Consider the following 230,686-nt stretch of genomic DNA (forward strand, 5'->3'; position numbering starts at 1 on the left):
AGATTGCCCAGCCGGAAGTAGTTCGACAGGGCCGCGTCGACCCGCTCGGCCGGGTACACCACGCCCGCCGAGAGCCGGTCGCGCAGTGATTCAGGGGCGAGGTCGACGACCTCGATCTGGTCGGCGCCGCGGACCACGGCATCCGGGACCGTCTCTCGCTGCGGCACGCCGGTGATCTGCTCGACGACACCGCCGAGCGACTCGATGTGCTGCACGTTCACGGTCGTGATGACGTCGATGCCGGCGTCGAGCAGTTCGGCGACGTCCTGCCAGCGCTTGCCGTGGCGCGATCCCGGCGCGTTGGTGTGCGCGAGCTCGTCCACGAGAGCGATGGACGGATGCCGCTGCAGCACGCCGTCGAGATCCATCTCGGTCAGCTCCACTCCACGGTGGGTCACGGTGCCTCGCGGCACGACGGGGAGGCCCTCGACCAGCGCTGCGGTCGCGGCGCGCCCGTGGGTCTCGACGACGGCGATCACGACATCGCGGCCGTCCTCGCGCAGGCGGCGGCCCTCTTCGAGCATCTCGTAGGTCTTGCCCACTCCCGGTGCGGCCCCGAGCAGCACCCGCAGCTTGCCGCGCTTCATGTCGTCACCCTATGTCGTCGTCGCGAGCGAGAGGGGCCTCGCTCATCGGTCGCGCGCATCGAGCGCGAGGTTCAGCTCGAGCACGTTCACGCGCGGCTCGCCGAGGAAGCCGAGATCGCGCTGCTGCGTGTGCGCGTCGACCAGTGCGCGCACCTCGGCGACGTCGAGTCCGCGCTCCTCGGCGACGCGTGGTGCCTGCAGCATCGCGTACGCCGGGCTGATGTGGGGATCCAGACCAGAACCCGAGGCGGTGACCGCGTCGGCGGGGATCTCGGCCGGGTCGACGCCGTCGAGCTCGGCGATGGCAGCCTGCCGCTCCTCGATCGCGGTGATGAGGTCGGCATTCTCGGGGCCGAGGTTCGAGCCGCTCGACGCGCCGCCGTCGTACCCGTCACCCGCGGCCGCGGGTCGCGACTGGAAGTACCCGGCGATGGCGTCGCCGTCTCCGGTCGTGAACGGCTGGCCGATGAGCGCGGAGCCGACGGTCTCGCCGGACGCATCCGTCACGCGTGAGCCGTCCGCCTGCCATGGCAGGACGATCTGGCCGAACGCCGTGACGAGAAGCGTGTAGCCGACGCCGAGGACCAGCGTGAAGACGAGCATCGCTCGCACGGCGACACCGGTGGTGCGCACGGTGGCGCGGGCGGTGGTGGACATGTCGATGTCTCCTTCGAATCCTTCAGAAACCGGGGATGAGGCTCACGACGAGGTCGATGAGCTTGATGCCGATGAACGGCGCGATGACGCCGCCGAGGCCGTAGACGAGCAGATTGCGGCTGAGCACCTGCGACGCGCTCGCCGCCCGGTACTTCACGCCCCGCAGCGCGAGGGGGATGAGGAACACGATCACGATGGCGTTGAAGACGATCGCGCTCATGACGGCGGATGCGGGAGAGCCGAGCTGCATGACGTTCAGCGCCGCGAGGCCCGGGAACACGCCCATGAACATCGCGGGGACGATCGCGAAGTACTTCGCGATGTCGTTCGCGAGCGAGAACGTGGTGAGCGCGCCGCGCGTGATGAGCAGCTGCTTGCCGATCCGGACGATGTCGATGAGCTTGGTCGGGTCGCTGTCGAGATCGACCATGTTGCCGGCCTCCTTCGCCGCCGACGTGCCCGTGTTCATGGCGACGCCGACGTCGGCCTGCGCCAGCGCCGGGGCGTCGTTCGTGCCGTCGCCGGTCATCGCGACGAGGTTGCCGCCCGCCTGCTCGCGCTTGATGAGCGCGAGCTTGTCTTCGGGTGTCGCCTCGGCGAGATAGTCGTCGACGCCCGCCTCCGTCGCGATGGCGGCAGCGGTGAGCGGGTTGTCGCCGGTGATCATGACGGTGCGGATACCCATCGTGCGCAGTTCGTCGAACCGCTCGCGCAGGCCGTCCTTGACGATGTCCTTGAGGTGGATCACACCGAGCAGCCGGCCCCGCGCCGCGCCCTCGACAGGAGCGCTCGTCCGACCGCCGCCGTCCAGAACAGCGCTCTCCAGAACAGCGCTCTCCAGAACAGCGCTCTCCAGAACATCGCTCTCCAGAACAGCGACGACCAGCGGGGTGCCGCCGGATTGGGCGATGGCATCCGTCTCGGCCGTCAGCTGCGTGCGCGTCGCGGCGGTGAGGGGGACTCCGGATGCCTCGAGCCACGCGAGCACCGCGGACCCCGCGCCCTTTCGCACCTGCGTGCCGTCGGCGAGGTCGACGCCGCTCATGCGGGTCTGCGCCGTGAACGGCACGGTGACCGCGTCGGGCGGAGTCTCGGTCCGGATGCCGCGGAGCACGGCCAGTTCGACCACCGAGACGCCCTCGGGCGTGGGGTCGGCCAGTGACGACAGTGAGGCGGCACGTGCGAGCTCGACCTCGCCGACGCCGGGCATCGCGACGAAGTCGGACGCGCGCCGGTTGCCGTACGTGATCGTGCCGGTCTTGTCGAGCAGCAGCGTGGTCACGTCGCCGGCGGCCTCGACGGCACGGCCCGACATCGCCAGGACGTTGGCCTGCACGAGGCGGTCCATGCCCGCGATGCCGATCGCCGACAGCAGGGCGCCGATGGTCGTCGGGATGAGGCAGATCAGCAGGGCCACGAGCACCGGGATGCTCACCGGCGCGGCGGCGTACGAGGCGATCGGGTTCAGCGTCAACACGACGATGACGAACACGATCGACAGGCTCGCGAGCAGGATGCCGAGGGCGATCTCGTTGGGGGTCTTCTGGCGGCTCGCGCCCTCGACGAGGGCGATCATGCGGTCGACGAAGGTCTCGCCGGGCTTCGAGGTGATGCGCACCACGATGCGGTCCGAGAGCACCCGCGTGCCACCGGTGACGGCCGAGCGGTCGCCGCCGGACTCACGGACGACAGGGGCCGACTCGCCCGTGATGGCCGACTCGTCGACCGTCGCGATGCCATGGATGATGTCACCGTCGCCGGGAATGAGCTCGCCCGCCGACACGATCACGACATCGCCGAGCGTGAGGTCGGACGAGGCCACCTCGCCGGTGTCGGCGAGTATGGCCGCGGCATCCTGAATCTCGTCGTACTGCACGACGCGACGCGCCATGGTCGAGGTGCGAGTCTTGCGCAGCGTGGCCGCCTGCGCCTTGCCCCGGCCCTCGGCCACGGATTCGGCCACGTTCGCGAACAGCACCGTGAGCCACAGCCAGATCGCGATGCCCCACGTGAAGCCGAACGGCACCGGCGTGCCGCCGGAGTCGCCCGCCCCGCCGAGGAACGGCTCGGCGATCGCGATCACGGTGGTGAGTGCGGCTCCGACCCACACCAGGAACATGACGGGGTTGCGCCACAGGGCGGCCGGGTTGAGCTTGCCCACGGCACCCGGGAGCGCCTGCATCAGCTGCTGCCAGCCGAACGCGCGAGTCGTCGCGCGGCGGGAGCGCTCGTGCCCCGGCTCAGGAGCCGAGGGGAGCGATGGGCGGGTGGGAGTGGTGAGGGACATGAGTCAGACGAGCCCTTCCGCCAGGGGACCCAGCGTGAGAACGGGGAAATAGGTGAGTGCGGTGATGACGACCGCGACGACGGCGAGGAGGCCGACGAACTGCGGACGATGCGTGGGGAGCGTGCCCGTCGTCGCGAGGCGCGTCGTCTGGGCCGCGAGGGAGCCGGCGAGAGCGAGCACCAGCACGATCGGGATGAACCGGCCGAGGAGCATCGCGACGCCGAGCGCGGTGTTCAGCCACGGCGTGTTCGCCGTGAGGCCCGCGAAGGCCGATCCGTTGTTGTTCGACGCCGACGTGAACGCGTAGAGCACCTCGCCGAGGCCGTGCACGCCCGGGTTCCAGATCGACGTGGCCTCGACGTCGGCGCGGATCGCGGGGATGCCGAAGCTCAGCGCGGTGCCCGCCAGCACGAGCACGGGCGTGACCAGGATGTAGAGGCTTGCGAGCTTGATCTGCGTCGGGCCGACCTTCTTGCCGAGGTACTCCGGAGTGCGGCCGATCAGCAGTCCGCCCACGAAGACCGCGATGACGGCGAGCACGAGCATGCCGTACAGACCCGAGCCGACGCCGCCCGGCGCGATCTCGCCGAGCATCATGTTGACGATCGGGATCATGCCGCCCAGCGCGGTGTACGAGTCGTGCATCGAGTTGACCGCGCCGGTGCTGGTGAGCGTCGTCGCACCGGCGAACAGGGTGGAACCGAGGATGCCGTACCGCTGCTCCTTGCCCTCCATCGCGCCCCCGGCGAGTTGCGGCGCCGAGCCCAGCCCGAGCGACTCCAGCCAGGTGACGGCGGTGAGCGAGGCGACGGCGATGGTCGCCATGACCGCGAGGATCGCGTAGCCCTGGCGGTTGTCGCCGACCATGCGCCCGAAGGCGCGGGGCATCGCGACCGGGATCGCCAGCAGCAGCAGGATCTCGAGGACGTTCGTCCACGGCGTCGGGTTCTCGAAGGGATGCGCCGAGTTGGCGTTGAAGAAGCCGCCGCCGTTCGTGCCGAGCAGCTTGATGGCCTCCTGCGAGGCGACCGGGCCGCCCGGGATCGACTGCGTGCCTCCTGTGATGGTCGTGACGTCGGTGAAGCCCGCGAAGTTCTGCACGACGCCGCCGGCCACGAGGGCGACGGCGGACACGACGGCCAGCGGCAGCAGCAGGCGCGTGATGCCGCGCACCAGGTCGACCCAGAAGTTGCCGATCGTCGCCGAGCCGCGGCGGGCGAACCCGCGCACGAGCGCCACGGCGACGGCGATCCCGACGGCCGCCGACACGAAGTTCTGCACGGCGAGCCCCGCGAGCTGCACGGTGTACCCCAGCGTCAGCTCGGGCGAGTACGACTGCCAGTTCGTGTTCGTCACGAACGAGACGGCGGTGTTGAACGCCAGTCCCTCGGGAACGGCGGGGAGACCGAGTGAGACGGGGAGAATTCCCTGGAGCCGCTGCAGCGCGTAGACGAAGAGGACGCCGACGAGCGAGAAGGTCAGCACGCCGCGCGCATAGGACTGCCACGTCTGCTCCGACGCAGGGTCGACGCCGAGCATGCGGTACACGCCGCGCTCGACGCGCCAGTCGCGGTCCGTCGTGTAGGTGCGGGCGATCCAGTCGCCGAGCGGCCGGTAGAGCAGCGCGAGGGCGAGGAGCACCGTGGCGGCCTGCAGGATGCCGAGGCCGATGGTCGCGGCATCCATCAGAACTTCTCCGGCTTCACGAGGGTGACCACGAGGTAGACGACCGCCGCGAGTCCGAGCAGGCCGGCGATCACGGAGAGGACGATCATCGGCGCTCCTCCCCGCCCGTCGCTTCGCGTGGGGCCGAGCCGCGGACCGGCGGCCCGAGCTTCTCGACCCCCTTGGCGATCAGTCCGACGAGCGCGAACAGCGCCAGCGTCGTGACGAGGTAGATGACATCCAGCACGGGGGACTCCACGGGTGGCTTCGAGTGATCCCCGCCGCGGTGTGCAGCGGGGCGCCCACCGGAGCGGGCTCGACTCGATGCAACTCCGTCGTCGCGGACGGTCGCGGCACCCTCACGGAATCCATGCGACCCACGCGGCGGCCCTCACGATGTCGCTACGCGGCGGCACTGCCACGGCGCGCGGCACCGTGGGCGCGGCGCCTCTACGAGCGCACGTCGGTGCGCTCGGTGCTCCCGCGCGCGAGGTTCAGGTGCGGGCGAGGGCGTCTTCGAACGCGACCCACGCGAGCATCGCGCACTTCACGCGGGCGGTGAACTTCGACACCCCCGACAGTGCGGCGGCGTCGCCGAACACCTCTTCGTCGAGGGGGAGCTCGCCGCGCGAGCGCAAGGCCTCGCGGAAGCCGTCGATGAGGGCGGATGCCTCGGCCCGCGGCATCCCGTCCTCCTCCGCGACGAGCGCGGCGAGCATCGACGCCGACGCCTGCGAGATCGAGCAGCCGGCACCCTCCCACGTGACGTCGCGCACCGCGCCGTCGTCGCCGACGCGGACCCGCAGCGTGATCTCGTCGCCGCAGATCGGGTTGCGCTGATGCGAGGTGGCGTTGCGGCCCTCTTCATCAGCCAGGCCCCTGCCCTGCGGCCGCTTGGAGTGGTCGAGGATCAGCTCCTGGTAGAGCGATTCGAGGCCGCTCATGAGCCGGCTCCGAAGAACGCGCGCACGCCCGACAGGGCGTCGAGGAATGTGTCGACGTCTTCCGGGGTGTTGTAGAGGGCGGCGGATGCCCGCACCGAGGCGGTCAGGCCGAAACGGCGGTGCAGCGGCTGCGCGCAGTGATGCCCGACGCGCACGGCGACCCCGCGGGCATCCAGGAACTGCCCGACGTCGTGCGCGTGCACCCCGGCGACGTCGAACGCCCACAGGCCCACGCGCTCCACCTCGGTCGCATCGCCGAGCAGCCGGATGCCGGGGATCGCCCGCAGCCCCTCGCCCATGCGTGCTTCGAGCGCCTTCTCGTGCGCGTGCACGGCGGCCATCCCGGCGGCATCGAGGTAGCGCACCGCGGCCGCGAGTCCGATCGCCTGCGACACCGGCTGCGTGCCGGCCTCGAACCGCTGCGGCGGCGGCAGGTACTGCGCCTCGTCGAGGGTGACCGTGGTGATCATCGAGCCGCCGGTCAGGAACGGCGGCAGTGCCTCGAGCACCTCGGAGCGACCGTAAAGGCCGCCGATGGCGTACGGCCCGAGCATCTTGTGGCCCGAGAAGACGGCGAGGTCGACGCCCAGTGAGGGCAGGTCGAGCGGCAGGTGCGGAGCGGACTGGCATGCGTCCAGCACCGTGAGCGCGCCGACGCCCTGCGCGAGCGCGACGAGGTCGCCGACCGGGTTCACGATGCCCAGCACATTCGAGACATGGGGGAAGGCGACGATACGGGTGCGGTCGCCGATGAGGGTGGCCGCGGCATCCGTATCGAGGGTCCCGTCATCGCGGACCGGGATGTGACGAAGCACCGCGCCGGTGCGGGCGGCGAGCTCCTGCCACGGGATGAGGTTCGCGTGGTGCTCGGTCTCGGTCACGACGATCTCGTCGCCGGGTGCGAGGGCGAAGCGGGCGGATGCGGGTGCGCCGCGCCCTGCCGAGGCGTTGCCGATCGCGTACGCGACGAGGTTGAGACCCGCCGTCGCGCCGCTCGTCCAGACCAGCTGCTCGGGCTGTGCCCCGACGAAGCCGGCCACTGTGGCGCGCGCGTCCTCGAACAGCTCGGTCGCCTCGGCCGCGAGCGTGTGCGCGCCGCGATGCACCGCCGAGTTGGAGCGCGTGAGGAACGCGACCTCGGCGTCGATCACCGCCTGTGGCTTCTGGCTCGTCGCCCCCGAGTCGAGGTACACCAGCGGATGCCCGTTCACGCGCTCGCCGAGCAGCGGGAAGTCCGCGCGGATCGCGGCGAGATCGAGGACGGGGGCGGGGGATGTCACCCCTTAAGGCTACGCGGGATGCCGGCGCCCGGGGCGGCCGTGTCCGCGGTGGTCGCCCGGGTGGCGTCGGTGGCTCTCTGGAAGGATCGGAGGCGTGGACGAGCAGATCTTCCTCGGCGCGCTCGCCGTGACGCTCGGCGCGGTCGCGGGGGTCCTGCTGTTCGTGCCGTTCGTGGCGCTCAGCTATCGCCGGCGCGGCGGATTCGGCCTCGGGCGCTTCGTGCTGTGGGGTGCGGCTCTGATCTACCTCATGGCCGTCTGGACGTACACGCTCCTCCCGCTGCCCGACCCCGAAGCCATCCGGTGCGCGGGGGTCAACCTCGATCCGTTCGCCTTCGCCGACGACATCCGCGAGGCCGTCGGCAGGCGCGGCCGCGGTGCGCTGAGCGATCCCGCCGTGCTGCAGCTGCTGTTGAACGTGCTGCTGTTCGTGCCGCTGGGCTTCTTCCTGCGCGTGCTCGGTGGCCGCGGCATCCTGGTCGCTGTTCTCGTGGGTCTCGGCGTCTCAGCGCTGGTCGAGGCGACACAGCTCAGCGGCGTGTGGGGTCTGTACCCCTGCGCGTATCGCGTCTTCGACGTCGACGACCTGCTCACCAACACGCTGGGTGCGGTGCTCGGCTCGGTGCTGGCGCTCCTGGTGCCGCGGCGGCACTGGGGCACGCCCCGCTTCCCCGACGCGGAGGAGCCACGCCCGATCACGCGCTCCCGCCGCTACCTCGCGATGGCCTGCGATGCGCTGGGTGCGTGGCTGACCGGCATCGCGGCCTCGGTGGTGTTCCAGGTGGCCCTGTATCTGCTCGGAGCACATGCCGCGATGCGCGACGGGACCGCCGCCGGCGTCGTCGGCACCACCACCGCGATCGTGGTGTGGCTGATCGTCGTGCTCGCCACCGGCCGCACGGTCGGCGACCTCGCCGTGCAGCTGCGCTTCACCGGCGGCCCTCTCCCGCCCGCGCTGGCGCGGCCGCTGCGCTTCGCCGGCGGCATCGGCGGCTATCTCGTGCTGCTCGCGCTGCCTGGCGCGTGGGGCCTGGTCGCCGGGGTTTTCGCCGTCGCATCGCTCGTGCTGGTGCTCACGACGCCCGACCGCCGCGGCCTGCCGGGCGTGGTCTCGGGCCAGCGCCTGGTCGACGCCCGTGCGGAGCGCTGATCCGGCGCCGATCCGGCGGTGCGGTCCAGCTTTCGCACGTTCGGCAGGCCGGAATCCTGCCGAACCTGGACCGCCGCCGTCCTACCCGGTGCGCGCGTGGGAGGGGACGGATGCCGGGGGCTCCGGCATCCGTCACCGTCAGACCGTGGGCACCGCCAAGAATTCGCGCGCGGCGACCACGAGCGCGTCGACGCCCTGGTTGAGCGTGGGCTGCAGCACCGGGGCGAAATACGGCGAGTGGTTGGTGGGGATGTCGCGCTCGATCGTGCCGGCGGCGTGCGCGGCCGCGAACGCCTCGGGGTCGGCGCCGCCCCAGAACCAGAAGACCAGGGGCGCACCGGACTCGCGCGCGAACCACGAGACGTCCTCGCTGCCGGTGAACATGCCAGGGTCCATCACGGTGCCCGCGCCGAATGCGGTGTCGAACGCGAGGGTCAGGCGTGCGGTGGCCTCGACGTCGTTGATCGTCGGGGGCAGCGTGTGGTCGGTCACGATGACCGGCGGCTCCTCGGCCCCTGAGGCCTGCGCCTCGGCGCGCACGATGCGCTCGACCTTCTCGAGCACGGCCGCGCGGGCTTCGTCATCGGGGTAGCGCAGGCTCAGCTCGAGCTTCGCCTCGGCCGGGATGATGTTGTTCTTGAGGCCCGCGTGGATCGAGCCCACCGTGACCACGGCGACGTCGCGCGGGTCGATCTCGCGCGACACGATGGTCTGCAGCCGCATGACGGTCGCGGCCGCCATCACAACGGGGTCGATCGTCGCCTGCGGGCGCGAACCGTGACCGCCACGGCCCAGAAGGGTGACGGTGAGGCCGTCGGATGCCGCCATCTGCGTGCCGCTGCGCACGCCGATCGTGCCCGCGGGAAGGGGCGTGACGTGCTGGCCGAGCACGATGTCGGGCCGCGGGAACCTGTCGAGCACGCCGTCGGCGATCATCGCCTGCGACCCGGCGCCGTATTCCTCGGCGGGCTGGAAGACGGCGACGATCGTGCCCGACCAGTGATCCTTGGTGGCGACGAGCCGCTCCAGGGCGCCGAGCAGCGCGGCGACGTGCATGTCGTGCCCGCACGCGTGCATCACGGGAACGTCCGTGCCGTTCGGGTCGAGCCCGTGCGCGGTGCTGGCGTACTCGAGCCCGGTGCGCTCCTCGACCGGCAGCGCGTCCATGTCGGCGCGCAGCCACACGACCGGCCCGTCGCCATTGCGGACGACGCCGACGACGCCGGTGCGGCCGATGCCCTCCTCGAACTCGATGCCGAGCTCTTCCAGGTGCTTCGCGACGACTCCGGCCGTCCGCGTCTCCTGGAAGGACAGTTCCGGATGCCGGTGCAGGTCGATGTAGAGGGCCTCGAGGTCGATCGTCATGCGGTCGAGCCTAGCCGCGGCCGCGTCTCACCTCCGCCCCGATTCCTCGGCCCGCCCGGCTCCCCGGCTCGACCCGTTCCTTCGCTCGGCCCCGGCTCCCCCGGCCCCGCCTCGGCCGTTCCCGGCGGGCGGGTCCCGGCGGGCGGGTCCCGGCGGGCGGGTCCCGGCGGGCGGGGCGCGTGCGGCCGGTCCCGGCGGGCTCGGGTCCGAAGGCTGTGCGAAAACACCAGTCGGTGACGACGGCGCGCCGGTGCCGGATGCCGGGGCTCGGCGTGTCGGGCGATGGGCTGGTGTTTTCGCACGCAGAGGGGGGTCTGCGGCGGGCGGGCGGGCGTACGGCCGGTCCCGGCGGCTCGGGTCCGAAGGCTGTGCGAAAACACCAGTCGGTGACAACGGCGCGCCGGTGACGGATGCCGGGGCCCGGCGTGTCGGGCGACGGACTGGTGTTTTCGCACGCAGAGGTGGGGGCTGCGGCGGGCGGGGCGCGTGCGGCCGGTCCCGGCGGGCTCGGGTCCGAAGGCTGTGCGAAAACACCAGTCGGTGACGACGGCGCGCCGGTGCCGGATGCCGGGGCCCGGCGTGTCGGGCGATGGACTGGTGTTTTCGCACGCAGAGGCGGGGGTGCGCGGCGGGGCGCGGGGGCGAGGAGGGTCAGGAGGGGAGGCGGGCCGTGGAGCCGCGGACGATCAGCTCGTACGGCAGCTCCCCGGGCCGGTGGGCCGGGGGCGCGGCCGGAGCGGCCTCCAGCTCGGCGAGGATCGCATCGGCGGCGCGCTCGCCCTGCCCGAGCGGGAACTGGTCGACCGTCGTCAGCCGGAAGAACTCGCCCAGCTCGTGGCCGTCGATGCCGACGACCGACAGGTCCTCGGGCACGCGGTAGCCGAGTTCGCGCGCGGCCAGCAGCGCCCCGATCGCCATCTCGTCGGATGCCGCGAAGATGGCGGTCGGCCGCCCGCCGGGCTTGCCCAGCAGCTGCTTGGCGGCGCGGAAGCCGCCCTCGATGGTGAAGTCGGCCGGCTCGAAGAGCGACGGCTTGACCGGGATGCCCGCATCCGCCAGCGCCTGCTCGAAGCCCTGCCGCCGGTGGGTCGGGATGTGGAAGTCGATGTCGAACTCGGGACTCGCCCCGATATGCGCGATCTCGCGGTGCCCCAGAGCCAGGAGGTGCTCGGTCGCCAGGCGTGCGACCGCGACGTCGTCGACGGTCAGGGTGGTCAGGCGCGGGTTGGGCCCCCCGATCGCGATGACCGGCAGGTCCAGCTCGAGCAGACGCCCGGTCTCTTCCTCGCCGAGCTCGATCGAGATCGCGATCACGCCGTCTACCCGCTGGCGACGCAGGAACGTGTCGAACACATCGTGACGCTCGGCACGGTCGGCGGTGAGGCTGTACAGCGTGATGTCGTAGCCGCGACGCATGAGCGCCGAGGCGATGCCGCTCAGCACCGTCGAGAAGAACCACCGGTCGAGGAACGGCACGAGCACCCCGATGTTGCGGGTGCGCCCGGACGCGAGGCTCGACGCCGATGCCGACACGACGTAGCCGAGGCTCTTCGCGGCGGCCTCGACCTTGGCCTTGGCGGCGACCGAGACGTGGCCGCGCCCGCTCAGCGCGCGCGAGACGGTCGCGGTCGAGACGCCCGCAGCGCGGGCCACCTCATCGATGCTGACCACGTCGTCACCCTCTCATGCGCGCGGAGCCGGACCCCGCGCCGCTCAGTCGATCGCGAGCCAGACCGTCGTGTCGACGGGGAGCTCGCCGCCGTCGACGGGACCGCTCGACGCGATCACGATACCCTTCGGCAGCGGGATCGCCGTCGAGCCGGTGTTCGCGATCACCTGGACATTCCCGTTTCGGAATGCCACGGCATCCGTCCCGAACCCGTGGATCCACTCGAGCGTGCCCGCGCCGAGGTCGCGCGAGCGGCGCTCGGCCAGCAGCAGGCGGTACAGCTCGAGGGTCGAGCCGGCGACGCCGACCTGGGCATCGCGGGCGAGCTCGGCCCACTCGGCGGGCTGGGGCAGCCACGATGCACCGGACGGGCTGAAACCGTAGGCCGGGGCATCCGTCTTCCACGGAATCGGCACGCGGCAGCCGTCGCGTCCGTACCGCTCGCCGTTCGTGCGGAACCACGTCGGATCCTGCCGGGCGTCGCCGGGGATGTCGATGACCTCGGGCAGTCCGAGCTCCTCGCCCTGATAGAGGTAGGCCGAGCCCGGCAGCGCCAACATGAGCGCCGTCGCGGCGCGCGCGCGGCGCAGACCGACGTCGGCGATGGGCTTGCCGGGGGAGTCCGGGCCGATGCCGTGCCCCTGCGGGTTCTCGGCGGTCAGCGCCAGGCGCGATGCGTGCCGCACGACGTCGTGGTTCGACAGCACCCACGTCGCGGGGGCACCGACGCCGCCGAACGCGCGCAGCGACTCGGCGATGACCTCGCGCAGCTCGCCGGCGTTCCACTCGGTCTGCAGGTACGGGAAGTTGAAGGCCTGGTGCATCTCGTCCGACCGCACCCACTGCGCGGTGCGGTCGGCGGTCGGCAGCCACGCCTCGGCCGCGAGCGCGCGATCGCCCTCGTACTCGTGCATGATCGTGCGCCAGTCGCGGTACACCTCGTGCACGCCCTCCTGGCCCCAGTACGGCACGTTCTCCTCTTCGCCGCCCATGGACCCCGCCTCGGGGTCGGGGATGTAATCGGGCAGGCCCTCGGCCTTGACGAGGCCGTGGGCGACGTCCACACGGAAGCCGTCGACGCCGCGGTCGAGCCAGAAGCGAAGGATGCGGCGGAACTCCTCGCGCACCTCTTCGTTCGACCAGTCGAAGTCGGGCTGCGACGAGTCGAACAGGTGCAGGTACCACTGGCCGGGGGTGCCGTCCGCCTCGACGACACGCGTCCACGCGGGCCCGCCGAAGACCGAGTCCCAGTTGTTGGGGGGCAGTTCGCCGTGCTCGCCCTTGCCGTCGCGGAACATGTAGCGCGCGCGCTCGGGGCTGCTGGGAGCGGCCGCCAGCGCCTGCTGGAACCACTCGTGCTGAGCGGACGAGTGGTTGGGGACGAGGTCGACGATGACCCGGATGCCGCGGTCATGCGCGGCCGCGAGCATCGTGTCGAAGTCGGCCAGGGTGCCGAAGAGCGGGTCGACGTCGCAGTAGTCGCTGACGTCGTAGCCGGCGTCCTTCTGCGGCGAGCGCTGGAACGGGCTCAGCCAGATCGCGTCGATGCCCAGCGCAGCCAGGTCGTCGAGGTGCGACGTGATGCCGGGAAGATCGCCGATGCCGTCGCCCGACGCATCCGCGAACGAGCGGGGGTAGATCTGGTAGATGACGGCGGTGCGCCACCACTCGCCGCCGATCGGGGCGAGGAACGCATCCGTGCGCTCTGCGGTCTCTGCGGAAGTCATCGGGCCAGTGTACTGCAAGCGCTTACACTCCCTTCGCCGACCGGTCGGCGTAGGGTTGTGCGGTGCCCTCAGAAGCCGTCACCCGCGCCGAATCCCTCATCCGGACGATCCCCGACTATCCGGAACCGGGAGTGCTCTTCCGCGACATCACGCCGCTGCTGGCAGATGCCCGCGCGCTGCGCGCCGTCATCCACGCCATGATCGCGCCGTTCGACGGATCGTTCGACGTCGTCGCCGGAGTCGAGGCGCGCGGGTTCCTGCTCGCCGGCGCGGCCGCGATGGAGGCGGGTGCCGGCCTGGTGCCGATCCGCAAGGCGGGCAAGCTGCCCCGGCCCGCGGCATCCGTCTCGTACGCACTCGAGTACGGCACGGCCACCATCGAGGCCCACGACGACATCGCGAACGGGGCGCGGGTGCTGCTGGTCGACGACGTGCTCGCCACCGGAGGGACCCTCGTCGCCGCGCACGAGCTCGTCGAGACTCTGGGCGGCGAGGTCGTGGGCACCGCGGTGCTCATGGAGCTGACCGGACTCGGCGGGCGCGCGCTCGTCGGCGACGTGCACACCGTCTTCACCGCCTGACGCCGCCGCGGCGGGCCGCCCGGCTCAGCCCAGGAGCGTGGCGATCAGGATGCCGGCACCCACGAAGGCGGCCAACCCCCGCACGTGATTGCCCCGCGTCCACTGCCGCACGATGAGCCGCCACTCCTCCAGGTCGGCCGGTCGTGCCGGATCGAGGGCCTCGATGCGCGTGTTCCGCGGGATGTGGAACGCGGCCGTGATGACGAGGTGCGCCGCGATCAGAACATCGCCGGCGACCCGCCAGACCGAGATCGCGGCGTCCCACGCCACGAACTCGGCGACCGCCGACGCGACTGCCACCAGTGCCGACCCGACGAAGAGGAGGAAGAACGGCGGGCGGATCGAGCGGTTGATCGACTGCATCGCCGTGAGCGCCTCGGTGTCGGGCCGGCGGACGAGCCCCGGCATGACGAGCCACGAGAACCCCAGGTAGACGCCGGCCACCGCGCCACCGAGGAGAGCGGATGCCGCGGCGAGCAGCTCTTGCGGGCTCACTGCGCGTCGGGCATGTCGAAGACGTAGAACGCGTTGCCGCCGGCGCCCTCGAATCCGGCGACCGAGCCGCCGGGGATCCCGTATCGAGGCACGACGATCGGCACGGCCGGGTGTGCCTCGATCCACGCCGTGACGCTCTCGACGAGGTACATCGGCCCGGCCGGCTCATCCGTGCGGGCCACCATGACCTGCGCCGAGCGATCCGGAAGCCAGAACGCGACGGTGTCGTCGCTCTCGCGCCAGGCCTCCTCCCAACCGAGCTCGTCGCGGAAGAAAGTCACTCCGTCATCGAGCGCGGCGACGGGGTGGTACAGGTAGGTGAGTTTCACGACGGCTCCGTCCGGTCACGTCTGGTCGCTCGAAGTATAGGGACCGCGTCCGACGCGGGCGACGGCCTCGCCCGACCGGCGTCACTGCAGGCAGAACTCGTTGCCCTCCGGATCCCGCAGCTGGTAGTACACCTCGGGCCACGGCCCCCATGGCCGGTCGACCAGCCGCACCACCTCGGCGCCGAGTCCGACGAGCCGGTCCTTCTCGGCGTCCAGCTCCTCGCGGGTGGGGACGCGACCCGAGACGGCCTGGACGTCGAGGTGGATGCGGTTGCGTCCGCGCTTGGGCGTGTCGGCGTGATGGAAGTAGAGGCGGGGACCCTTGCCTTCCGGGTCTTCGGCGAGAGCCCGCTTGGCGAGGTCGCTCTCGGTCAGGCCCGAGGCGAGCAGGTCCGCCTTCATCGGATCCTCCCACTCGAGCCTCGGGTACCCGAAGACGTCGGACCAGAAGTGGGCGAGCCGCCGAGGGTCCTCCGCGTAGAACGTGATGTTGCCCAGCACCGGCATCCGTGAGCTCCTTTGCGACGCGGCCCCTGGCCGACACGGTACGCGCGGCCCGCACGCAGCGGAAGCGGGAGCTCAGGCGCCGAGGACGACGTTGATCGGGGGCTCGCCGGCCGCGAGGCGCTCGATCTGCGTGCGCACGAGGCGCGCGATGCGCGGACGCATGGCGGTCGACGCGCCGCCGACGTGCGGCGAGATGAGGACGCCCGGAAGACCCCAGAGCGGATGGCCCTCGGGCAGCGGCTCGGGGTCGGTCACGTCCAGCGCCGCGCGGATGCGTCCGCGGCGCGCGTGATCCACCAGCGCGTCGGTGTCGATGAGCGTGCCGCGCCCCACGTTCACGATGAGGGCGCCGTCCGGCAGCGCCGAGAGGAAGGCGTCGTCGACGATGCCGCGGGTGCTCTCGCCGCCCGGCAGCGACACGATGACGATCTCGGCCTGGGGGAGCAGCGCGGGCAGCTCGTCGACGCCGTGCACCGGCATCCCGTCTTCCTCCCGTGCCCGTGACGCGACGGCGGTGAGCTGCACCTCGAAACCGGACAGCCGCGCGGCGACGGCCTTGCCGACACCGCCGTATCCCAGCAGCAGCACGCGGCGATCGGCGAGGCTCTCGGCGAAGACGGGCGACCAGCGGCCGGCGGCCGTGTCGACCGCGAAGGCGTCGATGTGCCGCTGCGCCGCGAGTGCGAGCGCCACCGCGAGCTCGGCGGTCGACGTCTCGTGCACCGAGGCGGCGTTGGCGAACAGCAGTCCGTCGGGCAGCACGTCGGCGACGCCGTCGTACCCGATGGACTGGCCCTGGACCAGGCCGACCTCGACGCCCTCGAGGCGTGCGAGCACGCGGGTCATCGTCATGTAGGGCGGCACGACCATGTCGAAGCGCTCTCGCGGGGCGGCGGCATCCATCGGCCACACCACGACCTCCACGCCGTCGGGCGTCGCGCCGATGTCGGCGGCCAGCTGCTCGGTGGGGACACTGACGACGAGATTCCGGATGCCGCTGCTCACGGCATCCACGCTACCGGGGCTGCGGAGGGCTAGAGTTCGGGCAACCGGACGCAAGGAGGCGGAGATGGTTCCCGAGATCAACTACTGGGCGGTGCTGCTGGCCACGGCCTCGAGCATGGTCGTCGGCTCGATCTGGTACACGCCGAAGGTGTTCGGCACGCGCTGGGCGAGGCTCGCGAAGGTCGACATGGACCAGCCGGGCGCGAGCGCGGTGATCCCGATCGTGGTCACGCTGATCGTGAGCTTCATCACCGCGTGGGTGCTCGCCGGCGCGTCATCGATCGCGTGGCACTTCTACGGCGGCGGCTACCTGCTCGCCGCGCTCGGCACGGCGGTCATCCTGTGGGCGGGCTTCACGGCCGCGCGGTTCATCACCCACGACGCGTTCGAGGGCCGGCCGAGCTCGCTGACCGTGCTGAACATCGCGCACGAGCTCGTGACCCTCGTGATCATGGGCGTGATCATCGGCGTCTGGCCACCGGCGGGAACGGTCTGACCGACCGCCACGAGGTGCCCGGTTCGGGCTCAGGCCGCCTGGGCGACCACGGCGGCGATGGCCGACGTGAAGAACGACAGGCCGTCGACGCCGGAGCGCATCGCGGCGGACGTGTCGGGGCCGAACCCCGGCTCGACGGCGTGCTCGGGGTGCGGCATGAGACCGACGACGTTGCCGCGCTCGTTCGCAAGGCCGGCGATGTCGCGCAGTGATCCGTTCGGGTTCACGCCGAGGTAGCGGAAGGCGACGAGGCCTTCGCCCTCGAGACGATCCAGTTCGGACTCGGAGGCGATGTACCCGCCGTCGGCGTTCTTGAGCGGGATGACGATCTCCTGGCCGGCGGCGAAGTCCGACGTCCAGGCGGTGTCGTTGTTCTCGACGCGCAGCCGCTGGTCGCGGCGGATGAACTGCTGGTGGGCGTTGCGGATCAGACCGCCCGGCAGCAGCCGCGCCTCGACGAGCATCTGGAAGCCGTTGCAGATCCCGAGGATCGGCATGCCCTTGGCTGCGGCATCCGTCACCTCCGTCATGATCGGTGCCAGCGCGGCAATGGCGCCGGCACGGAGGTAGTCGCCGTAGCTGAAGCCGCCGGGCAGCACCAGCGCGTCCACGCCCTCGAGATCGTGGGACCCGTGCCACAGGGCGACCGGCTCGCCGCCGGCTACGCGGATCGCGCGCTGTGCGTCGCGGTCGTCGAGCGACCCGGGGAACGTGATGACCCCGATGCGCGCGGTCATTCGACCACCTCGACGGCGACGACGTCCTCGATCACCGCGTTCGAGAGGATCTCGTCGGCGATACGGCGGGCGGTCGCGAGCACATCGTCGTCGACCTCGCCCTCGACGGTCAGCTCGAACCGCTTGCCGATGCGCACCGCGCTGAAGGCGTCGACGCCCAGGCGCGAGAGGGCTCCGGTGACGGCCTTGCCCTGCGGGTCCAGCAGCTCGGCCTTGGGCATGACGTCGACGACGATGGTGGGCATCTCGATCCTCCTGGCGGCCGCAGGCCGCAGCTATCGGTCGTTGAGCGACGAGCGCAGCGAAGAGTCGGATCGCCGGATGTCGCGGGCAGGGGTCGTTTCCAGTCTACGGCTCCTGCATCCTCCCGCCGTCCGGACCGCCGGAGTACCGCCGGAGTGACGCCTTCCAGGGTCGTGATGCAACTGTGATCGTGTCATGGGAGCGCTCCCTTGACATTCTTGGGAGCGATCCCATAGCGTTGCGTCTCAATCGATGGGACCGCTCCCACGAGATCTGGCCCCGGCATGCGTCCGCGGTCCGAAAACCTGCAACACACCAACCCTGACAACACAAAGGAGTGACAGTGAACGCACGCGCCTTCCGCAGAAGCGCTGTGGCAATCGCCGCATTCTCGGCCTCGGCCATCGTCCTCGCCGGCTGCGCCGGCAATGCCGGCAACGACGACGCCGGCGAGGACGGCGAGATCACGCTGACGATCGCCACGTTCAACGACTTCGGCTACACCGACGAGCTCCTCGCGGAGTTCACGGAAGAGACCGGGATCAAGGTCGAGCACACCCGCGCCGCCGAGTCGGGCGATGCCCGCGCGAACTACTTCGCGAAGCTCGGCAAGGGCGGCCTGGCCGACATCGAGGCAGTCGAGATCGACTGGTTCGCCGAGGCCATGCAGTACTCCGACCTCCTCGCCGAGGCGCCCGACAGCGTCAAGGGCCGCTGGCTGGACTGGAAGGAAGCCGCCGCGACCGACGCGGACGGCCGCCTCGTCGGCTTCGGCACCGACATCGGCCCGCAGGGCCTCTGCTACCGGTCCGACCTGTTCGCGGCGGCGGGCCTCGCCTCCGACCCGGCCGGCGTCGCCGACCTGTTCAACGGCGACTGGGAGCACTTCCTCGACGTCGCCGACCAGTACAAGGCAGCCACGGGCAAGCCGATGATCGACTCGGCCAACTCCGTGCTCCAGGGCATCGTGAACCAGATCGAGTACACGTACACCGAAGAGGACGGGACGGTCATCGCGACCGAGAACCCCGAGATCGCCGACGCGTACAACCTCGTCGCCGAGCGCGCCGTCCCCAACTCGGCATACGCCGGTCAGTGGTCGGACGACTGGTTCGCCTCGATGGCCAACGGCGAGTTCGCCGCGATGCTCTGCCCCGGCTGGATGCTCGGTGTCATCGAGGGCAACGCGCCCGACACCGCCGACTGGAACATCGCGGACGTCTTCCCCAACGGCGGCGGCAACTGGGGTGGTTCGTACCTGACCATTCCCGCGGACGGCGACAACGTCGAAGCCGCGCTCGAGCTGGCCGACTGGCTGACCGCTCCCGAGCAGCAGATGAAGGCGTTCGCGAACGCGGGCACCTTCCCGAGCCAGCTCGAGGCTCTCGAGAGCCAGGAGCTCGCTGAGGCCACCAACGCGTACTTCCAGGACGCACCGGTGGGCGAGATCCTGTCCACGCGCGCCGAGGCCGTCACGGTCGCGCCGTACAAGGACGCGAACTACTTCAAGTACCACGACGCGCTCCAGAACGCGGTCACGCGTGTCTTCGACGGTGTCGAAGACCAGCAGACCTCGTGGAACACGTGGGTCGCCGAGGTCGAGGCCTTCTGATGAACCCGGTGCGTGCGGGCCGGCGACGGCCCGCACGCACCGCCCACGCCCTCCTGCCCCCATCGACCCGGAGCCACCCGTGACCGCAACCGAAACGCGCCCTCGAGCGCAGTCGACGACGCCCCCGCAGCTTCCCAAAGAGAAGCGCGTACGCGTGCTGTCCTTCAGCCAGAAGCTGAGCCGCTGGGACCTGAAGGTCTCGCCGTACCTCTACATCTCGCCGTTCTTCATCATGTTCGCGATCGTGGGACTGTTCCCGATCGCCTACACCGCGGTCATCTCGTTCATGGAGTGGGACCTCGTCCGCAACTCCGGAGAATTCATCGGGTTCGACCAGTACATCTGGATCCTGCAGAACCCCCAGTTCTGGACGGCCCTGCGCAACACCTTCAGCATCTTCCTGCTCTCGAGCGTGCCGCAGCTGATCCTCGCGATCTTCATCGCCGCGATGCTCGACAAGAACATCCGCGCCAAGACCTTCTGGCGCACGAGCGTCCTGCTCCCCTACGTGATGGCGCCCGTCGCCGTCGCCCTGATCTTCAGCAACATGTTCGGCGACAACCACGGCCTGGTGAACAACATCCTCACCGATCTCGGCCTGCCCGCCGTCCCCTGGCACAAGGACCCCTTCGCGAGCCATGTCGCGATCGCCACCATGGTGAACTTCCGCTGGGTCGGCTACAACGCGCTCATCATGCTGGCCGCGATGCAGGCCGTGCCGCGCGACTACTACGAGGCCGCGACCGTGGACGGAGCCGGCGGCTTCCGTCAGTTCTGGAGCATCACGCTCCCGTCCCTGCGCCCCACCCTCATCTTCGTGATCATCACGTCCACCATCGGCGGACTGCAGATCTTCGACGAGCCGAGCCAGTTCGACAACACCGGACAGGGCGGCGCGGCCGGGCAGTGGCTCACGATCACGCTGTTCCTCTACAACATCGGCTGGCGCGAGTGGAACTTCGGCCGCGCCGCAGCCCTGGCGTGGATCCTGTTCCTGCTCATCCTCGTCATCGGCCTCATCAATCTCCTCGTCACGCGGCGCCTCGTCCGGGACGAGGGCAGCCGCGGCGCCGCCGGAGTCCTGCGGCGCATGAACCGCAAGGGAGACGACCGATGAGCACCACACCTCCGATCGCCATGGTCGAAGAGCCGGTCGCCACGGCGGGACTGGGCGGCGGCCGCAACCGCAACAAGACCACGAAGATCCGCGGCTTCCGCGCCGGGTTCTGGGTCTACGCGGGCCTCGGCGTCGTCGTGCTGTCCGCCGTCTTCCCGTACTACTGGTCGTTCCTGATCGGGTCGGGCGATTCCACCACGATCAGCGACCCGAACATGTCGTGGATCCCGGGCGGCAACTTCTTCGCCAACGCCGCGTCCGTGGTCAACGACCCCGCGGTGAACTTCTGGCCGGCCCTGTGGAACTCGATCTACAGCTCGACGCTGATCGCGACATCCGTCGTCATCACGTCCACTCTCGCCGGCTGGGCGTTCGCGAAGCTGCGGTTCCGCGGCAGCAAGCCGCTGCTCGTCTTCGTCGTCGCGACGATGGCCGTGCCCACGCAGCTGGGCGTCGTGCCGCTGTACATCCTGTTCGCCGACCTCGGCTGGACGGGCAGCGTCGGCGCGATCATCATCCCGGCGCTCACCAGCGCGTTCGGCGTGTTCTGGATGACGCAGTACCTGCAGCAGACCGTGCCCGACGAGCTGATCGAAGCTGCGCGCGTCGACGGAGCCACCATGTTGCGCACGTTCTGGACCATCGCGGTTCCGGCGGCGCGACCCGCGGCGGCGATGCTCTTCCTCTTCACGTTCGTCGGCGCGTGGAACAACTTCTTCTGGCCGTTCATCGTGCTCGACCGTCGCGACCCCACGCTGCCCGTGGCCCTCTCGCTCCTGCAGTCGAACTACTTCGTCGACTACTCGATCGTGCTCGCGGGAGTACTTCTGGCGACGATCCCGTTGATCCTGCTGTTCGCCTTCGCGGGCCGGCAGCTCGTCAGCGGCATCATGGCCGGCGCGGTCAAGGGCTGATAGACACATGACCATCGCATCCCGAGAGGACTCTGCCCTCATGACGACTGCGCCTTCGCGCTCCTTCCCATCGAATTTCCTGTTCGGGGCCGCCACCGCCGCCTTCCAGATCGAGGGCGCCGCCCATGAGGACGGCCGCCGCGACTCGATCTGGGACGCGTTCTGCCGCGTGCCCGGTGCCGTCATCAACGCCGACAACGGCGATGTGGCGTGCGACCACTACCACCTGTACCGCGACGACGTCGCGCTCATGAAGGACATGGGCCTGCAGACGTATCGCTTCTCGACGTCCTGGTCGCGGGTGCGTCCCGACGGCGGCGCGCTGAACACGCAGGGCGTGGACTTCTACAAGCGCCTGGTCGACGAGCTGCTCGGCGCCGACATCCTGCCGTGGCTGACGCTCTACCACTGGGACCTGCCGCAGGCACTGCAGGAGCAGGGCGGGTGGACCAACCGCGACACGGCCGACAAGTTCACCGAGTACGCGCTCGACCTGCACGACGCCCTGGGCGATCGCGTGAACGTGTGGACCACGCTGAACGAGCCGTGGTGCTCGTCGTTCCTGAGCTACACCGCGGGCCTGCACGCCCCCGGCCACTACAGCGTCGAAGAGGGCGTGCTCGCCGCGCACCACCTCCTCCTCGCGCACGGCCAGACCGTCCGCGAGCTTCGCGCCCGCGATGAGTCGCTCACTCTCGGAATCACGCTCAACCTCACGGTGGCCGACCCCGCCGACCCGGACCAGCCGGCCGACGTCGACGCCGCACGGCGCATCGATGGTCAGTTCAACCGCTGGTTCCTCGATCCGGTGTTCCGCGGCGAGTACCCCGCGGACATCGTGGAGGACATCCGCACGGTGGATGCCGCGGCCGTGGCCGCGTGGGAGGCCGCGGTGCGGCCGGGAGACCTCGAGGCCATCTCGACGCCCATCGACTCGCTCGGCGTGAACTACTACCACGGCGAGCTCGTCGGCGGCACGGCACCGGCCAACCCGCCGAAGCCCGGCGACGCGCCCACCGACCGGCCCGGCGCATCGCCGTTCCCGTCGCACGAGGGCATCTTCTGGCACGAGCGCGGCCTTCCTCGCACGCCGATGAACTGGGAGGTGCAGCCCGAGGGGCTCACGCGCCTGCTCACACGCGTGTGGAGCGAGTACGCGCAGCCGGCCGGCACCGTGCTCTATGTCACCGAGAACGGTGCGGCGTACGACGACGAGCTCGTCGTCGACGGCGGCGAGCCGAGGGTGCACGACCACGAGCGGGTCGACTTCGTGCGGGATCATCTGAGCGCGATCCTGGACGCGGTGGATGCCGGTGCCGATGTCCGGGGATACTTCTACTGGTCGCTGCTCGACAACTTCGAGTGGGCGTGGGGGTACGAGAAGCGCTTCGGCATCGTGCGCGTCGACTACGACACGCAGGCTCGCACGGTGAAGGACAGCGGACGCGAATACAGTCGCATCATCGGCGCACGGGCGATCGAGCATTCGGCGGCGGCGATCTCGTAACGCGAGAAGGAGCTGGGCAATGGACACGGACGCACATCGCGGCTCCGTCACGATCGAGGAGGTCGCCGCAGCGGCGGGCGTCTCGCGGTCGACGGTGTCGCGGGTCGTCAACGGCTCGACCGCGGTCTCTCCGGAGGCGCTCGAGTCGGTCAAGCGTGCGATCGCGGAGCTCAACTACGTGCCCAATCGCGCGGCCCGCTCGCTCGCCAGCCGGCAGACCCACGCGATCGCCCTGATCGTGCCCGAAGACACCACGCGGTTCTTCGGCGACCCGTTCTTCGCGGCGATCGTGTCGGGCATCAACGCGCGGCTGAGCCGGTCGGATTACGTGCTCAACCTCTTCATCGCCAGCGACGACCCCGGCGACAAGACGACGAGCTACGTGCGCAGCGGTGCGGTGGACGGTGCGATCGTGGTGTCCCACCACACGAGCGACACGTTCATCGACCGGATCGCGAGCGTCGTGCCCGTGGTCTACGGCGGTCGTCCGGTGCGCGAGCGGGAGCGCGACTACTACGTCGACGTCGACAACGTGCGCGGCGCCTACGACGCGACGGTGTACCTGATCGAGAGCGGCCGACGCCGTATCGCCACGATCACCGGTCCCCTCGACATGCCCGCGGGCGTGGACCGGCTCCAGGGCTACCGCGACGCGGTCTCGGCCTGGGGGCTCTCGGAGGGCGTGATCGAGGACGGCAACTTCACCGCCGACGGCGGCGCCGACGCCATGCGCCGCATCCTGGAGTCGGGTGAGCGCCCCGACGCGATCTTCGTCGCGAGCGACCTGATGGCCCAGGGTGCGATGACGGTGCTCGCCGCCGCCGGTCTGCGGGTGCCCGACGACATCGCCCTCATCGGCTTCGACGACTCCCCGGTCGCGACCTCGGTGTCGCCGCAGTTGACCACCGTCCGCCAGCCGTCCTATTCGCAGGGCGAGCGGATGGCGTCGGTCCTGCTGGAACTGCTCGCGGGGCGGCATCCGCGTCACGTCACGATCCTCGAGACCGAGCTGGTGGTCCGCGAGTCGGTCTGATCCGCCCGGCGCTCAGGCGGTCGTGTCGACCGTCGCGTGCAGCAGATTCGCCCAGGGATCGTCGAACGACAGCGTGCGCCCGTCATCGCGCACCTGCAGGCCGTGGTGGCGAAGACGCTCGCCCAGCTCACCGAGCGCGTCGGCGTGCGGGAGCGCGAGGTCGATGCGCCCGAGGCCGAGCGCCGGCATGCGCGGTCCGGCGCCGCGCGAGTTCCACACGTTCATCGCCATGTGGTGGTGGTACCCGCCGGCGCTGACGAACAGCGCCTGGTTGCCGAGCGCCGCCGTCTGGTCGAAGCCGAGCGTGTCGACGTAGAACGCGCGTGCCGTGCCAACGTCGCCGACCGACAGATGGACGTGACCGACGGATGCCGCCTCCTGGGCGGTCGCGCCGAGTGCCGCTTCCTCGGTCAGATGCTCGTTCAGGAACGCGTGGGGATCGAGGCCCAGCGTCGCCATCTCGATCTGGCCGTGGACCCACGACCAGTCGGTGCGGTCGCGATCCCAGTACAGCTCGATCCCGTTGCCCTCCGGGTCGGTGAAGTAGAACGCCTGGCTCACCAGATGGTCGGCCGATCCGGTGAAGGTGCCCGGCGCCTGACGAGCGACGGAGTAGAGCGCCGCCGCGAGGGCCGCCTGCGTCTCGAACAGGATCGCGGTGTGGTAGAGCCCCGCCGAGCCGGGCGTCGCGTGCCTCAGCGCGGGCTCGCGCCGCAGGACGACGATCGCGCGACCCGCACGGCCGAGCGTCACAGTGTCGCCCTGGGCGGTCAGCACCTGCAGCGTCACGACGTCCCGGTAGAACGCCGTCATCGCGTCCAGGTCGCCGACGAGCAGCGTCACCGCGCCCATCGCCGTGTCGGCCGCGAGCTTGTCGCCGGGTGCCGCGATGATCTCATTCATGTGAATGAACAACGCCGCGGCATCCGGCGTCATTCCCTACTGCGGGTCGCCACCGAGGGGGCCGACGGCCGGGATCGGCCCGCCGTCGTCGGCGCCGGTCTTGCGCCAGCGGGCCACGGCGTTGCCGAGGTGGTAGATCAGCAGCGCGGCAGCGGCGCCGATGACGATCGCGCCGAGCTGGAAGTCACCCCACTGCATCGTGAAGCCGGCGATCGCGATGACGAGCGCGACCGCGCCGGTGTACTGGTTGACGGGCCGCGAGAAGTCCACGCGGTTGTCGACCCAGATCTTGATGCCGATGATGCCGATGAGCCCGTACAGCGCCGTGGTGACGCCGCCGAGCACGCCGGCGGGGATCGAGTTGAAGATGGCGCCGACCTTGGGCGACATCGCGAGGAGGATCGCGACGACGCCGGCGACCCAGTACGCCGCCGTGGAGTACACGCGGGTCGCGGCCATCACTCCGATGTTCTCTCCGTACGTGGTCGTGCCCGATCCGCCGAAGAAGCCGGCAAGGGTGGTCGCCGCGCCGTCGGCGATGAGGGCGCGGCCGGTGTGCTGGTTGACTGAGGCATCCGTCATCGTCGCCACACCCCGCACGTGGCCCACGTTCTCGGCGATCAGCACGAGCACGACGGGCAGGAACATCGCGATGACGCTCCATGTGCCCGGTGAGGCGAAGTCCGCGATGTGGAACTCGGGGAAGCCCACCCACGCGGCCTCGCCCACGGCGGTGAAGTCGACCTCGCCGAACAGCAGTGCGGCGATGTAGCCCACGATCACGCCGAGGAAGATCGAGATGCGCCCCAGGAACCCCCGGAACAGCACGCTGAAGAGGATCACGGCGACGAGCGTGATGGTGGCGGTGAGCGGCTGCTGCTGGAAGTTGCTCCAGGCGACCGGCGCCAGGTTGAAGCCGATGAGGGCGACGATGGCCCCGGCGACGACCGGCGGCATGAGCTTGTCGATCCAGCCCAGGCCCGCGAACTGAACGATGAAGCCGACGGCGGCGAGGAGGACGCCCACCGCGGCGATGCCGGCCAGTGCCGAGCCCATGCCCTGCGACGCGGTCGCCGCGGTTACGGGGGCGATGAACGCGAACGACGAGCCGAGGTAGCTGGGGAGCTTGTTGCGCGTGATGATCAGGAAGAGCAGCGTGCCGATGCCCGAGAACAGCAGGGTCGTGGGCACCGGGAAGCCCGTGATCACCGGGACGAGGAAGGTGGCTCCGAACATCGCGATGACGTGCTGCGCGCCGATCGCGATCGTGGCGGGCCAGTTCAGGCGCTCGCCCGGGGCCACCACCTCGCCGGGTTCGACGGTCCGGCCGTTGCCGTGAAGGGTCCACACAGGCATGCGCGCTCCTTGCGCTCAGGGGATGATGCGAGATCACGATAGCGGCCCGCCGGCGGGGTCTCGGGTTGCCCCGGGCAAGCGGCATCCGACAGGGTGAGATGGCGGCCCGAGTGCGCGGAGCCGGCAGACACCGACGCGACGGAGAGACGTGACCGAACCAGTGAACCCCGCGCCCCCCGCGCCGTCTGCGGCGGTGGGTCCGGAAACAGCCGGGGCCGGTCCGGCCACCGGCACGGCCGCGCTCGAACTGCGCGGCCTCCGCAAGAGCTTCGGGCAGAAGGTCGCGGTCGCCGATCTCACCCTGCGGGTGCCGACCGGGTCGTTCTACGGCCTCGTCGGGCCGAACGGCGCCGGGAAGACGACGACCCTGTCGATGGCGACCGGACTGCTCGCCCCGGATGCCGGCCAGGCCCTCGTGCACGGCGTCGACGTGTGGCGCGATCCCGTCACCGCCAAGGGCATGCTCGGCAACCTCGCCGACGGCGTGAAGCTGTTCGACCGGCTCACCGGCGAGCAGCTGGTGACGTACAACGGGCTGCTCTTCGGACTGAGCCACGACGAGATCGCGCAGCGCACCGCCGATCTGCTCGCGCTGATGGACATGACGGATGCCGCGGGCACGATGGTCGTGGACTACTCGGCCGGTATGACCAAGAAGATCGCGCTGGCGTGCGCGCTGGTGCATGCCCCGCGCCTGCTCGTGCTCGACGAGCCCTTCGAGTCGGTCGATCCGGTGTCGGCGGCGAACATCCAGGACATCCTCACCGGCTACGTCGCCAGCGGCGGCACGGTCATCGTCTCGAGCCACTCCATGGACCTCGTGCAGCGCATGTGCGATCACGTCGCGATCGTCGCGGCCGGGCGACTGCTGGTCGCCGGCACCGTCGACGAGGTGCGCGCCGGGCAGTCGCTTCAGGACCGCTTCGTCGAGCTCGTCGGCGGCCGCCGCCACACGGAAGGGCCGGAATGGTTGCGACGCTCCTGAGGCTGCGGTTCCGCGTCCTCGGCAACCAGCTGATGCGCAGCCCGTGGCAGCTGGTGGGCTTCTTGTTCGGCGCGCTCTACGGTCTGGGCCTTCTCGCCGGGATCGTCGTGGGACTCGTCCTCCTCGGATTCGGCGACCTTCAGCTCGCGTCGGACGTCATCGTGGGGGCGGGCTCGCTGGTGACGCTGGGCTGGGCGCTCGTCCCCCTCGTCGCGTTCGGCGTCGACACGACGCTGGATCCCGACCGTCTCGTGGTCTTCCCGATGTCGCGGGCGCGCATGATGGTCGCGCTGACGCTCGCCGGCGTGTGCGGCATCCCCGGCATCGTCACGTCGGCGGCGACCCTCGCGACCATCGCGACGTGGGTGCACTGGCCCGCGGCGACCGTCGCGTGGATCGTGAGCGCGCCCCTCGCCGTCGTGACGGCGGTCGTGGCGTCTCGGACGGTGGCGACGGCCGCCTCGGGGCTCGGCAGCGGCAGGCGTTTCCGCGAGGTGTCCGGCATCCTGATCTTCATCCCGCTCATCCTCGCGGGACCGATCATCGCCGCTGTCGCGACCGGCTTCGCCGTCAACGCCGAAGCCCTGCTGGCCCTGCTGCCGGTGCTCGGCTGGACGCCGCTCGGGGCCGCATGGGCGGTGCCGGCCGATGCCGCCGCCGGCGATCTGCTCGCCGCGGGCGCGAAGCTGCTGATCGCACTCGCGACGCTCGCCGTGCTGTGGGTGCTGTGGCGGCAGTCGCTTGCGCGCTCGCTGGTGAATCCGCGGCGGGCGTCGGCCGCCGTCGTGAGGGCGGGCTCGATCGGCTGGTTCGGCCGCGTGCCCACCGGGACAGCCGGCGCGATCTTCGCGCGCGCTCTGACGTACTGGACGCGCGATCCGCGATATCTGCGGCAGCTCGTGGGGGCGCCTCTGGTGCCGCTGCTGCTGTGGTTCTACGCGCGCGACGGCGATCCGTTCGCCGCGCTCGCGTTCTCGGCGCCGATCATCGCGTTCGTCATCGGGATCGTCGTCTACGCGGACATCTCGTACGACGGCACGGCGTTCGGCACCGAGCTGATCACCGGAGCCTCCGGCCGCGCCGACCGGGTCGGCCGCACGTTCGCCGCGGCGGCCGTGGCACTGCCCCTGGTGCTGGTTGCCGCGGTCCTGCCCTTCGCCTTCTCGGGCCGGTGGGAGCAGTTCCCCGGCATCCTCGGCATGTCGATCGCCATCCTGTTCGTCTGCTACGGCGTGTGCGCCCTGACCTCGGCGCAGCTCGTCGTGCCGGTCGCGGCGTCTGGGGATAATCCGTTCAAGCGGGTGCCCGGCTCGACGTTCCTGCAGGGGCTCGCGTTCCTCGGCATCTGGCTGGCGGCGCTGCTGCTGTCGGCGCCGGCTGTCATCGTCGGGGTGATCGGCTTCTTCACCGAGAACGCCGCGATGAGCTGGATCGCGTTCGCGGGCGGCATCGTGCTCGGCTCGGTGGTACTCGCGGTGGGCATCATGATCGGCGGCAGGATGCTCGACCGCACCGGTCCTGTGCTGCTCGCGCGCCTGAAGGCGATGAAGAACGCCTGACCGACTTCGTCACCGAAGCGTCATCGTTTCCGCTCCCGTTGCGTGGGGCATGGGCGCAGGATGGGGACATGAAGCGCGCCACGGTGGTCGGGATCGTCGTCGGCGGGGTGGTGGCCGCGGGAGTGGCCGCAGCGGTCGCCCTGTCGCTCGGCGGCGGTGAGGCGCCGGTGATCCCGGCCGCGACGCCGCAGTCCACACCGCCCGAAGCCCGGTCGACGCCGAGCGGTGAATCAACTCCGGAGCCCGGCGCGGCGGCGGACGACGAGCCGGAGAACAGCGGCGCAGCGACCTCTCCGGGGGCGTACGTCGAGTACGGCGACGCGGAGCTCGCCGCGGCCGAGGGCACGCGCGTGCTGTTCTTCCACGCCCCGTGGTGCCCGCAGTGCCGCGCGCTCGAGGCCGACATCCTCGCGTCGGGGGTGCCTGGCGGCGTCACGGTGCTCAAGGTGGATTACGACTCGCGCCAGGACCTTCGCCAGCGGTACGGGGTGACGATCCAGACCACCCTCGTCGCGCTCGACGACGCCGGAGACGCGGCGGCGGTCTTCGTCGCGTACGACGAGCCGACGCTGGAGTCGGGCCTGGACGGCCTCGGGCTCACCGGCTGATGCTCGCCCTGACACTCGTCTCGTTCGCCGCCGGAGTGCTCACCGTGCTGGCTCCGTGCGTCCTTCCCCTCCTTCCGGTGATCGTCGGCGGAACGGCCGTGCGCGCCGGCCCGACGGTTCGCCTGGCGGAGCGTCAGTGGTTCCGGCCGCTCGTGATCGCGGCATCCCTCGCCGTCTCGGTGGTGGTGTTCACGCTGCTGCTCAAGGCGACCACGGCGCTGCTGGGCGTACCCGCGTGGGTCTGGCAGGTCACTTCGGGCACGATCGTCGCCGTGCTCGGCGTCGCCATGCTGTTCCCGGGTCTATGGGAGCGGGTCACCGTCGCCGCCGGATGGCAGGCCGGCGGCGGACGCCTGCTCGATCGCGGATATCGCCGGGGCGGACTCGCCGGCGACATCGCGGTGGGGGCGGCCCTCGGCCCAGCTTTCAGCAGCTGCAGTCCCACCTACGCGTTGATCGTGGCGACGGTCCTTCCGGCCAGTTTTGGGGTGGGCGTGCTCTATGTCTCGGCCTACGCCATCGGCCTCGCACTGGCGCTCCTGGGGATCGCGCTGGCGGGCACGGCGCTCGTGCGTCGCCTGGGCTGGCTCTCCGACCCGCACGGCGTGTTCCGCCGGGTGATCGGCGGTCTGCTCATCCTCGTCGGCCTCGGCGTGGCCCTCGGCTGGGATCGGCTGCTGCAGGCATGGGTGCTCGAGCAGGGCTGGTACGGCCCGATCGAGCAGCTCGAGCGCATGCTCCTGCGGTGATAGGGACCACGGATGCTCCTGCCGGGCCTCACGCGGAGGTCAGCAGGTCCAGCAGCTCGCGGTAGCGGGCGGCGGTGCGCTCGACCACGTCCTGCGGCAGCGCCGGCGGCTCGCCCTGCTTGTCCCAGTTGGCGGCGAGCCAGTCCCGCACGATCTGCTTGTCGAAGCTCGCCATGCGCTCCTCGGGCGTCGTGCCCGACTCCCATGCCGCGGCATCCCAATACCGTGACGAATCGCTCGTGAGCACCTCGTCGGCCAGCGTCATGACGCCGTTCTCGTCGACGCCGAACTCGAACTTGGTGTCGGCGAGGATCACGCCGCGGCCCTCCGCGGTGCGTGCCGCGCGCGCGTAGATCTCGAGCGAGAGGTCACGGAGCTCTTCGGCGCGGTCTGCGCCGACCAGTTCCACCGTGCGCTCGAACGAGATGTTCTCGTCGTGCTCGCCCATCGGTGCCTTGAACGCGGGGGTGTAGATCGGCTCGGGAAGCCGGTCGCCGTTGGACAGGCCGGCGGGCAGCGGGATGCCGCAGACCGTGCCGTCGGCCTGGTACTCGGCCCATCCCGATCCCGTGAGATACCCGCGCACGACGCACTCGATCGGCTGCATGTCGAGGCTCTTCACCACCATCGCGCGCCCGGTGACGGCATCCGGAATCAGTCTCTGCACGTCGTCGGCGGTGTTCGCCTCGCCGTCCGCGCCGCGGGTCAGCGTGTGCGAGGCCGCGAGATGGTTCGGGATGCTGCGCCCGCCGTCCGCGCCCGCGAGTCGGTCGAACCACCACAGGCTGAGCGTGGTCAGCAGCACGCCCTTGCCCGGGATCCCGGGGTCGAGCACGTGGTCGAAGGCGCTCACGCGATCGCTCGCGACGACCAGCATGCGCGCGGGCTGGGCGCCCTCGGCGGTGTCGGCGGGGACGTACAGGTCCCGCACCTTGCCGGAGTACACGTGCCGCCAGCCGGGCAGGTCGAGGGCAGAGGGGGTCGCGTCCGTCACCCGCACCATTATCCCCGGAGTGTGCAACCGCTACCGGCGGGCGCGTGCCCGCTCGGTCGCCCAGATCGCGAGCTCGACGCGGTTCCGTGTGCCGAGCTTGGCCGTGATGCTCGACAGATGCGTCTTGACGGTGCTGAGCGAGATGTGCAGGGCGCGGCCGATCTCGTCGTTGCCCAGGCCCCGCGCGACCGCGGCGAGCACATCCTCCTCGCGATCGGTCAGCGGACTGGTCGGCTGCCTGAGAGCGTCCGGCCGGGAACCCGCGAACGCCTCGATCAGTCGCACCGTGATGTTCGGGTCGATGAGGGCCTCGCCGCGAGCGGCCGCGCGCACCGCCTCGGTCAAGAGCACCGGACCGGCGTTCTTGAGCAGAAACCCGCGGGCGCCGGCGCGCAGCGCGGCGTAGACGTACTCGTCGAGATCGAACGTCGTGACGACCACGACGGCGGGCGCGTCGTCGCCTCCGTCCGCGGTGAGCTCTCGCGTGGCCTGCACGCCGTCCATCACCGGCATCCGGATGTCGATCAGGCACACATCGGGGCGGATCCTGCGAGCGAGCGCGACGGCCGCGGCGCCGTCGGCCGCCTCACCGACCACGTCGATGCCCGGCTGCGCCCCGAGGATCATGCGAAGCCCGGTGCGCACGAGTTCTTGATCGTCGGCGATCAGCACGCGCACGCTCATGCGGCCCATCCTCGCCGGGGAAGCGTCGCGATGACGTCCCACCCGCCGCCGGGTGCGGGGCCGGCCGAGCAGGTGCCGCCGAGCAGGGCGGCGCGTTCCCGCATGCCGGCGAGGCCGTGGCCGGGAAGAGCGGATGCCGCAGCCGCACCGTCGTCGTGCACGTCCAGGCGCACGCCGGCGTCGTCGATCGTCACGCGCAGGTCGATGCGGGTGGCGTTGCGCGCGTGCTGCCGCGCGTTGCTCACCGCCTCCCGGGCGAGCCGGAACACGGCGGCGGCGATCGCGGGCGGGACGGCGTCCGCCGCGCCCGCGATCTCGACGGCGACTTCCGGCCCCCCGACGTCGGGGCGGGCCAGGTCGCGCAGCTCGGCCAGACCCGGCGTGGGCGCGAGGTCTGCGGCATCCGTCCCACGCAGCAGTCCCACGATCGAGCGCATCTCATGCAGCGTGCGCGACGCCTCGCGCTCGATGTCGCGCAGCACGCGGGCGGCGGCATCGGGATCGGTGGACGCGACCGCGGTGCCCGCCTGCGCCTGGATGGCGATCGCCGACACGTGATGCGCGACGGTGTCGTGAAGGTCGCGGGCGAGCTCTGCGCGTTCGCGCATCCGGACGCCGTCGAGCTCGCGGGCACGCGTACGGGCACGAGCCCGGGTCGCGAGGGCGACCGCACCCGTCGCGACGGCGACGGCGATCCCGCCGATGGTGTCGGCGAGCGTGGCGTCGCCGGTGAGGAACGACAGCGTCACGCCCGCGGCCACGAGGGCCCCGCCCAGCAGGATCGCTCGTCCCGTCGCCCAGCGGAAGACGGCGTAGAGCAGGATGAGGAAGTACGCGGTCGTGTAGAGCTGCGGCTCCCCGCCCGTGGCGAGACCGACGCCCGTGCCGACGACGAACGCGATCGCGAGCATCGTCAGGGGGCGGGTGCGTCGCCACAGGAGGGTGGGCGCGAGTGCCGCCAGCACCGCCGCCCACAGCCACCGCGACGGGACCTCGGGCCGCACGGATGCCTCGAACAAGGCCAGACACGCCAGCAGACCGACCAGCGCCCAGTCCCGCCAGACCCGTCGCGGCGGTGCGGGGGAGGCCGCCGGCGCGCCCCAGAGCGCGCGGACCGGGCTCGTCATGGCTTCATGATAGGCGCGCCGCACCGGCGATCCGGCGGGGGCGGCCGGCGGGTGAGCCCCCGCGTCGCGTACGACGGGCGATGACGATCTCGGCGATCAGGAGGTTGATCACCCAGCCCGCACCCATGAGGACGGAGTGCATGGTCTGGCCCGGCTCGCCGAGCGCGAGAGTCCAGGGCAGGAACGTGAAGACCTGGGTGCCGGCACCCAGCCCGATCGCGTACGCGCGGGTCATCCACGCGCTGTGCGTGCGCACATCGCCGCGCCGGATCGCGACGACCGCGACGACGATCCCGGCGGCCATCGCCGTGCCGAACACGAGCCGCATGACGTAGAGGCCGGGACCGTTCACGGCGGGCATCGTGTAGAAGAGCGTCATCCACAGCGCGGACAGCGCCGAGAGGAGCCCCGCGGGCGCCGCCACCCGCCCGGCGATCCGATGCCAGCGCCGCCGCCGCAGCGAGGGTGCGAACTGGAGCGCACCCAGCACGAGGAACACCGTCGAGCCGACGATATGCACGACCACCGGAGCGGGTGAGTCGAAGAAGCGGGCGTTCGCCGCGGTGACGTCCTCGCCCACCGCGAGCGATGTGACCCGGAAGGCTCCGGCCACGATCGGTACGAGGCTGAGCGCGATGAGCCCTGCAGGGGCGAGCCACTCGGGGCGTCGAGGAACCGGACGAGGGAGGACGGCAGCTGTCATGACGCCATGCTCGCGGGGACGGATGCCTCGCCGCATCGACCGCGGGGCCCGAACCGGATCGGCCATTCGGCCGATCCGGCGCCCCGTCGCCCTGCGACCGCATGACGCGGCGTACGCGCTTTGTCAACCCGATGGCGCGTCGGCGGGGCCACCGCCACCATGGGCGTATGACAGCACTCGCAGTGACCCTGCTCATCATCGGAATCGTGCTGCTGCTGTTCGGCGTGTTCGTCGAGGCGGTGCAGTTCCTGCTGTGGATCGGCATCATCATCCTGGTGATCGCCGTCATCGCGTGGCTGATGCGATTCATTCGTCGTCAGACGTGACGAACGCCGTCCGGTCTTCGGCTGTGAAGTCGCCGCATCGACGACTTCTCGGCCGAAGACGGGCGTAGCCTGACGACAACGATGCCCTGGACCCGGCATCCGCGGCCTGCACCATAGCGAGCCGCGGGACGGGACTGGAGCATGAACGAGCAACAGGCCCGCGAGGTAAGAGACCTCTCGCCGGGTCGCCACCGCGCCGGCAACGATTTCACCGAACTCTCGCGCATCGTGACGTCGAGCGGCCTCATGCGCCGACGTTACGGCTACTACTGGGCCAAGCTCATCGGCTCGGTGCTCGTGCTGGCAGCCGCGATCGCCGTCTTCATCCTGATCGGCGACACGTGGTGGCAGCTGTTCACCGCCGCGGCACTGGCCGTCGTGTTCACCCAGATCGCGATGCTGGGCCATGACGCCGCGCATCGCCAGATCTTCGTGTCGGGAAAGTGGAACGACTGGACGTCGCTCGTCCTCGGCAACCTCCTGGTGGGCATGAGCTACGGGTGGTGGCAGCACAAGCACACCCGTCACCACGCCAACCCCAACAAGATCGGCACCGATCCCGACATCGAGCTGCCGGTCATCGCGTTCACGCCCGAACAGGTGGAGCGGCGTTCGCGCCGTCACGGCGCCGCGGTGAACTGGCTCATGGCCCACCAGGGGCTGTTCTTCTTCCCGATCCTGCTGCTCGAGGGGCTCTCGCTGCACGCGTCAGGGGTTCGGCGGGTGTTCTCGCCCGAGCCCCTCCGCCGTCGGTGGGTCGAGGCCGGGTTCCTGCTACTGCGGATCGGCGCCTACCTGGCGCTCGTCTTCGTGGTGCTCTCGCCCGGCATCGCCGCGGTGTTCCTGGCCGTGCAGCTGGGCGTCTTCGGTGTGTACATGGGGCTGTCGTTCGCGCCCAACCACAAGGGCATGCCGCTCGTGCCCGCGAACCTGAAGCTCGACTTCCTCCGCCGGCAGGTGCTGATGAGCCGCAACATCCGCGGCAGCAGGGTGCTCGATGTCGCGATGGGCGGGCTGAACTACCAGATCGAGCATCACCTGTTCCCGTCGATGCCGCGGCCGCACCTGCGCGAGGCGTCGCGCACGATCCGGCAGTACTGCCTCGACCACGGCGTGCGCTACACCGAGACGGGACTGTGGGAGTCGTACGCGATCGTCACGCGGTACATCAACCGCGTCGGGCTCGGTGAGCGAGACCCGTTCGAGTGCCCACTGCTGCAGCAGCGCGCGGCGGTGTGACCGCTCGCGCCGGGGCTCGTCAGCCTTCGATGACGCGGTCCGCGATGTCGGTGCGGTGCTGTCCGCCCTCCAGGCCGATCTCGGCGACCGCGCGGTAGACCCGGTCCCGCGCCTCGGTGAAGGTCGTCCCGAGCCCGACGACGTTGAGCACGCGCCCTCCCGTCGCCACCAGACCGCCGTCGGTCTCGGCGGTCGCGGCGTGCGCGAGGTGCACGCCTTCGACAGCCTCGGCCGCGTGCAGGCCGGTGAGGGGGCGGCCGGTGACCGGCGCCGCCGGATATCCCTCGCTCGCCAGCACCACCGTCACCGCGACGGCTTCGGCGAACGCCGGCTGCGGCCGGTCTTCGAGGTGACCGGATGCCGCGGCCAGCAGCAGCTCCGACAGCGGGTCGATCAGCCGCGGCAGCACGACCTGCGTCTCGGGGTCGCCGAAGCGCGCGTTGAACTCGATCACCTTGACGCCGGCGTCGGTGAGGATGAGCCCGGCGTACAGGAGCCCGATGAACGGGGTGCCCTCGGCATCCAGCTGACGGATCACCGGCTCAGCGATCTCGCGGGTGACGAGATCGACGAACTCCGCCTCGCCGCCGAAGCGCTCCGACAGCCACGGCAGCGGCGAGTATGCGCCCATGCCGCCGGTGTTGGGCCCTTCGTCGCCGTCGAGCAGCCGCTTGTAGTCCTGCGCGGGGCTGAGCGGCACGACGTGGTCGCCGTCGCTCAGGAAGAACAGCGACACCTCGGGCCCGGCGAGGAACTCTTCCACGAGCACCGGCCCGAGCGGCAGATAGGCCTCGGCGTGGGCGAGCGCGGCGGCCCGGTCGTCGGTGACGATGACGCCCTTGCCTGCGGCGAGCCCGTCGGCCTTGACCACGTGCGGGGCGCCCAGCTCGTCGAACGCGGCCTCGACCTCGGCCCGGCTCGCGGCGCGGACCGCGCGGCCCGTGGGCACGCCCGCGGCATCCATGATCCGCTTCGCGAAGGCCTTCGAGCCCTCGAGCTGCGCCGCCGCCTTGCCCGGACCGAACACGGGGATGCCGCGCTCGCGCACGGCATCGGCGACGCCGGCCACCAGCGGGGCCTCGGGCCCGATGACGACGAGGTCGATGTGGTTCTCGTTCGCGAAGCTCGTGACCGCGGCCGGGTCGTTCGCGTCGAGCGCGACGAGCTGCGCGTGCTGGGCGATTCCGGCGTTGCCGGGGGCGGCGAAGATCTCGTGCTCCGCCTCCTCCGCACGCAGGGCGAGGATGATGGCGTGCTCGCGCGCGCCCGAGCCGAGGACCAGGATCTTCACCCGGCCAGCCTACCCAGCCCCCTTCCCCCCCTTCCCCCCTGTTCGTTCGTCACCTGTGTACGCGAATCGGCCGATTCGCGTACACAGGTGACGAACGAACGATGGGTGAGGAGCGGCGGACGGGGGCGCGTGGGGGCGGAGAGAGAGGGCGCGGGCGTAGCGTGGAGGGGTGCCCCGCAAGATCTCGACCGACGACGGCCGCTCGGCGCTGAGCGCGGTGCGGGCGGCGGTCGAGGCATCCGTCGCCCCACCTCGCGCCGACCACGCGACCGCGGTGCGGTACCTGCTGCAGCTGCTGGCCGAGAAGGCACCGGGCAACTCGGTCGAGGTGCGCGTGCCGCCGTTCGGTGCGGTGCAGGTCGTCGAGGGGCCGCGGCACACCCGCGGCACGCCGCCGAACGTCGTCGAGACCGACCCGGCGACGTGGATCGCGCTCGCGACGGGTCAGGAACAGTGGACGGATGCCGCGGCCGCGGGCCGCATCCACGCCTCCGGCACGCGGGCCGACATCTCGGACCTGCTCCCGCTGCGTCCCTGACCGCGCAGTTCCACTCGCCGCATGCGGCGCCGGAGTGGGACAATGGATGCATGCCGGAGCACAGCCAGGATCGCATCGAGACCGTCCGCGTGCGTCGCGCACCCAAGATCTCGGTCTTCCTGATCGCAGGCGGGGCCGTCGGCCTGCTGGTGGCGCTGATCCTGACGTTCGCGTTCAACGGCACCGCCGACCCGAGCCCCAACACCGGCGTCGAGTACTCCCAGGGCCAGGTGTTCGGCTTCCTCGCCCTCATCTGCGTGCCGATCGGCATCGCGCTCGCGGGCGTCATGGCGCTCATCCTCGACCGTCGTTCGCAGGGACGCACGCGTCAGGTCACCGTCGACCACGAGTCCGTGCACGTCGACCCCGAGCCCGGCACCAACGGGCACGGCCCCGGTCACTGAAGTCGGCCGACGGCGCTCGGGCCCGAGGCTCAGGCGAGCTCGGCGATGATCGGGTGGATCGCGGCGTCGAAGGCCGCGACATCCCCGCGCAGTCCGTCGGTGACGGCGACCGTGAGCGAACCGATCCACCACACGCCGCGCTGAGTGAGCGGCAGCACCTGCACGTTGAGCTCGAACGAATGCGCCCGCCGGCCGATCTGCCGCTCGTGCTCGGCGATGGCGCTCGCGTAGGCCCGGTACGCCGTGCCGGTGCCGTGCGACGCGTCGCGCCGGTACCTCGCATTCGCCGACTGTGCGAACGCCAGCGCCTCGGGCCCGAACGGCGTGACGGCGGCTCGGAGCTGCTCGGCGCCTCGCGACGGGAGCGCCAGGAGCGTGCCGAACCCGTCGACCAGCTCGAGGGGCACCTCGGCCGGGTGGGCCTGCGGCTCGACCGTCATCGCCCAGTATTCGCGCCACTGCCGCTCGAGGAGCGCCTGTGCCTCCTCGGCCCTGTCGTTCGCCCGCGCCGGGATCCCGCGCAGATGGGGGAGCTCCTCCGGCGAGCGGATGCCGAGGACCTGGCGCAGGTAGAGGGCGAGAAGCACCGGCTGACCGGCATCTTCGCGGATCAGCCACTCCGGAGCCCCAGCGCTGCCCATGCCGTTCATTCTAGTTGCGGGCCGAACGGCGACGGAGGGAAGGGCGCTTCTGGCCGCGGGACCAGCCATCGCTCGGCGCAGACTCACGGCATCCGTGCCCGCAGGCCGCCGGTAGGCTGGTAGCCGTGGCCTCCTCCCAACGCGACGCCCCCTCCCGCCGTGAGCCGGTGAACCCGTACACCGCTGCCGGCGTCGACACGGCTGCCGGCGACCTCGCCGTCGAGCTGATGAAGTCGGCGGTGCGGCGCACGCACGGACCCGAGGTGCTGGGCGGCGTCGGCGGCTTCGCCGGACTCTTCGACGCGACGGCGTTCAAGGCCTACGACAAGCCGCTGCTCGCGACCAGCACCGACGGCGTCGGCACGAAGGTCGCGATCGCGCAGGCCATCGACAAGCACGACACGATCGGCCTCGACCTCGTCGGCATGGTCGTCGACGACATCGTCGTGGTAGGGGCCAAGCCGCTCTTCATGACCGACTACATCGCGTGCGGCAAGGTCTTCCCCGAGCGGATCGCCGACATCGTCCGCGGCATCGCGGCGGGCTGCGCCGAGACCGGCACGGCCCTCGTGGGCGGCGAGACCGCGGAGCACCCCGGCCTGCTCGGACCGAACGACTACGACGTCGCGGGCGCCGCCACCGGCGTCGTCGAGGCCTCGCGAGTGCTCGGGGCCGAACGCGTCCAGGACGGCGACGTCGTTCTCGCGCTGGCGAGCTCGGGACTGCACTCCAACGGCTACTCGCTGGTGCGTCACATCGTCGCGGGCGCCGGCATCCAGTACGGCGATCGCGCCGCCGACCTCGGCACGCACGGCTCGACGTGGGGCGAGGTGCTGCTCGAGCCCACGCGCCTGTACGCGCAGCCGCTGCTGCGCCTCATCGCCGATCACGGCGACCGCATCCACGCCCTCAGTCACGTCACCGGCGGCGGCATCGCCGCAAACCTCGCACGCGTGCTCCCGCAGGACACGTGGGTCGAGGTCGATCGGTCGACGTGGTCGCCGCCGCCCGTCTTCCGCGTTCTCGCCGACCTCGGCGACCTCGACCTGGAGTCGACCGAGGGCACGTGGAATCTCGGCATCGGATTCCTCGCGGTCGTGGCGGCCGAGAAGGCGGATGCCGCGGCATCCGCTCTCTCTCACGAAGGCATCGCCGCGTGGCAGGTGGGCGTGGTGCACACCGGCCCGCGGCCGGACGGCGCGTTCGAGCAGGGCGCCAAGGGCGTCGACGGCGGCGCGGTGCGCCTGGTCGGCGCCTATGCGAGCAACGCGGCGCACTGACCGCGGTTTCACACCTCAAACGGAGCAGGCAACACACCCATGTGCGGAATCGTCGGGATGGTCGGGCGAGGCCCCGTCAATCAGGAGATCTACGACTCTCTCCTCCTGCTGCAGCACCGCGGCCAGGATTCCACGGGCATCTCGACCGCCGAGCGCAGCGGCACGGTGCACATGCACAAGACCCGCGGTCAGGTGCGCGAATCGTTCCGCACGCGCGACATGCGAGGACTGCTCGGCGAGATCGGACTCGGTCACGTGCGCTACGCGACCAAGGGCACCGCGTCGAACGAGGAGGAAGCGCAGCCGTTCTACGTGAACGCGCCGTACGGCATCGTCCTGGTGCACAACGGCAACCTCACCAACACCCGCGAGCTCAGCGCCGAGCTCTTCCACAAGGACCGCCGTCACCTCAACACCAGCTCCGACACCGAGCTGCTCGTCAACGTGCTCGCGCACGAGCTGCAGGAGTCCATCTCGGGCCTCGAGCTCGATCCGGAGCAGGTGTTCCAGGCCGTCACGCGCGTGCACGAGCGGGTCGAGGGCTCGTACGCCACGATCGCCCTGATCGCCGGCTACGGTCTGCTGGCCTTCCGCGATCCGTTCGGCATCCGCCCCCTGATCCTGGGCACGCGCAAGCACGACGACGGGCACTACGAGTGGGTCGTCACGAGCGAGTCGCTCGTGCTCGAGAACGGCGAGTTCGAGATCGTGCGCGACGTCGACCCCGGCGAGGCGGTCTTCATCGACCTCGAGGGCAACCTCCACACGCGTCAGTGCGCCAAGGACCCGAAGCTCGTGCCGTGCTCGTTCGAGTACGTGTACCTCGCCCGCCCCGACTCGGTCATGAACGGCATCGCCGTCTACGAGGCCCGCCTGCGTATGGGCGAGCGCCTGGCCGACACCATCGCCAAGCACACGCCGCGCGAGGCGATCGACGTCGTCATGCCGATCCCGGACTCCTCCCGTCCGGCGGCGATGCAGGTCGCGCGCAAGCTCGGGGTCGAGTACCGCGAGGGGTTCTACAAGAACCGCTACGTCGGCCGCACGTTCATCATGCCCGGGCAGGCGGTGCGCAAGAAGAGCGTGCGTCAGAAGCTCAACGCCATGTCGAGCGAGTTCAAGGGCAAGAACGTGCTGCTGATCGACGACTCGATCGTGCGCGGGACGACCTCGAAAGAGATCATCCAGATGGCTCGGGATGCCGGCGCCAAGACCGTCACGTTCGCCTCGGCCGCGCCGCCGGTGCGGTACCCGCACGTCTACGGCATCAATATGCCCTCGCGCCACGAGCTCGTCGCGCACGGCCGCACGATCCCCGAGATCGCCGAGGAGCTCGGCGCCGACTTCGTCGTGTACCAGGAGGTCGAAGACCTCAAGGCGGCGATCCTCGAGGGCTCGGACGTCGAGGATCTCGACATGAGCTGCTTCGACGGCCGCTACATCACCGGCACGGTCACCGAGGAGTACCTCGAGTGGGTCGAGGGCTCCCAGGAGAGCTGAGGCGGGGCCGAGGCATCGCCCCGGCCCCTCGCTCTGCTGCGCCGATGGCGCGGCTGTCGCGCGTCAACCCTCGGGTGCTTCCTGAACCGCGCGCACCTCGATGCGGCCCTGCAGCGCCGCCGCAGCCTTGGCGGTCCATTCGACGGCGGCCGCCTCGTCGGGGGCCTCGATGACCCAGAACCCGCCGACGTAGGACGGGGCCTCGACGAACGGCTCGTCGAGCACGCGGGTCTCGCCGGCGACGACCTCGACCGTCTTCGCCGTCGACGGCGGGTTGAGCCCGGCGGCGAACACGAACGCGCCGGCGTCCTTGAGGGCGGTGTTGAACTCGTCGACCGCGGCCATGACGGCAGCCAGCTCGGCGGGGTCGAACTCCTGCATCGACTCCATCGTCGGCTCGCTCGCGGAGTCGTGCGGCACGGTCAGGAAGTACTGGGTCATGATGGATCCTCTCCTCGTGGGGCGGCTGTGGTGTCGCCCTCACCCATGCGTCGAACGAGCGAGCGAGAAATCGACATGGCGCCCGGGAATCCGTCCGCGTCGAGTCCGCCGCGATCGGGGCATCCCGCCGGCCCGTAGGCTTGGGGAGTGAATCCGACTCCTGCCCGCCCGCTCTGGCAGGGACGGACCCTCGCCCTCGTCGGCATCGTGCTGTTCGCCTTCTCGCTGCGATCAGCGGTCGCCTCGCTGTCGCCGCTGTTCGACCACATCGCGGCGGACTTCGACCTGCCCGCCGCGGTCATCGGCCTCATCGGCACGGCACCGCCGGTCTGCTACGCGGTCTTCGGACTGCTGACGCCCGCGCTCGAGCGGCGGTTCGGGCTCGAGCGGCTCGCGGTCGCCGCGATGGTCGTGGTCGCCATCGGGCTCGTCGCCCGCAGCCTGGCCCCGAACTCGGGTCTGCTGCTGGCCGGCACCGCGCTCGTCTTCGCCGCCGTCGGCACGGGCAACATCCTGACGCCTCCGCTGGTCAAGCGGTACTTCCCGGACCGCGTCGGGCTCATGACGACGGTCTTCTCGACGACCATGGCGATCGCGACCTTCGTGCCGCCGCTCATCGCGGTTCCGGTGGCGGATGCCTCGACCTGGCAGGTGTCTCTGGGGCTGTGGGCCGTCTTCGCGCTGGCCGCAGCCGTCCCGTGGATCGGCCTGGCGGTGCGGCGCGCGTCGTTCGACCGGTCCGAGGCGCAGGCGAACGGAGACGACATCGAGGCGGCGAGCCCCCGCGTGCTCGGACGCATGTGGCGTCTGCCGCTCGCGTGGGCGCTGCTGGTGGGGTTCGCGGTCTCGGGCGTCATCGCCTACACCTCGTTCGCGTGGCTGCCGAAGCTGCTGGTCGACGTCGCCGGGGTCACTCCGGCCGTGGCCGGCGTGCTCCTGGCGCTGTTCGGGTTCATGGGGCTGCCGGCGTCGCTCGCGGTGCCGCTGCTGGTGACGCGCGGCAACGCGACGCGGGTGCTGTTCGGCGTCGCCGTGGTCGCCGGTCTGGCGGGCGTCGCCGGCCTGCTGTTCGCGCCGTCCTTCGCGACGTGGCTGTGGGTCGCGCTGTTCGCCTCGGCACCGCTGCTGTTCCCGCTCACCCTCGTTCTGCTCGGGCTCCGCACCCGCACCCACGAGGGCGCGGTCGCTCTGAGCAGCTTCGTGCAGAGCGGCGGCTACGCCATCGCGGCGCTGTTCCCGGTGGGCATCGGGCTGCTCCACGACGCGACCGGCTCGTGGACGGCACCGCTTCTCGTCCTGGCCGTGGTCATCGCCGCGGCGATCCCGGCCGGCGTGGTGGCGGCGCGGCCGCACACGGTCGAGGACGAATGGGAGTCTCGCCACGGCGCGTGGTGAGGCATCCGTCACCCGGCATCCGTCACCCGGCCTGCGTCGACACGGCTCTCACAGCCGTCTCGCGATATATCGTGTTAGCGTCGCGGCATGACGACCGAGCACCCCACCCTCGAGTCCGCCGTCCGCGCCGACATCGCCGCCGCCGAGCAGCCCAGCCGCCCGATTCGCCGGATGCTGCGCCGCGCCCGCGTCTGGATCGACAGGCACCCGCGACTGAACGCGGCCTACCGGACGAGCGTCGGCGTCGTGGGCGGTGTGCTCGCCGTCGGCGGACTGCTGCTCGTGCCGCTGCCCGGCCCAGGCTGGCTGATCGTGTTCCTCGGGCTCGCCGTACTCGGCACGGAGTTCCACTGGGCACGCCGCGCCGCGGCGTGGCTCAAGCGGGTGCTCGACCGCTTCTGGGCGTGGTGGCGCGCACGCCGCGCGCACAAGGCGGCCGCGCGGGCCGACTCGCCCGAGGGCGCGTAGAACTTACGCCTGCGACGAGACGGGCGAGGTTTCGTCCTCGTCTTCGTCCTTGTACTCGTCCGCCCACTTGTCGACGTACGCGTCGTCGCTGGGATGACCGAGTTCGCGCTCGAGCGCCGAGTAGTTCACGTTGTACGTGTCGTACTTCAGCTCACGGGCGATCTTGGTGTGCTTCGCCTTCTGACGGCCACGCCCCATGCGAGACCCCCTCATATCTGAGTCGCGGGCTGTGTGCGGGCAATCGGCCGCCGCAGTCCCGGGCATTCACGAATCCGGCTTCGAACCGGTAAGAGTAGCATTCAGAATAACACGGAGCCCCGCACCCCGGCGGCTCCGGCGGCCTTCGGCGCGGGACGCCGGAGGCGATCCCGAGAAGGAAGTGCGGACATATGACCGACGAGGCATCCGAGACCGCGAACGACGCCACGGCGAACGAGGGCCTGCACGGAGCGGTCATCGCGGGAGTCATTCCCGATCAGCCGCCGCGGGTCCTCAAGGAGGCGGCGCGCTACGCCAAGCTGTTCCACGCGCCGCTGGTGGTCGTGCATGTCGATGTGACGCGCTTCGTGACGTACGAAGACCCCGACGGCTACGTGCATTCGGCGCCGATCGATCTCAACATCGCGGCAGGCGAGGGCGAGCTGACGAAGGTGCAGGATGCCGCGGCATCCGTTCTCGGCGAGTCCGGTCTCGAATGGACCGTGCGCCAGCTCGTGGGCGACCCGGCGATGGCGCTCAAGCACTTCGCCGATCAGATCGACGCGCGGCTGCTCGTCGTGGGCACGCGCAAGCGCGGGATCGGCGAGTCGATCCGGGAGTTCTTCACCGGCTCGGTGGGTGCGCGCCTCGCGCACCGCCAGCACCGGCCGATCCTGATCGTGCCGCTCGGCGAGCCCGTCGCCGACGACGAGGAGATCTGGCCCGCCTGAGCAGCCCGCTCCCGCGCCCCGGGCGCGCGGGTTCCCGGCCGCCGCAGACTGCGGCGACCGGGAGACCGGTGCTCAGCCGCGCAGCGCGCGGGTGATGTCGCGGGCGATCCGGTCCAGGTCGGACGCCAGCTCATCGACCAGTGAGGCTGCGAGGTCGCCGCCCCGCGCGACGTGCGTCCGCAGGTCGCTGCGGACACGGGCACGGAACTCGTTCACGGCCGCGTCGGCACGCTGGAGCTGCTCGCGGGCGAACACTCTCGGATCGTCACCGCCGCGCGGCGCCTGCGAGGCGTGTGCGCGCTCGTCGGCGGTCGCCGCGGCGAGGTCGGCGCGCAGGCTCTTCATCGCCTCGCGCACACTGCCGCGCACCTCGTCGGCGATGAGACGGACCGAGTCGGCGAGACCCGCCTCGATCCCTTCGAGCTCACCGGCGCGCGCCTCGACTTCGGCATGGCCGGCTTCGGTGATCGCGTACACGGTCTTGCGGCCGTCCACGCTCTTGGTCACCAGGCCCTCCTCCTCGAGCTTGGCCAGCCGCGGATAGATGGTGCCGGCACTCGGGGTGTAGGTGCCGCCGGTGCGGTCCGACAGCGCCTGCATGATGTCGTAGCCGTGCCGGGGCCCCTCGTCGAGCAGGTTCAGCAGATACAGGCGGAGATCGCCGTGAGAGAAGACCGGGGTCATGCTCACCACTCCTCTTCGTCGACGCCGGCTGCCGCGTCGGCGGGGGTCTCGGTCGCCGGCGTCGCCGGACGCCGCAGCACCGTCACGTCTGCCGACACCGTGTTCACGCGGACGTCGGCGAAGCTGCCGCTGAGCTCGCCGGCCGCGCCGACGAAGTTCGTGGTGGGGCCGGCGCCGCGGCCGGACCGCACGTCGCCGTCGACCTGGACGCGACCGCTCACGCTGCGGATGACGTAGTTGGCGGGATAGCCGTCGTCCAGGCGCACGGTGGCGTTGCCGCTCACGGTGTTGAGGTTGACGCTGCTCGTGTCGCCGCTCGAGTCGACGAGCATCGCGCCCGAGACGGTGTCGATGGATGCACGGCTCAGGGTGCCGGTGGCGGCGATGTCGCCCGAGACGCTGTTGGCGCTCAGCGAGCCCTCCAGACCGCGCACCTGCACGTCGCCCGACACGGCGTTGACCCGCAGGTCGCCGGTGAGGCCGTCGACGATGATGTCGCCCGAGACGGTGTTGAGGGACGTGTCGCTGTGCAGTCCGGCGACCAGTGCGCTGGCGCTGACCACGCCGAGGTTCAGGGCGACGGCGCGGGGCACGGCGACGCTGATCTCTGCGCGGGGACCGCCGGCGCCGAAGTTGCGGAACACTTCGAGGAAGTTGTCCCATCGCAGCTGAGGGTGGTCGATCTCGAGGAGATCGCCGTTCACCTCGATGCGGAGGTCCTTGACGGTGACGCCGTGCACCTCGATGCGAGCACCGGGCTCGTCGTGGGCGATGACGTCGATCTGGCCGGCGACGAGGCCGACCTTGAGGGAGCGCACGTTCTCGATGTCGATGACGCGCGTCTCGCCCGGATGGATGATCCACTTCTCCAGGGTCATGCTGGTACTCCTGTCGTTTCCGAGTCGTTCGGTCGATTCGCGATATATCGCGTGAGTCGAGTGTAACACGATATATCGCGATCAGGTCAAGCGTCTCTGGGAAGAAGGATCGGCGAGGTTGACATTGACGCAACGTCAACCTCTAGCGTGAGAGACATGAACGAGAGGGAGTGGTCGATCCAGCAGATCGCGAAGCTCGCCGGGACGACGAGCCGCACGTTGCGGCACTACGACGACATCGGCCTGCTTCCGCCGTCGAGCATCGGCCACAACGGCTACCGCTATTACGACGAGGCCGCGCTCGTGCGCCTGCAGCGCATCCTGCTGCTGCGCGAGCTCGGTCTCGGACTGCCGCAGATCGCGGAGGTTCTCCAGCGGGAGGCATCCGAGGAGCACGCCCTGCAGAGCCACCTCGCGTGGCTGCGGCAGGAGCAGGACCGGCTGGCGCGACAGATCGCGTCGGTCGAAACCACGATCAGTGCATTGAGAGGAGGTGAACGACTGATGGCAGAGAACATGTTCGACGGCTTCGACCACACCCAGTACAAGGAGGAGGTCGAGGACCGCTGGGGCAAGAAGGCCTATGCCGACAGCGACCGCTGGTGGCGCTCGATGAGCGCCGACGAGAAGGCCGCGTGGCAGCAGCGAGTGTCCGACCTCGGTCGCGACTGGATCGCGGCAGCCGAGGCCGGCATCGCGCCCGAGAGCGACGAGGCGCAGGCCCTGGCCAAGCGTCACGTGGACTGGCTGACCGGTGTGCCCGGCACGCCCGCCGCCGTCCCGGGAGGTGACGTCAAGGGCTACGTCATCGGCCTCGGCGAGATGTACGTGGCCGATGAGCGCTTCGGCGCGAACTACGCCACGAGCGAGGGCGGCACGGCCGGTGCCGAGTTCGTGCGCGACGCGCTCCGCGTGTACGCGGAGGCGAACCTGTAGCCCGCCTGCCGGGTGAGAAACGAGCGGATGCCGCGGCCGATGTGGCCGCGGCATCCGTTCATTCCGGTCGGGGAGTCGGACGTCAGGTGTTCCGGCTCCCGCTGATGACCCTGAACAGGAACGCGATGAGCGCGATCACTCCGACGATGAGCGCCACCCACAGCAGCCAGCTCAGCGCCGAGTTGAGGCCGCCGACGATCGCGAGGATGATCGCGACGACGATGATGATGATCAAGGCGAGGTTCATGGAGGTTCTCCTTCTCCGTCGTCGATGCGCGGGGTAGCGCACCGGATGCCTCAGGGGCACCCTCTGAGACTGGCACCGTGGCCGACTCCCGGCGTAGGGGCTTGACGCGCTTCCCGCGCCGGTGATAGGCGCTCGAGCGGCCGCCCGACGGTGGCGGGTAGTGCGTGAACCAGGACGATGTCAACCCCTGTGAAGAGGGTGACGCGCGGACGTAACGTCGCGGCATGACCACCTCAGAGTCGACCGACCCCACCGAGAAGCATCACAGCGACGGATTCCCGCCGCAGCAGCAGGATCAGCCCGGTCTGACCGACGAGACCCGGCCCGAGCCCGACCACGGCGAGCGGTCGTACCGCGGCTCGCTCAAGCTCAGCGAACGACGCGCCCTCATCACGGGCGGCGACTCCGGCATCGGCCGCGCGGTGGCGATCGCGTTCGCCCGCGAGGGCGCCGACGTCGCGCTGACGTACATGCCGGAGGAGAAGGAGGACGCCGACGACACCGTGCGGTGGGTGACCGAGGCGGGGATGCGTGCACTCGCGCTCGAAGGCGACCTGCGCGAGGAGTCGTTCTGCGGCGAGATCGTCGACCGCACCGTCTCCGAGCTCGGCGGGCTCGACATCCTCGTGCTCAACGCGGCCTACCAGAAGGACCGCGAGGGCGTGGACAAGCTCGAGACCGCGGAGTTCGACCGCGTGTTCCGCACGAACCTCTACGCGCAGCTGTTCACCGCGCGTGCCGCCATCCCGCACTTGAAGCCGGGATCGTCGATCATCGTCACCACGTCGATCCAGGCCTTCAATCCGTCTCCGGGACTCATCGACTACGCCATGACCAAGGCTGCGCAGGTCGCGTTCGTCAAGGCGCTCGCGCAGGATCTCGGCGAGAAGGGCATCCGCGTGAACGGCGTGGCTCCGGGCCCGATCTGGACGCCCCTCATCCCCGCGACGGGATGGGACCAGGAGCGCCTCGACAGCTTCGGCACCGACACGCCCCTCGGCCGTGCGGGGCAGCCGGCCGAGCTCGCCGGCGCCTACGTCTATCTCGCGAGCGAGGACGCGTCGTACGTCTCCGGTGCGATCCTGCCCGTCACCGGCGGCAAAGGACTCTGACGACGTCGCCGGGACCTCCGCGCGATGTCGAGGAGAAGGAAGGAACGGGGAAATGCCCAAGGGACGCGGGTCGAATCTGAAGGACCGCGAGCTGTACGAGGAGCTTCGTGAGGACGGAGCATCCAAAGAGAAGGCCGCCCGCATCTCCAACGCTGCGGCCGGCCAGGGGCGCAAGAAGGTCGGCAGCCGGGGCGGCAACGCCCAGGACTACGACGACCGCACGGTGCCCGAGCTGCGCAAGCGCGCGAAGGAGCTGGGGCTCAAGGGATACTCGGGCAAGAAGAAGTCCGAATTGATCTCCATGCTGCGCAACCACTGACCGCGCAACCACTGATCAGCCAAGAGCTCGGCGTTCCCCGCTGGACGGGGCTGAAGGATGAGGGGGACGGATGCCGAGACTCGCGCGCGTGCGCCCATACGACGATCGCGGGTTCCGGCGGGTGCGCGCAGGCTCCGGGTTCCGCTATCTCGACGGCAAGGGCCGCACACCGGCGCAGCGTCATCTGGATCGCATCCAGTCGCTCGTCATCCCGCCGGCATGGGAGGACGTCTGGATCAGCGTGCGGCCTGACGGGCACATCCAGGCCGTGGGCATCGACGACGCCGGCCGCAGACAGTACGTGTATCACGAGGCATGGACGGCCAAGCGCGATCGAGGCAAGTTCGCGCGCGTTCTCGCCCTCGCCGAGACCCTTCCGCGGGCCCGGGCGCGTGTGACCACCCTGCTTCGCCACTCGTCGCTCGACCGCGAGCACGTCCTGGCCGTGTCGTTCCGCCTCTTGGATCAGGCCGCGCCGCGCATCGGCGCGGAACGCTATCTCGTGCGGCATGGGAGTCGCGGACTCACGACGCTGCAACGACGGCACGCCACGGTGGAGGAGTCCGTGGTGACTCTGTCGTTCCCCGGGAAGAGCGGCCAGCGTCAGCGCCTCGAGATCGATGATGAGGATCTCGCGAGGTCGATGGAGATCCTCGTCATCGGGCGTCCGCGCTCGCCGCTTCTCGCGTGGTCGCGAGGCCGCCGCCGGGTGCCGCTGACCGCGACCGACGTGAACGAGTACGTGCGCTCGCTGACCGGGCAGAAGTTCACCGCGAAGGATTTCCGCACGCTGCGGGGCACGATCCTCGCGGCCGAGGCGCTCGCCAGGATCGGCACGGTCGACACCGAACGCGACCGCAAACGCGCCGAGGCGCTCGCGGTGAGGGTGACGGCCGAAGCCCTGGGCAATACGCCGTCGGTCGCCCGAGGCTCCTACATCGACCCCCGCGTGTTCGGGAGGTATCGCGACGGGAACCTCCTCGACCTCTCGATCGCGCCTGAGTCCGCGATCCGCGCCCTGCTGCGTCCTGGTCGCTGACCGGTCGGGGCGTTTCGTCTCGCTTCGCTCGCTCAACGAGCGGATGTCCCGGTTGCGGTCGTTGAGCGAGCGAGGAACGAGCGAGACGAAACGCAGTGGACCCCGGCGGTAGCGTGAGGGGATGCCGCAGCCGGTCGACCAGCGCACACTCGCGTATGTGATCGTCGGCGGGGCGATCGGCGTGCTGGGCCGCGCGGCCATCGTCGGCCCCGTCGGCGATGACGTCGTCCCGTGGGTGACGCTCGCGATCAACGCGGCGGGCTCGCTGCTGCTGGGCATCGTCGTCGGGTGGCTCGACGACCGGCACCCCCGCACGCGGGCCTTCCTCGGCACCGGCGTGCTCGGCGGGTTCACCACCTACAGCGCCTTCGCGGTGCAGACGGCGCTGTGGGTCAGCACCCCGTGGCTCGCGATCGGCCTGGCCGGGGCATCCCTCACCGCCGGAATCGCCGGTGCGATCGCCGGGCTCTTCGTCGGGCGCCGGATCGGGCGGCGGATCGCCGGCCTTCCCGGAGAGATCGAACCTCCGGAGGACGCCCGATGAGGGCGTGGCTGATGCTCGTCATCGCCGTCAGCGGGGGCGTGGGCGCCGGGCTGCGTTACATCGTCGACCGGCGCCTCACCCCCAGGGCGGGCGGCTTCCCCACGGGCATCCTCGTGGTGAACGTGTCGGGCTCTCTCGCGCTGGGACTGATCACCGGGCTCGGCACCGCCGTCGCGCCCGAGCTGTCGCTCGCGCTCGGGCTGGGCCTGCTCGGCGGGTACACGACCTTCAGCACGGTGTCGGTCGAGGCCGTGCTGCTGGCCGAGCGACGGCGGTGGCGGGATGCCGCGCTCAATCTGTTCGGCACCCTCTTGCTCGCGCTGGCCGGCGCGGGGCTCGGCATCGCCGTCGGCGCCGGGATCGGCGCGGCTCTGGGCCGCTGAGCGTCATGAAATACTGAATCCGATACATCCTCGTATCGTCGCGGGCTCCCGCATCCCCACAGCACCACTTTCCCAGTGAAGGCAGCCGTGTCGAACCTCGCCATCCTGAGTCTCAAGAACCGCGCGCTGATCGCGCTGATCACGATCGTGGCCGCCATCTTCGGCGGCCTGGCGCTGACCAACCTCAAGCAGGAGCTGATCCCCTCGATCGAGTTCCCGGCGCTCATCGTGGTGTCGACGTACCCGGGCGCGTCGCCCGAGGTCGTCAACAACGACGTGTCGACGCCGATCGAGACCGCGATCCAGGGTGTGCCCGGCCTGGAGTCCACCACCGCCACCAGTACGACGAACGCCTCTGTGATCCAGGCGTCCTTCACGTACGGCACCGATCTCGCGACGGCCGAGCAGAAGATCCTGCAGGCGATCAACCGCATCGAGGGGCAGCTTCCCGAGAACGTCGAGCCGTCGGTGCTGTCGGCCAGCATCGACGATTTCCCGGTGATCCAGCTCGCCGTGACCGGCTACGACGACGAGGCCACGGTGCAGGCCCAGCTCGAGGCATCCGTCGTCCCCGAACTCGAGGACGTCGAAGGCGTCAACGCGGCGACCATCGTCGGCGGCGTCGGGCAGCGCATCACGATCACGCCCGACCAGGCCGCGCTCGCCGAAGCGGGCTTCAGCCAGCAGGCGATCACCGACGCGATGGAGCAGAACGGCGTGCTCTTCCCCGGTGGCGACATCACCGAGAACGATCAGACCCTCACAGTGCAGACCGGCTCGAAGCTGACGACAGTCGACGACATCGCGGCGCTCCCGCTGGTGCCGACATCGGCCGAGCAGCTGGCGGGCGGTCAGACCACGATCGGCGACGTCGCGACGGTCTCACAGGAGCCGGACCCCGTCACGTCGATCTCGCGCGTGAACGGTGAACCCGCCCTGACGATCGCCATCACCAAGCTGCCCGCCGCCAACACGGTCGAGGTCTCGCACGGCGTGCTCGACCTGCTGCCGTCGCTCGAGGACTCCCTCGACGGCGCCGAGTTCACCGTGGTGTTCGACCAGGCGCCCTTCATCGAGCAGTCCATCGAGACCCTCGCCGTCGAGGGGCTGCTCGGGCTCGTCTTCGCGGTGCTCGTGATCCTGGTGTTCCTGCTCTCGGTGCGATCGACACTGGTGACCGCGATCTCGATCCCGACGAGCGTGCTCATCACGTTCATCGGCATCCAGGCGTTCGGGTACTCCCTCAACATCCTGACCCTGGGCGCGCTCACGATCGCGATCGGGCGTGTGGTGGACGACTCGATCGTCGTGATCGAGAACATCAAGCGCCACTACGTCGGCGACGCCGACAAGCTCACGGCGATCAAGCTCGCGGTGCGCGAGGTCGCGACGGCCATCACGTCGTCCACGATCACCACCGTCGCGGTCTTCCTGCCGATCGCGTTCGTCGGCGACATCACCGGCGAGCTGTTCCGTCCCTTCGCCCTGACGGTCACCATCGCGATGCTCGCATCGCTGCTGGTCGCCCTGACGATCGTGCCGGTGCTCGCGTACTGGTTCCTGCGCCCGGGCAAGCCGCTGCTCGACGCGAACGGCAACCAGGTCGACCCGGAGGCGGCGGATGCCCCGCCGACGCGCCTGCAGAAGGGCTACCTGCCCATCCTGCGCTGGACGCTGAAGCACTCGTGGGTCACGCTCCTCCTGGCGGTGCTCGTCCTCGGCGGCACGGTCGCCGCGGCCCCGTTCATGAAGGTCAACTTCCTCGGCGACTCGGGGCAGAACACGCTCACCGTCACCCAGGACATCGGCCCGTCGCCGAGCCTCGAGGCCGAGGACGCGGCCGCGCAGAAGGTCGAAGACGCCCTGATCGGCATCGACGGCATCGAGACCGTGCAGGTCTCGATCGGCTCGAGCGGCTCGCCGCTCATGGACGCCTTCTCCGGCGGCGGCGCCGGCATCACGTACTCGATCACCACCGACCCCGACGCCGACCAGGTCGCGCTCCGCGAGGACGTGCAGCAGGCGGTCGCCGATCTCGACGACGTCGGCGAGGTCACGGTGGCCGCGGCGGGCGGCGGCTTCGGCTCGAGCGACATCGAGATCGACGTCACCGCACCCGACGCGACGACGCTGCAGGAGGCGACGGATGCCGTCGTCGAGGCCGTCGAGGGCACCGACGGCGTCTCGCAGGTCTCGAGCAACCTGTCGGCCTCGCTGCCGTACATCGCCGTCGTGGTCGACCGCGATGCAGCGGCCGCTCTCGGCCTCTCGGAGGTCGCCGTGGGGGCGCTGGTGTCGAACACCATGCAGCCCCAGTCCATCGGCACCGTCGAGATCGACGACACGTCGCTCACGGTCTACCTCGCCGCGTCCGAGACGCCGGCCTCGCTCGACGAGCTGCGCGAGCTGCAGGTGCCGACCGCGGCCGGGCCGGTGCCCCTGCAGGAGGTCGCCACCGTCGAAGAGAGCGAGGGTCCGGCATCCATCACCACCGAACGCGGTCAGCGCACCGCGACGGTGACGGTGACCCCGTCGACCGACGATCTGAACACGGCCACCGCGAACCTGACCCTCGCCCTCGAGGACGCCGACCTGCCGGCCTCGGCCGACGCGTCGCTGGGCGGCGTCGTCTCGCAGCAGCAGGACTCGTTCTCGCAGCTCGGGCTCGCGCTGCTCGCGGCGATCCTGATCGTCTACATCGTCATGGTCGCGACGTTCAAGTCGCTGCGCCAGCCGCTGCTGCTGCTGGTGTCGGTGCCGTTCGCGGCGACCGGCGCGATCCTGCTGCAGATCGTCACCGGCGTGCCGCTGGGCGTCGCGTCGCTCATCGGCGTGCTGATGCTGATCGGCATCGTGGTGACGAACGCGATCGTGCTCGTCGACCTGGTGAACCAGTACCGCGAGAAGGGACTGTCGGCGCACGATGCGACGATCGCCGGTGGGGCACGACGCCTGCGGCCGATCCTCATGACGGCGCTCGCCACGATCTTCGCCCTCACCCCGATGGCGATGGGCATCACCGGTCACGGCGGGTTCATCTCGCAGCCGCTGGCGATCGTCGTGATCGGCGGCCTGGTGTCGTCGACCGTGCTGACCCTGCTCGTGCTGCCGACGCTGTACAACCTGGTCGAGGGCGCCAAGGAGCGCCGCCGGGCACGCCGCGGCGGCGCCGGTGACGACGGCGGCGACGGTGGTCCGGCTCCTGAGGGCGACCGGCCGACGGGCGGGAAGAATGCCGCAGCCGAGTCGGCTCTCGTCGGCGCCGGTGTGGCGGCTGCTTCGGGTGCGGCCTCTTCGGACGGTGCCGCCTTCGAGACGCGCCGCCAGCGACGGGCGCGCGAGGCCGGGCTGGCCATCGGCGCCGCGGAGCTCGCGACGGTCGAGGTGCCGCCTCTTGAGGAGGGGCCCGACATCGAGGTGCCCGTCGAGGCCGAGCCGGGTGGCGCTGCTCCCACGGACAGCGCACCGGTGGTCATCGACGCGGTGCCGTCGTCGCCCGCCGCTGAGGCATCCGAGGATGCCGTGGTCGAGGACGTGACGGGATCGGCGGCCGAAGCGCCCGAGCAAGGCCCGCAGCAGGAGCAGGAGCCCGAGCCTGAGCTCGAGGTTCAGTCGGAGGAAGAGCCCGAGCCCGAAGCTGAGCCGGAGGCCGAGGTGGCGCCCGAGCCGGCCGAGGTGGACCCCGAGCCCGAGTCTGAGGCCGAGCCGGCCGAGGTGGAGCCCGAACTCGAGCCGGAGTCCGAGCAGGCCGACGTGGAGCCTGGGTCCGAGCCCGAGCGCGCGCCCGAAGTCGGTGCTGAGCCGGAGCCCGAGCCCGAGCCGGAGGCCGAACGGGCCGAGGTGGAGCCTGGGCCCGAGGTCGAGGCGGAGCCCCAGGACGGCGTAGAGCCCGAACCCGGTGGCGACCCCCGCGACTGATGGGCGAAAACACCAGTCGGTGACGCGACACGCCGGGCCGGGGCATCCGGTGTCGGCGTGTCCTGGCGACGGGCTGGTGTTTTCGCGCGCGGGCGGCCGGTCAGGACGCCGGGCGGGGACTCAGACTGATCGGTGCCGGCGACACTCGCGACTGATGGGCGAAAACACCAGTCGGTGAGGTGACACGCCGGGCCGGGGCATCCGGTGTCGGCGTGTCCTGGTGACGGGCTGGTGTTTTCGCGCGCGGGCGGCCGGTCAGGACGCCGGGCGGCGACTCAGACTGATCGGTGCAGCCAGGGGCGCAGCATCCGCGTCACCCACGGCAGCACCGCGTACGTCATGACGGGCGTGAGAAGCACCGTCGTGACGACCACGCGCGCGATCAGCGGCCACTCGCTGAAGCCGGGCACGAATCCGAGCAGCCACGATGCGAGCAGGTTCGTCGGGAAGAAGCCCAGCCAGATCGTGACGGCCTGCTTCCAACGGGGCGGCGCCGGCGGGATGGGCTGCTGGACGGGGCCGGTCGGCGTGCTCGCGCCGGCGCCGCGCGGACGGCCATCGGCGTCGCGCGGTTCGACGTCCGTGGCGAAGGGCGCGTCGAACCACCCTTCGATGCCGGTGCGACGTTCGACGCGGACCTCGCTGGCGAAAGCGCGCCCGGATTCCAGCCACCACGCGCGCTGACCGGACTGCTCCCAATCCTCGAGCGTCGGGATGTCACGGAAGCGGTAGAGCATGTACCAGAGGTCGCTGCTCTCACCCGCACGGACCCAGCCTGAGCCGAGGAAGCCGGGGAAGCCGGCGGCGAGGTCGGTGCCCGCCTGCATCCAGCTCGTGGCCTCGGCGGTGCGGGAAGGGTCGATGCGTCGTTCGATCGCGACGGTGATGGGGTGGGCCACGGGTTCTGCCATGACATCCATTCTCGGCGTGCGGCTCGGCGCGCCATCACCGGGCCGGCTGCGGGACGGCGCGACGTGGCACGGCGACCGGTCATATGAGGGGCGGCGGGATGCGGCATCCCGCCGTCCTCCTCTTGCCCGGCGGCGCGGTGGGCGAGCGCGCGCGGCAACGAGAGCAGCCAGATGCCCATCGAGACGAACGCCACGAACTCGTACAAGGCGAGGGTGATCACGCCCGCCGTGAGCAGGACCATCCCCGTCGCGAGCAGGCCGACGCAGAGCATGGTCGCACGGCGGAACCGGCGGCTGCGTCCCGGCAGTGCCAGGCCCGCGCAGACGATCCCGAGGAACGACAGGCCCAGGCCGCTCGCGATCAGGTCGTGCATCTGGGCGCTGACCGGAATGGGTACGAGGCCCACGGCGGTCAGATGCAGCCCGGCCGACACGATCGCCGCCCGGAACGCCCGTGCGGCGCGGCGGCCGGTGCCGGCCGGGAGCGCGAGCGAGACGAACACGCCGTAGGCGGCGAGGAAGAAGCCCGAGAACATCACGCTCGTGTTGAACACGCGCCCCGACACGTCGGCGAACGTGCCCAGCTGGGAGAAGTGAAACTGCCACCACGAAGCGTCTTGTGTCGTCAGGACCGAGATGAGCACGCCCACCGGCAGGGAGAGGACAGCGAGACGACCGATGCGGTGTGCGGTCGCGGCATGATGAACGGTCGGCAGGGCCGAGGATGGGACGCCGACTGCCGTCGACGAAAGGACGCGCGTGCCCGCCGGACCAGGTGGCGCGGTTGCTGCGGCGGAAAGGGTCGTGGGAGACATTCGACTCACGATCGGTTCTATGGCGAACCGTCCGGTGTCGGGTCGACCCCCCAGGCGGACCCGTCACCGAGGTCCGCCGCGTACGGCAACAATCCCCAGTTCAGCGGCAAGCCGCTGGGGAAACAGTAACGCCGTATGCCGGGAGAGCGCTGGCCGAATGTTGCAGAGTCTCGTACAGGATGTGCGCAGACGACCCCGGTAAGGTGGGGGAGTCGGCTCTGGACACCGCGTCACGCGGATGGGTTTGTGAGTCCAAGGGGCCGATGGTCAGGGCGATTCCGCCTCGACGACCATCAATATCGAATGGCCCCCGGCCGACGAGAGTCCGGGTTACTCCCCGTTGCGCGCGATCGTGCGCGGCGGCATGTGGAGCGCTGTTCTTGCGAGAACAACCCAGAAAGTCACCCATGCCCAAGAACAAGAAGCCCGCCGGCGGACGGCCCGCGAAGAACTTCGAGCCGCGTTACGGCGCCAAGACCAGCTACCAGGACCGCAAGCGCCGTCCCGGTGAATCCTCCGCCGGCAAACCCGGCAGCAAGAGCGCGGGACACCGCGGACACCGCGCCGAGTCGACGGACACCTCTCCCAAGCGCCGTTGGACCGCGCAGGAGAAGGTCGGCCGCGACGAGGCCCGCGGCATTCGCACCCACTCGCGTGATGACCGGCCGGTTCGTTCGTATGACGACCGTCCGCGTCGTGATGACCGTCCGGCTCGTCCGTTCGATGACCGTCCGCGTCGTGATGATCGTCCGGCTCGTTCGTTCGATGACCGTCCGCGTCGTGATGACCGTCCGGCTCGTTCGTTCGATGACCGTCCGCGTCGTGATGATCGTCCGGCTCGTTCGTTCGATGACCGTCCGCGTCGTGATGATCGTCCGGCTCGTTCGCACGACGACCGTCCCCGTCGGGATGCCGGAGACCGCGGTGCGCGCGACGCGCGGGCGCCGCGACTGGATCGTGTGAACCGCGACGACCGTCGGTCGTTCGGTGACGCGCGTCCGTCCTACCGCGGCGACGACCGCCGCTCCCCGTCTTCGGACCGCGGGGCGCGCTCGTATGACCGTCCGGCTCGCTCGTCTGATGACCGTCCGCCTCGCGACAGCACTGACCGTCCGGCTCGTTCGTTCGATGATCGTCCGCGGCGCGACAGCAACGATCGCCCGGCCCGTTCGTATGACGACCGCCCCCGTCGCGACGACCGGCCGCGTCAGGAAGGGCGCCCACGTCGTACCGACGCGCCGAACCGCTCCGACTGGAATGCGCCGACCCGTACCGCCGCGCGTGAGGCGCAGGTCGATGTCGTCCACGAACGCCTGCAGGCCGAGGCCGTTCAGGCCGGCGAGGTCGAGAACGTGACGTTCGGCGATCTGGGCTTGGGTGAGAACATCGTCCGGACGCTGGCCGACCTCGGTGCGCAGCATCCGTTCCCGATCCAGGCCGCGACGATCCCCTCGATCCTCGACGGCAAGGACGTGCTCGCCCGCGGCCGCACCGGCTCGGGGAAGACCATCGCCTTCGGTGCGCCGCTGGTGGAGAGCGTGCTGCGCTCGCAGTCGGGCGGACGCCGTGAGTTCGGTCGTGCCCCGCGAGCTCTCATCATGGCGCCCACGCGCGAGCTCGCACTGCAGATCGACCGCACGATCCAGCCGATCGCCCGCAGTGTCGGGCTGTTCACCACGCAGATCTACGGCGGTGTGCCGCAGGGACGCCAGGTGGGCGCTCTCAAGAAGGGCGTCGACATCATCATCGGCACGCCCGGCCGCATCGAGGATCTGCTCAACCAGGGCAAGCTCGACCTCTCGCAGATCCGCATCGCGGTGCTCGACGAGGCCGATCACATGTGCGAGCTGGGATTCCTCGAGCCCGTGCAGCGCATCCTGCGTCACACCGCGGACGGCAGCCAGAAGCTGCTGTTCTCGGCGACACTCGACCGCGAGGTCGCGTCGCTGGTCGACGAGTTCCTCGTCGCACCCGCGGTGTACGAGGTCGCGGGTGAGGACCAGGAATCGGGAACCATCGAGCACCGCGTGCTCGTGATCGACCACCGCGACAAGGCCGAGATCCTCACGTCGCTCGTCGACCGCGACGCCAAGACGCTCGTCTTCGCCCGGACGCGCGCATACGCCGAGATGCTCGCCGAGGAGTTCGACGACGCCGGCATCCGCGCTCTCGCCCTGCACGGAGACCTCAACCAGGCCAAGCGCACGCGCAACCTGGAGCGGCTCACGTCGGGCCGGGTCAACGTGCTCGTGGCGACGGACGTCGCGGCCCGCGGCATCCACGTCGACGACATCGACCTCGTCGTCCAGGCCGACCCGCCGGACGAGTACAAGACCTACCTGCACCGCTCGGGCCGCACCGGCCGCGCAGGCCGTGAGGGCACCGTCGTGACGCTCATCACGCGGCAGCGTCGTCGTCGCATGACCGAGATGCTGGAGCGCGCCGAGATCGATGCGCCGTTCGACGAGGTGCGTCCGGGCGATCGCGTGATCGAGGCCCTCCGGCAGGCACGCTGACGCCACCGCACCTCTGCATCACCGCAGCCTTCGGCGCCGGGTCTTCGGACTCGGCGCCGATTCGCGTCTCCGCACGGGTGTTGCAACAACCATTGCGGGATGCGCAATCGCCCGTTGACGCTCCGCAACGCCAGGGCCAGGCTGTGGCTCGCAGCGGCTTCGCTGCGGAACGGCCCTCCCGTGACATTCCGGTTCTGACGCAAGGAGATGTGCGCACAGATCCCATCGATCTGCATCCAGGTATGACCGGCTGACCGACATCACGGTCAGGCAGGTGAGTCGCGTACGGCGCGGCGCCCGGATGCCGACGTTCGGCGTGCGCGGAAGTGACGATCCATCCATCCATACGAAGGGGTATCAAGATGACGTATCTGACCGAAACGCAGCATCGGAGACGGTGGCTGCGCACGTCGTTGCTGGCGGTCCTCGCGGCCGGCGCGCTCGCTGTCGGCACCATCGCGGCCGCGCCCGCGGCGATGGGCGATGAGCAGCTCGACCTCGGCCCGACACTGGTCGAGACAGGGACCGGGCCCTCCGGCTATGCGATGACGTTCCGCTATCAGGCTCCCGCGGGAGTTGAGCAGGTGCACATCTACGGTGACTGGACCTATTCCGTTCCCGAGAACGTGACGTGCGACGGTTGCGGCGACGGCCGGCCGCCGTGGGAATGGCAGCCCGGTGATGTGGCCGCGACGCAATGGCGGACGATTCCGATGGAGCTGGGCGACGACGGTGTGTGGGAGGTCACGGTTCCGCTCCCGGCCGGGACGTTCCGGTACGCGTTCACCCACGACTGCACGAGCGCCGTCGCGACGGGCTGCACGCTCAACTACGATCCGGCGAACCCGTGGGAGATCTTCCCGCAGTACCCGGGCGCCCCGGGCGCGGTGCGCAGCACGACGTGGGTGCCCGAGAACCCGGACTTCCCGACCTACGACACCGACTACCAGCGACCGGTCGCCGCTGCGGATCTCGGGACTCTCGAATCCGTCCGGTACCCGTCGCCGTTGTCGACCAATCCGGTCGGCGTGCACGACATGGTCGTCTACACTCCCGCCGGCTACGACCCGGACCGGGAGCAGCCCTACCCCACGCTCTACCTGAGCCACGGGGGCGGCGACCACTCCACGGCGTGGACGATGCAGGGCGTCGCGCACTACATCGTGCAGAACGCCATCGACGAGCGCGCCGCGTCCGAGATGGTGATCGTGTCGACGGACTTCAACGGCCTGCCCGGGGGCAACACCGGGTACGTCAATGAACTGCGCAACAACGTGATCCCGTACATGGAGCAGCACTACAACGTCTCCGCGGCCGCGATCGACCGTGCGTTCGCCGGGTTCTCGGCCGGCGGCAGCCGCGCGTCGACCATCCTGTACGACCACACCGACCTGTTCGGCTACCACGCAGTGTGGAGCGCAGCGCCGCCCGCGCCGTCGGCCGAGCAGATCGAGCGCATGAAGAACGTGGAAGGCGAGATCATGATCGGCACGGGACTCCAGGATCGTCTGGGGAACATCGCCGTGAACCAGTTGGCACGGATCGAGCAGCTCAAGGCCGCCGGCGTCGCACTGACCGATCACCACGTCCCCGGCGGACACACGTGGCATGTCTGGCGTCCCCTCCTGGACTTCTACATCCGCGATGTCATCTTCGACGAGGATGACGACGGCGTCGCCGACTCGTTCGACGTCTGCGCCGCCACTGCGTTGCCGGATGTGCCGACTGGCGACCTGCGGCCGAATCACTACGCGGCAACGGCGGACGGATTCGTGGATGCCGCGGGTGACGTCGGATACAGCCTGCTGGAGGCCGGCGGGTGCTCCGGATCACAGATCATCGAGGCCGCGGGCCTCGGCCAGGGTCATGTCAAGCACGGCATCGCCCGGGGAGAGCTCGAGAACTGGATCGCGTCGGTGACCGACTGAGTCCTCGGCGGCCGGCCGTCGGGACCCTGCGTCCCGGCGGCCGGCGCTCGCGGCTTCTCCTCCGCCGAGACGATGGTCAGAGCAGGTTTCTTCCCGCAAGGTTCGCCATCAGGTCGCGCGCCCCGAAGGTCCACGGCGCGCAGTTCTCGGAATGGTCCACGACGTTGACGAGCGACCCGAGCATCGGCGTCGAGATCGTCACGACGTCCCCGACCCGGTGCGTGAATCCCTCGCCGACGATGTCGCGGTCGGCGACCGGTGCGAACATCGTGCCGAGCATCAGCACCGCGCCGTCGGGGTATTGATGATGGCTGCCGATGAGCTGGTCCACCAGCGAGTCGGGGTCGCGCGAGATCTCACGCATGGGGGAAGCGTCAGCCAGGTGGAAGCCATCGGCCCCGCGGATGTCGAGGTGGACGGTGAGACGGCGGACGTGTTCCATCGTGAACGCGTCGTCGAAGAGCCGGATGAACGGGCCGAGGGCGCATGATGCGTTGTTGTCCTTTGCTCGCCCGAGCAGCAGCGCCGAGCGGCCTTCGATGTCGCGATGGTTGACGTCGTTGGCGAGCGTCGCGCCGACCGTGCGTCCGCTGGACTGAACGATCAGCGCGATCTCCGGTTCCGGATTGTTCCACGATGACGATTCGAGGATGCCGACGGCCGACGCCGTTCCCACGGCGGAGAGGACTTGACCCTTGGTGAAGAGCTCGGCGTCGGGACCGATTCCGACCTCGAGGTATTGGCTCCACAGGCCGCGGGCCGACAGGGACTCCTTGATGAGCGCGGCCTCGGCGGAGCCCGGAGTGACGCGGGAGAGGTCGGTCCCCACAGAGGCTCCGAGCAACTCGGCGCGGATGCGCGCCGCCTCGAGTTGATCGCCGCGAGCTCGCTCCTCGATGACCCGTTCGACCATTGACGCCGCGAACGTGACGCCGGCAGCCTTCAACGCCTGCAGATCGACGGGGGCGAGCATCCACGGCTTGCCCGGGCCGCGCCGAGCGGACGCCGTGTTGCGGACGATGTCGTCGACAGTGCCGAGACTCGGTCCCGTGACGCCTCGCGCCACCGTCGCCGGATCGTCGTGCTCGCAGAGGTCGCGCACCGTGGCGAAGTGTGCCGTCAGGTCCAGAAGCTCGCCCTCGCGAACGACGACGACGGAAGGTCCGCCCGCCGCGGGATCCCAGACCCGGCCGATCAGCACGGCGTCGTCGACATCGTCGGGAACGGTCGCGCTGGGTGCGCCGATCCACAGCTCGGGGTCTGGTGTGCTCTCGTGCGCCACCGTGCTCATTCTCCGTCTCTGCTCGGGAGGTTGAAGAACGACAGTTCGTCGCCTGGGCGAATGTCGTACGTCGACTCCGAGAAGAGACGCAACGGATGGGCGGCGAACGGATGCCGTGCGATCGCGTCGCGGTCGAGGGTGATCCCGAGGCCGATGCCCCCGGGAATCATCACATCGCCCTCGTCGGTCAGGACGAGTCGCTCCGATGAGATGTCGGGTCGCCACGGGACGTCGGTCGCCATGATCTCGAGGTAGTGGAAGTTGGGAACGGACGCCCCGATCTGCAAAGTGGCAGCGGTGCTGATGGGACCGCTGGGGTTATGAGGAGCGAAGCCGACATAGGACACGGCGGCAAGCGTGGAGATGAACGCCAGCTCGCCGATGCCGCCGGCGTGGGTCACATCCGGCTGCACGAAGTCGACGGCGTGCCGGGCGAGAGCGGGCGCGATCCCTTGCCTGCCGAACCAGCGCTCGCCCGCCGCGATCGGCACGGGCGAGACACGCCGGATCTCGCACAGCGCATCCAGATTGTCGGGCGGGCACGGCTCTTCGAACCAGACGGGACGGAACGGCTCCAGCTCGCGGGCGATCATCGTCGCGGTGCGGACGTCGAACCGCCCGTGTCCTTCGACGAAGAGTTCGACATCCGGACCCACCTCGTCCCTGACTGCCTGGAGTTGTGCGAGGGATCGGTCGAGCTCGGCGTGGCTGATCGTGAGGTCGAAGTTCTCGAAGGGATCCCACTTGAGTCCGCGGAAACCCGTCTCGACGGTTCGCCGTGCCGCGGCGGCGTAGTCCTCAGGCGATTCCGCGCCCGAGAACCAGCCGTTCGCATACGCGCGCACGCGGTCACGGGTCTGGCCACCGAGCAGCCTCGACACGGGCACCCCCAGCTCCCTGGCCGAGATGTCCCACAGGGACATCTCGATCGCGCTCAGCGCGCTGCCGACGACGTGGCCCCCGCGCCAGTACCCGTCGCGTACCAGCTCGTACATCGTCGACGAGATCCTGGTCGGGTCACGGCCGATCAGGGCCTCCTCGAGGTCGGCGAGCGCCCCGAGGACTGCCCGCTCCCGGCCTTCGAGCGTCGCCTCCCCCACGCCGGTGATCCCTTCATCGGTGTTCACCTCGACGAGCACCAGATTGGTCCGGTAGAAGTCGACCGTATGAACGTCGACCGATGTGATCTTCACGCGACTATCCCTTCACTGCACCCGCGGTCATCCCGCCCACGACATACTTCTGGGCGAAGAGGTAGAACACCACCGCGGGAAGCGTGAACATCAACGCCACCGCCATCACCGTCTGGATCGGCGTGCCCAGCTCACCGATGAAGTTCGCGATGCCGACGGAGGCGGGCTGGATGCCGGGGGTGAAGATGAACGTCACGGCGAAGACGTACTCGTTCCACGCGTGGAAGAACGCGATGACTGCGGTGGCCGCGATCGACGGGGCGATGAGCGGCAGATTGATCCGCAGGAGGATCCCCAGGGGCAGCGCTCCGTCGACGCGTGCCGCCTCTTCGAGCTCGCGCGGTATCCCGTCGATCGCGCCCTTGAGGATGAGCGCGACGATCGGAAGCACGAATGCCGAGTTGGCCAGGATCAGTCCCGCGAGCGAGTCCAGGAGGCCGAATCGCCGAAAGAGGGAGAAGAGCGGCACCACCATGAGCGCTTCCGGCAGCATCTGCGTGAACAGCAGCACGATCGTGACGATGACCTTGCCCCGGAAGCTGAAGCGCGAGAGCGCGTATCCGAGGGGGATGCCCAGCCCGATCGACACGATCATCGTCCCCGTCGCGATGATGAGGCTGTTGACGAGCCAGCCGATGGCCTTCCCATCCGCGAGGGCGGTGCCGAAGACACCGATCTGACCAGGATCCGGAATCAAGCGGGGGGAGGAGGCGAACAGATCGGCATTGGATGACAGGGCTGTCACCAGCATCCAGTACAGCGGGAAGACGGCGATCCCGAGAGCGATGAGCACGCCGATGACGCGCAGGACCAGCCCGAGTGTCGTGGAGCGCGTCATCCCTGACCCCGTTCCTGGAACCGGGCGACCGCACTGCTCGCACCGATGACCACGAGAGAGATGAGCACACCCACCATTCCGATCGCTGCGGCCGTGCCGAGCTGCTGTGACTCGAAGGCCTGCGAGTACAGGTCGATCACGATCGTCTCCGTCGTCCCGACGGGTCCGCCCCTCGTCATCAGCCAGATCAGCTCGAAACGCCGGATCGACCAGATCGTCATCAGAAGCGCCAGCAGGCCGACGGTGGGCTTGATCACCTGCCATGTGACGGCGCGGAACGACCACCATCGGCCGGCGCCGTCCATGGTCGCAGCCTCGGCGAGGTCCTGGGGCACTGCCTGCAAGGCTGAAAGCAGCACCACCGCGGTGAACGGGAACAACTGCCAGACCGTCGTGACGAGAATCGCCGGCAGAGCGTATTGAGGACTGTCGAGGATCGCCCCGCCGGGAACGCCGAGCCCGATGGCGTTGAGGAACCGGTTGACGATGCCGTACTGGGCATTGAGCATCCACGTGGCGATGAGAGCGACTGCGATGCCGGGAGCAGCCCACGGCACCGTGATCAGCGCCCGCGCGAATCCCCGGCCTCGAAACGAGCGGTTGAGGAGAAGCGCGAGGCCGAGACCGACACCGACAGAGCCCACGACGCACACGACGGTGTAGACGAGGGTGGTGACCAGTGTGCGGTGGAACTCCGGGTCGCCGAAGATCTGCTCGTAGTTGGCCAGGCCGACCCACTCGCTGCGTGTCGGGTTCAACAGCGTGGTGCGGGTGAAGCTCATGTAGATCTGCTGAAGCAGGGGGACGGCCTGGAACAGCAGGATGAAGACCGCCGCAGGTCCGAGGAAGACGTACGGCGTCCAGCGGCTGCCGAGGGGACTCTTGCGACGGCTGACGGTGCGGTCGGCGGTCGGTGGAGCGTGTACTGCCATGGGTCTCCTTAGTGCAGCGTCGCCGGTGCCCACGGGGCACCGGCGACGCCGCAGAGCTCAGCCGACGAGTTCGACAGCCTCTTCTTGTGCCTTGTCCAGCGCCTCCTGCATCGTCTGCTCCCCCTGGAGAGCGGCGATCACGTTCTGCACGACCACCTTGCGGATGTCAGGGGTTCGCGACTCGAACCCGAGGACGACGTGAGGAAGGCTCGAATCGGTCAATTCGTCGAAGACCGGGAGGAACGGGGTCTCCTCCAACGACTCTGCGCTGCGCTCCGTCACGGTCGCGACGCTGCTCGCCCCGAGGATCTCCTGGAGCTTGACCTGGTTCTCTTCTTCGAGCACCCATTCGATGAACGTCGCCGCCGCTTCCTTCGCCGGGCTGGCCTCGTTGATCACGATGGGTGCGAGGATCGCGCCCTGCACGCGCTCCGGGAACGGGATCGGGGCGACGCTGAAGTTGAGGTCCGGTCCCTGCCCCTTCGTCGCCGAGACGTACCCGCCGTTGTTGAGCTCCATGCCGACCTTGCCCTCGGCGAACATGCGGCGGAAGGTGGCGGCGTCGGCTCCCTTGGGAATCACATTGGCGTCGTAGAGCTCCTGGTATGCCTCGAGTCCTTCGAGGTTCTCCGGGCTGTTGATCGTCAGCTCTTCGCCGTCGGACCAGGCGCCGCCGAATCCGTAGACGTAATTGAAGATGTCCTGCCAGACTCCGGCCTCTTCGGCCTCGGTCTGCCGGAACGCCAGACCGTAGGTATCGCCACCAGTGAGCTCGACGGCCGTCTGGAAGAACTCCTCGTACGTCGTGGGCGGCTCCGGAATCAGGTCCGTGTTGTAGAACATGCCGTAGTTCGAGGCCTCGAAGATGATGCCGTGGCGCACACCGTCGTGCACCATGAACTGGTCCGGCTGCTCGAGCAGGTCGTACCCGTCGACGTCGATGAGGTCGTCCAGCGGTGCGATGAGCCCCGCCTCCGATGCCGAGGCGAACTCCGGCATGTCGAAGCGGATGAGATCAGGACCGAGGCCGCTGCCCATCTGCGTCAGGATCGTCTGCCCGAAGGTCGGATAGGGGACTGCGGCCGCGGCCACCCGCACTTCGTCCTGGCTCGCGTTGAACTCGTCGACGAGTTCGAGCAGCAGCGGCCCCCGGCCCGGGTCGCCGAAGGTCGACGCTGCGAAAGTGACTGTCGTGACGCCTCCGGTCTCGGTCGGCGTCTCGGTGGCGCTGCACGCGGTGAGCGCGAGGACGAGTGCCGTACCCGAAGCGGCGGCGATCATCCCCGTCCTGCCGTGCCTGGCAACTCTCATCTTTACTCCTTCGTAGTGAAAGCGGATTCCGGCGCAAATCGCAACTGGCGTCGCAACGCGTGCAACGTTAGGCAGTCGTTTCACTGGGCGCTACACTGCATTGCAGATAACGCAATGGAGGCATCATGTCGCAGTCCGTGCAACGGGCCATCGAATTGATCCAGCGATCGGCGGAAGGCCCGATGTCCCTTTCGGACGCGGCTGAGCTGCTCGATGTCCACAAGTCGACCGCGTTGAGGATCCTCCAGACGCTGGAAGCCGCACGCTTCGTGCGGAAGACAGGCGCCGGAACCTATGTGTTCGGCAGTGGCCTGATCGAATTGTCCGAGCTCACTCTCGGTTCCATGGATCTGCGCCAGCACGCGGGTGGGCTGCTGCGCGACCTGCAGCGACGCACCGGGCATACCGTCCACCTCGCGCAGCTGATCGGCGACGAGATCATCTATGTCGACAAGGTCGACAGTCCGGCTTTTCAGGCCGTGCAGCTGCCGTCGCGCGTGGGCCACGCTGTGTCGATCTACGCCAGCGCGGTCGGCAAGGTCATCTTGGCCTACCTGCCCCGGCAGGAGCGCGACCGGCTGCTCTCGCACGTCGTGTTCGAGCGCTATACACCCACGACATTCGCCGATCGCGACTCGCTCGAGGTCGAACTGGCCGGCATCCGCCAGCGAGGCTGGGCCGTCGACAACGGCGAGCACGACTCCTATGTCATGTGCGTCGCCGTTCCGGTACGCGATTCACGCGGTCAGACCGTCGCCGCCATCTCCGTCACGGCGATCGAGGTCGTCGCCACGCTCGCCAAGCTCGAAGAGAACCTGCCTCTCCTGTTCGCGACGGCCCGCGACGTCTCTGCCGAGATGGGTCACAGCGCCTGAGAGCACGGACCAGCGGCCGGCGCTTCCGCCCACGGGTCTTCCGCCTGCCGGGCTCCGCCTGCCAGAATGGGCATGGCGGTATTTGTTAGGACGGTTTCCTAATCGTCCGAACGGATGCCGCATCCCATCGCAATCGAAGGAGCTTGTGTGTCCCCGCGCAGAATCCCCGCGCTCGCCGCGGTCGCCGTCGGCGCGCTCGTCGTCGGCCTGGCCGCCGCATCGCCCGCCACCGCGGCATCCGAAGTATCCGCTCCCACCACCACGCTCAACGGCTACCGCAACGTCGGCTACTACGGCCAGTGGCGAGCGACCGGCGAGGCGCAGGCGACCGTCAAACGGCTGTTCGTCGACACCGCCGCCGCACAGAACCTCACCCACCTCAACTACTCGTTCGGCAACATCGCCGGGGACCAGGCCGCTCTCGACGCCGCTCGAGCCGCCGGCGTGCAGGGGCTCGACGAGGTCGAGCCCTTCACGTGCTTCATCTCCGACACGCCCGCCGCAGGACCGGGTCAGACCGACACCGCGGGCGACGCCGCCAGCGACTTCGTGCACGCCTTCTCGGCGGAGCAGTCCGTGCTGGGGATCGCCGACACGAAGACGCAGCCGCTCGCCGGCAACTTCAACCAGCTGCAGCAGCTGAAGCGCCTCTACCCCGACCTCAAGGTCAACGTGTCGCTCGGCGGCTGGTCGTGGTCGAAGTCGTTCTCGAAAGCAGTCGCGACCCCCGAACTGCGTGCCGCGCTCGCCGAATCGTGCATCGACCTGTACATACGTGGCGACCTCCCCACGATCGACGGACGCGGCGGCGACGGTGCAGCCGCCGGCATCTTCGACGGCTTCGACCTCGACTGGGAGTGGCCGGGGGCGCCCGACTGGGCTCAGGAGGTCGGAAACTCGGTCGACCCCGTGAACGACCGCGCGAACTTCCTCGCGTTCGTGAAGGAACTGCGCGCTCAGCTCGACGCCGTCGAGGGCGAGACCGGGGCGGACTACGAGCTCTCCGCGTTCCTGCCCGCGGGCCCGACGCAGATCGCGGCCGGGGGATGGAACGACCCGGAGCTGTTCGAGTACCTCGACTACGCCAACCTCCAGGGCTATGACCTGTGGGGCTCGTGGGCTGCCGAGACCGGACATCAGGGCAACGTGTTCGGTGACCCCGCTCACAACTGGGGACTCGGGCTCGACACCGTCGTCGCCTCGTACATGAACGCGGGCATCGACCCCGCCCAGCTGAATCTCGGCCTCGCCGCCTACGGCCAGGGGTGGCGCGACGCCGAGCCGCAGCCGTGGACGACGTCGGGAGGCGGGCTCGGCCAGATCACGTGGGACCAGCTCAAGACCCGTGACCTCGACATCCATCACGAATACACGGCGGAGGGCCGCTTCAACGCGACGTGGGGATACGACCCCGCCGCGCGGGAGTTCTGGTCGTTCGACGACGAGCTCGCGGTCGCCGAGAAGACGCGCTGGGCGATCGAGCAGGGTCTGGGAGGCGTCGACTTCTGGGAGATCGGCAACGACGTGGCCGGTGACCTGTCCGCCGCCTCGGCTGACGTGCTGCGTGCCGCAGCACCCGGGCCGGTCTCGGGGCCGCCCGCCCTGCTGTGTGCGCAGACGCCGCTCGCCCCGGCCGCACCGTGGAACGCGCAGACCACGTACCGCGGCGGAGAGCTCGTGCATCTGGACGGCCGCGTCTTCGAGGCCCAGTGGTACGCACGAGGCGATGAGCCGGGCGCATCCGTTCGCGGGCCGTGGAGCACGCTCACCGCCTGCGGCGTCCACCCTGACACGGTGCAGGACTGGTACGCCGACCGCATCTATGGGAAGGGCGATCAGGTCGTGCACGACGGAGTGACCTACACGGCGCAGTGGTGGAGCCGCGCGGACGAGCCCGGCGGGAAGCGCGGTCCCTGGAAGCCCTGAACCCGGGCCACGACGGCGGGCGCACCCAGGTGTGCCCGCCGTCGTGCGTGCGTGCGCCGTTCGTCAGGCCGATGCGGGCGGCATCACGGTGGCGATGAGCTCAGGGTCGCCGCCGAGGCTCGTCAGCCGCGCCCGTAGGGCCGTCGCTGCCCGGGCGTAAGGCTCGGCGCTCGCGTACAGGAGGGATCGGGTGTTCGCCGCCTCCAGGAACGACACCATCTCGAAGGTGAGCTGACGCGCGTCGTCGAGGAGGGGCAGTTCGCCCGCCTTCATCGCATACTCGATGCTGACGGTGAGGTAGTCCTCCCAGTCCGAGCTGGCCGCGACGACGGCGTCGCGCACCGCGCCGGGCTTGGAGTCGTACTCCACCGACGTTGCGGCGAAGAAGCAGCCGCCGCGGAAGACGCGTGTCTCGGAGTACGCGAGCCACTGCGAGAGCAGTGCGCACACGCGCGACAGCCCGCGCTCGGAGCTCGCTCGAGCGGGCGTGACGACGCTGTCGACGAAAACCTCTCGCGCGGCCGCCACGACGGCCAGCTGCAGCTGCTCCTTCGAGCCGAACAACGTCGCGACGCCGCTCTTGCTATGGCCCGAAGCATCCGCCAATCGCCCGATCGTGATGCCGTCGAGGCCGTCGACCGAGGCCGTATCGACGGCGTGGGCGAGGATCCCCCGGCGGGATTCATCACCCCGGAGCCGGCGTCCGTCGATCTGTCCTTGTGCCACGGCATCAGAATACCGTACGATCGTTCGTATTACTAAGTACGACCGTTCGTATACCCGGATGGGAGCATGATGAACATCGCCCTTTCTCTTGCCGGCGCCGGCGTGCGCGCCGCAGAATCCGTCTCGCCTCGGTGGGGCGCGGCAGCGGCCATGCCGCTGTTCGCCCGTGTCGACCGGCCCCGTCCGGTGCGTACGATCGACCTCCCCACGATGTCGCGGGCCCGGCGCTCGGTGGTGCGCATCCCGGGCGTCGCCGGCACCGGCGTCGATGTCGTGGTCTACGAGTGGGGCGCCGGCAGTCGCACGGTTGTGCTCGCCCATGGCTGGAACGGGCGCGCGAGCCAGTTCGCGACGCTCGTGCGGGAACTCATCGCCGAGCGGTACCGGGTGGTGGCCTTCGATGCACCCGCGCACGGCGACTCGGCAGGTCGCCGGACCTACCTCGTCGACTGGCGCGATGTGCTCGCTGCGCTGCAGGTGCGGTACGGGCGCTTCGAGGCGATCGTCGGCCACTCATTCGGAGGTCTGGCCGCGCTCGTCTCGACGGCGGGCGGGATCGAGACGGAGCGAGTGGTCACGGTCGCCGCGCCCGCCGCCGCCGAGACCCTGCTGACGCAGTTCCAGTCGATGCTCGGCTACTCCGATCCCACTTCGGATGCTCTCGGGCGACTCTTCGCGCGCAGGTACTTCCCCGGCGACGCTGATCCGTTCGCGTGGCTGTCGGCGGTCCGGCGTCCGCTGCCGGGGACGCCGCTGCTGGTGATCCACGACGACGCCGATCTTCGCGTGCCGTTCGCCGAGGCATCGCGCATCGCAGACGCGAATCCCGGTTCGCGCCTGGTGTCGACGAGCGGCTTCGGGCACAACCGGATCCTCACGGCCGATCGGTTCCTCGATGCCGTGGTCGATTTCGTCACGCAGCCGATTCCACCGTCGTCCCGAGAGGCAGAGGTGTCCGCCGCAGCGATCCGCGAACCCGCCGAGGCCGTGGCGGTGTGAGTGTCAGAAGAGACGGGCGGATGCTTCGCGCCCGTCGCCCACGCCGGCGGGGCGCGGCAGCGCCGCTCGGCCCCGCGACGTGACGACGATCGACGCCGACCGGGCCGCCAGGCCCGAGACAGGTGCGCCCCGAGGGGCGTCGTCCTCGGCGCGGCCGTCGAGGCCGTGCACGCGAAGCAGCGGCCGCACGCGCTTGGCGAGCCACGACCGGTAGGCCTTGGGCGCGTTGGCCGTCATCCCGGGATACAAGCCTCGATACGACGAGACGAGCTCCGGATGCCGCTGCTCGAGCCACTGCATGAACCACTGCTTGGCGCCGGGCCGCAGATGCAGTGCGCCGTACACGACACGTGACGCACCGGCATCCTTGATGCGGGTCAGAGCGTGGTCGATCGCCGCGATGGAGTCGGTGAGGTGCGGGATGATCGGCATCAGGAAGACCGTCACGCGGAAGCCTGCCTCGGTCGCCGCGCGCACCGTCTCCAATCGCGCCGTCGCGGTGGGGGTGCCGGGCTCGATGATGCGTTGCAGCTCGTCGTCGAACACCGCGATAGAGGTGGAGATCGTCACATCGACGTGGCCTGCGGCGTCCTTCAGCAGCGGCAGATCGCGGCGGATCATGGTGCCTTTGGTGAGGATCGAGAACGGAGTACCCGATTCGGCGAGCGCCGACGCGATGCCGGGCATCAGCTTGTAGCGGCCTTCCGCTCGCTGGTACGGGTCGGTGTTGGTGCCGAGCGCGACCGGCTCGCGCATCCACGTCCCTCGCCGCAACTCCTTCTGCAGCACGTCGACGACGTTCACCTTCACGACGATCTGCGAGTCGAAGTCGGTGCCCGCGTCGAGTTCGAGGTACTCGTGCGTCCCGCGGGCGAAGCAGTAAACGCATGCGTGACTGCAGCCGCGGTACGGGTTCACCGTCCAGTCGAACGGCATGGCCGAAGAGCTCGGAACATGGTTGAGGGCGGACTTGCACAGCACCTCATGGAAGGTCATGCCGGCGAACTCGGGCGTCGTCACAGATTGGACGAGACCGTTCAGCTGCTCGAGACCGGGCAGGGCTGCGGCATCCGCCACGCCCAGTTCCTGTCCCTGCCAACGCATGATCCCATGAGAACAGATCTTCGAGCATCGGTCAAGCGTGCTCGGGATTGCATCGAACATCGGACGACCGGCCGCTGGGCCGGGTTCGCATCGATCGCGACCGAGGGCCACAATGGCTAACGTGACGGCGCCTGGCAAGCCCGAATCCTCCCGGCCGGCCCCCGGCACTCGTCGTGCCGCGCGAGCGATGCGCGACGAGGCGGAGCGGCGCGCCCGCGCCGAGAAGAGTGCCCGTGCCGAGAGCCGCACTCGTGCCGAGAGCCGCACTCCTGCCGAGAGCGGCCTAGGCTCCACGACCGCTGCGCCGACCCCGGGCAGCCGGCGCGCGGCGCGCGCGGCAGAACTGTTCGATCCCGATGGGGTGCACGCTCGCCATGCCCGCACCCGCCGCTGGAAGCGCGTGGGCGTCGTGGCCGGCCTCGCCGTCGGTGCCGCATTGCTGGTCGGCTCTTCGGCTGCGCTCACCGCGATCGTCGCACCACCCGCCGACACCGTGCAGGCGACCATGTCGCTGGCGGGCGAACCGCCCGAGATCGAGCAGCTGCCCGTGCCCGACGTGAGGCAGTCCCCCGTCGTCACGGACCTGTGCGCGGTCCCCGAGTTCGTCGCTGCGCTCCAGTCGGGCGATGACGAGGCCGCGGTGCTGGCCGCGGGTGGGGGCGAGGCGTTCCGCTCCGCGGTGGCGGGGGGATCGGCGAGCTGCGTCGACCTCGGCGACTCCGCGCGAGTGTGGGCGGTCGTCGACAAGCTGCGCCCGGCGTCGCCCATCGACTATCGCCCGTCGGCGCTGGTGATGCCCGAGGGTGTGCGCAACATCGAAGGCGGTGCACTGCGAGCGGATGCGGCATCCGGGCTCACCTCCCTCGTCGCGGCGGCGCGCGACGCCGGCGTCGGCGAGGTCGCTCTCGAGAGCGCCTTCCGGTCGTACCAGACGCAGCAGGAGACCTACGGGCGTCACTTCGCGCAGCGGGGTGAGCAGGCGGATCAGGTCAGCGCCCGGCCCGGCTACTCCGAGCACCAGCTGGGGCTCGGGGCGGACGTCGTCGCGTGCGCCGGCGCATGCGGCAGCCTCGACGACCTCGCCGGCACGGCGCAGGGGCATTGGATCGCCGAGCACGCGTGGGAGCACGGCTGGATCGTGCGATACGTGGAGGGCGCGACCCCGGTGACGGGCTACCTGCCCGAGCCGTGGCACCTGCGCTACGTCGGCCGCGAGCTGGCGCGTGCCTACCACGAGGGGGGTTGGACGTCGCTCGAGGAGTTCTTCGCGCTGCCGCCCGCGCCCGACTACGCGGAGTGAAGCCGGAACTCGATTCCATCTTTCGTGAGACTGAATGTCGCCGTTCGGCGTAGGATCGACGTGCCGCGGCAGAAAGCAGCGTCGCGGGCTCGACGAGGAGAGAGGTTTCGCCTGCCATGGAGCGGGATATCTACGACGAGGACCACGAGGCGTTCCGCGACGTCGTCAAAGAGTTCATCAAGCGCTACGCGTCCGACGAGAAGCGCAAGCAGTGGGACGAGGCCGGCGAGATCGACCGCGCCACCATGCTCGCCGCCGGTGAAGCCGGCATCATCGGCCTGTCCGTCCCGGAGGAGTTCGGCGGAGCGGGGATGCTGCAGGACTATCGCTTCCGATCGGTCGTGCTCGAAGAGACCATCAGCGCGGGCCTCGGCTCGCTCGCCGGTGCCCTCGGCATCCAGGACGACCTGGCCGTTCCGTACATCGTGCACATGGGCACCCAGGAGCAGAAGGAGAAGTGGCTGCCGGGAATGGCGACCGGTGAGATCCTCGGCGCCCTGGCGATGACCGAGCCGGGCGCAGGCTCCGACCTGCGCGGCATCAAGACGACGGCGAAGAAGGTCGACGGCGGCTACATCGTCAACGGCGCGAAGACGTTCATCTCTTCGGGCAAGACGGCCGACATGGTCGTGACCTTCGTCAAGACCGGTGAGGGGAACCGCCCGGATGCCTTCAGCCTGCTGATCCTCGAGAACGGCATGGAGGGCTTCGACCACGGCAAGAAGCTCGAGAAGATGGGCTTCCACGGGTGGGACACCGCGGAGCTCTCGTTCACCGATGTGTTCGTGCCCGACGAGAACCTGATCAGCGGCAGGGAGGGTCAGGGCTTCATCCAGCTCATGATGAACCTGCCGCTCGAGCGCCTCTCGATCGGTGTCGCCGCAGCCGCCGCCGGCGAGGCTGCGTTCGTCTGGACGCGCGACTACACCCTCAGCCGTGAGGCGTTCGGCGAGCGCATCGCCGATTTCCAGAACACGCGCTTCAAGCTCGCCGACATGGCCACCACCGTCGACGTGATGTGGACCTATGTCGACCGCGCGATGATGCTCTACAAGGACCAGAAGCTCACCGCCGAGGAGGCCGCGAAGGTCAAGTTCTGGACGACCGACCGCGAGGCCGAGCTGCTCGACATCGGCGTGCAGCTGCACGGCGGCTACGGCTACATCACCGAGTACCCGATCGCCCGCGCCTACCTCGACGCGCGCGTGCATCGCATCTACGGCGGCACGAACGAGATCATGCGCGACATCGTGAGCCGCCAGATCGTCGGCAAGCGCTGAGCATCCGTTCGCGGACGAACACGGCCATCCTCGAGATCGAGGATGGCCGTGTTGTCTGCATCAAGCGCCTTGGATGTCCGAGAACAGGCCGGTGAAGGCGGTCCCCGTACCGACGACGCGTTGGAAGAACTCTCCTCCGATCGGTGTCGTCACGGCGTGCGAGGCCTCGTCATAGTCGGCGAAGTAGAGTTCGAGGGTGCGGTGCGCAGGGGTCGCGGTTCCGTCCTCCTTCGGCCAGACCTTCGCGTCCTCCAGGCGCTGCAGACCCGGAAGCTGACGGGCCAGGTCGATGACGCGGGTGTACTCGGCTTCGAACGCGGTGACGTCGGCAGGGTTGTCGAAGATGAGGGTGATCTTCGTCGGCATTGGCTTGCTCCTTCGATGTTGTAGCGAGGTTGAATCGTGATGTCCCCCCGCGGGTCAGTCGTCTTCCCGCCGCGGGGGTGAGGGACTACTGGCTGCGGTCGGGGCGTCCGTAGGCTTCGAGAAGCCGAAGCCAGACCTCGCTGATCGTCGGGTACGACGGCACTGCATGCCAGAGGCGCTCGATCGGCACTTCTCCGACGACGGCGATCGTCGCGGAGTGGAGGAGCTCGGCAACGTCCTGACCGACGAAGGTCGCACCCACGACGACTTGGCGATCCTCGTCGACGACGAGCTTGGCACGTCCGGTGTATCCGTCGGCGTGCAGCTTCGCGCCACTCACCCAGCCGAGGTCGTACTCGACGGCTCGAACCGGGATGCCGGCGACCCGCGCACGCTTTTCGGTCAGACCGATGCTCGCGACCTCGGGGTCGGTGAACACCACATGTGGCACCGACTGACGGTCGGCGGTCGCGACATGTGCTCCCCAAGGCGCGTCGTCCACGGGTCTGCCCTGCAGGCGCGCGGCGATCGCTTCGCCGGCGGCGCGTGCCTGGTACTTGCCTTGGTGGGTCAGGAGGACGCGCCCGTTCACCTCGCCCACCGCGTAGAGCCAGTCGGTCCCTTCGACGAGCATGGTGTCGTCGACGGGGACCGCTGCGCCCGGTGTGAGTCCAACGGTCTCGAGGCCCAGATCGCCGGTGTTCGGGCGCCGACCGGTGGCGACCAGGATCTCCTCGGCGTGCAGATCCGTCCCGTCGGGAAGGAGCACGCCGACGGTGCCGTCGTGATGGCGGACCACACGCTCAGGGATCACGCCGAGACGAACGTCCACACCTTCGCCCGCGAGCGCTTCGGCGACGTATTCCCCGACGAACGGCTCCTCCTGGTCCAGCAGCTGCGTCCGTGAGATCACAGTCACCTTCGACCCGAGCGACGCGAAGGCAAAGGCGAGTTCCGTGCCGGCGACGCCTCCTCCGATGACGATCAGGCGCGCCGGGACATGGTCGGCCGCAGTGGCCTCTCGAGTTCCCCAACCCGCGGCGGTACCGAGACCCCGGATGGGCGGCACGAAGGGAACCGATCCGGTCGCCAGTGCCACGGCCTTGGCCCTGAACACGCGCTCACCGACCTGTACCTGTTGCGGTCCGACGAGGCGTCCGTGGCCGCGGATGAGCTCGATCCCGGCGGAATCAAGCCAGGCGACCTGCCCGTGGTCGTTCCAATGGTCGGTGAACTCTGAGCGTCTGGCGAGCAGGGCTGCCGTGTCGATCGTGCCGGTGACGGCCTCGCGAGCTCCCGCGAGGCGCTGCGCGGCCCGGATCGCGTGACCGCTGCGCAGCAGCGCCTTCGAAGGCATGCAGGCCCAGTACGAGCATTCACCTCCCACGAGCTCGGATTCGACGATGGCGACGCGAACACCTTGCTTGAGGGCGTAGTCTGCGACGTTCTCGCCGACCGGGCCGGCGCCTACGACGATCAGGTCGTAGTCGAACGCCGTCATGCTGAGACCTTCTTCAGGGAGATGCTCAAGCGGATGGCGGCGATGAGGAAGAAGATCCCACCGAGAACGGCGTAACCGCCGACGCCGGCGACGGTGCCGCCCCCTTGCAGGCCCTGGGCAGCAAACGCCCCGCCGGCGAGAATCGAGATGCCGCCGCTGATCATGAGCGGCACCTGACCGTGTGACTTGCGGCGGATAATCGCAGCCACCAGCTGTGTCAGACCGGACACGATCGCCCACGCGCCCCACGCGAGCAGAACCGCGGGGGTCGAAACCGTCGACGCCCATGCGAGAGCGATCGCGGCGAGCGTGCTCAGGATGACGTTGATCTGCTCGGCCGGACGAGGTCCGCGCGAATCGCCCTCGGAGCGAATCTGCATCAGGACGGCGCCCGCGTCGACGAGCGGGTAGAGCACCAGGAGCACCGTTTGGAGTGGACCTGCTGCGCTCCCGGCGGTGAACACCAGCGCCGCCCAAAGGAGAGCGAACGCGAACCGGATGAAGTAGAGGCGGCGCAGAGTGACGCCGAGGGCAACGGATGAAACGGCAGAGATCATGATCTTCCTTCGCATGGCGGATGTAGAGTTACTAGTACGTCTACATAGTTGACTCTAGGATAGAAATCTCGCCGGGGCAACCAGGAACAACCCAGATCGGAGCAGCAGGTGCATGCAGAGCTTGGCGAGCACACGCCACGCACGACCTCCGGGCCCAGCACTCGCGCACGAATCCTCGAAGCTGCTGTCGAGCTGTTCTACGCCCAGGGAATCCGCGCCACCAGCGCCGACCGCATCATCGAGCAGGTCGGCGTCACGAAGGTGACCTTCTACCGCCACTTCCGCAACAAGGGCGAGTTGGTGATCCAGTATCTCGAGCAGCAAGCCGAGGCCGAGCGGAACTGGATGCAGAGCGAGCATCGACCGGGTGATCCGGTGGGAACGCTGCGCGCTCTCGCTGTCGGTATCGGCGAGGCCAGCTGCCGGCCTGGGTTCCGCGGATGCGCCTTCATCAACGCGGCTGCCGAATTCTCCGACGCTCAGGATCCGGTCCGACGAACGGTCGACGCGCACCGCCGATGGATGTTCGACTACTTCAACGCGGTCGCGGGTGAGGCCGAGCCGCGCCGTGCTGATGCGGTGGCCCGGCAGCTCATGCTGTTGCGAGATGGCGGGATGGTGAGCGGGTATCTGGGCACGCCCGAGGAGGTCGCGGACTCGCTCGCCGCGGCGTTCGCATCAGTCATCGCGACCCCGAGTCCGGCATAGCCCGAACTGGGCGAACGCCCGTGGTGTCTGCTCCGTGCGCGGCATCCGTTCGCTACGGCCTGAAGTCTCAGCGCGGCAGGGGTTGTCCGTCGAACGGCTTCGGGACGACGGCGGGGTCGGGGTTGCGCGGCCGACGCCCGCTCGAAGACCAGGCCCGGATACGCGCCCGGATCTCGGGCCGCTGGACCGGCGCTGCCGAGAAGTAGTGGCTGACGTAACGCAGGGCGACGGCGACCTTCCAGTCCTCGGTCGCCAGCGCGCCGAGAACGCGGCTCTTCGGCGGGGGCGGCGCCTCGACGCCGTGGAGCGTGGTCGCTGAGAACCGGGCGTCGCTGCGGAGACCTGAGTCGAACACGAAGTCCAGCGTCGAGCGGAACGCCTCCTGGATACGCCGCGCAAGGCCCGCCGGGTCTGCGGCATCCGCGCTCGCCACGAGGTCGCGCATGGTCAGGGCCTCGACCGCCGCGACGGACATGCCCTGCCCGTAGATCGGGTTCAGGGCGAGCACCGCGTCGCCGACCGCGACGAAGCCGTCCGGTCGTGAGGCCATGTCCTCCCACCGGGTCCGGCGCGTTCCGCGGATCTTGAAGGGCTTCGGGTCGTCCACGAACTCGGCCCGGCGAGCCGCGTCGGCGATGACCGGCGTCGGGGCTTCGTCCAGCTCCGCGAGGAACTCGTCGCGGCCCGCGGGCGCCCGAGACGCATTCTGCGCGACCGCGACGATCTGGTGCAGCCCGTCGCCGCATGGGAGCAGTACGGCGCCGCGGGGGCTGATCGGTGTCGGCGGGGCGAGCACACCCCGGATGTCGGCTCGCAGCGCGTCGTCCCTGAGCCGCACGAGGGCCGTCGAGTAGACGATGTCGCTGACGATCTCATGCGCGACCGGTGGCTCGAACCCGAGCGCGGCGATCCACTCCCTCGCGTGCGACGTGCGGCCCGAAGCGTCCACGATGAGATCCGCCTCGATGGCCGAGTCACCCCGCAACTCGACCGCGGTCACCCGCATGCCGTCGCGTGATGCTCGCAGGCCCGTCACGGTTTCCTGTTCGATCGTCACGTTCGGGATGCCGCGGATCCGGTCGCGCACGGTCCGTTCGAGGACGAGACGACGGAGGCCGTAGGTCCAGGCCTCGCTCGGGCCGCGAGCCGTCCATCCCTGCGAGCTGAAGCTCGCGACGTCGCGCGTCGAGTCGAACCATGCCGCCCCGGCATCCGCCCACGCCGCACCGATCCCTGGCAGCAGCTCTTCGATGGCATCCTGGCCGATCGCGAGGAGCACGTGCATCTGCTCGCCCTGCGGAACCCCGCGACGGTGCGTGGCATCAGCGGGAAGCTCGTCGCGCTCGAGGATCGTCACGCGGTCGAAGCGCGGGGCGAGCGCCGCTGCCGAGAGCAGTCCGCCGATGCCCGCACCGACGACCACCGCGTGATCGAATGCCATCGCGCACCTCCGTCGCCCCACAGCGGCGCACGCCGACCCCGCTCGCCGCGAGCCTAGCGGCGTGGAGGCGACAGCCCCCAGCGCGGCGGGGTCAGGCGGCGGGTTCGGCTGCCGCCACGGGCGTCCGGCGCCGCGCGAGCTTCGCAACGCCCGCCTTGCGCAAGCGATCCGCGACGACGATGCCGAGCCACGTGCCCGCGAAGCAGCTGACCAGCGTCACGCCGAAGTAGGCGATCTGCATGCCGAGCGGGATCGTCCACAGGTCGAAGGACGCGGCCGCCATGATCGGGTAGACGATGCTGACGATGAGCGCGCTCGCGTAGTGCTGCCACGTGTGCCAGAACCGGTACAGCACCAGCAGGAAGCCGAGCTCGGCGAACAGCGCCCACCACAGCGTCGTGCCGATGGCGCCGACGGTGAAGAACGGCGCGAGCACGAGCCCCGAGATGAGCCCGACCAGCAGGCCGGCGAAGGGGCGCTGGATGAGGCGCAGCGCGATGACGGCGGGCATGAGCCACAATCCCGCGATCGCGACCGAGATGAGCGGCACGGTGATGAACAGCATCGACGAGATCCACCATCCCGCCGCGAGCACGATGCCGCCGGCGACGCCGATCGCGGCGCACGTCAGCAGGTAGGCGGTCGAGACCTGGGCGCGGTTGGAGCGGCTCATGCCGTCACCTCCGCGGGAGCGGCCTGCGACTTCGGCGTGGGCGACGACGCCCCGACCCGCCAGTATCCGCAGAAGCTCACGAGGTCCTTCGAGACCCCGCGCTCACCGACCAGGTGCCGTCGTGCTTCGGTCGGAAGTGCCTGCTCGCCCACGATGTAGGCGTGGAACGGGGCATCCGGGAGCGCCGCTCCGGTCAGCGCCTGCAACGCGAGCGATCCCGGCTTGATGCCGTGCTCGCGCACGATCCAGCGCACCGTGATCCCGGCCGGATGGGGGAAGTCGAGGGCGTCCTCGGCCGACGGCACCTCGATGATCGCCAAGCCCGAGGAGTCGGCGGGCAGCGTCGCGCAGATGCTCGCGATCGCGGGAAGCCCGGTCTCGTCGGCGACGAGCACCACTCGGTCGACCCCGCGCGCGGGATTGAACGCCAGGCCCTCGTCGATGATGACGACGCTCTCGCCGGGCTCGCAGGTCTCGGCCCACCGTGAGGCGGGGCCTGCCGTGCCGTCGGCGGCCGAACCGTGCAGAACGAAGTCCACGTCGATCTCGGCGCCTGTCGACTCGGTCGCCGGGCGGTACGCGCGCACCGAGTAGTTGCGCATCACCGGCCGCACGCCGTCGGGGATGCGCAGGTACCGCAGGTATCCGAACATCTTGTTCGCCTTCGCGGGGAGGCGGTCGAGACCCTCGTCGCCGCCGAGCGGCAGGAAGATGCGGAACCACTGGTCGTAGCCCATGTGGCGGAACTGCGAGATCTCGCCGCCGCCGAGCGTGACGCGCATCCAGTGCGGCGCCAGGCGCTCGGTGCGCAGCACGGTCAGATGCACGAGTCCCTGGGTCTCGGGCTTGACGAGTCGACTGGCCTGGGCCATGTGTCCTCCGATGGTCGATTTGGCGATGGTCGATTTGGCGATGGTCGATTGGCGATGGTCGATTTGGCGATGGTCGGTATGCGGTCGAGGGGGATCGCGAAGCGCTCCGGCTAGCCGAGGCCCCACGGGAAGAAGAGCCAGAGCACGGCGGCCGAGGCGGCCCAGAACAGCACGATGAAGACGGTGTCGCGCACGCGATACGGAACCAGATGCCGCTCGGTGCGGTCGGGATAGGCGCCGAACGCGCGGGAGTCCATCGCCAGCGCGACGCGCTCGGCGTGGCGGATCGCGCCGGCCATCAGCGGCACGACATAGCCGAACCAGCGCGCGACGGCGGTGAACGGACCGCGGCCGCCGTGGGATCCGCGCACCCGGTGCGCCTGCCGGATCACATCGAGCTCGTGGCCGAACCGGGGCACGAACCGGAAGGCGGCCAGGGCCGTGTAGCCGATGCGGTAGGGCACCCGCAGGTGCTGCACGCTGGCGCGCACAAGGTCGGGGCCGGTGGTCGACAGGCCGGCGATGAGGGTGAGGGCGACGATGGCCGCGAGGCGCAGCCCCGTCGCGAAGCCGATCGCGAGAGCGCCCTGGTACAGCGTCCATCCGCCGATCTGCCAGAACACCGGGGTGTCGTCGACCTGTGACGCATCCGTCCACAGTGAGAAGCCGAAGCCGATGGCCAGCGCGCCCAGCGGCAGCGCCAGCAGCAGCACGCCGGCGAGCACGCGCGTGAACCGCGCACCCACCAGCAGCACGGCGTAGGCCAGCAGGAGGAACGCGGCCGGGGTCGCGGCATCCCGTACGAAGATCAGCACGATCATCGCGGGCAAGGGCGCGGCGAGCTTCGCGAGCGGGTTGAGGGCATACAGGAAGCGGACGGGGGATGCCTCGATCCGCTGCGCATACGGATCGAACCGTGCGTCGGGCGCCTGTACGGCCAGCAGTGGGGCGGACTCGGTCATGCCGCACCTCCCGCGCGAGCAGGCGATGCGACGCCGGAGGGGGTCGGCGTCGGCGCATCGGGAAGATCCGTGAGCCGAGCGATGCGCGAGAGTTCCGGATGCCGCTGCAGGCCGTGCAGGGCACGCCGAAGGGGCGGCAGCCGAAGGCCGGCGCGCTCGATCAGCGCGGCGTCGGCGAAGACCTCCGGAGTAGGGCCGGATACGAGCACGCGGCCGTCCGCCATCACGACGGTGCGATCGGCGTACTCGGTGACCAGCTGCATGTCGTGCGTGACGACGATGATCGTCGTGCCGTCGTCGTTCAGCTCGGAGAGCAGGCCGAGCAGTTCGTCGGCGCGAGCGCGGTCCTGGCCGAAGGTCGGTTCGTCGAGCACCAGCACAGGGGCGCCGGCGACGAGCGCCGTGCCCACCGAGAGCCGGCGCTTCTGGCCGCCCGACAGCAGGAACGGGTGGCTCTCGGCGCGGCCGGCAAGGCCGAAACGGTCGAGCAGCGCCTCGGCGCGGGTGCGCACCTCGTCTTCGGGCAGGTGCTGCAGTCGCAGGCCGTGCGCGATCTCGTCGAAAACCGTGTGGGCGATGAACTGGTGCTCGGGGTTCTGGAACACGAAGCCGATGCGCGAGCTGAGGGTGCGCGCGTCGGCACGGCCGACATCGATGCCGTCCACCGTCACGGCGCCGCGAGGTGGCGGCACGACCCCGGCCATCGCCTGGATGAGGCTGGTCTTGCCGGCGCCGTTTGCTCCGACGATCGCCACGAACTCGCCACGGCCGATGTCGAGATCGATGCCGTGCAGCACCTCGCTGCGCCCCCGGCGCAGGCTCAGGTCGCGGACTGTGATGAGCGGGAAGGACGCCTCTTCCTGGTCGGTGAGCGAGCGAGGAACGAGCGAGACGAAATGCCTCGAGCCGACGATCGGCGCCGGTGCCACGCGGTTCGTCTCGCTCCGCTCGCCCGACGAGCGGGGAACGGGGGTAGGTGCCGTCTCGAGCGCGGCGTGCAGCTCAGCCGGCGTCAAGGGCAGCGGGTCGAGCACGTATCCTGCCCGCCGCAGGCGCAGCGCGGCGATCGACGACACCGGCAGCCACACGCCCATCTCGTGCAGTTCCTCGGCGCGGCCGCGCAGCACGTCGTCGACGGTGCCGTCGGCGGCGAGGCGGCCCTCGTGGTCGAGTACGACCACCCGGTCGACGAAGCCGACCGCGGCGTCGAGGTTGTGCTCCACCAGCAGGATGGCGCGATCGCCCGCCGCGACCAGTTCGGCCAGGGCGTCGTACACCTCCTCGATCCCGCGCGGATCGAGGTTCGCTGTCGGTTCGTCGAGCACGAGCAGCGGCGACCCCATCGCGAGGGCGCACGCGATCGCCAGCCGCTGGCGGCCGCCGCCCGACAGGCGGTCGGGGTTCTCGCTGCGTCGCTCCCACAGACCCACCCGGCGCAGAGCCGCCTCGGCGCGCGCGAGCACCTCGGCCACCGGCATCCGGAGGTTCTCAGGACCGAAGGCCACCTCATCCAGGAGCGTGCCGGTGACCAGCTGGGCGTCGGGATCCTGGAAGACCATGCCGACACGGGTGCTGAGTTCGGCCACCGTCGTGGCGTTCGTGTCGAGGCCGTCCACGACCACCGAGCCGGTGACGGTCGCGGGTACGGCGTGGGGGATCAGTCCGTTCAGCGCGAGGCTCAGGGTCGATTTGCCCGAGCCGCTCGGACCGAGAAGAAGCACGACCTCGCCGGGTGCGACGTCGAACGAGACGGAGGCAGGAGCCCGGGTGGTCTCGCCGTCGTGGGTGATGCCGAGGTCGCGCACACGCAGCAGCGGCACGGCAGAGGACACGGGCATCCGATCATCAGGGTAACTAAGGCTTCCCTAATTTAGCGTGCCCTAACCCACATGGCTATTCCGGTGTGCGACGCGTGACCGGATGCTGTCTCACGGCCGGCTGCGTCGCGCGACTCCGGCTCGACGCAGTGCGCTGCCGACGCCCAGGCCGACGGCCGTCCAGCCCACGGGGCCGAGCACGAACAAGGCGACGTAGACGATCTGACCCCACGCCGGGAAGCGAGAGACGTCTGCGGCGAACCAGATCGCGACCGCGATCACGGCGCCCACGATGACGGCGGAGAGGAAGAAGCGCCAGGGCTCCCAGCGGCGGTAGCGCGACATCGCTGCGATCAGCTCCTGCAGCCCGCCGATCAGCAGCGCGGTGCCGATGTACCGGCCGATCCACAGCGGCACGACGGCACTGGCGACGAGGGCAGCGATCAGGTGGGTGATGAGTGCGACCCACGGGCGTCGAAGCACGTCCTGTGCGATCACACCGGGGAGCACATGGACGCCGAGCACGAGCCCGTACAAGAGCGGAACACCGGCCGACACGAACCCGCTGATCGCGCCCGCGCCCGCTTGCAGTGCACCGGTCGCCACCCCGATCGCCGCGCAAGTGAGCAGAACGCTCGTCGACAGTCGGGAAACTCGGGCCACCTGCCCAGGGTACTTGTCGCCGGTGAAGCCATTCTCACGGAGCTCTCATTTACTGAGAGTGGGCTGGGAGTTACGTTTGAGCGAGCTGCGCCCCAACGATGTGGCGCAGCACTTTCTGCAGGACCACGATGGAGGCCAAAAATGGGTCGATCCTCCGTGCGGGCAGCAGCGGTCGTCACACTCGCCGCACTGTTCACCGGTACCGCCACCGCCAGTTTCGGTGCAGCTCCGGAGGAGGTGAACACACCCATTCCGATCGATTCGCCCTCGGGGCGATACATCGTGCTGCTGAAGGATGCCCCGCTTGCGACCTACGAGGGCGGCGAGAGCGGCATCCAGCGCACCAAGCCCGACAAGGGCAAGCAGCTCGATGCGCACTCCGCGAACTCGCAGAAGTACATCGCGCACCTCAAGAAGGAGCAGCAGGACGTCGCGGCCGCAGCCGGCGTCGAGCCGGCCACGACCTACCAGGTCACGCTCAACGGCTTCAGCGCCGACCTCGACGGCGCAGAGGTGGCCAAGCTGCGCAGTGACAAGAGCGTGCTCGGCGTCTTCGCCGACGAAGTGCGTCATCCGGTCGCCGTCCCGTCGACCGAATTCCTCGGCCTCGGTGCGGGAGATGCCGGCACCGGTGGAGTGTGGGATGCCGTGGGTGGTCTGGGGGAGGCGGGCAAGGGCGTCGTCGTGGGCGTGGTCGACACCGGCATCGCCGCCGACAACCCCTCGTTCGCGGGCGACGCGCTGAAGAAGAAGCCGGGCGCCACGCCGTACACCACCGGTGGTGACACCGTCGTGTTCGACAAGTCCGACGGAGGGCAGTTCCGCGGCACGATCATCACCGGTCAGGGCTGGAACAAGCACGACTACAACACCAAGCTCATCGGTGCCCGGTACTTCTCCGACGGCGCTGCCGCGGCCGGCTTCGACTTCAGCTACGACTACCTGTCGCCGCTCGACGGCGACGGCCACGGCTCGCACACCGCCAGCACCGCCGCCGGCAACTTCGGGGTCGAGGCATCCGTCGAAGGAATCGACTTCGGCAAGATCTCGGGCGTCGCGCCGGCCGCCAAGGTGGCCGCATACAAGGCGTGCTATGTCGGCCCGGATGTGCTCGACACGGCCGACGACATCTGCGCCCTGAGCGACCTGCTCTCGGCGATCGACCAGGCGGTCGCCGACGGCGTCGACGTCATCAACTACTCGATCGGCGGCGGCGCGGCCAAGACGGTGCTGCAGCCGGAGGACATCTCGTTCTTCAACGCGGCCGCGGCGGGCGTGTTCGTCGCGGTGAGCGCCGGCAACGACGGCCCCGACTCGGTGACCGCCGACCACGCCTCGCCGTGGTACACCACGGTGGCGGCCTCGACGATCCCCACGTACGAGGGAACCGTTCAGCTCCCCGGCGGCTTCGAGGCCGTGGGCGCATCGGTCACGGTTCCGTTCGGCGAATCCCTCACCGGACCGACCGTCTACTCCGGTGACGTCGCTGCGGCGGGGGCCGCGCCGGAAGAGGCGGCCCTCTGCTTCCTGGGCACGCTCGACCCGGCGCAGGTGGCCGGAAAGATCGTGGTCTGCGACCGCGGCACCAACGCCCGCGTCGAGAAGTCGCAGGCGGTCGCCGAGGCCGGCGGAACGGGCATGATCCTCGTGAACGTCACGCCGGGCTCGCTCGACAACGACTTCCACTCGGTGCCCACCGTGCACATCGACGCGCAGCACCGCACGGCGCTGCTCGACTACGTGCGCAGCACCACCGACGCCACGGCCACCCTGGTGGGCGACAACGTCACGGGCGTCGAGACCCCGACCCCGCAGGTCGCCGGGTTCTCGAGCCGCGGACCGATGCTCGCCGACGGCGCGGACGTGCTGAAGCCGGATGTCTCGGCTCCCGGCGTCGCGATCCTGGCAGCAACGCACAACGGGCCCAACGACGCGGCCACGTTCGGCTTCAAGTCGGGCACGTCGATGTCGTCGCCGCACGTCGCAGGTCTGGGCGCGCTGTACATCGGGGAGCGGCCGCTGGCGACGCCCGCCGAGATCAAGTCGGCGCTCATGACCACGGCCTACGACACGGTCAACGCCGACGACTCGGCCAACACCGATCCGTTCGCTCAGGGCGCCGGTCACGTCGACCCCACGAAGTACTTCGAGCCGGGTCTGCTGTACCTGAACGGTCCGGCGGACTGGGCGGGATACCTGCAGGGCCTCGGCCTCGCGGACTTCGGAGTGGACCCGATCGACGGCAGCGACCTGAACCTCGCGTCGATCGCGATCGGCACCTTCCCCGGCCCGCAGACGGTGACGCGTTCGGTCACCTCGACGCAGGCCGGCACCTTCACGGCGTCGGTCGACGTGCCCGGGATGGACGTCACGGTCGAGCCCAGCACGCTGACGTTCGGCGCCGCCGGTGAGACGCAGCAGTTCACGGTCAGCTTCACCAAGGCCGATGCGCCCGTCGAGCAGTGGGCGACCGGGTTCCTGAACTGGACCTCGGGTGAGACCGAGGTGCGTTCGCCGATCGCCGTGTTCCCGGTCACCGCGGCCGCTCCGGCCCGCGTCGAGGGCTCCGGTGCCGAGGGCAGCCTCGACATCGAGGTCACGCCGGGCATCTCGGGTGAGCTCCCGCTGAACCTGGCCGGTCTCACGCCCGAGACGGTCGAGATCGACGGCAACGAGACCACCGGTGCTGACAACGACGGTGTGACGAACGTGCTGATCGAGGTCGTCGAGGGCACCGAGTTCGCCCGGTTCGCTCTCGACTCGGCCGACGACACCGGCTCGGACCTCGACCTCTCTGTCTATCGAGTGGTCAGCCCGACCGACCTGCGGTACTACGAGGTCTGGCAGTCCGCGTCGGCATCCGCCGACGAGGCCGTCGAGCTCGTCGCTCCGACCGCGGGGTACTACCTGCTCTCGGCCGACGTGTACTCGTTCACGGCGCCGTTCACCTGGACGGCGACATCGGCATTGGTCACGCCGGGTGGAGTCGGATCGCTGACCGCGACCCCGAACCCGCTCCCGGTGACCGAGGCCGTTCCCACGCAGTACGCGCTGTCGTGGTCGGGCCTCGAGACCGGCAGCTACCTGGGCGTCGTGCGCTACGGCGACTCGCAGGTGCGCACGATCGTCTCGGTCGACGTGCCGTAGAGGTCAGGTGAGAAAGAGGCGCCCGGGCTTCGGCCCGGGCGCCTCTTCGTGTGCGCGACGAGCGCAGTCCTGGGCGGGCGAGACACCCGCCCGCGGCAGCAGACGCGGCTACACGCGCCGGCGGCGGCGAGTGAGCCGCACCGCGGGAAGCGGGGGCGCCGGGATGCGCTCGTCGCCGTGGTCGACGACCCGGCCGAATCGGGCGGGCGCCCCATCGGCAGCATCCGCCGACCCCTCGGCCTCCCATGCCTCGCGTGCGTCGGCGATCTCTTCGTGCGAGCGCGCGACGAAGTTCCACCACATCACGATGTCGTCCTCGAACGGCTCTCCGCCGAGCAGGAACAGGGTGGCGCCCGTGGTGCTCTCGACGACCACGTCGTCGCGCTGGAGCCCGAGGTAGAGCAGGTGGGCGGTGTCGAGTGGGGTGGATGCCACGGCAGCCTCGCCCTCGACCGCGATGAGCGCGTGCTCCCACGCCGGGTTCAAAGGCACGCGCACGCTCGAGCCCGCGGGGATGCGCAGCTCGGCTCCGACGATCGGCGTGTACGTGCTGGCGGGGGAGCTGACGCCGGCAAGCTCCCCCATGACGACGGTCGCGCCGCCGGGCTCACCGGTGATCGCCTCGAGCTCCACGTCGGGCAGCACGGCGTGCTGCTCGAAAGCGGGCGGACCATGTCGCCGCGACTCGGGCAGCGCGACCCACAGCTGCAGTGCGTCGAGGGGCGTGGCATCCTGTCCCACGGAGTATTCGGAGTGAGCGATGCCCGCGCCGCTCGTCATGAGGTTGAGCGCACCGCGGCGCACGACCACGTCGCTGCCGACGGTGTCACGGTGCCGCACCTCGCCGATGTACGGCCAGGTCACGGTCTGCAGGCCGATGTGGGGATGCGGCTCGACGCGCATGCGCGCCTCCTGCGGGCCGAACCGATCGAGGAAGCACCACGCGCCCACGAGCGGCAGCTCTCGCTGCGGCAGCGAGCGGCGCACCGACATCGCCCGCACGCCGCCGAGGGGCACGTCGCGGCTCTCGAGCACAAGCGTGCGCGGCCCCGAGCACTCGGCGGGACCGGCGATCTCGGCCGCATCGGGGTTCAGTCCGCCGGCCGTCGAGTCGACGTCGAGCCGCGTCATGTCAGGGTGCGCTGACCCGCGACGGCCAGTGGATGTCGAGTCCCGGCACCTCGTTGTCCTGCAGGTAGCGCACGACGACCGGGCACAGCGGCACGACGGTCTCGCCGCGACGTGCGGAGTCGGCCATCGCCTCGCCCACCACGATCTGCGCGAGTCCGCGGCCGCGGAACGCGGGATCGACCTCGGTGTGCGGGTAGCGGTAGCGGCCGCGGGCATCGACCGAGAACTCGGTGAACCCGGCGAGCGTCTCGCCCACCCGCACCTCGTAGCGGCTCTCGTCGTCGTCGCGGCGGACAGTGATCTCGTCTTCCGAGGCTGGCATCGGCATCCCTTCGTCGTCTGTCCCAACGTAGGCGGGGGCCCGGGTGTTCCGCCAGCGTCGCGGCTCCGCGCGGCAGTCGCATCGGCACCTGGCAGACTCGGACGATGCCGCTCTCGCTCCTGGACGCCGTGCCGCGCGATGCGGATGCCGACGCGGCGTACAGCGGGTTCGTCGAATGGGCCGCCGATCGCGGCCTGTCGCTGTACCCCGCGCAGGACGAGGCGATCATCGAGATCGTGTCGGGATCGCACGTGATCCTGTCGACGCCGACGGGCACCGGCAAGTCCCTCGTGGCGGTCGCGGCGCACGCGGCGGCGCTGGCGCAAGGCGGCCGCACGTACTACACGGCGCCCATCAAAGCGCTGGTGAGCGAGAAGTTCTTCGCCCTCGTCGAGATCTTCGGCGCGGCGAACGTGGGCATGGTGACGGGGGATTCCGCGGTGAATCCGGATGCCGCGATCGTGTGCTGCACGGCAGAGATCCTGGCCAACCTCGCCCTGCGCCAGGGCGCCGACGCGCACGTCGACCAGGTCGTGATGGACGAGTTCCACTACTACGGCGACCCCGAACGGGGCTGGGCGTGGCAGGTGCCGCTGCTGCTCCTGCCGCGCGCGCAGTTCGTGCTGATGTCGGCGACGCTCGGCGATGTGACCGCGATCGCCGAGGACCTGGAACGCCGCACCGGTCGCGCGGTCGCGCGTGTGACCGGTGTCGAACGCCCGGTGCCGCTGCACTTCTCGTACGCCCGCACGCCGATCCACGAGACCGTCGAGGAGCTGCTGCACACCGGGCAGTCGCCGATCTACGTCGTGCACTTCTCCCAGGCCGCGGCGATGGAGCGCGCGCAGGCGCTGTCGTCGATCCGCATCGTCTCGCGCGAGCAGCGCGACGAGATCGCCGACGCGATCGGCGGATTCCGGTTCACCACGGCTTTCGGCCGCACTCTCTCGCGCTACGTCCGCGCCGGGATCGGCGTGCACCACGCGGGCATGCTGCCGCGATACCGGCGCCTGGTCGAGACTCTCGCGCAGCGCGGGCTCCTCCGCGTGATCTGCGGCACCGACACGCTCGGCGTCGGCATCAACGTGCCGATCCGCACGGTCCTCATCACGGCGCTGTCGAAGTACGACGGCACCCGGATGCGGCAGCTGAGCGCCCGCGAGTTCCACCAGATCTCGGGGCGTGCAGGGCGAGCCGGGTTCGACACCGCCGGAACCGTCGTCGTGATGGCGCCGGAGTGGGAGATCGAGAACGAGTCCGCGCTGCGCAAGGCCGGCGACGACGCGGCCAAGCGCAAGAAGATCGTACGCAAGAAGGCCCCGGCCGGCGTCGTCAACTGGGGCCTCGGCTCGTTCGAGCGCCTCGTCGACGCCGAGCCCGAGCCGCTCGTGCCGCAGCTGCAGCTGACCGCGGCGATGCTCATCAACGTCATCGCGCGCGGCGGCGACGTGTTCGGGAACGTCCGCTCGCTCGTCTTCGACAACCACGAGCCTCGGGCGCGCAAGTACGAGCTCGCCCGGCGGGCGATCGCGATCTTCCGCACCCTGGTGACGGCCGGTGTGGTCGAGATCGGCTCGCTCGAGACTCCGGATGCCGGTGCCCCCGGCATCCGTCTCACCGTCGATCTGCAGCCGAACTTCGCCCTCAACCAGCCGCTGTCGCCCTTCGCGCTCGCCGCGATCGGGCTGCTCGACCCGGAGGGCTCCGAGGGAGGAGCCGGGACCGGGCACTACGCGCTCGACGTCGTGAGCATCATCGAGGCGACGCTCGACGATCCGCGGCCCGTGCTGTCGCAGCAGCAGTTCCGCGCGCGGGGCGAGGCGGTGGCCGCGATGAAGCAGGACGGCCTCGATTATGACGAGCGCATGGCGCTGCTCGAAGAGGTGACGTACCCGAAGCCGCTCGAGGAGCTGCTCGCCCAGTCGTTCGAGGTCTTCGCGTCGAGTCAGCCGTGGATCCGCGACTTCGAACTGTCGCCCAAGTCCGTCGTGCGCGACATGTTCGAGCGGGCGCTGTCGTTCTCGGAGCTCATCTCGCTCTACCAGCTCGCGCGAAGCGAGGGCCTGGTGCTGCGCTACCTGTCGGACGCCTACCGCGCGATCCGGCAGACGGTGCCCGCCGAGGCGCAGACCGAGGAGCTGCACGACCTCGTCGCGTGGCTCGGCGAAGTGGTGCGCCAGGTCGATTCGAGCCTCGTCGACGAGTGGGAGTCGCTCATCAATCCCGTCGACGACCCGTCGGCCCCGGTAGTGCCGCCCGCGCCTCCGTCGGTGCTCACGAACCGGCGCGCGTTCGGTGTGCTGGTGCGCAACGAGCTGTTCCGCCGCGTGCAGCTGGCCGCCCTGCAGCGCGACGACGAGCTCGTCGAGCTGGACCCCGACGCCGGCTGGCCGGAGGCCCTCGACGCGTACTTCGACGAGCACGACGAGATCCTCACCGGCGGGGCGGCGCGCTCGCCGCGACTCGTGACGGTCGATGAACAGGCGGCTGTGGCATCCGGTGTCTGGCGGGTCGAGCAGACGATCGACGACCCCGAGGGCCACCACGACTGGCGGATCCGCGGGGTCGTCGACCTCGCCGCATCGGAGGAGTCCGGCACGGCTGTCGTGCAGGTCACCGAGGTCGTGCGGCTGTAGGCCTTCGCGTGTGCACGTGCGCGCGGACCGGGGGTCAGCCGAGTCCGAGACCTCCGTCGGTGGAGAGCACCTGCCCCACCACCCATGCGCCGGCAGGGGTCGCGAGCCACGCGATCAGCCGGGCCGGGTCGTCCGGCTGCCCGTAGCGGCCGAACGGCGTCGCCCGCATCCACGCCTCGATCTCGTCGAGCGGCCGGTCCGTCGTCCCGGGGTCGAGGTACCCGGTGTTCACCGGGCCCGGGTCGATCGTGTTGAGGATGATGCCGAGGTCGAGCAGCTCCGCGGCCACGGTCTTGGTCAGACCCGCGAGCACCGACTTGCTCGCGGCATACGCGACCTCGCCGCGCATCGGGCCGTGGATCTGTCCCGACGTCATCCAGAAGACCCGGCCGGTCGGCTCGGCGAACGGCTCGCTGCGCCCGATCCGCTCGCCGGGTCGCGAGTCGCTGCGATCGCCTCCGTGCAGGGCCGCGAATTCGCGCGTGAGGAGCAGGGTCGAGCGGGCGTTGGCCTGCCAGAACGCGTCGAGCCGATCGGCGGTCATGTCGAGGATCGAGCCGTCGTCGCCCGACTTCGCGTGGTTGCACACGAGGATGTCGAGCCTGCCGGTGAGGGCGCGTGCGGCCTCGATGACGAGGGGAACGGATGCCGCGTCCCGCAGATCCGCGCCGATGTCGCCGAGCGACGCGCTCGGCGTGAGCTCGTCGCGGAGCCCGCCGCGGACGGCGTCGAGGTCGTCACCGCCCCACGGGAGGTCGGTGTCGTGCGGGCGGTAGTGGTGGATGAACACGTCGGCGCCGAGCCGCGCGAACTGCGTGGCGACGGCGAAGCCGATGCCGCGACGGCGCGAGACGCCTGTGACGAGAGCGGTCTTGCCGCGCAGCGGCAGGGAGGTCGAGGGGAACATGCGATGCCTTTCGAGGTGCCCCGGGTTGTGTGCCCACGCGCCCCGAGGCTCCGCGCATCGCGCCAGCGATGCGTGGAGAGGGCGTGGGGAGCATCCGGAATCTGTGCGCAGAACGCGCGATGGTGACGGAGGCGCGGTCACAGGCATTGCATGCAGACGACGATAACGGATGCTTGGGCCCCGTCGCATCCGGAATGATGGCGGGATGCCGACCTATGTGGCTTTCCTGCGCGCGATCAACCTCGGGGCGAAGCGGGTGTTCCCGAAGGGCGACATCCGACGGGTCGTCGAGGAGGCCGGGTTCACCGACGTCGAGACGCACATCAACACCGGCAACGTGCGACTGTCCACGCCGATGCGCTCCCGCGCCAAGATCGAGGCCGCGCTCGAGAAGGCGTTCGCCGCCGATCGGGGGTTCGAGGTGCCGACGATGGTGTTCACGACCACCGAGCTCGCCGCGATCGCGCGGGAGGCGAGGAAGCTCAGCGACGAGCGTCCCGGGCTCGCGCGGCACTACGTCTATCTGATGAAGGACGAGCTGCCTGACGAGACCGTGGCGCGGATCGCGTCGCTCGCGAGCGTCCCCACGGCCCCTCCACTCGCCGCTGGCGCGTCGAGCGGAGCCTCCGGCCGCGTGGGCCCAGCCGGAGAGGTCGTCGTGCGTGGACGCGCGGCTCACGCACTGCTCGGACCCGGTTATCAGACCGGGTCGGTCGATCCGCTGAACGCGGCCAAGCTGCTCGGCGTCGCGACCAACCGCAACCTCACCGTCATCACGGCGCTCGCGGCGAAGTGGTGCTGACGTCGTCTCCTCCCCAGACAGCGGGCCCGGCCACGTCTCCACGGACGAGTCGGCGGGGGACTGATCGTCGGACGCCGCGGTTACCCTGGATCGGGTGACCATCCCCTCCGGCGACCCGTACGCCGACCTCGCGTGGAGCGACGCGGACGCGCCCCCGCTCGACGAGGCGTGGGTGCCGCCCGAGGACGGGTGGTCCCCGCCTCCCGACCCGCAGGCGCCCTCGTCGGCGTTCCCGGATTCGCCGTTCGACACGACCGCGCCTCGCCGCGATTTCACTGGAGTCGACCCGCGCGCCGTGCTCCACGAGGTGTACGGCTACGACACGTTCCGCGGTGAGCAGGGCTCCATCGTCGAGCACGTGATCGGCGGCGGCGACGCGGTCGTGCTCATGCCGACCGGCGGCGGCAAGAGCGTCTGCTACCAGGTCCCCGCCCTCGTCCGGCCGGGGACCGGGCTCGTGGTCAGCCCGCTCATCGCACTGATGCACGACCAGGTGGACGCGCTCGTCGCCAACGGCGTGCGTGCCGCCTACCTCAACTCGACCCAGGCGCCGCCCGAGCGCGCGGCCGTCGAGCGGGCCTACCTCGCGGGTGAGCTCGACCTGCTCTACGTCGCACCCGAGCGGCTGAACACCGAGACCACGCTGCGGTTCCTGGCGCGCGGGCGCCTCAGCGTCATCGCGATCGACGAGGCACACTGCGTGTCGCAGTGGGGCCACGACTTCCGTCCCGACTACCTCGCCCTCGGCGCGCTCGCCGAGCGCTTCCCCGGCGTTCCGCGCCTTGCGCTGACCGCGACCGCGACGCCGGCCACGCACCGCGAGATGACGGAGCGGCTGCAGCTGCCCCAGGCGCGGCACTTCGTCTCGAGCTTCGACCGGCCCAACATCCAGTACCGCATCGAGACGAAGACCGATCCTCGACGCCAGCTCGTGGCGTTCATCCGCCGTTTCGACTCGCAAGCTCGCTCAACGACCGGTCCGGTATCGGGGATCGTGTACGCGCTCAGCCGTAAGTCGGTGGAGCAGACGGCGGAGTTCCTCGCCGGCCAGGGGATCGACGCGCTGCCGTACCACGCGGGCCTGCCCGCAGAGACCCGTGCCGCCAACCAGTCGAGGTTCCTGCGCGAAGACGGCGTGGTGATGGTCGCGACGATCGCGTTCGGCATGGGCATCGACAAGCCGGACGTGCGGTTCGTCGCCCACATCGACCTGCCGAAGTCGGTCGAGGGCTACTACCAGGAGACCGGCCGCGCGGGCCGCGACGGCGAGCCGTCGGTCGCGTGGATGGCGTACGGCCTCGGCGACGTGGTGCAGCAGCGCCGCATGATCGACCAGTCGCCGGGAGATCGCTCGTTCAAGACCCGTCTCGGACAGCACCTCGACGCGATGCTCGCGCTGTGCGAGACGATCGGATGCCGCCGCCAGAACCTCCTCGGGTACTTCGGCGAGGACTCCGGCCCGTGCGGCAATTGCGACACGTGCCTCGAGGCGCCCGAGACGTGGGACGGCCTGGTCCCCGCGCAGAAGCTGCTGTCGACGATCGTCCGGCTGCAGCGGGAGCGCGGGCAGGCGTTCGGCGCCGGTCACCTGATCGACATCCTGCGCGGCGCCTCGACGGAGCGCGTTCGCCAGCAGGGGCACGACTCGCTGTCGACCTACGGGCTGGGCGCCGATCTGAGCGAGCAGGACTGGCGCAGTGTGATCAGGCAGCTCCTGGCTCGCGGCATCCTGGTCGCCCGCGGCGAGTACGGCACCCTGGCACTCGGCGAGCCAGCCGCTGGAGTCTTGAAGGGCGAGACCGCCGTGCCGCTGCGGCGCGACGTCCTGGGCAGGTCGGGTGGCGTCGGGCGCGTGCGCAAGACGACGGCGCCCGAGTCGCTGGCGGCCGGAGATGTCGGCCTGTTCGAGGCGCTGCGGGCGTGGCGCGCGGGCGTCGCGAAAGAGCTCGGCGTCCCGGCCTACATCATCTTCGGCGACTCCACCCTGCGCGCGCTCGCCGAGCGGCGTCCGGCCAGTCTCGCCGACCTCGACGGCGTCACCGGCATCGGCGCCAAGAAGCGCGAGGCCTACGGCCAAGCCGTGCTGGAAGTCGTTGCGCCAGCGGCTTAGCGCCTGCGGGCGAGGTCAGTCGAGTTCTTGCGCGTAGTAGTACGCGCGCTCCCCGGTGTCGGGGTCCGCACCGTGGAAGCCGTGGCGCTCGTAGAAGCGCTGCGCGTCGACGTCGGCCTCGTCGACGTTGATCTCGATCGCCGAGACCCCGGCCACGCGGCAGTCATCGATCAGCCGCCGGATGATCGCGCTGCCGATGCCGGCACCGCGCGCGGAAGGGACGACGTACATCTCGTCGAGCAGCGCGACGGGTCCGGGGTACCACACGTTCGGGCGGACGGTCACGAGCGCAAGGCCGGCCGGCGGCTCGCCCCCGAGCAGTGCGAAGGTGTCGGCGCCCGCGAGCAGCGATCGCAGCCGGGAGGCCAGGACGATCGGACCGGGGGAGTCCGTGTCGAACTCGGTGTTGAAGTCGTGCAACATGCTCGCCACGATCCCGGCATCCCCGATGCCGGCACGCCGGACGCGCACCCCGTTCATGCGTCCACCGTAGGCGTCGGGCGGGGCCGTGAACAGAGCGGATGCCGCGAGGTCTGACGGCCCGTCGGAAGGGATCAGTGCGCGCGGAAGCTGCGGACGCGCTCGACGCGCAGCACGTGGGGCAGCGCCGCGGTGTCGCGGGTGCCGTCGGCGCGAGGGAATTCGTACACGTCGAGCATGAGCTGCACGGGGTAGTCGATGCGCTGCGCGACGGTCTTGACCCAGCGCCCGTCGACGAAGAAGCGCACGCGCTCGGGCGTCCACTCCACCGCGTAGTCGTGGAAGTCGGTGAGGTCGCCCTCGACCGGGATCTTCTCGAAGTCCGTGCGCAGGCGGGGGTCGTTCTGGGCCTTCACACCGACGCCGACGAGACCGGCGTGCTCGCCGACCTCCTGGCCGAAGATCTCGGCGACGCAGAGCTCGCCGCAGTCGTCGGGCCGCTCCTCGAACCCGATCGGCCAGAACGCCACCATCACATCGGGATGCCGCACCGCGGCCATCCGCACCTCGATGACGCCGTGGTGCACCAGCCAGCCCCGGTGTTCGGGCTGCTCCTCGCGCACGCGCAGACCTGTCCGGAATCGATGCTGGCCGAGCTCGCTGCCGACAGCGCCGGAGTGCTGTCCTGTCTGCAGGTGCGAGACGCGCACGTCCCCGTCGAAATCCGGCGCCCACGGCTGGGTGTCGGCGTCGATCCGCAGCTCCAGGCCACCCGGGCCGATCGACCAACGCGCGGCCGCGGCATCCCGTGCCGACCAATGCGGCGTGTAGAACGGCCACCAGCGCGCCTCGTCGAGCCGCTCACCCTCGAACCGCTCGTCGACGTCCGGCTGCCGATCGCCGAGATCGAGCGGCGACATGTCGAGCACCCAGATGTTGAAAGTGAGCTCGGCCCCGCGCCACGGCTCGGTGAGCGACCCCCGTTGCTCGAAGCCCGCCCCGCGGCACAGCGCGTTGGACGCCGGGTTGTCGACGCCGGGGTAGGCGACCAGGAGCGAGCGGTCGCCCCGGGCTGCCACCTTCCCGATGAGGAGACGCAGCGCCTCGCGCGCGATTCCCCGCCCCTGCCATGCCGGCAGCACGTTCCACCCGGTCTCCCACGCCGGTGCGCCATCGTGTTCGGACTTCCAGTAGCCGATCCCGCCCACCGGATCGCCGTCGGCCTCGATGCGGTACATGGCCGCGTCGCCGGTCTCCCGCCAGCGGAGGTACTTCTCCTGGCGCGCGCGCAGCTGCTCGGCCGTCTCGGGGCCGCCGAGGTGCGCGGTCATCTCGGGAGTGTTCGCGGCCTCGAGGAGGAACAGATCGTCGACGCCCCACGGCTCCAGCTTCACGCGGGGGATGGCGCTCATCGCTCCAGTGTGCCCGGCGGCGCCGACACGAGGCGGATGCCGGCACCGCAGTTGTGCGAATCGGGCGCGCGTGCCGCCTTCCGTGGAGCGAGCCGGGCGTTGCCTAGGCTGGGTCGCGGCGGGCGACGGTGCCCGCAAGCGAGGAGCGAGCGTGGCCACGAGCAACATCGAGATCGCACAGCGGGCCGAACTCTGGCCAATCACGCGGATCGCCGAAGGGCTCGGCATCCCCGAGGAAGCGCTCGAGCCGTACGGGCGCCACAAGGCCAAGGTCGCGCTCTCGCACCTGGCCGCGTTGCGCGATCGGCCGCGGGGCAGGCTCGTGCTCATGACGGCGATCTCGCCCACGCCCGCGGGCGAGGGCAAGACGACCACGACGGTCGGGCTCGGCGACGCGCTCAACCGCATCGGCGAGCGCGCCATGATCTGCCTGCGCGAGCCCGCGCTCGGCCCGGTGTTCGGCATGAAGGGCGGCGCCGCCGGCGGCGGCTACGCGCAGGTCGTGCCGATGGAAGACATCAACCTGCACTTCACCGGGGACTTCGCGGCGATCGCGGTGGCGACCAACCTGCTGGCCGCGCTCATCGACAACCACATCCACCACGGCAACGCGCTGGACATCGACGTGCGGCGGGTGACGTGGCGGCGTGTGCTCGACGTCAACGACCGGGCACTGCGCGACACCGTGATCGGCCTCGGCGGGCCGGGCAACGGCTACCCGCGCGAGAGCGGCTTCGACATCGTGGTCGCCAGCGAGGTCATGGCGATCTTCTGCCTCGCCTCGAGCCTCGAAGACCTCAAGAACCGTCTCGGCGAGATCGTCGTCGCCTACACGCGCGACCGAGCCCCGGTGCGGGCGCGCGATCTGCACGCGCACGGCGCGATGGCCGCGATCCTGCGCGACGCGCTCGCGCCCAACCTCGTCCAGACTCTCGAGCACACGCCGGCGTTCGTGCACGGCGGCCCCTTCGCCAACATCGCGCACGGCTGCAATTCGTTCATCGCGACCGACTCGGCGCTGCGGCTGGCCGACTACGTCGTGACGGAAGCGGGGTTCGGTGCGGACCTCGGCGCCGAGAAGTTCGTCGACATCCTGTGCCGCTCGACCGGCCTGCGTCCCGACGCCGCGGTCATCGTGGCGACCGTGCGCGCGGTGAAGTATCACGGCGGCGTCGAGGTCGCCGACCTCGCGAGCGAAGACGTCGCGGCCGTGACCCGCGGCATCGTCAACCTCGAGCGGCACCTCACGACCGTGCGCGAGACGTGGGGCATCCCCGCCGTGGTCGCGATCAATCATCGAGCGGAAGACACGGATGCCGAGATCGCGGCCCTCGTCGGAGCGGTCGAGGCCGCAGGGGCCCGCGCGGTGGTGGCCAAGCACTTCGCGGACGGCGGTGCCGGTGCCGAAGACCTCGCCCGTGAGGTCGTTCGGCTGTGCGCCGAGCCGGTCGAGCGCGGGCTGCGGTTCACGTACCCCGACGAAGCCGGCCTCTGGCAGAAGATGAGCGCGATCGCGACGCGTGTCTACGGGGCATCCGGAATCACCGCCTCGACGGCGGTGCGCGCGCAGATCCGCCGCCTGCAGGAGGACGGGTACGGCGGCTATCCGGTCTGCGTCGCGAAGACGCAGTATTCGTTCTCGACCGACGCGAAGCTGCGCGGGGCGCCCACCGGGCACTCCGTCGACATCCGCGAGGTGCGCCTGGCAGCGGGGGCACGCTTCATCGTGATGGTCTGCGGCGACATCATGACGATGCCGGGACTGCCCGCGATCCCCGCGGCGAACACGATCGACGTCACCGAGGACGGGCGGATCGTCGGGCTGTTCTGAGCCCACCGCGTTTCGAATCGCGCACTTTGCACGTCAGGGTCGGCGCGGACTGCAAAGTGCGCGATTCGAAAGTGCTCCGAGGATCCGACGGAGAGGCGCGGATCCGCGTCATTCAGGCGTTCGGGTTACGGTGGAACGTCGGATTCGTCTCAAGCGCCATCTGCTCGCGCCCCGTCGGCGCCCTCGCTGCGACGACATCCGCCCCCATCGACATTCAGCCAAGGAGCCCGTGTGAGCGAACACGTCCCCATCCCCGATCGACCGCGCATATCGGTCGTGACCAACGACGACGGCACCGGTTCGGTCACCGTCGACGGCAGCATGCGCACCGTGAAAGCGCGTGACGCGGCCGGCGCCCGGGAGGCGGTACTCGCGCTGGTGGTCGAGGTGGCTCAGCAGCACGGACGCCCCGTGCGGGTCGCGGCCAGTGGCAGCGACGGCGTCAGTGCGCTGCTCGTCGCGCCGGACGGATCGGTCGAGGAGGGCGTCGAGGCGGATGACCTCGGCGTCACCGCGCCCCCGCCGGCCGCACCGCCGGTGACCACGCCGCCGGTGACCACGCCGCCCGCGACGGCGGCACCCGCCACGACGACGTCGATCCCGGTGATGCCGACGACCGCTGTGCCCACCGCAGCGCCGACCGCAGCGCCGACGGCCGCGGTACCGAGCGAACCCGCGACCGCGCCACCGGCGCCCGCCGCGGCATCCGATGAGTCGTCTTTCACCCGGCGGGACGCGCGGCTGCTGACCGCGCGCGATTTCGCCGAGTCGGCCCAGACGCCGACGCGCATCCTTGCCACCGAGGGCGTGCGCGGCGGATTCAACAAGATCGGCTTCCGGCTGGCGCCGGGAAAGAAGGAGCAGGCCAAGCGTGATCGCCGCGAGACCATCCAGCGCGCGTTCACCGGTCGCAAGACCATCGCCGTGATCGGAGAGAAGGGCGGCGTCGGCAAGACGACGACCACGTACCTGCTCGGTGCGACGCTCGGTCGCGTGCGCGGCGGCAGCGTCCTCGCGTGGGACAACAACGAGTACAAGGGCACGCTCGGCATCCGTTCCATGCCCGCGCCCTCGCACGACCGCACCGCGATCGACCTGCTGCGTCACGTGCACGACGGCCCCGGCCAGCTCAGCTCGGCGGACCTCATCGACTTCGTGCGCGGCCAGCGCGACAACAAGTTCGACGTGCTCGCCTCGCAGAACCTCGACGGCGACAGCGATGTGATCGACGAAGAGGCCTTCGGGCTTCTGCACGACACGCTGAGTGCCTCGTACCGCGTGATCATCGTCGACACCGGCAACAACTCCAAGGCGGGCACGTGGCAGTCGGCGGTCGCCGCGGCCGACGTGCTCGTGCTCACGACGATCGTGAAGGAAGACAGCGCCCGCACGCTGGCATCGATGGCCGACACGCTGGTCGCCCACGGCCACGAAGCCAAGCTGCGCAACGCCGTCACCGTCATGAGCCACCCCTCGCCCACGAGCCACCCGGACCTCGAGCAGCGACTGACACGCCACATGGGCGAGCTGACGCGGCAGGTCGTCGCGGTGCCGTTCGACGTCTCGCTGGACCGCGGCGACGTGATCGACTACGACGCCCTGACCGACGCGAGCCGCGAGGCCTGGATGGAGGTCACCGCGGCCGTCGCCGCGGGCCTGCGCTAGTTCGACCGGGGGCGACGGCGCTGTCGGGTCCGTACAACGAGCCCGTCGGACGCCGTCGCCCGGCTTTGTGCACACTCGCCAATCGGCTTGCCCGTGCGTTGTAGGAAGTCCTACCGTCACAGTGACTCTTCCTCTCGCGACCCGAAGGTGATGCACATGGCTGACGCCGCCGTCCGCACCAAGAAGCCCGCTGTCCACAAGCGCACGCCCGCCGGCGGCGCCCCGACCGCCGCGCACACCGCGGAGGAGGCATCCGAGCCCCGCATCGATGTCGCCGCCGTCACGAACCTGCTGCTCGGCACGTGGGGCGAGACCCGCCGCACCGCGCGCGAGACGATCAAGGACCCCGCGTTCTGGCGGATCGACGGGCAGCCCATGCCCGATCATCGCGAGCGGGTGCTGACGCAGCTGCACCTGCTGGTGGAGCACGGCGGCTCGCGCCGCGCGTTCCCCGAGGAGTACGGCGGCCAGAACGACAACGGCGCGAACCTCGCCGGCTTCGAAGAGCTCGTGCTCGCCGACCCCAGCCTGCAGATCAAGTCGGGCGTGCAGTGGGGCCTCTTCGGCTCGGCGATCTTCCAGCTCGGCACCAAGACCCACCACGAGAAGTGGCTACCGGGTGTCATCGACATGAGCCTTCCCGGTGCGTTCGCGATGACCGAGACGGGGCACGGGTCGGATGTCGCGGCCATCGGCACGACGGCGACCTACGACCCCGACACCGAAGAGTTCGTGATCCACACGCCGTTCCGCGGTGCGTGGAAGGACTACCTCGGCAACGCGGCGCTGCACGGCAAGGCGGCGACGGTGTTCGCGCAGCTGATCACGGGCGGCGTCAACTACGGCGTGCACTGCTTCTTCGTGCCGCTGCGCGATGAGAACGGCGACTTCCTGCCCGGCATCGGCGGCGAGGACGACGGCGTCAAGGGCGGCCTCAACGGCATCGACAACGGGCGCCTGCACTTCGACCACGTCCGCGTGCCCCGTGAGAACCTGCTCAACCGCTACGGCGACGTCGCCCCCGACGGCAGCTACAGCTCCGAGATCCCCAGCCCCGGCCGCCGCTTCTTCACGATGCTCGGCGCCCTGGTGCAGGGGCGGGTGTCGCTCGACGGCGCCGCCACGACCGGCACCGCGCTCGCGCTGTACATCGCTCTGACCTACGCCAATCAGCGCCGTCAGTTCGACTCGGGTGCCGGAAGCGAAGAGGTCGTGCTGCTGGACTACGGCAAGCACCAGCGGCGTCTGCTGCCCCTGCTGGCCCAGAACTACGCGCAGTTCTTCAGCCACGACGAGCTGCTGCGCAAGTTCGACGGCGTCTTCTCGGGACGCACCGACACCGCCGAGGAGCGCGAAGACCTCGAGACGCTCGCCGCGGCCCTCAAGCCGCTGTCGACGTGGAACGCGCTGGCCACGATCCAGGAGGCTCGCGAGGCCTGCGGCGGCGCCGGCTTCCTCGCCGAGAACCGCATGGTCGGCCTGCACCAGGACCTCGACGTCTACGTCACGTTCGAAGGCGACAACAACGTGCTGCTGCAGCTGGTCGGCAAGCGGCTGCTGGCCGACTACGCCAAGCAGTTCAAGGGGAAGGATGCCGCGGCCCTGGCGCGCTTCGCCGTCACGCAGACCGCGGGCAAGCTGTTCCACGGTGCGGGCCTGCGCCAGCTCGGGCAGGCGGTGGCCGACTTCGGCTCGACGGCCCGTTCGGTAGAGCTCGGACTGCGCGAGGACCAGCAGCACGAGCTGCTCGCCGGCCGCGTGCAGCAGATGGTCGCCGACGTCGCGGGCGCCCTTCGCCCGGCATCCTCGCTCTCGCCGGCCGAGGCCGCCGCGCTGTTCAACAGCCACCAGGCGGAGCTCATCGAGGCCGCCCGTGCCCACGGCGAGCTGCTGCAGTGGGAGGCGTTCACCGACGGCGTGAACCGCGTCTCGGACGAGGGAACGAAGCGCGTGCTGACCTGGCTGCGCGATCTGTTCGGCATGCAGCTGATCGAGAAGCACCTCGCGTGGTACCTCGTCAACGGCCGGCTGTCGACCCAGCGTGCGGCATCCGTCTCGCGCTACATCGACCGCCTGGCGACGCGGCTGCGCCCGCACGCGCAGGATCTCGTGGACGCGTACGGCTTCGAGCCGGAGCACGTGCGTGCGCCGATCGCGTCGGGTGCCGAGCGCGAACGCCAGGACGAGGCCCGCGAGTACTACCGCGCGCTCGCGGCCTCGGGTGAGGCGCCGGTGTCGGAGAAGTCGCTCAAGAAGAAGGACCGCGCGAGCCGATAGTCACGGAACGGTAACGATGGCCGGAGGCCGTGTCAGGGTCCCGATCTCGCGAGCATTCCGCTGATGAAGGCACCTCGCTGGGCTCCGCGCCTCGGGCTTCGCGCGGATGGAGGGTTTTCAGGAGGGGATCGCGTCGGGAAACGCGCTCCCCTCCGACATCCTCCCGCTGGGGCGGCGGCTGGGGCGGCGCCGGTGGCGGCGCGTCGTCAGCTGTCCGACCAGCCGCACATGCCGCATTCGCCGGTCGCCGAGACTTCGACGAAGCAGTTCGGGCACGTCGCGCGCTGACGCTCGGGGATGGTCGGCTTGGCGGGCCGGCGCTCGGCGGCCGCACGCGAGGACCGCGCCGAACGGCCCGGGGCGACGTATGCCGCCACGACGGGTCGCTGAAGCACCGGACGATGCTCGGCGCAGTAGAAGCGCACATAGCCGTCGTGATTCTTGGGATGACGGTGCTTGTACGCCCACAGTTCGGTGCGCGGACGCGGCTCGGAGTCGGTCCCGCACGTGAAGCAGCGCGTCGGCTCGCCGGGGACGATGTCGGCCACCACCACGAGCGTGTCGAACGGGATGGCGTCCCGCCAGTCCGATGATGCGACGATCTTCATGGGGAGCCTCCTGCGTGCGAGCCCGAATGGGCTCAACACTCAACGGTAAGCGACGGGGGCGCCCTGCGGGTACCGAGTCCCGCGTCCGTTCGCCGCTCGTTGCCGGTTCGTTCGTCATCCAGGTACGCGAATCCCGCCCGCGGGCGTACCGAGACGACGAATGAACGGGGTCAGCGGCGTGCTCGGTGAGCGCCCGGCGCCCGGGCCTCAGAACGGCGGTTCCTCAGGCGTGGTGTATCCGGTCGGCGTGCTGACCTCGACGGTGCCGTTCTCACGCGTGCGGTAGGCGAACGTCGTCTGATGTCGGCGGCCGTGATCGGGGGGACAGAGCGGCCGGAGAAGTCGCAGGTTCGTCTTGCCTCCCTGCGACCACGGCACGTCGTGATCGATGTCGGCCTCCATCGCGAGTCTCGTGCAGCCATCGCGGGTGCAGAGGTGGTGCTGGAGGACGATCCAGTCCCGCTGAGCGCCGGTGGAACGGTAGACGCGGCGATCCATATCGACGACGACGCCACGCACGGGATCGGTGATCAGGCGGCGAAAGGCCTTGGCGTCGAGGAAGAGCTGCTTCGCTACCAGCGGCGGGATCGGGCCGTGCCCGACGATCTCGGCGGTCTCGACCGGGACGCTTGGGTTCGGCGCATCGCCGCCTCCGGCGAGGAGCGTCACGGGCACGGTGACGAACACCTTCGTCTTCACCGCCGTCGGCGTGCCCGCGCCCCGCAGCCACCCCGAGAACAGGTCTGCCCGGATCTGATCGCGCGACCGTGTCTCGGCGCGGTCCTTCGCGACGTGCTTCGCCGTGGCAGTCAGCCTGCGTTTGATCGCGACGGCGTCCAGCGTCGGCACGAGAGCCGAGACCCACGACATGCCGTCGCCGGCGTGCTCGACGATCACCCTGCGGTCGCGCAGCGCCATCGCGTGCCGTTCATCCGCCCGGCGCGCGTCGAGCTTCTCGACGAGCCGCGCGAGCCGGGAGCGGAACCCCGCCGGGGTGCAGGCGACGGCCCAGTCGTCGGCGCGACTGTCGAGCTCGCGGACGGCGGCGGCCGCGGCATCCTTCTCTTCCTTCGTCGCGTCAGGTGCCGGCAGCAGCCGGTACGCGCCGGCGAGTGTCGAGTCCACGAGCGGGAGAGCGACGTAACCCTCTTCGGCGCGCCGCCACAATTGCGGAAGCCACCTGCGGGCATCGCGCGTGAGCCGTATGAGGTCGCGGACCGCCTTCTCCCCGAGCTGCAGTCGCAGTGACACGTCGAACACGACCGCACGCTCGGCGATCTTGGTCGCCAGCTCGCCGTCGGCCGTGGTGTAGACGTACGGGCGCCGCTCCGCGAAGTCGACCGCCTCTACGATGTTCACCGCGCGACGTGCGAGGCGCCGGTTGGCGTCCATGTGGTCGCTGACGACGTCGTCGAGCAGGTAGCCGAGGTACTCATCGGCCGGCGGTGACACAGCGAACGTTTCATCGTCCGTCCGCTCGTCTCCCATGCATCTAGGATAGAACAGAACTTCGAGAAATGGAAGGCCTCATCGTGAGCGATTCGAACGCGCAGACCTTCGACGAGCTCATGTCGCTGCCCGGCCGTAGGCTGGCGCGGTGAGCGTGCGAACCGGAGCCGATGGAGTCGCGCGCTGCGCGTGGGTGGGCGAGGATCCGGAGTACGCGCGGTACCACGACGAGGAGTGGGGCCGGCCGCTCCACGGCGACCGGCCGCTCTTCGAGAAGATGAGCCTGGAGGGGTTCCAGGCCGGCCTGTCGTGGATCACGATCCTGCGCAAGCGGCCGCGGTTCCGCGAGGTGTTCGCGGGCTTCGACCCCGAGATCGTTGCTCGGTTCGGCGAGGCCGACGTCGAGCGGCTGATGACGGATGCCGGCATCATCCGCAATCGTGCGAAGATCCTCGCCACGATCTCCAACGCCCGCCTCGTGCTCGAACTCGAGCCGGGCGAGCTGGACGCGTTCATGTGGTCGTTCGCCCCCGACCCGGCTGGACGACCCCGGCCGAAGACCTTCGCCGAGGTCCCCGCCACCACGCCCGAGTCGGATGCGATGAGCAAGGCGCTTCGCAAGCGCGGCTTCCGGTTCGTGGGCTCGACCACGATGTACGCCCTGATGCAGTCGGCCGGCATGGTCGACGACCACGTCGAGGGATGCTGGCGCGCCGAGGGGTGACCGGCCCCGGCCCGCCGTTCCCTCCCGTGCCACCGTCGTCCTTGCGATCCCTCTCCGGCCGCATCCGGACGACCGCCGGAGTCCATGCCGAGGAATGAAAACCGGGTTCCGGCGGTTCCATGAGCCGGAGGAACCACATGGATTACGGACACGCCCTCGAGTTCGGTGCGTTCATCACGCCGGCGGCCGCCGACCCGCAGACCCCGGTCGAGCTGGCGCAGCTGGCCGAGGCATCCGGTCTCGATCTCGTCACCTTCCAGGACCACCCCTATCAGCCGGCGTTCCTCGACACGTGGACGCTCATGTCGTTCGTCGCGGCCCGGACCGAGCGCGTCCGCATCTCGCCGAACGTGCTCAACGTGCCGCTGCGTCCGCCGGCCGTCGTGGCACGAGCCGCGGCCAGCCTCGACCTGCTCTCGGGCGGCCGCTTCGATCTCGGCCTGGGCGCCGGTGGCTTCTGGGACGCGATCGAGGCGATGGGCGGCACGCGCCTGACCCCGGGCCAGGCGGTGAACGCCCTGGAGGAGGCCATCGACCTCATCCGCGAGCTGTGGCGCACCGACCAGCGCGGCGGCGTCTTCACAGACGGCCGCCACCACCGGGTGCACGGCGCCAAGCGCGGCCCCCGCCCGGCCCACGACATCCCGATCCTCATCGGCGCCTACAAGCCCCGTATGCTGGCCCTGACCGGGCGCAAGGGCGACGGGTGGCTGCCGTCGCTCGGTTACATGCAGCCCGGCGACCTGCAGAAGGGCAACGCGGCGATCGACGAGGCGGCCACGTCCGTCGGCCGCGACCCGCGCGAGATCCGCCGTCTGCTCAACATCGGTCAGCTCGCCGCCGACCCGGCCGAGTTCGCCGAGCGCCTCGCACGGCTGGCGAGCGAGGACGGCATCGGCACGTTCATCCTCGCCGCCGACGATCCGCGGCTGCTGCGGTTCTTCGGCGAAGAGGTGGCGCCCGCCACGCGCGAGCTCGTCGCGAAGGAACGTGGCGCCCGCGGCACGGCGGAGGCGCCGCGGCGCTCGTCCGCGGCACTGTCGGCACGGCGCGCCGGCATCGCGTACGACGACGTGCCGCCAGGCCTGCGCGCGATCGAGCCGGGCGACTTCGAATACGGCGACGTCCGGGCGACCTACATGCGCGGCGGAGCGCCGGGCATCGTGCTGCAGCCCGAGACGACGGCGCAGGTGGCCGAGGCGCTCGCGTTCGCGCGGCGGCATCCCGACCTTGCACTCGCGGTGCGCAGCGGCGGGCACGGGATCAGCGGCCGCAGCACCAACGACGGCGGCATCGTGATCGACCTGCGGCGCCTCAACGGCATCGAGGTGCTGGACGAGGAGCGGCGGCTGGTGCGCATCGGTCCGGGCGCGCGGTGGGCCGAGGTCGCCGCGGTGCTGGGCGAGCACGGCTGGGCGCTGACGTCGGGCGATTACGGCGGCGTGGGCGTCGGCGGGCTCGCGACCGCGGGCGGCATCGGGTTCCTCGCACGCGAGCACGGCCTGACGATCGACCACCTGCGCGCGGCCGAGGTCGTGCTGGCTGACGGATCGATCGTGAGGACGGATGCCACGAACCATGCCGACCTGTTCTGGGCGATCCGCGGGGCGGGCGCCAACGTCGGCATCGTGACGTCGTTCGAATTCGAGGTGGACGAGGTCGGTCAGGTCGGCTGGGCGCAGCTCGCGTTCCAGGTCGACGACATGGCGGCCTTCCTCGAGGGATACGGCACGATCGTCGAGTCGGCGCCCCGCGACCTCACGGTGTTCCTCCTCGCGGGCGGTCCGCGGCCGGGTCAGCCGCAGGTCGTCCAGCTCTACGGCCTCGTCGACTCCGACGACCCCGACACGATCATCGCGCGGCTGCAGCCGTTCGCCGAGCTCGCGCCGCTGGTCCAGCAGTCCGTGCAGCTCACGCCGTACGCGCAGGTCATGGCGAACGCCGACCTGGGTCCGCAGCACGGCTCGGGTGAGCCGCACTCCCGTTCGGGGCTCATCGAGCACGTCACGCCCGCCTTCGCCGAGACGGCGGCGGCGATGCTGGCGTCCGGCGCGATCCCGTTCTTCCAGCTGCGCGCCGTCGGCGGCGCCGTCTCGGACGTCGCCGAGGACGCCACCGCCTACGCGCACCGGTCGGCGAACTTCTCCGTCGTGGCGCTCGGTTCGGACCCGGCGCGTCTCGACGCGCAGTGGCGCGCCCTCGCCGAGCACACGGCGGGCATGTACCTGAGCTTCGACTCGTCGCTGCGGCCCGAGCGCATCGCCGAGGCGTTCCCGCCGGCGACGCTCGAGCGCCTGCGCGCGATCAAGGCGGCGTACGACCCGACGTGCGTCTTGCGCGACAACTTCGCGATCGAGCCCGCCGAGTCGGCCGACGCCGCCTGAGCCGGGACGGCATCGAGCAGGATTCAGGAAGCGGGATGTCCTCATTGGTGGGCAGAATGTAGGTCGCACCGTCGAGAGGACTCCATGGCCGAGGCATCCGTCCCCCACATCGCCGACACCCACTCCGTCATCCGGGTGGTCGGAGCGCGAGAGAACAACCTGAAGAACGTCTCGGTCGAGATCCCGAAGCGGCGCCTCAGCGTCTTCACCGGCGTCAGCGGCTCGGGCAAGTCGTCGCTGGTGTTCGCCACGATCGCCAACGAGTCGCAGCGGCTCATCAACGAGACGTATCCGACGTTCGTGCAGCAGTTCATGGGGCAGCTCAACCGGCCCGAGGTCGACGGCCTCGAGAACGTCAGCCCCGCGATCATCGTCGACCAGGAGCGCATGGGCTCCAACTCGCGCTCGACCGTCGGTACGGCGACCGACGCGCACGCGATGCTGCGGATCCTGTTCAGCCGCATCGGCGTGCCGCACGTCGGGTCGCCGCAGGCGTTCTCGTTCAACATCCCCTCGGTCAAGGGCAGCGGCGCGATCACGGTCGAGCGCGGCGGCGCGAAGGGCAAGCCCGAGCACCGGACGTTCGAGATCACCGGTGGCATGTGCCCGCACTGCGAGGGTCTCGGCGAGGTCAGCGACATCGACCTGGACGAGCTCTTCGACAAGACGAAGTCGCTCGCCGAGGGCGCGCTGACGATCCCCGGGTACAACGTCGACGGCTGGATGGTGAAGGGATTCACCGAGTCGGGCTTCGTCGACCCGCACAAGCCCATCCAGGACTACACCGAGCAGGAGCGCGCGGACTTCCTCTACAAGGAGCCGACGAAGGTCAAGATGGCGGGCATCAACATGACCTACGAGGGTCTCGTGCCCAAGATCACGAAGGGGATGCTGCAGAAGGACCGCGACTCGCTGCAGCCGCACATCCGGGCGTTCGTCGAGCGGGCCGTGAAGTTCATGCCATGCCCCGACTGCGGCGGCACGCGCCTGAACGAAGGCGCGCGGTCGTCGAAGATCGACGGCGTGAGCATCGCGGATGCGGCGGCCATGCAGATCACCGACCTCGCCGAGTGGCTCGCCACGATCGGCGACCCCGCCGTGGCGCCCCTGATGGCCGGTCTGCGCAAGACGATCGGCTCGTTCATCGACATCGGGCTCGGCTACCTCTCGCTGGACCGCGCCGCCGGCACGCTCTCGGGTGGCGAGGCGCAGCGCACCAAGATGATCCGGCACCTGGGGTCGGCGCTCACCGACGTCACGTACGTGTTCGACGAGCCCACGGCGGGCCTGCACCCCCACGACATCCAGCGCATGAACGACCTGCTGCAGCAGCTGCGCGACAAGGGCAACACCGTGCTGGTCGTCGAGCACAAGCCCGAGGTCATCGAGATCGCCGACTACATCGTCGACCTGGGGCCGGGCGCGGGGCGCGCCGGCGGTGAGATCCAGTACACCGGCGATGTGGCGGGCCTCCGCACCTCGGGCACGATCACGGGCCGGCATCTCGACGACCGCGCACGCATCAAGCCCTCGACACGTGCACCCAAGGGGGCGCTCGAGATCCGCGGTGCGACCCAGCACAACCTGCGCGAGGTCGACGTCGACATCCCCCTGGGCATCCTCACCGTCGTCACGGGCGTCGCCGGCTCGGGCAAGTCCTCGCTCATCCACGGCAATGTGCCGGCCTTCGACGACGTGGTCGTGGTCGACCAGTCGCCGATCAAGGGCTCGCGACGGTCGAGCCCTGCGACCTACACCGGCCTGCTCGACACCATCCGGTCGGCGTTCGCGAAGGCGAACGGAGTCAAGCCGGGCCTGTTCAGCGCGAACTCCGACGGCGCCTGCATCGCCTGCAAGGGGCTCGGCGTCATCATCACGAACCTCGGCTTCACGCAGAGCGTCGAGACGCTGTGCGAGGTGTGCGACGGCACCGGCTTCAGCGACGAGGTGCTCGAGTACCGCCTCGACGGGAAGAACATCGCCGAGGTCCTCGCGATGTCGGCGGACGAGGCATCCGTCTTCTTCACGAAAGGTCCCGCGCACACGACGCTCGCACGCATGATCGACGTCGGCATCGGCTACATCACGCTGGGTCAGGCGCTGAACACCCTCTCGGGCGGCGAGCGGCAGCGGCTCAAGCTCGCGATCTCGATGGCCAAGAAGGGTGCGATCTACGTGCTCGACGAGCCGACGACCGGTCTGCATCTGGCCGACGTGCAGAACATGCTCGGGATGCTGGACCGCCTGGTCGAAGCCGGCAACAGCGTCATCGTGATCGAGCATCATCAGGCGGTCATGGCGCACGCCGACTGGATCATCGATCTCGGCCCGGGCGCCGGACACGACGGTGGCGAGATCGTCTTCCAGGGGACCCCGGCCGACCTCGTCGCGAACGGCGCGACGCTGACGGCGCAGCACCTGCGCGAGTACGTGGCGGGCTGAACCTGCCGACGCCGCCGAGGCATGGGTGATTGTCCCCATGGAATGCCCCTGATCAGGCAGATTACGCTCGTGGGTGTGGGCGCATGCCGTCCGTTCGCACACCACGCGACGGGTTAGGCTGAGGCGTTCCCCTGGGCTCGTGGGGTAGTCCTGGGACGCCTCACGTCGGTCGGTGCGCGAAGGCGCACGATGCCCCAGAGGAGGCGGCGTTTCTTCATGAGGTTGTTCGCTGGGCTTCGTGCGCGCCCTCGTGCGCTCGCGTCCGCAGGTGCGGTCACGGCGGCGGCGGTCGTCGTCACGACGCTCGCGTTCATCTACGAAGGGCTTCCCACCACCGAAGTCGACCTGCACGACGGCGGGGTCTGGGTGACGAAGGAGTCCGCGCTGCTCGTGGGCCACTTCAACCACGAGTCCCAGGTGCTGGACGCCGGGCTCCGCACGGTGAGCGACGACTACGACATCCTTCAGTCCGGGTCGACGGTGCTCGTCATGGACGAGGCCGATTCGACGCTCGCGGTCGTCGATCCCGCGAACGTCGCGCTCGGCGAGCCGGTCGACCTCCCCGGTGCGGCGAAGGCCGTCCTCGGCGGGCAGACCCTCGCGGTGCTCGACACGGCCTCGGGCGATCTCTGGGTCGCGCCCGCGCAGAGCGCCGGCTCGTTGAAGGTGCAGGGGAACGACCCCCTCGTGAACCTCGGCAAGGGGGCGGATGCCGCGGTCGGCGTCGACGGCACGGTGTACGCCGTCGCCCCCGCGAGCGGTGAGGTCGTCATCGTGCGCACCGACGCCGAGGGTGAGCCGGCCGAGCCCGAGCGGCGCACCGTCGAGGGCCTGCCCGAGGCCGCGGCGGCCTCGATCACGGTGGTGGGCGACCAGCCGGTCGTGCTCGACGCCGACACCGGCACCGTCTACCTGAACGGAAGCCAGGTCCCCGTGAAGGGCGCGACGGTGCTCCAGCAGCCGTCCACGGCAGCCGATGTCGTCGCGGTGGCCACGTCCTCGCAGCTCGTGAACGTCCCCCTCGACGGCTCGAAGCCGCAAGAGGTCGATGCCGGGGGTGAGGGATCCCCGGCCCCGCCGGTGTTCCTCGACGGCTGCACCTACGCGGCGTGGAGCGGCTCGGGCAGGTTCCTCCGCGATTGCGCGGGCGACGCCGACGACCTCGAGACCGACGTCGCGGGCATCGAGCCCACATCGGTGCTGCGCTTCCGAGTGAACCGCGACGTCATCGTGCTCAACGACGTCATCGGCGGTGCGACGTGGATGGCCGCCGAGGATCTGCGCCGCGTCGACAACTGGGAGGAGATCACCCCGCCGGAGGGTGAATCCGAGGAGGACGAGCGCACATCGGAGGACACCACCGAGACGACGCTGCCCGAGCGCTCCGACGTCAACACGCCCCCGACGGCCGCCGACGACGACTTCGGGGTGCGCCCGGGACGGACCACGATGCTGGCCGTGCTCGACAACGACAGCGATCCGGACGGCGACATCCTGACCGCGCGTGTGACCGGCGACGGACCGTCCTTCGGCGAGATCCAGGCTGTCGAGAACGGGCGCGCGCTGCAGATCGCGGTGCCCGAGGATGCCACGGGCTCTACGAGCTTCACGTACGAGATCACCGACGGCCGTGGCGGCTCCGACACCGCGACAGTGGATCTGACGGTCCACGGGTGGGACGTCAACGAGGCCCCGAAGGCGAAGCGCGTGACGACCGTGGCCGTGGAGGCCGGCGGCGTCGTGACGTACAACCTGCTGCCGGACTGGTACGACCCGGACGGCGACGACGTCTTCCTCAAGTCGGCCGTCGCCGCGGACGGCGACGAGTCCGACTTCACCTCGGACGGACGTGTCACGTTCCGCGCGGTCGGAGGGACGCAGGGGCGCAAGGACGTGCCGGTCGTCGTGTCGGACGGCACGGACGACGCGACCGGCGATGTGCGGTTCGACGTCAAGCCGATCGGCACGACGGTGCCGGTGACCAACGCCGACTACGTCGTCGTGCGCGCGGGCCAGACCGCGACGGTGTCGCCGCTGCTCAACGACGTCAGCTCGACCCGGGAGCCGCTGCGGCTCGCGCGCGTGGACGAGGTGGACGGCGCGACCATCGCACCGGACTACCCGAACAAGACCTTCTCGTTCCGTGCCGACACGGCGGGGACGTACTACGTGCAGTACCTCGTCGCAGCGGGTGTCCAGCCGGTCCCTGGCCTCGTGCGCGTCGATGTGATCGAGCAGGGCGAGACCGACCTCCCGCCGGTCGCGGTGCGCGATGTCGCACTGCTGCCGAGCGGCGGCGAGGTGCTGGTCGATGTGCTGCAGAACGACAGCGACCCGAACGGCGGCATCCTCGTCGTCCAGTCGGTGACGGTTGAGCCGGGCGCGGGGATCGCGGTGGCCGTGCTCAACCACGAGACGCTGCGAATCACCGACCAGGCCGCGCTGGCGCAGCAGGTGCGCGTGTCGTACCGCATCTCGAACGGGTCGCAGCAGGCCGAGGCCGATGTGATCGTCATCCCGGTGCCGGCGCCCGCTCAGCTGCGCCCGCCGGTTGCCAACGACGACACGGCGGTGGTGCGCGCGGGCGATGTCGTGACGATCCCGGTGCTCGACAACGACTACCACCCCAACAACGACGCGATGCACGTCGCGCCGCAGCTCGTCGAACCGCTCCCTGAGCCGGAGTCGGGCGAGATCTTCGTCTCGCAGGACACCGTCCGCTTCCGCGCGTCGGACGAGCCGGGCACGGTGTACGCCACGTACGAGGTCGTCGACAGCACGGGCCAGAAGGACGCCGGCTACATCACGATCCAGGTGGTGCCGGTCAATGCCGAGACCAACGCGGTTCCACGCCCGCGCGACATCACGTCGCGCGTGCTGAGCGGCAGCCGCGTGCGCATCGGGGTGCCGCTGGACGGCATCGACGGCGACGGCGACTCCGTCGAACTGGTCGGCGTCGATACGCCGCCGGGGAAGGGCCGGATCGTCGAGACCGGCTCGGATTACCTGGTGTACGAGGCGTTCGGAGACACCGCGGGCGTCGACGGCTTCACCTACCGTGTGCGCGACCGCCTCGGCGCGGAGGCGACCGCGACGATCCGCGTCGGCATCGCGCCGCCCGAGTCGGCGAACCAGTCGCCCTACGCCGTGAAGGACTCCGTCGTCATGCGCCCGGGTCGCAGCGTCGCCGTTCCCGTGATGGCGAACGACTCCGACCCCGACGGCGACCGCATCGACCTGATCTCGAACGCCCTCGTGCTGTCCGATGAAGACGGCCTCGAAGCTGAGGTCAAGGGCGGCCGCGTCGTCGTGACCTCACCCGATCAGCCGGTCGAGACGTCGCTGCAGTACTCCATCAAGGACGAGCGCGGCGCGCGAGCCACCGCCGTGCTGCAGATCACCGTCGCCGAAGACGTGCCGCTGCTTCCGCCGATCGCGCGCGACGACTATGTCCGTGCCGCGGACGTCGAGGACGGCCTGGCCGACGTGGACGTGCTGGGCAATGACGAGGACCCGGACGGCACGATCGACGCGCTGACGGTGACGATCGCGGATGCCGCGACCCGCGTCCGCGCCGACGGCACGGTGCAGGTCACCCTGCGCGACGACTCGCAGCTCATCCAGTACACGCTCACCGACGAGGACGGGAACGAGGCATCCGCCTTCATCCACGTTCCCGGACTCCTGAAGCTGCCGCCGACGCTGACGACCACGGCGCCGATCGAGGTGCGCAGCGGCGAGACCATCGAGATCCCGCTGTCGGAGCACGTGCGAGCCGTTGACGGCGGCCGCGTGATCGTCACCGAGGCGGCGAAGGTCACTGCTGCGCACAGCAACGGGGCCTCGCTCATCAAGGACGAGGCGACGCTGGTCTATACATCCGCCTCGGACTACTTCGGAGACGACGCGATCACGTTCGAGGTCACGGACGGCACGGGCCCCGACGACCCCGCGGGGCGCACGGCGACACTGACCCTGCCGATCACGGTCCTGCCGCCCGAGAACCAGCAGCCCACCTTCGCGAACGGGCAGATGGACGTCGCACCGGGCGAAGAAGCGAGCAGTCTCGACCTGGCGGCACTGACGGACGACCCCGACCCCGACGACCTCGCCGGCATGCAGTACGAGATCGTGGGCGGCTCTCCGGACGGCATGACGGCGTCGATCGAGGGCGGCGAGCTGCGCGTGAGCGCCGCAGCCGACACACCGAAGGGCAGCGCGGCGACGATCGCGCTGCGCATCACCGACGGCGTCACGGACCCGGTCGACGGTTCGGTGAACGTGCGCGTCACGGCGTCGACGCGGCCCCTGCCCACCGCGAACGACGACGTGATCGACGAGGCGCACCAGGGCAAGACCCAGAATGTGGCCGTGCTCGCGAATGACTTCAACCCGTTCGAGGGTGACGGCAAGCCGCTCAAGATCACGACGGCATCCGTCGACACCGGTGACGGCACCGCCAAGGTGACGGGTGAGAGCATCGAGGTGACGCCGGACGAGTCGTTCTTCGGCACGATGGTGGTGCGCTATCGCGTGCAGGATGCCACGGCCGACGTCGACCGCGAGGTCGAGGGCCGGATCCGGCTCACGGTGCAGGGGCGGCCCGACGCGCCGGGAACGCCGACGGTGTCGAGCGTGCAGGATCGCACCGTCGTGATGTCGTGGACGCCGCCGGCCGACAACGGGGCGGAGATCACGGGGTACACCGTCTCGTCCACCTCCGGGGCGTACTCCAAGAAGTGCCCGGCGACGACATGCACGCTCGACGGTCTGACCAACAACGTCGAGTACAACTTCACGGTGATCGCGACGAACCGCGTCGGCGACTCCGACCCGTCGGCCCCGTCGGCGACGGCGCGTCCCGACGCACGGCCCGACACTCCGCAGGCGCCCACACTCGGGTTCGGCGACCGCAGCCTGAAGGTGGCGTGGGTGACCCCGCCGACCCCCGGGTCTCCGGTGGAGTCCTTCAACCTGCAGATCTCGCCGGCACCGCCGTCCGGCGTGTCGCTGAAGGCGCAGGTCACGGGCAACAGCCTCGTGTGGGAGGGGCTCGAGAACGGCGTCTCGTACCAGGTGCAGGTGCAGGCGGTGAACCGCGCGCCCGAGCCGTCGAGCTGGAGTGCCTGGTCGCTCGGCGAGATCCCGGCGAAGGCGCCTGATGCGCCGGCCGCCCCCACGATGAACCGTCTCGACCCCGTCGGCAGCCAGTCGCAGCTCGAAGTGGTGTGGACCCCGCCCGCCAGCAACGGAGACGCCATCTCGGCCTATCAGGTTCAGGTGCTGCACGGTGGAGCGGTCACGAACACGATCGACGTGAGCGGCAGCGCCACTCGTCAGGTCGTCAACGTGCCGAATTCGACGACGAGCTACGCGTTCAAGGTCCGAGCGCAGAACAAGGCGGGCTGGGGTGCGTGGAGCGCAGCGTCCGAGCCGATGCGGGCCGTCGGCGTGCCCGGGTCGCCGACGAACGTGACGCTGTCTACCCCGGATCCTGACAGCTCGGTGCTGGTGACGTACACGAACGCTCCGGGCAACGGTACGGACCAGTCCGAGATGAGCTACGAGTACTCGCTGAACAACGGCCCGTGGATGGCGCTGTTGAACGGCAACAAGATCAGCGGCCTCTCGACGTCGACCGACTACACCGTCCGCATGCGCGCGAGCGTGCGGTACGGAACCATCGATTTCGATGACGGCTACAGCTACTCCAGCGAGCCGTCGGCGGTGTCGAACAGCGTGCGGCCGTACGGCCCCGTCAACACGCCGGGAGCCAGCGCATCGGCGAACGGCACGACCATCACCTACTCGTGGTCGGCGCCCGCCGACAACGGCCGCACGATCCAAGTGATGCAGGTGAACATCAACGGCGAGGGCTGGAAGAACGTCGGCCGGACCGGCAGCGAGTCGCGGAGTCTCGGCTACAGCACGACGAGCAGCATCCAGGTCAAGGCGATGGACACCGAGGGCCAGTGGTCCGCGGTCGCCACCGCCTCGGCCACGACGATGGCGCGGCCGCAGCCGACGGCGACGACGGCGAAGGGCGCGTCCGGCTACTGGCCGGGTCAATGCGAGCACTCGTCATGCGCGCGGATCTCGGTGGATGTCACGAACTTCGCCGCGGGCAATTACCAGGTCCGGTGCAACGACAACGAACCCTCGGACGGCCCTGGCACCTGGCGGAACGCCTATATCCCCGCCGACGGACGGTTCGACCTGACGTGCTTCTTCGGAAACCCGGGGTACCAGGTCTGGGTGGACATACAAGGGGGGACACCCGGCAGTTCCGCGCCCATCGTGTGGTAGCAGCCCCGGTCGCGACGGACGGACGCGGCCATGGGTGTTTGTCCCCATCGATGCCGCTGACCAGCCAGAATATGCTCGCCTGAGCCGATCGGCCTGCGACGGGCGACTCTCAGACGTCCGGGTTAGGCTGAGTCGTTCCCCTTTGTCTTCAGTGAGCGCCCGACCCCTTCAGGCGCGACCCCACCAGTAGACGCACACGCCCCGGAGGAGGCCGAGGTCCATGAGGTCTTCCGCGTGGCTCCGTGCCCGGCCCCGCACCCTCGCGTCGGCCGGAGCGGTCACGGCTGCGGCGGTCACCCTCACGACCTTGGCCTTCGTCTACCAGGGCCTTCCCACCACCGAAGTAGATCTTCACGACGGCGGCGTGTGGGTCACGAAGCAGTCGGCCCTCCTCGTGGGGCATTTCAACCACGAGTCGCAGGTGCTCGACGGCGGCCTTCGTGCCAGCAGCGACGAGTACGACATCCTCCAGTCGGGTGAGAACGTGCTCGTCGTCGATGAGGCCGGCTCGAGCGTCGCGGTGGTCGACCCGGCGATGGTCTCGATGGCCGAAGCCGCGAACATCCCGGGCGGGGCGAAGGTCGAGCTCGGAGGATCGACGGTGGCCATCCTCGATCAGAGCTCCGGCGACCTGTGGGTCGTTCCGTCGGCCGGCGTCGGCTCGTTCCAGATCGAGGGCACCGATCCGGCCGCGAACGTCGGCGAGGGGTCGGATGTCACGGTCGGCGTCGACGGCGTGGTCCACGCGGTCTCGGCCGAGACGAGCGAAGTCGTCACCCTGCGGCTGCAGGAGGACGGCACGCCGTCGGATCCGGTGAGGACTGGGCTCGGAGACCTTCCGGGCGACGCGGAGCTGTCGATCTCGGCCGTCGGCGAACGTCCCGTGGTGCTGGACGCATCGACCGGCACCGCCTACGCCGACGGTCGTTCCTTCGCCGTGGAGGGGGCGCGCGACGGGGTGCTGCAACAGCCCTCGGCAGCGGCGGAGGGCTTCACCATCGCGACGGACGGTGCGCTCGCTCGCGTCCCGTTCGACGGCGCCGAGCCCAAGGTCGTCGGCGCGGGATCCAAAGGGTCTCCGGCCGCTCCGGTCTGGCTCGAGGGCTGCGCCTACGGCGCATGGAGCGGATCGGCGCGCTTCGTGCGCGACTGCCTGGGCGACGACGACGACCTCACGAGCGACATCGACGGCGTCGACGCCGCCTCGGTGCTGAAGTTCCGCGTCAACCGCGACGTCATCGTGCTCAACGACATCGTCGGCGGCGCGACGTGGCTGGCATCGGAGAGCCTGCAGCGCGTGGACAACTGGGAGGAGATCACTCCCCCCGAAGAGGCGACAGAAGAGAACGAGGAGACCACCGAGGAGACGGTCGAGACGACCACTCCCGAGCGCTCCGAGATCAACACGCCGCCGGTCGCGACCGACGACGACCTCGGTGTGCGCCCGGGGCGGACCACGATTCTGCCGCTGCTCGACAACGACAGCGATCCCGACGGCGATGTGCTCACGGCGCAGGTCGTCGACGGCGGCCCGTCCGTCGGCGACGTGCAGTCGATCGACAACGGCCGCGCACTGCAGATCGCGATCCCGGAGGATGCCTCCGGCTCGACCTCCTTCACCTATGAGATCTCGGACGGCCGCGGCGGCACCGACACCGCCACCGCGTCGCTGACGGTCCGCGGCTGGGACGTGAACGCGGCCCCGACGCAGAAGCGCGTCACCACGGTCACGGTGGAATCCGGCGGGACGGTCACCTACAACGTGCTGCCCGACTGGATCGACCCCGACGGCGACGATGTCTTCCTGAGCGGGGTGGTGCCTGCCGAGGGAGACGAGGCCGACTTCACGTCGGATGGACGCATCACCTACCGTGCGGTGGGCGGCGTGCAGGGGCGCAAGGACGTAGAGATCGTCGTGTCGGACGGCATGGAGGCGGCCACGGGAACCGTGCGCTTCGACGTGCGTCCCGTGGGCTCGACGGTACCGATCACGAACGCCGACTACGTGGCGGTGCGTGTCGGCCAGACCGCGACGGTCTCGCCGCTTGCGAACGACACCAGTTCCGGCCGCGAGCCGCTGCGCCTGACCCGCGTCGATCCCGTGCCGGGTGCCGAGCTGGCCCCCGACTACGCGAACAAGACATTCACGTTCACGTCGGCGACCCCAGCCACGTATTACGTCCAGTACCTGGTGGCGGCGGGCGCCAACGCTGTCCCCGGGATCGTCCGCGTGGACGTGCTCCCGGAGGGCGAGACGAATGTCCCGCCGGTGGCGGTGAGGGACGTCGCGCTCCTTCCCAGCGGCGGCGAAGTCCTCGTCAACGCGCTGACGAACGACTCCGACCCCTCGGGCGGCATCCTCGTCATCCAATCGGTGACGGTCGAGCCCAACTCGGGCATCGCCGTGGCCGTGCTCAACCACGAGACGCTCCGCATCAGCGACCAGGCGGCTCTGTCGGAGCAGGTCCGGATCTCGTATCGCATCTCGAACGGCTCGCAATCCGCCGAGGGAGACGTCATCGTCATCCCGATCCCCGCGCCGGCACAGCTTCGTCCGCCGGTGGCAAACGACGATCAAGTCGTGGTGCGCGCGGGCGATGTCGTGAACATCCCGGTGCTCGACAACGACTATCACCCGAACAACGACGCGATCCATGTCGCTCCCGAACTCGTGGCGCCGCTGCCCGAGCCGGAGAAGGGCGAGATCTTCGTCTCGCAGGACACGGTGCGCTTCCGCGCCTCGGATGAACCGGGGACCGTCTATGCGACGTACGAGGTCGTCGACAGCACGGGGCAGAAGGACGCGGGCTACATCACGATCCAGGTGCTGCCCGTCAACGCCGAGACGAACGCCGCCCCGCGCCCGCGCGACCTCACATCGCGCGTCCTCGGCGGCAGCCGTGTGCGCATCACGGTGCCGCTGGACGGAATCGATGCCGACGGCGACTCGGTGCGGCTGGTGGGCATCGCCTCCTCGCCCGAGAAGGGCCGGATCATCGAGACCGGCTCGGACTACATGATCTACGAGGCCTTCGACGACACCGCCGGGGTGGATGCCTTCACTTATCGCGTGCGCGATCGCCTGGGCGCCGAGGCGACCGCGTCGATCCGCGTGGGGATCGCACCGGCCGAGGGCGTCAACCAGGCGCCGTACGCCGTGAAGGACGCCGTCGTGATGCGACCGGACCGCCGCGTCGCGGTGCCGGTGCTCGAGAACGACTCCGATCCCGACGGCGACGAGTACTGGGTGCTGAAGAACGGCCTGATCCTGCCCGACGTCGACGGACTCGCGGCGAAGGTCGACGGCAACCGGGTCACCGTGACGTCGCCGTCCGAGCCCACCGAGACGTCGCTGCAGTACACGATCCGCGACGCTCGGGGCGCCCAGGCGAAGGCCGTCGTGCAGATCACCGTCTCGGAGGACGTGCCCTTGCTGGCACCGATCGCGCGCGACGACTACGTGCGCGCACAGGATGTCGAGGAAGACACCGTCGAGCTCGAGGTCCTCGCCAACGACGAGGATCCGGACGGCACGCTCGACGACCTCGACGTGACGGTGTCCGACCCCGGCGCGCGCGTGCGCGCCGACGGCACGGTCAGCATCACGCTGGGCGAAGAGGACCGGCTGATCACGTACACGATCACCGACCAGGACGGGAACGCGGCATCCGCCTTCATCCACGTCCCCGCGCTGTCGTCGCTGCCGCCGAGCCTCATCTCCACCGATCCGGTCGAGGTCGCCAGCGGCGAGACCGTCGAGATCGCACTGGCCGACCACGTGCGCGCCGTCGGCGACGCCAAGGTCGTCGTCACCGAGGCGGCGAAGGTCACCGCGGCGCACAGCGACGGTTCTTCGCTCGTGAAGGACCAGACCACCCTCGTCTACACGTCGGCCCAGGGCTACTTCGGTCCCGACGCGATCACGTTCGAAGTGACCGACGGCACCGGTCCCGACGATCCCGAGGGCCGCAAAGCGACGCTCACGCTGCCGATCACCGTGCTGCCGCCCGAGAACCAGCAGCCGACGTTCATCAACGGGCAGATGGATGTCGCGCCCGGCGAGGACCCCGCCGTGCTGGATCTGCTCGGCCTCACGACCGATCCCGACCCCGAGGATCTCGAAGACATGCGCTACGAGATCGTCGGCGGCTCGCCAGACGGCATGTCGGCCTCGGTCGATGACCAGGAGCTGCGTGTGAGCGCCGACGCGGGCACGCCGAAGGGCTCGGCCGCCACCATCCGCCTGCGCATCGACGACGGCACGACCGAGCCGGTCGAGGGCGTCGTCAACGTGCGCGTCACCGCGTCGACACGAGAACTCCCGACGGCGAACGACGACATCGTCGAGGAGGCGCACCAGGGCAAGACGGTCACCGTCCCGGTGCTCGCCAACGATGTCAACCCGTTCCCCGACACCCCGCTCGAGATCACGACCGCCCTGGTCGAAACCGGCCAGGGCCAGGTCGAGGTCGCCGGCGACGAGGTGCGCGTCACGCCCAACGAGACCTTCTTCGGCACGATGGTCGTGCGCTATCGCGTGCAGGATGCCACGAACGACCCCGACCGCGAGGTCGAGGGCCGCATACGCCTCACCGTCCAGGGCAAGCCCGACGCCCCGGGCACGCCGACCGTCGCCAGCGTGCAGGACCGCACCGTCGTGCTGTCGTGGACGCCGCCGGCCAACAACGGCGCCGAGATCGAGCAGTACGTCGTGACGTCGACGGCCGGGAACTACGAGAAGGTCTGTCTTGCGACGACGTGCACGCTCGACGGCCTGACGAACAACGTGGAGTACAACTTCACGGTCGTCGCCGAGAACCGCGTCGGCCCGTCCGAGCCGTCGGCGCCCTCTGAGACGGCGCGCCCCGACGCCCGCCCTGATACGCCCAACCCGCCGACCCTGGTGTACGGCGACCGCAGTCTGCAGGTCGCCTGGGTCACCCCCTCGACCCCGGGCTCGCCCGTCGAGACGTTCACGCTCGAGATCTCGCCGGCGCCGCCGTCGGGCATCGCGCAGAAGACGGCCGTCACCGGCAATGCGCTCGTCTGGGAGGGACTCGAGAACGGCACCGCGTATCAGGTCCGCGTGCAGGCGCACAACCGCGCGCCCGAGCCGTCGAGCTGGAGCGGGTGGTCGGCGAGCGAGATCCCCGCGCGCGCGCCGGATGCCGCCGGAGCCCCGTCGGTCGAGCGTCTCGACCCTGTCGGAAGCCAGGCTCAGATGCGTGTGTCGTGGAGCCCGCCCGCCAACAACGGCGACGCGATCGCCGAGTATCGCCTCAACGTCATCCGCGGTGGCGCGGTGGTGCGGACGATCAATGCGATCCCGGGCGGCCAGACTTCGCAGGCGCTCGCGATCGACGCGTCGACCACCGACTACACGTTCACCGTGGCCGCCCGCAACAAGGCCGGCTGGGGAGCGGACAGCGCCCCCTCGTCGCCACGCCGCGCCTTCGTCGCGCCGGGAGCGCCGACGAATGTACGGGCGACCGAGGGCGACCGGTCGCTCACCGTGACGTACAACGGCGCCCCGGGCAACGGCGCGAACGCGAACGAACTGGCGTACGAGTTCTCCCTGAACGGCGGCGGGTGGCAGGCGCTACCTGGCAGCGGCACCATCGGCGGGCTCAACAACGGCACGACCTATACGGTGCGCCTGCGGGCGTACACCGCGATGGACGGCGTGCGGTACAACGGCGCCGAGTCGGCGCCGTCGAACCAGGTGATCCCGTACGGACCGGTGCGGACCCCCGGGGCGACCGCTCGGGCAAACGGAACGTCCATCACCTACGGGTGGTCTGCTCCGGCCGAAAACGGCCGCACGATCCAAGTGATGCAGATCAGCATCAACGGCAGCGCGTGGGAGAACGTCGGACGCACAGGCAACCGCACGGTCGACCATGGGTATAACTTCACGGGCACGATCAGGGTGCGGGCCATGGATACGGCGCAACAGTGGTCCGATGTAGCCTCGGCGTCCGACCGTACGGCCGCGCCACCCCAGCCGAAGGTATGGGTCAGTCGCGGACAGTCTGCGCAGGGCCAGCCGAACTGCGGCTCCGACGCGTGCGCCTTCTTCGTGGTGAACACGGAGAACTTCCCTGCCGGCGACTACCAGGTCCACTGCAACGCGACCGGACCGTACGGCGGCACTCCCTTCGCGGGCGGATCGGTCCGTTCGCTCAAGGCAAACGGCCAGACGCAGATCGGCTGCTATTTCGGTGACGCGGGCGAGCAGGTCTGGGTCACCATCGACGGCTGGGGCACGTCCGAGAGACGTACCTGGTGAACAACGAGATGCACATCGAAAGAGAGACACCCGCATGACGATGACCCCCGAACAGGCCGCCTGGTTCCAGGGCACCTTCACGCGACTGGTCGACAACGTCGACCACGCGCTCATGGGCAAGCGCGAGGTCGTCGCCCTCGTGCTGTCGGCGATGCTCGCCGAAGGCCATGTGCTCCTCGAGGACGCGCCGGGCACCGGCAAGACCAGCCTGGCGAAGGCGCTCGCCGCCACCGTGCAGGGCACGAGCAGCCGCATCCAGTTCACTCCCGACCTGCTGCCGTCGGACGTGACGGGCGTCACGATCTACGACCAGACCTCGCACAAGTTCGAGTTCCACCGTGGCCCCGTGTTCGCCTCGATCGTGCTCGCCGACGAGATCAACCGTGCCTCGCCGAAGACACAGTCCGCGCTGCTCGAGGTCATGGAGGAGTCGCGGGTCACGGTCGACGGCGTGCCGCACGAGGTCGGCCGGCCGTTCCTGGTGATCGCGACGCAGAACCCGATCGAGCAGGCGGGCACCTACAAGCTGCCCGAAGCGCAGCTCGACCGCTTCCTCATCAAGACGTCGATCGGGTATCCCGATCTCGCCGTGGCCGAACGCATCCTCGCGGGCGCCGCGGACCGCAACCCGTCCGCCCATCTGTCCGCGATCATCACGACGGGCGCGGTCGCCGACATGGCGGATCTCGCCGCCACGGTGCACGTCGACCCCGCCGTCCTGCGCTACACGGCTCAGCTCTCGCAGGCGACGCGCGAGGATGCCGCGACCCGTCTGGGCGTCTCGGTGCGCGGTTCGCTCTCGATGATCCGCATGGCCAAGGTCTTCGCCGCGGCGCAGGGCCGCCACTTCGTGCTGCCCGACGACGTCAAGACCCTCGCCGGCCCGGTGTGGACCCACCGCCTCGTGCTCGATCCCGAAGCCGAGTTCGCCGGCACGAGCGCCGAGACCGTGGTCGCACGTGTGCTCGAGGCAGTGGCCGCACCGCAGGCGAGGTCCGCGGCCTGATGACTTCGCACGCACTCGGGACTGCGGGCGCCGCGCAGGAGCGCGGCGTCGCCGTCGGCGCGGCGGCGCACCTCGCGTCGATCGCGCTGCGCTGGCTGCGCGGCGTGTTCGCCGTCGTGCGCCCCGTCGCCTGGGTGCTGATCGCCGCGGCGGTCGTGCTGTGGATCTTCGGCCAGATCCTCGGCTGGTGGGAGCTGACGGTCGCGGCCGTCGTCGTGACGACCGTGCTCGTGCTGTGCCTGCTGTTCCTCATCGGGCGCACCGCTTACGAGGTGTCCCTCGACCTCAACCGCACACGCGTCGTGGTCGGCGAGCGGGCCGTCGGCGCACTCACGCTCGCCAATAGTGGAAGCCGCGCGATCCTGCCGTCGCGCGTGCTGCTGCCGGTGGGGTCCGGACGTGGCGTCTTCGAGGTCGGACGACTGGCTCCCGGCGACACCGCCGAGGAGCTGTTCGCGATCCCGACGACCCGGCGTGCCGTGGTGAAGGTGGGTCCGGTGAGCGTGGTGCGGGGCGATCCGCTCGGCCTGTTCGAGCGCGTGCACCGTCGCGACGAGCCCGTGGACCTCTTCGTCCACCCGCGGACGGTGCTGTTCGACGGGCAGTCGCTGGGCTTCCTGCGCGATCTCGAGGGGCTTCCGGCGACGGACCTGTCGCGCGACGACGTGTCGTTCCACGCGCTGCGCGAGTACCAGCCCGGCGACGATCTGCGCCACGTGCACTGGAAGTCCACCGCGCGTACCGGCGACCTGATGGTGCGCCAGTACGAAGAGACGCGCCGCTCGCACTTCGTCATCGGGCTCTCGACGAGTCCCGCCGACTACCGCGGCGACGATGAGTTCGAGCTCGCGATCTCGGCCGCCGGCTCGCTCGGGCTGCGCGCGCTGCGCGACTCGCAGCGCGTCGAGGTCCGCGTCCAGGAGCGCGGGCTGCCCGCGGGCACCGGCAAGCAGTTCCTCGACGCACTCTCCGGCCTCGCCCACTCACGGCCGCGCGCCGGCAGCATCGTCGAGCTCGCCGGCTCGGTCGCGGCGACGCTCGCGCTGGCCAGCGTCGTGGTGCTGGTGTGCGGCAGCACGGTCGACGCCAACGACCTGCGCACCGCGTGCAGCCGCCTGCCGTTCGGCGCGCGGGTGCTCGCCGTCGTCGCCGACTCCGGTGCGACCTCGCCCACGCTGCGTCGCATCGGCGAGGCCGACGTCGTGACCATCGGCGCGCTCGAGCAGCTGGCCGGTGCACTGCGGAAGGTGCTCGCATGACCGCCGCACCCACTAAGGCACCGACCGCCGCGCCGGCCACGACCTCGCCCGCCGTCGCGCTGCCGGCCCGTCGCTGGCTGCTCGACCTCGGCGCGACGCTGGCCCTCCTCGCGATCCCGGTCATCGGCTTCTGGTCGACCTTCGACGGCCCCCGCTACCTCGTCGCGGCGGTCGGCGGGCTGCTGCTCGGCATGAGCCTGGGCGCTCTGGGTGCCGTCCTGCGCTGGGGCATCCTGCTGCTGTCAGGCGCCACCGTCGTCGCGTATTTCCTCTTCGGCGGCGCCCTTGCCCTGCCGCACACCACGGTCGCCGGGGTCATACCGACGCTCGAGACGCTGCGTCTGCTCGCCGAGGGCACGATCACGTCGTGGAAGCAGCTGCTGACGACGGTCGCACCCGTCGCGGCCGACGACGGCCACCTCATCGTCCCGTTCCTGCTCGCGCTCGTCGCCGCGGTGCTGACGACGTCGCTGGCGCTCCGCGCGCGCTCCGCGGCGTGGGCGCTGCTCCCTGCTGCCGCATTCCTTGCGGTGGAGATCGCGCTCGGCACCTCGCAGCCCGTGGTGCCGGTGATCCAGGGCGTCGTCTTCGGGCTCGTCGCGGTGGTGTGGCTCGCGATCCGCCAGGCATGGCAGCCGCAGGCGGCCGCCGTCTCGGTGGGAGAGGGCTCTTCCGGCGCCCGGGGCGCTGCGGTGCGCCGTGCCGTCATGGGCGTCGCGGTCATCGCGATCGCGGGGGTCGTCGGCGTCACGACCAGCGCGTTCGCCGCGCCCTCCTCGCCGCGCTACGTGCTGCGCGACGTCGTGATCCCGCCTTTCGACATCCGCGAGTTCCCGAGCCCGCTCCAGTCGTTCCGCGCGTACGTGCGCGACTTCCCCGACGAGACCCTCTTCACCGTCAGCGGACTGCCCGAGGACGCCCGCGTGCGCCTGGCGACGATGGACGCCTACAACGGCACCGTCTACAACGTCTCGGACGACGGCGCCGGCTCGTCCAGTGCCTTCTCTCCCGTGCGCACGAACATGTCGGCCGACGCCGAGGGCACGCCGGCGACGGTCCACGTCGAGATCGGCGCGTTCGAGGGCGTGTGGATGCCGGATGCCGGCGCCGTCCAGAGCGTCACGTTCGACGGCGACCGCGCCGACGACCTGCGCCGCACCGCTCACTACAACGAGTCGACCGCGACCGGTGTGGTGACCGCCAGCCTGCAGAAGGGCGACGCGTACACGATCGAGAGCGTCATCCCCGAGATCCCGAGCGACGAGGCCCTCGCCGACACCCCGTTCGCGCCGGTGTCGCTGCCCAAGCAGGAGGGCGTCCCGCAGGATCTGGCGGATGTCGCCTCCAAGGCCGTCGCCGAGGCCGTGACGCCGATCGAACAGGCGCGCGCGCTCGAGACCATGCTCTCGGAGGGCGGGTTCTTCAGCCACGGTCTCGCCGGAGAGGTGATCTCGCGGGCCGGTCACGGTGCCGAGCGCATCTCGACGCTCCTGGGCGCCGAGCAGATGGTCGGCGACGACGAGCAGTACGCGACCGCGATGGCGCTCCTGGCTCGCGAGGTCGGCATCCCGGCCCGTGTCGTGATGGGCTTCTATCCCGACGAGGATCAGGCCGGGCAGGGCGTCTTCGAGGCCACCGGCAACTCGCTGCACGCGTGGGTCGAGATCGCCTTCGACGGCGCAGGCTGGGTGCCGTTCGACCCGACGCCCCCCGAGGACCAGGTTCCGAACGACCAGACCACTAAGCCCAAGGCCGATCCGAAGCCGCAGGTGCTGCAGCCGCCGCCTCCGCCGCAGGAGCCGGTCGATCTGCCGCCGACCGTGACCGACGACGGAGGCTCGGAGGACGAGAATCCCCTCGACCTGACGCTGCTGTGGACGATCGTGGGCATCGGTGCGGGAACGCTCGGCATCCTCTTCGTGCTGCTCGCGCCGTTCGTGGTGATCGGGGTCCTCAAGGCCACCCGCCGTCGCCGGCGGCGTGAGGCGGAGCGGCCCGCCGATCGCATCAGCGGCGGCTGGGACGAGCTGGTCGACCGCGCGTCCGACCACGGTGCTCCGGTGCGACCGGGCGGCACCCGTCTGGAAGAGGCCGGCGTCCTCAGCACCGCGTTCGCCGAGCCCAGAGTCGGCACCCTCGCCTCGCGGGCCGACCTCGAGGTCTTCGGTCCCACCGAGCCGAGCCCCGACGATGTCGAGGAGTTCTGGGCCCAGGTCGACGAGATCGTCGGGGGCATGGCCAGCAGCCGCACGTGGTGGCAGCGGATGAAGGCGCGGCTCAGCATCCGCTCCCTCCTCGCCGGCACGCGGTTCGCGCTGCCCGATCGAGCGCCGAACCCTGCGCGAGTCCGTCCCGAGCGCGCGACGAAGCGCGCCACGGCGGACGGCGCACCCGAGAGCGCACCCGAGCGCTCCGTTCCAGCACCGCAGGAGAACGAATGACCGCACGTCAGCCTCTCATCGCGCAACCCGCGTCTCTCGGACGCCGAGCCGGTGCCTTCGCGGTCGATCTCGCGATCTCGTATGGGCTCGCGTTCGTCCTCTTCGTCCTCCTGGCCATCGTCGTGATGGGCAGCAGCGCGAGGCGCGACTACGGCCTCGTCGCGGTCGTCGCCATCACTTCGTACGCGGTGGTGGCCGCGTGCCTCGTGGCGTGGCTGCTGGTGTACTCGGCCATGCAGGGCGGGCGCGGCTCCATCGGCCAGCGCGCGTTCGGCGTGCGTCTGCAGGACGAGGCGACAGGCGCGCCCATCGGGTTCTGGCGTGCCGTCCTGCGCAACCTCGTATGGGGCCTCGCGGGCTCGATCGTCGTCGGCTACTTCAGTCCGCTGTTCGACTCGAGCCCCCGCCGCCAGGGCTGGCACGACAGGGCGGCCAGGACGGTGGTCGTCGACGCACGGGCGACGGGAGCGGTGCATCCGCCGTTCGCCGAGTTCGCGGTGAACCCGTACCTGGCGCAGCCGCATGCGCACACGCCGTCCGCTTTCGCGCACGCGCCGACCGCGCCCGTGCACACGCCGCCCTTCGCATACGCCTCGGGCGCTTCGGTACCTGCGTACGCCTCGGCCCCGACAGCCTCGGCCCCGGCAGTCTCGGCCCCGGCCCACGCCCCGGCGAGTGCCGCCGGCATCCCGGCACCCGCGTACCAGCCGGCCGAGGACGACCCCTTCGGAGAGGCGACGGTCATCGTTCACCGCACGGCCGCGGCCCCGGCCGGCGTGATCTCGGGCGTGCCCGCGGCGACCCACGCCGTCGCCGGTGACTTCCCCGGCCTGACGATGCCGTTCCCGGCGGCCACGACGACCGAGCCGCTCGTCGCGGCGACCGCGATCGCCGTCGAGGATCTCGACGCCACTCGGCTGACGGCGGTGCCGCCGCCGGCGCAGCGGGCGGCACTGTACGAGGACGCCCCGGTTCTCACCGTCCTCACGTGGGACGACGGCACGCGAATGGCCGTCTACGGACGCACGCTGTACGGCCGCAACCCCGCGATGGAGCCCGGTGCCGTCGCGATCGCCGTCCGCGACGAGACCCTGTCGCTGTCCAAGACGCATTTCGAGATCGGCGGCGACGCGAACGGCGCGTGGATCGTCGACCGTCACTCGACCAACGGCACGGTGCTGATCCGCGACGGCGGCCGCATCCCGCTCGTCCCGGGTCTGCAGACCAGCCTGCGCGCGGGCGACCGCCTGGAGTTCGGCGACCGCACGGCCGCCGTCGGCGGCGCGTGATGTCACCGCAGTCCCCGCCTATCACCGTGGTCTTCGGCGCCGCGACCGACGCCGGCCTGCGCCGTCGTGTGAACGAGGATTCCTACATCGCCCAGACGCCGATGTTCCTCGTGGCCGACGGCATGGGCGGGCACCAGGCGGGTGAGATCGCCAGCGCAGCCGTCGTGGACGAGTTCGCGCGGCTGGCCGGCCGCCAGAGCCTGACGATCGACGACGTCCACACCACCGTCGCTGCAGCGCGCCGGCGGGTCGGGGCGCTCCCCGCCGGGCGGGGCGCCGGCGCCGGCACGACTCTGGCCGGTGTGGTCATCGCCGACGTCGACGGTGAGGGGTATTGGCTCACCGTCAACCTGGGCGACTCGCGCACGTACCGGCTGAGTGCCGGCGTGTTCGAGCAGGTGAGCGTCGACCACTCGGTGGTGCAGGAGCTCGTCGACAGCGGTCAGCTCGCGGCGGATGCCGCGCAGCGCGACACGCGACGCAACGTCATCACCCGCGCGATCGGCGCGGGCAGCGACGGCGAGCCCGACTACTGGCTCATTCCCGCTGAGGCCGGCGACCGCATCCTCGTCTGCTCCGACGGGCTGTCGAGCGAGCTCGAACAGGATGCGATCCACGGAATCCTCATCGCTGAGGCGGATCCGCAGGCGGCGGCGACGCGTCTCGTGCACGAGGCGATGGTGCGCGGTGGACGCGACAACATCACCGCGGTCGTCGTCGACGCGACCGCCGTTCGCACACGAGGCACCGGATCGTGCGAGAGTGATACGGTTCCCGCGGGCACGCCCCTCGATGACATCGACGGCGACACGCTTCCCCGCGCGATCGCCTCAGGAGGATTCTGATGCCGACGCTGTACGCCCCCGGGGCGACCCCGGTCGCCGTCACGCCGCACGGGTTCGTCGTGCTCGGAGCCGAGACGCCGCACACCCTCGCGGCGCGGATCCGCACGCTCGTGGCCGACGGTCGAGGGCTGGGCGGCGTGATCGAGGCGCTCACCGGTGCGTACGGCACGTCTCTGACGGCCATCCCGCCGTTCGGCGTCGCGCTGGCCGAGGGCGACGCGGTGCGCATCGCGGTGCGCGGTGACATCGCCTTCGACGTCGAAGCCACCTCCTCCGAGCGAGTGTCGGGCGCCGGGGTGACCACGTGGACCGAGCGGCTGGTCTCGGGTGTGGTGAGGGTCGTCTTCGCCCCGGAGGACTCCCTCCCCGCGGAATTGCCGGTGAACGATGCGGTCGTCCTCGCGTCGGTCGTGACGTGGGATGCCGCCGGCGCGAGTGCCTCTTCGCCAGCGGCCGAGCCGAAGGCCGCGTCGGCGTCTGCGCGGGTCGCTCCGGTCCCGCCCGGCGATCCTGCCGCCGGGCCCGGCCCTGTCCTCGAGCCCGAGCCTGTGCCGGATCCGCTCGCCGTCGCCGAGCCCGTGCCCGACCCGCTCGCCGCCGCCGAGCCGGTGCCGGACCCTCTCGCGGCCCCCGAGCCCGAGGCCGCGCCCGCTCGCCCCCGCTCGGCGCTCGTGTCCAACCCGCTGGCAGTGCCGGCGCCCGAGCCCATCGCGCCGCCGAAGGCCGCGGACGCCAAGCGCGGTGCCGCGAAACCCGAGACTGCCGAGCAGCCGGTCGCTGCGGCCGGGGCCGTTCCCCCCTCCGGAGCCCCTGGGCTGATCGACTCGCGCGCGGTGCTGTCGCTCACCGAGACGCTGATCCCCGCCGATTCGACGATCGTGCGCACCGACCGCGGTGCTGGCGGCACGCCCCAAGCAGCGGCGGAAGTGCCCGCGCCCGCGAAGCCGGAGGACGATGCGGTCGAGGCGACCGTCGTGCGCGGCGGCGACGCCGTTCCGCCCGCACCGCCGATCCCCGGCGACCACGACGGCGAGACCATCTCTCTCGCCCAGGCGCGCGCCCTGAAGGCGGCGGCCGGTGAATCGCCGTCCGCGGCGGTGCCCGTGTCGCCGGTCACGTCGGCGCTCGCCCCGCCGCGCCCGCCCGCTCCGGGGCAGGTACGGCTGTCGACGGGCCAGGTCGTCATGCTCGATCGAACGGTCGTCATCGGCCGGCGCCCGCGCTCGACACGTGTCAGCGGAACCGATCTGCCCCACCTGGTCGCGGTGGACAGCCCGCAGCAGGACATCTCACGCAGTCACGTCGAGCTGCGCGTCGAGGGTGAGAGCATCGTGGCGACCGATCTGCGCACCACCAACGGCACGACGCTCCTGCGTGCCGGGAGCGAGCCGATGCGTCTGCACCCCGGAGAGGGCTCGGTGGTCGTGCCGGGTGACTTTCTCGATCTCGGCGACGGCATCACTGTCGCCATCGAGGCGGTGTCGTGAGCGCGAAGCGCGCGCCCATGGCGCCGCCCGACCTTCCGGGCTTCACCTATGTCGACCTGCTCGGGTCGGGCGGGTTCGCCGACGTCTACCTGTACGAGCAGCAGCTGCCCAAGCGCCGCGTCGCCGTGAAGGTGCTGCTCACCGATCGCATGTCGAGCGGCTCGGTCGAGGAGTTCACCGCCGAGGCCAACGTCATGGCGATGCTCTCGACGCATCCGGCGATCGTCACGATCTACCAGGCCGGGGTCGCGCGCGACGGGCGCCCGTACCTCGTGATGGAGTACTGCCCCAAGCCGAACCTGCAGGTGCGCTATCGGCGCGAGCCGTTCTCGATCGCCGAGTCGCTGCGCGTCGGCGTGCAGGTCGCCGCCGCCGTCGAGACCGCGCACCGCGCGGGCGTGCTGCACCGCGACATCAAGCCGGCGAACATCCTCGTCACCGAGTACAACCGGCCGGCCCTGACCGACTTCGGCATCGCCTCGACCACGAGCGCGGCGGCCGAGTCGGCGGGACTGTCGATCCCGTGGTCGCCGCCGGAGTCGTTCGCCGACGTGCCGCGCAGCGACCCGCGCTCCGACGTCTACGCCCTGGGCGCCACGGTGTACACGCTGCTCGCCGGTCACTCGCCGTTCGAGGTCGCCGGTCAGCGCAACAACGCCGCCGAGCTCATCCACCGCATCGAGACGATGCCGCTGCCCGCGCTCGGCCGCGCCGACGTGCCGGCCTCGCTGCAGCGGGCGCTCGAGCGCGCGATGGCCAAGCCCTCCGCCGACCGCTACGAGAGCGCGCTCGCGTTCGCCCGCGCACTGCAGACGGTGCAGATCGAGCTGTCGCATTCCGTCACGGCGATCGACATCCTCGACGACCACATCCCCGAGGACGTCGAGCAGGACGAGGACGACGGGCTGACCCGGGTTCGCGGTGTCGTCAGCATCAACCCCGAGACCACGCCCGCCGCGGGACTCACGCGCCCCTCGGCCACGACCGCGCCGAGCGGCCGTGCCAGCGCGTTCGCGCCGACGACGCCGCAGGCCGGCACGGTGCCGACCGGCTACGCGCCCGCCGGCGACCCGGCGGAGTTCGAGACGGTGCTGCGCAATTCGCCGGCCGCCCATGCGACCGCTCCCGGGGTGATGGGGACGACGGATGCTGTCGATCAGACGGTGATCCGCGCTTCTGGTTTCATCGCCGAAGCTCCCGAGACCCCCGCCGAGCAGGTCGATGCCGGGCCGCCGCCCCGCCGCCGCACGGGCCTGTGGATCGGGATCGGCGTGGCCGTCTTCGTCGTGATCGCCGTCATCGTGGGGGTGTCGCTGCCGGGGATGCTGGCGGGCACGCCGCAGCAGACCCCGGTGACGCAGGAGTCCTCCAAGCCGCAGGACCCGATCTCGGCCGTGGTGCCCGAGCCCGAAGACATCGTCGGCGCACCGGCCGACGGCGGTGTGCGGTTCACGTGGACCAACCCCGACCCGCAGGAGGGTGACCGCTACCTCTACGGCGTCGTGACGCTCGCCGATCCGGAACCGGATCTCGAGCCGATCACCGAGACCGAGATCGTCGTGCCGGCAGACCCAGGCGGGCAGACGTGCATCGACCTCGTGCTGGTGCGCTCACAGGGCCAGTCGTCCGACACCGTGCGGGGGTGCACGCCGTGACGTCGCGCGCGGCCGACGAGCTGACCGTCGAGTTCGCCGGCGAGGAGTTCCCGGTCGCGCCGGGAACGGTGTTCTCGGTGGGCCGCGAGGGCGACCTCGCGATCGACGACAACCTCTTCCTGCACCGCAACTTCCTCACGATCCAGCACGTCGAAGGCCTGTGGCTGCTGTCGAACGTCGGCAGCCGCCTGACGGCGACGGTGACCGATTCGGGTGGCCGCGTGCAGGCCTGGCTGGCACCCGGCGCGCGCCTGCCGCTCGTGTTCGCCTCGACATCCGTCATCTTCAGCGCCGGCCCCACCACGTACGAGCTCACGATTCACGCGGCCGAGCCCGCCTTCCGTGAGACCCAGCCCGAAGCCGAGGACGACGACGGGCTGAGCACGATCGGCGACGTGCCGCTGACGCACAGCCAGCGCCTGATGATCCTCGCGCTTGCCGAGCCGGTCCTCAAGCGCGAGGGAACGGGCATGAGCGAGCTGCCGACGTCGTCGCAGGCCGCCGAACGGCTGGGGTGGACCCTGACGCGGTTCAACCGCAAGCTCGACAACGTGTGCGACAAGCTCGACCGCATCGGCGTGCCGGGCCTGCGCGGCGGCGTCCGCTCCTATGCCACGAACCGGCGTGTGCGCTTGGTCGAGCACGCGCTCGCCGCCCGCCTCGTCACCCGCGACGACCTGCCGCTGCTCGACCTCGAGCACGATCTCGTCGCCGAAGAAGAGGCCTGACCTCCGCCCGACGGCCTCCTTCTGCCGTTCCCCGCGTCACCCCTTCATGCGAAAACACGGGCCCGTAACGGCGACACCCCGATGACGGATGCCGCAGCCCGGCGTGTCTCGTCACCGGCTGGTGTTTTCGCTCGCGGTTTTCGCCGGGTCAGCGGCCGGCGTCGTAGAGGTGACGGCCGCCGTGGCTGACGACCTTCACGACGACGCCGCGGCGGTGCAGCTCGGCCACGGTGCGGGTCTCCTCGTCGATGTCGCGGCCGAGGGCGTGGACGTTCGCGACCACGAGCACGTCGCCCTGCCGCAGCGTGCCGAACAGGCGCACGAGGCGCTCCTCCCACGACTCGAGCGTCTCGGGAGCGGGGTGGCGGAAGCCGTCGATCGGCACGCCGAAGCGCGTCAGATCATTGCGCTGCTCGACCACGGACGGCATGTCGTCGCGCGAGATGACCAGGCCCACCAGGCGTGAGCCGGCGGGGCGGGCGCGCCACCAGTTGCGGTCCTGCTGCATCTCGGTGAAGCACTTCGGGCACTCGGCTGCCGGGTGCGGCACGTGCAGAGGAGCGGTGTCGACGGATGCCTCGCCGCCGGCCGTGGCACGCGCGATGTCGATCGGTCCGGCGGGCGTCGTGCGCCCGGCATCCGTCATCGTCGTCTCTGCGTCTTGAGTGACGTCACTCATGTCAGCCGCCCCTTCGCCCGCGCCGTGATCTCCCCGAGGGTCCATTGTCTCCCGAGAACGCACTCGCCGTGTGCCGCGGGCGGGACGGACGCCCGCGCGGGTCATTCGTCGTCGAGACGCAGCTCGAGGCTCAGCTGGTCGGCGTCGAGCTCGGCGAGGGCGTGCCGCAGCGCCGGCGTGCTGAACTGCCCGCCCGAGGTCAGCGCGTTCAGGCGCTCGCGCATCGCCTCGATCATCGCCAGCCGCAGCTCGAGCAGATCCCGCGCGGAGGCGGTGGTCTCGTCGTCGGGAGGATCCGTCAGCCGGGTGCCGACGCGCTCGAGCAGCTCGCTCGAGAACTCCGATCCGTCGCGACGTCTCAGCGACGGCGCCGACAGCGCGGCGACCGCGGCGCCGCGCAGCTCGTCGTCCAGCGCCGACTGCTCGGCGCGATCGAGGTGGTCGTCGCCGGTCCGCTGCAGGTGCAGCAGGCGCACCAGCCAGGGCAGCGTGAAGCCCTGCAGCATCAGGCTGCCCGCCGCCACCGCGAAGGCGATGAACACGAGCAGCGCGCGGTCGGGGGTGTCTTCGCGTGGCAGCGTCTGCGCGGCGGCGAGCGTCACGACGCCGCGCATGCCCGCCCACACGATGATGGTGCCGTGCTTCCAGCCGAGCGGCGACGCCTGGTAGTAGTTCAGGTCGCCGAGCGCGCGGCCCACGCGATGCCGCATCGACGCGAGCCGCCGCTGCGCGCGGGGATCGTCGGGGTCCGGCGCGCGACGCGCCCGTTCCTCGAGGCGCTGCCGCCGGCGGGCCAGCCGGCGCGCGTGGCGACTGGCGGTGGGCCCAGCCGTCGCCCCCGCCCCGCGGATCGGCGGCGGATCCTCGCCCGCGGCCATCGCGTCGATGCGCGCGCCGATCGCCTCGAGCCGCTCGCGCTGCCGTCCGCGGGCGCGCCTGCTCTGCAGCCACACCAGCACCGACACATACGCGGCACGGACGGCGAGCACCAGCGCGAGCGCCCCGGCGGCGATGCCGATGCCGGTGCCGAGGCCGTTGTGCCCCTCGATGTTCTCGGCCACGATCGCGTTGAGCTCGAGGCCCATCACGAGGAAGACGGCGCCCTCGAGCACGAGCTCGACGGTGCGCCAGTTGTGCTCGTCCGACATCCGCTGCTCCGGCGTGAACCAGCGCGCGGCGCCCTGGCCCGTCACGATGCCCGCCACGACCGCCGCGACCAGGCCCGAGCCGCCGAGCTCCTCCGTCGGCAGGTACGCCACGAACGGCACGACGAAGCCCACCGCCGTGTTCGCCGCGGAATGCCCGATCAGCGCCCGCAGGCGCAGGTTGAGGTAGCCGACGATCGCGCCGATCACCACCGCCACCAGCACGCCCCGCCCGAACGCGGGCAGGAAGCCGAGACCGAGGTCTTCATCCGCGGCCAGTCCCGCGGTGCCGACGGCGGCGGCCGCGATCATGGTGCGCAGCAGCACCAGGGCGGTCGCGTCGTTGAGCAGGCTCTCGCCCTCGAGCATCGTCACGACGCGGCGCGAGACCCCGAGCCGCTTCACGATCGACGTGGCCACCGCGTCGGTGGGGCTGAGGATCGCGCCCAGCGCGACGGCGATCGCAGGATGGATGCCGGGGATCACGAGGAGGAAGAACCCTGCGAGCGCGACCGAGCTGAGAATCACGAGCAGGAACGACAGGCCCGCGATCGGGCCGAAGTCACGGCGGAACTCGATCGCGGGCAGCGCGACGGCCGCCGAGTACAGCAGCGGCGGCAGCACTCCGACGAGGATCCACTCCGGGTCGATCTCGGGCACCTCGACGAACGGCAGCAGGCTCACGGCGGCGCCGATCAGCAGCAGCACGAGCGGACCGGCGATGCCGAGCTTCGGGGCGATCGCCGTCGCCAGTGCGATCACGACGACCGCGACGATGATCACGACGAGCGCTTCCACGAGTCAGAGCCTAGTGACGGGTCGTCGTCGCCTCAGTGGTCTCGCGTGCTCAGAGCACTCCGAGCGCGCGGACGGCGTCGCGCTCGGCGACGAGTTCGTCGACGGATGCCTCGAATCGGGCCCGTGCGCGAGCGTCGAACTCCAGCCCCTCGATGATGCGATAGCCCCGGTCATCGCCTCGCGAGACCACCGGCAGGGAGCACACCAGGCCCTCGGGTACGCCGTACTCTCCGCGCGAGACCACCGCGGCCGACGTCCAGCCGCGGTGCGTTCCGAGCTGTTCGTCGCGCACGTGCTCGATCGCGGCGTTGGCGGCGGATGCCACCGAGGACGAGCCCCGCACCTCGATGATCTCGGCGCCGCGCTTGGCCACGCGTGGGATGAAGACGTCGTCGAGCCACGCCGTCGCCGCTTCGCGATTGCCCAGACGCTCGGCGAGCGCCTCGAGCACCGATCGCCCGTCTGCGAGGGTCGCGTGAGCCACGTCGGGGAACTGGGTCGCGGAGTGGTTGCCCCAGATGATGACGTCGGCGATGTCGCCGGGCCCCACCTCGAGCACGTCGGCGAGCTGGCCCACGGCGCGGTTGTGGTCCAGGCGGGTGAGCGCGCTGAAGCGATCGGCGGGGATGTCGGGGGCAGCGGATGCCGCGGCGATGAGCGCGTTGGTGTTCGCGGGGTTTCCCACCACGACGGCGCGGACGTCGTCTGCGGCCACGGCGCCGATCGCGGCGCCCTGCGGCCCGAAGATCCCGGCGTTCGCGGCGAGCAGGTCGCCGCGCTCCATGCCCGGGCCGCGCGGACGCGCCCCGACCAGGAGGGCGATGCTCGTGCCGTTGAACGCCGTGAGGAGGTCGTCGGTGACCTCGACGTCGTGCAGCAGCGGGAAGGCGCAGTCCTGCAGCTCGAGCGCGGCACCTTCTGCCGCCCGCATGCCCTGCGGGATCTCGAGCAGCCGTAGCCGCACCGGGCGGTCGGGGCCGAGCATGTCGCCCGCCGCGATCCGGAACAGCAGCGCGTAGCCGATCTGCCCCCCGGCTCCCGTGATCGTCACCGTCGTGGGTTCGCTGGCCATGTCTCCGAGCCTATTCCCGTGCCGCGGCATCCCTCTCCCGTCCCGGTGCCGAGGGCTGAAAAGGGGGCGTGATCGCGTCGAAACGTGACCCGGCGCGGCGCCGGGGGTACCGTGAAGGCCATGACGTTCAACCAGAACGCCAGTGTCGGGGGGAGTTCGGCACGGCGTCGCGGCGCGGGGGCGGCGGTCGCCGGTGGCGGCATCGCCGGTCTCGGCGCGATCGCGGTGCTGCTGTTCCAGCTGTTCACCGGCACAGACATCTCGTCGATCGTGCCTGCGCTGCCGCAGGCCGGCGGTGGCGGCGAGACCGAGATCGCGAACTGCGAGACCGGCGCCGACGCCAACGCGCGCGACGACTGCCGCCTGGTCGCGGGCGCCGAGGTGCTCAACGACTACTGGCAGACCAAGATGCAGGGCTACCGCGCGCCGCAGCTGATCATCGTGGACGGCTCGACCCAGAGCCAGTGCGGTACGGCGTCGAACCAGACCGGCCCGTTCTACTGCCCGCCCGAAGAGGCCGTCTACATCGATCCGACGTTCTTCGCGCTCATGCGCGAGCGGTTCGACGCGACCGCAGGCCCGCTGGCGCAGCTGTACGTGCTCGCTCACGAGTACGGGCATCACGTGCAGAACATCGGCGGCATCATGCAGCAGTACCCGAACAACGGCTCGGGGCCCGAGAGCAACGGCGTGCGCATGGAGCTGCAGGCCGACTGCTTCGCCGGCGCGTGGGTGGGCGAGATGACCGAGCAGGTCGACGACAACGGCGTGCCCTACCTCGAGCCTCCGACGCAGCAGCAGATCGCCGACGCGATCAACGCGGCGCAGACGGTCGGCGACGACCACATCCAGGAGCAGTCCGGAGCGTTCATCAACCCCGAGACCTGGACGCACGGCTCCAGCGAGCAGCGGCAGCGATGGTTCGAGACCGGGTATCAGAGCGGCTGGTCGGCGTGCGACACATTCGGCATTCCGGGGGGAAGCCTATGAACGAGCAGCTCGACGACATCCTGTATCCGCCGATCGAGCCGTACGAATCCGGCGAGCTCATCGTCGGCGACGGCAACCGCGTGTACTGGGAGCAGAGCGGCAACCCCGACGGCAAGCCCGTGGTGTTCCTCCACGGCGGCCCGGGTGGCGGCACCGCCCCGTACCACCGGCGCTTCTTCGACCCGGAGCGGTACCGCATCGTGCTGCTCGATCAGCGCGGGTGCGGACGCTCCACGCCGCACGCGAGCGAGCCCGAGGCGGATCTGCGCCACAACACCACGTGGCACCTGGTCGCCGACGTCGAACTGCTGCGCAAGAACCTCGGCATCGAACGGTGGCAGGTCTTCGGAGGCTCGTGGGGGAGCGCCCTCGCCCTCGCGTACGCCCAGGCGCACCCGGATGCGGTGACCGAGCTGGTCCTGCGCGGCATCTTCACCCTGCGGCGGCACGAGCTCGAGTGGTTCTACGAGGGCGGGGCATCTGCGATGCTGCCCGACCTGTGGGAGGACTTCATCGCGCCGATCGCCGTGCTCGAGCGGTCGCGCCTCCTCGAGGCGTACCACCGGCGTCTGTCCGACCCGGATCCCGCGGTGCACGTTCCTGCGGCGGTGGCGTGGTCGCAGTGGGAGGCATCCTCGCTCACGCTGCTGCCCGACCCTGATCTCGTCGACACGATGACCGAACCACGCGCCGCCGTCGCGCTCGCGCGCATCGAGAACCACTACTTCCTGCACGGCGGCTGGTTCGAGGAAGGTCAGCTGCTCGCCGGCGTCGACGCGATCCGGCACATCCCGGCCGTGATCGTGCAGGGGCGCTACGACATCTGCACGCCGCCCATGACGGCGTGGGATCTGCACCGCGCCTGGCCCGAGGCAGAGTTCACGATGGTTCCGGATGCCTCGCACGCGGCATCCGAACCGGGAATCGCCCGCGCGCTCCGCGCCGCGACGGACCGCTTCGCAGCATCCGTCCCCCTCGCCGCGAGCGAGCCGGATGCCGACGAGATCTCGTCTGCGGCCGAGCCTGAGCCTGAGCCTGGTGTCGACCTCGGGGCCAGCGCCGAGCCTGAGCCTGGTGTCGACCCCGAGGCCAGCGCCGAGCCTGAGCCTGGTGTCGATCCCGAGGCCAGCGCCGAGGCCGACGCCAGCGCCGGCGCCGATCCCGATCCCGAGGCCGGCGCCGATATCGATCCCGGTGCCGAGGCGACCCAGGAGTCCGCCACCGAAGACTCGAATGCGAAAACACCAGTCGGTGACGCGACACGCCGGGCTGCGGCATCCGTCACCGGCGCGTCCTCGTGACGGACTGGTGTTTTCGCGCGGGTCGGGGGGACGGTCGGCGGGGTGCGGGACGAATGCCCAGGTAGCCACTGGTAGGGTGGAAGGACTTGCAGCGCTTCTTGCGCTTCTCGCGTCGTAGAACGCTTCCCCTCCCGCCGCCGCCTTCTCATCGAAGTGCGATGCCGGTGATGACTTTCATACGGCGACCCGTGGGCGAAATCCGCCCCGGCCACCGATGGGGCACCGACGTGCCCAGAGAACAACCCTTCATGACTGATGTCACTTTCGGCGCGCTCGGCGTGCCGCAGCCCCTCGTCGACGCGCTCGCGGCCGACGGCAAGACCACCGCGTTCCCGATCCAGATCGACACGCTCCCCGACACCCTCGCCGGCCGCGACGTCCTCGGACGCGGCAAGACCGGCTCGGGCAAGACCCTCGCCTTCTCGATCCCGATGGCCGCGCGCCTGGGCACGAAGCTCGCCGGCGGCAACCGCCGCAAGGGCCGCCCGCTCGGCCTCGTGCTCGCCCCGACGCGCGAGCTCGCCACTCAGATCGACGCGGTGCTCGCACCGCTCGCCAAGGCGTACGGCATGACGACCACCACGATCTTCGGCGGCGTCAACCAGAACCGTCAGGTGCAGGCGCTCAACGCCGGCGTCGACATCATCGTCGCGTGCCCCGGCCGACTCGAGGACCTGATGAAGCAGGGCTACGTCCACCTGGACGCGGTCGAGATCACCGTGATCGACGAGGCTGACCACATGGCCGACCTCGGCTTCCTGCCCGGTGTCACCCGCATCCTGAACGCCACTCCGTCCGGCGGGCAGCGCCTGCTGTTCAGCGCGACGCTCGACAACGGCGTGGACAAGCTGGTCAACCGCTTCCTTCAGAACGAGGTGCTCCACTCGGTCGACGAGGCGAACTCGCCCGTCGCCGCGATGACGCACCACGTCTTCACGATGGATGCCGAGACCAAGAAGGATGTCGTCAAGACCCTCGCCTCGGGCATGGGCCGCCGCATCCTGTTCATGCGCACCAAGCACCACGCCAAGAAGCTCGCCAAGCAGCTGACGTCGCAGGGCATCCCCGCGGTCGACCTGCACGGAAACCTGTCGCAGCCGCAGCGCGACCGCAACCTCGCGGCGTTCTCGTCGGGCACGGCCCGCGTGCTCGTGGCGACGGATGTCGCGGCGCGCGGTGTGCACGTCGACGACGTCGAGCTCGTCATCCACGTCGATCCGCCGACCGAGCACAAGGCGTACCTGCACCGCTCGGGCCGCACCGCCCGCGCCGGCGCCGAGGGCGCCGTGGTCACGCTCGTGACCCACGGTCAGGAGAAGGACGTCGCGCAGCTGCTGCGCAAGGCGGCCATCTCGGTCAAGCCCGTCGCGGTCACCCCCGAGTCGGCCGAGGTCGCCGCGCTCGTCGGCCAGGTCGCTCCGTACGTCAAGCCCGAGCCGGTGCACACCCAGGTGCGCGGCGGCGGCACGAGCCAGGGCGCCAACGCGCAGCGCAAGCGCGCTGCTCGCGGCGGCCAGGGCACCGGTCAGGGTGCTGGTCGCGGCGAGAGCCGTGGCGCGGGTCAGGGCCGCGGTCGCGGTCAGGGCGCCGGACGCACCCAGAGCACCGACCGCGTGCAGGGCGCGCACCAGCGCTCCGACCAGAGCGCGGGCCACACCCGCTCGGCACAGCCTGCGCAGGGCAACCCGCGCACCCCGGGCCGTCGCGCCTCGGGTGGCGGCACCGGCAAGCTCATGGTCGGCTCGGTCGTCCGCCAGAACGGCGGCAACCGCCGCGCCGGCCGCTGACCCGGCTCCCCCTTTTCGCTCGCCCGTCGCGATCTGCAGCTTCTCGCTGCGGAGCGCGGCGGGCGAGCTGCATTTCGCGGAGTCCCGCCCGGCGGAGCATCGCTCGATGGGCGGTGGATACGGCCCGGATCCGCCGCCCTGAGCGCGGTTCCCCGCCGGGCGGAGCCGCGAACTCCCGCCGCGCGGAGCCGCGAACTGCCGCCGGGCGGAACATCGCTCGATGGGCGGTGGATCCGGCCCGAATCCGCCGTCCTGAGCGCGGTTCGCCGCCGGGCGGAGCCGCGAACTCCCGCCGGGCGGAGCCGCGAGCCGCCGCCGGGCGGAGCCGCGAACTCCCGCCGGGCGGAGCCGCGAGCCGCCGCCGGGCGGGGCGGTCGGGGAGGGCGAGGCCGTGCGGAGGGCCTCGCGGTCGAGCGAGCGGATGCTGCGGCATCCGTTCGGGGTGCGTTCTGGCGAGTCGCGCCAGACGCCGCCGAGCGCGTGTGCGGGCTCAGTTCTGACGGATCAGATCCGCGGCCACCTCGCCGATCACGATCGCAGGGGCGTTGGTGTGGCCGCGGATGAGTGTGGGCATGACGGATGCGTCGGCCACGCGTAGGCCCGTAACCCCGCGCACGCGCAGCGAAGGGTCGACCACGGCATCCGGTCCCGCGCCCATCCGGGCGGTGCCCACGGGGTGATACAGCGTGTGCGAGTAGCGGCGCAGCGACAGCTCGGCTCGCTCCTCGGGTGTCATGCGGTCGCCGCCCGCGGGCTGGATCCAGCCTCCGGTCGTCACGGCGCCGAGCGCGTCGGTGGCGATCAGCCGCTCGCACTCCGCGAGGCCGGCGCGCATCGTGGCGGCGTCGATGCCGTCGGGATCGGAGAGGTAGGCCGGGTCGATGAGCGGCTTGGCGTACGGGTCACTCGACGCGAGCCGGATCGTGCCGCGGCTGCGCGGCCGCAGCAGGATCGCGCCCACCGTGAGCCCCTCGCCCGGCAAGGGCACGAGTCCCTCTCCGACGTACGGCGCCGGCGCGAAGATGATCTCGACGTCGGGCAGGCCGGCGGGCATCCCCGTGCGATCGGCCGCGGCGGTGCGCACGAATCCGTAGGCCTCGGCCACGTTGGAGGTCAGCATCCCGCGACGCCCGCTCAGGTAGCGGGCGAGCTGCTGCCGGCTCTCGGCGGTGAAGAGCGTGCCGCCCTTCGCGGCGGGTGCGAGGCCGGCGACCAGGTGGTCCTGCAGATTCGACCCCACCCCGGGTGCATCCACGATGACCGTGATCCCGTGCTCCGTGAGGTGCGCAGCGGGGCCGATGCCGCTGAGCATGAGCAGCTGCGGCGTGTTGATCGCACCGCCGCACAGGATCACCTCGCGTCGCGCCGTCGCGTGACGGGTGACTCCGCCGATGTCGACGTACACGCCCGTGGCGTGGGCTTCGCCGATGCCACCGCCCGCCTCAGCGAACGTCACACGCCGCACGTGCGCGCCGGTCACGATGCGCAGGTTGCGTCTGCGTCGCGCCGGCCGCAGGTACGCGTCCGCCGTCGACACGCGCGCGCCGCGCGACTGCGACACCATCGTCTGCGAGAAGCCCTGGCCTTCGGGAAGATTCGCGACGGTGACCGGATGCCCCAGCTCGGCCGCCGCCGCGAGGAACGCGGCCGTCTGGGGCCGGGGATCCCGCTGATGCTGCACCGCCTGGGCGCCGTCGGTGCCGTGGGTCGGCTCGGCGGAGCCGTCGCCCGCCGCCCCGCCCTTCGCGGGTTCGGTGCGTTCCACCCGGCGGAAGTAGGGGAGCAGCGACCTCCATGACCAGGCCGGGCCCGCCGCATCCGCCCACTCGTCGTAATCGGCGGCGAAGCCCCGGACCCACATCATCGCGTTGAGCGAGGAGGACCCGCCCAGGGTCTTGCCGCGGGGCCAGTACACCGTTCGGTCCTCGAGCGCGGGCTGGGGGACGGTGTCGTAGTTCCAGTCGTAGGCGCTGCGGAAGAGCTTCTTGAACGCCGCCGGCACATGCAGTTCGAGCGCCGTGTCGGGACCGCCGGCTTCGAGAAGCAGCACCGACACGCTCGGATCCTCGCTGAGCCGCGCGGCCACCGCGGCCCCCGACGAGCCGGCACCGACGACGATGTAGTCCGCTTCCAGCCCGGCTGCTCGAGCGCGCCGCGACGGCCTCACGCCCGGAACGCCTTGAGCAGCACGGGCGCGAACGCGGCGTAATTGCCGTCGATGCGGAAGCGCGTGAACCCCGCGCTCACCTCGGTGCCAGTGCGCGAGGTCACGAACCACGGCGGCTTGGGCAGCACCGAGAACGCGCGTCCGCCCGAGGCGCCGAGCGCCCGCGGCGAGAGCGAGCGCGGGAACGGCCGGAACGGCCCGCGGGTGACCGACCGCTCGACGTGGTCGAGCAGCAGGGCGTTGTGGACGATGCCGATCCCGCTCTGCACGTCCTGCGCCGTCGCACCGGGGTAACCGCCCCACGCGAGCGTGGGGGTGAGGAAGCCGAACGCCGTCCACGAGTTGATCGAGATCGTGCCGTAGCGCAGCCGCTCCATCGCGCGTTCGAAGCCCTCGCCGAGCGCCGCCTGTGTCTCGGGATCGATGAGCACGTTGGCACCGAGCGTCCCCGCCAGCGCATCGTTCGCGTGCTCGACGGCGCGGTCGAGGAACTCCTGGCCGTTGCCGGGCAGCGACATGACGCCGAGCACCGGTGCGAAGTACTCGGTGCTCTCGATGGCGCGGGCCCCGTCGGGACCGGTCTCGACGAGCAGGCGGGTTCCGTCGGCGCACCGCTCGGCATCCGGATAATCGGATGCCGCGGCCGCGAGCTTCTCGTCACTCCGCGGGTACCAGACGGACCGCCGGGGCGCTGCCTCGAAGGCCCGCCGCACCTCCGCGAGGAATGCCGTGCGCTGCGGCCAGTCGGAGCTGAGGATCACGACCTGGCCGGCGATGCAGTTGTGCCCGGAGTTGTACAGACGCATCGTGACGACGTGCTCCGCCTGGAACCGCAGGTCGGCATCGCTCCACTCACCCGGGACGATGATGATCGGCGAGACGCCGCCCAGCTCCGCGGTGATCGGCTTCTTCAGGAGCGGGCGGTTCTCGCGCTTGCGGCGGGCCGCCTGGGCTCCCGAACCCCACACGATCGTGTCGAACGTGGGGGCCGCGCCCGTGATGTGCACATGCCCGATGGCCGGGTGGGATGCCAGATGCGCACCGACGTCGCCGCCGCCTCGCACGATGCGCAGGAACCCCGGCTCGATGAGCGGCGCGAGCGCCCGCTCGAAGACCGGCACGACGGCGTCCTGCGTCGGGTTGACCTTGAGCACCACGACACGGTTGTGGGCGAGCAGCTCGTAGAGCACATCCAGCACGGGGATGGACGTGACGTTGCCGGCGCCGAGCACCAGGCCGATGCCGCCGGGCTCCGTCGGCGTGAGCTGGCCGAGGCCGGCGTCGCGGCGGATGTCTTCGAGCGAGACACCCGGCCGGAACCACACTTCGCCCGTGTAGCCCGACAGGATGAGCCCGTCGACCGCTGACGCCGGGAACACGTGCGCGCGCAGGCGGTCGCCGGGTGCGGCATCCGTCCTCACCCCATCCAGCGGACTGCCGCCCCGAGCGAGCGCGCGCAGCGTCGAGCGGTACGCGTCGATGGCCACGACGGCGGCGTACGGTCCCGACAGCCATTCCTCACCACGCAGCGGATGCCCCGGCTCGAGGCCCTTGCTCGTCGCGGCGACATCGGCCCACTCCGCGGCGACGGCGGCCGTGGTGGCGTGCAGCCGATCGAACAGGCGCGCGCGCTGGTCGAGCGTGAGGTGCGGCCACGACCGGGAGCCGGTCTCGAGCTGCGTGAGCGCCTCGTCGACGGCGGCGACGGTGACTTCCGGCAGTGCGTCGGTCGCCCCGGGGGAGGCGGCGGATGGTTTCGCAGCCCGTCCCGGCTTCGCACCGGGACCGGCGCCGGGTGTGGCGGGCGTGGGGGCAGCCTTCGGCACGGGCGCTCTCCTTCGGGCGGGAGCCTCAGTCTACGACGCGGCGCGGACGCGGTCCCACGGATGCCGCGACCCGATCTCACACCGGATCGGCACACCCGGCCCGATCCGACCCGGACCTCGACCCCGACCTCGACCGCGGCCTCCGACCACAGAATCGGATCCGCTGGTGCGGACCCATGAGCCGACACGCCGGCGGGCACGAACGGCGACCGGTGTGTCGCCTGCGGTGTCCGCACCAGCGGATCCGACGTTGTGTCCGGGACCGGCACCGGGACCGGGACCGGGACCGGGACGCGGACGGCATGGCACCGGCACGGTACCGGGACGGGATGGGACCGGCACGGTACGGAGACGGATGGAGACGGATGCCGCTACCCGATCTCACACCGGATCGATGTCGCCGCGCCGCAGCGGGTAGCGGGCGAGGGTGACGAGGCTCACGGCGATGAGCACGGCGGGAGCGACACTGAAGCTCAGCACGATGCCGGTGACCGCGGCATCCGGCTGCTCCACCAGCTGACCCGCCACGGACGAGACGTACCCCGTCGCGGCGAGGATGATCGACAGCACGGTCGCGCCCAGCGCGAATCCGACCGTCTCGCCTGCGGTCCAGACGCCGCTGAACGCGCCGGCCCGCCCCGGTCCGCCGCCGTCCGCATCCGGCGCCGTGCGCTCGTCGTGCGAGATGACGTCGGGCAGCATCGCCATGGGCAGCGACTGCATGCCGGCGTACGCGATCCCGGCGATGCCGACCGGGGCGTAGATCCACGCGCCGGGCACCCACAGCACGCCGAGGATCGACAGCGCCGCAACGGTGAACACGACGCTCGCGATCGCGAAAGCCCGCTCCTTGCCGATGCGGCGGGCGAGCACACCCCACGCGGGTGCCGCGAGCAGGGCAGGGGCGATGAGGGCGACGAACAGCAGCTCGACGGCGGCCTCGGAGTGGAGCACCCACGTCGCGACATACTGCGCGCCCGCGAGCATGAGGCCGGTGGCCAGGGCCTGCAGCACGAACGTGGCCAGCAGCATCCGGAACGCGCGGCTGCGCCGCAGTGCCCGGATGCCGGCGGCGTAGTGCTCGCGGATCCCCGGCGCTGTCGCGGTGCCGCCCGGTCCGCTGGCGACGGCAGCGGACGGCACGACCGCGCGGCGCGCGACCGTCGTGGCCACCAGCATCCCGATCCCGATCACGACCCCGGCGACGACACCCATCACGAGGTAGCCCACCGCTGGGTCGTCGGCCACGCCGCGCAACGCGGGCCCGCCGGCGCCGAAGAGGAGGATCGCGAAAGTGAGGACGACGACGCGCCACGTGAGCAGGCGCGTGCGCTCGTCGTAGCGCGGCGTGAGCTCGGCGGGCAGCGCGATGTAGGGCACCTGGAAGAGGCTGAACGCCGTCGCGGTCAGCGTGAAGGCGATGAGCACCCAGATCGCGCCCACGACGGGTCCGAGCGCGGGCGGCACGGCGAACGTCAGGGCGAACAGCAGCGGCAGCGCGCATGCCCCGATCAGCATGAGCCGACGACGACTGCCGTGGCGGGCCTGATCGCGGTCGGTCAGCGCTCCGATGACGGGGTCGATGACGACATCCCACACCTTCGCAACGGTGATGACGGCACCCGCCGCGAGCGCGGCGACCCCGAGCGAGTCCGTCAGGTAGTACGTCAGCACCAGCCCGGGCAGTGTGGCGAAGCCGCCCGTGCCGAGTGAACCGGTCGCATAGCGGGCGATCGTGCCGCGCGTCAGTCGGACGGGGGAGACGGATGCCGCGGCCTCGGGCGCCGCTGGAGCCTCATTGCTCATGCGCGTCAGTGTAGGTCAGCGCCGAGCCGCTCGTGCCCCGCCCCTCGTTGCGAAAACACCGGTGCGTGACGGCGACACGCCGGGGACGGATGCCGGGGCGCGGCGTGTCGCGCGACGGACTGGTGTTTTCGCAACCCGGCGATGGGTGCCCGGCCGGCTCAGGTCTCGGCGTGCGGCGCCCCTTCGTGCGAAAACACCAGCCGGTGACGGCGACACGCCGGGGACGGATGCTGGGGCGCGGCGTGTTGCGCGACGGACTGGTGTTTTCGCAACCCGACGATGGGTGCCCGGCCGGCTCAGGCCTCGGCGCGCAGGGCGGCCCTTCGTGCGAAAACACCAGCCGGTGACGGCGACACGCCGGGGACGGATGCCGGGGCGCGGCGTGTTGCGCGACGGACTGGTGTTTTCGCAACCCGGCGATGGGTGCCTGGCCGGCCGAGGTCGCCGCAGGTCAACGGCCGGGTCAGGCCTCGGCGGGCAGGGCGGCCTCGACGGCCCGAAGTCCCGCGAGCGTCTCGGCGAACGACGTCGACAGCGGAGAGAGGCCGATGCGCAGCCCGCCGGGGTCGCGATAGTCCGGGATGACGTCCTGCGCCCACAGCCGCGCCGTCACCGATCGCATCGCCGGGTGCGACAGCGTCACATGCCCGCCCCGGGCGTCAGCCTCCCGCGGCGACGCGATCGCCACGCCGCGCGGCACGAGCAGCTCGTCGGCCACGCGCACGGCGAAGTCCGTGAGTGCGACCGACTTCGCGCGGATCGCCTCGATGCCGACGGATCCGATCAGCGCGAGGGTGTCCTGCATCGCCAGCATGCCGACGATCGGGGGCGTGCCCGACAGGAAGCGCCGCATCCCCGCCGCAGGAGAGTACGACGGCCCCATGGCGAAGACGTCGGCCGCCCCCATCCAGCCCTGAATGGGCTGCACCAGGCGGTCCTGCAGTCGTGAGGCGACGTACGCGAAGGCCGGCGATCCGGGTCCTCCGTTGAGGTACTTGTAGGTGCACCCGACGGCGATGTCGAAGTCCCACGCATCGGCCTCGACGGGCACCGAGCCGGCGGAATGGCATAGGTCCCACACGATGAGCGCGCCGGCCTCGTGCGCGATGCGTGTGAGGGCAGGGGCATCCGCCAGGAAGCCCGACCGGTAGGCGACATGCGACAGCAGCACGACCGCCGTCTGCGCCCCGGCCGCCTCGCGCAGCAGCTCGGGCGTCACGCCGGAGGTCACATCGACGTCGATCCACCGGACGCGTCCGCCGCGCTCGGCGGCGATGCCCTCGACGAGATACCGGTCGGTGGGGAAGTTGTCGCGGTCGACCACGATCTCGACGCGGGCCGGGTCGCCTGCGACGGCGGCGTCGAACGCCGCCCGCACGAGCTTGTACAGCAGCACCGTCGTCGAATCGCCGATGATCGTCTGCCCGCCGGCTGCGCCGATCGCCCCGCGGCCGATGGCGTCGCCGATCTCGAAGGGCAGCTGCATCCACGATTCGTCCCACCCGCGGATCAGCCGGCCGCCCCACTCGTCGCGTGTGAACGCGGCGAGGCGCTCGCCGGTGGCCTTCAGCGGCCGGCCCAGCGAGTTGCCGTCGAAGTACACCAGGGAGGTCTCGGCGCCGACGAACGCGTCGCGGTGCGTCCGCAGCGGATCGGCGTCATCGAGGACGGATGCCTCGGCCTCCAGCCGAGCGATCCTCGGGTCGTCAGCAGCCCCGTCCGCGGCCGGTTCAGTTCTCGTCATGGATGAGCTCCTCGCTCGGCACGACGGTCGCCGCAGCGATCCACGCGGGCACGTCATCGAGGTCGGCGGGTTGCGGGCCGGGGACGAACGTCGAGACCCCCGAGAGCTCTTCCGCCCCGGGCCAGGGCGCGACCATCGCCTCGATGAGCGCCGCGCCGCGCACGCCCGCGGCGTCGAGGGCGGCCACCTCGGCCTGATTCACGCCCACCGGCAGCTCGCCGTTGCCCAGGTCGGTGCCGTAGAGCACCTGACCGCCCGCCGCCACGAAGCCGGCCAGATTGACGCGGGCACGGTCGGCGGTCACCGCATCGCCGTCGTGGATGGCGAGGGTCGAGATCCAGCGCTGGCCGGCCGCGACCGCGCGGGCGGTGAGCCGGCGGCCGACATGCTCGGTGAAGGGCGTGTGGGCGAGCACGTCGATGCCGGCGTCCAGCGCGAGCTGCAGCATCCCTTCGCCCTCGACGTGCCCGACCACCGGCAGACCGCGCTCGCGCGCGCTCGCCACGACGGCGTCGAGAGTCGCGCGATCGAGAACGGGTCCTGCTGTGCTGTTGAGCGAGACCTTGATGACGGATGCCCCGAACGACGCCTGCTCGTCGACCGCGGTCGCCGCCCCGCCGTGAACGCCCGGATGGGTCGAGGGGTCGGTGATCTCACGCGCGATCACGGGCGGCGCCCACGATCGCCCGACCGGATAGCCGCCCGCTGCCGTCAGGAACGCGCCGGCATATGCCACTCGCGGAATGCCGCGGCTGTCGAGACGTGCGAGGGCGACCGGGTCGCCGCCGAGGTCCACCACGCCCGCGATCCCGCCGCGTGCGAGCAGGCCGGAGTCGATCAGGTGCAGGTGCACGTGGTGGTCGATGAGCGGCGGCAGCGAGACGCCGTGCTCGCCGGTGATCGCGCGACGGCACACCGCGGCCCGCTCGCCGAGCAGCGCGTGCAGGGCGTGGGTGGATGCGCGTTTGGCGCTGCGGGACGAGGAGGATTCGCCCATCACAGCTCCGTCCGCACCGCGTACAGCTCGGGGAAGAAGGTCAGCTCGAGCGCTCGCCGCAGGAACGAGGCACCGCTCGAGCCTCCGGTTCCGGTCTTGTGCCCGATGATCCGCTCGACGGTCTTGAGGTGCCGGAACCGCCACAGCTGGAAGTCGTCCTCGAGGTCGACCAGCTCCTCGCACGTCTCGTACGCGGCCCAGTGCGTCTGCGGGTCCGCGTAGATCGCGACGAAGACGGGCACCAGTTCGGCACTGTAGGTCCACGCCTGCGTGACGTCGCGCTCGATCACCTCGGCCGGGATCGGATAGCCCGAGCGCGCGAGCATCCGCAGGAACTCGTCGTACAGGCTGGGCGCCTCCAGCGCCGCGCGCACGAGCTCGTACGAGGCGGGCTCCGACTCGAACACCCGCAGCATTCCGGCGTTCTTGTTGCCGAGGGTGAACTCGACGGCGCGGTACTGGGCCGACTGGAATCCGCTCGCGTGGCCGAGCACACCGCGGAACTGGCCGTATTCGGCAGGCGTGAGAGTCGCCAGCACCGACCACTGCTCGGTCAGGGTCTTCTGGATGTGCTTGACCCGCGCGATGCACTTCAGCGCAGGAGCCAGCTGGTCTTCTCGCAGGAACCGGCACGCGGCGGCCAGCTCGTGCAGGACGAGCTTGAGCCACAGCTCGGTGGTCTGGTGCTGCACGATGAACAGGAGCTCGTCGTGGTGCTCGGGATCGCTCAGCGGGCGTTGCGCCGAGAGGAGCGTGGCGAGATCGAGATACCCGCCGTAGGTCATGCGATCGGCGAAGTCGGTGACGACCGTGCCCTCGATCGCCCGGGTATTGCGTTCGACGCCTTCGCTCACCTGCTCAGACTAACGAGGACGGATGCCGCGGCGTCAGAGCCTCCGAAGGGCGCGGGCAGAAGTATCCGGTCGTTGAGCGAGCGAAGCGAGACGAAACACCCGACGCCGCGGTCAGATGAGCGAGAGCTCGCGGAGCTTCGCTTCGACGTCGGCGTTCGACGGCTCGACGTGGTGCGAGGCGTCCGGGTACACCACGACGGGGATGTTCGTGCGTCCCGAGATGTCGCGGGCGACGTCGGCGGCGGCCGGGTCGGCGACGAGGTCGACGTAGGTGTACGAGATGCCGAGCCCGTCGAGCTGGCGCTTGGTACGGGTGCAGTCGCGGCACCAATCGGCGCCGAACATCGTGATGGTCGCGGGGGAGGTCATCCCTCCATCCTCCCCCGAGAATCCTGGGCAGGCTCCGAGAGCGTACCCGTCTCACGCGACGACATGTGGCTGTCATTTCCGCGTGGGAGGATGGGCCGCAGTGCAGCTGTCGATCATCGTCCCCACTTACAACGAGGCTCCCAACGTCGCGGAGCTCGTTCGTCGCGTCTGCGCTGCATTAGAGCGTGTGGCCGTGGAGAGTGCGGCGGGCGAGCCGGGCATTCCCGGCGGGTTCGAGGCCGAGATCGTCTTCGTGGACGACAGCACGGATGCCACACCCGACGTGATCCGCGAGGTCGCCGCATCCGCATCCCTTCCGGTCCGCCTCATCCACCGCACGATCGCCACGGGCGGACTCGGGGGCGCCGTGCTCGAAGGGTTCACCGCGGCCGAATCCGACGCGTGCCTCGTGATCGACGGTGACCTGCAGCACCCGCCCGAGAAGATCCCCGAGCTGTGGGAACGCTTCTCGCGCGGCGACGTCGACGTGGTGGTCGGCTCGCGCTACGCCGGCGGCGGCACGTCGCACGGCCTCGCCGATCGCACGCGTGTGCTCGTGTCGAAGGTGTCGACGGCCGTCACGCGGGCGATGTTCCCGATCCGGCTCAAGGACGTCAGCGACCCGATGACGGGGTTCTTCCTGATCGACCGCCGCGCCGTCGACCAGGCGATGCTGCGCCCCCGAGGCTTCAAGATCCTGCTCGAGATCCTCGCGCGCCGCCCGCTGCGGGTCGCCGAGGTGCCGTTCGATTTCGCCGACCGGCATGCCGGGGAGTCGAAGGCGTCGGTGCGCCAGGGCGTGCACTTCCTCACGCAGCTGACGGCGCTGCGCTTCGGCAAGATGTCGCTGTTCGCGGTCATCGGAGGCCTCGGCGCCGTGGCGAACGTCGCGATCGTCTGGGCGCTCACGCAGCTGGGAGTCGGCTACATCGTCGCGGCGATCATCGCGGCCGAGGCGACCATCATCGGCAACTTCCTGCTGCAGGAGCGCTTCGTCTTCCACGACATGCGGCACTCCGCGGCGAGCGGCTGGCTGCGCTTCGCGAAGTCGTTCACGTTCAACAACGCCGAGGCGCTGGTGCGCATCCCGATCATCGCGCTCATGGTCGAGTCGTGGCACTTCTCCGCCGTCGTGGCGACGGCGCTCACGCTGGTCGTCGCGTTCTTCGTCCGCTTCGTGTTCCACTCGCTCGTCGTGTACGCGCCCCGCAAGCCGGGCGCCGAGCCGAGCCCCGCCCGCAGGTTCGTCGAGGAGCTCGACGCCCAGGCGACGGCGCCGGGCGAGCTCTAGCCCGGGCTTCAGCCCGGCGAGCTGTAGCCCCGGCGAGTTCTCGTCGGCGCCCTCAGCCGATCAGCCCCACCAACGCATCCAGGCCCATGCCGTAGTTGATGCGGATCGTGGGCAGAGCGAGCTTGTCGGTGCCGATCGTGACGTAGCCCGGCTCGATCGTGCGGGCCATCTCCCATCGGGCCTGCCGCAGCGCTTCCTTCGCGGTGTCGTTGTAGTGGCCGAATGGATAGGCCATCACTTCTTTGGCGCCCAGCACGCCGGCCGAGGCCTCCATGTCGGCGACGATCTCGGGCACCGTCCAGTTGACGATCCGCCCGTCGCCGTTGGCGCCCGCCTGGTGCATGTCGTGGGTGTGCGAGCGCTGAAGCACGTACGGCGACGGTGCCGGGTCCTGCCGGTAGGCCGTGATCACGAAGGATGTCGTCAGCATCTTGTGCTTGTCGACGACGGGGACTGCCATGTCGAGCCACGTCTGATGGGCGTCGTCGTCCGTGACGATGACGGAGTGGTTCGGCAGGAACAGCCGCCCGTCGATGAACGCCGATAGCTCGTCCCACGTCGGCAGATAGAAGCCGGTAGTCGCGATGTGATTCAGGTGGGCGTCGAAGTCGCCGATGTAGGCGTAATTGCCCTTGAGCCAATACTCCGGGTGGTCGGGTGCGAGACCCTCCGGCCGGTCGGTGAACTGGTGGTACATGAGGATCGGGATGCGGGCATCCTCGGCCGCGTTCTGCTCGGGGCTCATCCAGCTGCCGTGCAGCGTGACGCGCTGGTCGACGCACGCGACGGGCTCCGAGCCGTTCACCCTGCCCGGGATGGCGAACGCCGCCGCGTCCTCGGGCGTCGCGTACCAGCCGGCGAAGACGAGGCCCTCCCGCGCCGGGATCGGCAGGCCCGCGAACAGGGCGCCCTGGGTCTGCAGCATCGGCGGATCGGCGATGCCCTCCCCGACGAAGCTCACCGCGCATGCCGCGGGGTCGCCGCTCGTCGCGAGCAGCTGCTCCTCTGGGGTGAGCGGCGTGGGGGTCGGTGTCGGGGCGGCACTGGCCGAGGGCGTTCCGGCGGTCGCGGCCGGGGCATCCGTTCCCTGCCGAGCGAGTGCGACGGCCGTGATGCTGCCGGCGACTCCGAGCAGCACGACCGCGCCGACGACGCCGACGAAGATCCGACGGCGTCGCAACGACGCCCGTCGGGATGAAGACGTGCCTGGAGCGGCCATGCGTTTCCCCACGGTCAGGACCGCGCACCCCCATGCGCCGGTCGTCAGGGGGATCATATCCGCCTGCACCGCTACGCTCGGTAGCCGTGCTGCCCGTTGACTGGATCGAACACCGCCGTGCCGACGGCGAGATCGTCGGCTGGATCGTGCCCGATGGCGACGGATTCCGCGTGCGCGACCTGCTCGGGCGCGAGCGCACACCCGAGGACGCCGACGGCCGGCGCACACCGATCGAGTGGCTGGCGGCCGAAGAACTGCTCGAAGAGCTCGGCATCGGGTATCTCGCGGACCGCTGGACCCTGCGCCTGACGGACGGCTCCGAGCGTCCGGTGCGCATCGCCGAGGCCAGCCTGCGTGGTGTCACCGTCGTGGCCGACGAGTTCGGCGCCGCCTCCGCGGTGGGCGGCGTCCTCGAGCGCTTCCGCCTGCCTTTCCCGGTCGCGGACGAGCTCACGCCCGGCTGACACGACCCGCTCACGACGCTGCCCGGCGACCGTGAGGTCACCGGGCAGCGTCGCGCTGGAGACTCGGCCTCAGCCGTGCGTCGCCGACAGCTCCGTGAGCGCCGTGACGACGTCCGAGTCGGCCGCGAGGCCCGACTTGCGAGCCGCGTTCGCGAGGTGATCGACGACCGAGTCGCTGTTGCCCTTGGCAGCCAGCATCTCGGCCTTGTCGACGTGCCCGCGGACGTCGGTCAGCGCCTTGCCGGCCAGCGTTCCGGCGCGCTCGGCCTGGTCGACGTACGCCCGCACCACGGCGAAGCTCGGCGCGTGGTCGAGCCTCGTCTGCAGCTGGGCGTTGAACTCGTCGAGCTGGATCTCTCCGGCCGCGGCGATCTCGTTGGCCGACATCATGGCGCTCTCGGTGAGCCCAAGTGTGTCGAACCCGCGCGCGATCTCGCTGCCCAGGATGTGGCCGTTGTACCAGTACGTCGACCAGTACCCGGCGAGGTTGAGCCCCGTCGGGTTCGGGAAGTCGACCGGACCGCGGTCGAGGTACGCGATCTCGACCGGGTTCGCCGTGTCGGTGAAGTCGATCACCGACACACCGCCCTGGTACCAGGCCTGCACCATGATGTCGCGGCCGGGCACCGGCACGATCGACCCGTTGTGGGCGACGCAGTTCTCCTGGGTCGTCTGCACGGCCGGCAGCTTGTAATAGCTCGCGAACTGCAGCTTGCCGTCGACGATGTCGAAGAGCGCATCCGCGCCCCACTCCGGCCGGTCGGTGTCACGACACCGCGCCGAGGTTCCGCCGCCCCACTCGTCCGTGAAGATCACCTTCGTGCCGTCGTTGTTGAACGTCGCCGAGTGCCAGTACGAGAAGTTCGGGTCCGACACGGCATCCAGCCGCACCGGGTTCGCCGGGTCGGAGATGTCCATAAGGATGCCGTTGCCCTGGCACGCGCCGGCGGCCAGGCCGATCTCGGGGTAGGCCGTGATGTCGTGGCACGTGTTCGTGTTCGGCAGCGGGCTGTAGTTGGTGCCCGACGGATGCGGTGTGCCGGGCATCGTGTTCTGCAGGCCGTTGTACGCGCCGGTCGCGGGGTCGGTGAAGATCCGCGGCTGGCTCACGACGGCCGCCGTCTCAGGCGCGGCGAGCGGCACCTGGATGACGTCGATCCGCCACTGCGTCGGGTTGCCCGTGGTGACCGGCTCGGCGGTCAGTGCGGCGTTCTCGCAGCCGGCCAGCTCGGCGCCGGAGCGCACGTTCGACGTGCCCGAGTTGTAGATGTAGACGTTGCCCGGGTCGTCGGGGTCGGTCACCAGCGTGTGCGTGTGCGATCCGCGGCACGTCTGCACACCGGGCAGCTGCACCGGGTTGTCGATGTCGCTGATGTCGAAGATCCGCACGCCGCGGAACCGCTCCGCGTTGACCGGACCGGGGGCGCCCTGCGTGCCGCAGTCGATGCGGCCGCGGGTCTCTTCGACCGACATGAACAGCAGGTTGCCGTACACGGAGACGTCGCCCTGCCCGCCGGGACAGACGAAGGAGCTCCGCAGTGTCGGGGCCGCGGCATCCGTCACGTCGTAGACCTGGAAGCCGTTGAAGTTGCCGACGATGGCGTGGTCGCCGGTGAAGGCGAGGTCGGAGTTGACGAAACCGAAGTTGCCCGGGTTCGCGTCGAACGGCGCGACACGAGGCGTGCTCGAGAGCAGCTCGATGTTGCTCGCGGCGATCTCGGCGTCGAGGTAGCCGGGGTCGAGGCCGACGCGGGGGTCGTCCTCGGCCGAGGCGGCGGCGGCCGTCAGCAACGACGCGCCGAGCAGGAATGCTGCTGCTCCGGCGAGCGTGCGTCGGCGCCACCGCGGGGATGGACGGGTGATCTTCATCGAACGTGCCCCTCTCACTGCGTGGATCCGGAGCCTCCCGTGGGGCGACGGCGCACGACTTCGTGCGGGGGCGCGGGCCCCTTCATCTGCAAAGGGGCAGGAGGCCGATGGTCGCGAATCTATCGGGTCGGAGGGGTCCGTGGCTAGGATCGGATGCCCGGGCACATCAGTACCCGCCAACGGCGTCGGAGGTGCGTTCTGTGGTCGCTGTGGTCCGCCGGCTGAGCGTTGTGCTCGTCGCCGCGCTGGCGCTCGCCGGATGCACGGCCACCGAGCAGCCCCCGCGGCCGACCTCCACGGCGCCCGTCGTGCAGCTGGGCGCACCAGGCGAGGACAACCGCACGATGTCGCCCGAGGAGCAGCTCGAGATCACTTCGGCGCCGCACACCGACACCGACGTCGCCTTCGTGCGCGACATGCTGCACCATCACGCCCAGGCCCTCGTCATGACCGGCTTCGTCGACGAGCGCGCCTCGAGCGACGGCATCCGTCTCCTTGCGGAGCGCATGCAGGTCAGCCAGCAGGACGAGATGGGCCAGCTCGAGTCCTGGCTGCAGCAGCGCGGCGAGCCGGTGCGGGATCCGGATGCGCCGCACGCGCACACTCTCATGCCGGGCATGCTCACCGAGGACGAGCTGGCCGCGCTCGAAGCCGCGGAGGGCGAGGCGTTCGACGCGCTGTTCCTGCAGTCGATGATCCGTCACCACGAGGGCGCGCTCGTCATGATCGCCGAGCTGTACGGCAGCGTGGACGGGGCGGAGCCCGATCTCGCGCAGCTCGCGGGCCACTTCGACTCCGACCAGCGCATCGAGATCGCCCGCATGTCGAGCATGCTCGCCGAGCTCTCGGGCTGACCGCGAGGCTCGCGTACGCTGGCCCCCATGACGACCCTTGTGCTCACCCTCGTCGGCGACGACCGAGCCGGGCTCGTCGCGGCTGTGGCCGACATCGTCGGCAATCACGGCGGCAACTGGGAGAACAGCCAGCTCGCCGAACTCGCGGGCGCGTTCGCCGGCATCGTCGAGGTCTCGGTCGCCCCCGAGCGCGCCGATGAGCTGCGCGCCGCGCTGTCGGTGCTGGACGGCCTCCTCGAGGTGACGATCCACCCGGGTGCGGCGGCGCCGGGCGACGAGCCCGCCGGTGACCCCGCCGCATCCCGTCCCCGTCCACTCACGCTGCAGGTCATCGGCAACGACCACCCCGGCATCGTGCGTGAGATCTCGGCCGTGCTCGGCAATCACGGCGTCAGCATCGACCGCATGAGCACGCAGACACGGGATGCAGCCATGTACGGCGGGCGCCTGTTCGAGGCGACGGTGCACGCCCGGGTCCCGGCATCCGTCGACCTCACCGAACTCACCGGCGAGCTCGAGCGGCTCGCGAGCGAGATCCAGGTCGACGTGACACTCGAGGCCTGAGCCTCGGCCGGCGGCTACGACAGGTCGCGCAGACGCGCCGCGAGGCCGGCGTCATCGCCGGTGCGACGTTCGTAGCCGACGGCGATGATGAGCAGCACGGCGCCGACCACCGACAGCGTGATCCACCACGGCATGGCCTCGATGCCGCGGCCGATCTGCACCGCGAACGCCAGCACGTTCTCGACCGGCAGCACCACGATGCCCAGCACGAACGGCGCCGCGAGCCGCCGGCTGGCGCCCACCAGGATCGCCACCAGCGCGATCGCCATGACCAGGATCGCCCGCCACGTGCGCGGGTCGGTGTACGTCGCCGCGACCGAGGCGCTCAGCATGACGACCAGCCCCGGCGCGAGGAGGGCCCACGATCCGCGCCAGCCCGCGGGCCAGTCGGTCAGCCGGGACGGCGGCGCTGTCGGGGCAGGGTCGGTCTGCGACGGAACGCGCGTCGCGACCGCGCCGGCGACGAGCAGGAAGAACCCGAGCGGCAGCGAGAACCATTCCACGCGGAGGTCGCGAGGACTCCACGCCACGACCGCCGTGATGAACGAGACCGCGAACAGGAACCACACCGGAGGAAGGGCGGTGGGATGCCGCAGCCCCCGCACGGCGACGAGCACCATGACGCTCAGCAGGGCCAGCAGAAACCCCCACATGGTCCAGATCGTGAACCAGTCCCGGGTGATCGAGGGCCACGCCGCGACGCTGAGGATCAGGACCGACGGTGCACCCAGCCAGCGGGTGCGAGCGAGCACCGACTTCTCCGGCGCCCGCGCGCGCAGCCCGCGTGCCGCTGCCGCTGCGGCGCCCGCGCCGACCAGCCCGAACGCCAGGCTCGTCACGATCAGCGGCACGGTCTCGGCCGGTGCCGGGTCGGCGCCGAGTCCCCAGCGGACGCCTTGCACCGCGCTCGCCGCCGCCGCGACGATCGCGACCGCCAGCGTGGGAGCGCGCAGCGCGCGCAGCCGCCGCAGCGTCGTGGACGAGCCTCGGCCGACCCAGCCGGCGGCGCCGACCAGGACCCACGCGACGGCGACCAGCACGAGGGCGCGGGCCGCGGCATCCGGAGCATCGGGCGCATTCGTTCCCAGCTGACCGCTGCCCGCCACCGCGAGCAGCACCAGCGTCGGCACGACCGCCGGCGCCAGGCCCACGGCATAGAGTCCTCTCGCCGGGCGTCCACGCGCAGTGAGCACCACGCCGACGAGCGCCGCACCGAGAGCAGGAGGCAGCAGGTACGGCTCGAGTCCCGTCACCGACGTGAGCCCCCACACGCACCAGAGTGCACCGGTCGCGGCGGCGCCGGCGAGCCACCAGCCGTAGCGCCGACCTGCGAAGAGGGCGCTCGCGCCGAAGCCGATCGCGAGGACCACGAGCACGACGACGGTGGTGGACAGCCCCGCGGCCTCGCGCGTGAGTGACAGCGCGACGGCGATCGCCGCCGTCACCAGAGCGGATGCCTCGATCGCGAGCCCAGCGGCGCGGGCCTGCCGTCGTGCGACCCGCCGCTCCAGTTCCGAGCGGACCAGGGCGCCCGCGCCCAGCACGGCGGCCACGATGAGCGCGATCACCGGGAGCACCACGGGGGAGCCGCTCGTGGCGAGCAGCTGCGCCCCGAGGCACACCACCACGACCGACAGCGCCGGCACGAGGATGCCGGCGGCGACGGTGCGCACGACGAGCCCGAGGCCCGCACGCCGAGTCGTTGCGAGGGTGAGGGCGAGGAGGAAGATCACGGTCGTCGAAAGTGCCGTCCAGCCGCTCCGCTCGAAGACCACCTGCGCCACGCCGATCGCGAACGGCACGGCGGTCACCACGAGCACGGCGTGCCATTCGCGTGGCGGCACGCGCCGCGCGAAGGTGGCCGCGATCGCGACGAGTCCGGCCGCGCACGTCGTGAGGCACAGCACCGCGATGGGGTCGAGCGCGGTGCGCGCGAGCGCGGTCGCGAAGACGACGAGCCCGTAGGCGAACGCCACCCCGACGTGGACGAACCGGCCGCCCCGTGGCACCGTCACCGCGAGCACGCCGATGCTCGCGACGACCGCCACGCCCGCCGGCACCGTGAGGGCGGCATCCGCCCACGACAGCACGCCGGCGAGCGCGACCGCGACGTGCGCCCCGGCCATGAGAGGCATGCGGACCGCCGCCGACGCCCTTTGCAGTCGCGTGGCGAGGACCGCGCTGACGACGAGAGCCGCCCCGAGGGCGATGGCGATGCGCGCCCACACCTCGAGACCCGGCAGGCACAGCACGGTGAGGAACGCGAGAACGCCGTACCACCCGCCGAGGTAGCCGAGCCATCGCGTGCCGAGGGGTTCGGCGGGGACGGTCACCGACGCCGGGCCGGCGTCGGCAGCGGAAAGAGCGGGGACGGATGCTGTCGCCCCTGCTGCGGCGGAGGCCATCGGTTCGTGCGACGGGCGGTCCGCGCGCGGTGCCGCCGTGAGGGCGGCGAACCCGCCGAGCGAGAGCGCGAGCACCGCGAGGCCCATCGTGAGAGCGACCGCCGTGTCGTCGAGCAGCAGAGTCCCGCCGTCGGTTCGGCCCATCGCGAGGGCAGCCAGCGAGAGCAGAGCCGTCGCGGTCGGGATCGCCGCGACGGCGCCCACCACGGTGACCGCGCCGCCGAACAGCGGCCCCGGCCGCACCAGGCGATGCAACGGCCTCAGGGCGCCGACCGCGAGCAGTCCGATGCCGGCGGCCGTGGGAAAGACCGCGAACCAACCCTCGAATCTCAGTGTGGCGGTGGCCGTCCACGGCACGGCGGTCGCGGCGAGCACCGTCGCACCGCCCGCGACGAAGGACCACAGGCCGCCGGCGGGATGACCGGCCGAGAACGCCGCGACGACGGCGGTCGCCAGCAGCGTCGCGACCACGACATACGCCGGATCCGCTGTTGGACCGGCCATCGCACCCGGCCACCCGGCTCCGCCGCCGGTGCTCGTGAGCGCCGCGGCGTTCGCGAGGGCGGCGCCGACGAAGAGGAACTGCGCCACGGTGAGCGAGGCGCGCTCGACGGTGAGGCGGCCGTCGTCGCCGACGCGCACGCGTCCGGTCGCGGCGACCAGCGCACTCGCGGCGGCGGCCGACGCGAGGCATCCCGCGATCGTCGCAGGCGCACTGGTTGCCCCGAGCGCGAGCATCAGCGGGGCGAAGGACAGCGCGATCGTTCCGCACCACACCCACACGCGGATCCCGACGCGCAGGCCCACGGTGGCCAGGACGCTGCCGGTCATAAGAGTCGACAGGGCCGAGAGCACCCAGCCGTTCCAGCCGGGCGGAAGCAGCGGGACGGCCGATGTCACGGTGAGCGCCGCGAAGACGACGCCCAGCGCCCCGACCGACTCGGCCGAGAACCGCAGGCCCCGGCGGGCGAGCAGCACGGCGCCCACGGCGAACATCGTGGCGATTCCGCCGACGATGAGGGCCCGTGCGAGCGCGTCGGTGAGGTCGGGGTTGAAGAACGTGAACACGCCCGCGGCGATCGCCACGAGACCTGCGCCGGCGACTGCGAGCACGGACTGGACCGTGGCGGACGAGGCCGGCGCGCTTGCCGTGAGGGGGACGGGGCGCGGGCCGGATGCCGAGGCCGTCGCTCCTGCGGCGGTCGTGACGGATTCGCGCGGCGTGGCGGCCCAGACCGACGGCACCCTGTCGAGCACCGCCTGGCGGGCGTACAGCGCCTCGGCCGCAGTCCGGGACGCCTGCCAGAGCTCGGCGCCGAGCTCACGGAAGTCCGCGCCGCACCGGCGGCAGCGCTGTCCGTCGACGACGCCGCGCTCGCACACCGGGCAGCCGACGGTGTCGGCGAGCTTCGCGATCGCGTTCGCGCTCCAGTCGGGGATCCGGCGCGACGGCGCCTCGGTGCTCACTCCTCTGCGCCCTTCGCCGCCAGCGCTGCCGGGTGATCGTCGGGCACCCACTCCAGGATGTCGCCGGGCTGACATTCCAGCACGCGGCAGATCGCGTCGAGAGTCGTGAAGCGGACGGCCTTCGCGCGCCCGTTCTTGAGCACCGAGACGTTGGCGGGGGTGATGTCGATGGCCGCGGCGAACTCCGAGACCGACATCTTCTTCTTCGCCAGCTCGACGTCGAGGTTGATGATGATCGGCATCAGACCACCTCCGAGAGGTCGTGCTCGAGCTGCGAGGCCTTTCGCAGCAGGCCGCGCAGCACGACGATCAGCAGTGAGAGGCCGGCACCGACCACCACTCCGAGCAGAAGCAGCAGCGTGATCGAGGGCGTCATGAACCCGGTGAGACTCAGAGCGACGAGAGCGATGAGCACGAGGACGGTGGCGAAGGCGACAGCGCCGAGACTGACGTCGACGTCGGGGAACGCGCTCTCGCTGAAGATGCTGTCTTCGCGCACGAGCGAGAGCAGCCGCCACACGCACACCAGCACGACTTGCACGCACAGCAGGAAGAGGATGCCGACGACCGTGCCGGGGATCTCGAAATACGCGATCTCGGAGTACCGCACGGCGGACTGGGCCGCCACTGCCGGCACCACGAAGATCTGGCATGCCAGCAGCAGTGCCAGCAGGGCGGCGATGAGGATCTTCAGGAGGATGATCGTGGTGCGCTGCATGGCCTGCCTATCGATAAACGGTAAGTAGTTATCGAGAAACAATAGCCATAAACTGAGCGCGCCGCGCAAGCGGCTGGGCGAATGCAACAGGTGAGTTGCACTTGAAGAGGGGACATGCAACGCTGAAGTTGCATTAATTCCTCGAAAGGAGCACCATCATGAGCATGACCATCAACTCCCCTTCGATCGTCGACGACAGCGCCTTCACGGTGACGCGGACGATCATGATCGCCGCGCCCGTCGACAAGGTGTGGTCCGCGGTCGCCGAGCCCGAGCATGTCTCGCGCTGGTTCGGACGCCTCGAACTCGACGGCACGGGCGCCGGGGCCGCCGGCACGCTGTCGTGGACCGACGGCCCCCGCATCCCGATCCGCGTCGAGACGGTCGACGAGCCGCGCTCGATCTCGTACCGCTGGGGCAACGACGACGCCAGCGGCACCATGTCGGCCGAGCTCGACGACGCCACTTCGACGGTGTTCACCTTCACCCTGGTCGCGACCGACGAGGGCACCGAGCTCACGGTCGTCGAGACCGGCTTCGAGCGCACCTCCGACCCCGCGTTCAACCTCGCCGAGCACGGCAAGGGCTGGAATGGCGAGCTCGACAAGCTCGCGGCGCTGTTCGAGAACGAAGCGGGGTGACCGTGACTGGGACCCTGGTTCCCGTGTTCGCCGCCCTCGGCGACGACACGCGGTGGAGAATCCTCCAGGCGCTCGGCGAGACGGATGCCTCGGCATCCGCCCTCGCCGGGCGCTTGCCGGTGTCGCGCCAGGCGATCGCCAAGCACCTCACGGTGCTGCAGGAGGTCGGTCTCGTCGAGCCGGTGCGCGTGGGCCGCGAGGTGCGCTATCGCGTCGTCGGCGCGCAGCTGTCGTCCATCGCCCGCCGGCTCGAGGCCGTCGGCGCCGAATGGGATCGCCGCCTGGCCGCCATCAAGGACATCGCCGAGTCCCTCTGAGGGGAACGGATGCCGCGGCTCAGCGCGCTGCGTGGACGCATCTCGTCTGCGCGTCCGGCCCGATCCATCAGACCGCGGCGCGGATGAGCGGCACGGGAAAAGCCGAGGCTCGCATGGGATCGAGTCGCGAATCGGTGATGCCCGCCGTGAACGGGTCGAGGTCGAAGACCTTGAACAACGCCTCGCGGCCGAACTTCGAGCTGTCGGCGACGAAGAATGCCTCACTCGCGATCGACATCATCGTGCGCTTGAGCTCGATCTCGTAGCTCGAGGTGCTGTAGAGCCCGTCTTCGACGACGGTGTCGCAGCCGATGATGGCGACATTGACGCGCAGGTTCTGCAGCTGCTGCACCGACGTCGGTCCCCACATCGACACGTCGTTGGGCAGCAGCTCGCCGCCGATGAAGACCAGGCTCGCGTTCTGCCGCTCGGCGATCTCCATCCCGATCTGCAGGTCGTTCGTGACGACTGTGACGCGGGCACGCGTGAGGTGGCGAGCCACCTCCAACGTGGTCGTGCCGCTATCGAGCAGTACGGTCTGGCCGTCGAGGATCCGGTCGGCCATCGCCTTGCCGATGGCGACCTTCTCTCGGCGGTGGAGCGTCTCCTTCAGGTCGAATGGCGCGTCGGTCTGTCGTATGGGCAACGCGCCGCCGTGCGTGCGCTGCACGAGATCGCGCGCTTCGAGCCTTTCGAGGTCACGCCGGACGGTGGACGGCGTGACGTTGAAAGCATCTGCGAGCTCGGTGACCGACTGGAAGCCTCGCTCCAGGAGCAGCTCAACGATCTGAGCTTGTCGCGACATCGCGGCGGGTCTCCTTTCACGGGGTAATCCGATCGACTATATCGCTCACAGCGCGCGATAGTGCGCAGATACGCGCGCATATCGCGCAGAATCTGCGCAGTAACGATTGACATCACGCAGATCGATGGGTAACATCGTGCGACGGATCGTCGCAAACGCGCACAGCTGCAAAGCGACCCCGACCACGAAGGAGTGAGTATGAAGCGAAAGAGTCCTGCAATCGCCCTGCTCGCGGGAGCGGCAGTGTTCGCTCTCGCTGGCTGCGGAACCACCGCCGGAGGCGGCGCGACCGATGCCGGAACCGACGGCGGCGCCAGCGCTGAGGGCGCGTACGTCACGGTCGTCAAGGCCACCGGCATCGGCTGGTTCGACCGCATGGAGGTCGGCGTCGACGAGTGGGCCGAAGAGACCGGCGTCGACGCTCGCCAGGAGGGACCCGCCCAGGCCACGAACGAGGGCCAGGTCGAGATCATCCAGAACCTGATCGCCCAGAACCCCGTGGCGATCACCGTCGTCCCCAACGACGTGGCGGGTCTGGCGACGGTCCTCGGCGAAGCACGCGACGAGGGCATCATCGTCGTCTCGCACGAAGGCGCCGGCATCGAGAACGTCGATATCGACATCGAGGCGTTCGAGAACAAGGCGTACGGTTCGCAGATCATGGACAACCTCGCCGAGTGCATGGCAGAGGAAGGCGGCTACGTGCAGTTCGTCGGCCGCCTGACCAACGGCTCGCACAGCGAGTGGGTGGAAGGCGCTCTGGAGAACCAGGAGGCCAACTTCCCCGAGATGACCCGGCTCGAAGACCCGATCGAATCCGAAGAGGACGAGGAGGTCGCGTACAACAAGGCCAAGGAGCTCCTCGCGAAGTACCCCGACATCAAGGGCTTCCAGGGTTCGGCCGGAACCGACGTCGTGGGCATCGCGCGCGCCGTGGAAGAGGCCGGCAAGACCGACAGCGTCTGCGTCATGGGCACGTCGATCCCGTCAGTCTCGGCGAGCTACCTCGAATCGGGCGCCGTCGACAAGATCTTCTTCTGGGACCCGGCGCTGGCCGGCAAGGCCCAGCTGGCCATCGCGCAGATCCTTGCCGACGGCGGCACGATCGAGGAGGGCACCGACCTGGGGATTCCCGGCTACGAGTCGCTCGTGAAGCTCGAGGGCTACGACAACGTCTTCGCCGGTGACGCCGGTGTCGTCGTGGATGCCTCGAACGTCGACGAGTACGACTTCTGATCCGATTCACCAGCTCGTCGACCGTGCGGGAGGGCACCGGCAACGGTGCGCTCCCGCACGGCGGCTCGAAGGAGCTCGCACACTCATGAGTCCTGCGCAGACGGTCCTCGAAGTGCGTGACATCGTCAAGACCTACGGCGGTGTGCGCGCGCTCGGCGGCGTGTCGCTCACACTCGATCCCGGTGAGGTCCATTGCCTCGCGGGCGAGAACGGCAGCGGCAAGTCCACTCTCATCAAGATCATCAGCGGTGTCGAACGACCCGACTCGGGCGAGATCGTCATCGACGGCGAGACGCTCGCCCACACCACGCCCACCGGCGCGATCCGCGCCGGCATCCAGGTGATCTATCAGGATTTCTCCCTGTTCCCCAACCTCACCGCTGCCGAGAACATCGCCATGCTCAGCGAGCTCGCCGATCGCCGCAAGCTCTCGTCGCGGCGCCGGATCCGCGCAGCCGCGGAGCGCATCGTCGGCGAACTCGGCCTGAACATCGACCTCGACGCCGACGTCGAGCAGCTCTCGGTGGCCGACCGGCAGCTCATCGCCATCTGCCGCGCGCTCGTGGGTGAGGCACGCGTGCTGATCATGGACGAACCGACGACCGCGCTGACGCATTCCGAGGTGGAGCGCCTGTTCGCCATCGTGCGCCGACTGCAGGACCGCGGCGTCTCGATCGTGTTCGTCAGTCACAAGCTCGACGAGGTGCTGCGCATCTCGCAACATGTCACGGTGCTCCGCAACGGCGAGGTCGTCGAGTCGGGCCCGGCGTCCGAATACACCGGCAGGCGCATCGCGAAGGCGATGACGGGTCGGGAGGTCAGCGAGGAGCGCCTCGTCGACGATCTGCCTGAAGGTCGTGCGCCGCTGCTGGCAGTCGACGGGCTCGGTCGCAAGGGAGCGTTCGCCGACGTCAGCTTCACGGTGCGGGCGGGCGAGATCCTCGGCATCACCGGCCTGCTGGGCTCTGGTCGCAGCGAGATCGCGGAGGCGATCTTCGGCGTCGCGCCGGCTGACACCGGGACTGTCACGATCGACGGCCGGGCCCGCAGCATCCGTTCGATCAACGATGCCGTCAAGGCGGGGATCGGCTACGTGCCCGAAGACCGCCTCACGCAGGGGCTGTTCCTGGAGAAGTCGATCGCCGACAACATGGTCGCGGCTTCCCTCGACTCCTACCGCGGCAGGGCCCTCCTTCTCGATCGCAAGCGCATCGGCCGGTCGATGGCCGACCTGTTCCGGAGGCTCCGGATCAAGGCGCCGAACGTGCTCGCGCCCGTGCGCAGCCTGTCGGGCGGCAACGCGCAGCGCGTCGTGATCGCGAAGTGGCTCGACCGCAAGCCGTCGATTCTGATGCTGAACGGCCCCACCGTGGGCGTGGACATCGGATCGAAGGAGGAGATCTTCGCGATCCTCCGCGAACAGGCCGCGAACGGGATGGGGATCGTGGTGATCTCGGACGACATCCCCGAGCTCGTCTCGAGCTGCCACCGCGTGCTGATCGTGCGCGCGGGTCGCCTGGTCGCCGAGCTCGCCGGCGACGAGATCGACGTGGATCGCATTCAGGAGAGGATGACCGCCTGATGGACCTGCTTCGTCTCCGTGGCCCGAATAACGAGGGCGTGCTCGTGGCGGTGATCCTTGTCGTGGTGATCGCCATGTCGATCGCGAGCCCCGCGTTCTTCACACCTGGCACCTTCTTCGGCCTCGTCCGCAGCTCGCTGGTGCCGTTGATCTTCGCGCTGGGCGTGCTGATCGTCATGATCTCGGGCGGCATCGATGTGTCGTTCCCTGCGATCGCGATCTTCGCCGCCTACACCACCGTGCAGTGGTCGACGCAGGCCGGCTTCGATCCCACGCTGGTCGGGGTCTTCGCCGTCGCCATCGTCATCGGGGCGCTGTGGGGCCTGGTCAACGGCATCGTGATCGCCCGGTTCCGGCTGCCCACGCTGATCGTGACACTCGGCACCCAGGGGATCATCAAGGGCATCCTGCTGACGTACATCGGCTCGGCCTACATCTCGGCGGCCAAGCTTCCGGCGAGTGTGACGGATGCCGGAGACACGCACCTCGTCGACATCCCCGGCGCCGGCTACCTCCACGGCATGCTGATCCCGGTCGTGGTCGTGGCGATCCTCGTGTGGTGGATGCTCAAATACACGACTTTCGGGCGGAGCATCTTCGCCATCGGCGGCGACATCGAGGCGGCGCGACGAGTCGGCATCAAGGTCGTGCGCACACAGGTGCTGCTCTACGTGCTGGTGGGAGCCCTCGCCGCCTTCGGCGGGATGATCTCAGTCATCCTGGGCAAGAACGCCAACCCGCAGTCGCTGGTCGGAACCGAGCTCGACATCATCGCCGCCGTCGTGCTGGGCGGTGCGTCCATCTTCGGCGGCCGCGGCTCGGTGCTCGGCACGGTCCTCGGCGTCCTGCTCGTGCAGCTCATCAACAACAACCTCGTGCTGATCGGCGTGCCCAGCACGTGGCAGCGCGCGGCGGTGGGAGTGCTGCTGATCGTCGGCGTGAGCATCCAGGCGATCGCTGCCATGCGCACACGGCGCAGACCCGTTCTTCTCGAAGAGGAGGTGAGCCGGGCATGAGCGACCTCCGTTCGAACGGCTTGCGCGACGCGAACCGGAAGCTCGACAGCAACTTCGGCTCGCTCATCTCGCGCGTGCAGGTGCCCCGCGGCGCAGGGCGGATGGTGCTGCTGCTCGTCCTCACGTTCGCCCTGTTCGCGGTGCTCAACCCGAGAGTGTTCCTGAACCCCGTCAACCTGCAGAACATCGGCGTCGGCGCACCCGAGATCGGGTTGATCTCGCTGGCGATGATGATCGCGATGCTCACTGGCGGAATCGATCTGTCGGTGGTCGCGATCGCGAACGTGTCGGCGATCACGGTCTCGTCGCTGTACACCGCGATCTCGGTGGGGGCCGGGCCCGAGACGGCCGATGCCATGTCGCCGCTCATCATCCTGGCCGGCATCGCCATGGGCGCCCTGCTCGGTGCCGTGAACGGCATCCTCATCAGCGTCGTGGGAGTCACCCCCATTCTCACGACGCTGGGCACCATGCAGCTCTTCAACGGCCTGGCCCTCGTCTGGACGGGTGGCGTGACGATCTCAGGGGCGCCCGCTGCTCTCACGAGCATCGGCAGGAGCACAGTCATCGGCGTGCCGATCCTCTTCCTCATCCTGATCGTCGTGGCGATCCTGCTCGGGATCGTGATCGACCGCACGCCGATCGGCCGCAAGATCCAGCTGCAGGGTGCCAACCCCGTGGCCGCGCGGTACTCGGGCATCAGCAGTCGCTCGACCCTCATGCTGACCTACATCGTCAGCGGTGTGCTGGGCTCCCTCGCGGGTCTCATCTTCCTGGCGCGCAACCCTTCGGCCAGTGCGGACTACGGCTCGAGCTACGTGCTGCTGGCCATCGTGATCGCGGTGCTCGGCGGTACCAACCCGAACGGCGGGTTCGCCACCGTGCTCGGTGTCGTGCTGGCGACACTCACGCTGCAGGTCGTGTCGAGCGGCTTCACCGCGCTGCGCCTGTCGGCATACGAATACGCGATCGCGCAGGGCGTGCTCCTGATCGCGGTCATGATCCTCGACCAGGTCAGCTTCCGAAGACGTCGAAGGTCAGCACCTCCCGCATCCAGCGAGACCGTGGCGATCGCCACACAGCGCCGTGGAAAGGACGCATCTCAGTGAAGAAGATCATCAACGACCCGGGGTCGTTCGTCGACGAGTTCGTCGAAGGCATCCTGCTGGCGCATCCGGATCTGGTCAGGACACCGGGCGACGATCTGCGGGTGCTGGTGCGCGCCGACGCCCCCCAGCGGGGCAAGGTGGGGATCGTCACAGGCGGCGGTTCGGGACACCTGCCGCTCTTCAAGGGATACGTGGGCAAGGGGCTGTGCTCGGGCGTCGCGATCGGCAACGTCTTCAGCTCGCCGAGCTCCGAGCAGATCCTCGCGGCGACGAGGGCCGTCGACGGCGGCGCCGGAGTGCTCTACCTCTATGGCAACTACGGCGGCGATGTCTTCAACTTCGATCTGGCCGTCGATCTCGCCGAGCTCGACGACATCCCCACCCGCACGGTGCTGGGACGCGACGATGTCGCGAGTCAGCCGAAGGAGCGCAAGCACGACCGCCGCGGCGTCGCCGGTATCCTGTTCGCCTACAAGGCGGCAGGTGCCGCCGCCGAGCGAGGCGACTCGCTCGAAGAGGTGGCTGCGATCGCCGAGGACATCGTGGAGCACACCGCGACCATGGGCATCGGCCTTGCGCCGACGATCATGCCGACCACCGGCAAGCCCAGCTTCGAGCTGCCCGATGGCGAGATGGAGATCGGCATCGGGATCCACGGCGAACCCGGCATCCGCCGTGTGCCCCTCGAGACGGCCGACGAGATCGCGGAGCATCTCGTCCAGGCCCTGGTGGGCGACCTCGGACTCCCCTCCGGCGCGCGTGTCGCGGTGCTCGTCAACGGGCTCGGCGCGACACCGCTGGAAGAGCTCTATGTGCTCTACCGCAAGACCCATCAGCTGCTCACCGCCCGCGGCATCCAGATCGCGAAGAACTACATCGGCGAGTACGCCACCAGTCTCGAGATGGCGGGCGCGTCGATCTCGCTGCTCGAGCTGAACGACGAACGACTGGCGCTGCTGGACGCGCCGGCCACCTCACCGTTCTTCCAGGAGCACTGACATGAATGCGACCGACCTGAACGCACATATCCGCCGCAGTCTCGCTGTGCTGCCCGAGTCCGCGGATGAACTGCGCGATCTCGACCAGAAGCTCGGCGACGGAGATCTCGGCATCACGGTCTCGGCCGGTTCGAGCGCCGTGATCGCCGCGCTCGAGCAGCTGCCCGTGGATGCGACGCCCGCCGACATCGCCCGCGCGACCGCGAAGGCGTTCGCCAATGCGAATCCCTCGACGATGGCGGCGCTCGTGGCCGGCGCACTCCTTGCGGGGTCGCGCGTGTGGGCTGACAAGACCGACATCACGGTGGCCGACGCGCAGGCGTTCGTGGCTGCCGCAGCCGGAAGCATCGCCCAGCGCGGCAAGACGCAGCTCGGTGACAAGACGATCTACGACGGGCTCGCCGCCGTCGCGGATGCGCTCGCGGACGCGCCCGACACCGACGCGGCGATCGAAGCCTCGGTGTCGGCGGCGGCCGATGCCGTCGAACGCACCAAGGATCTGCAGTCACGGCGCGGCCGTGCCTCGTGGCTGCAGGAGCGCAGCATCGGGATCGCGGATCCCGGCGCGACCGCCTTGCTGCGGTTCGCGGAATCGTGGCGAACCGCCGCGAGCTGACCGGCTCTCTCGACCTACCCATCACCAGCAACACCTAAAGGCGGTACCCCTCTGTGACTACCTGGCTCGACGACGTCTTCCCCGTGACCAAGCCGATCATCGGCATGTGCCACCTGCCCGCTCTGCCCGGCGATCCCGCGTACGACAAGGCAGGCGGGATGGACGCCATCATCGCCCACGCTCGGCACGAGATCACTGCGCTTCAAGAGGGCGGTGTCGACGGCATCCTGATCTCGAACGAGTTCAGCCTGCCGTACCTCACCGAGACCGAACCGATCACCGCGATCAGCATGGCTCGCGTCATCGGCGAGATCCGCAGCGAGCTCGCGGTGCCGTTCGGCGTCAACGTGCTGTGGGATGCGGTGCGGTCGATCGACCTGGCCGTCGCGACCGGCGCCGCGTTCGTGCGCGAGATCTTCACTGGCGTGTATGCGAGCGACTTCGGCCTGTGGAACACGAATGTCGGCAAGACCGCTCGCCACCGGCAGGCGGTGTCGGGCGGCGACGTGAGGCTGCTCTTCAACATCGTCCCCGAGGCTGCAGCGTATGTCGCCGAGCGCGACCTGGCGCAGCTGACGCGCTCGACGGTGTTCAACTGCGTGCCGGATGGGCTGTGCGTGTCGGGTCTGACCGCCGGCGCTCCGACCGACACGTCGACCCTGAAGATCGTGAAGGAGCACGCCGGCTCGACCCCGGTGTTCGTCAACACCGGGGTGCGCCCCGATTCGCTGGCCGAGAGCATGAAGTTCGCCGATGCCGGCATCGTCGGCACCTTCTTCAAGAAGGACGGCGCGTTCGAGAACGATGTCGACCTGGCGCGGGTGAAGGACCTCATGAGCGTCGCGAGGAGCGTGCGCTGACGATGTTCCTCGGGATCGACGTCGGCACGTACGAGAGCAAGGGCGTGCTGGTCGACCAAGACGGGACGGTCATCGCGCACGCGCGACGGCGCCACGGCATCGCCACGCCGAACCCGGGCCATGTCGAACAGGATCCTGAGACGGTTTGGTGGGCGGATGTCACCGGCATCGCGCGTGAGCTCACGTCCCACCCTCGCGGGCGCGAGATCGCCGGGGTGGGACTGAGCGCGATCGGACCATGCGTGGTGGCGACGGACGCGGATCTGCGGCCGTTGCGCCCGGCGATCCTGTACGGAGTCGACACGAGGGCCACGGCACAGATCGATCGGATCACCGCTCGGATCGGGGCGGACGAGGTGTTCCGCCGCGCGGGCAACGCTCTGACCAGCCAGTCCGCGGGGCCCAAGATCGCGTGGCTCAAGGACGAAGAGCCCGACGTCTGGCGGGCTGCGCGGTGGTTCATGACGAGCCAGTCCTGGCTGGTGGCGAAGCTCACGGGCGACGTGACGATCGACCATGCGACCGCGGGCTACTTCCACCCGCTCTACGACGTCGCATCGGGTGAATGGGACACGACGGGATGCGAGGACTGGGCGGATGCCGCGCGCTTGCCTCGGATCGCCTGGAGCACGGATGTCGCGGGGACGGTGACGGCGGCTGCGGCAGCGGAGACCGGCATCCCTGCGGGGACTCCCGTGATCGTCGGAACCACCGATTCGCCCGCCGAAGCCGTCGCCTCGGGCGTGGTGGGCGAGGGCGAGCTCATGGCGATGTACGGTTCGAGCGGCTACTTCATCCGCGTGGGCGACCGCCTGCGGGTGGACGCGCGGCTGTGGTCGGCGCCGTTCGTGTTCGAGGGGACGTACGTGCTCGCGGCCGGCACATCGACCGCGGGCACCGCGACCCGCTGGATCGCGGACCTGTTGGGTGTCACGGTCGATCAGGACGAGCAGACCTTCGCGCATCTCATCGAGCTCGCGGCCGAGTCCGAGCCGGGCGCACGAGGTCTGCTGGCGCTGCCGCATTTCTCGGGCGAGCGCACGCCCTTCCAAGACCCGGCGAGCCGTGGCGTGCTCATGGGCCTGGGACTCGAGCACACCAAGGCCGACGTCGCCCGCGCCATGCTCGAGGGTGTCGGCCACTCGATCTCGGCCGCAATCCTGGCCTTCCGTGCTGCAGGCGCACCGATCGAGCGGGTCATGGCCATCGGCGGGGCGACCAGGAACCCCTTCATCATCGGCACGGTGTCGGCGGTGACCGGTCTCGAGCAGGTCGTCGCCGACTCGCCCGGAGCCGCATTCGGCGACGCATTCCTGGCCGCGCTGGGCACCGGTGCCGTCCGCGAGCCCGGCGACGTGCGCCAGTGGGTGCACGTGCGCGAGACGGTGGGGCCGGATGCCGCGACGCGCGCAGTGCTGACCGCTGACCACGACGATTACCTCACGCTCTACAACGCGATCGCTCCGCTTCAACATGGGCGGAGACGATGATCCTTCGACAGGGGCGGAAACGATGACCACGAGCACGATCGAGTGGAGTCGCATCGCGACTCTCGTCGCCGACGGAGTCGGTGTGAGGCAGGGTGACAAGGTCTCGGTGTTCTTCACCGACGGTTCTGCGATGGACGCGGTCGCCGCATTCATCGACGAGTGCTGGCGGCGTGGTGCCGTGCCGCAGGTCATGGCGACCGATGAGCGGTTCGACGAGAGCGCGCTGCGCTGGGCCGACGCTGCGGTGCTCGAACAGGCACCTCCGCTCGAGGTCGCCGCGATGGAGTGGTCCGATGTGCACGTGTCGTTCCGCGCGATGACATCGCCGCTGGTCGACATCGCCCCGGCGCGCATCGCGGCGCTGCGACACGGCCGCGGCATCGTGTCGACCCTTCGATGGCAGGGCACCCGGTGGGCGCTGGTGCGCGTACCAACCCCGACGTGGGCGCAGGCTACGGGTCTGGAGTACGAGCGGCTCGTCGCCGAGTGGGCCGCTTCGTTCGATGCGGACTGGCCTGAGGCTGCGGAGCGGATGGATGCGCTCTGCGCGCGGCTGGCCGGCGCGCGCTCGGTGGTGATCGAAGACGAGTGGGGCCGGCTCGAGCTCCCGGTCGCCGAACGCCGGTGGGTGGCCTTCTCGGGCGAAGCGAACTGGCCAGACGGCGAGATCGCCACCGCGCCCGTCGAGGACGGCGTACGGGGCGTCATCCGCTTTCCGGGCACGTTCTACTTCGCCGGGGTGCGGGTGCGTGACCTCGAGCTGACGTTCGAGCACGGCCGGGTCGTCCGCGAGACCGCGACCGAAGGCCTCGCCTTCGTGCGCGAGCTGCTCGACACCGACGGCGGCTCGCGTCGCGTCGGCGAACTCGGAATCGGCACCAACGCCGCCCTCGAGACCTCGACGGGCGACTTGCTGATCGACGAGAAGATCCTCGGAACCGTGCACATCGCGCTCGGGCGCGCGTATCCCCAATGCGGCGGCGTGAACGAGTCCGCACTGCACTGGGACATCGTCAAGGATCTTCGGACCGGTGCGCGAGCCAGTGCCGGAGCCGGCTCGCTCTCTGTCGATGACGAATGGCTGATCCGAGACGGGGTCGTCCAACCGGCGCTCCGCGAGGCATCCGTCGCCCGACCCATCGCCGACTGAACGAGAGGAATGACGCACATGTACGCGAACGAATTGGACGCCCCCGCGCCCCTGGCGCAGCATCCGCTCGTCTGGCGCGAGACCAATACGCCGCAGCCCGGCAGCGGCCAGCTCCTCATCGAAGTCGCCGCGTGCGGCGTGTGCCGGTCGAACCTCCACCTGATCGAAGGCGACTGGGTCGACGGCGGCGTGCCCGCGATCAGCCCGATCGTGCCCGGTCACGAGGTCACGGGTCGCGTCGTGTCTCTCGGCCCGGGTGTGGACGGCTTCGCGGTCGGCGATCCTGTTGGGGTTCAGCCGCTGTGGTGGACGTGCGAGGAGTGCGAGTTCTGCACGAGCGGCCGGGAGCAGCTCTGCCATGAGCGGCTCATCACCGGCGAGCACGTCAACGGCGGATTCGGGGAGTTCATGCTCGCTACCGCCGCGCATACGTACCGCGTTCCGGACAACCTCGACCTCGTCGAGGCGGCGCCGCTGTTCTGCCCTGGGATCACCGGCTACGGCGCGGTGAAGAAGCTCGACGTCGGGCCGGGCCAGCGGGTCGGGATCTTCGGGCTGGGCGGGGTCGGTCACCTTGCCCTGCAGTTCGCGGTGCTCACCGGCGCCGAGGTCGTCGCAGTTGCGCGCGGCGCGGATCACCTCACGGTCGCCAGAGAGCTCGGCGCGCACGAGACGGTGGATGCCTCGGCCGTCGACGCGGGCACCGTGCTCGAGGACTCCCTGGACGCAGCAGTCACCTTCGCCCCCTCGGACGAGGTGACCGCGCAGGCTCTGCGCGCTCTGAAGTGGGGCGGAACGCTGGTCACTGGCGTGCCGATCTCGATTGAGAGCCTGCCCTTCAACAAGGAGCAGGTCATCAAGGCGTCCCTCCTCGGATCACGCCGGGACATGCGCGAAGTGCTGCGCCTCGCCTCGGAAGGAGAGGTGCGCACCGTGGTCGAACGTTTCGACATGTCGCGCGCCGGCGAGGCGCTCGATTTGCTGGCGAACGGCCGACTGCGCTCCCGAGCGGTCGTCGAAACCCGACGGCCCAGCTGAACCGCCCGCCGGCTCGAGGCCGTCGGCGCCGAATGGGATCGCCGCCTGGCCGCCATCAAGGACATCGCCGAGTCCCTCTGACCAGAAGCTGCGGGTCAGCGCGCCGAGTGGCCTTTCGGCTCGACGACGCCGACCTCAGCCCGCCGCCGATTCGGGCAGCATCCGGTCGAGCAGGCGGTCGATGTGCTCGTCGGCACGCCGGGCGATGGCGGCGTCGACCAGCATCGTCTGCGCGAGACCCGCGGCGGCGGCCACGATCAGGCGGGCGTCGATGTCCGCGTGTTCCTGCTCGGGCGATCCCGTGCGTGATCGCGCGATGGTCTGGCTCACGATGTCGACGAGGTACTGCGCTGCACCATCAGTGTCGCTGGTCGGAGTGCCTGGATCACGCTCGCCGGTGAGCGACTCGAGGAAGAAAGTGTCCAGAACGATGGCATCCTCCCGCCGTCGCGCGTCGGTCGGCAGAACCTCGGTCACGATCGCGCGAATCACATCGCGTGGTGCCGCGTCTTCGCCCAGTTCGACGAGGCGCTCGGCGAACCGTTCGCCGGCGTCGGCGGCCACCGCTTCTCGCGTGGCGCGCAGCACGTCTTCCTTCGAGCCGAAGTAGTACTGCACGAGCCGGACCGACACGCCGGCCTCTGCGGCGACAGCCTGGAATGTCGCGGCTCGCAGACCGTTGCGCGCGACGAGAGTGCGCGCGGCGTCCGTGATCTGGCGGCGGCGCTGCTGGTGATCGGCGAGACGGGGCACGTCTAGATGATACGCGCGTATCACGTTGATGGTACGCTCATACCATCAACGAGAGGTGGCGGCGATGGGCAGGATGAATGCGACGGTCGGTCGGTTCGCGAACGAGCGCGCCCGGGAGGACTACCTGAGGGCGTACGACGCGATGGAGCACCTGTGGCCGGTTCCGGTCGAGCGCGCCGACCTCCCCACCCGGTTTGGATCCACTCGCGTGCGACGGTCCGGTTCGGGCGAAGGGATGCCGCTCCTCTTGCTTCACGGACTGAACGGCACCGGCTCGTCGTGGCATTTCGCGATCGAGGACCTCGCTCGCGACCGCGAGGTGATCGCGGTGGATGTCATGGGAACGGCTGGGCGCAGCATCCAGACGGTGCCGTTCCTGACCGACGCGGACTTCGGCGAGTGGTTCGACGATGTGCTCGCCGGGCTCGGTCTGGACGGGGTGCACCTCCTCGGCGAATCGAACGGCGCATGGCACGCTGCGCGCATCGCCCTGCACGGGAGCCCACGACTGCGGACGCTGACCTTGATCGAACCGAACGGGTTCGTGGTGCGCCCGTCGACGGGGGCGCTGCTGAAATTCGCACGGCTGTCGGCGCGACCCACTGACGCGGGCTGGCGGAGGATGAGCGAGTGGCTGACTCCCGGCGTCACCCTGACCGTCGAGGAGCTGGCCTGTGCGAAGGCGGCGATGCCGTTCCGGCCCGGGGTCGGCTGGCCACGGCTGCTCTCAGACGCCGAGTGGGAGCGGATGCTGCTGCCGACGCTCGCCGTCTTCGGCGGCGAGTCGGTTCTGAGCCGGCCCGGCGCGGCGGCCGAGCGGCTGCGCGAGCACCTCGCGGACGTCCAGACGGTGATCGTCCCCGGTGGCGGACACGGCGTGCACCCGCAATTGCCCGGATCGGTCCGCCCGAGGGTTCTCGAGTTCCTCGCCCGCCACGATCGCAGCCGGGCGGCGAATTGACCAGGACACCCCCGACACTCGGTTGCGGGCGGGGCCCCGGGGTTGGCGGTTGCTGACGATCTATTCGCCCGGCTGCCGGACCTGATACATCGCCACCACCACCCCGGTTCGGCGGGTTGCGACTCCGGAGAGTGTCAGGCCCAGCGGCGGTGACTGCAGCCGAGGCGCCGATTCCCCGACAACGACGGGGTGTATCGAGAGCATCATCTCGTCCACCAATCCCGCCTGCAGAAGCGTCTGCGCCAGTCGGCCATAGCCATACAGCGTCAGGTCCCCACCGCCTGCGTACTTCAACCGCGTCACCTCCGTCACCGGGTCCCGGCGAACCAGCGTGGTGTTCGACCACGCCGCCTCACTCAGTGTGGAAGAGAAGACGTACTTCGGTATCTCGGCCAGGCGGGCTCCGAATACCCCCGAGTCGTTGTGCCAACGGGCGGTGAGCTCCAAGTACGTGTTGCGGCCCATCAGCATGCCGTCCGAGCGCTCCAGTTGCGCGAGCGCCGATTGCCCGCTCTCGTCGTTGAAATACTGCATCGCCCACGAGTCCGGGCTCGCCACGACGCCGTCGAGCGAGATGAGGGCGGACTGAAAGAGCTTTCGCACGGGACCTCCAAGGGCGCGATGAGGAGTAGCTGTCAAAGATCTGACCGCTCGAGGCGGGGAAAGGAATCGGCCCGCGTTGGCGACCGCCGAACAACCGATGATCGGGGTGCCTCGCAACCTCGCACTTCTGGCGACGCGGTTGATGCTCGAGGCGTGGGCGACGCGGAGCGCCAGCCATGCGGGCGTCAACCGAAACGCTGGAGGACGGGCCAGAGCGCGATTCGACGCGATTCGGGCCCGGGCGCGGCGGGGCGATTCCTCATGGCGTCTAGGAGGTCTAACCAGTAAGGCGGACGTGTGTCGGCGGGTTCCTTCCGGTCGAACCGCCGCCGAAAGCAACAGGAATCTATGAAGGAGCAAGAACCATGCCTAGCTGGCAGTCGGAAGCGGTCGCGGCGATGTACCGCGTGTGGACGGACGAACTGAACAATCCGAACCCGGATCGACAGGAGTCACGAGAGACGAACGATCATTGGGGAGACCTCACCGCCGAGCCGCGTCAGGTTGACTACTTGGAGCGAGATATCGCCGGCACGCCCGCTCTGTGGGTGGAGCCCCACAACGCGAATCCCGATCGCGTTCTGCTGCACGTCCACGGCGGAGGCTTCATCGGCGGGTCGTTGTACACGCACCGCAAGCTCGTCGGCCATCTCGCCAAAGCGGCAGGGATCCGCGCACTCGTGATCTCGTACCCGCGAACGCCCGAGCATCAGCACCCAGCCCAGCTCATTGCCGTGTCATCGGCATACCAGTGGCTCCTCGACAGCGGCTTCGACCCGAAGCACATTGTGATCGGCGCAGATTCGGCCGCCGCGACGCTCGCTCTCGCAACTTTGCTTCAGGCCCGTGACCGAGGCGCCGCGATGCCCGCCGCGACGTACCTCATCTCACCGTGGGTCGACATGACGGTGTCCAACCCGAGTTTCGAGGCCAATGCAAGCCGAGACGCCTACTTCCACCGGGACGTCGTCAAAGGGCTTGCTGCGATGTTCCTCGGAAACACCGATCCCCGTGACCCATTGGCCAGTCCCGCCTTCGCGGAGCTCGCGGGGCTCCCGCCCATGTACATCCAGGTCGGCGGCGATGAGACGCTCCTCGATGACGCGAGGAATCTTGCGTTGCGAGCCGAGGAGGCCGGAGTCCACGCGACAATCGACGTCTTTGAGGGTCAGCAGCACACCTTCCAGATGGCGGCAGGACGGGCTCCGGAGGCTGATGACGCCATTGGTCGCTTCGCGGCATGGGTAAAACCGATGCTCGTCTGACGTTCCTGCAGCCGGGATCCCGTCGCCGGCGAGTAAGGAGCTCGAGGCGGCGGGACTCAGAGCCGCCGTTCTGATCGCATCGAATCTGGCCACGGACCGATTCCTCACGGTCGTTCCAAGAGTCTGCAGGTGTAGACATGCAAGCCAGGAAGGACGAGCGTGAACGCACACCCCGCGGAAGAATCACCCGAAGACCTGCTCGACGCCGAGTTCCACCGCCTTCGGCCAGCCCTCCTACGTCACTGTTATCAGATGACCGGCTCCTACCACGACGCGGAGGATGTGGTCCAAGAAACATACCTTCGGGCTCGTCGTGGGATCATCCGGTTCGAGCAGCGCTCTTCGCTGAGCACGTGGCTCTACCGCATCGCAACCAACACGTGCCTCACCGCCCTTCGCGGGAAGCACCGACGCGTGTTGCCTTCGGGACTCGGTGCGCGGACGGACGACCCCGACTCGGCCTCCCTCCTGGATATCAGCACAAGCTGGGTGCAACCGCTCCCCGACGACCTCACACGGGGTTCAGAGAGCACCGACCCTGCCGATCTGGTAATCCACCGCGAGTCTGTCCACCTCGCCGTCATCGCGATGCTCCAGCACCTGCCGCCGCGACAGCGGGCAGTGTTCCTCCTGCGACAGGTCCTCGGCTTTCCCGCTGAGGAGGTCGCGCGGTCCCTGCGGATCACAGTGCCGGCTGTCAAGAGTCTCCTGCAGCGTGCCCGACGCAGGATCGACGTCGCTGCACCTCACCGAGGGGCGACTGACTCGATGTCCGTCGAGACCCAGCTGCTCGACCGGTACATCGAGGCCTTTGAGGCCTCTGACGTCGACGGGATCCGGCAACTGGCGGACGCTGACTTCAGTATTGAGGCACCGCCTTCGCGGACCTGGTTCCAAGGCATCGCCACGTGTCTCCCCTATCTGGAGCGACACGTCCTCGGCGCGCCCGGTGATTGGCGCATGTTCCCCATCCGGGTGAATGGACAGCCCGCCGCCGTCTCCTATTTGCGAGACGAGAGCCGTCAATACCGCGCGTCCGGTCTGTGCGTGCTCACCGTCTCCGACCAGAAGATTCAGAAGGCGACAGTGTTCAAGGATCCATGGTTGATCGCCGCGATCGGATACCCGCCGACTCTGGACGGTTAGCCGTGCCTACAGGAAGCCATAGGATGCCCGGACTATCTGACCCGGGCCCACGTCATGACCCAATTCGTTTCCCAGGTCAGGCCGCCGTCGACGGAGAAGGCCTGCTCCCAGGTCGCGGCCTGAGCAGAGATCGAGTGCCACCGGTATCTGGCGACGATTCTTGTGCCCTCGAAGATGTCCGGGCCGGTTGCGGTGAATACGTTGCCCGGCCCCCAGACCCCTCGCACCGGCGGTTGAAGATGACCGGTTCGGCTTTTTACCCAATAGATCGTCCAGTCGTCGGCGGCCGGGTCGTGGACGCGAATCGATGCGCCAGCGAAGCCGAGGTCTGGATACCACATTTCATCAATGCTGATTGCGCCGTTGTGCAACGTGGAAGAGCGGGCCGTGGCGGGGGTTTCATACCAGTCGCTGGTACCCGAGAGCGGCCGTCGAAGACGCCGGTTGGCGACGGACCATTCCCCGATCAGGAAGTCGAACCCAGATGTGCGCTTCTCAAGAGCTTCGATACGGTGAGGGGAAAGCATGCTGCTCCATTACTTGGCTGGTAGAACACGGGACAGGAATTTGGTAAGCCGAAAGTTCGATGCCGCGATCGGCGCCGTACCGGTGCTCCTCTGACGGAATCTTCACTTTCGAGTCGCTAGTCCGGTCGCGGCGCGTGGGGGCGTTGACGGAGTGTCGTTGACGCGGGCCGGTGACGCTCGCCACGCGACGACGACGAGGGTGACGAGCGCGAACCCCGCTAGCCCGGCGATGACCCACCACCCCGCTCGGAATGCCGCAGTGCCGAGGGAGACGGTTCCGATCGCGGCGACCCACATCGCGATGCCGACCGCGGAGCCGACCTGCCGGAACACCGTGTAGACGGCCACGCCGGTTGAGAGTCGGGTCGGAGGAACGCCGACCAGTGTGAGCGCCAGCAGATTGGGGATGGCAGTGCCGGCGCCGATGCCCGCGAGCAAGGACCCGGGCAGGAAGGTGGCGGCATATCCCGACGCCTCACCGAGTGACAGCGCGAGAAGTGCGGTGCCCAACACCAGCCCGACGGTACCGGCGAGGGCGAGAGTGAGGGGCGGGATCCTTCCAGCCATTCGACCGGCGACGGCGGCGGCGACGGCCGAGACCGCGGGTCCTGGCGCCATCAACAGACCGGCCTCCAAGACTCCAAAGCCTCGTACCGCGGTGAAGTAGAGACTGCTCGCCAGAAGCAGCGCCGCGAACGCACCCCAGAATGCGGCCATCGCCAGCATCGCGGCGCCGAAGCCGCGCCGACGGAAGAGATCAGGCTCGATTACTGGATTCGGGTGTGAGCGTGAACGAATGGCAACCCCGATTCCCAGAGCAAGCGCCACCACTACGGCGCTCCATACCCGCACGTCCCAACCCCACGTTTCGCTCTGGGCCAGCCCGTAGGTGAGAGCCGCGATCGCTGTTCCGAGCATGATGGCACCGAACCAGTCGGCTGCGGTCTTCCGCTCGGTCGGCGTCTCGGGGATCAATCGTGGAATAGCCATCAACGCCACCACGCCCACGGGGATGTTGATGAGGAAGATGAAGCGCCAGTCGGCCTGAGCGAGGATCGCGCCAAGCGGCGGTCCTGACGCGGCTCCGGACGCGGCGATCATGCCCCATACGCCGAGGACGGTCGCGCGTTGCTGCGGGGTGAACATCGGAAGGACTGCCCCCAACGAGTTCGGGGTAGCTAGTGCCGCTCCGATGGCCTGAATCGCTCGACCCGTAAGCACCCAGGTGTACGTCGGCGCGATGCCCGCGACAAGCGAGCCGATAACGAATACGGCGAGTCCTATCGAGAACATGCGTCGACGGCCAAGACGATCGCCCAGCCGGCCCGCTGGGATGAGGACCGCTGCGAACAAGATCGCGTAAACGGTCAACACCCACGACAAGTCCGGGACGCTGTCGACGCCGAACTCTGACCCGATAGATCCGACGGCCACATTGACGATGAACAAATCGAGGATCGTAAGGTAAATGGCCGTGCCGGCTACGGAGAAGGCCAGCCAGGGCCGGCCTACGCCAGAAGTGCGTGTCATGGCGAAGAGGGTATGCGAGTTCCTTCGAAATCAACAGCAAAAGATTTGAATCTGACACTGCCTGCTTGCGTAGGCGGTGTAGAATCCTTGCATGAGTGACCGTTCGTACGGAGAGTGTTGCGCGCTCGCGCACGGACTTGACCTCGTTGGCGACAGGTGGACCCTTCTTGTCGTGCGAGAGCTCATGTTCGGACCTCGTCGCTTCACCGATATTCAGCACCGGCTCGAAGGCGCGAGCAGCAGTGTGCTGACAGATCGACTGCAGCACCTCGTCGAGGCAGGCATCGCCCGACGCAAGCGCCTTCCTGCGCCGGCCGCGTCCTGGGTCTACGAACTGACCGAGCGAGGAGACGAACTCCGGCCGGTGCTGCACGAGCTCGCCCGCTGGGGACTTCGATCGCCTTCACGACGAACTGACCTGACCACAACGCCTGCTGGCATCGCCCTGGCTATGGAACTCCTGTTCGACCCCGACCGAGCGCCTGGCCTCGACGCCGAACTCGACCTTGAAGTGGGCGAAGAACGATTCCGCATCCTGGTGCGCGACGATGTCATGGAGATCAAGCCTCCGCGCGAAGCGCCCGCCGAAGCCGTCATCCTGGTCGGTCCCGATAGCATCAGGGCTCTCGTGTCGCCGGATCGACCGCACGACGTGGACGGCTGGGCCGAAACGGGCGTCGCGATCAAAGGTGATCAGGCGACGGCGATACAGCTACTCAGCGCCATCGGGTAACCGACCTCGTTCCCGAAGATCCGGCATTCGTTTCGATCGCACTCGATCGCGCTGCCGCGGATCACTCGTGGGCAATCCGTGGGCAGAACGGGCGGCGAGGGCTCCACGTCGCGGTGTGATCAGGAAGGACGGCCAGCCAAGCTGGGCACGTTCCGGCAAAAGATGTCTCGCGATCCCAGTGATTCCGCGAAAATTGAAGAAACCCCCGTGCGTAGAAGCCGCACGAGGGTCCCAGTGGCTCCGACCGGCATCGATCCGGTGACCTTTCGATTTTCAGTCGAACGCTCTACCAACTGAGCTACAGAGCCTCACGGCATCCGTTCCCGACGAATCGGGCGTGCTTGCCGCGTCCTAAACGAAAGGCCCTCTCGAAAAAGGGCCCGTCGCTGTGGAGCGACCCTGACGGGACTTGAACCCGCGACCTCCGCCGTGACAGGGCGGCACGCTAACCAACTGCGCTACAGGGCCATGATTATTGAATTGTGGGCGTGACCCCAACGGGATTCGAACCCGTGCTACCGCCGTGAAAGGGCGGCGTCCTAGGCCGCTAAACGATGGGGCCGGGATGAACCGCAGGGGCTCACTCACCGAGGGTCAAGCATACGCAATCCTCCACGATTACGCCAATCGAGGGCGTGGCATGCTTGTGCCTCGCGCGGCTCAGGTCCACACTGACAGGGTGACGCCGTCCCGAAGCGGCGGTCGTGCGCGTCGACGTAACGGTTGCGAATGTGACTGATGTTGCTAGTGTGAAACGAGTCGACGTGCGAGGGGAGGACCGAGTGGACGCCGATCAGGCTGCCGTGGAGACCGCTCTGGAGACCCCTGACGAGTGCGGCTGCGCACCGTCCCCGCGCGAGCGACGGCTGTTGTGGCCCTCGATGACACGGCGCAGTGCGCTCGGACTCGGAGTCATCGGACTCGCCGCGGTCAGCGCTTTCGGTGGCCCCCTCGTAGCCCCCGCGTTCGCCGCCGACTACCCCTCGTGGCCCGAAGTCGAGGCCGCCAAGGCGAACGAAGCGGCCAAGGCGGCAGAGGTCGCGAAGATCAAGGGCATCATCGCCGCGATGGAAGCCGACCTCGCTGCCAAGCAGCAGGCGGCACAGGTCGCCGCCGACGAGTTCTACGTCGCGCAGCAGCAGTACTTCGACGCGGCGCTGCGGGCAGAGCAGCTGCAGGAGCAGGCCGACGGTCAGGCCGCAGCAGCGGTGGATGCCGCCAACAAGGCCGGCCGCGTCGCCGCACAGCTGTACCGCAACGGCGGCGACGACACCTCGCTCGAGCTCTTCTTCGCCGGCTCCGCCGCCTCGGCCGACGACCTGCTCGCGCGTCTCGGAACGATGGACAAGCTCGTCCAGCGCAACCAGGACGTCTACGCGCAGGCCGTGACCGCCCGCAACTCGGCGCAGAGCCTCAGCGCCCTCGCCGAGGAACAGCGCGCCGAGCGGGACCGGCTGCAGAAGATCGCCGAAGAGAAGATGGTCGCCGCGCAGGACGCGGCCCTCAAGGCACAGCAGGCGCTTGACGAGCAGAACGCGTTCCGTGGGCAGCTCGAAGCGCAGCTCGCCGCGCTCCAGGACACCACGGCCAAGACTGTCGCCGCCTACGAAGAGGGCGAGCGCATCCGCAAGGAGCAGGAACGCATCGCCCGCGAAGCCGCAGCTGCGGCCGCCAAGGCCGAGGCCGACCGGATCGCCCGCGAGCAGGCGGCCAACGCCGGAGGCGGCGGCGGCGGCGGTGGCGGTGGCGGAGGCGGGAACGGCGGCGGCGTCGTCGGTTCCGGCTGGGCCCGCCCATCCTCTGGCTGGCACAGCTCGGGTTACGGGCCCCGATCACAGACGTGTGGACAGAACGGCTGCTCGAGCAAGTGGCACTACGGCGTCGATCTCGCCGCTGGCTGCGGCGCGGGCATCTACGCCGCTGCCGGAGGCCGCGTCGTATACGCCGGCTACAACGGCGGCTACGGCAACTACATCAAGATCGACCACGGCGGCGGTGTCGGCACCGGTTACGCGCACATCCGCCCGGGCGGCATCTTCGTCGGCTACGGTCAGTGGGTCAGCGCGGGGCAGCTCATCGCCAGCGAGGGCAACACGGGAAACTCGTTCGGCTGCCACCTGCACTTCGAGGTCTACGTCAACGGTGGCACGGTCAACCCCGTCGATTTCATGGGCGCTCGCGGCATCAGCGTCTGACCGCCACACAACGCAAAAGGCGGATGCCGTGAGCCACGGCGAGGCCCCCGCACCCAGAGCCTCCGATCGGCGCGCCAGCGGCGCTCGGAGGGGGAGCGGGGGTCGCTTCTGTTATTGATCCGGCGTCAGATCGTGCTGGGTGCGACGCCCTCACCCTGAGTCTTGGTCTGACCCTCGTGCTCGGCGAAGCGGTCGAACGCCTCCGAGACCAGGCGCTCTGCCTCTTCGGCTCCGGCCCACTCGTCGACCTTGACCCACTTGTTGGGCTCGAGGTCCTTGTAGTGCTCGAAGAAGTGCTCGATCTCCTTGCGGGTGTACTCCGGGATGTCGGCGAAGTCCTGGATGTGCGCCCAGCGCGGGTCCTTGGCGATCACGGCGACCACCTTGTCGTCGCCGCCGGCCTCGTCGCTCATCTTCAGCACGCCCACGGGGCGCACCTTGGCGAGGATTCCGGGGGCCAGGTCGTGGTCGAGCAGCACGAGCACGTCGAGCGGGTCGCCGTCCTCACCGAGGGTGTTCTCGAAGAAGCCGTAGTTGGTGGGGTACCCCATCGGCGTGAAGAGGATCCGGTCGAGGAAGACGCGGCCGGTGCCGTGGTCGACCTCGTACTTGATCTTGCTGTTGCGCGGGATCTCGATGACGGCGTCGTACGCGCCCATAGTGGTGCTCCTTCGGAAGACTGCGGATGCCGCGACAAGCCTAGTCATCGAGGCGGGTGGCTCGAAGTCGGCCGCCGCGGTTCGCAATTCAGTCTGCGCCGTCGTGTTTCGGCATCGACGCCGCCGAAACACGTGGGTCTCGGTCCGCGCCTTGGACGTCGAGACTGAATTGCGAACCGGCGCGGCCGCTACCGTGGGTGGGTGGACGAGCGCCGACCCGGACTGGACCCCGCCGTCGCCGAGGTGCGGCGCGCGGTGCGGGGCGTGCTGCGCGGCATTCCGGCCGGCTCGACGGTGATCGTGGCGCTCTCGGGCGGCGCCGACTCGCTCGCCCTCGCCGCGGCGGCGGCCTTCGAGGCGCCGAAGCTCGACCTGCGAGCCGCGTCGGTGACCGTCGACCACGACCTTCAAGAAGGGTCCGCGGATGCCGCGGCCGCCGCCGCGCGCAGCGCGGGCGCCCTCGGGCTCGATGCGCGCGTCGTCCGCGTCGACGTGGGCGACGCCGGTGGTCCCGAGGCGGCCGCGCGCGATGCCCGGTACCGCGCGCTGCACGATGCCGCCCGCGGTGCCGGCGCGGCCGCGCTGCTCCTCGGCCACACGCTGGACGACCAGGCGGAGACTGTGCTGCTGGGCCTCGCCCGGGGTGCCGGCGCCGCGAGTCTGCAGGGCATGGCGGAGGTGGCCGAGCTCGATGGGATCCCGCTGTTGCGCCCGCTGCTCGCAGTGCGTCGCGCGACGACCCGTGCCGCCTGCGCGGCCGCGGGACTGGTGCCGTGGAACGACCCGCACAACGCCGACCCCCGTTTCGCGCGCGTGCGCGTGCGCGAAAGAGTGCTGCCGGTGCTCGAGGCCGAGCTCGGTCCCGGCATCGCCGAGGCGTTGGCCCGTACCGCCGCGCAGCTGCGTGAAGACGCGGAGGCGTTCGACGAGATGATCGACGAGACGATCGAAGACATCGTCGAGCATGCTGAGGCCGGGATCTCGGTGTCGGTCGCCGCGCTCGCCGCGAACCCGGCGGCGCTGCGGCATCGCATCATCCGCCACGTCGTGGCCAGCGAGTTCCACGAGAGCCTCACGAGGTCGCAGACGCTCGAGGTCGCGAGGCTCGTCACGGACTGGTCGGGCCAGGGCCCGATCGACCTGCCCGGATGCCGTGCCCGCCGGTCGGGCGGGCGCCTCGAGTTCGTCGCCCGCTGACCGCCCTCTCGCTCACGGCGTCGAGCTGTCGCAGACGGCCGCGTGCCGGCTGCCCGAGCGACCGATCGCGACGGCTCGGCGGCGCGCCGCATCCGCCTAGACTCGATCCATGCGCGCGGCCGACGTCTCCACCGACCTCACCGAAGTCCTCGTCACCGAGGAGCAGATCCAGGCCAAGCTCGGGGAGATCGCCGCGAGGGTGGATGCCGACTATGCCGGCAAGGACCTCCTGCTCGTAGGGGTCCTCAAGGGTGCCGTCATGGTGATGGCCGATTTCTCGCGGGCGCTGCAGGTGACCGCGCCGATGGACTGGATGGCGGTCTCGTCGTACGGCGCCGGCACCAAATCGAGCGGTGTGGTGCAGATCCGCAAGGACCTCGACACCGACATCATGGGCAAGCACGTCCTGATCGTCGAGGACATCATCGACTCGGGCCTGACCCTGAGCTGGCTGGTGGAGAACTTCACGGCGCGGGGCGCGGCATCCGTCGAGGTCTTCGCCCTGCTGCGCAAGCCCGAGGCGGCGAAGGTCGAGGTGCACTGCAAGTACGTGGGCTTCGACATCCCGACCGAGTTCGTCGTCGGCTACGGCCTCGACTACGCCGAGCGCTACCGCAATCTGCGCGACGTCGCCGTCCTCGCGCCCCACGTCTACTCGTAGGTCCGGGACGTTTCGTCTCGGTCGCTTCGCTCCCTCGCTCAACGACCGCCGCAGCCCTCGCCCACGATTACGCCCGGGGCGAATGCACAGACAGCCCCTAGGAACGCCGCGATACCCTGATTCCACCCGTCGGCGGCCGAGAACCGGCTGGCGCGACGGTTCGTCGACGAAAGGGACCGGGCTCGCGCCCGCACCATGGACTTCAAGAAGATCACCCGCAACCCGCTCTTCTACGTCCTGCTGATCGGGGTCTTCCTCATCGTGGGGTTCTCGCTCATCTCGAGCCTGAACGGCGCGAAGCAGATCTCGACGCAGGAAGGCCTGGAGCTCCTCGACGGCGACACCGTCACCGAAGTCGTCACCACCGACGGTGACCAGCGCGTCGACATGAAGCTGTCGGAGGCCTACGAGGGCGCGACCGACGTGCAGTTCTATTACGTCACCGCACGCGCCGAAGAGGTCGTCGACGCGATCAACGCCGCCGATCCCTCGGACGGCTTCAACGACGCCGTGCCGCGTGCCACGTGGTTCGACGGGTTCATCTCGCTGCTGCTGCCGATCCTGCTCCTGGGTCTGCTGTTCTGGTTCCTGCTCTCGAGTGCCCAGGGCGGCGGAAGCAAGGTCATGCAGTTCGGCAAGTCCCGCGCGAAGCTCGTGACCAAGGAGATGCCGCAGGTCACCTTCGCCGATGTCGCCGGGTCGGACGAGGCCATCGAGGAGATGCAGGAGATCAAGGACTTCCTGAAGGATCCCTCGAAGTTCCAGGCCGTCGGTGCCCGCATCCCGAAGGGCGTGCTGCTGTACGGTCCTCCCGGCACCGGAAAGACGCTGCTGGCCCGCGCCGTCGCGGGTGAGGCGGGCGTCCCCTTCTACTCCATCTCGGGTTCCGACTTCGTCGAGATGTTCGTCGGTGTCGGCGCGAGCCGCGTGCGCGACCTGTTCAATCAGGCGAAGGAGAACTCGCCCGCGATCATCTTCATCGACGAGATCGACGCCGTCGGCCGCCACCGCGGTGCCGGCATGGGCGGCGGTCACGACGAGCGCGAGCAGACCCTGAACCAGATGCTCGTCGAGATGGACGGCTTCGACCCCAAGGTCAACGTCATCGTCATCGCGGCGACGAACCGTCCCGACATCCTCGACCCGGCGCTGCTTCGTCCGGGCCGCTTCGACCGTCAGATCGGCGTGGACGCGCCCGACCTGAAGGGCCGCACCAAGATCCTCGAGGTCCACGGCCGCGGCAAGCCGCTCGCCGACGGTGTCGACCTGGAGGTCGTCGCCCGCAAGACCCCCGGTTTCACCGGTGCCGATCTCGCGAACGTCCTGAACGAAGCCGCGCTGCTCACGGCCCGCTCGAACGCGCAGCTGATCGACAATCGCGCGCTGGACGAGGCGATCGACCGCGTCATCGCCGGTCCGCAGCGCCGCACCCGCGTGATGAAGGACAAGGAGAAGCTCATCACGGCGTACCACGAGGGCGGACACGCGCTCGCGGCGGCGGCGATGAACCACACCGACCCGGTCACCAAGATCACGATCCTGCCGCGCGGCAAGGCGCTGGGCTACACGATGGTGCTGCCCTTGGACGACAAGTACTCGATCACCCGCAACGAGCTGCAGGACCAGCTGACGTACGCGATGGGCGGTCGCGTCGCCGAAGAGATCGTGTTCCACGATCCGACGACCGGTGCCAGCAACGACATCGAGAAGGCGACGAACATCGCCCGCAAGATGGTCACCGAGTACGGAATGACCATGGACGTGGGGCCGGTCAAGCTCGGCTCGTCGTCGGGCGAGGTGTTCATGGGCCGCGACATGGGTCACGGCCGCGACTTCTCCGAACGCGTCGCCGAGCGGGTCGACTCGCAGGTGCGCGACCTGATCGAGCAGGCCCACAACGAGGCGTACGAGGTGATCAACGCGAACCGCGACATCCTCGACAAGCTCGCGCTCGAGCTGCTCGAGAAGGAGACGCTCGACCACCTCGAGCTCGCCGAGATCTTCAAGGACGTCAAGCGCCTGCCGCCGCGTCCGCAGTGGCTCTCGAGCGAGCAGCGTCCGCCGTCGGCTCTGCCGCCGGTCGACGTGCCCGCGCGTCGCGAAGAGGCGGGGCTGGCCGCGAGCGTCGAGGCCGAGCAGCCGGTCGCCGAGAAGGCGCCCAAGCGTCGCCCGACCGGGCAGGCGCGGCCCGCGACCGCGTAGGCTCGGCCCGTGGCCGTCGACCGTGAGCGCATCGCCGCGCTCGTGCGCGAACTGCTCGGTGCGATCGGGGAGGATCCCGAACGCCCCGGGCTGAAGCAGACCCCTGACCGCGTCGCCGATGCCTACGCCGAGTTCTTCTCGGGAGTGGGGGAGGATGCCGCGGCTCCGCTGGCCCGTACCATCTCGGTGTCGCGGGGCCCGGCCCCCGACACGCTGCCGTCGGGCGCGGTCATGCTGCGCGGCATCCGGTTCCGGTCGGTCTGTGAGCATCACCTGCTGCCCTTCCGTGGACATGCGCACATCGCGTACCTTCCGGGCGAGCAGGTCGTCGGACTCGGGGCGCTGCCGAAGGTCGTCGAGATCCTCGCGTCGCGCCCGCAGGTGCAGGAGCGGCTGGGCGAGCAGATCGCCGACACGATCGCGGCGTCGCTCGACGCCCGCGGTGTGCTGGTGGTGCTCGACGCATCGCACGAGTGCGTCACCATGCGTGGCGGACAGCAGGCGGATGCCTCGACCGTGACGATCGCAGCCCGCGGGGAGTTCATCGACCCGGTGGCGCGCGCCGAGCTCATCGCGCTGATGTCGGCGCATCCGGGGGCGCGCGAATGACGCTCATCATGGGCGTCGTGAACGTCACCCCCGACTCGTTCAGCGATGGCGGACGGTATGCGGATGCCGACACCGCGGTCGCACACGGCCTCCGGCTGCGCGAGCAGGGCGCCCACATCCTCGACATCGGCGGCGAATCGACCCGGCCCGGTGCGGAGCGGGTCGGCCCTGCGCTCGAGCAGGAGCGGGTGCTGCCGGTGGTCTCGGCTCTCGCCGAGGCGGGGGCGCTCGTGAGCATCGACACGATGAATGCGGCGACGGCGGTCGCCGCCGTCGCAGCCGGCGCCCGGATCGTGAACGACGTGTCGGGCGGCATGGCCGACCCCGACATGCTTCCCGCTGTCGCGGAGACCGAAGGCGATGTCGTACTCCAGCATTGGCGCGGCCACTCGGCCGACATGTACGCGCGAGCCGCCTACGACGACGTCGTGACCGAGGTGGTGGCCGAGCTTCGCGCGCGGATCGCCGCGGCCGCGGCCGCCGGCATCCCGCCCTCCCGTGTCGTCGTCGACCCGGGCATCGGGTTCGGCAAGCAGGGCGACCAGAACTGGGAGACGCTGCGGGGTCTGGAGCGGTTCGTCGCGCTGGGCCCGCGGGTGCTGCTGGGCACGAGCCGCAAGCGGTTCCTCGCCGACCTGCTCGCCGACGATCCGGCGGCGGCCACCGAGGACCGCCGTGATCTGGCGACCGCGGTGACGAGCGTGCTGGCCGCCCAGGCCGGGGTGTGGGCGGTGCGCGTCCACAATGTCGCAGCCACGCGCGATGCTCTTGCCGTGGCCGAACGCTGGTCGGGCGCGCGCCGCGTCGACTCCGAGGGCCGGGAGGGCTGATGGACGCTGGGCTGACGGACGCTGGGCTGACGGACGCGGGGCTGACGGACGCCGGGCTGTCGGGTGGCGCGCTGGTGCAAGGCGCAGACGAGATCGTGCTCACCGGGGTGCGCGCGTTCGGCTACCACGGGGTCTTCGAGACGGAGCGTCGCGAGGGCCAGGACTTCGTCGTCGACACGACGCTGTCGGTCGACATGAGCCGGGCCGCTGCGACCGATGACGTCGCCGACACCGTGCACTACGGCGAGGTCGCCGAGCGCATCGTCGAGATCGTGACGGGCGAGCCGCTGAACCTCATCGAGACGCTCGCCTCCCGTATCGCCGACGACCTGCTCACGCGGCCGCACGTGCAGGCGGTGGCCGTGACGGTGCACAAGCCGTCCGCGCCGATCACAGTGCCGTTCGCGGACGTGGCCGTGACTGTTCGCCGCGTGCGGCGAACAGACGCCGCACGAGAGGATCGCCCGTGAACCGCCGTCTCGCGCAGGGTTTCGACGGCGACCTCGAGCGACAGGTGCATCCGGCCGTCGAGGCGGTCGTGGCGCTCGGCGCGAATCTGGGTGACCGGGCCGAGACGATGACGGCGGCCATCCGCGACCTCGCCCGCCTCCCGCTCGTCGACGAGGTGCGGGTGTCGGAGCCGATCGAGTCGGTGGCGCTCAAGCCGGAGGGTCCGGATGCCGCGGCGCCGGCATACCTCAACGCGGTCGCCATCGTGACCACCCGCCTGGCACCGTCGGTCCTGCTCGGTTACCTCCACGCCATCGAGCAGCGGCACGGCCGGGTGCGCAGCGAACGGCGGTCCGCGCGCGAGCCCGGCTGGGAGGATCGCACCCTCGACCTCGACCTCATCGCGTACGGCGATGTCGTCAGCGACGACCCCGCCCTGCTGCTCCCCCATCCACGGGCTGCCGAGCGTGATTTCGTGCTCGGGCCCTGGCTCGCGGTCGATCCGGACGCGGTGCTGCCGGGAGTCGGCCGTGTCGATGCCGCCCTGGCACGCCTCAGGGAGCCGGAGTGAAACGCACCGGCGCCGGGGTTCTGCTCGTCGCGGCGGCGCTCGGCGCCGCCGCCGGGTTCGCACTCGACCAGCTGCTCACCTCGATGGGGCGGCCGACGTTCACTCCGGCGGTGACGCTGCCCCTCCTGCTGCTGGTGCTCGGGCTGATCGTCGTCGCGCTGGCGATCCCGATCCGCCGCGCGACGCGGAGCGGCGCGAGCGGTGCGATCAACCCGTTCCGCGCCGTGCGGGTGGCGATGCTCGCGAAGGCCTCGACCATCGTGGGCGCGGCGATCGGCGGGCTCGGCGCGGGGCTGCTGATCTTCCTGGCCACTCGGCCAGTCCCGCCCTCGCTAGGCTCGTTGGGAACGGTCATCGCGACGGCCGTGTGCGGCGCGCTGCTCGTCGCCGCCGGACTCGTCGCGGAGCATCTGTGCACGATCCGGAAGGACCAGGATGACGAACAGCCCGGAGGCGACGCCTGACGCGGTTCCCCCCGCAGAAGCAGGCGCGCCGACGCACGCGGCTCCGCACGAGACTCTGCAGCAGACGCCGCTGCCGGTCGAGGGCGAGACCTTCACGCGCCTGGCCGAGCCGCGGTCCGAGAACCGCCTCGTGCTCGAGAGCGGTGTGTGGCACCAGATCTCGCCCAAGTACGTGCGGGTGCAGGTCATCGCCAACGGCTCGTTCCTGCTGCTGGTGGTGGCCGCGACTCTCGTGCTGACGCTGCTCATGCACCAGTGGTGGGCGTGGATCCCCGGTGGGCTGCTGACGGTGATCCTGGTGTGGACTCTTGCGATCCTGCCGCGCCAGGCGCGTTCGATCGGGTACCAGCTGCGTCAGGACGATCTCGTCTTCCGTCGTGGGATCCTCTGGCAGCGCTTCGTGGCGGTGCCGTACGGGCGCATGCAGCTCATCGACATCACGCACGGACCGCTGGACCGCGGGTTCGGCATCGCCCAGCTGAAGTTCGTCACCGCCGCTGCAGCGACCGGCGTCGTGATCCCGGGTCTCGAGCAGACCACGGCCGAGACGCTTCGCGACCACCTCGTGGGCGTCGCCGAGAGCCGGCGCACGGGCCTATGACCTCGATTCCTCCCCACGCGGTTCCGCCGCCACCCCCGGCGGAACTGGTGCGTTCCCCGCTGAGCGACGGCGAGTGGCATCGGCTGCATCCGCTGACGCCGCTGCTGCGCGGTGGGCTGTTCCTCATCGTGATCATCGGCATCGTCGTCGCCAACCTGCGCGACCGCCTGCTGATCGTGTTCCTGCCGTGGCTCGCTCCCGAGGTCAGCGACAAGGTCGTCGACTGGGAGGTGTCCGGCGGCGATCCGATCGACTTCATAATCGTCAACAACCTGTATGTCGTCGCGGCGCTCGCGGTCCTCGGCGTCCTCGTCGTGCTGGTCGCGGTGTTCTACCTGTCGTGGCGGTTCCACACGTTCCGCATCACGGGCGACGACGTCGAGGTGCGCAGCGGCATCCTGTTCCGCACGCAGCGCCGCGCACCACTGGATCGGGTGCAGGGAGTGAACCTCACGCGCCCGATGGTCGCGCGACTGCTCGGCATGGCCAAGCTCGAGGTGGTGGGCGCCGGCACGGACTCGAACGTCAAGCTCGAGTACCTGTCGACGACGAACGCGGAGGCGGTGCGCACCGACATCCTGCGTCTCGCGTCCGGTCGACGGCTCGCGGATGCTGCTGCCCCGGGCGCAGGGGCGGAGGGCGCCCGCCGGTCCGGGGGGCGCGTGGCCGCGCTGAGTCAGACGGTCGGCCGCGAGTTCACCGGCCTCATCGAGGGCTCGGAGGCCCCGGTCGCCGTGCCGGAGTCCGTCGTGAACATCCCTGTCGGCCGGCTCGTGGCATCCCACATCATCAGCATGTCGACGGTGTTCCTCGTGCTCGGAACCGTCGCTGTGATCATCGGCGCCATGCAGGGCGTGACGTGGCTGCTGTTCGCGTTCGTGCCCGGGATCATCGGCTTCGGGGCGTACTGGATCCGCTCGATCGTGCGCTCGCTGCGGTACTCGATCGCGCCGACGCCCGACGGCGTGCGGATCACGTTCGGCCTGCTTACCACCGTCACCGAGATCGTCCCGCCGGGGCGCGTGCACGCCGTCGAGGTGACGCAGCCGATCCTGTGGCGCCCGTTCGGGTGGTGGATGGTGCGCATCAACCGCCTGACGGGGCGCAGCGCGAGCGACACGACGACCGATCAGTTCACCACCGTGCTGCCGGTGGGCACGGCGGCCGACGTCGAGCGCATCCTGCGGCTGCTGCAGCCGTCGGTGCCCGACGACGAGTGGGCGCTCATCGCCCACGAGGGCATGTCGGGGCCGGGCGAGGACGACACCTTCACCAACTCCCCGTCACGGGCGTGGTGGATCCGGCCGTTCTCGTACCGACGGAACGGCTTCCGCCTGACCCGTGACCTGCTGCTGCTGCGCCGAGGAATGGTGTGGCGCAAGCTCGCGATCCTGCCGCTCGCCCGCCTGCAGAGCTTCGGCCTGTATCAGGGCCCGCTCGACCGTCTCACGCGCGTCTCGAATGCCCGTGCTCACGTGGTGACCGGGCCGGTGTACCCGTATCTGGCCGCGATCGACCGCGACACCGCGCTCACGCTCTTCGACGACGTGACGCGAGCCACGGTGCAGGCCGCGCTCGTGGATCGCACGCATCGCTGGGCCGAGGAATCGGATGCTCCCGCCGACGCAGCCTCGGAGGACCGGACGCCGGTGCACGAGACGCCGGTGCACGAGACGCCGGTGGACGAGGCGCCGGTGAACGCGGTTCCGGTGGACGACGTGCCGCAGCCCGAGCCGTCCGTGCCTGATCGGTCTGCGCCCGCCCCGCGGGTGCCCGCCGAGTCCGCGCCCGCCGAGCCGCCGGCTCCCGTCCAACGGCCCGTGGAGGGCTCGGCGTGAGACGCGAAGGACGACTCGGGATCGGCGTCATCGGGGCCGGCCGCGTCGGTCCCGTCCTCGCTGCCAAGCTGGCCGGCGCCGGCCACGCCCTGGTCGGTGTGACCGCCGGCTCCGACCCCGACCGCGTGGCGGCGATCCTTCCCGGAGTGCCGGTGCTGGACGCCACCGAGGTCGCCCGCCGCAGCGAGCTGGTCATCGTGGCGGTGCCGCACGACGAACTCGCCGGCCTCGTCTCGGGCCTCGCCGAGGTCGGCGCGTGGCAGCCGGGGCAGCTGGTGATGCACACGGATGCCGCCTACGGCACCGGCATCCTGAGTCCCGCTGTCTCGCGCGGCGCGATCCCGCTGGCGGTGCACCCCGCGATCGCCTTCACCGGCACGTCCATGGATCTGCGCGCGCTGACCAACGCGTACGCGGCGGTGACCGCCCCTGGCCCCGTGCTGCCCATCGCGCAGGCGCTGGCCGTCGAGCTCGGCTGCGAGCCCGTCGTGATCGCCGAGGACGCCCGTCCCGCCTACGCGGAAGGAATCGCGACCGCCCGGGACTTCTCGCTGTCCATCGTGAGGCAGGCCACACGGCTGCTGGCCGAGGCGGGGGTGCCGTACCCCGGCTCGTTCCTCACCGCGCTCGCGCACACGACGATCGATCACGCCCTCGCAGAGGCGGGCGAGGGGCCGGGCATCGATCCCACCGCGGGCATGCCCGGATGATCGACACCGTCGCAGGCCTCCGCTCCCGGCTCGCCGAGGTCAGATCAGCGGCACCGCAGGCCCGCATCGCGCTCATCTCGACGATCGGGGCGCTGCACGACGGCCGTATCGACCTGGTCCATCGCGCCCGCGAAGTCGCGGATGTCATCGTGGTGTCGATCTTCGTCAACCCGCTCCGGTTCGCCACGCCCGCGCAGTTCGCGGTCTACCCCCGCACACCCCGCGAGGATGCCGCGCTCCTCGAGTCGCTGGGCGTCGAAGTGATCTTCGCGCCCGACAAGTCGGAGCTGCTGCCCGACGGGTCCGCGACCACGCGGATCAGCGCCGGCGACCTCGGGCTGCGCTACGAGGGGCGCGCCAGGCCGTCCTACTTCGACGGTCTGCTCACGGTCGAGGCCAAGCTGTTCCACCTGGTGCAGCCCGACGTCGCGGTGTACGGCGAGCGTGATCGGCAGCGGATCTTCCTGGTGCGCCGCATGATCCGCGACCTGTACTTCGACCTCGAGGTCGTCACCGCCGACACGGTGCGCGGCGACGACGGCCTGCCGGTATCGACGCGGATCGGTCTGCTCGACGCCGGTGATCGGGCCGCCGCGGCGCTGCTGCCGGCCGCGCTGGACGCGGCCGCGGCGAACGCCGATCGCGGGGTCGACGCGTGCATCGCCGCGGCGCAGTCCACCCTCATGGGCGAGCCGCGCATCCGCCTGGAGTACCTCAGCGTCGTCGATCCGGCGACCTTCCTCCCCGTCGACGAGGGCCGCGCCGGGCACGCGCTCGCACTCATCGCCGCGAGCGTCGGCGGGCACCGCTTCATCGACAACGCCGAGATCTACGTCGGCTGACCGATCACTCCGGAAGGCGCCGCCGGGAGCGTCGATAGACTTGGGGGTCCGCGTTCCGAGGAGCCCACGCCATGACCGACACGACCGCGCCCCCCGAGGGACCTGCCGAGCCGACCGAAGAGGACGTCTTCGAGCAGAAGGCCGTGCGGCTGGCCAAGCGTGAGCGGCTCCTCGCGGAGCGGGCGGATGCTGCGGGCGGCGCCTACCCCGTCAGCCTGCCGATCACCGACACGATCCCGGCCCTGCGCGAGCGCTTCGGCGACCTCGAGGCGGGTGCCGAGACCGGCGTGACCGTCGCGGTCGCCGGCCGCGTCGTGTCGAGCCGCAACACCGGCAAGCTGTGCTTCGCCACGCTGCAGGCGGGGGATGGCAGCCGCATCCAGGCCATGGTGTCGCTCGCTTCGGTGGGTGACGAGTCGCTGCAGGCATGGAAGGAGCTCGTTGACCTCGGCGACCACGTCTTCGTGTCGGGCGAGGTCGTCTCCAGCCGCCGCGGCGAGCTGTCGATCATGGTCGCCGACTGGCGCATCGCGTCGAAGGCGATCCTGCCGCTGCCCAACTTGCACACCGAGCTGAGCGAAGAGAATCGCGTTCGCAGCCGCTTCCTCGACCTGATCGTGCGCGACCGTGCCCGCGAGACCGTGCTCGCGCGGGCCAAGGTCAACGCCAGCCTGCGCGAGACGTTCGCCGCTCACGACTTCGTCGAGGTCGAGACCCCGATGCTGCAGGTGCAGCACGGCGGGGCATCCGCTCGTCCCTTCATCACGAACTCCAACGCGTTCGACGCCGACCTCTACCTGCGCATCGCGCCGGAGCTGTTCCTCAAGCGTGCGGTGGTCGGCGGCATCGACCGCGTCTTCGAGATCAACCGCAACTTCCGCAACGAAGGGGCGGACTCCACGCACAGCCCCGAGTTCGCGATGCTCGAGGCCTACCAGGCATACAGCGACTACAACGGCATCGCCGACCTCACCCAGGAGCTGATCCAGAACGCCGCTGTCGCGGTGACCGGATCGACCACCGTCACGTGGGCCGACGGCACCGAGTACGACCTCGGCGGGCAATGGGACCGGCTCTCGATGTACGAGTCGCTGTCGGAGGCCGCGGGCCGGACCATCACGCCCGAGACGCCCCTCGACGAGCTCCGCGCGCTCGCAGCGTCCGCCGGCGTCGAGGAGCCGCCGCACGTGATCCACGGCAAGCTCGTCGAGGAGCTGTGGGAGCACTTCGTCAAGGCGGAGCTGACTCGCCCCACGTTCGTGATGGACTTCCCGCTTGACACCAGCCCGCTCGTGCGCGAGCACCGCAGCATCCCGGGCGTCGTGGAGAAGTGGGATCTGTACACCCGCGGCTTCGAGCTCGCGACCGGATACTCGGAGCTCGTCGATCCGGTGATCCAGCGCGAGCGCTTCGTGGAGCAGGCCAAGCTTGCCGCCCGAGGTGACCTCGAGGCGATGCGGATCGACGAGGAGTTCCTGCGGGCGCTCGAGCACGGCATGCCCCCGACGGGCGGCATGGGCATGGGCATCGACCGGCTGCTCATGGCGATCACGGGGCTCGGCATCCGCGAGACCATCCTGTTCCCGCTGGTGAAGTAGCCCCGGCGGCGAGCCGAGCGCCTCACGGACGCTCGGGCCGGCGGAAGGCCCAGTCCGGCAGGTGGCCGGCGTGCACGAACGACAGCACGATCTCGGACAGACCGTGCTCCGGCTCGATCTCGCAGGCCCATGTGGCATACGCCTCGGCGTGCGTCGACCGCCCCAGCGCCCACGACAGCCACGCGCACATCGCCAGGGGCCCGGAGCGCGACCCGCGGGGCGCGGCCGCGGCGATGCGACGGACGAGGTGCAGTGCCGCCTCCAGACGTCCGGGATCCGGCCGATCGCCCTCACCCCACATGCGCATCGCCAGGTGGGTCGGGTACTCCTCGCCGTTCTCCCATCGAAGCTGTGCGTCGAAGGCCTCGTCGCCGTGCGCCATGGTGCCGCTCCACTGCACGAGGGCGACGTCACGCAGCGACGGACGCGACAGGCACCACGCCAGCGCGGCGGCGCGGTACGGATCGACGGCGTCGAGGTCCCAGGCCAGCGCGTCCTCGAAGAGGTCCGGCAGGTCGTCGAGCAGGCACACGGCCTCCAGAGCCCGGGGATCGATGCGCGTGCCGTCGCCCGTCACGGCGGCCCCGGCTTCGGCAAGGCCCACGCCGCCGTCCGGATCCGTGTCGGCAGGATCCGTTTCGGCAGAATCCGTGTCGGTAGGGGAGAACGGGCTTCCGCGTCGGCCTGCGTCGGCGGCGTCGGGACCGCACAGCACCGCGACGGCGGCCTCCAGCGCGGTCAGCGCCCGGCCGACCCGCTCCCGTTCGGCGAGGTCGACGGCGGGAAGGTCGGCGCCCGATGCCTGGTCACCCACAGGCGGGGGCAGCTCCGCCAGCTCCGGCGCCACCGCCGCAAGGTCGGCGAGCGGGCGTCCCCCGTCGGGGCACGACGGGTCAAGGTACGAACCCCACGCATCGGCGGCGACGCACAGGGCATCGACCACACGCAGGCCGCACTCGTCGGCGCGGCCGGCAAGCGCTTCGGCGAGCTCGCGGTGCGGCATCCCGTCATGTTCCGCGAAACTCGCACCGGTGTACGCGACCGTCGCGAGCCCGTCGGCCTCGGGGAGGCGGCAGACCATGCCGATGACCGTCGAGGCGATCGCGTCGACGGCGGTGCTCGCCGAATCGGGCAGATCGATCCGCATCGCTCCGAGGGTGCGCGACCCGTGGAACGGGATCACCACGAGACTCCGCGTCGGGTGGTACCCCAGCATGCGAGGCACGAAGGACAGGAACTGCGCGGCGTCCGCCGCTTTCACGATGGTGGTCGTCATGTCGACCGACTCTCGGCCGCGGCGACCCACGGCGGAAGACCTGTGGATGGATGCCGCACCCCCGCCCGCTTCGCGGCCCCCTGTGGAGGAATCGCCCATGGGCCCGGCGTATCCTGGAAGGCATGGACGACTACTGGCTCGCAGTGCTGTGGACTCTGCTGCCGACCGTCGTCGTCAGCGCGATCTTCTTCTTCGTCCTTCGCAGCATCATCCGCGCCGATCGCAACGAGCGGCGCGAGTACGCCCGCATCGAGGCCGAAGAGCGCGCCAAGCGCGGACTGCCGCCCGCCGCCTCCGAGCTCTGACCGTGACCCCCACTACGCTGGGGGCACCGCGCAGTCCGGGGACGTGGAGGGGGTCAGGTGATATCCATCACGATCGATGCGACGTGGTGGGTTCTTGTCGTCTTCGTCGTCGACCTCGCCATCCGCATCGCGGCGATCATCGTCGTGCCACGCAACCGCCGGCCGACGGCCGCGATGGCGTGGCTGCTCGCGATCTACTTCATCCCGATCATCGGCGTCTTCCTGTTCCTGCTGATCGGCAATCCTCGCCTGCCGCGCAAACGCCGCCGCAAGCAGGAACGCATCAACGAGTACATCCACGACACGAGCGAGTCGCTCGACTTCGGAACGCTCCGCCCGCATGCGCCGGACTGGTTCACGTCGCTGGTGACGCTCAACCGCAACCTCGGTGCGATGCCGCTCGCGGGCGACAACTCCGCCCACCTCATTCCGGGCTATCAGGACAGCCTCGACGCGATGGCCGACGCGATCCGCGAGGCCGAGCGCTACGTGCACGTCGAGTTCTACATCTTCCAATCGGATGCCTCGACCGACAACATGTTCCGCGCGCTCGAAGAGGTCGCGGCGCGAGGCGTCACGGTGCGGGTGCTGCTGGACCACTGGGCCAACCGTGGCAAGCCCTTCTACCGGCGCACGCTGAAGCGACTGGACGCGATGGGCGCCCACTGGCACCTGATGCTGCCGGTGCAGCCGTTCAAGGGCAAGTACCAGCGGCCCGACCTGCGCAACCACCGCAAGCTGCTCGTCGTCGACGGGCGCATCGCCTTCACGGGCTCGCAGAACATCACGGACTCGACCTACAACCTCAAGAAGAACATCCGGCGCGGCCTGCACTGGGTCGACCTCATGGCGCGCATCGAAGGCCCGGTCGTGGCATCCGTCAATGCCGTCTTCCTGAGCGACTGGTACAGCGAGACCGACGAGGTGCTCACCGACGAGATCGACCTCTTCGACGTCACGTCTGGCCCCGGCGACCTCGACTGCCAGATCATCCCGTCCGGCCCCGGATTCGAGTTCGAGAACAACCTCAAGCTGTTCGCTGCCCTCCTCTATGCCGCACAGCGGCAGATCATCGTGGTGAGCCCCTACTTCGTACCCGATGAGGCGCTGCTGCTCGCGGTCACGACGGCGTGCCAGCGAGGCATCCACGTCGAGCTGTTCGTCTCGGAGGAGGGCGACCAGGCGATCGTCTACCACGCGCAGCGCAGCTACTACGAGGCGCTGCTGCGCGCCGGCGTGAAGATCTGGATGTACAAGAAGCCCTACATCCTGCACACCAAGAGCCTCACGATCGACGACGAGGTCGCGATCATCGGCTCGAGCAACATGGACATGCGCTCGTTCGGTCTGAACATGGAGATCTCGATGCTCGTGCGCGGCGAGGAGTTCGTGCGCGAGATGCGGGTGGTCGAGGACCAGTACCGCTCCCTGAGTCGCCACCTGACCCTGGAGGAATGGGAGAAGCAGCCGCTGCGCTCCACCGTCCTCGACAACCTCGCCCGCCTGACCTCTGCCCTGCAGTAGCGGGAGGATCGTGACCGGGGTGTTATCGAAGGTCTGAGATTTCCGGCCCGGTTGCGACACCATAGGGGGGACGGATGCCTGGCCTCACGGCATCCCGGATCGAAAGGCCCTCGCATGCCACGTCGCTCATCCTCCGCCCTCGCCGGATCGTTTCTGGTGCTTCTCGTCGCCGGGGCCCTGACCGCCTGCGCGTCCACCGCCGGTCCCGGCTCGCCGGCGACGCCGTCCTCGACCGCGGGCGACTCGTCCGGCGGTGCCGGCACCGAGATCGAGGTCGATGCCGCGTGGCTCGACAACGGCCGCATGATCGGGATCGTCACCGAGGGATCGTCGACCTGCGTGCCCATGGCCGGTGAGGTCGTGCTGAACGGCCACGTGCTCGAGGTCGAACTCGTCGATCCGCCCGCCGACACGGCATGCACGCGCGACCTGGTGCCGCGGGCGACGATCGTCGGGGCGCCCGAGGGCGTCGATCCCACGCAGGAGCTCGAGATCCGCGTGACGTACGGGGAAGGTCACGGCGACACCGACCTCGACGGGGTCGACGGTCTCGACCCGAGCGGTCAGACCGACTACCTGCCGAGCGCCGGCTGGACCGACGACGACGGCGAGTTCATCGTGCTGACGTGGGGCTCGTCCTCGTGTGTACCGGCGGTCGAGGGAGTCACCGCCGCCGGATCCGAGGTGACCGTGACGTTCGCCACGCCGCCCGCGGACCAGGTGTGCACCGCCGACATGGCTCCCCGCGGCACGCTCGTCCAGGCCGAGGGCCTCGACGACGACTCCGAGGCGTTCGCGATCCTCACCGGCGCCGAATTCGACAACATCCGCATCCCCATCATCGGCAACGACTGACGCGTCGGATTCCGGATGCCGCGAGCCGCGGCATCCGGAACCCGTTCGTGTGGTGCCCGGCGTCCCGCGCTCCACGTGCTGCGCCCGGGTTCCGCGCTCCGGTGCCCGGGTTCCCCGTGCTGCGCCCCTCGCTCCGCAGTCGCCTTTTGTCGGCCTACCGCGGCCGTGCTCGCACCTTTTGACTGTTGAGCCTTTCGCTACTCCGCTCCGCAGTCTCTTGTTGCGGTGGAAGCGTCGCTTGATCTGCAAGTTGTGACTGTGGAGTGACGTGCTCACGGGCGCGGGCGGCTGTGGAGGGATGCCGGAGTTTCCACAGTTGTGCGGGTCGGGCGTTTCGTCGTCCACGAGCGCAACCAAGTTCGGAGACATGCAACGCGCTCACATCCCCGACGAACTCGGGGACACGTTCACAGTGGCGCAGGCCCGGTCGGCAGGAGTCTCCGAATCAAGGCTGCGTGGGGGAGATCTCGACGCGCCGTACCGGGGCGTTCGAGTTGTCCGCGGCAGTAGAGCCTCGGAGGGGGAGGCGGGTGGGCTGGTCGTCGGTGACGCCGTGGGCGGCGACGACGCACGAGGGAGCTCCGCGCCGGACGAAGCGAAGGGTGTGGCCGATGCCCGCGAGTTGCGACGACGCGCCATTGTCTTCGCGCTGACGATGGCGTCGAATCAGTTCTTCACTCACGTCACTGCCGCAGTCCTCTGGGGGTTGCCGGTGCCTGCATCGCTCCTTCGAGATGCGTTCGGACGGCTGAGGGACCTGGACGTCGGCGTCCTTGCGCCGCTCCGGCATCCGCGGCACGCAGGTGTTCGCGGTCACCAACTGAAGCGGGGCCGGGCCCATGTCGTGACGCACGAGACCCACGGGGTGCGGCTGACGACACCTGCAAGCACATGGGTAGCCCTGGGTGCCGTGCTCGTCGACCACTACGACCTGGTCGCGATCGCCGATGCCGCCGTGCGCGAGAAGATGTTCAGCGATGACCCTGAGCCCCTGGCGACGCTGGAGCAACTTCACAAGGCCGTAGCCGCTGGGCGCCGGGTCGGCGGACCGGCCCTGCGGCAGGCATTGCCACGGGTGCGGACTCGCTCAGCCTCGCGCATGGAGACGCGTTGCCGACTGATCCTGTCCGATGCCGGACTCGCCGAGCCGGAGTTGAACCACGTCGTACTCGATAGCGACGGAAAGTTCGTCGCGTGTGTCGACCTCGCCTACGCGCAGCAGAAGATCGCTATCGAGTACGAGGGCGAGCACCACCTGCGTGACCCGGAGCAGTGGGCGAAAGACATCGCCCGATACGAGGCGCTGGCCGCGGCGGGCTGGTTCGTCATCCGCGTCACCAAAGCGGACGTGTTCGATGGACGGGCCGACCTGGTGCGGCGCGTTCGCCACGCTCTGCGCGCTCGCGCGTGAGCCCGCCATTCCGCGGTCAGCCTCTGCGCCGCCCGGGTGGGTGCACGCGCAGTATCCGACTGCGGAGCAGATGCGTTCGCCGCTCCGCAGTCAAGAAATGCGGACGGATGCCGCGGCACACGGCGAAAGGTGACTGCGGAGCAGATTCAACCAGGGACCCCAGCTAGGCGTCCGCGCGGACCAGGAGGTCGCCGATCTCGCAGTCCAGGGCGCGGCAGATCGCCGACAGGGTCGAGTAGCGGATCGCCCGGGCCCGGTCGTTCTTGAGGATCGACAGGTTCACGACCGAGACTCCGACCAGCTCCGACAGGCGCGTGAGAGTCATCCCTCTCGCCTCCAGCAGCTCGTCGAGCCGGCAGTGAACCCCGCTCGGGCCTTCGTCCTCGGCGGGCGTCATACGAGCAGGTCCGTCTCGCGCTGCAGGCGGTCTCCGACCGTGAACACCGTGGTCACGATGGCCACCACGAACGCCGCCAGCAGGAGGTGCGACAGGTTCACACTCATGATGACGTTGTCGAACGTGCGTTGCGAGATCGAACGGAACGCGTCGTTGGCGACCATGTTCCCGAAGAACGGCACGCCGGCCAGTCCGGCCAGGCCGGCGATCCCCGCAGTGCTGACGAGGGCCGTGTTGCGACGGCTGAAGACGCGGCCGCGCAGCACCGACGCCGTGACGGCGATCAGGCAGCCCACGACCGTCGCGATCGAGACGACTGCCAGCGCCTGCTCGAGGACGAGCGCACCCATGCCGGCTACTGACAGGCTGTCGGGCGAGAGGAGCGCCGTCTGGAGCTCGACGTCCCGCATCGCGCCGTCGGGTCCGATGGGGGCCTGGCCGGTCGTGCCCTCGAAGACGGCGGGCACCTGGACCCGCCCGCCGGCGGCCTCCACGATGCGCGCGATGCCGAAGTAGGCCGACACGCCGACCAGGGCGACGCCGGCAACGATGAAGAACCACATGGCTGAGACGTCGGACCTGCTCAGCGTCCGCTCGCGTGCCGTACGTGTCATGACTTCCTCCTGGACGAGTCGATGGGTGGGATGAACGGGTCGTGCCTGGTGGCGCTCACACCAGTCCCTCGGTCTCGCGCTGCAAGCGGGCGCCGATCGCGAAGGATGCGGCGACGAGAGCCAGCGCGAAGCTCCAGCCGACGGGCGCGAGGTCGAGCTCGACGAGGAACGTCCAGAAGACGTCGGTGACCTCAGGGGAGGTCGCGGCCAGGTCGTCCACGAGCATCGCCCGGCTGAAGCCGCCGAGCAGCTGCCCGAAGACGCCGCCGGCGAGCACCAGGCACGCGACCACGCCGATCGCATTCGACATGGCGGGACGGAACGGCCGGGCTCGCATCAGCGAGACACCGAGCCACCACGCGACAATGCACACGCCGATGGTCGCGAGTGCCGGGAGGGCTTGCTCGAGCAGCAGCATCCAGCGCACGCCGGCCGGAAGCGAGGTGAAAGTCACCTCGGCTGATGCGTAGGTCGCCGCCGCGATCTCGGGAACGCCGGCCAGCGCGGTCACCTCACCGCCCGTCACGGGCATGCGGATCGTCGGGTCGCTCCCGAAGATCGCGAGTGCGGCGCGGACCACGGCCACGAGGGCCGCCACCGCGACGCTGACCGCGCCGGTCGCGATCAGTCCCAGGGCGAAGCCTTCGCCGCGCGACACGTGCGGGCGTGCTGTCGTTGACATCGGATCACCATTTCCATATCGATAAACGTTGTTATCGAAAAACGATAAGCCCGACGGATGCCAGAGGTCAAGGTGTCACCGGAAGTCCAGACCGCTATGCCCACGGCGAACACGGGTATGCGGCATCCGCCCGCTGGTTACCCTCGATGTAAGGCGCCAGCAGTGCATCACCGCAACCGTGCGCCCCGGAGGAAAAGACGATGTTCGAGAGATTCACCGACCGTGCCCGTCGTGTGGTGGTGCTCGCCCAAGAAGAGGCGAAGATGCTCAACCACAACTACATCGGCACCGAGCACATCCTGCTCGGGCTGATCCACGAAGGCGAGGGAGTCGCCGCCAAGGCGCTGGAATCCCTCGGCATCTCGCTCGACGCCGTCCGCGAGCAGGTCCAGGACATCATCGGCCAGGGCCAGCAGCAGCCGACCGGGCACATCCCGTTCACGCCGCGTGCCAAGAAGGTGCTCGAGCTCAGCCTCCGCGAGGCGCTGCAGCTCGGCCACAACTACATCGGCACCGAGCACATCCTCCTCGGCCTCATCCGCGAGGGCGAGGGTGTCGCCGCGCAGGTGCTGGTGAAGCTCGGCGCCGACCTCAACAAGGTGCGCCAGCAGGTCATCCAGCTGCTCTCGGGCTACCAGGGCAAGGAGCCGGCCGCCGTCTCGGGCGCCGCGAACGAGTCCGCGACAGGTGCGCAGGGCGGCTCGCAGGTGCTCGACCAGTTCGGTCGCAACCTGACGCAGGCTGCGCGCGACAACAAGCTCGACCCGGTGATCGGACGCGAGAAAGAGATCGAGCGCGTCATGCAGATCCTGTCGCGCCGCTCCAAGAACAACCCCGTCCTCATCGGTGAGCCCGGTGTCGGCAAGACGGCCGTCGTCGAGGGTCTCGCGCAGGCGATCGTCAAGAACGACGTCCCCGAGACGCTGAAGGACAAGCAGGTCTACTCGCTCGACCTCGGCTCGCTCATCGCCGGCTCCCGCTACCGCGGTGACTTCGAGGAGCGCCTGAAGAAGGTCACCAAGGAGATCCGCACCCGCGGCGACATCATCGTCTTCATCGACGAGATCCACACGCTCGTGGGTGCCGGTGCCGCCGAGGGCGCGATCGACGCCGCGTCGATCCTCAAGCCCCTCCTCGCCCGTGGCGAGCTCCAGACGATCGGTGCCACGACGCTGGACGAGTACCGCAAGCACTTCGAGAAGGATGCCGCGCTCGAGCGCCGCTTCCAGCCGATCCAGGTCGCCGAGCCGAGCCTGCCCCACGCGATCAACATCCTGAAGGGCCTGCGCGACCGGTACGAGGCGCACCACAAGGTGCAGATCACGGATGGCGCGATCGTGGCCGCCGCGAACCTCGCCGACCGCTACATCGCGGACCGCTTCCTGCCCGACAAGGCGATCGACCTGATCGACGAGGCCGGCGCACGTCTGCGCCTGTCGATCCTGTCGAGCCCGCCCGAGCTGCGCGAGTTCGACGACAAGATCGCCAAGGTCCGTGAGGACAAGGAGCGCGCCTCCGAGGACCAGGACTTCGAGAAGGCCGCCGGCCTGCGCGACGAGGAGAAGTCCCTCCTCGCCGAGCGTCTGCGCCTCGAGAAGCAGTGGCGCTCGGGCGACGTCGCGAGCCACGCGGTGGTCGACGAGGGTCTGATCGCCGAGGTGCTCGCCCAGGCGACCGGCATCCCGGTGTTCAAGCTCACCGAGGAGGAGTCGAGCCGTCTCGTCTTCATGGAGAAGGCGCTGCACCAGCGCGTCATCGGCCAGGAAGAGGCGATCGCCGCCCTCTCCAAGACGATCCGCCGCCAGCGTGCGGGCCTCAAGGACCCGAAGCGTCCGTCGGGCTCGTTCATCTTCGCCGGCCCCACCGGTGTCGGAAAGACCGAGCTCGCCAAGGCGCTCGCCGAGTTCCTGTTCGATGACGAGTCCGCGCTGATCTCGCTGGACATGTCGGAGTTCGGTGAGAAGCACACCGTCTCGCGTCTGTTCGGTGCCCCTCCCGGATTCGTCGGGTTCGAAGAGGGCGGCCAGCTCACCGAGAAGGTGCGCCGCAAGCCGTTCTCGGTCGTGCTGTTCGACGAGATCGAGAAGGCGCACCCCGACATCTTCAACTCGTTGCTGCAGATCCTCGAAGAGGGTCGCCTGACCGATGGTCAGGGCCGTGTCATCGACTTCAAGAACACCGTGATCATCATGACGACCAACCTCGGTTCGTCGGCGATCGCAGGAGGCCCGGTGGGCTTCCAGGTCGAGGGCGATCAGGGCACGACCTACGACCGGATGAAGGGCAAGGTCAACGAAGAGCTCAAGCGCAACTTCAAGCCCGAGTTCCTCAACCGCGTCGATGACATCATCGTGTTCCCGCAGCTGAACAAGGGCGAGCTGGTGCAGATCGTGGATCTGTTCACCAAGCGCCTCGGCGAGCGGCTGCTCGACCGCGACATGACGATCGAGCTGTCGCAGGCCGCGAAGGAGAAGCTGATCGAGATCGGCTTCGACCCGGCGCTGGGCGCCCGGCCGCTGCGTCGTGCGATGCAGCGTGAGGTCGAGGATCGCCTGTCGGAGAAGATCCTGCACGGCGAGCTCAACTCCGGCGACCACGTGACCGTCGACGCCGAGAACGGTGAGTTCGTCTTCGAGAACGGCCCGCGCGGCGAGAAGGTCGCCGTCGGCGTCGTCCACAACGGCGAGATCACCGCGACCCCGGATCTCGCGGCGAACGCGTAACCACTGACGACAGAGAGCGGATGCCGCGGCCACAGGCCGCGGCATCCGCTCTTCGTCTGTCAGCCCGAGAACACCGCGCCGAGCGCGGGCGCCACGTCCCGGTGCGTGCGGATCGCGCGGCATACGCCGCGCCCGCGCGCGGCGAGCTCTCTGCCGAGCGGCAGGTCGTGCTCGCCCGAGATATCCAGAAGCACGTCGAGGCGCGACAGGCGCGCGGCGATCGGGCGCGGGTCGGGGCCGGCGTTGTGCACGCAGTCCGAGAGGAGCAGGACGCGGGCGTCACGCGCCGGAACGCGAGCGAGCTGGCGACCGGCGAGTTCGAGGGGAAATCCGACGTTCGTGAGCCCGCGGGCCGGGAGTCGCAGCAGGGCATCGAGTACGCGATCAGGGACCACCGGGTCGCCCAGGCCCAGCAGCAGAGCCGCGTCCGACCAGAACGCGATAACGGCCAGCGCGTCACGGTGGAGTTCGCCGGCGAGCGCTCCGACGGTGGCGGCCGCCGTGCGGATTCGCTCGCCGCGCATCGAGCCCGAGACATCGACCAGGAGCACGACCGATCGCCGCGTCCGGACGCGCTCGCGGACGATGATGTCCTCATCGTCGGGCACCGGTCGCTCGGCGAGGACCTCGATCGTCCGGTCAAGGTCGATCTCGTCCGACCCGGCGCGATAGGGAACACTGAGCAGTTCGCCCACGCCCCGTCGCGAGGTGACATCCCTGCGCGCCCGCGGCACGGCGAGCCGGGCGGCGATCTGTCGAGCCCGGGCACGGATCGCGGGATCGACGGTGGAGGTGTCGTCGGGCACCGGGACGACCGTCCCGGCTTCGTCGGTCTGCGCGGCAGCAGTCCCACCCGGCGTCGCGGGTGCCGCTGCGCGGTCTCCCGATGCCGGCATCACGAGTCCTGCGGATCCGAGGGAGACGTCGAACACCTGCGGGGGCGCGTCGAGTTGCTTGGGCCGACGGCGCAAAGGAGTGCCGCGCATCGCCGCGCCGCGCTTCTCACGCGCAAGCGGAGAGTCAGCCGCGACTTCTCTTCACCCGGGCGCCGCCTCGTGCGGTTCGAGGATGAACCGGTCCTCCCAGATCTCGCGGAGCACGCGCTCCGGCGTCGTCTCGGCGGCCTCATCGAGATGGATGCGGCCCGAAAGGGCGACGATCATGGCGTCGAACAGCAGCTCCGGGTAGTCGGCGCCCGTGGGCACCTCGAGGCCGCGCAACGCCGCGAGCTGCGTCGCCACGAGTGTCGTGTCGATCGCCCCTCGCACGCTCGAACCCTGGCGGACGTCGGGATGCCCGCGGGTCGCACGAGTCACGGCGACCGCGTCTCGCAGCATCCGCTCCCCGAGGGCTCCCGTAGCTCCCGTCCGCAGCGCGACGATGCGCTCCTCCGCGTCCGCGTCCTGATAGTCCACGGACAAGCGGTTGAGACGATCATGCACACTGGTCGAGAGCCGCGTCGTGCCGACGTTGTCGTACGGATTCATGGACGCGATCACCCGGAACGATGGCGCGGCCGTGATCCGTCCGACGCGGGGCACGGCGATCGAGCGGTCGGCCATGGCCGTCAGCAGTGTATTGAGGGTGTCTTCGGGCGCCCGGTTGAACTCCTCGATGTAGAGGAAGCCGCCCTGTTGCATCGCCTCGATGAGCGGCCCCGGAACGAAGTTCTCGGCCGAGTAGTCCTCACGCAGCACCCGCGCCGGATTGTGATGCCCGACCAGCTTCGCGGGAGTCAGATCGGCGTTGCCCTCGACGAACACGAGCGGAATGCCCCATTCGCCGGTGATCGCGGCGAGCATCGTCGTCTTGCTCGTGCCCGGGGGGCCTTCCAGCACGATGTCCCGTCCGGCGGCCACGGCCGCGAGGGTGAGCTCGAGCTCACGCTGGCGACCGACGACCCGCTCGGCGATCCGGTCGTGACTCCGGCGCAGGTCGGCGGTGCTCGCCGAAGCATTCATCGTCGACGTGCTCACTTGACGGCGGCCCCAGCATCCACCGGCAGGGCGACGCCGGTGACGAACCGCGCCTCGTCGGAGGCGAGCCACAGCAAGGCGTTAGAGATGTCGACCGCCTCGACCCACGGAATGGGGACCGCGTTCATCTGGGTCGCGGCGTCGGCGAAATCCTGTTTGGTGGGATGCTCCAGATCGGGTCGGAACAGCCGATAGATCTGCTCGTTCTGCACCATGTCGGTGTCGACGGTCGTCGGATGGATCGAGTTCACCCGGATCATGTCGGGCGCCAGTTCGAGGGCGAGCGTGCGCATGAGCCCCACCACGCCATGCTTGGCAGAGACGTAGTGCGCGATGTTCTCGTACGCGAACAGCCCTGCGTCAGAACTCGTGAGGACGATCGATCCGCCTCGGCCGCCCGCACGCAGGTGCGGAATCGCCGCTTTGACGGTGCGCCACACACCCGACAGATTGATGTCGAGCATGTTCGTCCACTCGTCATCGGGGATGTCTTCCGACTTGTTCGGGCTGCCCGAGATACCCGCGTTCGCCGAGACGATGTCGAGCCGTCCGAGCTCAGCGACGCCATGGTCGACCACTGCCTTGAGCTGTGCGAAATCGCGCACGTCGGCCTTCTCCGCCACGATCCGCCGATCGAGCGCCTCGACCTGCCGCACGGTCTCGGCCAAGTCCTCCTGCGTGGCCGGATCGTACGGATTCTCGGGGATCGCCTCGCAGATGTCGATGGCGATGATGTCGGCACCCTCCTGCGCGAGGCGCACGGCGTGCGAGCGCCCCTGGCCGCGAGCGGCTCCCGTGATGAATGCGACCTTTCCTTCTACCCGTCCCATGTCTTCTTTCCCTTCTCCAGGCGTGTCGGAATCAGTACTGCGTGTTGCCGGCGTCGACGGTCATCGGGAGGGCCGTGACGTAGCGGGCTTCGTCGCTCGCCAGGAACAGCACGGCGTTGGACTGGTCGCGTGGCTGGGTCGTCTCGATGGGCAGCATGTTCGTGAGCATCCCGCCCACGCGAGGATGCTTCTCCAGCAGCGGCGGGTACGCATCCGCCATCTCGCCCATCGCGGTCTCCACGCCCGTCGGGTGCAGCGTGTTGACGCGGATGTTGTGCTCGGCCAACTCTGTCGCGAACGCCTTGCCGAGCCCGGTGACGCCGAACTTCGATGCCACGTATGGGGTGAGGAACGGCAAGCCCTTCAGTCCCGCTGCCGAGCTGGTCAGGATGATCGACCCGCCGCCGGCGGCGATCAGGTGCGGTGCGGTGAGCTGGACAGTGTTGAAGACACCGGTCAGGTTGGTCGAGATCGTCGTGTCCCAGATCTCCGGGGTCACCTCGTCCCATGGCGCGATGATGCAGATTCCGGCGTTGCCCACCACGATGTCGAGTCGGCCGAGCGTCGCCACTCCCTCGTCGATCGCTGTCTTGAAGACGTTGCGGTCGCGGACGTCGGTCACACTCGCGACGATCCTCCGGTCGAGCTCCTCGACCTGGCGGACGGTCTCCGCGAGATCCTCCTCGGTTGCCGCGGAATACTGCAGCCCCGGGACCGGACCGCAGAGGTCCACCGCGATGATGTCTGCGCCCTCCTCGGCCAGGCGGAGGGCATGACTGCGGCCCTGCCCCCGCGCGGCTCCGGTGACGAGGGCGACCTTGCCGTCGACTCTTCCCATGTGTGTTTCTCCTTCGGGTGATGTCCGGGCTACTTGACCGGATCCGGGTTGTAGCCGGGTTGCAGGAGGTGGCCTGCGTCTACGGGCACCGAGATGCCTGTGACGGCCGAGGCCAGCTCGGAGTTGAGCCATAGTGCCGCGTCGGCGATGCGCTGCGGCGAGAGGAAGCCGGCGCCTTTCAGCGCGTGGAAGGAATACCCGGCTTCGAGCATGTCGGCCTCCGTGCCCTGCCCGGCCGGTTTGCCCGACATCATGTCCCACGCCCCCTGCCAGCTCGTCATCGGAGTGAGGATGGCGCCAGGATGAACGGCGTTCACTCGGATGCCGTGCCGCGCGTACTCCAGCGCGAGGGTCTTCATGACGCCGACGACGCCGAACTTCGCCGCGCAGTAGTGGACGTAGTTGGCGCCGGGTTCAAGCCCGTTGATGGACGACGTCATCACGATCGACCCACCGCCGCGTTCCATCATGTGCGGCAGCACTGCCTTCGCCGACTTCCAGACCCCCGTCAGATTGACGGCGATCATGTCGTCCCACATCTCGTCGGTCATCTCGTGAGCCGGGGCGAGTGAGAAGATCCCCGCATTCGCGATCAGCGCGTCGATCCTGCCGAGTTCAGCGACGCCCTCGGCCACCGCGCGGTCGAGGTCGGCCTGACGGCGAACGTCGCCCACGACCGACACGATCCTTCGGTCGAGAGCCTCCACCTGGCGGGCTGTCTCGTCGAAGTCGTCCTGGCTCGCCATCGGATAGTCGACCGTGCCGATCTGGTCGAGCGTGTCCATGATCACGACGTCGGCGCCTTCACGTGCGCTGGTGACGGCGTGTGCGCGGCCCTGTCCGCGGGACCCGCCGGTGACGAACACGACCTTCCCCTCCAGTAGTCCCATGCTCCCTCTCCCTTCTGATCGCGGGCACGCCGCTGACACCCGGGTGAGCGCACACCCTGACCGGCGCCCACGTCATCGCGGGCGTGCAAGGGGCTGCGGGCTCAGCGGGGGTCGGGGCGGTTGCCCTCCTGGTGGCACCATTCGGCGCCGGTTGACGCGCGGTCGTGCAGTAATGCCGGCGCCTGCGCGCCGAGGCGGTACCGGGCGGACCGCGCACCAGCCAGGGCTACCCCAGCCTGCGGCGTCCGACGGGTACCGGCATCCATCTGCGATGCTCCTTCTGCGAGGTCCGCCCACATTGGCGGATCTCCGTAGTGGCACGATACTAATGACACTCGGTGCCTAATGGAAGGGGCCGGATGAACCACCTCGACGCTGCCGCCGGGCGTCCCCGCATCGGGCGCTCACCGGCGACCACCCGCGGCGAGCTCAGTCACATCGCGCTGGGGCTGTTTCTCGAGCGCGGTTTCGATGAGACCACCGTCGATGACATCGTGAGGGCCGCGGGTATCGGGCGTCGTACGTTCTTCCGTTACTTCACATCCAAGAACGACCTGCCGTGGGGAGAGTTCGACGACCTGCTCGACGGGATGCGCGCGCATCTCGCCTCGGTTCCCCGCGATGTGCCGCTGATGGAGGCGCTCCGCCAGGCCGTCGTGGAGTTCAACAGGTTTCCGGCCGACGAGATCCCGTTCCACCGGCAGCGGATGTGGCTGCTGCTGAACGTCCCTGATCTCATGGCCCACTCCACACTGCGCTACAGCGGGTGGCGGCAGGTCGTGGCCGAGTTCGTCGCGGATCGTCGCGGTGAACCGGCGAACTCGCTCGCGGCACAGTCCATCGCCTGGGTCTGCTTGAGTCTGTGCCTGGCGGCGTACGAGCAGTGGCTCGAACGGGACGACGCCGACTTGCTCGGCCTGCTCGATGAGGCGTTCGACCGCATCGCGGAGGCGTTCGGCGCTGTGTGACCGAGCGCGAACCGTGGCGGGGCCCGCGGAGGCAGGGACCGGGCTCTACGCTGGTTCGATGAGCGAGTTCACGGTGCGGCCGGCCCGCACGAAGGACGTCCGCGGCATCCAGGCGATCCTCGAGCCGTTCGTGCAGCGCCGGATCCTGCTCGGCAAGGACTTGGTCGTGCTCTACGAGGCGACGCAGCAGTTCGTCGTCGCCGAGGACGCCGAGGGCAACCTGGTCGGCTGCGGCGCCCTTCACGTCATGTGGGAGGACCTCGGCGAGATCCGCACGCTGATCGTCGTCGACGAGTGGCTGCACCACGGCGTGGGCCGTGCCATCGTCGAAGCCCTCGAAGACAACGCCCGCACGCTCGGGATCTCCCGGCTGTTCTGCCTCACGTTCGAGGTGGACTTCTTCACCCGCCGCGGGTTCGCGCCGATCGGCGAGCAGGTCGTCGATCCCGACGTCTACTCGCAGCTGATCCGCTCTCCCGACGAGGGCGTGGCGGAGTTCCTGGACCTCGCGCACGTGAAGCCGAACACCCTCGGCAACACGCGCATGCTCAAGCAGCTCTGAGGAGGGACACCGCCGCCGAGCTCAGTCGAAGAGGTCGCTGAGCCAGTGCTCCTTCTTCTTCTTGCGGTGGTAGCCCTGGTCGTATCCCTGCTGTCCGTAGCGCGGGTCGTACGACTGCTGCTCGGGGTAGCGCGGGTCGGCGTAGCCGCGATCCGGCTGTCCGTATGCGGGCTGCCCGCCATAGGCGGGCGGAGCAGGTGCGGCGGGAGCCGCCGGGGCCGCTGGCGCGGCGGGACCGGCTTCGCGCTCCGCGCGCTCGAGGATCTTGTCGAGCTCGCCGCGGTCGAGCCACACGCCGCGACACGTCGGGCAGTAGTCGATCTCGACGCCCGAGCGTTCGCTCATGACGAGCACGGAACCATCGGTGGGGCACTTCATGGGGTCCTCCTGGGGTCGATCCGACCCTAGCGATCCGGGCTCTCCGTCTCCTGTGAGAACACGCTGTCCGCGCGCCGACCAGGGGGACGGATGCCTCGGCCTTACCCTGTTGTCATGACCGGCACGCCCGCCCGACGACGCCACTCCCCAGCGGTGTACCGTCGTCGCCGGCTGGTGCTGATCATCACGCTGCTGGTGATCGCGGGAGTGATCTGGCTGCTCATCGCGCAGCCCTGGCGAGGGTGGGGCGCCGAGAGCACCGGTGACGACGCGAAGCCGCAGTCTCAGAACACGGCGACCTCCCTGCCCGTGCCGACGTCGCCGCAGCCCAACCCCACCGGGACCGGGACCGGTGCCGTCGAGGGAGCGGTCGTCGAGGGCACGTCGACCCCGTCGGCCACGCCGGGGGCGACTCCGACCGCGCAGCCGTGTGTCGCGGGCGACATCGTGGTCGAGCCCGTCACGACCCAGGATTCGTACACCGGCGACCAGAGCCCGCAGTTCTTGATCTCGCTCACCAACAACGGCGCCGACTGCACGCTGAACGTCGGCACGAGCGCCCAGTCCTTCACCGTGACCAGCGGCAGCGACACGTGGTGGAGGTCGACCGACTGCCAGAGCGAGCCCAGCGACATGATCGTGCTGCTCGGTGCCGGCCAGACGGTCACGAGCGCCGCCCCGCTCACCTGGGATCGCACTCGCTCTGCCGTCGGCACCTGCGATGACCCGACCCGTCCGCGCGCACCGGGCGGCGGATCGTCGTACCACCTGGCCGTCGAGATCGGCGGCATCGCCTCGACGCAGTCGAAGCAGTTCCTGCTCTACTGATAGCCGCCCCGGGTCCCTCGCGGGCCTCGTAGGCTCGAACCATGAGTGCGCGCCGGGCACGCTTGCTTCCCCTGGCCTGTCTGCTGGTGGCCGTTCTGTCTGCGTGCGCCGCATCTCCTGCCGACCCGCCGGCGGGCGAGCGGCAGATGCCGTCAGCATCCGCGACGCCGCCCGCAAGTCCGTCGGAGGGGACGACCCAGTCGACGCGGGTCGCGGTCATCGGCGACTCGTTCACCACGGGCTCGCCGATGGATTCCGGTCCGCCGGCGCTCTGGCCGGCGCTCCTGTCCGATGACTTCACCGTCACAGCGTACGCGTGGAGCGGCACCGGGTACGCGGCGACGTGGATCTCGCCGGATGGCCCCAGCAACTTCGTGACCCGCGTGGAGCAGATGCCCGAAGAGGGGATCGACAGCCTCGTCTTCTTCGGTTCGATCAACGACGGCTTGCTCGGTTACGACGCCACTCGCGAAGCCGCGGACGAAGCGTTCGCGAATGCACGGACGAAGTGGCCCGACGCGACGATCCTGGTCGTCGGGCCCGCCTCCCCGATCTGGCCTGTCCCCGAGAGCTATCTGGAAGCGAGGGACGCGACACGGGATGCTGCACGGGCGGCCGGACTGACGTTCGTCGACCCGATCGACGCCGGCTGGTTCGAGGGGATGCCGGACCTCATCGGCCTGGATGGCATCCATCCGAACGATCAGGGGCACGCCTATCTCGCCGATCAGATGCGCCGCGTCCTCGAGCAGCATCTGCCCTGACGCCGTCATCACCCGGCTGCGGGCGGAAGTGCGGGGCGGGACGTCCCCCCGGTCGTCCCGCCCTGCGTCCCCGTCTGTCACGGCTTGTCGCCGAAGACCTCTTTCTCCATCGTGTCGTAGCCCTCTTCCTGCGGGTCGCGGTGCTCGCCGCCCGACAGGGCGTACTCCTCTTCGGGCGAGAGCACCAGGCGATGCCGGAAGAAGAACGCGAACCCCGCGAGCAACACGACGTAAACGATGCCGATGGCGATGATCGCCGGCAGGAACGTCGGGTTCAGCAGGAAGCCGACGAAGATCAGCAGGGCGATCGCGGCGGCGATGACCGCGCCGGTGATGCCCCACGGGCTGAGGTACGGGCGCTCGGCGTTCGGGAACTTGCGGCGCAGGATGATGAACGAGACCATCTGCAGGAAATAGGCGAGAACAGCTCCCCAAACCGCGATGTTCAGCACGATCGCGCCGGCGACGCTGCCCGATCCGCCGGCGAACTCGATGATCAGGAGCGCCACGAATCCGATGACCGCACCGACGACGAGAGCCACCCACGGCGTCTTGCGCTTGCCCGTCAGCGACAGGAAGCGCGGGTAGTAGCCGGCGCGTGACAACGAGTACATGTTGCGCCCGTACGCGAACATGATGCCCTGCAGCGACGCGAGCAGCCCGACGAGTGCGAACAACGCCAGCACGGCCGCGAGCCCGTCGCCGACGATCGCGCGGAAGCCGTCGAGCAGCGGCTCGGCCGCGACGCCGGTGGCTTCCGCCCCGAGGACCCCGGTGTTGAGGAACAGGACGAGGAGGCCGGTGACGATGAGCGTGCCGCGAGCCCAGAAGCCGGCGCGCGGGATGTCGCGGACCGGGTCGTGGGACTCCTCCGCGGCGAGCGGCAACTCCTCGATGCCGAGGAAGAACCACATCGCGAAGGGCAGAGCGAACAGGATCGGCAGCACTCCGTGCGGCAGGAACTCGGTCTGACCCGGGTCGGGAGCGATGTCCCACAGGTTCGCCCACGAGAACGCGCCGGAGAAGATCGCCATCACAGAGAAGACGAGGATGATGCCGATCGAGATCACCGAGACCACGATCGCGAATTTGAACGAGATCGCGGCACCCGCGGCATTCAATCCGATGAAGACGAGGTAAAGGATGATCCACCACAGCCAGCCCGGCAGCGAGACGCCCAGCAGCTCCGACGTGATCGCGTCCGCGTAGGAGGCCGAGAAGAAGACGATGACGGCGGTGGTCGCGACGTATTCGATCGTTTCGGCGGCGCCGGTGATGAGGCCTCCCCAGGGCCCCATCGCCGACCGCGCGAAGGAATACGCGCCCCCAGTGTGCGGCATCGCCGCCGCCATCTCGCCGATCGAGAAGATCATCCCGTAGTACATGGCGACGAGGATGACGAACGCGATCAGCATTCCGCCGAATCCGGCGAAGTCGATCCCGAAGTTCCAGCCCGAGAAGTCGCCCGAGATGACCGCGGCGACCGCGAGCCCCCACAGGCCCCAGACACCCGCAGAGCGCTTCAGCCCTCGCCTCTCGAAGTAGTCCTGACCGGCACGGGTATAGGTCGCCCCAGCGACCTTGGCCGAGTCCTCTCTCGCCGCGGGAGGATTGCTGGGCTGTGCTGCACTGCTCGCTTGGGACATCGGTCCTCCGGGAGTCGGATACGGACGTGCGCTCGGGTCGGCGCGACAATGCGCCTGCGCTGATTGTCGTGCCTATTGGTGGGCTGTGTCTACCTTTGAATCGAATTTCGCCATAGAGTGATCGCGTGAGCGCGGTTCGGGGGAACCGCGCTCACGACGCGAAAGACGCCGACAAGAGGAGGACGGATGCCGGGCAACCTCACCGTCGAGCAGCTGAACGACCGCATCGCGGCCGGCGAGATCGACACCGTCGTCGTGGCGTTCGCCGACGCGCAGGGCCGACTTTCCGGCAAGCGGGTCTCGGCCCGGCTGTTCCAGGAGGAGGTGCTGCCGCACGGCGCCGAGGCCTGCAACTACCTGCTCTCGGTCGACGTCGACATGAACACCGTCGACGGCTACGCCATGTCGAGCTGGGACACCGGCTACGGCGACATGATGCTGCGGCCCGACCCGGCGACGTTGCGCGTGCTGCCGTGGCACCCCGGCAGCGCCTTCGTCATGGCCGACCTCACGTGGGAGAACGGCGACCCCGTCGCACAGTCGCCGCGCGACATCCTGAACCGCCAGCGCTCTCGCCTCGCCGACCGCGGCCTCGTCGCCTACTCGGGCACCGAGCTCGAGTTCATCGTCTTCGACGACACCTACCGGGACGCCTGGGCCAAGGGCTACCAGGGGCTGACCCCCTCGACCGATTACAACGTCGACTACGACCTGCTCGCGTCGGGACGGCTCGAGCCGCTGCTGCGTGACATCCGGCGCTCGATGGATGCCGCGGGCCTGTACACCGAGGGCGTCAAAGGCGAGTGCAACCTGGGCCAGCAGGAGATCGCGTTCCGCTACGCCGAGACGCTCGAGACCGCCGACCAGCACGCGCTCTACAAGAACGGCGCGAAGGCCATCGCGGACGCCCACGGCAAGTCGCTCACGTTCATGGCCAAGTTCAACGAGCGTGAGGGCAACAGCTGCCACATCCACCTGTCGGTGCGATCCGATGAGGGCGAGCCGGTCATGGCCGGTGACGGTCGCCGCGGCTTCAGCCCGTTCATGGAGCACTGGATCGCCGGCATCCTGGCCACCCTCCGCGAGTTCACGCTGCTCTACGCGCCGAACATCAACTCCTACAAGCGCTTCGCCAAGGGGTCGTTCGCGCCCACCGGCATCGCGTGGGGCATCGACAACCGGACCTGCGCGCTCCGGGTGATCGGGCGTGGCTCGTCGCTGCGCGTCGAGAACCGCGTGCCCGGTGGCGACGTCAATCCCTACCTCGGCATCGCCGCGATCATCGCGGGCGGCCTGCACGGCGTCGAGCACGAGCTGCCGCTGCCCGACCCGCTCGCCGGCAACGCGTACACGTCAGGCGTCGACCACCTTCCGACGACGCTGCGTGAGGCCGCGCGGCTGTTCGACGAGTCGGCGATCGCCCGCGCGGCGTTCGGCGACGACATGGTCGAGCACTATCTGAATCAGGCGCGCATCGAGGTCGAGGCCTATGACGCGGTCGTGACCGACTGGGAGAGGGTGCGTGGCTTTGAGCGGCTCTAGGCGTCCGGTGGTCGGCCTGACGACGTACCTCGAACAGGCCAAGCAGGGGGTGTGGGACGTGCGCGCCGCCTTCCTCCCCGAGCAGTACTTCGACGCCGTCACCGCGTCGGGCGGCATCGCGGTGCTTCTTCCGCCGCAGTCGGATCCGGATGCCGCGGCACCGGCGGTGCTCGACGGGCTGGACGGACTCATCCTCACCGGGGGCCTCGACGTCGACCCGTCGCTCTACGGCGCGGAGCGGCATCCGCTCACCGACCCTGGCCGGCCCGATCGCGATGCGTGGGAGCTGGCGCTGTTCCGCGGCGCGGAGGAGCGGCGGATGCCGGTGCTCGCGATCTGCCGTGGACTGCAGCTCGTCAACGTCGCGCGCGGAGGCACGCTGCATCAGCACCTTCCCGAAGCCCTCGGCACCGAGCGCTACCGCGTGGGCGGCGGCGTCTTCGCGACGAACGAGGTCGCGGTGCAGGGCGGTTCGCGGCTGGCCGAACTCGTGGGCGGGGGCCCGATCGAGGTCCACAGCTACCACCACCAGGGCGTCGACCGGCTCGGCGACGGTCTTGTCGTGACGGCACGCACGGATGACGGACTCGTCCAGGCCGTGGAGTCGGACGGCGACGGATACCTCGTGGGCGTGCAGTGGCACCCTGAGGAGAACCGCGAGGATCGCCGGCTGTTCGCGGGACTCGTGGCCGAGGCATCCGCGTTTCGTCTCGCTTCGCTCGCTCAGCGACCGGAAGGCTCTCGCTCCTTGGGCGAGCGAGGAACGAGCGAGACGGAACGGTCTGCACCGGCGCACGAGCAGGTGACGGCATGAGCGACACGTTCACCCTGATCAACCCGGCGACGGCGCAGCCGATCGGCGAGGTCGCGCGTGCGTCCGTCGACCAGGTCGACGCCGCCGTCGCGCGCGCGGTCGTCGCGCAACGGGCATGGGCGGGGCTGCCGCCCGTCGCCCGCGCCGACGCGCTGCGTTCCTTCGCGCGCGCGGTCGAAGGTCACGTCGAGGAGCTCGCGCAGCTCGAGGTGCGCAATTCGGGGCACCCGATCGGCTCGGCCCGCTGGGAGGCCTCGCACGTCGCCCAGGTCCTGAACTTCTACGCCGGCGCGCCCGAACGGTTGAGCGGGCAGCAGATCCCGGTCGCCGGAGGGCTCGACGTGACGTTCCACGAGCCCTACGGCGTCGTCGGGGTGATCGTGCCGTGGAACTTCCCGATGACGATCGCGTCGTGGGGCTTCGCGCCCGCGCTCGCCGCGGGCAACGCGGTCGTGCTCAAGCCCGCGGAGCTCACCCCGCTCACGGCGATCCGGCTCGGCGAGCTGGCGCTCGAGGCCGGGCTGCCGGACGGCGTCTTCCAGGTGGTGACCGGCTCGGGCTCGGTCGTCGGGCAGCGGTTCGTCTCGCACCCCGATGTGCGCAAGGTCGTGTTCACGGGGTCGACGTCGGTGGGGACGGATGTCGCGGCCGGCTGCGCGCGAGAGCTCAAGCCCGTCACGCTCGAGCTCGGCGGCAAGAGCGCGAACATCGTGTTCGCCGACGCCGACCTCGAGAAGGCGGCTGCCTCGGCTCCGGGCGCGGTGTTCGACAACGCAGGGCAGGACTGCTGCGCGCGCAGCCGGATCCTCGTCGAGCGTTCCGCGTACGACCGGTTTCTGGAACTGCTCGAGCCCGCTGTGAAGGCATGGCGCGTGGGCGACCCCGCGCACGAGGCGACCGACATGGGGCCCCTGATCTCGGCATCCCATCGCTCCACCGTCCAGGGATTCCTCGAGAGCGCCGACGTCGCCTTCCGTGGGTCGGCTCCGGCGGGCGACGGGCCGCTCGGCGAAGGCTTCTGGCTGCCGCCGACCGTCGTGCTCGCCGAGCGCGGTGACCGTCTCGCGCGCGAGGAGGTGTTCGGGCCGGTCGTGGCGGTGCTGCCGTTTGACGACGAGGCGGATGCCATCCGGCTGGCGAACGACACGATCTACGGCCTGGCGGGCTCGATCTGGACCGAGAACCTCGGCCGCGCCGTACGGGTCGCGCGCGGCGTGAAGAGCGGCGTGCTGTCGGTCAACTCGCACTCGTCGGTGCGCTATTGGACGCCGTTCGGCGGCATGAAGGCGTCGGGCCTGGGCCGCGAGCTCGGACCGGACGCGGCCGAGCACTTCACCGAGACCAAGAACGTCTTCTTCGCCACCGAATGAACACCCTCGCCCGCCGCGCCAGCGCGCGACGAGATGAACGCACAGAGAGAGAACACGGATGGATCTGACGCAGCGCCTGAAGGATCGAGTCGCCATCATCACCGGCGGCGCGTCCGGGATCGGGCTCGCCACCGCGCGGCGGTTCGCCGCGGAGGGCGCGAAGGTCGTGATCGCCGACCTCGACCCGACCACGGGCGAGGCCGCGGCATCCGAGGTCGGCGGTGTCTTCCGCAGTGTGAACGTCGCGGACGAGGCGCAGGTCAATGACGTGTTCGACGGTGTGGCGGGAGAGTTCGGGCGCCTCGACATCGCCTTCAACAACGCCGGGATCTCGCCCGCCGACGACGACTCGATCGAGACCACCGAGCTGCCCGCGTGGGACAAGGTGCAGGACGTCAACCTCAAGAGCGTGTACCTGTGCTCGCGCGCCGCGCTGCGCCACATGGTGCCGGCGGGCAGGGGATCGATCATCAACACGGCGTCGTTCGTCGCTCTGCTGGGCTCGGCGACGTCGCAGATCTCGTACACCGCCTCCAAGGGCGGCGTGCTCGCGATGACCCGTGAGCTCGGCGTGCAGTTCGCGCGCCAGGGCATCCGGGTGAACGCGCTGTGCCCGGGGCCGGTGAACACTCCCCTCCTGCAGGAGCTGTTCGCGAAGGATCCCGAGCGGGCGCAGCGGCGGCTCGTGCACGTGCCGATGGGCCGGTTCGCCGAGCCCGAGGAGATGGCGGCCGCCGTCGCGTTCCTCGCCTCGGACGACGCCTCGTTCATCACGGCGACCGCGTTCGTGGTCGACGGCGGCATCACCAACGCCTATGTGACGCCGCTATAGGGGTGGATGCCATGTCGCGCGCGTTCGCAATTCAGTCCCGATCGTCGACTCGGATGCCGTCCACGGCGTGTCGCGGCATCCGCCGTCCGTCCGGACTGAGTTGCGAACCGGATGTCGGGGTGAGGCCATGACCGACGCGCCGCTGCACGAGGTGCGCAAGGCCGTGTACCGCCCGGTGCGCGAGGGCAACGCCCTCGAAGACACGATCGCGCGACTGGTCCAGACGATCCGGCTGGGTGTGGTCGCGCCGGGGGAGTCGCTGCCGTCCGAGCGCGAACTCGCCGTGCTGTACGCCGTCAGCCGCGACACCGTGCGCGAGGCGATCCGCGAGCTCGCCGACACCGGATACCTGGTGCGGCGCCGCGGCCGGTACGGAGGAACCTTCGTCGCGGACCCGCTGCCCCAGCCACCCCACCCCGATGACGTCGACGCGTCCGACCTCGAGGATGTGCTCGGGATGCGGCGCGTGATCGAGGCGGGCGCCGCCCGTGCCGCGGCTGCTCGCACCCTCGAGCCGGCGGCTCGCGATGACTTGTGGGCACGGTACGAGGCGGTGACCGCGGCATCCGAATCCGACTATCGCCGACTCGACACCCTGCTGCACCTGGCGATCGCAGAGGTCGCCGGCATCCCGTCGCTCGTCGCGCTCGCCGCCGAGAACCGCGCCCGCGTGAACGAATGGCTCGACACCTTCCCGCTGCTGCGGCGCAACATCGAGCACTCGAACGCGCAGCACGAGCGCATCGTCACCGCGATCCTCGCAGGGCGACCGGATGCCGCAGAAGCGGCCATTCTGGAGCACATGGCCGGGTCGGAGGCACTGCTGCGCGGCTTTCTCGCCTGACGTCGCCCCTCTCGCGGCCCGTCCTCGCTCCGGAGCGCGGAGACGACTCGATACCCTGGTGGGGTGGCAGGAAAGAAGCGTGCGAAGAAGGAGCCTCTCGAGTTCCGAAACGTCCTGCTGAGCGACGCCTTGCAGACGCAGGACATGGCGGCCGTCGCCTTCGCGCTGCGACACGGTCCGACCGTGGTGCCCTTGATGCGGCCGGGTCAGCGCGACGACCCGCGCGACGCGGGAGAGGTGTGGACCTACCGCGACCCCAAGAGCGGCGACGTCGCCCTGCTGCTCTTCAGCGACGCCGCGCACAAGCCGGCGACCCTGCCCCCGGGAGTCGCACTGCAGTCACCGGCATGGCTGCGTGCGTTCCTCGGCGCGCACGAGGACGAGATCACCACGGTGTTCTTCGACATCGCCGGCCCTCACCCGATGCAGGCATCCCCCACCGACCTGATCGCCGCCCTCGACGCCTGAGCCCGCCCGTTCACGTGGATTGGCGAGACGGCGGATCGGCGAAGCGGTGGATCGGCGAACCTGTGGATCGGCGAAACTCCGGGAGCGGGTCGCGCCCGCGCCCTCGTCTGTGGCACGCTCGCCGGATGGACTACCTCGTCGTGGGCATCGTGTGCGCCGCCGGTCTGGTCATCCCGCTCGCGCTCGGATTGGCTCATTCGCGCAATGACCGGCGGCACCGCGGACGCTGACCCGGGCGGGGATCAGAAGTCCGGAGCCTCTTCCCGGGGGCCGCTCCTCGTCCGCACTCGAACATCGGAGAGGGCGCTGCGCAGCTCTTTCGACCGGTTGTCGATGACGTCGCGATAGCCCAGGCGTGCGGCCTCGGAGCGACGCTGCGCGGCCTGTGTGACCGGCCGGATCTCACCCGCGAGACTGAGCTCGCCGACCGCGGCGATGTGCCGCGGGATCGCGCGATCGGTGACCGAGCCTGCGACGGCGAGGGCGATCGCGAGATCGGCGGCAGGCTCGGTGAAGCGGACACCGCCCACGGTGGAGACGTAGACGTCCTTGTCGGACGTCTTGATGCCGGCCTTCTTCTCGAGCACCGCCAGCACCATCGCCACGCGCGCGGCGTCGACGCCGTTGACGATGCGCCGAGGGTTGGGTGCCTTCGTCTCGATGGTGAGCGCCTGCACCTCGACGGGCATCGCCCTGCGGCCCTCGAGGGCGATCGCGACGCACGTGCCGGCCTCGGTGCTGCCGTGGCCGAGGAACAGCGCGCTGGGGTCGGCGACCTCGGCGATTCCGGCGCCGGTCATGTCGAAGCATCCGACCTCGTCCGTCGGTCCGAAGCGGTTCTTGAGTGCGCGCACGAAGCGCAGTGAGGTCTGCCGGTCGCCTTCGAACTGACAGACGACGTCGACGAGGTGCTCGAGGATGCGTGGCCCCGCGATCGACCCGTCCTTGGTGACGTGCCCGACGATGATCGTCGGCAGACCACGATCCTTGGCGACGCGGATGAGGGTGGCGGCGACTTCGCGGACCTGAGACGGATGCCCTGCCATGCCCTCCGACATCGCGGAGGACACCGTCTGCACGGAGTCGACGATCAGGAGCTCGGGTTTCACTTCATCGACGTGCCCGAGGATGGTCGCGAGGTCGGTCTCGCTCGCCAGGTAAAGCTCCTCGTGGAGCGCGCCCGTGCGCTCCGCGCGCAGCCGGACCTGGGCCGTGGACTCCTCGGCGCTCGCGTAGAGGACGCGTCGCCCCGCGCGCGCGGCCTGCGCCGCGACCTCGAGCAGCAGCGTCGACTTGCCGACGCCGGGTTCGCCCGACAGCAGGATCGCGGCACCGGCGACCAGTCCGCCACCGAGGACGCGGTCGAACTCGCCGACGCCGGTCGTGCGTCGCGGCGAGTCGGTGATGTCGATGCGCGTGATCGGCTGGGCCGAACGTCCCGCGCCGGGGGCGACCGGCGCGACCGAGCGTGTGAGTCCGGTGGGCTCGGATGCCTCGACCACGGTGCCCCACTGCTGGCACTCGCCGCAGCGCCCCACCCACTTGAGCGTGGTCCAGCCGCACTCGGTGCACTTGTAGGGCGCTGACTGGGTGGATCGGCGCGCGGCGGGCATGGGATCAGCGTACGTCCGAGGTGTGACACCGGTGGATGCCACGGCCGCGGGCGACGGCATCCGTCCGCAGTTTCCGCTCGGTGCGTCAGCCCAGCGCGGCCGCGAGAGCTTCGAACACGGCCGGTGCCGGGATATCGCCGGAAGCGAGCGGAACGTCGGTGTTCGCGACCACCACGATCGTGGCGTCCTGGTCGTAGCTGTGGAAGACCGAGGTCGTGAACCCGGGGATCGTGCCCGAGTGGCCCCACCAGCCGTCGGCGCGCTCACCCCACCCCAGGCCATAGCCCGATTCGGCGTCGTTCGGCGGGGGCGACGAGAGGATCGAGTCGCGACGCAACTGCTGGGTCTCTTCGTCGAGCACGCCCTCGCCTGTGAAGAGCGCGTGCGCCCAGACCGTGAGGTCATCGAGCGTCGAGACCACTTCCCCCGCGGTGGAGCCGAACGACGGGCTCCATTCGGTGGCATCCTCCGGTGCTCCGGCCGGATTGCGCTGGTTCGTCAGTCCGACGAGATGAGGCTCGTCGATCGAGGCCGAGCCGCCGGGATACACCGTGTCGGCCATGTTGAGCGGCTCGAACAGTCGCTCGGCGAACACGTCTGCGATCGGCTGCTCGAGGACCTGCTCGATCACCATCCCCAACAGGACGTAGTTCGTGTTGGAGTACTGCCAGACCTCACCCGGTGCGCCGACGACAGGCAGTGTGCGAGCCGCGTCGACGAGTTCCTGGGTGGTGAAGACCCGGAACGGATCGCCGAAGTACATCGCCTCCCAGTCCGGGTCGAGCGAGTAAGACGGGATGCCGCTCGTCATGTCGGCGAGCTGGCGCAGCGTCGCCGCGCCGTTGGGCGAGTCGGGCACGTACTGCGAGATCGGGTCGTCGAGCGAGACGAGCCCCTCCTCCACGAGCTGGAGAAGGATGGTCGCCGTCATCGTCTTGGTCAGGCTGCCGATCCGCGTGCGGTCATCCGGCGCGGGTGGGGTGTCGCCGTCGGGCGCGGCCGCCCCCGAGGTGCCTGTCCACGTGCCGTCTGGCGTGATGACCCGCGCGATCACGCCGGCGAACTCGTCGCCGCGGGTGCTGTCCAGGGCGGTCTGGAGCGCTGTTGCGGTGTCTGCGGGAAAGTCCGGTGCCTCGTCGGTCGCCGCGGGCGTCGACGTGGCAGCCGGGGCCGGGCCGGAGCATCCGGTCACCGCCAGGACTGCTGCCAGTGCGAGAGCGAGCGTGCCGAGACGCATGCCGGATGCAAGAGTGAGTGTGCGCACGAGGACCCCCGAGTCGTGGATGCCCTCCGACGCTATCCAGGGCACAGCGGCCGGCACAGGGGACCTGAGTCGCTGGTCTTCGCGAGCGTGGGGGCGCGGGTCATCGCGCCGAAAGCGGGCGCTCCCGCGCGCCCCTGACTGCGAGCGGGTCAGCCCCGCAGCGACTCGGCGACCTCACGAAGGGCGCCGGCAGAGCGGTGGAACAGCTCGAGCTCGTGATCGTCGAACTGGGTCTCGCGGACCGGTACGGCGCCGGCGGCGCTCACCACCGAGGGCACCGACAGCGCCACGCCGTCGACGCCGTGGAAATCGTGCAGCACCGGCGAGACCGGCATGACGGCGTGCTCGTCGTTCAGGATCGCCTCGATGATGCGCGCGCTCGACAGCCCGATCGCATAGTTGGTGGCGCCCTTGCCCTGGATCACCTTGTAGGCGGCATCGCGCACGTCGACCGCGATCCGGTCGAGCTCCTCCACCGTCATGCGGTCGCCTCGCGGCGTCACCCAGTCGAGGATCGGCACCGTGCCGATCGTGGCCTTGGACCACAACGGGAACTCGGTGTCGCCGTGTTCGCCGACGATGTAGGCGTGGACGCTCGACGTCGAGACACCGGCGCGTTCGGCGAGCTTCCAGCGCAGCCGCGATGTATCGAGGACGGTGCCCGAGGCGAAGATCCGCTCGGGGGGCAGGCCGGTCTCCTCCTGGGCGAGCACCGTCAGCACGTCGCAGGGGTTGGTCACGATCACAAAGATCGCGTCGGGCGCGGCTTCGAGCAGCTGCGGCATCATCTTGCGGATGATGCCCGCGTTGACGCCGGCGAGCTCGATGCGGGTCTGCCCGGGGTCCTGCTTGGCGCCCGCGGTGATCACCACGACGTGCGAGCCCTCGACGACGGACACGTCGCTGCCGCCGGTGATGTCGCTCGAACCGGTGAACTGCGTGCCATGGGCGAGGTCGAGCACTTCGGCTTCGACCTTCTGCGTCGCGATGTCGTAGAGCGCGACGTGCCGGGCCGACCCTCGGATCAGCGCCGCGTACGCCGCGCTGGATCCGACGCTGCCGGCTCCGACGATGGTGACTTTGGAGTTCTCGATCACGGCCATGCCGCCAGTCTTGCAGGGTCAGGATGATCGTGGTGCGGCCGTGGTGCGCGGCGGGCGCCGCGGCATCCGTCTCCCGTGCTCAGACGGCGGGATCGTCGGGGGTGGTCGCGTGCGACGGGTTGCGGATGCCCAGGAACGAGACGATGCCGCCCGCGATCATGAGCACCGCCGTCACGATGGCGGCGCGGTGGAATCCGTCCAGGTCGAGTGAACCGCCGACGATCGCGGCGAGGGCGGCGATCGTCAGGAGTCCCGCGACGCGGGAGACGGCGTTGTTCACGGCCGATGCGATGCCCGATCGTTCGGACTCGATCGCGCCGAGGATGGCGGACGTCAGTGGTGCGACGGTGATCGACAGTCCGAGGCCCATGATGATCATGCTCGGCAGGACCTGCCACCAGTACGAGAACTCGGTGCCCACGGTGAGCAGGAGGAGGGCGCCGATGCCCATCGTGATCGGTCCCACGGTCATGAACAGGCGAGGCCCCCAGCGGCCGCTGAGCGCGCCGACTCGCGAGCTGAGGAGGATGAGGAGGATCGTCATCGGCAGGCTCGCCAGCCCCGCGAGGGTTGCCGGAAGCCCTGCGCCCTGCTGCAGGTAGACCACCACGACGAATCCGTTGAGCGATAGCGCGCCGTAGATGAAGAGGGTCGCGATGTTGCCCGTCCAGAAGTTGCGCACGCGGAACAGGTCGAGCGGCAGGATCGGGCTGCGCACGGACCGCTGCCGGAGCACGAAGCCGGTGAACAGAGCGATTCCGGCGACGAGCGGAATCCAGATCGCGGGGGAGGCCCACCCGAGGTTCGGCTGCTCGATGAGCGCGAACACCATCGCACCCAGGCCGAGCGTGCACAGGACGGCGCCGAGCCAGTCGACCGAGGCATCCGGCTTGCGCACGTCGCGGATGCCGCCACGTGCGAGCAGTATCAGCGTCGCCGCGATCGGCAGGACGTTGATGAGGAACACCAGTCGCCACGACAGCAGGTCGACGAAGACGCCGCCGATGAGCGGCCCGACGATCATCGCGGTCGTCGTCATCGCCGTCCACGTGCCGATCGCGCGCCCCTGCGCCGGCCCGGTGAAGTTCGAGGTGATGAGGGCGAGCGAGCTCGGCACCAGGAACGCCCCGGCGGCTCCCTGCACCGCCCGGGCGATGATGAGGAACTCGGCGGTGGGTGCGGCGGCGATCGCGACCGAGGCGATGCCGAACCCGATGAGCCCGATGCGCAGCACGAGGACGCGGCCGTACGCGTCGCTCACCGATCCCGCGACGAGGATGAGTGCACCGAGAGTGATGAGGTACGCATCCACGACCCATTGCTGCGTGGTGAGTCCGCCGCCGAGCTCGTCGCTGATCGCAGGCAGCGCCACGTTGACGACCGTGCCGTCGAGGAATGCCACGAACGACGCGAGGATCGCGATCCACAGGACCGAGCGCTGTATCGCGCTCATGCGCGACGTCGTCGCGAGGGGTTTGTCGGCCACGGGTTTTACCGTAGACCCGCCCTCGGACCCCGGGGTCGTTCCGGCCGAATCCAGGTCCCTACCGGATCGCGCCGCTCCGATTCGCGGCATCGCGCGGTGTGTCGTAAACTCGACGACGGTGACGTGTCCGAGCGGCCGAAGGTGCAACTCTCGAAAAGTTGTGTAGGGTAACCCCCTACCGTGGGTTCAAATCCCACCGTCACCGCCATGAAAACCCCTGCTCAGCAGGGGTTTTCTCTATCGCTGACCGCGGTTTACCCACATCTGCCTCCAATCGACGGATTGTGATGTCTCAGGACATCGGTGACAGTTCTGCATCAGGACATCGGTGACACTCCGTGTGTCAGGACAATCGGTGACACTCAGATCTGCTTGTGGGATCCGCGTAGTTGCCCGTTGCCGCGGTCGTGTCCAGCTGCCAGCACGCGTTCGGCGCCGGATACACGAACCGCCGGAACGAGGCTCGTGGCTACTTCCTCGGCTCTGCGGGCCGTACGACTCGCACCTCCTCGCGCACGTCGTCCCTCCGCGAGGCTGACGAGCCGGCTATGCACGACAGTCACCCCGCCCGGCGCGAACCGGGAGGTCGTCGAGCTTGCGTGCGACGATCCCGTCCACCACCCGGGCGACGTCGGTGCATGTGCCTGGCCTCCGATCAGCTCGGGCCGAGAAGATAGTCGGCGATCGCGCGCGCGAGTTCCGCGACGAATTCTTCGTCCGAGAGCGGCCTCGTGGACTCGAAGTCGGAGCCGTGCGTGATGCGACGACTCGTCATGGAGTAGAGCATCCGGAACGCGAAGTCGGCTGCCGTCTCCGGCGCAGGATGACGGATGTCGTCACGGCAGAGGAGTAGGGCAGCCTCGAAGCGTTCGGCTACACGCTGTGAACCGGAGCGGCCACGCACGAAGAGCTCCGGGTCCTCGGGGCCCCGCCGCATGAAGGCACGCAGGATGGCGGCATTGGCGAGCATCTGTGCCGAGGTCTTCGTGACGATCTCCTCGATATGCGCGCGCGCCCCGCCGGGGGCGACCGAGGTCGGCGCCAGCCAGACCTCTTCGTGATCCATCCGCTCCATCTCTTGAGCGTGGATGGCGAGGAGGAGGGCCTCGCGACTGGGTGCACGGAGGTAGATCGATCCCACCGATACCCCCGCGCGTTTGCTCACGGCTTGGACGGTGAACCCCGGAAAGCCGTCCTCCTCGAGGATCTCTCGTCCCGCCTGGAGCACTCTCGCGTATGCCTCCTGGCTGCGCTTCTGGAGTGGCTGGCGAATCTCGGAGTCAGTGTCGGACATCGGCTTCATCGTACGGGTGGGCCTCTCGAGTCGCTCCACGGATTGGCGCTTGACAGTGACGTGTTCTCTCGTCACACTCTAACTAGAACGCGGATTCGTGTTCTAGTTCAACGAGGAACGAGGAAGTAGTGACAACCACGGTCGATCCCGGCGCGTTCGGACTCGGGACCTTCGCCGCCTCAGGTCGGATGTTCGTCGGCATGCTGCGCAACGGCTTCGTATACGACACGAGTCCTTTCCTCGGACCGGATGCCACGATTCGCAGTCTTCTCGATGAGTGGGATGCCGCGATCGACGCCCTCGTCGAGCTCGCGCTATCGCTCACGGACGGTATCGCGCACGACGCCGTGGAGGTACTTCCTCCGGTGCAGCCCGTGGGCCAGATTCTCTGCGCGGGGGCGAATTACCGGGTGCATGTCGAGCAGATCGTGCAGAGCACGCTGCGCAATGCGGGGGATCCGCGCAGCGACGAAGAATTGCGCGCGTTCGCACTCGAGGCGGTCCACCGGCAGGCGCAGTCGGACCCGTTCATGTTCGTCGGACTGCCTTCCGCTGTTTCGGGTGCCCGTGACGATGTCATCCTGTGGACGCCCGGTGAACAGCACGACTGGGAGCTGGAGCTCGGCGTCATTCTCAAGTCAGCGGCGCACCGAATCTCGCCCGACGACGCCTTCGAGCACATCGCAGGCTACGTCATGAGCAACGACATCACCGTGCGAGATGTCATGGCGCGCTCGAACGTGCCGCTCACGGACTTCGTCACGTCGAAGAATCGCCCGACGTACTTTCCGACCGGCCCTGTGATCCTTCCCGCGCGGTTCGTTCCCGACTACCGCCAGCTGAAAATCACCCTGAAGGTGAACGGCGAGACGATGCAGGACGAGCTGGTCGCCGACATCATTCACGGCGTCGAGGCCTGCGTCAGCTACGCGTCGCACGCGACGCGGCTCTCGGCCGGCGACATGATCCTCACCGGCTCGCCAGCGGGAAACGCCGGCAAGCACGGCAACCGCTGGCTTCGGCCCGGCGACGTCATCGAGGCGAGCATCACGGGCATGGGCACGCAGGTGACGCGCTGCGTTGCGCCGCCCGACTGAGAGCACACCGAACTTCCCACTGAAAAGACCGACGAAGGAGTCACCCCGAACATGTCAGAGATCCTGCTCTCGCAGCTCGCCCACGTCGAGCTGCTCAGCCCGAAACCAGAAGAGACCGTCGCGTGGATGAAGGACATCTTCGGTCTGG

General features: G+C 69.9%; 199 protein-coding genes, 4 tRNA genes and 3 pseudogenes (2 of these 206 running past the window's edge). 111 read left to right on the top strand and 95 right to left on the bottom strand.

Translation table 11 applies throughout. The annotated features are described in order from the left end of the window. The 8 genes from HF576_RS13960 to HF576_RS13995 all read right to left on the bottom strand — a co-directional run. Positions 1-587, bottom strand: the 5' portion of a protein-coding gene (locus HF576_RS13960) for a DUF4118 domain-containing protein (RefSeq protein ID WP_168913403.1). Its footprint begins 1,942 nt before the window's first position; the window shows 587 of its 2,529 coding nt (coding positions 1-587); the start codon lies at positions 585-587; its stop codon lies off the left edge, out of view. A 42-nt stretch (positions 588-629) separates the two neighbouring features. After that, complete coding sequence (gene kdpC / locus HF576_RS13965; protein ID WP_168913404.1) at positions 630-1,244, bottom strand: K(+)-transporting ATPase subunit C; 615 nt, start codon at positions 1,242-1,244, stop codon at positions 630-632. A 22-nt stretch (positions 1,245-1,266) separates the two neighbouring features. After that, positions 1,267-3,531 (bottom strand): potassium-transporting ATPase subunit KdpB, encoded by a 2,265-nt coding sequence (gene kdpB, locus HF576_RS13970; protein ID WP_168913405.1) that lies wholly within the window; start codon positions 3,529-3,531, stop codon positions 1,267-1,269. A 3-nt stretch (positions 3,532-3,534) separates the two neighbouring features. Further along, a complete protein-coding gene (gene kdpA / locus HF576_RS13975; RefSeq protein ID WP_168913406.1) occupies positions 3,535-5,217 on the bottom strand; it encodes a potassium-transporting ATPase subunit KdpA in 1,683 nt (560 codons plus the stop codon). Beyond that, a complete protein-coding gene (locus tag HF576_RS13980; RefSeq protein WP_168913407.1) occupies positions 5,217-5,306 on the bottom strand; it encodes a potassium-transporting ATPase subunit F in 90 nt (29 codons plus the stop codon). The genes kdpA and HF576_RS13980 overlap by 1 nt, the downstream gene beginning before the upstream one ends. After that, positions 5,303-5,455, bottom strand: coding sequence for a hypothetical protein (locus tag HF576_RS13985; protein ID WP_168913408.1), 153 nt, complete (start codon positions 5,453-5,455; stop codon positions 5,303-5,305). The genes HF576_RS13980 and HF576_RS13985 overlap by 4 nt, the downstream gene beginning before the upstream one ends. A 235-nt stretch (positions 5,456-5,690) precedes the next feature. Further along, complete coding sequence (sufU, locus tag HF576_RS13990; protein ID WP_168913409.1) at positions 5,691-6,140, bottom strand: Fe-S cluster assembly sulfur transfer protein SufU; 450 nt, start codon at positions 6,138-6,140, stop codon at positions 5,691-5,693. Next, positions 6,137-7,420 carry a SufS family cysteine desulfurase gene (locus HF576_RS13995; RefSeq protein ID WP_168913410.1) on the bottom strand — a complete coding sequence of 428 codons (1,284 nt, stop codon included), beginning with the start codon at positions 7,418-7,420 and terminating at the stop codon, positions 6,137-6,139. The genes sufU and HF576_RS13995 overlap by 4 nt, the downstream gene beginning before the upstream one ends. 94 nt (positions 7,421-7,514) lie before the next feature. On the opposite strand from HF576_RS13995, the gene HF576_RS14000 reads away from it, so the two are divergent. Beyond that, positions 7,515-8,570 carry a VanZ family protein gene (locus HF576_RS14000; protein ID WP_168913411.1) on the top strand — a complete coding sequence of 352 codons (1,056 nt, stop codon included), beginning with the start codon at positions 7,515-7,517 and terminating at the stop codon, positions 8,568-8,570. Between the two features lie 138 nt (positions 8,571-8,708). Here the strand turns inward: HF576_RS14000 and HF576_RS14005 are convergent, their stop codons facing one another. The 3 genes from HF576_RS14005 to HF576_RS14015 form a co-directional block, all read right to left on the bottom strand. Beyond that, positions 8,709-9,935, bottom strand: coding sequence for an amidohydrolase (locus tag HF576_RS14005; RefSeq protein WP_168913412.1), 1,227 nt, complete (start codon positions 9,933-9,935; stop codon positions 8,709-8,711). A 651-nt stretch (positions 9,936-10,586) separates the two neighbouring features. Then, positions 10,587-11,606 (bottom strand): substrate-binding domain-containing protein, encoded by a 1,020-nt coding sequence (locus HF576_RS14010; RefSeq protein WP_168913413.1) that lies wholly within the window; start codon positions 11,604-11,606, stop codon positions 10,587-10,589. Positions 11,607-11,648: 42 nt separating this feature from the next. Further along, complete coding sequence (locus HF576_RS14015) at positions 11,649-13,331, bottom strand: glycoside hydrolase family 13 protein (RefSeq protein ID WP_168913414.1); 1,683 nt, start codon at positions 13,329-13,331, stop codon at positions 11,649-11,651. Between the two features lie 62 nt (positions 13,332-13,393). On the opposite strand from HF576_RS14015, the gene HF576_RS14020 reads away from it, so the two are divergent. Next, positions 13,394-13,912, top strand: coding sequence for an adenine phosphoribosyltransferase (locus HF576_RS14020; RefSeq protein WP_168913415.1), 519 nt, complete (start codon positions 13,394-13,396; stop codon positions 13,910-13,912). A 24-nt stretch (positions 13,913-13,936) separates the two neighbouring features. On the opposite strand, the gene HF576_RS14025 is transcribed toward HF576_RS14020, so the two are convergent. The 4 genes from HF576_RS14025 to HF576_RS14040 form a co-directional block, all read right to left on the bottom strand. Next, the gene (locus HF576_RS14025; RefSeq protein WP_168913416.1) at positions 13,937-14,407 is read right to left on the bottom strand and encodes an anthrone oxygenase family protein; all 471 of its coding nucleotides are present in this window, start codon (positions 14,405-14,407) and stop codon (positions 13,937-13,939) included. Continuing rightward, positions 14,404-14,736 carry a hypothetical protein gene (locus tag HF576_RS14030; RefSeq protein ID WP_168913417.1) on the bottom strand — a complete coding sequence of 111 codons (333 nt, stop codon included), beginning with the start codon at positions 14,734-14,736 and terminating at the stop codon, positions 14,404-14,406. The genes HF576_RS14025 and HF576_RS14030 overlap by 4 nt, the downstream gene beginning before the upstream one ends. 81 nt (positions 14,737-14,817) lie before the next feature. Then, positions 14,818-15,243, bottom strand: a complete 426-nt coding sequence (locus HF576_RS14035; RefSeq protein WP_168913418.1) for a VOC family protein — start codon at positions 15,241-15,243, stop codon at positions 14,818-14,820. A gap of 72 nt (positions 15,244-15,315) precedes the next feature. After that, complete coding sequence (locus tag HF576_RS14040; protein ID WP_343234284.1) at positions 15,316-16,248, bottom strand: 2-hydroxyacid dehydrogenase; 933 nt, start codon at positions 16,246-16,248, stop codon at positions 15,316-15,318. A gap of 64 nt (positions 16,249-16,312) precedes the next feature. On the opposite strand from HF576_RS14040, the gene HF576_RS14045 reads away from it, so the two are divergent. Then, a complete protein-coding gene (locus tag HF576_RS14045) occupies positions 16,313-16,744 on the top strand; it encodes a DUF1761 domain-containing protein (RefSeq protein ID WP_168913419.1) in 432 nt (143 codons plus the stop codon). A 29-nt stretch (positions 16,745-16,773) separates the two neighbouring features. Here the strand turns inward: HF576_RS14045 and purQ are convergent, their stop codons facing one another. Together purQ and purS are read right to left on the bottom strand one after the other, a co-directional pair. After that, a complete protein-coding gene (gene purQ / locus HF576_RS14050; RefSeq protein ID WP_168913420.1) occupies positions 16,774-17,481 on the bottom strand; it encodes a phosphoribosylformylglycinamidine synthase subunit PurQ in 708 nt (235 codons plus the stop codon). After that, positions 17,478-17,726, bottom strand: coding sequence for a phosphoribosylformylglycinamidine synthase subunit PurS (gene purS / locus HF576_RS14055; protein WP_168913421.1), 249 nt, complete (start codon positions 17,724-17,726; stop codon positions 17,478-17,480). The genes purQ and purS overlap by 4 nt, the downstream gene beginning before the upstream one ends. Positions 17,727-18,067: 341 nt before the next feature. On the opposite strand from purS, the gene HF576_RS14060 reads away from it, so the two are divergent. The 5 genes from HF576_RS14060 (at position 18,068) to HF576_RS14080 (ending at position 23,907) form a co-directional block, all read left to right on the top strand. Then, positions 18,068-19,336 (top strand): ABC transporter substrate-binding protein, encoded by a 1,269-nt coding sequence (locus tag HF576_RS14060; RefSeq protein WP_168913422.1) that lies wholly within the window; start codon positions 18,068-18,070, stop codon positions 19,334-19,336. A gap of 79 nt (positions 19,337-19,415) precedes the next feature. Then, complete coding sequence (locus HF576_RS14065) at positions 19,416-20,453, top strand: carbohydrate ABC transporter permease (protein ID WP_168913423.1); 1,038 nt, start codon at positions 19,416-19,418, stop codon at positions 20,451-20,453. Continuing rightward, positions 20,450-21,367 carry a carbohydrate ABC transporter permease gene (locus tag HF576_RS14070; protein ID WP_168913424.1) on the top strand — a complete coding sequence of 306 codons (918 nt, stop codon included), beginning with the start codon at positions 20,450-20,452 and terminating at the stop codon, positions 21,365-21,367. The genes HF576_RS14065 and HF576_RS14070 overlap by 4 nt, the downstream gene beginning before the upstream one ends. A gap of 40 nt (positions 21,368-21,407) precedes the next feature. Next, the gene (locus HF576_RS14075) at positions 21,408-22,874 is read left to right on the top strand and encodes a glycoside hydrolase family 1 protein (RefSeq protein WP_168913425.1); all 1,467 of its coding nucleotides are present in this window, start codon (positions 21,408-21,410) and stop codon (positions 22,872-22,874) included. A gap of 19 nt (positions 22,875-22,893) precedes the next feature. Continuing rightward, the gene (locus HF576_RS14080) at positions 22,894-23,907 is read left to right on the top strand and encodes a LacI family DNA-binding transcriptional regulator (protein ID WP_168913426.1); all 1,014 of its coding nucleotides are present in this window, start codon (positions 22,894-22,896) and stop codon (positions 23,905-23,907) included. Between the two features lie 12 nt (positions 23,908-23,919). On the opposite strand, the gene HF576_RS14085 is transcribed toward HF576_RS14080, so the two are convergent. Both HF576_RS14085 and HF576_RS14090 read right to left on the bottom strand, forming a co-directional pair. Beyond that, complete coding sequence (locus HF576_RS14085) at positions 23,920-24,810, bottom strand: VOC family protein (protein ID WP_168913427.1); 891 nt, start codon at positions 24,808-24,810, stop codon at positions 23,920-23,922. A gap of 36 nt (positions 24,811-24,846) precedes the next feature. Continuing rightward, the gene (locus tag HF576_RS14090; RefSeq protein ID WP_168913428.1) at positions 24,847-26,166 is read right to left on the bottom strand and encodes a uracil-xanthine permease family protein; all 1,320 of its coding nucleotides are present in this window, start codon (positions 26,164-26,166) and stop codon (positions 24,847-24,849) included. Between the two features lie 193 nt (positions 26,167-26,359). Between HF576_RS14090 and HF576_RS14095 the strand changes: the two genes are divergently transcribed. The 4 genes from HF576_RS14095 (at position 26,360) to HF576_RS14110 (ending at position 30,067) form a co-directional block, all read left to right on the top strand. After that, positions 26,360-27,151: an ATP-binding cassette domain-containing protein gene (locus tag HF576_RS14095; protein ID WP_168913429.1), complete on the top strand. Its 792-nt coding sequence runs from the start codon at positions 26,360-26,362 to the stop codon at positions 27,149-27,151. Next, positions 27,133-28,710 carry a hypothetical protein gene (locus tag HF576_RS14100; protein WP_168913430.1) on the top strand — a complete coding sequence of 526 codons (1,578 nt, stop codon included), beginning with the start codon at positions 27,133-27,135 and terminating at the stop codon, positions 28,708-28,710. Before HF576_RS14095 ends, HF576_RS14100 begins: the two co-directional genes overlap by 19 nt. Before the next feature lie 68 nt (positions 28,711-28,778). Then, positions 28,779-29,318, top strand: a complete 540-nt coding sequence (locus tag HF576_RS14105) for a thioredoxin family protein (RefSeq protein ID WP_168913431.1) — start codon at positions 28,779-28,781, stop codon at positions 29,316-29,318. Continuing rightward, complete coding sequence (locus HF576_RS14110; protein ID WP_168913432.1) at positions 29,318-30,067, top strand: cytochrome c biogenesis CcdA family protein; 750 nt, start codon at positions 29,318-29,320, stop codon at positions 30,065-30,067. Before HF576_RS14105 ends, HF576_RS14110 begins: the two co-directional genes overlap by 1 nt. Before the next feature lie 28 nt (positions 30,068-30,095). Here the strand turns inward: HF576_RS14110 and HF576_RS14115 are convergent, their stop codons facing one another. The 4 genes from HF576_RS14115 to HF576_RS14130 are packed head-to-tail and all read right to left on the bottom strand — an operon-like array spanning position 30,096 to position 33,575. Continuing rightward, complete coding sequence (locus HF576_RS14115) at positions 30,096-31,070, bottom strand: phosphoribosylaminoimidazolesuccinocarboxamide synthase (protein WP_168913433.1); 975 nt, start codon at positions 31,068-31,070, stop codon at positions 30,096-30,098. Between the two features lie 21 nt (positions 31,071-31,091). Further along, on the bottom strand, positions 31,092-31,745 hold the full coding sequence (locus HF576_RS14120) for a response regulator (protein ID WP_168913434.1): 654 nt from the start codon (positions 31,743-31,745) through the stop codon (positions 31,092-31,094). Further along, positions 31,742-32,872 carry a sensor histidine kinase gene (locus HF576_RS14125; protein ID WP_168913435.1) on the bottom strand — a complete coding sequence of 377 codons (1,131 nt, stop codon included), beginning with the start codon at positions 32,870-32,872 and terminating at the stop codon, positions 31,742-31,744. Before HF576_RS14125 ends, HF576_RS14120 begins: the two co-directional genes overlap by 4 nt. A gap of 4 nt (positions 32,873-32,876) precedes the next feature. Further along, complete coding sequence (locus tag HF576_RS14130; RefSeq protein WP_240948912.1) at positions 32,877-33,575, bottom strand: DUF2306 domain-containing protein; 699 nt, start codon at positions 33,573-33,575, stop codon at positions 32,877-32,879. 167 nt (positions 33,576-33,742) lie between these two features. Between HF576_RS14130 and HF576_RS14135 the strand changes: the two genes are divergently transcribed. Together HF576_RS14135 and HF576_RS14140 are read left to right on the top strand one after the other, a co-directional pair. Further along, on the top strand, positions 33,743-33,901 hold the full coding sequence (locus tag HF576_RS14135; protein WP_168913436.1) for a hypothetical protein: 159 nt from the start codon (positions 33,743-33,745) through the stop codon (positions 33,899-33,901). A gap of 141 nt (positions 33,902-34,042) precedes the next feature. Next, positions 34,043-35,140, top strand: a complete 1,098-nt coding sequence (locus HF576_RS14140; protein WP_168913437.1) for a fatty acid desaturase family protein — start codon at positions 34,043-34,045, stop codon at positions 35,138-35,140. 19 nt (positions 35,141-35,159) lie between these two features. On the opposite strand, the gene purD is transcribed toward HF576_RS14140, so the two are convergent. After that, positions 35,160-36,431 (bottom strand): phosphoribosylamine--glycine ligase, encoded by a 1,272-nt coding sequence (purD, locus tag HF576_RS14145; RefSeq protein WP_168913438.1) that lies wholly within the window; start codon positions 36,429-36,431, stop codon positions 35,160-35,162. Between the two features lie 169 nt (positions 36,432-36,600). Here purD and HF576_RS14150 point away from each other — a divergent pair, with 169 nt between their 5' ends. Continuing rightward, complete coding sequence (locus tag HF576_RS14150) at positions 36,601-36,969, top strand: sterol carrier family protein (RefSeq protein WP_168913439.1); 369 nt, start codon at positions 36,601-36,603, stop codon at positions 36,967-36,969. 50 nt (positions 36,970-37,019) lie between these two features. After that, positions 37,020-37,373: a potassium transporter Trk gene (locus tag HF576_RS14155; protein WP_168913440.1), complete on the top strand. Its 354-nt coding sequence runs from the start codon at positions 37,020-37,022 to the stop codon at positions 37,371-37,373. A gap of 29 nt (positions 37,374-37,402) precedes the next feature. Here HF576_RS14155 and HF576_RS14160 read toward each other — a convergent pair whose 3' ends face one another. After that, complete coding sequence (locus HF576_RS14160; RefSeq protein WP_168913441.1) at positions 37,403-38,014, bottom strand: zinc-binding alcohol dehydrogenase; 612 nt, start codon at positions 38,012-38,014, stop codon at positions 37,403-37,405. Positions 38,015-38,139: 125 nt separating this feature from the next. Here HF576_RS14160 and purM point away from each other — a divergent pair, with 125 nt between their 5' ends. Together purM and purF are read left to right on the top strand one after the other, a co-directional pair. Continuing rightward, positions 38,140-39,294 carry a phosphoribosylformylglycinamidine cyclo-ligase gene (purM, locus tag HF576_RS14165; RefSeq protein ID WP_343234286.1) on the top strand — a complete coding sequence of 385 codons (1,155 nt, stop codon included), beginning with the start codon at positions 38,140-38,142 and terminating at the stop codon, positions 39,292-39,294. Positions 39,295-39,333: 39 nt separating this feature from the next. After that, complete coding sequence (gene purF / locus HF576_RS14170; RefSeq protein ID WP_168913442.1) at positions 39,334-40,794, top strand: amidophosphoribosyltransferase; 1,461 nt, start codon at positions 39,334-39,336, stop codon at positions 40,792-40,794. 63 nt (positions 40,795-40,857) lie between these two features. On the opposite strand, the gene HF576_RS14175 is transcribed toward purF, so the two are convergent. Further along, positions 40,858-41,235, bottom strand: a complete 378-nt coding sequence (locus HF576_RS14175) for a YciI family protein (RefSeq protein WP_168913443.1) — start codon at positions 41,233-41,235, stop codon at positions 40,858-40,860. Between the two features lie 147 nt (positions 41,236-41,382). Here HF576_RS14175 and HF576_RS14180 point away from each other — a divergent pair, with 147 nt between their 5' ends. After that, complete coding sequence (locus HF576_RS14180; RefSeq protein WP_168913444.1) at positions 41,383-42,630, top strand: MFS transporter; 1,248 nt, start codon at positions 41,383-41,385, stop codon at positions 42,628-42,630. A gap of 87 nt (positions 42,631-42,717) precedes the next feature. Beyond that, a complete protein-coding gene (locus HF576_RS14185; protein WP_205835250.1) occupies positions 42,718-43,098 on the top strand; it encodes a TIGR02611 family protein in 381 nt (126 codons plus the stop codon). A 3-nt stretch (positions 43,099-43,101) separates the two neighbouring features. Here HF576_RS14185 and HF576_RS14190 read toward each other — a convergent pair whose 3' ends face one another. After that, the gene (locus tag HF576_RS14190) at positions 43,102-43,296 is read right to left on the bottom strand and encodes a DUF3073 domain-containing protein (protein ID WP_168913445.1); all 195 of its coding nucleotides are present in this window, start codon (positions 43,294-43,296) and stop codon (positions 43,102-43,104) included. A gap of 191 nt (positions 43,297-43,487) precedes the next feature. Between HF576_RS14190 and HF576_RS14195 the strand changes: the two genes are divergently transcribed. Beyond that, positions 43,488-44,027 (top strand): universal stress protein, encoded by a 540-nt coding sequence (locus HF576_RS14195; protein WP_168913446.1) that lies wholly within the window; start codon positions 43,488-43,490, stop codon positions 44,025-44,027. Positions 44,028-44,099: 72 nt separating this feature from the next. Here the strand turns inward: HF576_RS14195 and HF576_RS14200 are convergent, their stop codons facing one another. Then, entirely contained in the window at positions 44,100-44,711 is a 612-nt protein-coding gene (locus tag HF576_RS14200) for a PadR family transcriptional regulator (protein ID WP_168913447.1), read from the bottom strand. A gap of 2 nt (positions 44,712-44,713) precedes the next feature. After that, complete coding sequence (locus HF576_RS14205) at positions 44,714-45,589, bottom strand: DUF4097 family beta strand repeat-containing protein (RefSeq protein ID WP_168913448.1); 876 nt, start codon at positions 45,587-45,589, stop codon at positions 44,714-44,716. A gap of 156 nt (positions 45,590-45,745) precedes the next feature. On the opposite strand from HF576_RS14205, the gene HF576_RS14210 reads away from it, so the two are divergent. Next, on the top strand, positions 45,746-46,525 hold the full coding sequence (locus HF576_RS14210) for a MerR family transcriptional regulator (protein ID WP_168913449.1): 780 nt from the start codon (positions 45,746-45,748) through the stop codon (positions 46,523-46,525). A gap of 82 nt (positions 46,526-46,607) precedes the next feature. On the opposite strand, the gene HF576_RS14215 is transcribed toward HF576_RS14210, so the two are convergent. Further along, a complete protein-coding gene (locus HF576_RS14215; protein ID WP_164861705.1) occupies positions 46,608-46,772 on the bottom strand; it encodes a hypothetical protein in 165 nt (54 codons plus the stop codon). A 224-nt stretch (positions 46,773-46,996) separates the two neighbouring features. Between HF576_RS14215 and HF576_RS14220 the strand changes: the two genes are divergently transcribed. From HF576_RS14220 to HF576_RS14245, 6 genes and pseudogenes are all read left to right on the top strand, one after another. Beyond that, the gene (locus HF576_RS14220) at positions 46,997-47,884 is read left to right on the top strand and encodes an SDR family oxidoreductase (RefSeq protein WP_168913450.1); all 888 of its coding nucleotides are present in this window, start codon (positions 46,997-46,999) and stop codon (positions 47,882-47,884) included. Positions 47,885-47,936: 52 nt separating this feature from the next. Continuing rightward, entirely contained in the window at positions 47,937-48,203 is a 267-nt protein-coding gene (locus HF576_RS14225) for a DUF7218 family protein (RefSeq protein WP_168913451.1), read from the top strand. Positions 48,204-48,273: 70 nt separating this feature from the next. Beyond that, positions 48,274-49,242, top strand: a complete 969-nt coding sequence (locus HF576_RS14230) for a DNA topoisomerase IB (protein WP_168913452.1) — start codon at positions 48,274-48,276, stop codon at positions 49,240-49,242. 121 nt (positions 49,243-49,363) lie between these two features. Beyond that, on the top strand, positions 49,364-49,786 hold the full coding sequence (locus HF576_RS14235; RefSeq protein WP_168913453.1) for a fluoride efflux transporter FluC: 423 nt from the start codon (positions 49,364-49,366) through the stop codon (positions 49,784-49,786). After that, positions 49,783-50,169 carry a fluoride efflux transporter FluC gene (locus tag HF576_RS14240; protein WP_168913454.1) on the top strand — a complete coding sequence of 129 codons (387 nt, stop codon included), beginning with the start codon at positions 49,783-49,785 and terminating at the stop codon, positions 50,167-50,169. The genes HF576_RS14235 and HF576_RS14240 overlap by 4 nt, the downstream gene beginning before the upstream one ends. An 87-nt stretch (positions 50,170-50,256) precedes the next feature. Then, positions 50,257-53,367, top strand: a pseudogene (locus HF576_RS14245) (efflux RND transporter permease subunit); the annotation flags it as partial. 995 nt (positions 53,368-54,362) lie between these two features. Here the strand turns inward: HF576_RS14245 and HF576_RS14250 are convergent. Next, a complete protein-coding gene (locus HF576_RS14250; protein ID WP_168913456.1) occupies positions 54,363-55,007 on the bottom strand; it encodes an antibiotic biosynthesis monooxygenase in 645 nt (214 codons plus the stop codon). Positions 55,008-55,216: 209 nt separating this feature from the next. Continuing rightward, positions 55,217-55,813, bottom strand: a pseudogene (locus HF576_RS20865) (DUF998 domain-containing protein); the annotation flags it as partial. 407 nt (positions 55,814-56,220) lie between these two features. Between HF576_RS20865 and HF576_RS14260 the strand changes: the two are divergent. Both HF576_RS14260 and HF576_RS14265 read left to right on the top strand, forming a co-directional pair. Further along, a complete protein-coding gene (locus HF576_RS14260; protein WP_168913457.1) occupies positions 56,221-58,329 on the top strand; it encodes a DEAD/DEAH box helicase in 2,109 nt (702 codons plus the stop codon). Between the two features lie 362 nt (positions 58,330-58,691). Beyond that, positions 58,692-60,257 carry an alpha/beta hydrolase-fold protein gene (locus HF576_RS14265; RefSeq protein ID WP_168913458.1) on the top strand — a complete coding sequence of 522 codons (1,566 nt, stop codon included), beginning with the start codon at positions 58,692-58,694 and terminating at the stop codon, positions 60,255-60,257. A gap of 76 nt (positions 60,258-60,333) precedes the next feature. On the opposite strand, the gene HF576_RS14270 is transcribed toward HF576_RS14265, so the two are convergent. From HF576_RS14270 to HF576_RS14290, 5 genes are read right to left on the bottom strand one after another with little or no spacing between them, the layout of a single operon-like run. Continuing rightward, positions 60,334-61,548, bottom strand: coding sequence for a fumarylacetoacetate hydrolase family protein (locus HF576_RS14270; RefSeq protein ID WP_205835251.1), 1,215 nt, complete (start codon positions 61,546-61,548; stop codon positions 60,334-60,336). Next, the gene (locus HF576_RS14275) at positions 61,545-62,732 is read right to left on the bottom strand and encodes an enolase C-terminal domain-like protein (RefSeq protein ID WP_168913459.1); all 1,188 of its coding nucleotides are present in this window, start codon (positions 62,730-62,732) and stop codon (positions 61,545-61,547) included. The genes HF576_RS14270 and HF576_RS14275 overlap by 4 nt, the downstream gene beginning before the upstream one ends. 4 nt (positions 62,733-62,736) lie before the next feature. Further along, complete coding sequence (locus tag HF576_RS14280; RefSeq protein ID WP_168913460.1) at positions 62,737-63,570, bottom strand: carbohydrate ABC transporter permease; 834 nt, start codon at positions 63,568-63,570, stop codon at positions 62,737-62,739. Continuing rightward, complete coding sequence (locus tag HF576_RS14285; RefSeq protein ID WP_168913461.1) at positions 63,567-64,502, bottom strand: carbohydrate ABC transporter permease; 936 nt, start codon at positions 64,500-64,502, stop codon at positions 63,567-63,569. Before HF576_RS14285 ends, HF576_RS14280 begins: the two co-directional genes overlap by 4 nt. 57 nt (positions 64,503-64,559) lie before the next feature. Further along, positions 64,560-65,813, bottom strand: a complete 1,254-nt coding sequence (locus HF576_RS14290; protein WP_168913462.1) for an ABC transporter substrate-binding protein — start codon at positions 65,811-65,813, stop codon at positions 64,560-64,562. 125 nt (positions 65,814-65,938) lie between these two features. Between HF576_RS14290 and HF576_RS14295 the strand changes: the two genes are divergently transcribed. After that, on the top strand, positions 65,939-66,688 hold the full coding sequence (locus HF576_RS14295) for an IclR family transcriptional regulator (RefSeq protein ID WP_277348936.1): 750 nt from the start codon (positions 65,939-65,941) through the stop codon (positions 66,686-66,688). 147 nt (positions 66,689-66,835) lie between these two features. Next, on the top strand, positions 66,836-68,614 hold the full coding sequence (locus HF576_RS14300; protein WP_205835252.1) for a glycosyl hydrolase family 18 protein: 1,779 nt from the start codon (positions 66,836-66,838) through the stop codon (positions 68,612-68,614). 63 nt (positions 68,615-68,677) lie between these two features. On the opposite strand, the gene HF576_RS14305 is transcribed toward HF576_RS14300, so the two are convergent. After that, complete coding sequence (locus tag HF576_RS14305; protein WP_168913464.1) at positions 68,678-69,340, bottom strand: TetR/AcrR family transcriptional regulator; 663 nt, start codon at positions 69,338-69,340, stop codon at positions 68,678-68,680. Between the two features lie 66 nt (positions 69,341-69,406). Between HF576_RS14305 and HF576_RS14310 the strand changes: the two genes are divergently transcribed. Next, the gene (locus tag HF576_RS14310) at positions 69,407-70,339 is read left to right on the top strand and encodes an alpha/beta fold hydrolase (RefSeq protein WP_168913465.1); all 933 of its coding nucleotides are present in this window, start codon (positions 69,407-69,409) and stop codon (positions 70,337-70,339) included. Positions 70,340-70,342: 3 nt separating this feature from the next. Here the strand turns inward: HF576_RS14310 and HF576_RS14315 are convergent, their stop codons facing one another. Then, positions 70,343-71,443: an Rv2578c family radical SAM protein gene (locus HF576_RS14315; RefSeq protein ID WP_168913466.1), complete on the bottom strand. Its 1,101-nt coding sequence runs from the start codon at positions 71,441-71,443 to the stop codon at positions 70,343-70,345. A gap of 121 nt (positions 71,444-71,564) precedes the next feature. On the opposite strand from HF576_RS14315, the gene HF576_RS20790 reads away from it, so the two are divergent. After that, entirely contained in the window at positions 71,565-72,743 is a 1,179-nt protein-coding gene (locus HF576_RS20790) for a D-alanyl-D-alanine carboxypeptidase family protein (RefSeq protein WP_168913467.1), read from the top strand. Between the two features lie 116 nt (positions 72,744-72,859). Next, positions 72,860-74,023, top strand: a complete 1,164-nt coding sequence (locus HF576_RS14325; RefSeq protein WP_168913468.1) for an acyl-CoA dehydrogenase family protein — start codon at positions 72,860-72,862, stop codon at positions 74,021-74,023. A 60-nt stretch (positions 74,024-74,083) separates the two neighbouring features. Here the strand turns inward: HF576_RS14325 and HF576_RS14330 are convergent, their stop codons facing one another. The 3 genes from HF576_RS14330 to HF576_RS14340 all read right to left on the bottom strand — a co-directional run bounded on the left by HF576_RS14330 (position 74,084) and on the right by HF576_RS14340 (position 76,447). Further along, a complete protein-coding gene (locus tag HF576_RS14330) occupies positions 74,084-74,389 on the bottom strand; it encodes an EthD domain-containing protein (protein WP_168913469.1) in 306 nt (101 codons plus the stop codon). Positions 74,390-74,474: 85 nt separating this feature from the next. Beyond that, positions 74,475-75,890, bottom strand: coding sequence for a dihydrolipoyl dehydrogenase family protein (locus tag HF576_RS14335; protein WP_168913470.1), 1,416 nt, complete (start codon positions 75,888-75,890; stop codon positions 74,475-74,477). Then, positions 75,887-76,447: a DUF308 domain-containing protein gene (locus HF576_RS14340; RefSeq protein ID WP_168913471.1), complete on the bottom strand. Its 561-nt coding sequence runs from the start codon at positions 76,445-76,447 to the stop codon at positions 75,887-75,889. The genes HF576_RS14335 and HF576_RS14340 overlap by 4 nt, the downstream gene beginning before the upstream one ends. A 108-nt stretch (positions 76,448-76,555) precedes the next feature. Between HF576_RS14340 and HF576_RS14345 the strand changes: the two genes are divergently transcribed. Continuing rightward, positions 76,556-77,155 (top strand): TetR family transcriptional regulator, encoded by a 600-nt coding sequence (locus tag HF576_RS14345; RefSeq protein WP_168913472.1) that lies wholly within the window; start codon positions 76,556-76,558, stop codon positions 77,153-77,155. Positions 77,156-77,222: 67 nt separating this feature from the next. Here the strand turns inward: HF576_RS14345 and HF576_RS14350 are convergent, their stop codons facing one another. The 6 genes from HF576_RS14350 to HF576_RS14375 all read right to left on the bottom strand — a co-directional run bounded on the left by HF576_RS14350 (position 77,223) and on the right by HF576_RS14375 (position 83,583). After that, positions 77,223-78,596, bottom strand: a complete 1,374-nt coding sequence (locus HF576_RS14350; RefSeq protein ID WP_168913473.1) for an FAD-dependent oxidoreductase — start codon at positions 78,594-78,596, stop codon at positions 77,223-77,225. Positions 78,597-78,687: 91 nt separating this feature from the next. Further along, positions 78,688-79,269 (bottom strand): ECF transporter S component, encoded by a 582-nt coding sequence (locus HF576_RS14355; protein WP_168913474.1) that lies wholly within the window; start codon positions 79,267-79,269, stop codon positions 78,688-78,690. Beyond that, positions 79,266-80,141, bottom strand: coding sequence for a siderophore-interacting protein (locus tag HF576_RS14360; protein WP_168913475.1), 876 nt, complete (start codon positions 80,139-80,141; stop codon positions 79,266-79,268). Before HF576_RS14360 ends, HF576_RS14355 begins: the two co-directional genes overlap by 4 nt. 110 nt (positions 80,142-80,251) lie before the next feature. Beyond that, on the bottom strand, positions 80,252-81,103 hold the full coding sequence (locus HF576_RS14365) for an energy-coupling factor transporter transmembrane component T family protein (RefSeq protein WP_168913476.1): 852 nt from the start codon (positions 81,101-81,103) through the stop codon (positions 80,252-80,254). Beyond that, positions 81,100-82,941, bottom strand: a complete 1,842-nt coding sequence (locus HF576_RS14370; RefSeq protein WP_168913477.1) for an ABC transporter ATP-binding protein — start codon at positions 82,939-82,941, stop codon at positions 81,100-81,102. The genes HF576_RS14365 and HF576_RS14370 overlap by 4 nt, the downstream gene beginning before the upstream one ends. A 90-nt stretch (positions 82,942-83,031) precedes the next feature. Beyond that, positions 83,032-83,583, bottom strand: a complete 552-nt coding sequence (locus HF576_RS14375; RefSeq protein ID WP_168913478.1) for an ECF transporter S component — start codon at positions 83,581-83,583, stop codon at positions 83,032-83,034. 141 nt (positions 83,584-83,724) lie between these two features. Between HF576_RS14375 and HF576_RS14380 the strand changes: the two genes are divergently transcribed. After that, positions 83,725-86,730 (top strand): S8 family serine peptidase, encoded by a 3,006-nt coding sequence (locus tag HF576_RS14380; RefSeq protein ID WP_168913479.1) that lies wholly within the window; start codon positions 83,725-83,727, stop codon positions 86,728-86,730. A 108-nt stretch (positions 86,731-86,838) separates the two neighbouring features. On the opposite strand, the gene HF576_RS14385 is transcribed toward HF576_RS14380, so the two are convergent. Both HF576_RS14385 and HF576_RS14390 read right to left on the bottom strand, forming a co-directional pair. Further along, entirely contained in the window at positions 86,839-87,861 is a 1,023-nt protein-coding gene (locus HF576_RS14385) for a pirin family protein (RefSeq protein WP_168913480.1), read from the bottom strand. 1 nt (position 87,862) lies between these two features. After that, positions 87,863-88,183: a GNAT family N-acetyltransferase gene (locus HF576_RS14390; RefSeq protein WP_168913481.1), complete on the bottom strand. Its 321-nt coding sequence runs from the start codon at positions 88,181-88,183 to the stop codon at positions 87,863-87,865. A gap of 104 nt (positions 88,184-88,287) precedes the next feature. Between HF576_RS14390 and HF576_RS14395 the strand changes: the two genes are divergently transcribed. Continuing rightward, entirely contained in the window at positions 88,288-90,819 is a 2,532-nt protein-coding gene (locus HF576_RS14395) for a DEAD/DEAH box helicase (protein ID WP_168913482.1), read from the top strand. 34 nt (positions 90,820-90,853) lie between these two features. On the opposite strand, the gene HF576_RS14400 is transcribed toward HF576_RS14395, so the two are convergent. Then, positions 90,854-91,726, bottom strand: coding sequence for an SDR family oxidoreductase (locus HF576_RS14400; RefSeq protein ID WP_168913483.1), 873 nt, complete (start codon positions 91,724-91,726; stop codon positions 90,854-90,856). Positions 91,727-91,931: 205 nt separating this feature from the next. Here HF576_RS14400 and HF576_RS14405 point away from each other — a divergent pair, with 205 nt between their 5' ends. After that, the gene (locus HF576_RS14405; protein WP_168913484.1) at positions 91,932-92,528 is read left to right on the top strand and encodes a DUF1697 domain-containing protein; all 597 of its coding nucleotides are present in this window, start codon (positions 91,932-91,934) and stop codon (positions 92,526-92,528) included. Positions 92,529-92,622: 94 nt separating this feature from the next. Continuing rightward, positions 92,623-94,638: a DNA helicase RecQ gene (gene recQ / locus HF576_RS14410; RefSeq protein WP_168913485.1), complete on the top strand. Its 2,016-nt coding sequence runs from the start codon at positions 92,623-92,625 to the stop codon at positions 94,636-94,638. 15 nt (positions 94,639-94,653) lie between these two features. On the opposite strand, the gene HF576_RS14415 is transcribed toward recQ, so the two are convergent. Then, a complete protein-coding gene (locus HF576_RS14415) occupies positions 94,654-95,118 on the bottom strand; it encodes a GNAT family N-acetyltransferase (RefSeq protein ID WP_168913486.1) in 465 nt (154 codons plus the stop codon). A 74-nt stretch (positions 95,119-95,192) separates the two neighbouring features. Further along, positions 95,193-96,470, bottom strand: coding sequence for a GNAT family N-acetyltransferase (locus HF576_RS14420; protein ID WP_168913487.1), 1,278 nt, complete (start codon positions 96,468-96,470; stop codon positions 95,193-95,195). 151 nt (positions 96,471-96,621) lie between these two features. Here HF576_RS14420 and HF576_RS14425 point away from each other — a divergent pair, with 151 nt between their 5' ends. From HF576_RS14425 to HF576_RS14435, 3 genes are all read left to right on the top strand, one after another. After that, positions 96,622-98,301: a formate--tetrahydrofolate ligase gene (locus HF576_RS14425; protein ID WP_343234287.1), complete on the top strand. Its 1,680-nt coding sequence runs from the start codon at positions 96,622-96,624 to the stop codon at positions 98,299-98,301. A gap of 231 nt (positions 98,302-98,532) precedes the next feature. Beyond that, complete coding sequence (locus tag HF576_RS14430; protein ID WP_168913489.1) at positions 98,533-99,966, top strand: AAA family ATPase; 1,434 nt, start codon at positions 98,533-98,535, stop codon at positions 99,964-99,966. A gap of 156 nt (positions 99,967-100,122) precedes the next feature. Continuing rightward, complete coding sequence (locus HF576_RS14435; protein WP_168913490.1) at positions 100,123-102,243, top strand: acyl-CoA dehydrogenase family protein; 2,121 nt, start codon at positions 100,123-100,125, stop codon at positions 102,241-102,243. Between the two features lie 206 nt (positions 102,244-102,449). Here the strand turns inward: HF576_RS14435 and HF576_RS14440 are convergent, their stop codons facing one another. Both HF576_RS14440 and HF576_RS14445 read right to left on the bottom strand, forming a co-directional pair. Continuing rightward, the gene (locus HF576_RS14440) at positions 102,450-102,851 is read right to left on the bottom strand and encodes a glucose-6-phosphate dehydrogenase (protein ID WP_168913491.1); all 402 of its coding nucleotides are present in this window, start codon (positions 102,849-102,851) and stop codon (positions 102,450-102,452) included. 207 nt (positions 102,852-103,058) lie between these two features. Beyond that, positions 103,059-104,339 carry an HNH endonuclease signature motif containing protein gene (locus HF576_RS14445; RefSeq protein ID WP_168913492.1) on the bottom strand — a complete coding sequence of 427 codons (1,281 nt, stop codon included), beginning with the start codon at positions 104,337-104,339 and terminating at the stop codon, positions 103,059-103,061. 109 nt (positions 104,340-104,448) lie between these two features. On the opposite strand from HF576_RS14445, the gene HF576_RS14450 reads away from it, so the two are divergent. The 13 genes from HF576_RS14450 (at position 104,449) to HF576_RS14510 (ending at position 133,155) form a co-directional block, all read left to right on the top strand. Continuing rightward, a complete protein-coding gene (locus HF576_RS14450) occupies positions 104,449-105,024 on the top strand; it encodes a DNA-3-methyladenine glycosylase I (protein WP_168913493.1) in 576 nt (191 codons plus the stop codon). A gap of 137 nt (positions 105,025-105,161) precedes the next feature. Continuing rightward, positions 105,162-107,408 (top strand): LLM class flavin-dependent oxidoreductase, encoded by a 2,247-nt coding sequence (locus tag HF576_RS14455; RefSeq protein ID WP_168913494.1) that lies wholly within the window; start codon positions 105,162-105,164, stop codon positions 107,406-107,408. Positions 107,409-107,492: 84 nt separating this feature from the next. Further along, positions 107,493-109,850 carry an ATP-binding cassette domain-containing protein gene (locus HF576_RS14460; protein WP_168913495.1) on the top strand — a complete coding sequence of 786 codons (2,358 nt, stop codon included), beginning with the start codon at positions 107,493-107,495 and terminating at the stop codon, positions 109,848-109,850. A 216-nt stretch (positions 109,851-110,066) separates the two neighbouring features. Then, positions 110,067-116,156 (top strand): Ig-like domain-containing protein, encoded by a 6,090-nt coding sequence (locus tag HF576_RS14465; RefSeq protein ID WP_168913496.1) that lies wholly within the window; start codon positions 110,067-110,069, stop codon positions 116,154-116,156. A gap of 220 nt (positions 116,157-116,376) precedes the next feature. Next, positions 116,377-122,445 (top strand): Ig-like domain-containing protein, encoded by a 6,069-nt coding sequence (locus tag HF576_RS14470; protein ID WP_168913497.1) that lies wholly within the window; start codon positions 116,377-116,379, stop codon positions 122,443-122,445. 34 nt (positions 122,446-122,479) lie between these two features. Next, positions 122,480-123,451 carry an AAA family ATPase gene (locus HF576_RS14475; RefSeq protein ID WP_168913498.1) on the top strand — a complete coding sequence of 324 codons (972 nt, stop codon included), beginning with the start codon at positions 122,480-122,482 and terminating at the stop codon, positions 123,449-123,451. Continuing rightward, positions 123,451-124,710 carry a DUF58 domain-containing protein gene (locus tag HF576_RS14480; RefSeq protein ID WP_168913499.1) on the top strand — a complete coding sequence of 420 codons (1,260 nt, stop codon included), beginning with the start codon at positions 123,451-123,453 and terminating at the stop codon, positions 124,708-124,710. The genes HF576_RS14475 and HF576_RS14480 overlap by 1 nt, the downstream gene beginning before the upstream one ends. Next, positions 124,707-127,151 carry a transglutaminase-like domain-containing protein gene (locus HF576_RS14485; protein ID WP_168913500.1) on the top strand — a complete coding sequence of 815 codons (2,445 nt, stop codon included), beginning with the start codon at positions 124,707-124,709 and terminating at the stop codon, positions 127,149-127,151. The genes HF576_RS14480 and HF576_RS14485 overlap by 4 nt, the downstream gene beginning before the upstream one ends. Then, positions 127,148-128,440, top strand: a complete 1,293-nt coding sequence (locus tag HF576_RS14490) for an RDD family protein (protein WP_168913501.1) — start codon at positions 127,148-127,150, stop codon at positions 128,438-128,440. The genes HF576_RS14485 and HF576_RS14490 overlap by 4 nt, the downstream gene beginning before the upstream one ends. Next, complete coding sequence (locus HF576_RS14495; protein WP_168913502.1) at positions 128,440-129,285, top strand: PP2C family protein-serine/threonine phosphatase; 846 nt, start codon at positions 128,440-128,442, stop codon at positions 129,283-129,285. The genes HF576_RS14490 and HF576_RS14495 overlap by 1 nt, the downstream gene beginning before the upstream one ends. Beyond that, the gene (locus HF576_RS14500; RefSeq protein ID WP_168913503.1) at positions 129,285-130,772 is read left to right on the top strand and encodes an FHA domain-containing protein; all 1,488 of its coding nucleotides are present in this window, start codon (positions 129,285-129,287) and stop codon (positions 130,770-130,772) included. Before HF576_RS14495 ends, HF576_RS14500 begins: the two co-directional genes overlap by 1 nt. Beyond that, a complete protein-coding gene (locus tag HF576_RS14505; protein ID WP_168913504.1) occupies positions 130,769-132,427 on the top strand; it encodes a protein kinase domain-containing protein in 1,659 nt (552 codons plus the stop codon). Before HF576_RS14500 ends, HF576_RS14505 begins: the two co-directional genes overlap by 4 nt. Continuing rightward, positions 132,415-133,155 (top strand): hypothetical protein, encoded by a 741-nt coding sequence (locus HF576_RS14510; protein WP_168913505.1) that lies wholly within the window; start codon positions 132,415-132,417, stop codon positions 133,153-133,155. The genes HF576_RS14505 and HF576_RS14510 overlap by 13 nt, the downstream gene beginning before the upstream one ends. 148 nt (positions 133,156-133,303) lie before the next feature. Here HF576_RS14510 and HF576_RS14515 read toward each other — a convergent pair whose 3' ends face one another. The 3 genes from HF576_RS14515 to HF576_RS14525 all read right to left on the bottom strand — a co-directional run bounded on the left by HF576_RS14515 (position 133,304) and on the right by HF576_RS14525 (position 136,849). Next, positions 133,304-133,834 (bottom strand): recombinase family protein, encoded by a 531-nt coding sequence (locus tag HF576_RS14515; protein ID WP_240948913.1) that lies wholly within the window; start codon positions 133,832-133,834, stop codon positions 133,304-133,306. Positions 133,835-133,935: 101 nt separating this feature from the next. Then, a complete protein-coding gene (locus tag HF576_RS14520) occupies positions 133,936-135,777 on the bottom strand; it encodes a cation:proton antiporter domain-containing protein (RefSeq protein WP_168913506.1) in 1,842 nt (613 codons plus the stop codon). 49 nt (positions 135,778-135,826) lie between these two features. After that, positions 135,827-136,849, bottom strand: coding sequence for a malate dehydrogenase (locus HF576_RS14525; RefSeq protein ID WP_168913507.1), 1,023 nt, complete (start codon positions 136,847-136,849; stop codon positions 135,827-135,829). A gap of 120 nt (positions 136,850-136,969) precedes the next feature. Here HF576_RS14525 and ypfJ point away from each other — a divergent pair, with 120 nt between their 5' ends. The 3 genes and pseudogenes from ypfJ (at position 136,970) to HF576_RS14540 (ending at position 140,927) form a co-directional block, all read left to right on the top strand. After that, on the top strand, positions 136,970-137,839 hold the full coding sequence (gene ypfJ, locus HF576_RS14530) for a KPN_02809 family neutral zinc metallopeptidase (protein ID WP_168913508.1): 870 nt from the start codon (positions 136,970-136,972) through the stop codon (positions 137,837-137,839). After that, positions 137,836-138,801, top strand: a pseudogene (pip, locus tag HF576_RS14535) (prolyl aminopeptidase); the annotation flags it as partial. The gene ypfJ and the pseudogene pip, both read left to right, overlap by 4 nt. A gap of 587 nt (positions 138,802-139,388) precedes the next feature. Continuing rightward, positions 139,389-140,927, top strand: coding sequence for a DEAD/DEAH box helicase (locus HF576_RS14540; RefSeq protein WP_168913509.1), 1,539 nt, complete (start codon positions 139,389-139,391; stop codon positions 140,925-140,927). Between the two features lie 490 nt (positions 140,928-141,417). On the opposite strand, the gene HF576_RS14545 is transcribed toward HF576_RS14540, so the two are convergent. The 7 genes from HF576_RS14545 to HF576_RS14575 form a co-directional block, all read right to left on the bottom strand. Continuing rightward, positions 141,418-143,094, bottom strand: a complete 1,677-nt coding sequence (locus tag HF576_RS14545) for a GMC family oxidoreductase N-terminal domain-containing protein (RefSeq protein WP_168913510.1) — start codon at positions 143,092-143,094, stop codon at positions 141,418-141,420. Further along, entirely contained in the window at positions 143,091-144,815 is a 1,725-nt protein-coding gene (locus HF576_RS14550) for an aldehyde dehydrogenase family protein (RefSeq protein WP_168913820.1), read from the bottom strand. The genes HF576_RS14545 and HF576_RS14550 overlap by 4 nt, the downstream gene beginning before the upstream one ends. A gap of 486 nt (positions 144,816-145,301) precedes the next feature. Beyond that, positions 145,302-146,726 carry an MFS transporter gene (locus HF576_RS14555; protein WP_168913511.1) on the bottom strand — a complete coding sequence of 475 codons (1,425 nt, stop codon included), beginning with the start codon at positions 146,724-146,726 and terminating at the stop codon, positions 145,302-145,304. Positions 146,727-147,189: 463 nt separating this feature from the next. Continuing rightward, the gene (locus HF576_RS14560) at positions 147,190-148,470 is read right to left on the bottom strand and encodes a kynureninase (RefSeq protein WP_168913512.1); all 1,281 of its coding nucleotides are present in this window, start codon (positions 148,468-148,470) and stop codon (positions 147,190-147,192) included. After that, positions 148,457-149,467 (bottom strand): amidohydrolase family protein, encoded by a 1,011-nt coding sequence (locus HF576_RS14565; RefSeq protein ID WP_168913513.1) that lies wholly within the window; start codon positions 149,465-149,467, stop codon positions 148,457-148,459. The genes HF576_RS14560 and HF576_RS14565 overlap by 14 nt, the downstream gene beginning before the upstream one ends. Continuing rightward, entirely contained in the window at positions 149,467-150,321 is an 855-nt protein-coding gene (kynA, locus tag HF576_RS14570; protein WP_168913514.1) for a tryptophan 2,3-dioxygenase, read from the bottom strand. Before kynA ends, HF576_RS14565 begins: the two co-directional genes overlap by 1 nt. Before the next feature lie 111 nt (positions 150,322-150,432). Then, a complete protein-coding gene (locus HF576_RS14575; protein WP_168913515.1) occupies positions 150,433-150,690 on the bottom strand; it encodes a glutaredoxin domain-containing protein in 258 nt (85 codons plus the stop codon). A gap of 100 nt (positions 150,691-150,790) precedes the next feature. Between HF576_RS14575 and HF576_RS14580 the strand changes: the two genes are divergently transcribed. Next, positions 150,791-151,981 carry a glycosyltransferase gene (locus HF576_RS14580; protein ID WP_168913516.1) on the top strand — a complete coding sequence of 397 codons (1,191 nt, stop codon included), beginning with the start codon at positions 150,791-150,793 and terminating at the stop codon, positions 151,979-151,981. Positions 151,982-152,033: 52 nt separating this feature from the next. Here HF576_RS14580 and HF576_RS14585 read toward each other — a convergent pair whose 3' ends face one another. Continuing rightward, positions 152,034-153,161, bottom strand: a complete 1,128-nt coding sequence (locus HF576_RS14585) for a polysaccharide deacetylase family protein (RefSeq protein ID WP_205835254.1) — start codon at positions 153,159-153,161, stop codon at positions 152,034-152,036. 125 nt (positions 153,162-153,286) lie between these two features. Here HF576_RS14585 and HF576_RS14590 point away from each other — a divergent pair, with 125 nt between their 5' ends. Continuing rightward, entirely contained in the window at positions 153,287-153,664 is a 378-nt protein-coding gene (locus tag HF576_RS14590; protein WP_168913517.1) for a hypothetical protein, read from the top strand. 69 nt (positions 153,665-153,733) lie between these two features. Here the strand turns inward: HF576_RS14590 and HF576_RS14595 are convergent, their stop codons facing one another. Then, entirely contained in the window at positions 153,734-155,533 is a 1,800-nt protein-coding gene (locus tag HF576_RS14595; protein ID WP_168913518.1) for an LVIVD repeat-containing protein, read from the bottom strand. A 200-nt stretch (positions 155,534-155,733) separates the two neighbouring features. Here HF576_RS14595 and HF576_RS20415 point away from each other — a divergent pair, with 200 nt between their 5' ends. Further along, positions 155,734-156,387, top strand: a complete 654-nt coding sequence (locus HF576_RS20415; protein ID WP_168913519.1) for a DUF305 domain-containing protein — start codon at positions 155,734-155,736, stop codon at positions 156,385-156,387. Positions 156,388-156,414: 27 nt separating this feature from the next. After that, positions 156,415-156,951 (top strand): glycine cleavage system transcriptional repressor, encoded by a 537-nt coding sequence (locus HF576_RS14605; RefSeq protein WP_168913520.1) that lies wholly within the window; start codon positions 156,415-156,417, stop codon positions 156,949-156,951. Between the two features lie 14 nt (positions 156,952-156,965). Here the strand turns inward: HF576_RS14605 and HF576_RS14610 are convergent, their stop codons facing one another. From HF576_RS14610 to HF576_RS14620, 3 genes are read right to left on the bottom strand one after another with little or no spacing between them, the layout of a single operon-like run. Next, positions 156,966-160,823 carry an SCO7613 C-terminal domain-containing membrane protein gene (locus HF576_RS14610; RefSeq protein ID WP_168913521.1) on the bottom strand — a complete coding sequence of 1,286 codons (3,858 nt, stop codon included), beginning with the start codon at positions 160,821-160,823 and terminating at the stop codon, positions 156,966-156,968. After that, complete coding sequence (locus HF576_RS14615) at positions 160,820-161,065, bottom strand: helix-turn-helix domain-containing protein (RefSeq protein ID WP_168913522.1); 246 nt, start codon at positions 161,063-161,065, stop codon at positions 160,820-160,822. The genes HF576_RS14610 and HF576_RS14615 overlap by 4 nt, the downstream gene beginning before the upstream one ends. Further along, complete coding sequence (locus HF576_RS14620) at positions 161,065-161,541, bottom strand: DUF2975 domain-containing protein (RefSeq protein WP_168913523.1); 477 nt, start codon at positions 161,539-161,541, stop codon at positions 161,065-161,067. The genes HF576_RS14615 and HF576_RS14620 overlap by 1 nt, the downstream gene beginning before the upstream one ends. 158 nt (positions 161,542-161,699) lie before the next feature. On the opposite strand from HF576_RS14620, the gene HF576_RS14625 reads away from it, so the two are divergent. Together HF576_RS14625 and HF576_RS14630 are read left to right on the top strand one after the other, a co-directional pair. Beyond that, the gene (locus HF576_RS14625; RefSeq protein ID WP_168913524.1) at positions 161,700-162,182 is read left to right on the top strand and encodes an SRPBCC domain-containing protein; all 483 of its coding nucleotides are present in this window, start codon (positions 161,700-161,702) and stop codon (positions 162,180-162,182) included. Continuing rightward, complete coding sequence (locus HF576_RS14630) at positions 162,179-162,499, top strand: ArsR/SmtB family transcription factor (protein WP_343234290.1); 321 nt, start codon at positions 162,179-162,181, stop codon at positions 162,497-162,499. Before HF576_RS14625 ends, HF576_RS14630 begins: the two co-directional genes overlap by 4 nt. Before the next feature lie 67 nt (positions 162,500-162,566). Here the strand turns inward: HF576_RS14630 and HF576_RS14635 are convergent, their stop codons facing one another. Beyond that, positions 162,567-163,304 (bottom strand): DeoR/GlpR family DNA-binding transcription regulator, encoded by a 738-nt coding sequence (locus HF576_RS14635; protein ID WP_168913525.1) that lies wholly within the window; start codon positions 163,302-163,304, stop codon positions 162,567-162,569. A 198-nt stretch (positions 163,305-163,502) separates the two neighbouring features. On the opposite strand from HF576_RS14635, the gene HF576_RS14640 reads away from it, so the two are divergent. The 10 genes from HF576_RS14640 to HF576_RS14685 all read left to right on the top strand — a co-directional run bounded on the left by HF576_RS14640 (position 163,503) and on the right by HF576_RS14685 (position 174,399). Continuing rightward, entirely contained in the window at positions 163,503-164,540 is a 1,038-nt protein-coding gene (locus HF576_RS14640; protein WP_168913526.1) for an autoinducer 2 ABC transporter substrate-binding protein, read from the top strand. Positions 164,541-164,625: 85 nt separating this feature from the next. Beyond that, positions 164,626-166,122 carry a sugar ABC transporter ATP-binding protein gene (locus HF576_RS14645; protein ID WP_168913527.1) on the top strand — a complete coding sequence of 499 codons (1,497 nt, stop codon included), beginning with the start codon at positions 164,626-164,628 and terminating at the stop codon, positions 166,120-166,122. Next, complete coding sequence (locus HF576_RS14650; protein ID WP_168913528.1) at positions 166,122-167,138, top strand: ABC transporter permease; 1,017 nt, start codon at positions 166,122-166,124, stop codon at positions 167,136-167,138. The genes HF576_RS14645 and HF576_RS14650 overlap by 1 nt, the downstream gene beginning before the upstream one ends. Further along, the gene (locus HF576_RS14655; RefSeq protein WP_168913529.1) at positions 167,135-168,247 is read left to right on the top strand and encodes an ABC transporter permease; all 1,113 of its coding nucleotides are present in this window, start codon (positions 167,135-167,137) and stop codon (positions 168,245-168,247) included. Before HF576_RS14650 ends, HF576_RS14655 begins: the two co-directional genes overlap by 4 nt. Beyond that, positions 168,244-169,245, top strand: coding sequence for a dihydroxyacetone kinase subunit DhaK (locus HF576_RS14660; protein ID WP_425523009.1), 1,002 nt, complete (start codon positions 168,244-168,246; stop codon positions 169,243-169,245). The genes HF576_RS14655 and HF576_RS14660 overlap by 4 nt, the downstream gene beginning before the upstream one ends. A 1-nt stretch (position 169,246) precedes the next feature. Next, on the top strand, positions 169,247-169,861 hold the full coding sequence (locus HF576_RS14665; protein WP_168913530.1) for a DAK2 domain-containing protein: 615 nt from the start codon (positions 169,247-169,249) through the stop codon (positions 169,859-169,861). Between the two features lie 53 nt (positions 169,862-169,914). Continuing rightward, on the top strand, positions 169,915-170,721 hold the full coding sequence (locus HF576_RS14670) for a BtpA/SgcQ family protein (protein WP_168913531.1): 807 nt from the start codon (positions 169,915-169,917) through the stop codon (positions 170,719-170,721). Between the two features lie 2 nt (positions 170,722-170,723). Next, complete coding sequence (locus tag HF576_RS14675) at positions 170,724-172,211, top strand: FGGY-family carbohydrate kinase (protein ID WP_168913532.1); 1,488 nt, start codon at positions 170,724-170,726, stop codon at positions 172,209-172,211. 22 nt (positions 172,212-172,233) lie between these two features. Continuing rightward, positions 172,234-173,361, top strand: coding sequence for an aminopeptidase (locus HF576_RS14680; RefSeq protein WP_168913533.1), 1,128 nt, complete (start codon positions 172,234-172,236; stop codon positions 173,359-173,361). A 9-nt stretch (positions 173,362-173,370) separates the two neighbouring features. Then, the gene (locus HF576_RS14685; protein ID WP_168913534.1) at positions 173,371-174,399 is read left to right on the top strand and encodes an alcohol dehydrogenase catalytic domain-containing protein; all 1,029 of its coding nucleotides are present in this window, start codon (positions 173,371-173,373) and stop codon (positions 174,397-174,399) included. 135 nt (positions 174,400-174,534) lie between these two features. Here the strand turns inward: HF576_RS14685 and HF576_RS14690 are convergent, their stop codons facing one another. Then, positions 174,535-175,152 carry a TetR family transcriptional regulator gene (locus tag HF576_RS14690; RefSeq protein WP_168913535.1) on the bottom strand — a complete coding sequence of 206 codons (618 nt, stop codon included), beginning with the start codon at positions 175,150-175,152 and terminating at the stop codon, positions 174,535-174,537. A gap of 64 nt (positions 175,153-175,216) precedes the next feature. Here HF576_RS14690 and HF576_RS14695 point away from each other — a divergent pair, with 64 nt between their 5' ends. Further along, entirely contained in the window at positions 175,217-176,113 is an 897-nt protein-coding gene (locus tag HF576_RS14695; protein ID WP_240948914.1) for an alpha/beta fold hydrolase, read from the top strand. A 60-nt stretch (positions 176,114-176,173) separates the two neighbouring features. Here HF576_RS14695 and HF576_RS14700 read toward each other — a convergent pair whose 3' ends face one another. Next, a complete protein-coding gene (locus tag HF576_RS14700; RefSeq protein WP_168913536.1) occupies positions 176,174-176,716 on the bottom strand; it encodes a dihydrofolate reductase family protein in 543 nt (180 codons plus the stop codon). Positions 176,717-177,081: 365 nt separating this feature from the next. Here HF576_RS14700 and HF576_RS14705 point away from each other — a divergent pair, with 365 nt between their 5' ends. Further along, positions 177,082-177,981, top strand: coding sequence for an alpha/beta hydrolase (locus HF576_RS14705; protein WP_168913537.1), 900 nt, complete (start codon positions 177,082-177,084; stop codon positions 177,979-177,981). Between the two features lie 159 nt (positions 177,982-178,140). Next, positions 178,141-179,127 (top strand): RNA polymerase subunit sigma-70, encoded by a 987-nt coding sequence (locus HF576_RS14710; RefSeq protein WP_168913538.1) that lies wholly within the window; start codon positions 178,141-178,143, stop codon positions 179,125-179,127. A 32-nt stretch (positions 179,128-179,159) separates the two neighbouring features. Here HF576_RS14710 and HF576_RS14715 read toward each other — a convergent pair whose 3' ends face one another. Next, complete coding sequence (locus HF576_RS14715; protein ID WP_168913539.1) at positions 179,160-179,654, bottom strand: hypothetical protein; 495 nt, start codon at positions 179,652-179,654, stop codon at positions 179,160-179,162. 102 nt (positions 179,655-179,756) lie between these two features. Continuing rightward, positions 179,757-181,184, bottom strand: coding sequence for an MFS transporter (locus HF576_RS14720; protein WP_168913540.1), 1,428 nt, complete (start codon positions 181,182-181,184; stop codon positions 179,757-179,759). A 91-nt stretch (positions 181,185-181,275) separates the two neighbouring features. Here HF576_RS14720 and HF576_RS14725 point away from each other — a divergent pair, with 91 nt between their 5' ends. Continuing rightward, complete coding sequence (locus tag HF576_RS14725) at positions 181,276-181,917, top strand: winged helix-turn-helix transcriptional regulator (protein ID WP_168913541.1); 642 nt, start codon at positions 181,276-181,278, stop codon at positions 181,915-181,917. A 235-nt stretch (positions 181,918-182,152) separates the two neighbouring features. On the opposite strand, the gene HF576_RS14730 is transcribed toward HF576_RS14725, so the two are convergent. The 3 genes from HF576_RS14730 to HF576_RS14740 form a co-directional block, all read right to left on the bottom strand. Then, a tRNA-Phe gene (locus HF576_RS14730) sits at positions 182,153-182,225 on the bottom strand. Positions 182,226-182,311: 86 nt separating this feature from the next. Beyond that, positions 182,312-182,385, bottom strand: a tRNA-Asp gene (locus HF576_RS14735). A 21-nt stretch (positions 182,386-182,406) separates the two neighbouring features. Next, positions 182,407-182,479 (bottom strand) — tRNA-Glu (locus HF576_RS14740). A gap of 220 nt (positions 182,480-182,699) precedes the next feature. Between HF576_RS14740 and HF576_RS14745 the strand changes: the two genes are divergently transcribed. Next, the gene (locus tag HF576_RS14745; protein ID WP_343234292.1) at positions 182,700-184,112 is read left to right on the top strand and encodes a peptidoglycan DD-metalloendopeptidase family protein; all 1,413 of its coding nucleotides are present in this window, start codon (positions 182,700-182,702) and stop codon (positions 184,110-184,112) included. 125 nt (positions 184,113-184,237) lie between these two features. Here HF576_RS14745 and ppa read toward each other — a convergent pair whose 3' ends face one another. Then, positions 184,238-184,771 carry an inorganic diphosphatase gene (gene ppa / locus HF576_RS14750; RefSeq protein ID WP_168913542.1) on the bottom strand — a complete coding sequence of 178 codons (534 nt, stop codon included), beginning with the start codon at positions 184,769-184,771 and terminating at the stop codon, positions 184,238-184,240. A 201-nt stretch (positions 184,772-184,972) separates the two neighbouring features. On the opposite strand from ppa, the gene tilS reads away from it, so the two are divergent. From tilS to lysS, 13 genes are all read left to right on the top strand, one after another. Continuing rightward, positions 184,973-185,968 (top strand): tRNA lysidine(34) synthetase TilS, encoded by a 996-nt coding sequence (gene tilS / locus HF576_RS14755; RefSeq protein WP_168913543.1) that lies wholly within the window; start codon positions 184,973-184,975, stop codon positions 185,966-185,968. Between the two features lie 109 nt (positions 185,969-186,077). Next, positions 186,078-186,629 (top strand): hypoxanthine phosphoribosyltransferase, encoded by a 552-nt coding sequence (gene hpt / locus HF576_RS14760; protein ID WP_168913544.1) that lies wholly within the window; start codon positions 186,078-186,080, stop codon positions 186,627-186,629. A 195-nt stretch (positions 186,630-186,824) separates the two neighbouring features. Then, entirely contained in the window at positions 186,825-188,831 is a 2,007-nt protein-coding gene (gene ftsH / locus HF576_RS14765) for an ATP-dependent zinc metalloprotease FtsH (protein ID WP_168913545.1), read from the top strand. Positions 188,832-188,840: 9 nt separating this feature from the next. Beyond that, positions 188,841-189,440: a GTP cyclohydrolase I FolE gene (folE, locus tag HF576_RS14770; protein ID WP_168913546.1), complete on the top strand. Its 600-nt coding sequence runs from the start codon at positions 188,841-188,843 to the stop codon at positions 189,438-189,440. Then, positions 189,437-190,270, top strand: coding sequence for a dihydropteroate synthase (gene folP / locus HF576_RS14775; protein WP_168913547.1), 834 nt, complete (start codon positions 189,437-189,439; stop codon positions 190,268-190,270). Before folE ends, folP begins: the two co-directional genes overlap by 4 nt. Further along, positions 190,270-190,740, top strand: a complete 471-nt coding sequence (gene folB / locus HF576_RS14780; protein WP_168913548.1) for a dihydroneopterin aldolase — start codon at positions 190,270-190,272, stop codon at positions 190,738-190,740. The genes folP and folB overlap by 1 nt, the downstream gene beginning before the upstream one ends. Then, on the top strand, positions 190,737-191,291 hold the full coding sequence (gene folK / locus HF576_RS14785) for a 2-amino-4-hydroxy-6-hydroxymethyldihydropteridine diphosphokinase (protein ID WP_343234293.1): 555 nt from the start codon (positions 190,737-190,739) through the stop codon (positions 191,289-191,291). Before folB ends, folK begins: the two co-directional genes overlap by 4 nt. Next, a complete protein-coding gene (locus HF576_RS14790) occupies positions 191,288-191,755 on the top strand; it encodes a DUF3180 family protein (protein ID WP_168913549.1) in 468 nt (155 codons plus the stop codon). The genes folK and HF576_RS14790 overlap by 4 nt, the downstream gene beginning before the upstream one ends. Further along, on the top strand, positions 191,727-192,356 hold the full coding sequence (locus HF576_RS14795) for a PH domain-containing protein (RefSeq protein ID WP_168913550.1): 630 nt from the start codon (positions 191,727-191,729) through the stop codon (positions 192,354-192,356). The genes HF576_RS14790 and HF576_RS14795 overlap by 29 nt, the downstream gene beginning before the upstream one ends. Further along, complete coding sequence (locus HF576_RS14800; protein WP_240948916.1) at positions 192,353-194,194, top strand: PH domain-containing protein; 1,842 nt, start codon at positions 192,353-192,355, stop codon at positions 194,192-194,194. Before HF576_RS14795 ends, HF576_RS14800 begins: the two co-directional genes overlap by 4 nt. Continuing rightward, a complete protein-coding gene (locus tag HF576_RS14805; RefSeq protein WP_168913551.1) occupies positions 194,191-194,904 on the top strand; it encodes a DUF2520 domain-containing protein in 714 nt (237 codons plus the stop codon). The genes HF576_RS14800 and HF576_RS14805 overlap by 4 nt, the downstream gene beginning before the upstream one ends. Next, positions 194,901-195,746: a pantoate--beta-alanine ligase gene (gene panC / locus HF576_RS14810; protein WP_168913552.1), complete on the top strand. Its 846-nt coding sequence runs from the start codon at positions 194,901-194,903 to the stop codon at positions 195,744-195,746. The genes HF576_RS14805 and panC overlap by 4 nt, the downstream gene beginning before the upstream one ends. Before the next feature lie 71 nt (positions 195,747-195,817). Next, entirely contained in the window at positions 195,818-197,344 is a 1,527-nt protein-coding gene (gene lysS, locus HF576_RS14815; RefSeq protein ID WP_168913553.1) for a lysine--tRNA ligase, read from the top strand. Positions 197,345-197,366: 22 nt separating this feature from the next. On the opposite strand, the gene HF576_RS14820 is transcribed toward lysS, so the two are convergent. Further along, entirely contained in the window at positions 197,367-198,620 is a 1,254-nt protein-coding gene (locus HF576_RS14820) for a DUF4192 family protein (RefSeq protein WP_168913554.1), read from the bottom strand. Between the two features lie 122 nt (positions 198,621-198,742). Between HF576_RS14820 and HF576_RS14825 the strand changes: the two genes are divergently transcribed. From HF576_RS14825 to HF576_RS20795, 4 genes are all read left to right on the top strand, one after another. Next, positions 198,743-198,925: a hypothetical protein gene (locus tag HF576_RS14825; protein ID WP_168913555.1), complete on the top strand. Its 183-nt coding sequence runs from the start codon at positions 198,743-198,745 to the stop codon at positions 198,923-198,925. Positions 198,926-198,982: 57 nt separating this feature from the next. Beyond that, positions 198,983-200,449, top strand: a complete 1,467-nt coding sequence (cls, locus tag HF576_RS14830) for a cardiolipin synthase (RefSeq protein WP_168913556.1) — start codon at positions 198,983-198,985, stop codon at positions 200,447-200,449. Between the two features lie 114 nt (positions 200,450-200,563). After that, positions 200,564-201,304, top strand: coding sequence for a hypothetical protein (locus HF576_RS14835; RefSeq protein ID WP_168913557.1), 741 nt, complete (start codon positions 200,564-200,566; stop codon positions 201,302-201,304). A gap of 553 nt (positions 201,305-201,857) precedes the next feature. Next, the gene (locus HF576_RS20795; protein WP_168913558.1) at positions 201,858-202,715 is read left to right on the top strand and encodes a DUF559 domain-containing protein; all 858 of its coding nucleotides are present in this window, start codon (positions 201,858-201,860) and stop codon (positions 202,713-202,715) included. A 163-nt stretch (positions 202,716-202,878) separates the two neighbouring features. Here the strand turns inward: HF576_RS20795 and HF576_RS14845 are convergent, their stop codons facing one another. Genes HF576_RS14845 through HF576_RS14855 form a run of 3 tightly spaced genes read right to left on the bottom strand, consistent with a single transcriptional unit; the run spans position 202,879 to position 204,408 of the window. Next, positions 202,879-203,112 carry a helix-turn-helix domain-containing protein gene (locus HF576_RS14845; protein WP_168913559.1) on the bottom strand — a complete coding sequence of 78 codons (234 nt, stop codon included), beginning with the start codon at positions 203,110-203,112 and terminating at the stop codon, positions 202,879-202,881. Further along, positions 203,109-203,726, bottom strand: a complete 618-nt coding sequence (locus HF576_RS14850; RefSeq protein ID WP_168913560.1) for a hypothetical protein — start codon at positions 203,724-203,726, stop codon at positions 203,109-203,111. Before HF576_RS14850 ends, HF576_RS14845 begins: the two co-directional genes overlap by 4 nt. Before the next feature lie 55 nt (positions 203,727-203,781). Then, entirely contained in the window at positions 203,782-204,408 is a 627-nt protein-coding gene (locus tag HF576_RS14855; RefSeq protein WP_168913561.1) for a hypothetical protein, read from the bottom strand. 200 nt (positions 204,409-204,608) lie between these two features. On the opposite strand from HF576_RS14855, the gene HF576_RS14860 reads away from it, so the two are divergent. Further along, a complete protein-coding gene (locus HF576_RS14860; protein WP_168913562.1) occupies positions 204,609-207,131 on the top strand; it encodes an ATP-dependent Clp protease ATP-binding subunit in 2,523 nt (840 codons plus the stop codon). A gap of 59 nt (positions 207,132-207,190) precedes the next feature. Here HF576_RS14860 and HF576_RS14865 read toward each other — a convergent pair whose 3' ends face one another. Genes HF576_RS14865 through HF576_RS14885 form a run of 5 tightly spaced genes read right to left on the bottom strand, consistent with a single transcriptional unit; the run spans position 207,191 to position 211,665 of the window. Then, on the bottom strand, positions 207,191-208,117 hold the full coding sequence (locus tag HF576_RS14865; protein WP_168913563.1) for a vWA domain-containing protein: 927 nt from the start codon (positions 208,115-208,117) through the stop codon (positions 207,191-207,193). Positions 208,118-208,168: 51 nt separating this feature from the next. Continuing rightward, the gene (locus tag HF576_RS14870) at positions 208,169-209,092 is read right to left on the bottom strand and encodes an AAA family ATPase (RefSeq protein WP_168913564.1); all 924 of its coding nucleotides are present in this window, start codon (positions 209,090-209,092) and stop codon (positions 208,169-208,171) included. A gap of 11 nt (positions 209,093-209,103) precedes the next feature. Then, positions 209,104-209,937 (bottom strand): mycofactocin-coupled SDR family oxidoreductase, encoded by an 834-nt coding sequence (locus HF576_RS14875; protein WP_168913565.1) that lies wholly within the window; start codon positions 209,935-209,937, stop codon positions 209,104-209,106. Positions 209,938-209,968: 31 nt separating this feature from the next. Then, positions 209,969-210,775 (bottom strand): mycofactocin-coupled SDR family oxidoreductase, encoded by an 807-nt coding sequence (locus HF576_RS14880; protein WP_168913566.1) that lies wholly within the window; start codon positions 210,773-210,775, stop codon positions 209,969-209,971. Between the two features lie 29 nt (positions 210,776-210,804). Continuing rightward, a complete protein-coding gene (locus tag HF576_RS14885; RefSeq protein ID WP_168913567.1) occupies positions 210,805-211,665 on the bottom strand; it encodes a mycofactocin-coupled SDR family oxidoreductase in 861 nt (286 codons plus the stop codon). 359 nt (positions 211,666-212,024) lie between these two features. On the opposite strand from HF576_RS14885, the gene mftR reads away from it, so the two are divergent. Together mftR and HF576_RS14895 are read left to right on the top strand one after the other, a co-directional pair. Next, positions 212,025-212,633, top strand: coding sequence for a mycofactocin system transcriptional regulator (gene mftR / locus HF576_RS14890; RefSeq protein ID WP_168913568.1), 609 nt, complete (start codon positions 212,025-212,027; stop codon positions 212,631-212,633). Positions 212,634-212,691: 58 nt separating this feature from the next. Then, entirely contained in the window at positions 212,692-213,195 is a 504-nt protein-coding gene (locus tag HF576_RS14895; protein ID WP_168913569.1) for an amino-acid N-acetyltransferase, read from the top strand. A gap of 21 nt (positions 213,196-213,216) precedes the next feature. Here the strand turns inward: HF576_RS14895 and HF576_RS14900 are convergent, their stop codons facing one another. After that, on the bottom strand, positions 213,217-213,573 hold the full coding sequence (locus tag HF576_RS14900) for a TFIIB-type zinc ribbon-containing protein (protein WP_168913570.1): 357 nt from the start codon (positions 213,571-213,573) through the stop codon (positions 213,217-213,219). Positions 213,574-213,687: 114 nt separating this feature from the next. Here HF576_RS14900 and HF576_RS14905 point away from each other — a divergent pair, with 114 nt between their 5' ends. After that, positions 213,688-214,401: a RodZ family helix-turn-helix domain-containing protein gene (locus tag HF576_RS14905; RefSeq protein ID WP_168913571.1), complete on the top strand. Its 714-nt coding sequence runs from the start codon at positions 213,688-213,690 to the stop codon at positions 214,399-214,401. A 41-nt stretch (positions 214,402-214,442) separates the two neighbouring features. Beyond that, positions 214,443-215,165: an SGNH/GDSL hydrolase family protein gene (locus tag HF576_RS14910; RefSeq protein ID WP_168913572.1), complete on the top strand. Its 723-nt coding sequence runs from the start codon at positions 214,443-214,445 to the stop codon at positions 215,163-215,165. Positions 215,166-215,242: 77 nt separating this feature from the next. Here HF576_RS14910 and HF576_RS14915 read toward each other — a convergent pair whose 3' ends face one another. Next, on the bottom strand, positions 215,243-216,811 hold the full coding sequence (locus HF576_RS14915) for an amino acid permease (RefSeq protein ID WP_168913573.1): 1,569 nt from the start codon (positions 216,809-216,811) through the stop codon (positions 215,243-215,245). A gap of 186 nt (positions 216,812-216,997) precedes the next feature. On the opposite strand from HF576_RS14915, the gene HF576_RS14920 reads away from it, so the two are divergent. The 6 genes from HF576_RS14920 to HF576_RS14945 all read left to right on the top strand — a co-directional run bounded on the left by HF576_RS14920 (position 216,998) and on the right by HF576_RS14945 (position 222,681). Next, a complete protein-coding gene (locus tag HF576_RS14920; protein WP_168913574.1) occupies positions 216,998-218,353 on the top strand; it encodes a glutamine synthetase family protein in 1,356 nt (451 codons plus the stop codon). Positions 218,354-218,360: 7 nt separating this feature from the next. Next, the gene (locus HF576_RS14925; protein WP_343234295.1) at positions 218,361-219,167 is read left to right on the top strand and encodes a gamma-glutamyl-gamma-aminobutyrate hydrolase family protein; all 807 of its coding nucleotides are present in this window, start codon (positions 218,361-218,363) and stop codon (positions 219,165-219,167) included. Beyond that, entirely contained in the window at positions 219,164-220,537 is a 1,374-nt protein-coding gene (locus tag HF576_RS14930) for an aldehyde dehydrogenase family protein (RefSeq protein ID WP_168913576.1), read from the top strand. The genes HF576_RS14925 and HF576_RS14930 overlap by 4 nt, the downstream gene beginning before the upstream one ends. A 58-nt stretch (positions 220,538-220,595) precedes the next feature. Then, complete coding sequence (locus tag HF576_RS14935) at positions 220,596-221,369, top strand: 3-oxoacyl-ACP reductase (RefSeq protein ID WP_168913577.1); 774 nt, start codon at positions 220,596-220,598, stop codon at positions 221,367-221,369. 127 nt (positions 221,370-221,496) lie between these two features. Beyond that, complete coding sequence (locus tag HF576_RS14940; RefSeq protein ID WP_168913578.1) at positions 221,497-222,213, top strand: FadR/GntR family transcriptional regulator; 717 nt, start codon at positions 221,497-221,499, stop codon at positions 222,211-222,213. A 63-nt stretch (positions 222,214-222,276) separates the two neighbouring features. After that, positions 222,277-222,681 (top strand): dehydrogenase, encoded by a 405-nt coding sequence (locus HF576_RS14945; RefSeq protein ID WP_168913579.1) that lies wholly within the window; start codon positions 222,277-222,279, stop codon positions 222,679-222,681. A gap of 242 nt (positions 222,682-222,923) precedes the next feature. Here HF576_RS14945 and radA read toward each other — a convergent pair whose 3' ends face one another. The 4 genes from radA to HF576_RS14965 all read right to left on the bottom strand — a co-directional run bounded on the left by radA (position 222,924) and on the right by HF576_RS14965 (position 228,114). Next, the gene (gene radA / locus HF576_RS14950) at positions 222,924-224,294 is read right to left on the bottom strand and encodes a DNA repair protein RadA (protein WP_168913580.1); all 1,371 of its coding nucleotides are present in this window, start codon (positions 224,292-224,294) and stop codon (positions 222,924-222,926) included. Between the two features lie 85 nt (positions 224,295-224,379). Further along, positions 224,380-225,558, bottom strand: coding sequence for a serine hydrolase (locus HF576_RS14955; RefSeq protein WP_205835256.1), 1,179 nt, complete (start codon positions 225,556-225,558; stop codon positions 224,380-224,382). Positions 225,559-225,707: 149 nt separating this feature from the next. Further along, on the bottom strand, positions 225,708-226,661 hold the full coding sequence (locus HF576_RS14960; protein ID WP_168913581.1) for an L-lactate dehydrogenase: 954 nt from the start codon (positions 226,659-226,661) through the stop codon (positions 225,708-225,710). A 79-nt stretch (positions 226,662-226,740) separates the two neighbouring features. Further along, entirely contained in the window at positions 226,741-228,114 is a 1,374-nt protein-coding gene (locus HF576_RS14965; protein ID WP_168913828.1) for an MFS transporter, read from the bottom strand. A gap of 150 nt (positions 228,115-228,264) precedes the next feature. Here HF576_RS14965 and HF576_RS14970 point away from each other — a divergent pair. After that, positions 228,265-228,355 (top strand) — tRNA-Ser (locus tag HF576_RS14970). Between the two features lie 447 nt (positions 228,356-228,802). Here the strand turns inward: HF576_RS14970 and HF576_RS14975 are convergent. Further along, on the bottom strand, positions 228,803-229,441 hold the full coding sequence (locus tag HF576_RS14975; protein WP_168913582.1) for a TetR/AcrR family transcriptional regulator: 639 nt from the start codon (positions 229,439-229,441) through the stop codon (positions 228,803-228,805). A gap of 128 nt (positions 229,442-229,569) precedes the next feature. On the opposite strand from HF576_RS14975, the gene HF576_RS14980 reads away from it, so the two are divergent. Together HF576_RS14980 and HF576_RS14985 are read left to right on the top strand one after the other, a co-directional pair. Further along, positions 229,570-230,538: a fumarylacetoacetate hydrolase family protein gene (locus tag HF576_RS14980; RefSeq protein ID WP_168913583.1), complete on the top strand. Its 969-nt coding sequence runs from the start codon at positions 229,570-229,572 to the stop codon at positions 230,536-230,538. Between the two features lie 51 nt (positions 230,539-230,589). Further along, positions 230,590-230,686: the 5' end (the start) of a VOC family protein gene (locus tag HF576_RS14985; protein ID WP_168913584.1), read on the top strand. The gene runs 944 nt beyond the window's last position; only the first 97 of its 1,041 coding nucleotides appear in the window; it begins with the start codon at positions 230,590-230,592; its stop codon lies beyond the right edge, outside the window.

Source organism: Microbacterium salsuginis (assembly GCF_012524205.1).
Lineage (GTDB): Bacteria > Actinomycetota > Actinomycetes > Actinomycetales > Microbacteriaceae > Microbacterium > Microbacterium salsuginis.

Bases quoted from the DNA above. Each gene is read 5' to 3' on its own strand.
- HF576_RS14870 (WP_168913564.1), bottom strand. From the start codon at position 209,092: ATGAATGCTTCGGCGAGCACCGCCGACCTGCGCCGGAGTCACGACCGG.
- HF576_RS14105 (WP_168913431.1), top strand. From the start codon at position 28,779: ATGAAGCGCGCCACGGTGGTCGGGATCGTCGTCGGCGGGGTGGTGGCC.
- HF576_RS14540 (WP_168913509.1), top strand. From the start codon at position 139,389: ATGACTGATGTCACTTTCGGCGCGCTCGGCGTGCCGCAGCCCCTCGTC.
- HF576_RS14860 (WP_168913562.1), top strand. From the start codon at position 204,609: ATGTTCGAGAGATTCACCGACCGTGCCCGTCGTGTGGTGGTGCTCGCC.
- HF576_RS14920 (WP_168913574.1), top strand. From the start codon at position 216,998: ATGCCGGGCAACCTCACCGTCGAGCAGCTGAACGACCGCATCGCGGCC.
- sufU (WP_168913409.1), bottom strand. From the start codon at position 6,140: ATGAGCGGCCTCGAATCGCTCTACCAGGAGCTGATCCTCGACCACTCC.
- HF576_RS14290 (WP_168913462.1), bottom strand. From the start codon at position 65,813: ATGAGAGTTGCCAGGCACGGCAGGACGGGGATGATCGCCGCCGCTTCG.
- HF576_RS14100 (WP_168913430.1), top strand. From the start codon at position 27,133: ATGGTTGCGACGCTCCTGAGGCTGCGGTTCCGCGTCCTCGGCAACCAG.
- HF576_RS14475 (WP_168913498.1), top strand. From the start codon at position 122,480: ATGACGATGACCCCCGAACAGGCCGCCTGGTTCCAGGGCACCTTCACG.
- HF576_RS14905 (WP_168913571.1), top strand. From the start codon at position 213,688: ATGACCGGCACGCCCGCCCGACGACGCCACTCCCCAGCGGTGTACCGT.
- HF576_RS14090 (WP_168913428.1), bottom strand. From the start codon at position 26,166: ATGCCTGTGTGGACCCTTCACGGCAACGGCCGGACCGTCGAACCCGGC.
- HF576_RS14605 (WP_168913520.1), top strand. From the start codon at position 156,415: ATGACGACCCTTGTGCTCACCCTCGTCGGCGACGACCGAGCCGGGCTC.
- HF576_RS14125 (WP_168913435.1), bottom strand. From the start codon at position 32,872: ATGACGAGCCCGGTCCGCGCGCTCTGGGGCGCGCCGGCGGCCTCCCCC.
- HF576_RS14675 (WP_168913532.1), top strand. From the start codon at position 170,724: ATGTTCCTCGGGATCGACGTCGGCACGTACGAGAGCAAGGGCGTGCTG.
- HF576_RS14480 (WP_168913499.1), top strand. From the start codon at position 123,451: ATGACTTCGCACGCACTCGGGACTGCGGGCGCCGCGCAGGAGCGCGGC.
- ypfJ (WP_168913508.1), top strand. From the start codon at position 136,970: ATGACGTTCAACCAGAACGCCAGTGTCGGGGGGAGTTCGGCACGGCGT.
- HF576_RS14975 (WP_168913582.1), bottom strand. From the start codon at position 229,441: ATGTCCGACACTGACTCCGAGATTCGCCAGCCACTCCAGAAGCGCAGC.
- HF576_RS14635 (WP_168913525.1), bottom strand. From the start codon at position 163,304: ATGTCGCGACAAGCTCAGATCGTTGAGCTGCTCCTGGAGCGAGGCTTC.
- folP (WP_168913547.1), top strand. From the start codon at position 189,437: ATGACGCTCATCATGGGCGTCGTGAACGTCACCCCCGACTCGTTCAGC.
- ftsH (WP_168913545.1), top strand. From the start codon at position 186,825: ATGGACTTCAAGAAGATCACCCGCAACCCGCTCTTCTACGTCCTGCTG.
- HF576_RS14575 (WP_168913515.1), bottom strand. From the start codon at position 150,690: ATGACCTCCCCCGCGACCATCACGATGTTCGGCGCCGATTGGTGCCGC.
- HF576_RS14195 (WP_168913446.1), top strand. From the start codon at position 43,488: ATGACCGACGAGGCATCCGAGACCGCGAACGACGCCACGGCGAACGAG.
- HF576_RS14695 (WP_240948914.1), top strand. From the start codon at position 175,217: ATGGGCAGGATGAATGCGACGGTCGGTCGGTTCGCGAACGAGCGCGCC.
- HF576_RS14365 (WP_168913476.1), bottom strand. From the start codon at position 81,103: ATGACCGAGTCCGCCCCACTGCTGGCCGTACAGGCGCCCGACGCACGG.
- HF576_RS14720 (WP_168913540.1), bottom strand. From the start codon at position 181,184: ATGACACGCACTTCTGGCGTAGGCCGGCCCTGGCTGGCCTTCTCCGTA.
- HF576_RS14865 (WP_168913563.1), bottom strand. From the start codon at position 208,117: ATGCGCGGCACTCCTTTGCGCCGTCGGCCCAAGCAACTCGACGCGCCC.
- HF576_RS14930 (WP_168913576.1), top strand. From the start codon at position 219,164: ATGAGCGACACGTTCACCCTGATCAACCCGGCGACGGCGCAGCCGATC.
- HF576_RS14310 (WP_168913465.1), top strand. From the start codon at position 69,407: ATGATGAACATCGCCCTTTCTCTTGCCGGCGCCGGCGTGCGCGCCGCA.
- HF576_RS14270 (WP_205835251.1), bottom strand. From the start codon at position 61,548: ATGAGCACGGTGGCGCACGAGAGCACACCAGACCCCGAGCTGTGGATC.
- HF576_RS14355 (WP_168913474.1), bottom strand. From the start codon at position 79,269: ATGAGCCGCTCCAACCGCGCCCAGGTCTCGACCGCCTACCTGCTGACG.
- HF576_RS14230 (WP_168913452.1), top strand. From the start codon at position 48,274: ATGCCGAGACTCGCGCGCGTGCGCCCATACGACGATCGCGGGTTCCGG.
- HF576_RS14380 (WP_168913479.1), top strand. From the start codon at position 83,725: ATGGGTCGATCCTCCGTGCGGGCAGCAGCGGTCGTCACACTCGCCGCA.
- ppa (WP_168913542.1), bottom strand. From the start codon at position 184,771: ATGGGCGCGTACGACGCCGTCATCGAGATCCCGCGCAACAGCAAGATC.
- HF576_RS14640 (WP_168913526.1), top strand. From the start codon at position 163,503: ATGAAGCGAAAGAGTCCTGCAATCGCCCTGCTCGCGGGAGCGGCAGTG.
- HF576_RS14495 (WP_168913502.1), top strand. From the start codon at position 128,440: ATGTCACCGCAGTCCCCGCCTATCACCGTGGTCTTCGGCGCCGCGACC.
- HF576_RS14185 (WP_205835250.1), top strand. From the start codon at position 42,718: ATGACGACCGAGCACCCCACCCTCGAGTCCGCCGTCCGCGCCGACATC.
- HF576_RS14440 (WP_168913491.1), bottom strand. From the start codon at position 102,851: ATGAAGATCGTCGCATCATCGGACTGGCGGGACGCCATCCCGTTCGAC.
- HF576_RS14855 (WP_168913561.1), bottom strand. From the start codon at position 204,408: ATGTCAACGACAGCACGCCCGCACGTGTCGCGCGGCGAAGGCTTCGCC.
- HF576_RS14085 (WP_168913427.1), bottom strand. From the start codon at position 24,810: ATGAATGAGATCATCGCGGCACCCGGCGACAAGCTCGCGGCCGACACG.
- HF576_RS14490 (WP_168913501.1), top strand. From the start codon at position 127,148: ATGACCGCACGTCAGCCTCTCATCGCGCAACCCGCGTCTCTCGGACGC.
- HF576_RS14620 (WP_168913523.1), bottom strand. From the start codon at position 161,541: ATGCAGCGCACCACGATCATCCTCCTGAAGATCCTCATCGCCGCCCTG.
- HF576_RS14525 (WP_168913507.1), bottom strand. From the start codon at position 136,849: ATGGCCAGCGAACCCACGACGGTGACGATCACGGGAGCCGGGGGGCAG.
- HF576_RS14265 (WP_168913458.1), top strand. From the start codon at position 58,692: ATGACGTATCTGACCGAAACGCAGCATCGGAGACGGTGGCTGCGCACG.
- HF576_RS14075 (WP_168913425.1), top strand. From the start codon at position 21,408: ATGACGACTGCGCCTTCGCGCTCCTTCCCATCGAATTTCCTGTTCGGG.
- HF576_RS14385 (WP_168913480.1), bottom strand. From the start codon at position 87,861: ATGACGCGGCTCGACGTCGACTCGACGGCCGGCGGACTGAACCCCGAT.
- HF576_RS14220 (WP_168913450.1), top strand. From the start codon at position 46,997: ATGACCACCTCAGAGTCGACCGACCCCACCGAGAAGCATCACAGCGAC.
- HF576_RS14795 (WP_168913550.1), top strand. From the start codon at position 191,727: ATGACGAACAGCCCGGAGGCGACGCCTGACGCGGTTCCCCCCGCAGAA.
- HF576_RS14080 (WP_168913426.1), top strand. From the start codon at position 22,894: ATGGACACGGACGCACATCGCGGCTCCGTCACGATCGAGGAGGTCGCC.
- HF576_RS14250 (WP_168913456.1), bottom strand. From the start codon at position 55,007: ATGGATGTCATGGCAGAACCCGTGGCCCACCCCATCACCGTCGCGATC.
- HF576_RS14885 (WP_168913567.1), bottom strand. From the start codon at position 211,665: ATGGGACTACTGGAGGGGAAGGTCGTGTTCGTCACCGGCGGGTCCCGC.
- HF576_RS14595 (WP_168913518.1), bottom strand. From the start codon at position 155,533: ATGAAGATCACCCGTCCATCCCCGCGGTGGCGCCGACGCACGCTCGCC.
- HF576_RS13980 (WP_168913407.1), bottom strand. From the start codon at position 5,306: ATGATCGTCCTCTCCGTGATCGCCGGCCTGCTCGGACTCGCGGCGGTC.
- HF576_RS14240 (WP_168913454.1), top strand. From the start codon at position 49,783: ATGAGGGCGTGGCTGATGCTCGTCATCGCCGTCAGCGGGGGCGTGGGC.
- HF576_RS14445 (WP_168913492.1), bottom strand. From the start codon at position 104,339: ATGGGAGACGAGCGGACGGACGATGAAACGTTCGCTGTGTCACCGCCG.
- HF576_RS14035 (WP_168913418.1), bottom strand. From the start codon at position 15,243: ATGCCGGTGCTGGGCAACATCACGTTCTACGCGGAGGACCCTCGGCGG.
- HF576_RS14350 (WP_168913473.1), bottom strand. From the start codon at position 78,596: ATGGCATTCGATCACGCGGTGGTCGTCGGTGCGGGCATCGGCGGACTG.
- purS (WP_168913421.1), bottom strand. From the start codon at position 17,726: ATGCCCACCATCGTCGTCGACGTCATGCCCAAGGCCGAGCTGCTGGAC.
- HF576_RS14515 (WP_240948913.1), bottom strand. From the start codon at position 133,834: ATGAGTGACGTCACTCAAGACGCAGAGACGACGATGACGGATGCCGGG.
- HF576_RS14880 (WP_168913566.1), bottom strand. From the start codon at position 210,775: ATGGGAAGAGTCGACGGCAAGGTCGCCCTCGTCACCGGAGCCGCGCGG.
- HF576_RS14965 (WP_168913828.1), bottom strand. From the start codon at position 228,114: ATGAGCGCGATACAGCGCTCGGTCCTGTGGATCGCGATCCTCGCGTCG.
- HF576_RS14115 (WP_168913433.1), bottom strand. From the start codon at position 31,070: ATGGTGCGGGTGACGGACGCGACCCCCTCTGCCCTCGACCTGCCCGGC.
- HF576_RS14070 (WP_168913424.1), top strand. From the start codon at position 20,450: ATGAGCACCACACCTCCGATCGCCATGGTCGAAGAGCCGGTCGCCACG.
- HF576_RS14485 (WP_168913500.1), top strand. From the start codon at position 124,707: ATGACCGCCGCACCCACTAAGGCACCGACCGCCGCGCCGGCCACGACC.
- HF576_RS14915 (WP_168913573.1), bottom strand. From the start codon at position 216,811: ATGTCCCAAGCGAGCAGTGCAGCACAGCCCAGCAATCCTCCCGCGGCG.
- HF576_RS14205 (WP_168913448.1), bottom strand. From the start codon at position 45,589: ATGACCCTGGAGAAGTGGATCATCCATCCGGGCGAGACGCGCGTCATC.
- HF576_RS14500 (WP_168913503.1), top strand. From the start codon at position 129,285: ATGCCGACGCTGTACGCCCCCGGGGCGACCCCGGTCGCCGTCACGCCG.
- HF576_RS14615 (WP_168913522.1), bottom strand. From the start codon at position 161,065: ATGCCGATCATCATCAACCTCGACGTCGAGCTGGCGAAGAAGAAGATG.
- kdpB (WP_168913405.1), bottom strand. From the start codon at position 3,531: ATGTCCCTCACCACTCCCACCCGCCCATCGCTCCCCTCGGCTCCTGAG.
- HF576_RS14650 (WP_168913528.1), top strand. From the start codon at position 166,122: ATGGACCTGCTTCGTCTCCGTGGCCCGAATAACGAGGGCGTGCTCGTG.
- HF576_RS14655 (WP_168913529.1), top strand. From the start codon at position 167,135: ATGAGCGACCTCCGTTCGAACGGCTTGCGCGACGCGAACCGGAAGCTC.
- HF576_RS14725 (WP_168913541.1), top strand. From the start codon at position 181,276: ATGAGTGACCGTTCGTACGGAGAGTGTTGCGCGCTCGCGCACGGACTT.
- HF576_RS14340 (WP_168913471.1), bottom strand. From the start codon at position 76,447: ATGATCTCTGCCGTTTCATCCGTTGCCCTCGGCGTCACTCTGCGCCGC.
- purQ (WP_168913420.1), bottom strand. From the start codon at position 17,481: ATGACCGCGCGCATCGGGGTCATCACGTTCCCCGGGTCGCTCGACGAC.
- HF576_RS14400 (WP_168913483.1), bottom strand. From the start codon at position 91,726: ATGTTCCCCTCGACCTCCCTGCCGCTGCGCGGCAAGACCGCTCTCGTC.
- panC (WP_168913552.1), top strand. From the start codon at position 194,901: ATGATCGACACCGTCGCAGGCCTCCGCTCCCGGCTCGCCGAGGTCAGA.
- HF576_RS14045 (WP_168913419.1), top strand. From the start codon at position 16,313: ATGGTTCCCGAGATCAACTACTGGGCGGTGCTGCTGGCCACGGCCTCG.
- HF576_RS14415 (WP_168913486.1), bottom strand. From the start codon at position 95,118: ATGAACGGGGTGCGCGTCCGGCGTGCCGGCATCGGGGATGCCGGGATC.
- HF576_RS14405 (WP_168913484.1), top strand. From the start codon at position 91,932: ATGCCGACCTATGTGGCTTTCCTGCGCGCGATCAACCTCGGGGCGAAG.
- radA (WP_168913580.1), bottom strand. From the start codon at position 224,294: ATGCCCGCCGCGCGCCGATCCACCCAGTCAGCGCCCTACAAGTGCACC.
- HF576_RS14555 (WP_168913511.1), bottom strand. From the start codon at position 146,726: ATGAGCAATGAGGCTCCAGCGGCGCCCGAGGCCGCGGCATCCGTCTCC.
- HF576_RS14960 (WP_168913581.1), bottom strand. From the start codon at position 226,661: ATGGCCGTGATCGAGAACTCCAAAGTCACCATCGTCGGAGCCGGCAGC.
- HF576_RS14130 (WP_240948912.1), bottom strand. From the start codon at position 33,575: ATGACAGCTGCCGTCCTCCCTCGTCCGGTTCCTCGACGCCCCGAGTGG.
- HF576_RS14210 (WP_168913449.1), top strand. From the start codon at position 45,746: ATGAACGAGAGGGAGTGGTCGATCCAGCAGATCGCGAAGCTCGCCGGG.
- HF576_RS14335 (WP_168913470.1), bottom strand. From the start codon at position 75,890: ATGACGGCGTTCGACTACGACCTGATCGTCGTAGGCGCCGGCCCGGTC.
- HF576_RS14800 (WP_240948916.1), top strand. From the start codon at position 192,353: ATGACCTCGATTCCTCCCCACGCGGTTCCGCCGCCACCCCCGGCGGAA.
- HF576_RS14895 (WP_168913569.1), top strand. From the start codon at position 212,692: ATGAGCGAGTTCACGGTGCGGCCGGCCCGCACGAAGGACGTCCGCGGC.
- HF576_RS14820 (WP_168913554.1), bottom strand. From the start codon at position 198,620: ATGACGACCACCATCGTGAAAGCGGCGGACGCCGCGCAGTTCCTGTCC.
- HF576_RS14175 (WP_168913443.1), bottom strand. From the start codon at position 41,235: ATGACCCAGTACTTCCTGACCGTGCCGCACGACTCCGCGAGCGAGCCG.
- HF576_RS14110 (WP_168913432.1), top strand. From the start codon at position 29,318: ATGCTCGCCCTGACACTCGTCTCGTTCGCCGCCGGAGTGCTCACCGTG.
- HF576_RS14470 (WP_168913497.1), top strand. From the start codon at position 116,377: ATGAGGTCTTCCGCGTGGCTCCGTGCCCGGCCCCGCACCCTCGCGTCG.
- HF576_RS14625 (WP_168913524.1), top strand. From the start codon at position 161,700: ATGAGCATGACCATCAACTCCCCTTCGATCGTCGACGACAGCGCCTTC.
- HF576_RS14715 (WP_168913539.1), bottom strand. From the start codon at position 179,654: ATGCTTTCCCCTCACCGTATCGAAGCTCTTGAGAAGCGCACATCTGGG.
- HF576_RS14330 (WP_168913469.1), bottom strand. From the start codon at position 74,389: ATGCCGACGAAGATCACCCTCATCTTCGACAACCCTGCCGACGTCACC.
- HF576_RS14260 (WP_168913457.1), top strand. From the start codon at position 56,221: ATGCCCAAGAACAAGAAGCCCGCCGGCGGACGGCCCGCGAAGAACTTC.
- HF576_RS14295 (WP_277348936.1), top strand. From the start codon at position 65,939: ATGTCGCAGTCCGTGCAACGGGCCATCGAATTGATCCAGCGATCGGCG.
- HF576_RS14370 (WP_168913477.1), bottom strand. From the start codon at position 82,941: ATGCCCGTGTCCTCTGCCGTGCCGCTGCTGCGTGTGCGCGACCTCGGC.
- HF576_RS14005 (WP_168913412.1), bottom strand. From the start codon at position 9,935: ATGACGATCGACCTCGAGGCCCTCTACATCGACCTGCACCGGCATCCG.
- HF576_RS14160 (WP_168913441.1), bottom strand. From the start codon at position 38,014: ATGGGCAGCGCTGGGGCTCCGGAGTGGCTGATCCGCGAAGATGCCGGT.
- HF576_RS14565 (WP_168913513.1), bottom strand. From the start codon at position 149,467: ATGGGCGAATCCTCCTCGTCCCGCAGCGCCAAACGCGCATCCACCCAC.
- HF576_RS14135 (WP_168913436.1), top strand. From the start codon at position 33,743: ATGACAGCACTCGCAGTGACCCTGCTCATCATCGGAATCGTGCTGCTG.
- HF576_RS14280 (WP_168913460.1), bottom strand. From the start codon at position 63,570: ATGACGCGCTCCACGACACTCGGGCTGGTCCTGCGCGTCATCGGCGTG.
- HF576_RS14395 (WP_168913482.1), top strand. From the start codon at position 88,288: ATGCCGCTCTCGCTCCTGGACGCCGTGCCGCGCGATGCGGATGCCGAC.
- HF576_RS14120 (WP_168913434.1), bottom strand. From the start codon at position 31,745: ATGAGCGTGCGCGTGCTGATCGCCGACGATCAAGAACTCGTGCGCACC.
- lysS (WP_168913553.1), top strand. From the start codon at position 195,818: ATGACCGACACGACCGCGCCCCCCGAGGGACCTGCCGAGCCGACCGAA.
- HF576_RS14390 (WP_168913481.1), bottom strand. From the start codon at position 88,183: ATGCCAGCCTCGGAAGACGAGATCACTGTCCGCCGCGACGACGACGAG.
- HF576_RS14360 (WP_168913475.1), bottom strand. From the start codon at position 80,141: ATGGCCCAGGCCAGTCGACTCGTCAAGCCCGAGACCCAGGGACTCGTG.
- HF576_RS14235 (WP_168913453.1), top strand. From the start codon at position 49,364: ATGCCGCAGCCGGTCGACCAGCGCACACTCGCGTATGTGATCGTCGGC.
- HF576_RS14420 (WP_168913487.1), bottom strand. From the start codon at position 96,470: ATGAGCGCCATCCCCCGCGTGAAGCTGGAGCCGTGGGGCGTCGACGAT.
- HF576_RS14315 (WP_168913466.1), bottom strand. From the start codon at position 71,443: ATGCGTTGGCAGGGACAGGAACTGGGCGTGGCGGATGCCGCAGCCCTG.
- HF576_RS14200 (WP_168913447.1), bottom strand. From the start codon at position 44,711: ATGACCCCGGTCTTCTCTCACGGCGATCTCCGCCTGTATCTGCTGAAC.
- kdpC (WP_168913404.1), bottom strand. From the start codon at position 1,244: ATGTCCACCACCGCCCGCGCCACCGTGCGCACCACCGGTGTCGCCGTG.
- HF576_RS14465 (WP_168913496.1), top strand. From the start codon at position 110,067: ATGAGGTTGTTCGCTGGGCTTCGTGCGCGCCCTCGTGCGCTCGCGTCC.
- HF576_RS14845 (WP_168913559.1), bottom strand. From the start codon at position 203,112: ATGACGCCCGCCGAGGACGAAGGCCCGAGCGGGGTTCACTGCCGGCTC.
- HF576_RS14460 (WP_168913495.1), top strand. From the start codon at position 107,493: ATGGCCGAGGCATCCGTCCCCCACATCGCCGACACCCACTCCGTCATC.
- kdpA (WP_168913406.1), bottom strand. From the start codon at position 5,217: ATGGATGCCGCGACCATCGGCCTCGGCATCCTGCAGGCCGCCACGGTG.
- folB (WP_168913548.1), top strand. From the start codon at position 190,270: ATGGACGCTGGGCTGACGGACGCTGGGCTGACGGACGCGGGGCTGACG.
- purF (WP_168913442.1), top strand. From the start codon at position 39,334: ATGTGCGGAATCGTCGGGATGGTCGGGCGAGGCCCCGTCAATCAGGAG.
- HF576_RS14825 (WP_168913555.1), top strand. From the start codon at position 198,743: ATGGACGACTACTGGCTCGCAGTGCTGTGGACTCTGCTGCCGACCGTC.
- HF576_RS14560 (WP_168913512.1), bottom strand. From the start codon at position 148,470: ATGACGAGAACTGAACCGGCCGCGGACGGGGCTGCTGACGACCCGAGG.
- HF576_RS14665 (WP_168913530.1), top strand. From the start codon at position 169,247: ATGAATGCGACCGACCTGAACGCACATATCCGCCGCAGTCTCGCTGTG.
- HF576_RS14910 (WP_168913572.1), top strand. From the start codon at position 214,443: ATGAGTGCGCGCCGGGCACGCTTGCTTCCCCTGGCCTGTCTGCTGGTG.
- HF576_RS14680 (WP_168913533.1), top strand. From the start codon at position 172,234: ATGACCACGAGCACGATCGAGTGGAGTCGCATCGCGACTCTCGTCGCC.
- HF576_RS14435 (WP_168913490.1), top strand. From the start codon at position 100,123: ATGGCTGACGCCGCCGTCCGCACCAAGAAGCCCGCTGTCCACAAGCGC.
- HF576_RS14190 (WP_168913445.1), bottom strand. From the start codon at position 43,296: ATGGGGCGTGGCCGTCAGAAGGCGAAGCACACCAAGATCGCCCGTGAG.
- HF576_RS14835 (WP_168913557.1), top strand. From the start codon at position 200,564: ATGCCACGTCGCTCATCCTCCGCCCTCGCCGGATCGTTTCTGGTGCTT.
- HF576_RS14940 (WP_168913578.1), top strand. From the start codon at position 221,497: ATGACCGACGCGCCGCTGCACGAGGTGCGCAAGGCCGTGTACCGCCCG.
- HF576_RS14900 (WP_168913570.1), bottom strand. From the start codon at position 213,573: ATGAAGTGCCCCACCGATGGTTCCGTGCTCGTCATGAGCGAACGCTCG.
- HF576_RS14215 (WP_164861705.1), bottom strand. From the start codon at position 46,772: ATGAACCTCGCCTTGATCATCATCATCGTCGTCGCGATCATCCTCGCG.
- HF576_RS14685 (WP_168913534.1), top strand. From the start codon at position 173,371: ATGACGCACATGTACGCGAACGAATTGGACGCCCCCGCGCCCCTGGCG.
- mftR (WP_168913568.1), top strand. From the start codon at position 212,025: ATGAACCACCTCGACGCTGCCGCCGGGCGTCCCCGCATCGGGCGCTCA.
- HF576_RS14935 (WP_168913577.1), top strand. From the start codon at position 220,596: ATGGATCTGACGCAGCGCCTGAAGGATCGAGTCGCCATCATCACCGGC.
- HF576_RS14140 (WP_168913437.1), top strand. From the start codon at position 34,043: ATGAACGAGCAACAGGCCCGCGAGGTAAGAGACCTCTCGCCGGGTCGC.
- HF576_RS14455 (WP_168913494.1), top strand. From the start codon at position 105,162: ATGGATTACGGACACGCCCTCGAGTTCGGTGCGTTCATCACGCCGGCG.
- HF576_RS14645 (WP_168913527.1), top strand. From the start codon at position 164,626: ATGAGTCCTGCGCAGACGGTCCTCGAAGTGCGTGACATCGTCAAGACC.
- HF576_RS14850 (WP_168913560.1), bottom strand. From the start codon at position 203,726: ATGACACGTACGGCACGCGAGCGGACGCTGAGCAGGTCCGACGTCTCA.
- HF576_RS14705 (WP_168913537.1), top strand. From the start codon at position 177,082: ATGCCTAGCTGGCAGTCGGAAGCGGTCGCGGCGATGTACCGCGTGTGG.
- hpt (WP_168913544.1), top strand. From the start codon at position 186,078: ATGCGCGCGGCCGACGTCTCCACCGACCTCACCGAAGTCCTCGTCACC.
- HF576_RS14325 (WP_168913468.1), top strand. From the start codon at position 72,860: ATGGAGCGGGATATCTACGACGAGGACCACGAGGCGTTCCGCGACGTC.
- HF576_RS14225 (WP_168913451.1), top strand. From the start codon at position 47,937: ATGCCCAAGGGACGCGGGTCGAATCTGAAGGACCGCGAGCTGTACGAG.
- HF576_RS14285 (WP_168913461.1), bottom strand. From the start codon at position 64,502: ATGGCAGTACACGCTCCACCGACCGCCGACCGCACCGTCAGCCGTCGC.
- HF576_RS14875 (WP_168913565.1), bottom strand. From the start codon at position 209,937: ATGGGACGGGTAGAAGGAAAGGTCGCATTCATCACGGGAGCCGCTCGC.
- HF576_RS14155 (WP_168913440.1), top strand. From the start codon at position 37,020: ATGCCGGAGCACAGCCAGGATCGCATCGAGACCGTCCGCGTGCGTCGC.
- HF576_RS14015 (WP_168913414.1), bottom strand. From the start codon at position 13,331: ATGACTTCCGCAGAGACCGCAGAGCGCACGGATGCGTTCCTCGCCCCG.